Consider the following 230686-nt stretch of genomic DNA (forward strand, 5'->3'; position numbering starts at 1 on the left):
CAAAAATAATAAGATTACTGAAATTTGCGGTAATTTCCATAAAAGAATACAGTAGAATAAATTCTTCCGCAGATCTAAAATCCTCAGTAAGCCTTGTTATTGATTTTTTAGAAGTCCGGTTACTAAATATCATTTTAAGGTTAATATTCATTACCTGCAGTTTATATCTTTCCAGAAAATAAGAAGAATCTATAAAACCAGAATTTCCTTTGATTGCACTGAATTCTCTAATCAGCTTTGCAGCATTTTTATGAAGCCCTCTTTGAGAAAGCTCATAAATTTTTTGAGAAAGGGTATTATTATTTTTTATCATAGAATCTATTGCGATAAATTCAGCAGCTGCTTCATAAAGAGATGAAAGGAGATCTCGCATAGTGCCGCCGTTGTAATTCATTCCCGGATATACAATGCTGTATAATGATTCTTTTGAACAGCTAACATTTGTATATAGAGGGTGGAATTTTATCAGTTCGGTATACAGTATTACCAATGCTTTTCTTGTAACAAAAAATTCAGAATTCAGAAACATTAAAAATCGTTTCTGCTCTTTTGCTGTAAAAGATCTTAAAAGCTTAATAAGATCATGTTTAAAAAGCGGCTTATTCTTCATTTAAATAGAATTTCTTTACTTCAAATGCTGTAACGAATATTCCTAAAATCCCTTAAAATAACAATAAAATCAATGATTTAAGAAATCCACACATATAAAAATGACTTCAAATAAAGTAACATTTGCTTTTTAAAAAAGTACATGTTGGCAATCATTGCTTATTCCAAAAACAAAAGGAGAATAAGCCATGAAAAAACTTTCAATTAATTTTCGTTCACTTGTTTTCACTTTAGTATTAGTAGTTTCAATTACGGGAATTTTTTATAATACAGCTGTTTCAGGAGAAAATGATAATAAGCAATTTGAAACAACCTATAATGAGATCTGCGATACATGTTATATAATTTATGTATGGATAGACGGTGTTCGCTGGGCACAGGTTTATAACCAGGATGGAACAATGGTAAACTTTTATCCGGATTCAGAAGATTAGCCATTAGGTTCATAACAAAAAAATTTTCATCACCACCCTCTAGCGCGTGATAAAGATCGGAGCGCAGTATAAGCAGCAACCTGCGCTCCCCCTTAACGCAAAGTGAAAGCAGAATTTGCCATATTTTTTTGCAAAAACGTATCCCCTTATATATTTAATTTAGAAACTTTATTAGCGATATTTACATTGAGTTATAATAAATGACCAGTTCAAAACTGAAAATATTGCTGTTAGTTTTCTGTTTCGTATTTGTAACAACGAAGCCGGAATCCCAATGGTTAAAACTCAATACTTCAGGCAGCATTGAACATTTAAAAAATGCATCTGTAATTTACGATCCTTCCGGTAACAGGTTAATAGTATATGGCGGCAGAAATGCCTCGGGAAATCCCGTAAACAGTATGTTCAGCCTTAACCTGAACAGTAATGTATGGTCACAGGTTACGCAGGTTGGGGGACCCATACCGGCACCGCGTTATACTCATAACGCCCATTACGATATTAATACCAATTCTATGATAGTCTGGTCAGGGCAGGGAACAGGGAGCACTCTTTTTAATGATGTATGGAAATTCAGCTTTGCTACAAATACGTGGAGTGTTTTATGGGAAGACGGCAATGTTACCAATGCACCTTCACGGAGATATGGCACAGCATCAATATATGAACCTGTTTCAGGCAATATATCAACATTTGCAGGCTTTACATCAGCAGGCAGGTTTGATGATACATGGACATTTGATGTAATTTCACTCACATGGCAGGATAAAACAGTTGCGCAAAAGCCGCCAAAGCGCTGCCTTCATTCTGCAGTATATGCAAATGATATGGGCAGAATGGTAATTTACGCTGGTCAGGATGATAACGGACTGCGTGATGATATATGGGAGTGCCAGCTCAGCAGCTATTCATGGAATAACATTACGCCAACACTAAAACCGCCGGCGCGGTTCTGGAATTCAATGATATATTATAATGGCGGGAATATAATTATCTGGGGCGGGCTCAGCACCGGCGCAAGAAATGATATGTGGAAATTCCGCATGGGCAGTAATTTATGGGAATTTATTGTTCAGGGCGCTGTTGTTCCTCCGGCCAGGTGGGGACATACGGGAATTTACATTCCCGAACAGGACAGGATGATAATTTTCGGCGGAGAAGGTGATTCTTTATACAAGGATACATGGACGTATAACAATGTAAGTGTAATAGGTTTTGAACCGATTTCTGAAATAATTCCGAAGGAATATAGTTTAATGCAAAATTACCCTAACCCGTTTAATCCCGTAACAAAGATAAGATTCACTACCCCCCTCAGTCCCCCCGAAGGGGGGAAGTTGATCAGACTTCAGGTGTTTGATTTATCCGGTAAACTTGTAAAAACTCTTGTAGAAAATAATTTAAAAGCAGGGGAATATGAAGTTGAGTTTGATGGCGGCGGACTTTCAAGTGGTGTATATTATTACAGGCTGAGTACTACTGGCTATATTGAAACCAAAAAGATGGTACTTGTGAAATAGAACAATAATAAGCAGTATTAAAATAAAGTTGTTACGGTGAAAGTCGGGTAAATAGCCCGGCTATTTTTTTGATTGATTAGCGTAATATTTTTGAGTATTTTTGTAGTTTAAGCCAAATTTAACAATATTTTAACTTACACATTAACTTCTGAAAGTATAAGGCATTTTATGTCAAATATAAGAATAGATAAAATTAAAGAAATTCTCACAGAATTGAACCTTGATGCATTTTACATTACGCACATACCTAACATTCGTTATTTGAGCGGATTTTCAGGATCATCAGCCTACATTATAATTACTAAAGATAAGAATTATTTTTACACAGATTTCCGCTACCAGACTCAATCACATGATCAGGTAAAAGGATTTGAAATAGCAGTAAATTATTCACCTGCTGTTAATATTAAAGAGACCATGCTGAATGAAAAATTCAGTAATGTTGGGTTTGAATCAGCGCATTTAACAATTCACCAGCTGAACATACTTAAGGAATCGCTTCCCGGGATAAATTTTGTAAGTGTACCTGAGCGGATTGAAAAGCTTACAATGGTGAAAACAGCAGATGAAGTTTCAAAAATTAAAAAAGCCTGCGAAATTACAGATAAGGTATTTGATAAGCTGCTTGAGATAATAAAACCCGGAATGAAGGAAAGCGAAGTATCAGCTGAAATTTCATACTGGCATAAAAAATACGGGGCTGAAAAGGATTCATTTGATCCAATTGTCGCAAGCGGCTGGCGCGGAGCGCTTCCGCATGGTATGGCAAGCCAAAAGGTGATAGAATCCGGTGAACTTGTCACTCTTGATTTTGGTTGTATCTACGAAGGATTCTGCAGCGATATGACCCGCACAATTGCCGTTGGCAAGCCTAAAAGCGATGAAATGGTGAAGATATACGACGTAGTACTGCAATCACAATTGCTTGCTGTGAATGCAGCAAAAGCAGGTGTAAATACCAGGCAGCTAGATTCAATTGCGCGTAATTATATTAATGAAAAAGGATATGAAGGAAAGTTCGGACATGGTTTAGGTCATGGCCTGGGAATTGAGGTTCATGAAATGCCCGGTGTAAGCCAAAGGATGGATATCGATATACCGGCAAATGTTGTGTTCACCATCGAGCCCGGTATTTATATCGAAGGGCTTGGCGGCGTAAGAATTGAAGATGATGTTTTCACAAAAGAAGGCGGATGCGATGTGCTGAATACTTCACCAAAAGAATTGATTATAATTTAAATCGCCAAGAGCGCTGAGTACATTTTTTACACTCTCGGCGTATTAAATGAATGGCTTGAAGTATACATTAAAGCAGATATTGCTTAATCAGATCTTGAAAAGTAGTAATTATTATCTGATAAACCGCCAAAAACGCTAAGTACGCCAAATAAAAGCACTCAGGTATTGAATAAATCACTACAAACACCAGGTATGAATTTAGATGAAATTGGAAAACAAATTGTTGACGCAGCTTATGAAGTTCATAAAACATTAGGACCTGGCTTACTGGAATCAGCTTATGAGGCATGTTTGAAGCACGAACTTACTTTAAGAGGAATAAGATTTGTTTCTCAAAAGGAAGTACCTCTGATTTATAAGGGAATACGTGTTGATGTTGCATATAGATTAGATCTCTTGGTAGAAGATGTAATAATAGTTGAAATTAAATCAACAGATAGATTAACTGATATCAATCTGGCTCAAATTATTTCATATTTGAAATTAAAGGATTTGAGATTAGGATATCTGATTAACTTCAATGTTAAATATTTCAAAAACGGCATAAAAAGAGTTGCTAACAATTTTGCAGATGAATGAATTTGGCGTCTTTAGCGCTTTTGGCGGTTAAAACAAAAATAAGAAAGTATAATTGAAGAAAGTTTTAGTAATAACACATGATTTTCCCCCTTTAGGCAAGGGCAGCGTATTGCGTCCTTTGAAGTTTTCCAAGTATTTCAGGACATACGGCTGGGAACCTATTGTTCTGACATCTACCCCAAAGACATATTATTTCAGGGATGACAGCCTGCTGAGGGAAGTTGAGTCGCTGGGAATACAGGTATACAGAACGCCCGGCAGCGGGAATAATCTGCTTACGGGCAGAAAGCTTAAAGACCTGCCAAATGAAGGCTCCAGAAAGCTGAAGCGCAATATCAGCCGTTACCGTAAACAGCCTGATGAACACAGAAGCTGGATTAATAAAGCTGTAAAGCTGGGTAAAGAAATAATTGAATCGCATAAAATAGAGATAATCTACGCTACCGGTCCCTCATTCACAGCGCTGATAGCAGCCGGTGAATTGAAGGATAAATTCAAAATTCCATTGGTTACCGATTACCAGGATTCATGGCTGCACTCCCCAAGCGCATATTACCCTATGGGTTATCACAGGCTGCGCAATATGAAGCTTGAACAGGAAGTAATAAAAGTAACTGATGAGATCATAACTACCAACAGGCGCATAAAAGAATACCTGATAGAAGAATATGACTATCTTAAGCATGAGGATATAAATATAATTCATCACGGTTATGATGTTGACGATCTTAACCTGGCGGCACAGGGACCGCTTCCTGAGAAGCCGAAGATGCGTTTCACAACTTCCGGGAATTTCTTTGATCTGGTAACACCGAAGTATTTTTTTGAAGGCATGCGCCTTGCTTTCGAAAATAAACCCGAAATGCGCGGAAAGATTGAAGCGTGTTTTATAGGGGGACTTTCAAAAGAAAACCTAAAACTGATACAGAAAAACAATGTTTCAGATGCTGTTATAAATCCGGGTTATATCGGGCATATTGATTCAATAAAATACCTTATGGCAAGTGATGTGCTGTGGTTCATGATAGATAAAGGAACGGGCTCAGAAGTAATTGCACCTGTAAGGCTTGCTGAATATTTTGGTGTACGCAAACCAATCCTTGCCTGCACACCTGACGGCGCTGCAAAGCAGCTTCTGCGGGATTATGATGCTGTAAGGATATGCGAGCCCGATGAACCGGAAGATATTGCAAAGCTGATAATAGAATATTACGAGCTCTACCAGCAAAGAATGATGCCCATTGCCAATGAGGAAATAGTGCGGAAATTCAATATTAAGAATCTTACTTATGACCTGGTTAGATACTTTGAGTTTTTACGTGACATTCCGCCTGAGTTTGGGATAAGGAAAGCAAAGCCTGCTGTTGAAAATGAGTATTGAGTGGAAATCCTCCTGAAAAAGGGGGATTTTTTTATGTACAGCTGACTGCACGTGCGACACCTACGGTGTCGGGGATCAATTTCATGTTTTATACTATAAACGTATGACCCCTATGGGGTCATTTTTTTTAAAAAGCTACAAACATTTGACCACTCTGCGGTCAATTATATAAACACATCTTTATTTACCGTCCCAATTCGCCTTGGCGAAACGGCCTGGGACGAATTTGAGCTTGGAGCTTTAGATTCATTTTTCTTTAAATAACGGTGCCTTCAGATAATGTTTATTTAATTCCTAAACTGGAGTTTGTCCGAAGGACTTCTTTGGTGGGAATCAGATGTAAAATTGGTTAATGATGTTAGGAGTGTTATTGTTATTTGACTCCGTCAGGAGTCAAATGTTTATAGATATAATTTCGAATTAATTTTCGACCCCGTAGGGGTCGCACATAAAAACAATTGACCCCAATGGGGTCAATTTTTTTGTAATTTTTTAAGCTACAAACATTTGACCGCTCTGCGGTCAAAGATAATTTATATCCTTTTGTCACTAATATCTGCTTGGGAACATTAATAGGATATATATTCTTTGTTTCCCAAACTGGAGTTTGTCCGAAGGAATTCTTTGGTGGGAATCAGATGTAAAATTGGTTAATGATGTTGGGAGTGTTTTGATAATTGACTCCGTCAGGAGTCAAATGTTTATAGATATAATTTCGATTTTACATTCGACCCCGTAGGGGTCGCACATAAAAACAATTGACCCCAATGGGGTCAATTGTTTTATTCTTTTAAGCTGGTTTATATTAAAAACTGGTTTATGGTATTAGGAGTTGTAATTGATTTCTTGTTTTTTGGTATTTGAGCTTTGGAATTTGGCATTTTATTTATTTTCTTCCATGCTTTTATATATCCGCTCAATTATCTCAACGGTTTTCATACCTTCAAATGCGTTGGCAGCGATCGTTCCGCCTTTAGTTAATACATCAATTACATTTTCATAGACCTTTTCATGGTTACTCATTGAGCCCTGGTAGAATCCGTAATCATTTGCGGGCCGCGAAGCGGGGAGACCTTCTATTTTAAATCCATCTATAGACTGGTATTCCAGTACATTTAAATATTGACCGCCTATTTTTACTGTTCCGTTCTCGCCAAATACGGTAATTGAGCCTTCCATGTTCTGCTTATGGCTGTTGACGGTATAATTTATGGTGCACAAAGCACCGTTCTCAAATTCGCCAATTACAACTCCTGTATCTTCAAATTCAACTATACCACTATGAATATAATTTTTTCCTATACCGCTCAATGTTTTAAAATCACCAATAAGCCAGTACAGCAGATCAATAAAATGCGAGAACTGAGTAAACAATGTTCCGCCATCGATAGCTTTTTTACCTTTCCAGTCTGATTGCCTGTAATATTCCTCATTTCTGTTCCAGAAACAATTGAGCTCCACATTCAAAATTTTTCCCAGCTTACCGGAAACTATCACTTCTTTTAAAGCTGCTACAGGCGGATTGAAACGGTTCTGTTTAACTATAAAAAGATCTTTCCCTGATTTATCGGCTTCAATCATCATCCTTTTGCAATCGCTTACGCTGATAGCCATGGGTTTTTCACACAGAACATTTATGCCTGCATTTAAAACAAGGATAGTATGTGCTGAATGAAATGAGTTTGGAGTGCATATCGATACTACATCTATATTTTTTTCATTTTCAAGGAGTGATTCAATATCAGAATAAGGCTTAGCTGAATATTTCTGAGCAAAATCATTTACCCGTTCGGGTTTTATATCACATACAGCGGAAAGTTCAGCAATGCTGTTTATTATTTCCGCATGACGCATTGCTATTCTGCCGCAGCCTATTATTGCAAATCTGAGTTTATTCAATAAAAAATATGTACTTAAGTTTCTGCGTTCCCAAACTGGTTCGCCGCGTCGAATTAGGAACGAGGTTAGATGAACGATTTATGCAAATATCCCGAAAAAGAAGGGGTATTTCAAGTTAATATTAATGCAAATGGTTCCCCTCCTTTATTAAGGAGAGGAAGAGCTCCGCTTGATGCACACCATAGGTGCGATTTTACGGGGCGAGGGGTAGTTACAAATCATTATCTTAATTCAAATACAATTTGGATAATCTGATATTTATACCAGTTTTGAAAAAAATTTATATGTTCTTTTTGTCTTGACATCCCGCATCAAGTGCGGGACAGGCGCCAAGAACCAAAAAAGTCAAGGCTGATGAAAAACGTCTAAAACTCATCGAACGCTATTGACGCAAAAAATAACTCGTCCGGCTGCTGCCGGACTCGAACAGATTTTTTGCGTTTATCAAATGCGTTCTTGAGTTTCTTAACGCCGTTTTTCATAGGCCGTTTTTGATTATTTAAGAAATTTTTTTTGTTGAAGTTTTGCAAACAACAAACATATACAGTAATTTTCAAAGGCGGGTTTTAAATAAGACCATTTGGTTTTAATATCATTTTGAACTTTGTCATTTGGCATTTTCTTTATTCATATTTCAAAGTCTTTACCCATGCAACGTAATCTGCGTCAAGCTCGCTTATTGATTTTCCGGTTATCTTTTCCATTTGTTTGATGCCGGTGTTATCATCATTATATGTATCACGAAAGTGTTTGTAATACTTTTTCAGCAGGTCCTGTTCCTGCAGGTACATGCACAGATATCTTGCCTGGGAATAGTTCACATCGCTTCCATCACTGTAAAATTCTTCCCAATTGGTTTTCATTAATCGTTCAATTGACTTATAACTCTTATCAGCAATCGCATCCTGCAGCGCCGGAAGGCGCCAGTTCACATAACCAAGGATAGTTTTGTTGTTCAGCGAGCATCTTTCATACAGCGAGCCAAGCCCTTCATTAAACCAGGAAGGGATATCGGGGAAATCATACCTCGCTAGCGCATGTGTCATTTCATGCACCAAAGTGCCGGTTCCGGTATTGATGTTCATGAGCATAGTTCTTTCTGAGGGCTTATAATAACCGTATTTTGAAAGGTCATCGTCATCATATAAAGTCTTTGCCCAGTAGCGGTATGTTTTATCATCTTTAAAAAGAAAGATAGTTGTGGCTTCAGTTGGTTTTGTATGAAAGTAGTCGTTGTAAAAACAATCAACAGCACGGTCGATCGTCTGTGAAAGTATCTTGTCGGTTTCCGCTTTGCTTAAGTTGCTTGCAATAACAAAATATGAATGTTCTTTAACGATAAAATCTGTTGAAAGCTTTCCTGTAAGCTCATTTATCCTGCCTGAGAAATTAATTGTAACGCTGTCCGGAGGCTGAACTTTTTTAGTGTTATTATTTATACCGGAGCTACCGGGTGAATTTTCAGCCGGTCTGCAGTCAGATACCAAAAAGATAAGAAATAAACAAAAAAATAAAATCTTTTTCATTGTATAGAAGTGTTTAATGTATAGATTTAAACTGTAAAATATATATAGTGTTCCGCCCTAACGTATGTTAGGCTGAGAGAGCAAAATTAAGCTCAATTTACAAATATTTACACCTAATAATGGAAAATTTTATCATATTATATAGTAACTATTTTGGGTAATTTATATAAATTGGATTGCTTGAAATAGTGCATTAAATTCATTAACTTAATGAACTAAAAATAAGAGAAATTATTGAAAAAAGATAACTCCAAAAAAGAGTCAAAAATAAACAAAGAGGCAGATATCAATAAAACAGCAGAAATAAAAAGTGAGGCAGAAATAATGAATCCTGAAAATTTAGAGCCCACAGAAGCCCCTGAAAATGATGAATATAGTGAAGGTGAAGATAATCCTTTAGATGAGCTAAGTCCTTCGGAATTAGACGCCAGAAAGCGCGATTTTGAGAAGGAAGCTGTGCCGCATATGAAGCTGCTCTTCAATTACGCTCAAAGAATGACCGGTGACCAGCTTGAAGCTGATGACCTGGTACAGGATACCTATATGCGTGCTTTCAGGTTTTTCCACAAGTTTGAACGGGGAACTAACTGCAAAGCATGGCTGTTCAGGATAATGAAGAATTGTTATATCAACAAGTACCGTAAAAATAAAAAAGAGCCTTCAAAAGTTGATTATGAAGATGTTCAGAACTTTTACGATTCAATAAGAGATGATGTAGTTGATCCTAACGATCTGGAACACAAGGTGTTCAGCAACCTGCTTGATGATGAATTAATGAACGCGCTTAATTCACTGCAGGATGATTATAAAACGGTTGTAATACTGTGCGATCTTGAAGGATTGAGCTATGAAGAAATAGCGGAGTTCCTTGATGTGCCGATAGGCACGGTTAGAAGCCGCCTTCACAGAGGAAGAAAAATATTACAGAAAAAGCTTCAGGACTATGCAAAGTCCAGGGGCTATTCGGTTGAATCAATGGCGTAGGTCTCATAAACCAGCATTCATTATTTTTAACCGGAATTAGACGGAGAAAATTGTTATTATCAAAAACCATCAAATACTATGCCTATGGGTCTAAATACTACTACTTTTAACATAGATGAGTTAATTTCATCCTATGCAGATAACCAAATTACAGATCCCGAATTAAAGAAACAAATTGAAGACCTTTTAAGCAAAGATCAGAAGCTCAATGCCAAGTATAAGGCAGAAGTTCTGACCAAAGATCTTTTACGGACCAGGTTACCTGAAGTCGAGCTGCCTTCCGTTACTTATCAGAAAGTAATGCTTTCAATTGATAACATGATAGCGGAATCCAAAAAAAAATACAATACTTCTTCTGCCGGCGGTAATTTAGCTGAAGCAGAAATTGAATACCCTTCCTTCTGGGAATCACTAAAACAGGCATTCACTGAAAAATTCATTGGCGTTCCGAGATATGCATTTGCGATACTTGCATTTGTAATTATCGGGGGTCTTGTTGTATTTTCAGGCGGAAAGAAAACACGCAATCCGTACATTTTAACCGGCACTGAATCAAGCATAATGGTACAGGCTGTAAACAGCTTCCACAAAGTTTTAAAGGGAGATGTTAAGCCGCAGCTTACATCAAGCAATGCAGCAGAGGTTGAAAAGTATGTGATGGAAAAAGCGCATTTCGATCCTTACGTTCCCGTGATTGAAAATTACCAAATAGCAGGTGTTGTTTGCAATGATTATAAAGGCCAGGAACTTGCTCACATAATTTATAAGAACAATGACGGCTCAATGATATACATTCTGCAGGTGCCGATAACTGCCATGCAGAAAAAGAACCTTGATCTGCCTGATGACGTACAGAATGAAATTAAAAAAGCGCAGTATTACATGTGTGATGAGGTTGATGAAAACGACTGCACTATGACACTTTGGTACAAGGAAAATAATGTATGCGCTTCCATGACAACAATGCCGAAGCAGGAAATGTATTCAACGTTCACAAGTTTCAATAAATAAATATAAAAAATTTTAATGTACAGGTTAATTTTAGTATTAATAACAGCAGCGGCAGTTTCTTTTAACTGTTCAAAAACAACGGAAAAAACCGATGTTAAGCCGCAGGATAATAAACAAAACACTCAGCAGCAGAATACACAGCAGCAGAACACACAGCAAAATAACCAGAAACAGGATACAAAGCCTGCTTCGGGCAGCTCTTTTGTTGTGAAAGAAGTTGATAAGGATGTAGCCAAAGATAAGATGGTTGATTTTAAGTGGGATGAGAACGGCAAGGAAATGAAGCTTTCTGATTACAAAGGCAAGGTAATACTGCTGAACTTCTGGGCAACATGGTGCCCGCCATGCAGGAAAGAGCTTCCGGACCTTTCGACAATTTCAACAGAGCTGAAGGATAAGGATTTTAAAATGATTGGTGTATCAGTAGATGATAACCAGGAAGTTCTGAATAATTTCCTTAAAGCTAACAATCTTTCATATACTGTGGTGTTTGAACCAAATGAGCTTGTGGCGAAGTATATGTCAGCTGCCGGGCAGAACCAGAATGTTGTTCCGCAGACATATATTATTGATAAGAACGGTAAAGTTGTTGAAGCAATAATGGGTTCAAGAAGCAAAGCTGACTTTTTGAGTATAATTAATAAGTATTTGTAAGAATAATAATTGTTTTTTTAAAAGCCCGGTATTTGCCGGGCTTTTTTTATTTATAGTTGTTGGTAAACTTTACGCCGTCGTTGGGCTTTTGACCAAATTTAGACGTTGGTGAGAACACCGACGCCGGCGATAAACATACCCTCTCCAGCTCCCCCTCTTAGTGGGAGAGTTAAGAATCTGCCGATAAATTCGGCAAATTTTATGTATATTTGTACGCTAAGCATCAATTATATAATTGAGATTTAGCTAAAATTTTAGTAAATTTAACAGTTTATATGTATTCATATCTTTAAAATTACCTGATTTAACATATAAATATCCAGCCCGGATGGTGAAATTGGTATACACGCTGTGTTCAGGGCGCAGTTCCGGTCACGGAGTGCGAGTTCGAGTCTCGCTCCGGGCACTATAAAAATAAATAAAAATTGAATGTCCAGTGCAATCAGGAAGAAATGGACAATATCAAGCGCAGAAGATGAAGAAAAGGTTAATAATCTATCTCAGGAGATAAACGTACCGGCCTCTTTAGCCAGAATTCTGGTTGAGAGGAAAATACACTCACGCGCTGATGCGAAGAAATTTTTCGTCCATGATCTAAAAAATCTTTATGACCCGTTCCTTATGAAAGGAATGGAAACCGCTTCCGAAAGGATAATAGAGGTTATAAAGAATAAAGAAAAGATCCTTATCTTTGGTGACTACGATGTAGACGGTACATCCGGGGTTTCCATGTTTCACACATTTTTAAGAGATCTAGGCGTACCCAACGAAGTTTTTATACCCGATAGGTTCACAGATGGTTATGGCCTATCCAACACTGGAATAGATCATGCTAATTCACTTGGCATAAAGCTAATTGTTGCCATCGATTGCGGCATTACCGCAGTTGATAAGGTTGATTATGCCAAGTCGCTTGGTATTGATATGATAATATGTGACCATCACCAGCCGCCGGCAACTCTTCCAAACGCGTATGCTATTCTGGATGCGCTGCAGCCGGACTGCAATTACCCGTTCAAGAGTCTTTGCGGCACAGGCGTTGCGTTTAAGCTTATACAGGCTGTTTGCAAAAAGCTTGAGCTGAATGACTGGCAGTCACTTCTTGATTTTGTTGCCGTTGCAACGGCTGCCGATATGGTGCCGGTAATTGATGAGAACAGAACGCTAATAAGCTATGGATTTAAGCAGATATTAAATAATCCAAGACCCAGCTTTGCAACAATATTTAAAAATTCAAGCTTAAAGCTTGAACATATCACAACATCAAACGTTGTGTTCACAATCGGACCCCGCATAAATGCCGTTGGCAGGCTTGGCGATGCTACCAGGGCTGTTAAGTTCTTAACCAGCAAGTCAATAGCTGAAGCTGAAGAATTAATGAGCGTGCTTGAGAAAGAAAATTCTAACCGCAAAAAAATTGACAGCGAAATTTACCTGCAGGCGCAAAGCTCATACGAAACTTACAAAGTGAACAGTATAAACACCGCTGAAAAAGATGATGTAGCAATTGTGCTGCATAATCCTGAGTGGCACCCTGGTGTGCTTGGTATAATAGCTTCAAGAATGGTAGAGAAATATTACAGGCCTTCAATCATACTTACAACATTCAACGGTTATGCCAAAGGTTCAGCCAGAAGCATAAATAATTTCAATATCTATGAAGCGATCAAGCGGACATCTGAAGAATGCGGTGCAGTCGTTCAGTTTGGCGGTCATTTTCACGCAGCCGGAATAGAAATTGAAGTTGAAAAGGTTGAGGAATTCAGAAATACATTTAACAGGATAGCTAAAAGTATCATAAATGATACAGCAGGCGGTAAAGAGCTGCTTATACCTGAAATTAAGGTTGATGCTGAAATTGATGTAACAGAAGTGAACCAGAGATTTGTTAAAATACTGAGTCATTTTGAGCCTTTTGGACCGGGAAATATGACACCGGTATTTTTAACCCGTGACCTGCAGATAGTGGGGGACCCTAAAACATATAACGGCTCAACAACTGTATTTAAGGTCAGAAAAGGAACTCAAAACGGAAACAGGTTTGATAATTACAGCTTTGATTGTGTTTACTACCAGTCACCCGATCTTGACGAGAGCTCACGCTATCATTTAAAGACCGGAACAAAGCTTGATATTATTTATTCAGTTGAGGAAAATCACTGGAACGGAAATACAAAGACACAGTTCAGGATAAGAGATCTTAAGATCAATTAACAATGAACAAATAGCATCGAGTAATTACGAATTAATAATTACGAATTCAAATTAACAATTTTTAAAAGTCTAAATTTTTATTTCAAAGTATGTCAGGACACTCGAAGTGGTCAACAATAAAAAGGAAAAAAGGCGCAATTGATGCTGCCAGGGGAAAAGTATTCACCAAAATAATCAAGGAAATTACCGTAGCTGCCAGGATAGGCGGCGGTGATATCGAAGCGAATCCCAGGCTTAGACTTGCAGTAAACAATGCCAAGTCAAACAATATGCCTGCAGATAATATTACCAGGGCTATTAAAAAAGGAACCGGCGAGCTTGAAGGTGTAAGCTATGATGAAATAACATATGAAGGATACGGACCCGGCGGAGTTGCGCTGATTATTGAATCAATGACAGATAACAAGAACCGTACAGTTGCAGAGCTGCGGCATTTGCTTTCAAAACACGGCGGCAATCTGGCTGAATCAGGCGCAGTGAGCTGGAATTTTGAGCGCAAGGGTGTTATAACCGTTACAAAAGGAAGTTACACAGAAGATGACCTGATGAATGTTATACTTGATGCCGGAGCTGATGATATGGAAGGTGAAGAAGATTTTTATGAAGTTACAGCATCACTTGAAAACTTTGAAACTGTAAGAAAAGCAATCGAAGCATCAGGACTAAACGGCGCTAAGATAGAAAGCGCTTCGCTGCAATATGTGCCTAAACAAACCACAAAGGTTGAAGGCGGTGCTGCTGAATCCACAATAAAGCTGATAAGCGTAATAGAAGATAACGATGATGTGCAGAATGTTTATTCAAACGCTGATATTGATGAGAAGGTAATGGAAGAATTTGGATAAGGTAATACAATTACAAATTTCAAATTACAAATTTCAAATTGATAATACTTGGAGTTGATCCCGGAACGCTTTTTACGGGTTATGCCGTAATAAGCGGTGTAAACGAAAAGCTGGAAATGCTGTGCTGCGATGTCATTAAAATACCCGCCAAAAATAAATTTCCCGTTAGATTAAAACAGATATATGATTCACTGGTTGATGTGATCGAGGAATATAAACCGGATGAATTTGCAATTGAAACCGCGTTTTACAGCAAAAATGTTCAGTCAACATTAAAACTGGGTCACGCAAGGGGAGTTTCTATACTTGCTGCAGTAAATAAACAGATTCCCACCACAGAATACTCACCCCGCGAGGTTAAAAAATCAGTTTCAGGCCTGGGAGCCGCTTCAAAGGAACAGGTAAGATTTATGGTTTGCAGCATACTGAATATTGATATTAATTCACTCCCCAAACAAACCGATATTTCAGACGCAATTGCAGTGGCAATTTGCCATCACAATAAAATGCTTGGCGGCAGTATTAAAAAATCCAAAGGCAGCAGCTGGGAAGCCTATGTGAAGGAGAATCCGAAAAAAGTTAAAGTGCAAACGTGAAACGTCAAACGTGAAATGTGAAGCGTCAAACGTGAAATGTGAAACGTCAAACGTGAAATGTGAAACGTCAAACGTCAAACGTGAAATCTTCAATCGCTGCGCTCAGTAAGGCAAGCGTGAAAACTTTCTACTCTTACTTCTGTAAGGCTGGTGTGAAAAATTAAAAAGATTGATACAATACTATTTTTTATTAAAAGTATTGAGATTTTATTATTAAAGATTAATGATAGATTATATAAAAGGTAAGCTCATTAACAAAAAGGCTGCGCAATTAATAGTTGAGGCGGGCGGAATAGGCTACAGTATTAACTGTACTTTGGGAACAATTGAAAATACCGGAAGCATAGGTGATGAAGTAATGATTTCTGTTCACCTGAATATAAAAGATAACCCGTTTTCAGTAACGCTTTACGGCTTCCGTGATGAAGCAGAAAGAGAGTGCTTCAGGCAGATCATCTCGGTATCAGGTATTGGTCCCAAAACCGGGCTGAGTATCCTTTCAGCTATCAGTTATAATGACTTAATCGATATGATATCAAAGGGTAATTATCATCCATTGACCTCAATTTCAGGTGTGGGTAAAAAAACAGCTGAAAGGCTTGCTGTGGAGCTTAAAGATAAGCTGGGCAAAGTTGAAACTGAAACAGCAGGCGTTAATTTAAATTCAGGAAAGCTTGGTGAGCTTGGCAAGGCATCTGAGGTAATTGGAGCGCTTATGGCGCTTGGCTACAACAGGCTTGAAGCTGATAAAATGGTCAGAACCATTTCATCACGCAGTGATTTTATGGATATGCCGACAGAAGCAGCGGTTCGCGAAATTTTAAGAGGGAAATGACAGCTATCCCTCAAATTCTGTTTTTTCTATTTCTTCAATAGGTATCGGGTAATTACCGCTGAAACATGCATCACAGTAACTTATCTTTTCGCCATGCTTATTAATACCCTGCGGCACTGAATCATGCAGCTTATCAAGCGATAAATACTCAACTGAATTCACATCGAGATATTCCCTGATCTTCTCTAGATCCCTATCACACTGGTTAGCGATAAGCTCGCTTTTTGAAGGGAAATCCATGCCGTAATAACACGGTGAAATTATCGGCGGTGATGTTATTCTTAAATGAATTTCTTTTGGGCCGGCTTCTTTCACCAGCTTTACAAGCTGCCGGGCAGTAGTTCCCCTTACTATTGAATCATCAACTATTACAACAATCCTGTCTTTGAGAACAGATTTAACAGTATTGAATTTTGCTTTTACTTTTATTTCCCTGTTATCCTGCCCGGGCTGAATAAATGTTCTGCCGATATAATGGCTTCTTATTAAACCAAGCTCCAGCTTAACATAAGGATTGCTTTTTATGGTTTCAGTAACGAAACCAAGCGCAGCGGTATTGCTTGAATCCGGTACGCTTATTACAACTACTTTTTTATCTTCGATGTTCGCTTTTGGTGCAGGTTTTTCAATTGACAGGTTTTTCCCCAGCTTTCTGCGGACCTTATCCACTGTATGCCCGAAAATTGTAGAATCAGGGCGTGAGAAATAGATATATTCAAAAATACAGTGTTTTGTTTCAGGTTTTTTATCGATGAAAAAAGATTTAACTTCGCCGGTTCTGATCACTTCATCATCAATCTGAATAACTTCACCGGCTTTCAGATCGCGGATATAATCAGCGTTTATGATATCAAATGCACAGGTTTCAGATGCAAATACAAAGCTGGAGCCCAGCTTCGCCATGGAAAGTGGCCTTACGGCATAGGGATCCCTGATAGCAAAGAGCTTATCATCAGTTATAAGTATAATTGAATAAGCGCCCCTTATCTGCCTGGCAGCATCGAGGATCTTATCTATCATTTCATTTTCACGCGAGCGGGCAATCAGATGAAGGAAAATTTCGCTGTCTGTTGAAGTCTGAAACAATGTACCTTCATTCTGCAGCTTTTCCCTTAGCTCGCGGGTGTTGGTAAAATTACCGTTGTGTGAAAGCGCCAAATGTCCTTCTTTAAAATTAACTTTAAAGGGCTGAATATTAGCGCGGCTATCCGATGCACCGGTGGTGGAATAACGGTTATGGCCGATAGCTGCTGAGCCTTTGAGTACATTTGTTAAAATATTTTTCCCTGAAAATACGTTGAGTGCAATGCCGTGTCCTTTATGAATGTTGAACCTGTACCTGCCGTTATCCAGCTTTTCAGAAGCGCATATGCCGGAAGCTTCCTGCCCGCGGTGCTGCTGCGAGTGCAGTCCGTAATAAGTCATAACGGCAGCCTGCGGGTGGTCATATATGCCGAATATAGCGCAGTTACTGTGCGGTTTATCATCGCCGTCAAAATCTTTAGGATCTGAATCCATGCCTTTGGAGCTGATCAATTTAATTTCCAATTTTATATATAAATTTTTAAATTATTCTGATATGATTTGAAAATATCCAACCTCTTGAAGCTGTCCAGCATTCAACTCTGTAAATACCGGGCTCTTTTACATCCCAGGCTGCATTCATGCCTTTGGTCTGGTTCAGCAAATTGCCGTTATGAATAAGTTTTATATCACATTCTTTTGGCACCAGCGCACGAAGTATCACATTTTCACCTTTAGCTGTAATAGTATCGCCCATATTGCATGTTATTCCCCTGAATTCAGCATAAAACCTGAAACCGCGTGCACTACCGTTGTAAAAATTTGCAACGAAACATTTTCCGTACCTTAGCGCATCAAGAATTTTGGTTTTATCCTTTTCAAATGAAGCTGAATTGTTTTTTGATATTTCTTCATCAAGCAAAACATGTGTCCTGATTGACTTGAATAAAACCTTATATGCAAATATTTCAACCTCAAAAAATCCTAAAACGTTCTGTTTGAGTGCATGAGCGTCAACTCCGCCAATACCGGTCACATGCCTGCTCATAGCGGCATCATCCCATCTTTTAAGTGTTTTGGCAGAAGGAGCAATAATTGATTTAAGGGGATGAAGAAAGCGGTCAATTTTATTGCCTTCGTCCATTCCTTCTATCCATTCACTCATATGGTTCCAGATCTCAATTCCCGTATAATCATCAGTTTCTTCGATCCATGGATAAGAGGGATGTTCAGGCAAATGGGAGCGTTCTTCATCGGGATGAGCTAAAAAACCAATACCGCCTTTTTCCTTTATCTGCTTAACATATTCTTTTGCAGAAAGTTTGCAGCCCAGCTCTCCGTTTCCAAGCTCACGGTAAGTACCGATAACTTCTTTCAATCCAAATGTAAGGTAGTGATTTTTATTAGCCATATCATTAACTTCATAGCCAATAATAACCATAACATTATTCAGCCATTTTTCATAACCATCTATGATAGGCTGCAGAGTATTATGGTCGGTCATTAAGATGAAATCCAGGTCAGAATCATTTGCCGCTTTGGCAATATCTTCAATTTTTCCTGTTCCATCTGAATAAACAGAATGTATATGTACCGCACCTGCGTATTCGTACATTTTAGACCTGAATTATTGGATTAAGAACAAAAATAACTTTAAAAGTAATTAATATAAATGTATTATTGTATATCTATGAAACAAAGCAGGCTAAGTATTAAGAAACTCGTATTTTTCATAATTTTAACCGGATTTTTTTGTCCTGAAATTATATACAGCCAGTTAAAAGAGGAAAATTTACTGCTTAAGTACGGAAGCTGGGCTTTACTGCAGTGCATTCCCTCACCTGTGTTTTACGATGACAGTAATGAAGAAAAGGCAAAATTAAAATTCGGTCTTCAGTGGCACGTAGTGCCTGTTTCTTATTCATTTAACACAAATAAATATGTATCTCCCCTGAATTTTCTCTTCATTAAGCCAAATAAACGCTTTTCAGGTTCTATAGAAACTTATTTTGAACCTTCATTTATTCCGGGTGGATTCAGGAATAACAACCTCAAAAAATTTATGTATAATGCCGGAGTTCGTTTGGTGCTGCCGGTGTTTCACAAAGGAGAGTATCTGGCTATTTCAGCCGGCGGCGGATATTATAATCAGCAGTCAGAAGAAAAAAAATATGAAGGTATCACCTATGAAGCAGGAATTTACAGTTTTTTCGGAATGATGGGGCTGAAATTTCAGTATAATACAAACGGGCTGAGCAGATATAATATTGGGCTGTATATAAAATATTATTAATGAAAAAAAACATAACATATCTTTTATTATTATTATCATTATCAGCTTTACCGGGCTGCAACCTTTTATTGGTAGCAGTTAAGAATGTTCCGACATTTTTTGAAAGTCCGCGTAAAGTTAAAAATAAAATTAAAGAACCTTTAAAGCCCGATGTAAGACTTTCAGCTCTTTGGATTGGACATGCTACAGTATTATTACAGATGGATGATAAGGTCATAATCACAGATCCTTTTTTAACCGAAACTGCAGGAGAGTTTGCAAGAAGAGTTGTTGAGCCGGGAATAGATGTGGAAAATATTCCACCTTGTGACCTGATACTGATCTCACATTCACATTTTGATCATTTAAATCTAGCCAGCCTGGAAATGCTGGAAGAAAAAAGCAATAAAACCGCACTGGTTTTTCCCGAAGACCTTGAAAATTACCTGCCTGCTTATGATATGAACCTGGTAAGAATGAAAAATAATAACGGATATGAATCAGGTATAACCGGCGAAACCAGAATAATAAACGGCATAAAAGTAACAACAGTATTTGCGCAGCATTGGGGCGGCAGGTACGGAATTGATGGTTATGTTTGGGGTGATAATGCATTTACAGGCTATATTCTGGAATATAACTGCATGACAGTATATTTTGCAGGTGATACAGGATATGATAACCAAAAATTTAAAAAGCTCGGTGAATTATATAAAATTGATCTTGCGTTGATACCTATTGGTCCGTGCGCCGATTGTAAACAATGCGGTACCTATAACCACGTATTCCCTGTGGATGCTTATGATATATTTAAAGATATGAAGGCTAAACATATGCTGCCGATTCACTACGGTACACTTCACTTTGCCCAGGCAGACCCGATGGAGCCGGTTTATGCTTTCAGAGAAATTATTAAAAATAACAAAGCGGGGGAATTTATAAAGATCCTTGAAATAGGGGAACAGGAAATTTATCTGAGAAAATAATAAAAAAGTGAAAGCCCGCATTTTGGGAAGCGGACTTTCCGGGGATATTGAGGTAATGCTGATCTAAAAAAAACTTAAAGTTTTGATGACTATTATACTCTTTTCCAGTGACCCGGAATCCAAAAAAGCTTTCCGTGTTTGTTATGTTTGTAATGACCCGGTACCCAGACATATTTTGGACCGGGTTTAACTGTATTACTGATTTCTGCTGATTTATTCATTTCAGATGAAATGGAATTTCCTGAAAAACCAAATAATAAAACAAATATTGCCGTAATTGTTAATAATGTTAGTTTGATGGTTTTCATAAAATTTCTCCTTTAGTTAAATGATTAACTGTATCTTTTGTAAATTAGACAGGAGAAATTTAAAAAGGTTTAAAAGGGGAAATAAAATTATTTTAACAAGTAAAACTTGTTACTTTCTGAAGTATTTTTTTAATTTAATAGATAAATTTACAAGGATTAAAGTGAGCTGTACATTCTGGCCAATCAATTTTTCAGCTTCTTCAAGCTGAAGAACAATGTTGAAGATATCACTTTCAGGGAAATTAGTATTTAACTTACCGAGCCTTTCAGCGAGGTCATAGTTAACCAGCATTCCGCTTTCCGATGAGCCTGCTGCTTTTACTCTTAACAGGTCTCTTATCCATATATTCAAAAAGAATAAAAACTGGCGGGTTTTTTCTTTATCATTTTTAGCTGAAATTGTTCTGCATAAAGAAATTACCTGCGCTGTATCATTTTTAAGCAGGGAAACCAGGAAATCAAGCGCCTGGCTGCGAAGTTCTTCAATTCCCATTTGCAGCAGGTCATTTGCCCTGCTGTAGCTGCCAAAACACAACCTGGCAGCAAGCTTTACCTGTTTTTCTGTATAGCCGCCGGTTTCTAAGAGCTTATCTGTAATTAAGCTTTCCTCTAAGGATTCAAAATGAATTCTTTGGCACCTTCCAATAATTGTTTGAGGTAATGAATTTACTTTTGAAGTGGTTAAGATTATCATGCTGTTTTTGGGAGGCTCTTCGAGTATTTTCAGCAAAGCATTAGCAGCTTCCTGCTTCATTTTATCGGCTTCTGAGATCAGGAATACTTTTTTATATCCGGCAGGCGCAGAAAGATAAATTTTACTTACCAGATCACGAATGCTGTTGATCCTGATGTTGTTTGCCCCGGATATGCTGATACGGTGGTAAGGATTTTCAGATTTCAAAGCAATTTGTTCCATATATTCATCAAAATCAGAAGCGGCAAGCTTATCAACAGGGTCACTTTCAGATTCATCAGTTTTTGAAGCGGGCAGAGCAGTTATAAGCTTGAAATATTCTGAGCGGAATGAAGATATTTTTCTGCAATTATCGCATTTATCGCAGGCTTCATTGCCGTTTACAGGCTGAGTACAATTCAGAAGCTTTGCAAACTCGATAGCGGCAGCATCTTTGCCAACTCCATCAGTGCCTTCAAACAGATAAGCGTGAGCAGCTTTACCGCTTAGAAATATTGACTTAAGCTTTTCAACAACCTGTGACTGACCTATTATATTTTTCCACATAGAGGGTAATATCCAGTCTAAAAAGCATTGCCCAGTCCAAAATGAACTGCGAATTTATTTTTAAAAATATTTGAAGGCTGCTGCCATAACCATTTGTTTCCCTCACCGGCCTGCGGATCATAAAGCTTAAAGCCAAGATCAATTCTAACAGGTCCAACGAAGGTATCATACCTGATACCTAATCCGGCAGCAAGAGCAATTTGATTAAATTTAAATTTCCCGTCACTTTCCCATACATTGCCGTAATCCAGAAATAATACTCCCCATACCGGGGCAAGAAAGCTTCTATCGGGAAATGGTTTTCTTCTGAGTTCAAGGCTGCCTTCAAGTATAAACTTACCCCCCTGTTCAGGGTCTGCTAAAATGCCTCCTGTTTGAGCGCGCCAGCCGCGGAGGCTGTTGCCTCCGCCCATGAAGAACTTATATGGCAGAGTAACAGGTTCAATATTCTCACCGGAGCCATATTCGATAATATCACCCAGCTCAAAATTTGTTGCTATAATAGTTGCGGCCCTGCCACCTGAAATATCAAAATAAAAGCTGTTCAGGGTACTGAGCTTAAAATACTGAGAGTAATATAAACTTTTGTTAAACAAACTTATAAGCCTCGGAATATTTCCTGCGGATTCACCTGTTATAGAATGGTAAAATCCGTTTGAAGGGTTAAAAAGATTATTTGTGCTGTTATGAATAACAGTTAAACCTAAAATACTGTTAACTACATATAACCTTTCTTCATTTTTCAGTCCAGTATTGGTATCAAGTACGTTCAGCTTTAATTGTAAATAGTCAAAAGTAACATCGCTGTATGCATTTTTGTAAAAGGTATGATCTGATATAAAATATGTTAATCTCAACAGATTTTGGGAAACTATTGCCTGTATATCTTCATTCAGATTCAGAAATGCTATTTCAGGCGTAAGTGTTGCGGTAATATTATTATTGAATAAAAACGGCTGAAAAAGGTTGAAGCTCAAAGTAATGCCATTAATATATTTTGAGTTATACAGTCCTTCTGTAGTTACACTGAATGTTCTGCCGCCTCCAAAAAAATCTTTATCTTTGTATTCAAGGTTTGCCCCGAGAAACAGCCTGTTAGACTGATAAGAAGTATAAATACCGGGCGTCAGCTCATATTTATTATTGAGTTCTATATTTACCTCAGTATTTACAATTTTTGTTTCAGTATTTACTGAATCCGGAATTACTCTACCAAGTGAAATAATTGCAAGTTTTGTGAAATTTTTTTCACTTTCGATCATTTTGCTTCTGCTGAAAATTTCACCTTCTTTAAAAGCAAGCTCCCTTGAAACGACAGTTTGGCTAATATTGTAATTATTTTTTTCTATTTTAAATTTTATTCTGCCAAACCTGTAAACATCCTGTGTACCGATAAATCTCATTCTGACTATTACTTTATCATTATATTCAGGGTCTTTCTGCATTTCTTCCGAAAATTTACCGATAATAATTCCTCTCCGGGAAGAATCAATTTTACTTCTTACGGTATCTATCTGCGCGAAGAAATATCCGTTATCCTGAAGGATTCCGAGTATGCGGTCTTTTTCTCTGTTTATATTGTTTTTTATATAAGGCGTACCCGGTTCAACAAGCCTGTTGGCATTGATCTCGTTCCTGATATTATCGGGTATTTTATCAAGTCCCTGCAGTCTGAATTCTTTTATAAGATACCTTGGATTTTCGATAATAATAAATGTAATATCCATTTCATTATCATCTTTATCAAGCTTTGTGACGGTATCTATAGCAGCATCAAAAAAGCCGTTATCAAAATAAAACTTATTCAGCCGCTGAATATCTTCTTCCAGGTTAATACGGTTAAAATATTTTTCTCTGGGCAGGAGCATAATATCCAGCAGGGCAGCTTCTGAAAATGATTCGGTTTTTTTGAACTTAAAATCAATATCACCTGTTTCTGTTTTTTTTGACTGCGCTGAAAGATCGCCAGCAATCATTAACAGGATAAAAATAGCCGTAAAAAGTATATTAGCAGTAAAATTTTTCAATTAAAATAGTGTATAAAAAACCCCGATGGCTCGGGGTTTTTGAAATATTGAGCTTTTTAAAAATCAGAAATCCTTTTCTTCATCATCATAGAAAAAGTCTTCTTTTGTCGGATAGTCAAGCCAGATCTCTTCAATGCTTTCGTAGGGCTCATCGGTATCTTCCAGATCCCTGAGGTTTTCGATAACCTCCTGCGGAGCGCCTGTTCTTATTGCATAATCTATGAGCTCTGCTTTATTAGCCGGCCATGGTGCATCATCAAGGTAAGAAGCCAGTTCCAGAGTCCATACCATATTTTCTTCTCCTTTTGAATATAGTTTAAAGTTTTGTTTATTTTAAAAAATCGTTGAAACTAAAAACGGAAAAAATTAATCTCTCAGGCGCGGATCGAGTGCATCCCTTAAGCCTTCACCTACAAGGTTGTAGGCAACTACAGTAAGAAATATCATAAAGCCCGGGAATACAGCAAGCCACCATGAACTGGTTGCGCCTCTTGCTTCAGAAAGCACTGAACCCCATGTAACTTTTGTAGCTGCAACACCAAAACCCAGGAAGCTTAAGCCTGCTTCTGAAAGAATTGCACCTGCAATTTCAAATGATGCGGCTATAAGTACCGGGGCAATTGCGTTTGGCAGAACATGCCTGAAAATTATTCGAACATTTGAAAGGCCGAGTGAAACCGCCGCCTGTACGTAATCCATATTCCTTACCTTCAATATTTCGCCTCTAACCAGCTTAGTATTTCCGGTCCAGCTGGTAAGCCCAATGGCTATCATAATGTACCAGATACTCGAGCCATACAATGCTACAATCGTAATAATAAGAAAGAATGACGGGAAGAGCTGCATAATTTCAACAAAGCGCATAATAACAAGATCAACTTTGCCGCCATAATAACCGGCAAGTGAGCCGAGCAATACTCCGATAAAAATTGCGATACCCGCTGCTATGAATCCAACTGAAAGTGATACCCTTGAGCCGTGTATAAGGCCTGAGAGAACATCTCTTCCGATAGCATCAGTTCCCAGGTAATGCCCTGATTCAATAGAAGGCGGAGCCGAGTTATTGAAGAGATCAACATTAGACGGAGCATATTTTATAGGCGGCCAGATTGCGGATTCGAAAGTTAAAGTTTTCCAGTCAACATTCAAAAAATCTCCTTCCCATTTGGAAAGTCCAAGCCCAACCATATATTCCTTAATAACGGGGAAATAGGTTGTACCTTTATAACTGCAGTATAGCGGCTTATCGTTAGCAACAAAATCAGCGGTTAAAGCCATAGCAACCAGGAAAAAAACTACATAAAGTGCAGCTACTGCAAGCTTATTTTTTTTATACTGGTGTTTAACCAAAGACCAGTAAGTCTGATCTACTTTTCTTTTTTGTGATTCGCCGTTTTTGGGGATCTCATTTCCTTCGGTTACCATACCTTGCGGCATGGGTCCCCCTGCCATGGTATTATCTGCTATAAATTCACTTTCAGGGACTTTTCTGTCTTTATCTGCCATATGAAGTAGTAATTTTTATTTCTTAGAAAACGCGATCCTTGGATCAACAATTGCGTAAAGTATATCAACTAAAAGCAAACCGAACATAGTTAAAACTGCCGCAAGAACAAGCTCTGCCATAATAAGCGGGTAATCTCTTGCAATTAATGCCTGGAAAGCAAGCTGTCCGATACCTGGGATACTGAAAATTGATTCAATAATAACTGAACCGCCAACAAGGCTGGGCAAAATACCGCCGAGCAGTGTTATAATTGGTATTAATGAATTGCGAAGCGCATGTTTTAATACAACTTTTTTTTCAGTCAGACCTTTTGCCCGGGCTGTTCTTACATAATCCTGCCTGATAACTTCAAGCATACTTCCGCGCATCTGCCTTGAAAGGAAAGCAAAGCTTGCAAGTGAACTGCATGTTACCGGAAGAATAAGATGGTAAATCCTGTCCCATGCTTTTTCCAGAAAGCTCCAGTTTTCAGAGCCTAAAGTATATAAGCCTGAAGTTGGAAATATTTTTATGTATTCAACATTTGCAAGGAATACAATAGCCATTGTAGCCACCCAAAAAGAGGGGAGCGAATAAAATACAAACAGCATAAAAGTAGAGAACCTGTCTATTTTGCTGTATTGTCTTGCTGCTGAATAGATACCGATAGGTATTGCAATGAGGTAACTTAATGATATTACCATCAGTGTAATAGGTGCAGTAACCGGAATTCTTTCCATGATCTTGCTCATAACAGGGCGGTTATCAACAAATGAATTGCCGAAATCACCGGTAGCCATATTACCAAGCCAGATTAAGTACTGCATATAGATCGGTTTATCCAATCCCCATTTCTGTTTATAATAATCCTTAGCCTGCTGATTAAGCTGACTTTTTTCATCAGCTTTCATATTTTCTCCGCTTACGCCAACTTTTAATTCCGTCGGGTCACCGGGCGCAAGCCTGGATATTGTGAACGTAATAATTGTGATAGCTATCAGCGTTGGTATAAATAACAGGATTCTTTTTAAAATGTACTGTGACATTCTTTATCTGCGTTTAGTTATTCTTATTCTGAGTGTATTTTTGTGATCCTGTCGGTACCCACCATTCATTATACGAAGGACTTGGCTGAATGTTATACCATCTTGCATTTTTAAATCTCTTATCATGTATATATCTTGCCCTCGGGCTCCATAAGAATGTATATGGCTGCTCATCATAAATAAGCTTTTGCCATTCTTTTATAAGAGCTGTTCGTTTGTTCTCATCCATTTCATTTCTATATGTTTCTATAAGGCTATCATTAGTTTTATTTTTAAAGCTAATGTAATTACTTCCTTCTCCTTCAGACTGTGATGAATGCCATATCTGGTATGGGTCCGGCGGAGTTGTTGGTGATGTCCATGCTGAGTATGTTGCTTCAAATTCATGTTTTTTCGTTTTATCAAGATAAACTGACCATTCAAGCTCCTGTACTTCTGCCTGGATACCAACTTTTTTCAAAGCGTCAACAATAACCAAAAGGATCTGCTTTCTTACAGGGTTTGTATTGCTTAAGAATGTAAATTTGAAATCAGTTTTTTTGCCGTTAATAACTTTATCTAAAACGCCGTCACCGTTGCTATCTTTCCATCCTGCTTCTTCAAGAAGCTTTTTAGCTTTTTCAGGGTCATATTGAATTTCGGGAAGATCTGAATTTAAGATCTTTGTGTTTTTGTAGAAAACATGTGATTGAATAGGAACACCATCGCCATACATTACTTTATCAATAATTGTTTTTCTATCAACCAAATGAGCAAGTGCAAGCCTTACTTTTTTATCCTGGAAAAGCGGGTTTAGCTGGTTCCAAGCTAGGTAAGTATATGCAGGTTCAAAAGGTCTAGCTTTTACCAGGTTAAACTGATCGGCGTTTTCCAGATCTTTATAAAAATCAGAGGGTTTTATTACCGACATTGCGTCAATCTCTTTATTTTTTGCTGCAACAAGAGCTGCTGAATTATCCTGTATGGTTTTAAATATAATTTTCTGGGGATAATTAGGGGTTACAACAGTGCCACCCCAATAGTTTGCATTTCTAACTAATGTAACTCCCGCGCCAGTATCCCATTTTTCAAATTTGTAAGGTCCTGAACCAATAAGGTATTTTGCATCCCTTGATACTTCCTGGGAATTTATGAAATCAGCGTATTTCATCATCGCGCCGTTATTTCTTGCGGCATTCATATCTTTAAATTCTTCCCATGTAAATTTATCTGTTATATTTTCAGGATCAAGTACATGTTTTGGAAGAATACTGAAAAGTCCTAATGTATAAATACCTCTCCAGTTGGGTTTGGTTAAAGTAAATTTTACTTTCAAAGGGTCTCCATCTGCAACTTCAGCTTTTTCTACCATTTCAAAATAATTCCTTGTTGCTGCTGCATCAATGAAAGGTATTTTGATCAGCTTTAAAGTAAAGATCACGTCGTTAGCAGTAACAGGTTTCCCGTCTGAAAATTTCGCGTTTTTATTTATTGTGAAAGTGTATGTCAAGTTATCTGCAGATATAACCGGTAAGTTTGCAAGTAATGGTTCAAGTTCATATGTTTCTTTATTTTGAGTCAATAAATATTCAAAAATATATGAACAAATTTCAGATGCAGTGGCATCATTTGAAACTATAGGGTTAAGCTTTTCAGGGTCAGACATCTCTCTGATAATAAGCCAGTCTCCGCTTACAGCGGTAGCAGTATCTACTGCTGCAACATCGTTTGTTTGCTGATTATTGTTTGTGTTCTGCTGAGTGGTTTTTCCGCCGCAACCGGTCATAACTAATGTAATTATCAAAACTGCAAAGAGGGCAGTTATTTTAAGTTTATTCATAGATTGATGTATCAAATTAAATTGGGAAATTTATTTTATTGTAAAATCCTTAAATTTTTGCGCTATAAACCGCAATTTATCTATAATAATGAGAAATTCAACTGCAAAATGCATTCTGTTTAAAATGCAGAAATCAACTAAAAACAAGCAAAACCAGGGTTAGTTCAGTCAAATAAATTTATACCGTAATACAGTGTTAATTCTTATCCTGGTATTTCCGCTGATTTGCAGGAACCCACCACTCCGGTGTATGATAAGCTGTCGGAGGCGTTGGATACCATCTTACATTTTTGAACCTATCTGCGTAAACGTATTTAGCTTTAGGCGTCCAAAGGAAAGTATAAGCCTGTTCATCATAAAGAACTTTCTGCAGCTGTTTGTTTATTTCAATTCTTTTTGCTTCATCAAACTCACTGCGGTAAGCCTGCATTAATGAATCAGCCAATGGGCTGGAATAGCTTCCGTAATTGCTGCCGTCATTTTTTGATTGGGATGAATGAAATATCTGGTACTGATCAGGCGGGTAATCTGTTAAAACCCATGCACCCATTAAAGCATCAAATTCATGTTTTTTAATTTTTTCAAGAAATACAGACCATTCAAGTGTCTGAATTTCTGCAATGATACCTACTTTTTTAAGTGCGTCAGCAACTACAAGTATAGTCTGTTTCCTTGATTCATTGGTATTAAGAAGGTAAGTGAATTTGAAATCAACCTTTTTTCCGTTTATGGTTTTATCAAGAATGCCGTCACCATCGTTATCCTTCCAGCCTGCTTCGCTAAGGAGCTGTTTTGCTTTTTCGGGGTTGAATTCAATTGGCGGAAGATCAGGGTTGAAATTCTTTTTATCACCAAAGTAAATGGGGCTCTGGATAGGAACAGCAAGTCCGTATTGTACCTTTTCGATAATTAAATTCCTGTCAACAAGATATGCAAGCGCCCAGCGTACTTTTACATCGCTGAATAATACATTATTATGGTTATAACCAATGTAAACGAACTGAGGTTCGAACGGGTCAGCTTTTTTCATGTTGAACTGTTCAGGATTTGCAAGCTCTTTTACAAAATCCATAGGCTTCACTACATACATCAGGTCAATTTCTTTATTCTTTGCTGCTACAGTAGCGGCGCTTTGATCCTGGATCACCCTTATTATAAGTTTTTCAGGATAGGTCATACCGTGAACAGCGGTTTTATTCCAGTAATTCGGATTTCTTTTAAAGTAAACCCATTGACCTGTATCCCATTTTTCAAAAGTGTATGGTCCTGAGCCGATAAGCCTTGAAGGATCACGGTTTGCTTCCTGTGAATTGAAGAAATCAGCGAACTTTTTCATACTTTCGTTCTTACGGGCTGTTGCCAAATCCTTGCATTCTTCAAAAGTATATTTATCCGTAAGGTTTTCAGGGTCCGCCGCAGCTTTAGACATAATCTGAATATCAGAAAGCGCATAAACTGCCTTAAAGTAAGGCCTTGAAAGATTGAACCTGACAGTGTATTCATCACCGTTCACAAGCTCAACATTTTTCAGCATATCAATAGCCTGTCTTGACTGCGCTGCATCAACAAGCGGATTCATCATAGCTTTATAAGTGAAAATTACATCTTTGCCTGTTAATGGTTTCCCATCGGAAAATGTAATTCCTTTTTTAAGCCTGAAAGTATATGTTAAATGGTCAGGTGTTTCTTCAGGTTTTGCTTCCACAAGCCAGGGAACAAGCTCGTAATCTTCTCTGCCTGCTGCCCACATAAGCCTTTCAAACACATGAAGGGAAAATTCCCTTCCTGTAGCATCCTGCAATGTCACTGGATTCAGGCTTTGGGGGTCAGCCAGCTCACGCTGTATGATCCAGTCACCGGTAACCGCACCTGTTGTATCGGTTGCAGCTACTTTGCTGTAGTCATCCTTATTTTCTGTTGTTGTATTATCCTTTTTAGAGCAGTTTATTGAAGTAAGAGCAATCAGGGCAGCGAAAAGCAGGTTAAAATACGTTTTCATACTTTTAGTATTTAATTATTCAAAGTCATGTTCCAGGTATTCTACTGAGCGTTCATAACCCAGGTTTCCGGCTTTGAGTTTGGATTTATTGTTAATTGCAATTTCAAGTTTATCGCTTAATGCCTTTGCAGCATCGTAACCGTAGTGTTTGCAAAGGTAATTGAGAGCAATAATTTCAGAAATTACCGTAATGTTTTTACCGGGGAAAATAGGCAGTCTAACGAACGGAAGCTCGACACCAAGCAGTTCTATGGTTTCATTATCAAGCCCGGTCCTGGTGTATTCCTTTTTCGGGTCCCATTCTTCCAGATTCACAAGAAGCTCGACCCTTTTTTGAAACCTTATAGCTCTGATGCCGAAGACACTCCTAACGTCTATAATGCCAAGTCCCCTGATTTCCATAAAATGCTTAACAAGCTCAGTGCCTGTACCCATCAGAATACCATCACCCTTACGGGAGATCATTACGACATCATCAGCAACTAAGCGGTGGCCGCGCTCGACAAGATCGAGGGCAATTTCACTTTTGCCGATGCCGCTTCTTCCGTAGAAAAGAAGCCCTACACCGTAAACATCAACAAATGAACCGTGCAGCGCTACCTGGGGAGAGAACTGATCATCGAGGAAGTCATTTATAAAATAGGCGAATTTTGTGGTTTCAAGCGGTGTGATAAAAACCGGTATCTCCTTCTTATCAGCCATTTCCATAAATTCTTCGCTTGGCTTATTGTTGAAAGTAAGGCAGATACAGGGCATATTGAATGAGAAGAATTTTTTAAGGGTTTTAGTCCGCTGCTCTGATGAAAGTGTCTTTAAGTAGCGCATTTCTGTGTTACCGAGTATTTGTACTCTGTCAAAGGTAAAAAGTGCCGTATAACCTGCAAGTGCAAGACCCGGCCTGTTGATATGCTGATCACGTATGTTCTTATCAAGTCCCTTGGAGGGATCTGATATCATTGAAAGCTTGAACCGCTCTTTGGCTGCATTATAGAAAAAATCAACACTGATCTTTTCTTTGCGTATCTCTTCAATGTTTTTTAAAACTTTATGAAAATGTTTCATTCAGATATTTTTATTCAGCTTCAATATGCTTAACGGATTTTTCTCCGCTGTGATCGGTCAGCTTATCTTTAAATTTCCTAACCTGGGTTTCAACTTTTTCCATTGAGGCAAGGATTGATTTCATGAAATCATCTGAGGATTCTTTAGCAGTAAAAGTATGGTTATTCTTAGCGTGGACTATAACTTCAGCATGTTTAATGCTGTTTTCAGGTTTATCATAACTTAATATGACTTCTGTCTTTATGATTCCGTCGTAAATCTGTGAAAATTTTTTAGCTTCTTCTTCTGCAAATGTTCTGAGTGAATCGTGGGCTTTAAAATGGCGTGCTGTAAAGATGAATGACATAGTTAATCCTCCATATAATAAAATGAACAAATTCAGGGCAATCTGCCCTTTATTTGCAAATATGCTAAAGTAGTTCGTTAATTTCAACAATGGAATAATTCATACCTTTTTAGCAAAATGACCCCACCCTTCCCTCCCCAAAGGGGAGGGCCTTAAGTATAATTTATTGATTTGAAATGGTTTTAAATGGTGGGTATATTAGCTTTATTAATTAAAAAGAACCCCCCGCGTCCCGCCAAAGCGGGTCTGCCCCTCCTAAAGTAGGGGAGGGAAAAAAGTAATCTAATTAAATGGAAACAGGAAAATTTCTTCAGACTATGGGCAATATGTTCATAGATGGCAGCGCGAAGCTTGGAAAGAACTGTTCAATAGGGCAGTTCACAGTAATTGAAAAGGATGTTGTATTAGGGGATGATTGCCAGATTGGACATAATGTAGTGATCCACCAGGGGACAAAATTAGGCAATGGAGTAAGGATAGATGCTAATTCAGTAATAGGCAAGCAGCCGCTGCGCTCAAAACGCAGCATATTTAAATCAGATAAAACATACGAACCGGCAGAAATAGGCGATGAATGTTTGATAGGCGCACAGGTGATAGTTTACACCGGCTGCAAAATTGCAAACAATGTGCTGATAGCGGATTCCGCTGCTGTACGTGAAGATGTTACCGTTGGCGAATATACTATTATAGGCAGAAGCTGTACCATTGAAAATTTTACATCAGTTGGCAAGAAATGTAAACTTGAAACCAATTCATATATTACGGCTTATTCCACAATTGAAGATTACTGCTTTATTGCGCCGGGTGTTGTTACAACCAATGATAATTATTTAGGCAGAACAGAAGAGCGTTTTAAACACTTTAAAGGTGTAACAATCCGTAAAGGCGGAAGGATAGGCGGAGGAGCGGTAATACTACCCGGTCTGGAAATTGGTGAAGATGCGCTCGTAGCCGCCGGTGCAGTTGTGACGAAGAACGTACCCGCTAAAACAATTTATGTGGGAATGCCGGCTAAGGAATTCCGCGATGTACCGCCGGAACAATTACTGGAAAATCAGGGGTGGGAGTAGGTAGGCTGCATGTAGCATGTTGCAGGTTACAGGTTTTTTTCATTCTTAAATTCTGAATCACCTATGAATTGAATATTTTACCCCAAAAATTAGACTTTAAAATCAATAAAATTATCCTTAAAATTGCAGTTCTACATTACAGATAATAATATAAAGGATTTAAAATGATCAGTATTTTCATAATTTTGCTTGTTTTAGTATCAATTTTGCTGATGGGAGTAATTCTCATACAGTCTTCAAAAGGCGGCGGTTTAGCCGGTACTTTTGGCGGCGGCGGAGCCGATGCTTCAATGGTATTTGGTGTTCGCAGAACCGCTGATTTTTTAATTAAACTAACAAGCATTTTAGCCACAATATTGCTTTTATTTTCACTGGTAACAAATGTACTCATAAATAAAAGCGGCGGTACAAATGAAAGCATAATTCAGCAGAATTCAGGGCAGCAGAATTTTCCTCAGCCTAACGTGCCGAATGAAATGCAGCAGCCGCAGCAGCAGGATCCGAATCAGCAGCCTAATCAGCAGCCTAATCAGCAGCAGCCAACAGATCCTAATCAGCAGCAGCAACAGGCTCCAAATAACCAGCAGCCTCCTAAATAATAAGATATATTCAGAAATCAGAATGATTTAATGAATAAAGTAATAAAGTTTTTTCTAAAAGGTACAGTTATGTTTTTAATAACTGTGCCTTTTTTAATTATTCAGGATGCCTTTTCCCAGGAAATGTTCAGGCTGAAATTGAAGAGTGAAGGGATTGCCGCGCTTAATATACCAACACGTAAAAGCGATACTCTTACGGCAGATTCTAACATGACAATAATAAAACCAAAGGAACCTACTGTAAAAAAATTCCGTATGAGGAAATCACCCACTACAGCGGTGCTGTTAAGTGCAGTAATACCGGGGGCGGGACAGTTTTATAATGAATCATACTGGAAGATCCCCATTATAGGTGGACTTGTTGGATATTTTGGATATGAGTATTTCCGCAATAATAATTTATATAAAGATTACAGGGATGATTATGCCGATTCGCAAACAGAGTTAAACCCTAACGGTGACCTGAATCTCAAGACACTGCGCGAATTTTACCGTGACCAGAGGGACGATTTTGTATGGTATTTCCTGATAGTCTATGTAATTAACATGGTTGATGCATATGTTGACGCTCACCTGTTCGATTTTGATGTCAGCGATGATAAGTTCACAAAAGGCGGTGTGCGGGGGAAGGAATATAAGCTGAAATTTAATTTAAAATTCTGATCTTTTGAAGTAAAAGTAAAACCCGGTCAATATTACTATTGACCGGGTTTTTTGTTTAAATAAATTTACATAAATCAAAAAAAACACTGCTATTTTATCAGTCCCGCGGAGCGGGATTTTCTGCCTGCGCTATGCTTCAGCAGACAGGCAAAAGTAACTACGTTACTTTATCAACATCATTTTTTTGGTATCGGTGAATTCACCGGCGGTAATTCTGTAGAAATATATTCCGCTGGTTAAATTTGAAGCGTTAAAATCATATGTGTAAAAACCGGCTTCCATATTTTCAGAAACAAGCTGAGAAACAACCTGCCCTAAAGTATTATATATATTTATTGTAACAAAAGAAGCCCTGGGGATCGCAAAGTTTATCTTTGTTTCAGGATTGAACGGATTTGGGTAATTCTGCGATAAACTGAAAGACTGCGGAATTCCGTTTCCGTTATTGTTTATTCCTACAACCGGTGATACATTTGAACCATCATAGAATATCCTGTTTTGGCCTGCTGCAACAAATGTAACGCCGCCACCGTATACATTAGCACCAGTCCTGAATCCGGATACATCAGGTGAGGTTGTAGTATTGGCATCTATATTTGTCGTAACAACGGTTCTTGAAGTAGGTGGTAATGTAAATGCTGAAGTATAAATGACAGTATCTACATTAGAAGAGCCTTTAGATACATATGAAATTCTGTATGCACCCTGCTGTTCGCTGCATTCTATTCTTCCCCTGTCGCAATCATTCGGGAAGTTGGCAATTGCACCGAGATTAGGCCAGTAAGCGCCGGTTTCAGCAGTATAGTTATAGTTAATTTTTTTAACGCCGCCGGTAGTTTGTGTCCACATACAAGCCATTTCGTTCGTTTGCCTGTTTACTGCAATTTCCGGATCAACTTCAGGATCTGAAGTTGCCTGAACATTGAACTGTGTCCATGAAGTGGCTGTTCCGAAATTTGCGAGCGCGATCCTGTTAAGCCTTAAGTTTGCATTTGTAGGAGTAAGGTCATTGGTGAACACTACATAAATTGAATCATATGAAGCACCATGCCTGTAGTCAATATCAATATTAAAATCATTAAAAGTATTTCTGACAGAATCATGAGTCCATGCGAGGCCGCCATTCATTGATAATGCTGCTCTTAGCCCTATGCCGGCACCGGTACCGGAATTAACGTGCTGGTAAGCTACATACCACCAGGTTAGACCATAGCTCCAATAATAACTATCAGCTACAATTGAAGGATTCAAATGACCTCCGCCTGATGGAGTACTTATTATAGATACTACATTCAATCCGCCGCCATTAGCATCATATACCAGCCAATAAAGATCTCCATCCAAGGATGACACTGTTGAAGTTCTGCAGGCAGCGAAACCGAGTTTAAAAGTGTTTGCCGAATCAGCTATGAAGAAATCAAATGAATGCCATTTGGTTGTGCCGCCGGGATTTATTGAAGCAATATATGCCCATGTTGCTCCCTGATCAGTTGATTTCATTACTCGGAGTGAGTCTCTGTTAGCAGAAATATATGCAATATATTTGTTGCCAAGTGAATCTACTTCCAGATCAAGACCAGCCTGTGTATTGTTTGCAGGCGGCTGGTATGCGGGTGCGTTATCAACAATAAAATCGCCTCCACCCCAATCACCTGTAAAAGGGGGCTGAATATGGTTTTCAATATTCAGAAACGGTTTGTTTTCAATATTCTGATTGCCGGTAAATCTTTCAGGGAATTCCCTTAGAAGTCTATCCCTTAGTTGATTATACAATTGAACATTTCCGCTTCTTCTGGCTTCAACTTGTTGCCGCCATAAAACTGCGTATGGTGAGTTATCCTGTACAAATGATTGATCAGGAAAAGCTTCATTTTGGATGTTGTTTGATTGTGAATTTACGGATGTAATGCATAAAAACAAAACTATTAAAAATGAGAATATTGATTTCATGAATGACTCCTTTAATTAATTAATGAATACTTTTCTAAACATCAAGTTTATTTTTAAAATAAACAATTCTAATAATCATTCTTATATTAAATTGTTGAAATACAGTTGTTTCAAACGAAAAAGCCGGCATTAATAATGCCGGCTTGATAATTTATGAATTTACAGAATTTATTTAGAAAGTGTGATCGAGGTAATGCTGCAAAGATCAACGCCTCTCATGTAATATTTATTCCCGTCATCTGCTGTGAATAAAATATCCCAGCTGCAATGTTCAGGATCAACACCTGTAAACGTGAAATCAAATGTTTCACCATCAAGTATCATATCTTTGGGAATAACATCTGAACCCCAGTTATCAGAAGCACTGGGTGAAATGAAAACATCAACCAGTATCATACCGGTGTTGTTTGTCATAGAAAAATTCTGGTTCTGTGCATTAGCGCTCTGGCTGAAAATAAATAAACCGAGAACTGCAGCAAAAATTAAAAGTGATTTTTTCAATTTTCCTCCTTTAGGAATTTTTTTTGGAACGTGAAAATAACATAATGCCGGTAATAAAGCAATAATATTTTAAATGTATGATATTTAGATCATAATAAATATTTAACAGTCGGAAATCGACAAATTTTGCTAAAATAAATGAAAATTCCCGTAAAAATGAAAGAAATAGCATTTCCACATTCGACATTTGCAATAATTTTTCTTTTACATATGGGATTTTGATATTGTATTTTTGAATAGTTAAGGTGAACCAACTTAACACAGCAGTATCTTAAAGCTTCAAGTATGACCCCCTAAACCCCTCCTGTGTATCCGGAAAGTATACGCCTTGTTAGATAGAGCGAAGAAAAGAAGGAAAAACAGGAGGGTATTTTATTTTATCCGCTTACAATGATAATTCAGGTATAATTAACTCAATTGAGTAAATCGGTTTAAATATGTATTTTTGCTGATACCATCAGAAAATTAATCAATAAATTATATATATTTTCCCAAAACAAGGGAAACAGGATAAAAAATGGCAAAAACAGAATTTGATGTTGTTGTTCTGGGTGGCGGTGTTGGAGGATATTCAGCAGCTATCCGCGCATCGCAGCTAGGCTTAAAAACAGCGCTTGTTGAAACAGCAAGGCTTGGGGGAATTTGTCTTAACTGGGGCTGTATTCCTTCAAAATCTTTACTTAAAGCCGCCGAAGTTATGCATATGATGAAAAAGTCCAAAGAATTCGGGATAACAACAAGCGGTGTTGAGTTTGATTTTGCAGCAGTTGTGAAACGTTCACGTGATGTTGCCGATAAATCAGAAAAAGGCGTGCAATATCTCATGAAGAAGAACAAGATCACAAATATTTCCGGGTACGGTAAATTAAAAAAACATGCAGGCGGTACCCTGATAGAAGTTTATAACGGTGATAAAGTAACTGAAGAACTTGTGGCAAAGCATACTATTGTAGCTACAGGCTCAAGAGCGCGCTCGTTCCCCGGTATGAATGTTGATGGCAAGCGTGTACTTTCTTTCATGGAAGGAATAGTGCTTGATAAACAGCCTGAGAGCGTTACAATTATAGGCGCAGGCGCTATCGGAATGGAATTCGCATATTTCTGGAATGCCTTCGGCGCAAAAGTTACGGTAGTGGAAATGCTGGACCAGCCGCTGCCAATGGAAGATAAGGAAATGAGCGATGTTGTTGGCAGGGAATACAGGAAAATGGGAATTAATGTTATGACAGGAACAAAGGTAGAAAGCATTACAGTAGAAAAAACCGCTCCGAACAGCAAGACAGAAAAAGTTATTACAAAAGTCAGCGGCAAAAATAATGCTGAAATTGAAAGTGATATCGCACTTGTGGCTGTTGGATTTGCCGGCAATGTTGAAGGTTTCGGACTTGAAGAGCTTGGTGTAAATGTTGAAAAAGGATTTATTAAGGTAGATAGTGATTATAAAACCAATGTTGATGGTGTTTACGCAATTGGTGATGTTAACGGTCCGCCATGGCTTGCTCATGTTGCTGCCGCTGAAGGAATAAACTGCGCAGAAAAAATTGCGGGTCACCATGTACCTGATGTAGATTACAACTGCATACCTGCAGTAACATTTTGCCAGCCGCAGGTTGCCTCGGTGGGTATGACAGAAAAGAAAGCTAAAGAGCTTGGTTATGAAGTTAAGATCGGTAAGTTCCCGTTCAGCGCCAGCGGTAAAGCAAGGGCAGTTGGCGAAACTGCCGGACTTGTTAAGCTGATATTTGACGCTAAGTACGGTGAATTATTAGGCGCACATATTTGCGGAAATGAAGCAAGTGAGCTTATTGCAGAAATTACGCTGGGAAAATCACTTGAAGCTACTTACGAGCAGATAGTAAGAACAGTACATGCGCACCCCACACTTGCAGAAGCAATAATGGAAGCAGCCGCTGATGCATACGGTGAGGCGATAAATATTTGATTTCGGAATTGGGATTTTTGATTTTGGATTTATAAATAAAAATTTAATAAAAAAATCTGAGTTATCGAATGATCAATGAGATCCTTCGCTTCGCTCAGGATAAAAGGGAGTTTAAAATGGCATTAAAAGTCGGAGATAAAGCACCGGATTTCACATTACCATCATTTACACCATCTGCGGAGCTTGCACAGATATCACTTGGTGATTACAAAGGTAAAAATGTTGTATTGTTATTTTTTCCGCAGGCATTCACAGGCGTTTGCACAACAGAAATGTGTACAATGAGCGATAACTTCAACGCTTACCAGGGAATGAATGCTGAAATTCTTGGTATCAGTGTTGACGGAACATTTGTTCAGAAAGCATTTGCAGAAAAGAACGGAATTAAAATTCCGCTGCTCAGCGATTTCAACAAGGAAGTTATCAGGAAATATGATGTAGTACAGGCAGAATTCGCACACGGTCAGAAGGAAACAGCACAGAGAGCAGTTTACCTGATAGATAAAGACGGTGTTATAAAATATGTTGAAGTTACAGAAAACCCGGGTGTGCAGGTGAATTTTGACGCACTCAAAAACGCAGCTGCAGGGTTGTAAAAATCTTTTTTTGCGGGCTAGCGCAGCAATCTCATTATCTAAAAGATTGCCACGCTCACTTTGTTCGCTCGCAAAATAATATTGAATTCTAAATAAATTTCCAACAAGGGGCAAATGCCCCTTGTTGTTTATTAAAAGGAGAGTAAAATGTTAAAAGTTGGAGATAAAGCACCGGAATTCAGCCTGATCGGTGATAACGGTGAGAAAATTTCCCTGAAGGATTACAAAGGTAAAAAAGTAGTGCTCTATTTTTATCCCAAAGATATGACAAGCGGCTGCACTCAGGAAGCATGTGATTTCAGGGATAGTATAAAAAAGTTTGAAAAAAAGAATACTGTTGTTATAGGCGTATCGCCTGATGATACAAAAAGCCATAACAAGTTCAAGGATAAATACGGGCTTCCGTTCACTTTGCTGAGCGATGAAACAAAAGAAATGCTGAATGATTACGGTGTTTGGCAGGAAAAAAGTATGTACGGCAGGAAGTATATGGGAGTTGTAAGGACTACATTCATTATTGATGAAAAGGGAAAAATTGAAAAAATATATGATAAGGTGAAAGTACCGGGTCATATAGAAGAAATTCTTAAAGAAATATAGTTGTTTTTTTAATAGTTTAGATGTTATATTGCAAACATTCATTAACCAAAATCCAAACAAATGAAAAACAACGTACTGGCAGTTATTATGTTGGCAGCAATTTTTACTTCGATCAGTTTTTTCCAGGCTTGCAACGTTTCAACAGCAAATCTTTCTGATGTGAAGCTGTGTACAGAAAAAACTGATGCCGGATGTTCATCTGATGCATCAACATTTCCTGTAACTTCAGCAGCTGTTTATTGTTCAGCAGTTTTGAAAAATGCACCTACCGGTACAAAAGTAACTTTTGAATGGAAACATGACGGCAAAGAGCTTGGTCATGCGGATGTTGAATCAACCGGCGGTTCAGTTATTGGAAATATGAATATCAATGGTGCTCTTGAGCCCGGAAAATATTCAGTTACCGTAAAATTGAATTCAGATAATTCAACTCCAATTACAAAAGAATTTACTCTGGAATAATTTTAAGCATAAATAAATTACTAAAAGCCATTCAAACTGAATGGCTTTTTTTATTTATATTTTTCTATTTTTCAATAAATAACAAACCATTATCTTTGCCGATACATCTAAATTACAATATTTATGGCAGATACTGAAAGAAAAGAAAAATTTATCCAATCAATAAATGAGGGATATACCTTTAAAGGCGAAACTATTACCCTTGGCGCAGCTATACTTGATAAAGAAGTTTTAACAGGCACACATATTAAGCTGCCGCTGAAAACCATGAACAGGCATGGCCTTATAGCAGGGGCAACTGGTACAGGTAAAACTAAAACACTTCAGCTTATCACTGAATCACTTGCGGCAAAAAGTGTACCGGTTGTTGTAATGGATATTAAAGGTGACTTGAGCGGTGTTGCCAAACCGGGTATATCAAATCCTAAAATTGATGAGCGTATGCAGCACATCGGGCTTCAGTGGAATCCCGAAGGAAATACAATAGAATTTCTTACTATCTCAGCGGAAAAGGGTACAAGGCTAAGGGCAACAACTTCTGAATTCGGTCCGGTATTGTTTTCGAGGATGCTTGAGCTCAATGAAACACAGTCCAGCCTTGTTTCAGTTATTTTTAAATACAGCGATGATAAACAGCTCCCCCTGCTTGACCTGGCAGATATGAAGCGCTTGCTTCAGTATATACAGGAAGAAGGCAAAGCGGAATTTGAAGCTTCATATGGAAAAGTATCATCAAGCTCGCTGGGAATAATATTAAGAAAAATAGTTGAGCTTGAACAGCAGGGAGCGAACCAGTTCTTCGGAGAAAGGTCTTTTGAAGCTGAAGACCTTGCCCGGTGCGACAGCAACGGCAGGGGAGTAATTTCTGTTATCAGGCTTATCGATATGCAGCAAAAGCCAAAGCTCTTTTCAACTTTTTTATTAAGCCTGCTTGCAGAAATTTACGCAACTTTCCCGGAAGAAGGTGATTTAGACCAGCCAAAACTTGTAATTTTTATTGATGAAGCTCATTTACTTTTTAATGAAGCAAGTGATGCATTATTGAGCCAGATAGAAAGTATCATCAAACTAATTAGATCCAAAGGTGTCGGAATATTTTTCTGCACACAAAACCCGAATGATATACCTAATGTTGTGTTAAGCCAGTTAGGTATGAAAGTTCAGCACGCGCTTCGCGCATTTACCGCCAAAGATAGAAAAGATATCAAATTGATCTCTGAAAATTACCCGATGAGTGAATATTATGATATTGATGACCTGCTAACCAGTATGGGGATCGGTGAAGCAGCAGTAACAGTGCTTAGCGAAAAAGGGAATCCGACCCCGCTTGCAGCAACGCTGCTCTGCGCTCCGCGCTCAAGGATGGATATTTTAACTCCCGCCGAAATTGATGAAATAATTTCAGGTTCTAAAATAGCAGCTAAGTATAACGAGGTAATTGACAGGGAAAGCGCTCTGGAAATACTAAATAAAAAAATTGAAGAGCATGCCACTGAACAGCAGAAGGAAGAAGCGGAGAAAGTTGAAGCCAAGACTAAATCAGGTAAGACAGAAAAGAGTACAGTTGAAAAAGTATTGACCAGTACAACAGCAAAACAAGTTGGCAGGACAGTTGCGAGAGAGGTCACCCGGGGATTGCTGGGAATATTAGGAATTGGCGGTACAAGGACGAAGAAAAAATCAAGCTGGTTTTGACCCAATTCTGAGGAGCTTCAGCGACGAAGAATCTCATGGATAAAACATTAATTGTAGCTATATATTTATTCAGTCGATACATTGAAAAGAATTATGCCCTCCAATAATACTTTAGAAGGGCATTTTATATGAATGAATTAAGCAAACAAAGACTTAAACAAGCTCAGAAAAACCTGGAATTATTCGCTCAGCTTGATATTCGTGCCGCCGCTGTTACAGGTTCAGCTGCAAAAGGATATGCCGATGATAATTCAGATATTGATACGATAGTTATGCTGAACAGCCCTATGACTAAAGGTGAGTTTGATAAGATCATTAACGATGCTAAAGCATCAGGAGGTGATTTTTATCACGGCTCACCTGAAGAAGGATTTGCCGTATATTATTACATAGATGGCGTAAGGTGTGATTTCGGTTTCGGGCATTACAGCGAAACTGAAACTCTGATTAATGAAATGATTGAAAAGCCTGAAGTTGACCTGACAAAACATCTTATGATATCAGGTCTTTTAGATGGTTATATTTTGAAAGATTCTGCCTGGCTGGCTGCCCTTTTAAAAAAAGCTGAAGAGAACTTTCCAAAAGAGCTGCAGGTTATTATGGTGGAGCATTTTAAAAAATTCCATCCAGAATGGGCTATTGAAAAGATGACGATTGGCAGGGGCGATCTTCTGTATTATTACGAATCAATTGTTGAAATGACCGGTAACATAATCGGAATTCTTTGCGGACTTAATAAATATTACCATCCCGGCAAGTTAAAAGGAGTTGAACATACTATCGAGAAGATGAAAATTAAACCCCGGGATTTTATAAACAGGTATAAATTTGTTTTATCCGCTGAAAAATCCGAAGCATTAAAGGAGATGTTCAACCTGGTGAGGGAAACATTTGATCTGATAGATAAAAACTTGCCCGAAGTTAGTACAGCCCGTTCAAGAAATATTTTAGAAATGATATTGAGGAAGTAAAAATTGCAGATTTAGTATTTTTGCAATACACAGAAAGTAATAAAGAATTTTGGAATATTGAATGTAATATATGGCAAAAACAAAATCCTACACAGGGAAGAAAATCCCGAAGGTACCTTTTTATAAAACTAAAAAAGTATTAATAGCATTAATACCTGTAATAGTATTCATCTTCATTTACTTTTTTTACATTAAAAAAAGTTCAAATGAACCTGTATGGGTAAAAGAAGGTGAAGTAACATTTTTAAGTAAAGATACACGCAGCCAGCTTAGCAGAATTGATGTTGAAGTGGCTATGAGCCCGGCGGAACGCTCACAGGGTTTAATGTACCGGTCAAAAATGGAAGAAAATCACGGAATGCTCTTTATTTTTGACAGGGATGAAATGCAGTCATTCTGGATGAAAAATACAATTATGCCACTTGATATATTATTTATAGACAGCAAGGGTGTTATAAATACAATTCACCACAATACTGTGCCTTACTCAGAAAAACCGATACCATCCAAAGGGAAATCTCAATTTGTTGTAGAAGTGAACGGCGGTTATTGCAGCAGGTACGGAATCAAAGAAGGTGACCTAATCGAATACAGGCTGGATCTTAAATAATTTTACAAACCTAATAAGTTTATAGCCAGTCCTGAAGCAAAAATCGCAAAACCTGCCAAAGCATGAGTGAACCTTTCAAGTTTGCCGAGCGGAAGAAAATTTATACCCCACAATGAAATCATAACAATACCCAGCATGGTGCCAATTGTGGTGATCCCGAATATTGCAGTAACTATCCACAGCCCAGCAATGCTTTCCTGCGCGGCAGGAAACATTAATAACGGTATCAGCGGTTCACACGGTCCCAGAACAAATACCAGAAATAATATCCATGGTGTAAGTGACTTTTTTTGTTCTTTCATGTGCACGTGTTCACCGTGATGCTGATGTGTATGTGTGTGATATGTTCCGTCGCTTTCAACATGTATATGTGAGTGTGGCCTGTTTTTATACGCTTTTTTTATACCCCATATCATATAAGTAAACCCAAAGGCAATAAGCGCCCAGCCTGCAATTTCTCCGCGTGTACCTTCAATAAGTTCAAGCTTATCCAGAGCAATTCCCGCTGCAATACCGATAAAACCCAGCACAACTGAGCTTAAAACGTGGCCGATGCCGCAAAAAATAGTTACCCAAAAAGTCTTGATTTTTGTCCATTTTCCGGCTTTTGCCATCATTATAAAAGGCAGGTAATGGTCAGGGCCTATTAATGTATGTATAAATCCAATGGAAGCAGCTGTAAGCGAAAGAATATATATCTCGTTATTCATATTTCGTGCAGTTTACAATACAAAAATGCTAAGTTTTGAATAATTTGCAAATGATACAAATCATATAATTGAATTTAATTAGAGTATAAATAATGCTATTTTTGAGTGAATTTAATTTCTAATATTTTCTTAACATTAAATTAACAAAGAAATGCTAATTTTAACAATAAGAAAATTATCAGAACATTAAAAATTCATTATTATGAAGGAAAAAATACTTGTAGTTGACGATGAAAAAGATATTCTTGAGCTAATTGATTATAATTTAACAAAGAATGGTTACCGTGTTAAAACAGCATCAACCGGTGAAGATGCTCTTGACCTGGTGAAAGAGAATGATTATGATCTTATTATTCTTGATCTTATGCTGCCGGGTGTTGATGGTTTTGATATAACCAAAATAATTAAAGCTGATAAACAAAAAGCCGGCATTCCGATTGTAATGGTGACGGCTAAAGCCGATGAAGCCGATAAAGTTGCAGGCCTTGAAATTGGCGCTGATCATTATGTTACCAAACCGTTCAGTCCAAGGGAGCTGCTTGCAATAGTGAAAGCAACTTTAAGGCGCAGACCCCCGAAAGAGGAAGAGGAAAAGCCAATAATTGAGCGGGGTGACCTCAGGATTCACACAGGCAGGCATGAAGTAACAATAAAAGGCGTACAAATTGACTTAACTCACCTTGAGTTCAGAATACTTTTAACTTTAGCAAAAAAACCGGGCTGGGTGATGACAAGATACCAGATAGTTGATTCAACAAGGGGAGAAGGAGTTTCAGTAACTGACAGAAGCATAGACGTTCATATAGTATCATTACGCAAAAAGCTGGGTGAAGAAAATGAATATATTGAAACTGTCAGGGGAGTTGGCTATAAATTTAAGGAGAATCTTTGATGTATTGTTTTAGCAAGGGAGTTTTTTAAAAAATGAGGAAAAAATTCCTTTGGAAATTATTTTATATTTTTGCCGCCCTTTCCCTTATTCCTATGATAATCCTTGCTTTATATGCTTCATCATTATTTAACGATACTATCATTACAAATGATATCGATGTATTAACTCAGCGTTCAAATCTGATAAAAGAAAGGCTTGAAACCACTGAAATTGATACCGCCGATCTTCAAAAGTTCGCCATACGGTATGATAACCTTAGCGGCGCAAGGGTAACTTTGATCACTCCGCAGGGTAAAGTTGTTTCAGATTCCCGTGAAGAACCGCAAAGTATGGATAACCATGCAGACAGGCCAGAAGTTATTGATGCACTTTCGGGCAAGACCGGTATTTCACAAAGATACAGTTTTACCCTTAAAGAAGACTTCATCTATGCTGCAGTTCCGGTATATAATAAGGAAGGGCGAATTGAATATATTCTAAGGACAGGCTTTCCGTTAACCGGCGTTCAGAAAGAAGCGGCTAACGCAAATACAGGGCTTCTGTTAACTGTTATATTTTTCAGTATAATTATCCTTGTAATCGGATTTTTAACTATAAGGAATATGTTCAATCCGATCACAGAAATCAGCCTCGCTGCAGAAAGCTTTTCAAAGGGAGATTTCAGCAAGAAAATTTACCCGCCGCAGGATGAAGAGCTGAAGAGGCTTTCTGAGAGCCTTAATTCAATGGCGAAGCAGCTTGATGAAAAGCTTGATATTATCGGTGAACAAGATAACCTTCAGAAAGTAGTATTAAAAAGCATGAATGAAGGGATCCTGGCTGTAGATCACGAAGAGAGAATACTTCTTCTTAATGAAAATGCGACGCATATTCTGGATATAAAAGATCCTGATCCTACCGGCAAGACTCTGCAGGAAGTTGTAAGGGTATCGGAAATCCAGAAGTTTTTTAAAAAGATATTGTTTGAAGGAAATAACCAGGAAACAGAGATAATTTTACAGCACGATAAAGATGTATTCCTGCAGCTAAGCGGTACACTGCTTTATGATATGGACAATAAAGCGCTTGGTGCGCTGGTAGTATTCAATGATATATCAAACATTAAACACCTTGATACCTTAAAGAAAGACCTTGTAGCAAACGTTTCTCATGAGCTGCGCACACCTGTAACTACTATCAAAGGGTTTATAGAAACACTTAAAGAAGGCGCAATTGATGATCCTAAAAATGCGGAAAGATTCCTGAATATTATTACAAAGCATATAAACAGGCTTAACCTGCTTATAGATGACCTGCTTACCCTTTCAAAGCTTGAGCAGAAACCTGATGAAATTAAAACGGCGAATGAAAATATAAATCTGCTGTTACGATCAGTTGCAGAAGATTATGAATTCAAAGCCAGCGAAAAAAAGATCACGGTAAATATTAAGTGTGATGAAAAACTTACCGCTGATATAAATAAACATCTGCTGGAGCAGGCAATAGGAAACCTTGTTGATAATGCCATAAAATACAGTGATAAGAAATCGGAAATTGAAATAGGCGCTTACGAAAACGATGCTGAACTATGCATTTACGTAAAAGATGAAGGGTATGGAATATCAGACGACCACATGCCAAGACTTTTTGAGAGATTTTACAGAGTAGATAAGGGCAGAAGCCGCGAAGAAGGCGGAACAGGCCTTGGATTAGCAATTGTTAAACACATTATTAATACAATGAACGGCATCATTGATGTTGATTCAAAACCAGGAAAAGGTAGTAAGTTTACCGTTAAAATCCCCCAAAAGAACGATTAAAAGCCAAAAAAATCTTAACCAAATCTTAACAATTCTCTAACAGAACAATAAATTTATTAACATAATTTGCATTAAAAGTTAATAAGTGAAATTTAAAATATTTTAAAAAATGAAAAATCCGGCAATAAAGTTAGCTGTTTTAATGCTTGTCCTGTTTTCTTTTGCAGCAGCAGGATGTGCTAAAAAAGATAAAACTGATTCAAAAGATAAAAAATCTGTAACAATTAAAGGTTCTGATACAATGGTGCATTTAATGAGCACTCTGGCTGAAGCATTTATGAAAAAACATCCTGAAGTTCAGGTATCAGTTACAGGCGGCGGCTCAGGAACAGGAATTGCGGCATTAATAAACGGAACCACTGATATTTGCGCATCATCAAGAGATATGCAGCAAAAAGAAAAAGACCAGGCAAAAGAAAAAAATATTAATGCAGTTGAAAAAACTATAGCATATGATGGTATTGCAATAGTAGTGCATCCTGATAATCCGCTTAAAGATGTAACCATGGAACAGTTAAAGAAGATCTATACCGGAGCGTATAAGAACTGGAAAGAGCTTGGTGGTCCTGATCAGCCTATAACAGTGCTTTCAAGAGAGAGCAATTCAGGCACATATGTATTTTTCCAGGAGCATGTGTTGAATAAAGAAAATTTTGCTCCGACAGTTAAGCTTATGCCTGCATCTTCATCAATAGTTCAGTCTATTTCTGCTGATAAATGGTCAATTGGTTATGTTGGTCTTGGTTACACCAAAGAAGGCAATATCAAAGTTGTTCCTGTAAAAAAAGATGATTCTTCACCTGCGGTTACACCTACTCACAATACAGTTCTTGATAAGTCATATGGAATTGCGAGACCGCTGTATTTATACTTTAACGGTGAACCTGCCAATAACAATAAGCTCCTTCTCGATTTTGCTACATCACCTGATGGACAGAAAATTGTTGAAGAAACAGGTTATATAACATTAAAATAATTCTGAGCTCAAAGCAGTAAAAAGCATTATAAGTACTGATAATTATTGAACAAGCAAAGATTAAAAGCTAAAATAATAAAATATTTTCTGCAGAGCTGTGGTTCTCTTTCGATAATCATAGTTCTGCTTATATTTTTATTTCTGTTTAAAGAAGCTTTCCCGTTTATCGGCTCGCCGGGAATAGGCGAGCTGTTTCATAATATCTGGAACCCCGTTTCATTTCAAAAAGAAGAATTCGGCTTATATCCGCTTATAACAGGATCAATACTTGTAACAATCCTTGCAACAGTTATAGCAATTCCATTTGGAATTATAGGTGCTGTTTATATTTCTGAAGTTGCATCTGCAAAAGAACGTGAATTTTTAAAGGCGTTCATTGAAATACTCGCCGGAATTCCCTCCGTTGTACTTGGCTTTTTCGGGCTTGTAGTTATAGCCCCTTTAATTAAGCAATTGTTTGATCTTAACACAGGCTTAACAGCGCTTACAGGTGCGGTGCTTCTGGCATTTATGGCAATACCAACCATTATGTCTATTTCTGAAGATGCCATAAAAAGCGTTCCTTCAGCGTATAAAGAAGCTTCGCTGGCATTGGGAGCTAGCAAGCTTGAAACCATATGGAAGGTTGTAGTTCCTGCCGCGCTTTCGGGAATAGTTGCTTCGGTGATGCTTGGAATGGGCAGAGTAGTGGGCGAAACAATGACTGTTATGATGGTTACTGGCAATGCCCCGGTTATCAGCATGAATCCATTTACATCTGTCAGAACAATGACGGCAACAATTGCCGCTGAAATGGGTGAGGTTACAATTGGCTCACATCATTACATGGCATTGTTCTGGGTGGGGATCGTACTGATGCTTATGACATTTATACTCAACCTTATTTCATACAGGGTACTTAAAAAGTACGGGATGATAGATAAATAATGAGAAAAAACAGAACAGGCGAAAAAATTATATACTGGATGATGAGAGGTATAACATACCTTGTAGTGGTATTTATCGCTTATATTTTAATAGATATTCTCATTCATGGATTGCCGGCTATATCGTGGGAGTTCCTTACAGGGGATCCTGAAAAAAGCGGTGCAGAAGGCGGAATTTTTCCCGCAATACTTGGTACATTATTCCTGGTTATAGGTACCATAGTAGTGGCGCTGCCGCTTGGTATGTTCAGCGCGATATATTTAACCGAATATGCAAAGCAGTCTAAGTTTACGCAGACTATCCGTATGGCTATTGTAACTTTAGCCGGTGTGCCCTCAATAGTTTTTGGTCTTTTCGGGCTTGGGTTATTTGTAGTTGCACTGGATTTTGGCTCTTCAATGCTTGCAGGCAGCTTAACCCTTGCATGTATGATATTACCCACAATAATTGTAGCCAGTGAAGAAGCATTAAAAGCTGTACCGAAGTATATGAGAGAAGGAAGCCTGGCGCTGGGAGCAACCAAATGGGAAACAATTTACAAAAATGTATTGCCGTATGCACTTCCCGGAATGTTAACCGGTGCTATTTTAGGAATAGGAAGAGCGGCAGGGGAAACTGCTCCAATTCTGCTTACTGCAGCAGCTTTCTTTTTACCTGAATTGCCAAGCTCAGTATATGACCAGGTAATGGCGCTTCCGTATCATCTTTATATTCTTGCAACACAGCATCCTGAGGCTCAGAAAATACTTCCCATGCAGTACGGTACTGCATTAGTGCTGTTATTTTTGGTTATCGGATTAAATTTTGTTGCAATAATTTTAAGGATCAAAGTGCGTAAAAAATACAAATGGTAACAGAACTGAAGCATAATTAACGGAAACTGAATAAAGATAATGGCTGAAATATTTTCTGATAATAAGAATAAAGTTCATGTGGAAAATATGAATTTTTACTACGGGGCTGTGCAGGCTTTATTTGATATCAATATGGATATTGCCGAAAAAAAAGTTACAGCATTTATCGGTCCATCAGGATGCGGTAAATCAACTTTTCTAAGAACACTGAACCGTATGAATGATATTATTGACGGAACCCGGATTGAGGGAAAAGTATTAATAGATGGTAATGATATATACGGACCCATGACCGATGTTGTTGCTTTGAGGAAAAAAGTAGGTATGATATTCCAAAAATCAAACCCGTTTCCAAAATCTATTTTTGATAATATTGCATACGGTCCCAGGCTGCACGGGGTAAAGGATAAGAACAAACTGATGGAAATTGTTGAATCATGCCTTGTTAAATCTGCATTATGGGATGAAGTAAAAGACAGGCTTGATAAAAGCGCTATGGGACTCTCAGGCGGTCAGCAGCAAAGGCTCTGCATTGCCCGTGCGCTTGCAATAAATCCGGAAGTTGTCCTTATGGATGAACCGGCTTCAGCGCTTGATCCAAAATCCACATTAAAGATAGAAGACCTGGTAAATGAGCTAAAGAAGGATTATACAATTATCATAGTAACACATAATATGCAGCAGGCAGGAAGGGTATCTGACTACACTGCATTTTTTTATGAAGGACATCTTGTAGAGTTTGGAGCTACAGGACAAATATTCACAAAACCCAATCAAAAACAAACCGAAGATTATATTACTGGAAGGTTTGGTTAGAAAGAATAAATATGTTACACTACTGGCAAAGAGAAATTGAAAATTTAAAAAAACTTATACTAAGCCTGGGCGCGATAGTTGAAGAACAGATACAGCGCGCAATGCTCTCGCTGGAAAGACGAGATACAGAGCTTGCCGATGAAGTTATAATCAAGGATAGAGAAGTTGATTCACTGGAAATATTGATCGAAGAAGAATGCCTGAAAATTCTAGCATTATATCAGCCGGTTGCAAAAGAGCTCAGGTTTGTGATAGCTGTTTTAAAAATGAACAATGACCTTGAAAGAATGGGTGACCTGGCTTCTAATATTGCTAAGAGAGTAAGATATCTTTCTAAAAAAGAAAAAATTGATCTCATCAGTGAATTCAGGGTTGTAAGCGAGAAAGTACAGATGATGGTGAAAAAAAGTCTTGACGCACTTGTTAATACAGATGTTATGCTTGCGCGTGAAGTACTTGCGGCTGATGACGAAATTGACAGGTTAACAAAACAAATGCTTAAACGAACCATAAATTCAATTGAAAAAGATCCTGAAAGAACAAAAGAGTATTTTAGTATCAGATCAATTTCAAAAAATCTTGAAAGAATTGCAGACTCAGCAACAAATATTGCCGAGGATGTAGTTTATTTATGCAGCGGAGAAATAATCAGGCATCAGTCTGAAGATTTTAATCCGGAAGATAGTACTGATAAGGCATAATTTATAATAAATATTCATTTTTTTAAAAAGAGGGTAAAAACCCTCTTTTTTTGTTATTATACTCTTCTAAATCCATACAAATTAAATTATTAAATATCATTCAATTTTTTTTGGGTATGTTTTTCAAGTTCTTTATATAATTTTAACAGTATTCTAACCAAAATTTAACTAAAAAGTCGAAATTTTAACAAAAATCCTCGATTTTTAACAAATATTTAAATCTAAACATTTATGTTTAAAAGATTTCTACCAAAACAAAATAATTTTTTCGAGATCCTAAATGAGTTGGCTGAATCAGTGCTTGAAGCCGGAAAAATGCTTGATGAAATGATGGATAAACAGGATAGCTTTGCTGAGTATTCACATAAAATTCATTTTATTGAAAACAGGTGTGATGATCTGACTCACCAGGTTATTAGTGACCTGAACGATACATTTATTACCCCGATTGACAGGGAAGATATATTTGCTCTTGTGAATTCAATGGATGATATTGTTGATACAATTGATACTATTGCTTCAAGGATGAGTATGTATAAACTTAAATCAAAGCTTCAGTTCGGACCACAGCTTACAGATATACTGCTGATACAGACCGATGTGCTTTTTGATGTTGTGAAAAATCTGCAAAACCCTAAACAAACCACAGAGAAGATCGTACAGGTTAAGACCCTGGAAACAGAAGGTGACATTGTATTCAAAGATGCGCTGCTTGACCTGTTTGAAAATGAAAAAGATGTGGTTGAACTAATTAAGAAAAAAGAGATACTTGAAATTATTGAAAGAGCAGTTGATAAATGCCAGAATGCTGCAACTGTAATTGAAGGAATATTAATTAAGAATATGTAGAGTATGTTTGAACTGGTACTTGTTGTTATTATAATAGCTCTGATATTTGATTTTCTGAACGGGTTCCATGATTCAGCAAATTCAATAGCAACAATTGTTTCTACAGGGGTGCTTTCACCCCAGAAAGCTGTAATGTTTGCAGCTTTTTTTAATTTTGCCGCAGCATTTGCATTCGGTGAAGAAGTCGCAAAAACTGTGGGCAGCGGCCTTGTTAAGCTGGATAGCGTTGATATTTATGTTATACTGGCAGGTTTATTGGGAGCTATATTCTGGAATGTTTTTACTTGGTATTACGGAATACCGGTAAGCTCTTCGCATGCGCTTATTGGCGGTTACGGAGGAGCGGCAATAGCCAAGCTTGGCTTTAGTGTAATAATCTGGAGCGGTTTTGAAAGAGTTGTGATATTTATTGTATTGGCGCCGGTAATTGGTTTTATTCTTGGACTTCTTTATATGCTGATAACCAGCTGGGTTGTAAAAAATAAAAAACCGCGACAGGTAGATGGTGTATTCAGAAAACTTCAGCTTGTTTCAGCCGCATTTTACAGCTTTGGGCACGGTTCAAACGATGCACAAAAAACAATGGGAATAATTGTTTCCGTTTTAGTAGCAACCAATTACCAGGCTGAATTTCATGTACCCATATGGGTAGTAATGTCTTGCCATTTAGCAATCGGGTTAGGAACACTTTTCGGCGGCTGGAGAATAGTTAAGACCATGGGTATGAAAATTACGAAGCTCAAACCGATCGGCGGATTCTGTGCGGAATTTTCAGGCGCAACTACGTTGTTATTAACCGCGATCTTCGGCATACCGGTCAGCACAACACAAACAATAACAGGTTCAATACTTGGTGTCGGAAGCTTAAAACGGCTTTCAGCGGTAAAATGGGGAGTTGCAGGAAAAATTGTATGGGCATGGGTTTTAACAATTCCGCTTTCAGGCCTGGTAGGTGCACTTTGTTACTGGCTTGTCAGCCTTTTTCTCTGAACTTAAATAAAATAATCATTGTTTAATTATTTACCCTCCTGAAACCTCAGGGGGGTTTTTTGCATCTAATATATATAACACTCAATTATATATTAATTTATATGAACAGAACCCGAAATGCTGTCTTTTTTCTTTTAATTTCAATTTTTTCTTTAAATCTTACTTTTGCGCAGGAGGGGCAGGAAAGATCATCGAAAACCTTTGCAAGGATAGATCTTACACAGGCAACCGGTGACCATAAGCTCAAGGTAGAAGTAGAACCACCTGCAATAACATCAGGGAGCATAAGGTATTATATGCCTAAGATTGTACCGGGTACTTATGCCATCAACAATTTCGGAAGATTTGTTCATGACCTGAGAGCATATGATGAAAATGGTATTGAGTTAACTGTTTCAAGAATAGATACCAATACATGGGAAATTTCTCAGGCAGAGAAGTTAAAAAAAATATCATATTGGGTTGAAGATACTTATCATTCTTCAAGCAAGCCGGTAGTTTTTGAACCAACAGGAACCTGTATAGATTCAGGCAAAGTTTTCATGCTGAATAATTTTACGCTGATAGGTTATTTTGAAGGATTCAAAGATAATCCATACACAATTTCATATACTAAACCTGCAGGCTTTTATGGAGCAACTTCTATGCCGCTGGAAAGTTCAAATTTTTCTGCGGATGTATATAATCCAAAAAATTACTTTGAGCTTCATGATAACCCGATAATGTATTCAATCCCGGATACTGCATCGCTTATGGTAAATAATACACAAATACTGCTTTCGCTTTATTCACCGAATAAAAAAGTCAACGCATCATACCTGGTTGAACATACAAAAGAACTTTTTGAAGCACAGGGTGAATATCTTGGTGGTGAGCTGCCTGCAAAGAAATATTCCATTCTTGTATATTTATTTGAAGGAACCTCCTTATCCGGCTCCGCCGGTGCGCTGGAACATTTCAGCTCAACCACATTTACTTACCCTGAAGTAACCGGAGAAGAATTTCTGCAGCCTTTCAGGGATGTTGTAGCACATGAATTCTTTCATATTATTACTCCGCTGGGAATTCATTCGGAAGAAATTGGCAATTTCGATTTTATTAATCCCGTAATGAGCAGGCACTTATGGCTGTATGAAGGTTCAACGGAATATTACGCTGTCCATTCACAGGTGAAACACGGTGTAATTACCCCGGATGAATTTTTCAAGAAAATTCAGCAGAAACTATATATATCAACTTTATATTTAAATGATACACTTCCGTTCACGGAATTAAGCAAAGGAGCTTTGGATAAATATAAATCACAATATTTTAATGTTTATCAAAAAGGCGCTTTAATAAATATGTGTCTTGATCTTTACCTGCTGAAGTTATCTGGAGGGAAATACGGCTTACAGCAGTTAAAAGCAGATCTTGGGGAAAAATTCGGACCAGATAGGGCTTTCAAAGATCCTGAGCTGTTTGATATAATTACAGAAATGACATATCCTGAAATCAGAGAATTTTTCAGTAAGTATGTGGAAGGTTCAAGTAAGCTTCCCTATAAACAGTTTTTAAATTATGCCGGGTATGATTATTACGATGAATACGAAATTGAAGTACCGGCAATAATAGGAGCTGCGCTGCAATTGAGTGAAGATGGTTCTGTTGAAGTAGTGGAAGTGAATCAATTCGGAAAAGAGCTGAAATTAAAAGAAGGAGACAGGATAATTTCCATTAATGGTATAGAAGTTAACGGCCATAACTTTCAGGATGTTGCCGGTGAAATTGAAAATAAACTTAAAACCGGTGATAAAGTAACATTGGTTGTTGACAGGAAAAACAAAGGCAGCAATTTCATAAGGAAAAAACTTTCTGCAAATACATATACGGTAAAAAGAAAAGAACGTTTTGTTATTATGCCGGCAAAAAACCCTTCACCTGAACAACTGATGCTCAGAAAAGCATGGATCAATCAATAAACTGAATAAGATCAATATTAAAAAGGCGCTAACTTAAGCGCCTTTTTTTATTATGATGGAAATTTTGTTTTACATTGAAATTAAAATAACATACCTTTATGATTGTAAAATATGGCACAGAATACTGAAAATACAGGAAGTAAATTTAAGTTTAAATCCCTTAAAGTTCACAATACGAACGACTGGATACTTGGGAACAGGAAAAAATACAGGCAGGTATTTAATGCACGCGTAACAAAGTATATTTATGTTGAACTTGCAGTTTTTAACCTGCTTTTTACAAAAGAAGACTGGAATATCACGGTTAATTTTAAAGCATATGACCAGGCTAATAAGCTTTTATGTGATAATAAAGTTGAACACAGGGTAGATAAAGATACAGATACTGCTTATATACGTTATTCATGGGGTAAGCCTGAACCGGGAGCATACTGGAAAAAAGATAATTACAGATGGGAAGCATGGGTAGATGGAGTATTGCTTTCTACCGCATATTTTTATACAATTGATGAAGGCGAAGTTACAGATGAAGGTAATCCTTACTTTAATTTAACTTCAATAAAGCTTTATGAGAGTCCATTTGAAACGGTGCCTTTTGGTGAAAGAAAATACCTGAAGACCTTTAACTATAAAACAACAAGATACATGTGGGTAGAAATTGAAGGTGATAATCTTCAGTTCAATAAAGTGCCATGGATGGGTGAATTTATCATAAGAATAAGGGATAGTGCCGGAGATTATGCTGCTGAGATTTTTGACCTTTATAATTATAATAATAATATTTCAAAAGTAAGGTTCATGCGGGGATGGGGCAGTAAGGAGCCGGGAAGCTGGTACGAAGGTACCTATGTGGTTGAAGTTATATTTCTGGAAAAGGTTATAGGAGCAGTGAACGTTAACTTTGGAACTGAAGAAGAAATTGATCCTGATGCCGGAACATTCTATTTACCGGGTGAAGGAATGCCTTCTTTAAGTAAAAAAAGCACTGGTGCACCTGAAAAAGAGCTTACAGAAGCAGAGATCATGAAAGAAATAAACGAAATGATCGGGCTTGCGACGATTAAAAAAGATATTGATGACCTGTATGATTATCTGAAGTTCGTAAAGTTAAGGAAGACCAAAGGATTTGATGACAAGGAAAAGTTAAATCTACACGCTGTATTTACGGGTAATCCCGGCACGGGAAAAACCAAGGTAGCTTTAATGCTGGGTAAAATTTATAAAAACCTCGGCATACTTTCCAAAGGCCATGTTCACGAAGTTGACCGGGCTGACCTGATAGGTGAATTTATCGGGCAAACCGGACCGAAAGTTAAAGAGGCAATAAAAAAAGCCAGGGGAGGTATCTTATTCATAGATGAAGCTTATGCTCTTGCCAGAAAAGGCGATACTGAAAAGGATTACGGCAAGGAAGTTATAGAAATAATTTTAAAGGAAATGAGCGACGGTAAAGGAGATCTTGCAGTGATAGTTGCGGGATACCCGGAGGAAATGCAGTATTTTGTTGGTTCCAACCCGGGATTAAAATCCAGGTTTACACGTTTTTTCCATTTTCCTGATTATTCTCCGACTGAATTACTTCAAATAGGAAATTACCACGCATCCAAAACTGATGTTGACCTGGATAAAGATGCTGAAGAATTCCTGTACACAAAGCTTGTTGAAGCTTACAGGGATAGAGATAAAACTTTCGGGAATGCTAGGTATGTAAATTCCATAATTGATGAGGCCAAAATGAACATGGGGCTCAGGGTTATGAATGAAAATCCGAATATTGAAACCCTGGATAATGTTGCACTATCAACAATAACTACTGAAGACCTGAAAGATATTTTTTACAGCAAAGAATATAAAATTGTTGATATTCCGCCGGATGAAGAATTGATGAGAGATTCACTTGCTGAGTTGAATAAACTTGTTGGATTGAATGAATTGAAGGCTGATGTTCATGAAATGGTCAAGCTTGTGAGGTATTTCAGGGAAATTGGCAAGGATGTTACACGTTCATTTTCTCTTCATACGGTATTTACAGGAAATCCCGGAACAGGAAAAACTACAGTTGCCAGAATAATGGCGCGGATTTTCCGCGCTTTGGGTGTGCTTGAGCGCGGCCACCTTGTGGAAGTTGACAGGGAAGAGCTTGTTGCCGGGTACATAGGGCAAACAGCTATTAAAACCGCAGAGAAAATAGATGCCGCTATGGGCGGCGTATTGTTTATAGATGAGGCATATTCACTTTCAAACCAGTATGAAAATGATTTTGGCAAAGAAGCTATTGAAATTATCCTTAAACGGATGGAAGATAACCGGGGTAAATTTGTTGTAATATGCGCCGGGTACACAGGTGAAATGGAAAATTTCCTGAAAACAAACCCGGGTTTAAAATCAAGGTTTGACAGGAAATTCAATTTTCCTGATTACAGTGAGGAAGAATTATTTGCTATTGCAAAAATAATATTATCAGGCAATGAGCTGGAATTTGATAATGAAGCCGGTGAGTATTTTAAAAAACATATCAGCTCACTTTACAGCGGAAGGGATAAATATTTTGGTAATGCCAGGGAAATACGAAAATCGATAAGTGAAACTGTAAAAAACCAGAACTTAAGACTTGCTGAAATACCAAAAGTCAAAAGGACTGCAGCTATGATCAAAACTGTAACTATAGATGATGTAAAAGAACTTGATATAACCATTAAAGAAGAAAAAAGAATGGGTTTTTAAAAATCAAAATATAATTTTATGATAGAAGTATTGATAATTGTCGGGGTTTTTGCAGCAATAATTGTGTTTTTTATGTATGCTTCTAAAAGCGGGGCTAAAATGCTAGCTGAAAGAGAAGCCAAAATTGCCAGGGCAGAAAAAGGAAAAGCAATTGTTATAGGTTCCCACGCAGCCGGTATAAGAGGCACAGGCAACGGCGGGCATTACCAGGGATATGAAATGACGCTTGAAGTATCCAATGCATACAAAGAGCCGTACAGGGCCAAATGCGTTTGGGAAGTTTATCCTATGGGTGCCCCAAAAGTTCAGAACGGTATGGAAGTTAATGTGAAAATTGATGCAGAAGATGACCAGATCATTTACCCGATGGAAAACGGCCTTGCATTAAGCTGGAACTGGCAAATGATGAATAGAAAGAAAAAATGAGTGAAGTTAAATCAGCTCTTTGATCTTTTCCAATAGCCAGTCTTTGTTCTGTACATTTGTTAATTTTTCTGTTTTAGAAAGTAAAATTTCTGCTGATGCTTTATCTTTATTTTCTTTTACCTTTACCAGTTCTGAAAAAACTTTTATGAACCCGGAATAAATATCATACTGCTGCTCTCCAACAAATTTATTTCCTTCTACAAGCTTTTTATAGCTATCAAGCTGGTAAAGAACGGAGATAAAATCATCTTCATCATAATAGATCTTAAGTTTTAGAATATTTACTTCATGTTTCAGAAAGAAGCCTTCATACTCTATTTTCGACGTATATTCCAAAGCTTCTGAGGTCGAACCTGTACTGTATGTAAGCTCAGCCATTGCATAATTATAAAGATTTCTCCTGTGTTTTTCCTGCAGCAGTGGTGTAAATTTATTGATAAAGGAACTCACCCATTCAAATTCTTTTGAACTTATCCCTATGGTTATCATTGTAACATATACAGAATAAGGCATGCTTCCTCCCGGATAAAATGCATACGCTTCATGTTCAAGGATCAGGTTGTTCACCTCAAACAGCTCTTTTAAAGCATCAGCATCATTTTCCCTTATTCTTTTTATCTGTATTCCCTGTAAGCATGTAAAAAGATTATTCAGCTCGAAATGTGATATTTTTTTATGATTATTTAGAAGCAGTTCTTTAAATTTATTGTATGTTTGTTTATCGTATGCATCATTCACGCATTTAATGATACAAAAATTCATTATCAGTATTTCTGAAAATTCATATTTTGTTTCTTCAAGCCATTCAATATATCTGTCCATATCAATAAAAGAAAAAAACTTTGGAAGAAGGGGCTCTGCTGCTATCAAATTATAATATTGTTTTGCTTTAATGTTTTGCACGATCTTAGTTGAAAATGATACAAAATAATTAAGCAGGTAACTGTTGATCTTATCTTCTGTTAAATTCCCGGTTTGAAAGGACTCCTTTTTTAGTTCAATGGTTTTTTTCTTGATCTGAATTTTCATCAGCTCATAAAAATAATGCTGCCCGTTTATTTTTTCTATTGCGGATATTTCTTCCAGCTGCGTTACAATTTTTTCAGCATTACCTACCAAATCTTTTGATAATAGCTTTCCTGCCAAATTTATATTTTTTTCAAAATCGTTTTTATCATATTCATTTTGGCACATGTATCCTTCGGCAAGCTTGGTTAATCCGGAAAGCAGCTTACGGGTTTCTGTATCCCTGTATTTTGTACCGGGAAAAACTGCAGAATATAATTCTTCTTTATTGAAATCTTTATTTGAATAGTCACCAAAGTATATTTTAAAGTAATTATAAGAGGTTATTAATTTTTTGTTTACGTTAAAATAAGGTGAATTAACATATCTCCCGAATTCTTTGAATTCTTCAGCAGAGAATTTTTCCAAAAAATCAACAATTTTACTTTTGATCATAAACCCAATATTTAGTTGGTACAAATTTGATTGAAAATATGCGAAAAACTCACAAAATCGCTATTTATTACGGAAAAACATAATCAGAAGCGGAACAATTTAATATTCTTTTCTTTGATTAGCTATCCACAGTAAGATAAATTTGCATCATTATTCTATGTGATGATAGAAATCCTAAAAAATAACCCCCAATTATGAAAAGTATTCCTACATCACATAGGCAGGGTAATAAAGCTCCTTGAAAACAGTAATTTGCCAGTAAAGGAGCTTTACTCTGAAAATTTAAATAATAATGTGATGAGGAAAATAATTATTCAATTACTGTTTTTCATTTCTGTTTCAAATGCTCAATGGGTACAGCAATCAAGCGGAACAACTGTTACATTGTTTGATATTTCAATGCCGGGAGTCAGCACAACATTAGTTGGCTGGGCAGTTGGTTTAAGCGGAACAATTCTGCGCACAACAAATGGCGGTACAAACTGGATTGCGGTAAACAGTCCTACTTCTAATTCTTTAACATCAGTTCATTGCTTTAATTCCACGTCTATATTGGCAGTTGGCTGGAACGGAACTGTTATTAAAACAACCAACAATGGGCTTGACTGGACTTCCAATTTTATCGGATCATTTGACCTGGAATCAGTTAGTTTTATTAATTCCACTACCGGATTTATATGCGGTAAATCAGGGGGTATATGGAAGACAACTAATGGGGGGAACACATGGAACGGATTAGTTGTAAATTCTCTTGATAACCGTGAATGTTATTTTATCAATTCTACAACAGGCTATACATGCGGACCTTTGATAAATACTCAAACAGCTTCGGTAAAAAGAACAACCAGTGGCGGAGCTTCGTGGCAGCAGCCGGTGAACGTATTTGGCACATTAAACAGTATTACATTTTATGGTGATCAAATGGGCTGGAGCTGCGGAAGCCTGGGTAATTTAGCTAGAACAACAAACGGCGGTGTTACATGGAGTACATATGCACCGATAAATTCTGCGATCACTTTATTTGATATATATTTCAGCAAACCCGAAGAGCTGGGTAACGGCACTACCGGCTGGATAGCTGCTGATTCAGGTAAAATTTATGTAACATCGAACAGCGGGGTAAACTGGGAAACACAGATTACGCCGGTAAACTATCCTTTATATGCAGTAAAAGTAATAGGGAATACACATGGCTGGGCTGTTGGCGATAATGGAACTATTTTAAGAACTACTAACGGCGGTGTACCTATCGGAATTCAGACCATTTCTTCTGAAATACCGGTAGGGTATAAACTTTGGCAGAATTACCCGAACCCTTTTAACCCGTTGACAAATATTGAGTTTTCTATACCAAAAGGAAACAATGTTAAATTAGAAATATTTGATTCTGAAGGAAAACATATTGCTGAAATTGTGAATGGTTTTTATTCAGCCGGAACCTATAAAGCTGATTTCGAGGCTGGTAATCTGGCAAGCGGCATATACTTTTACAGTTTACAGGCAGGATATTTTTCTGAAACTAAAAAAATGATATTAATTAAATAAATTTAATTGTGATGAGGAAATTAATTATAATATTGTTTGCAGTATCATCAATTATAAAAGCTGACTGGGAAACAGTAAACTCTCCTGTTAATTTTGATATTAACACAGTTAGTTTTATTTATAACCAGAACACAGGTTATATAGGCTGCCTTGCAGGTAATATATATAAAACAACCAATGGCGGAACTAACTGGCAATTCCAAAATCTAGCCGGAGGCAATGGAATAGATATAAATGATATCTATATTAATCCGGTTAATAATAACTATGTATATGCTGCAGGAGCTGACGGAGTTATACATAAAACTACAAACGGCGGAAATAACTGGACATTTATTGATGTAGGCAATCCCAGTATCACATCAATAATATTCTTTGATTTGCTGCACGGACTTGCAGCTTCTTACGGAACGCAGATGTTCATAACATCTAACGGGGGGAACAACTGGAGTACAGTTAATACGGGTTTATTATCAGAAAATTACTGGGATGGATGTTATACATCTAACGCTGTTTACTTTTCCGCATCCGGGGGCAAGATAGTAAAATCAACCAATGGTGGAGTAAACTGGAGTATTCAATCAATTAATGAAAATGTGGCGGTATATTCACTGTATTTTAAAGATGTGAATACCGGTTATGCAGGTACAGGCAATGGTAAAGTATATCAAACAACAAATGGAGGGACTAACTGGTTTCTGCTTTCAGTGTTAAACCAGCCAATTAGCATTAACTGCATAACTTCAAACGGTTTTGATATTTATCTTTGCGGGAATTCCGGTTCAATTTATAAAAGACCTGGGGGAGGAAATACATGGTATTTGCAAACAACAAATTTCAATTCTACTTTACATGATTTATGCTTTACCGGTGAATTTACAGGTTATACTGTGGGAGTGAACGGAGTAATAAAAAAAACAACAAATGGGGGAAATCCAATAGGCATTGAACCGATTGCCGGGAATATCCCTTCGGAATTCTCACTATTGCAAAATTACCCAAATCCTTTTAATCCTGTTACAAAATTTGAATTTTCACTCCCCGGCAGCGGGCATGTTGAGATCATAATTTATGATGCAGCGGGAAGAATTGCAGAAGTACTGATTAATGAAGAATTAAAAGCAGGGGTTTACCAGGCGGAATGGAATGGTTCAGGATTCTCAAGCGGGGTTTATTTTTATAAGATAAGAACTAAAGAATATACTGAGACCAGAAAAATGATATTAGTTAAATAATTATTTTAATCTATTACTATAAAGCCGGTTAATATTTAATTAACCGGCTTTTTTAGTTTGGTTACCTGTAATTTTTTATATAATTATCCAGGTCCACTACGTTGGATTCAAACACAAAAATATCATACAGTTTATAGTAATTGCCCCTGTCAACAACATTCTTAAAAACATATTTCGCCAGATCTAATTTATTCGATTCAAAAACAAACCAGCTTAAGATATCCCGTACCTGTTCAGTTGTAAACAGGTTGTTATCTATTACACTCTTGGTCATATCATATTTTGTTGTTTCAAAGGTTCTGCCGGCTATTAGGTTCTTAAATTCTGAAAAATCCCTTGCACTCATCGGCATTCCGTAAAACTCTTCATAATAAACAGGCTTGTCAGGTTCATTAAATTTACAGTTTCTGCATGCATCGCAGCTACATGTGCAATGCTCGTGAAAATCTTTATTAAATGCGGAATTATAATTGAACATTGTTCCTGATGATAAATACCAGTTGCCATCTGCAAAAATATTTACAGCAAAAATCATAAAAAACAAAGTAAACAGTAAAATTTTGGTGGTCTTCATAAATTTGTTATTAGATTATTGGATTCATTTATTCTACCTTACAAAGTTACCGTAAGTTTCTGTTTTTGCTGTAAAAATATGTAAATGAATGTGAATAATGTTAAATATATTCTGGATATAGGTATTCAGTAAAATCAGATATACAATACATGTACACTATGAGGTGTAGTGGAGAAAAATTAAAAAAAAGAAAATGCGATATATCAATCAGTTTAATTATATATTATTTTTGTACTACTAAGGTTTAAATTAAAATCATTTAAATATTCCCGGGAGGTATTATGATCACTATATACAGATCATTTATCCTATTCTTTTTAATTTTATCAAACCTCCATCCACTATCCCAGAATGTTCATTCAGGCCGCTTCACTAACACCGATGATTCATCACTGACGAATGAACATGATTATTTCAAGCTTACTATCCGAAATGCTCCCGTATTGACATTACAGTTTTCATTAGATTATGATTTCGGTGTCTTTGAGCTATCCGCTAATGATAACGGTGATCTTAATAAAGATCAATTTATTTATGGCAAGAATTTTGGAGTAAGACATGGCTTTGGCGGTAATATAACTGCTAAATATCCTTTGCATAAAGCGGGCAACCTAAGGCTTACTTCATCTTTAATGTATAACAGGTTTACAAGTAAGTTCAATAAAGTATTTGCAGATCAAAAGGAGCAGGATTTTGTTAAATATGATGTGTATTCATTCGGGGTAGGGATAGAGGATAATTTTAATCCCGGTTTAAAGTTAAGAGCATTTGCCGGAATAGGATTGATAGGCAGCGTAATTTCAGGTAATGCAAAAATTACAGATACTCTTGGTAGCAGGGAGCTCAGTATAAATCCTGCTTTCAGGCTAGGGCTGAATATATACTCGGGGTTTGAATTTTTATTATCTAAAAATGTAGGTTTAAGCTTCGGTCTCAAGTTTACCCATGCAAATCTTTGGCTGAAGCAAAGCAGTAGTTCCGATAATCCGCTTGAGCTTAATTTGAACGATCAGAAAGTGAATAACGGGCAATTATACTCCGGTTACAGGCAGTTTGCCTGGGGTTCATTCGGCATAGGTTTTAATTATTATCTTGGTGTAAAGGAAAAGGAATATTACTACAGAAAATACTGATAACTGATCTCAAAAGAATAAAATAATTTTGTTTATATTAAAAGTACTGCCTCAATAAATTTTTATTGAGGCAGTATTTATTTTTAAAGTATTGCTGAGTTATTTCACGTTAAATTCTCATTTAATATACCGAATTAGTTTACCAAAAAGTTTGTATTCATGAAAATAACGTTATATTGCCTACGGTTATTAAAATTTATTTGATTATTACTGAATCGTGAACGTTCGCACGTCGACTGAACCTCCCCCAAGGTTGCCCGAATAATTTGTGACGCTGCCGTTAACTATTACCCTGCAGTTAAAGCTTTTGGCAAATCCTGAAAAATGCTCAACATTAACTCTGTAATTACCGGCGGGGATAGTAACAGCAGTGCTGAAAATATTTTCTATAGCATTACCGGTTTGCGACTGCCAGTCTCTATCCAAAGCAAAGTTAGGGCTGGTTGTATTGCTCCAGAAAATGTGCAGGTTGTTGGGTCCGTATAAATGCAAATCCAGATCTGCCGCATTTGAAGCAGTATTTAGCCATGTTAATGTTGCCTGGAAAGTTCCTGTACCAACCGGAACGGTTGGCTGCGGCCAATTTTCAGGTCTGCCTGCAACCCAGGAACCGCCTGCAGGCAAACAGAAGGGGACATATACCTGAGCATCGTAAGTTGACCAGCCGTTAAATACAAGCGGGTCTGGTACTGTTACGGGTGCAGGTATGCTGTATGTTTCAATTACAGGCGGATTTGCCTGGCAGTTACTTCTTGTTACCCAAAAACTTATTGAACCCTGAGGAACTATTGCTTTTGTTTTTCCCATGGGGCAGCCTAAAAATATAGGATTCATATATGCCTGGCCGATCAATCCACCGCTATACTGACTAAGTATTGAAGGTTTTTCGGGTGAAACGCTTTGAACTGTCAATATGTAATTCATGAACGGTTCCGGCGGGCAATCATACATTGCTCCGCCCTGCCTGAAGTCTGAAGAATTATCAAGAAGGGTTTGTTTTGTAAGTACATAGTAACCCAGTGAAAGCTGATCAATTCCTACTTTCCTGTTGACAGTATCAAGTGCTGAAGTGGGAATCAGTTTCCACTCCTGGGTTGCTTCGGAATATTTTAATACTGCAAGATCCTGAGGTGAGTTTTCAGAACTTGCGGGAAAAAATAGCTGAACAGGAGAATTCAGATTAAACGATTCCGGACCCGCTTTTAAGTATGAGCTTATAACTGTAAATCCGGATGGAACAGGTGGAATTCCGGATTCAATTGTTGAAGATGTATTCAAAGAAAACGCTACAGTACCTGCTGTTCCGTTGCTGTTGCGCGGTACATCACCCACATGTACTTCCATTCTGAAACCATTAAATTCAATATTCTGCCGTTGCTCTGAAGTAACACTTTGAGTGACCCCGCTACCGCTGCCCGGATCATTTGGCGTAACAGTAGTATCATTGCTATCAGAACAACTGCTAATAAATACTGCAAGCAGCAGAATTAATACTAATGAAAAATTATGAATAGTTTTCAAAAATTCCTCCTTTTGATTTTATCAATAGATAATCACAGTTATAATATTTACTGATAAATTGCTTAAAAATTGTAATTGGTTCAAAGAGAAATTTTGCAAATTGTCCCATATTCGTTTAAGAGAATAAGAGGAAAATCTCTGAAATTAGAAAAAATTTGAGTTTTTATCGGTATTTATGTCGCAAAATAAAAAAGTCTGAATTTAATGTAAATTTTACAGCATAAAAAAAACACAAAACCCGGGGTTTTGTGTTTTAAAATTGAGGCAAAATTGTGCTTTCTGTTAGATACTACATTTTCTTCAGATCGGTAAACTGGTAACCCAGCTTCAGCAGGTTTTCCTTAGGTTTTTCTGCTGGAATCAGCTCTATAATGTAACCGGGAATGTTTTTCTGCACATTTATTACATCGTCAACATCAAATGCTGAAATGACATGTTTATCATCAAGATGAGAGCGTGTTGCTTCGCTTAGAGCCTGTCCTTCCGAAAAATCCGGGTCACGTTTCAGCTTTTCGTTAATGCTGTCAGAAGCATCTTTCAAAACAAACGGCATTAATTTATGGAATTCCGTAAAATGTCCTTCCTTATAATAGCCGATATTTCCAATGACCAGCATTGGAAATTCTTTAGAAGCATTTTCCGGTGGCTTACCTTCTTTTACCAAAATGTCATAGCCATCTGCATGGTTCAGTACCATATAAGCATCAAGATGCGTTGCAGCAGGCCATGAACTTTTCATTTGGGGTTTCAATGATTCAAGATCACTGCCAACGCCGATAAACAGGTTGTGGGACTCCAGCAAGTCGCCTTTGTTGTATCCTCCTAAGAGGACAATAAATAATTTAAGTTTTTCCATATTTTAAAGTTTATAAAAAAGCCTCAAAATTTTAAAATTTTGAGGCTTTTTTGCGCTCCCAACGGGATTCGAACCCGTGTTTCCACTGTGAAAGAGTGATGACCTAACCCCTAGTCGATGGGAGCGTTTTTCAACAGAATTACAAATTTACGAAAAATATTAGATATTTAAAAGGGGGGAAATAATGTCAAAAATGAAACGTCAAACGTGAAACGAGGAAGGAGTGAAATTATTGTTTAATCAGTGCATCAATTACAACCTTCAACTTTTCATATGTTTTTCCCATTTCTTCTGAAATTACCTTAACATCATTCAGTACAGGCATAAAGTTGGTGTCGCCGTTCCAGCGGGGGACAATGTGAAAATGCAGGTGGTCTTCAATTCCCGCCCCTGCAACCCTTCCGAGATTAGCCCCGATATTAAAACCATGAGGTTTCATTACCTCGGTTAGAGCCTGCATTCCAAGATCAAGCAAAGAAAACATTTCAAGCCGTGTTTCATCGTCCAGCTCTGTAAGATCTTTGGCTTCTTTATATGGTACTATCATTAAATGGCCGCTGTTATACGGGTATAGGTTCATTATAATGAAGGCATTTTTTCCGCGATACAGGAGATAATTTTTCCTGTCATCATTTTCATTCAAAATTCGTGTAAATAAAGAGCCGGGCAAATTTTGTTTTGGCTCTTCTTTAAAAGTATCAATGTATTGTGAGCGCCAAGGCGACCAGAGTTTTTCCATAAATCAAAAATAATTGATTTAAAATTTAAATGCCTGATATTAAAAAACCCCGCTTTAAAAAAGCGGGGTTGAATTGATGAAAATAACCGGGAAATATCCCGGGAAAAGAAAATTATTTTAATGAGCTTCTTCCTGTTCTTTCTGGGATTCTGCCACAATTTTTGCTTCAATTTCTTTGGGCACTTCTTCGTAATGTGAAAAGCGGCGTTTGAATATACCGCGGCCCTGGGTAATTGAACGTAGCTTTGTAGCATAATCATGAAGCTCAGATAGCGGAACAGCCGCTTTAATTATCTGCATTTTACCGCTGGAATCCATGCCTGATATCTTGCCCCTGCGGGATGAAATATCGCCCATTACGTCACCCATGAATGATTCCGGAACAGTAACTTCAATTTCATAAATGGGTTCAAGCAGTACAGGTTTGGCTTCAAGGAATCCTTTTTTAAACGCCTGTGCGCCGGCAATTTTAAATGCCATTTCTGAGGAGTCAACATCATGGTATGAGCCAAAATGAACGGTTACCTTTACATCAACAACCGGATAGTGCGCTACGGGACCTTTCAATAATGCTTCAACAACACCTTTTTCAACTGCGGGAATGAATTTTGTAGGAATTGCTCCGCCAACAACTTCATTGGCGAATTCAAATCCAACGCCGCGTTTTTGAGGTTCAAGCCTTAAATGAACGTGACCGTATTGGCCGTGTCCGCCGGATTGTTTTTTGTGCTTGTATTCAACATCCTCAATTTTTCCTTTAATTGTTTCCCTGAAAGGTATTCTTGGCTGAACAATGTTTACTTCAACACCGTATTTTTCCTTGAGCCTTGCAATAATTATTGCCAGGTGAAGCTCACCCTGACCGGAAATAATTGTCTGCCCAAGCTCAGGATCAAAATGGAAAAGGAATGTCGGGTCTTCTTCGTGCAGGTGAGAAAGCCCGGAGGCGATCTTATCTTCATCACCTTTTTGCTTAGATTTGAGAGCCTGTTCTATCAATGCTTCAGGGAATATTATAGGATCAATCATAACATTCAGACCCTTGCCTGTTAATGTATTGTTAACATGTGTATCTTTTAACTTAACAACAGCGCCAATATCACCGGTAACGGCAGTTGACATATCTTTTCTGTTCTTGCCGTTCATCTGGAAAATCTGTGTTAAACGCTCAACTTTATTCCTGTTCTGGTTGGTCAAGTCCATACCGGCAGCTACACTGCCTGAGAGCACTCTGAAAAATGACATTTCACCAACATGCGGTTCGCTCAGGGTTTTAAAAACAAATACAGCAGGCGCACCGTTCGGATCAGGCGAAACTTCAACATAGTCATCACCGCCTGTTTTTTTAGCCATAAACGGCGCTGCATCAAGCGGGCTGGGGCAGTATTTACAGATGAATTCAGTCAACGGTTTTACGCCAATGCCGGTGAGTCCCGCAGTGCAAAGCACCGGTAATATTTTTTTAGCTTTTATTTCCCTTGAAAGGCCTTCTATAAGCTCTTCTTCTGTAAGTGTTCCGCCTTCATCAAAAAAGCGGCTCATTAATTCTTCATCTTCTTCGGCAACTATTTCAATAAGCTCCTGGTGCAGAGCGTTTGCTTTTTCTTTCAGTGCATCGGGAATATCATGTTCTGTATATTCGCCTTTGCCGTCAGGGTTGAACTTAAGCAGCTTCATTTTGAGAACATCCACAATACTATCAAAACCGAATCCCTGGTTAACCGGGAACTGCAGCTCTGCAACATGGCTTCCGTAGTTTTCCCTTAATTGAGCCAATGTGCTGTCAAAATCTGATTTTTCGTAATCAAGCTTATTAACAACGAAACAAATTTCAATGCCGTATTCTTTTGCATAATTTACGGCAATTTCAGTTCCGACTTCTACGCCTTCTGAAGCGTTTACAACGATCAAAGCAGTATCCATGATACGCATAGAAGATTTTACCGAACCGGTAAAATCAGTGTATCCGGGTGTATCTATAATGTTGATCTTATGGTCTTCCCAAGTAGTGTTTAAAACTGAAGAATTTATGGAGATCTTTCTTGAAATTTCGTCTTTGCTGTAATCAGAGGCAGTGGAGCCTTCTTCTATTTTCCCGAGCCTGTTCAGCGTGCCGCTGGTATATAAAATTGATTCAGCCAGTATTGTTTTTCCGGAACCGCCGTGTCCTGCAATTACGACGTTCCTGATTTTTTCCGGTGTAATGTTACCCAAAATATTCTGCCCCTTCTAATTAATTGTGTTTATATACTGTAAAAGGCTTTGCAGTATATAAAAATGATTTATACTGTGTAAAAATCCTGTAAATTCAAATAATTAAATACTTAACGGGAATAAAATTAAAAAAGGTCCTCTTCAGATTCGTATTCACGAATTTTTTTACGTGAATATGAACCATTTTTTGAGCCTGAGAGAACGTTTAAAAATTGTCTTATCCCTTTAGATACAGCATTTACCATATTTAACGCGTCGAAAACATTGGTTTCAACTTCTTTCTGAACCTTCTGCTCAAATTCAACAATAGAATCGGTTGTATCTTTTACAGTATCAACTATTCCGTTAATTTTTGCCGACTGAATTTTGAGGTTAGATGATATCTCTTTGATATCGTTTGTAATAAGAAGAGAGTTTTCAATTAAAGGTTCGGTTTTTGTGGTAATGTGATCTACTTTGCTTTCGATATTATCAATTGTGCTGTTGATATTATCGATAGCGCTGACAATACGTTTTAATGCCCTTATGAGGTATATTACCAGCGCTATCAATGCAACATACAGCGCAATTACGGCAATGCCAGAGATGAATTCTAATTCCTGCATTTAACTGCCTTCTAAATTTATAAATGCGCTTTGTTGTTATAACTTGTTACGTTCTTCTTTATATGCATCAACACCGGCTTTAATTGCATCTTTAACCTTTGCTGATTCATCTACGATCTTGCTTTTTGCTGTTTCGTAGGAATTTGATGTTTTTTCCTTCGCAACATTCAGAATATTATTGGCATCTTCAAGTAAGTTGCCGGCTTTTTTTCTTGCATCAGAAATTAATTCTTCTGAACGCTTTTTGCCTTCATTAATGATATCCTGAGCTTTGTGTTTTGCAATATCAAGATATTCTTCTGCATCATCAAGCATTTCGTCTTTCTTGTTCTTAATATCCTGACGAAGTTCTTTACCGCTTTTTGGCGCATACAACAGAGCCAAAACGCCGCCAACAATTCCGCCGGCTAAAAAGCCAAGGAATAAACCTTTAGCTACGCCTCTTTCTTCTGACATAGTGTAATCCTCCAATTTAATTTTTTTACCCATTTTTGTTTGGGAATTATAGTGTTTATGTTTTTTGATTGTTGAAAAATAGCAAAATACCCCTCTATTTTCAATGTAATTTAATTTACTATTTTCATTAATTTAAACGGAAATTTTGCTTAAAAAGTTCGGAAAAATTGAATTTTTTACAATATTTGTCTGAATTTTAAATTAAAGAATTAACAATAATTCAAAAGGGTGAAGTTAACTTCACCCTTTTTGTTATCATACTAAAATATAATTTGAATATTATTCTACTTTAAACAGTGCGCTGATTGACTGATTTTCATTGTTCCTTAATATCGCGTGAGCGAACAGACGGGAAACATCGAGTATTTCAATTTTTTTGGATTTGATATTAAGAGGAACGGTATTTGCTATAACCAGCTTTTTCAGGCTGGAGTCTTCAATTCGCTGCAACGCTTGCCCTGAAAGGATAGGGTGTGTAGCAGCACCATAGATATCTTTAGCACCGTGCTTTTTTAAGGCATCAACTGCTGCAACAAAAGTATTGGCAGTATCTATGAGGTCATCAACGATCAAAACATTTTTACCCTCTACATCACCAATTATATTCATCACTTCGGCGACGTTTGGTTTTGGCCTGCGTTTATCAATTAAAATAAGCTCAGCGCCAAGGTTTTTGGCGTAGGCGCGTGCGCGTTTAGAGCCTCCAACATCAGGAGCAGCAACCGCAAGGTTGCGAAGCTTTAATCTTTTGAAATATTTGAGAAGCAGAACTGAGCAGTATAAATGGTCAACCGGAATATCAAAAAATCCCTGTAATTGAGGTGCGTGCAGGTCCATGGTAATAATACGGTCAACTCCAGCCTTTGTCAGCAGGTTTGCTATCAGTTTGGCTGTAATTGATACACGCGGCATATCTTTTCTATCCTGTCTTGCGTATCCAAAATAAGGGATTACCGCTGTAATTCTTTTCGCAGATGCTCTAACTGCAGCATCTATCATGATAAGCAGTTCCATCAGGTTATCTGAAGGCGGGTTGGTTGACTGAACAATATATACATCCTTACCGCGGATATTATCGTTATATTTTACCCAGATCTCACCATCTGAAAAATTAACAATACGGCATTTGCCAAGAGGCAGGTCTAAATAATCACATATATGTTTTACAAGGTAGTTAGAGTTTCTTCCTGAAAAAATCTGTATCTCAGATCTTGCCATTAGGTATTTGTGTTTTCGGATTGTTTTGTGGAATACACAAATTTATTAATTAATATCCGTATAATCAATTAGAAAGGAATGCACAAAAACTGTTTTTTGAAGCTAAATCTGTGGAAATAAAGTTAATTACTTTTGCAGGGAGATGAGAATTAATTCAGGCAGATCTCTTTTGAACTTATGTAATATGATGGCTTAGTGTTGAATTTTATAGTTTGGGCATTTTCGGGCATTAATTTTTTATCTAAATAAATAAAATTATTGGAAATTTTGCCGGATTCAACGGTAATTTCATTTATAGAAAGCTTTCCAAAATTTTCACCTAATATTGAACCACCGGCATTTACAAACCTGATATTGTTCCTTGAATATACACTGTTTACATGCTGGTGGCCGTGTAAAACCAATTCAATTCCCATTTGCGAAAATTTCCTTATAATTTTTTTCTTTCCGCGAAGCTTCATGGTTTGTTTTTCTATTGCAAGCCACATTGCTGCAGATGATGGTGAACTATCGGCAAGATCTTTATTAAAGTGGTGGTGGGTTACAGCAATTAATTTTTTATTGCTGAAATTTTTCTGCTCCAGCTTTTTCAGCACAAAATCCATTTTGTGCTTTGATATTTTTCCGTTTGAAGCAAATGGATTTTTCACAACTGAATACCCGGAAATTGAATTGAATCCGGTGATAACTATTTCATCAAGCTCTTTAATAAACGGAAATGGATTTCCTTCTGGATTTATGTTCTTTTCAAATGATTCCCTGAAGTAGTATACAAATTCATTTACCTTGCTGTGGAAATTTGTCTTCCTGCATTTACCCGGAAAATTAATTATATCTTCCGCAAGATGAACGCCGCCGAAAATATCGTGGTTACCAATTACAACAGTTAATTTATCTTTTTCAAGTAATCCCGCTTTTTTAAGGATATTTCTTGCAATTTCAAAAGAACCAGGATCTGCATTTTCAGTAATATCACCTGAAATTATCACATGATCAAAGCTGTTACTATTAATGTAATCAATTAATAGCAGGGTATTGGAGTAATTTTGCTTATTATAGTTTACATCGAGGTGAAGATCTGAAATATGTGCGATTTTCATTGATGTTTTTTAAGTATGCTTTTTAATTCAAAGTTATGCTATTTTTGTTAGGTAATTGTTAGGCTGATGTATGCTAACTATTAATATTTACAATGTGATTTTAAACTTAATTAAGATTGAATTCAGATTTAACGTCGATTTAATAATAATGGGTTATTTTTAATAATATATGGGACTGAAAAATAAACAATTAGAACGATTAACAGAATTTGCTGAAAAGACAATTAAAAAAGCAAATTTGATAACTCTTAAGTTTTATTCAAAAAAAATTAAGTACAGGGTGAAAGAAAATCTGACACCTGTTACTGCAGCGGATATAAAGGCAGAAAATTTTATTCTCAGCAGAATTAAGGAAAAATTCCCTGAGCACAGCATACACGCAGAAGAGCACGGCAGCTCTGATAAGAGCTCGGATTTTAAATGGATAATTGATCCGATAGATGGCACCAAAAACTTTATGCGGAAATATCCTTTCTGGGGAACATTGCTTTCACTGGAATTCCAGGGTGAAGTTGTGCTTGGTGTAATATCAATGCCTGTATTGAAGGAATTCTATATTGCCGCCAAAGGGAAAGGCTGTTATATGAACGGTAAAAAGATGAAAGTAAGCAAGGTAAAGAAATTAAGTGATTCATACATGCTGCATGGGGGATTGAATTATATATTCAGTGAACCATACAGGCAGAATTTTGTAAACCTTGTGCACAATGTTTATTATGACCGCGGGTTTGGTGACTGCCACGGGCATACTTACATCATAAACGGAAAAGCTGAAGTAATGGTTGATCCGCATGTTGCGCCTTATGATGTTGCTCCGGTAAAAATTTGTGTTGAAGAAGCAGGGGGCAGGTTTACTGATATTAACGGCGACAATACTATATATTCAGGCAGCGCAGTTGTGACTAATGGAAGAGTGCATGATGCCGTACTTGAGCTGCTTAATGAGAACCTTGAGAGCAGGGAAATCACCAAGGATTAAAAGAATACATATACTGTTAATATTGATAGAACTTTGAGAAAGCCTCTTTGATTGTAATATCAGGGGGGCTTTTTTGTTGGTTTTTATATGAACAGAAATAGATAAATTGCGGATTAACAGGTAAATTAATGATATATACTCTTTTATACTCGCTGATTGCAGGAATTATTACGGGTTTTATTGTATCAGTGCCTCCGTTGGGTCCTATAGCCTTTGCGCTTATATCAAAAGGATTTAAAGGTGAAGTAAAAGACGGAATGGCTATTGCCGCAGGTTCTGCTTTTATGGATATGGTATATGCAATAATTGCTTTCGGAGGGATATCCCTGTTTATTTCTTTTTTACCTGTAAGCTTTGAGCAGGCTATAAACGGTAATATTAATACTATCCAGATCATTTTAACTTATGCAGGATGTGCAGTTGTAATTGTTTACGGAATTAAAATTATGCGCACAAAGCTGGATCTTGAAAAATTTGAAGCCAAAGAATCTGAACATTTAAGCAAAGCAAAAGGCAGGGCAAAAGAATTTGCGGCAAAATCACATGTGCCCCAGGGAGAATCAAATTTCTTCGGACAATTTTTAATGGGGGTGATGCTTTGCATTTCATCAATCACACTTCCGGCATCCTGGGTAATTTTGGTTGGCTATGTAAAAAGCTTTGGAGTTCTTGATAGTTCCGTTCTGGGCGGCTTTCTTTTTGCTGTCGGCGCATTTTCAGGAACTGTTCTGTGGTTCTGGCTTTTGTTAAAACTTATTACAGGCAATAAGCACAGGATAAATAAAAATACGATCAGTAAGCTGAATTTTTATGCTGGTATAGTTTTAATTGTTTTAGGAATTTTTTTATTCAGCAAAGCTACAGGTACAATATTCGATATTTTCTAGTATATAATAGTAACACGAGCCAAATTAGAAATTATTACCCGAATAACCCTTAAAATTAAATTTACAAATTATTGAAAAAATAGCGAAAAAACCCTTGACATATGGTTTTTTTTTCGTATTTTTGTAGTGGAGGAAAATGGAGGAAAGTGGAGGAATTGGGATATCGCCTCACTTTCAGCATTAAACCAATCAAAACAACTCAAAAATACAAAAAAAATTAATTGTTTCAAGGGCACGCAAATACAACCGTTGATGAAAAAGGCAGATTAATTATTCCTGCCAAGTTCCGCAAGCATATTTTGCCGGATGCCAATGGTATTTTGAATGCTACTCTTGGCAGAGATAACTGCATATGGTTATTCCCGTCAAATGAATGGATGAAGGTTCTCGAAACCGTACGATCAACCAATCCATATACAGATGATGAAGTACTTATGAGAAGGCAGATGTTCTATTACGCAGATGAATTGACTATTGATTCACAGCACAGAATTTTGATACCGCAGGAAATGAAGGAAATTACCGGTATCAAAAAAGATGTGCTGCTGATCGGCCAATTAGAACGTATTGAACTTTGGAATCCCGATAATTACAGCAAATACCTGAAGGGAAGCCCTGATTCATACGAAGGCGTTATGCAGAAAGTTATGACTAAGCTTTATTCAAACAGGAATTCCGAATAGAAACAGCGGGCAGAAATTGAATGAAGAATTCTATCATGAGCCGGTACTTTTAAATGAAACAATTATGTATCTGCTGGGTAATACCGGCGGAAACAAAGATGTAAACAGGGTTTATGTTGACTGCACACTTGGAGGCGGCGGTTACACCAAAAAAATATTAGAAGCTACATCAGAAGAAACAAAGGTTTTAGCTGTAGATAGAGATGTTTATGCTATTGAGCACACTAAAAATGTTCTTTCAGAATACGGCAGCCGTGTAATTTATTCCCAAAACAACTTTGGCGATATTAAAAAGATAGTTGCAGAAGCCGGATTGGAAAAAATAGACGGTATTGTTATGGACCTGGGGCTTTCATCTTACCAGCTGAATTATGAAGACGGTTTCAGTTACCAGAAAGATACAAAGCTGGATATGAGGGCAGACAAAGACCAGCAGCTTACAGCCGCTGATGTTCTGAACACATATACTGCAGCAGAGCTGGCAGAAATACTGTATAAATACGGTGAAATGCGTTATAACAGGCAAATAGCGGCAGAAATAGCAGAAAAGAGAAGTGAAAGTAAGTTTGAAACAACTTTCCAGCTTGTTGAACTTTTGAGGCAAAAGGTGCCGCAGAGATTTTTGAACAGTGATCTTTCCAGGATGTTCCAGGCAATAAGGATAGAAGTTAATAATGAGCTGGAAAATCTTGAGCGAGTTTTAAATGATTCAGTTGAACTGTTAAATAACGGATCCAGAATTGTAGCTGTATCTTATCACTCACTTGAAGACAGGATTGTTAAAAACGCTTTTCGCGGCAATGAAATGCTGAATGTTCTGACCAAAAAACCTGTTGAAGCCTCAGAAGAAGAAATTGCTTCTAATATCAGGTCAAGAAGCGCCAAGCTAAGAGCTGCAGAAAAAAGTTCAGGATTTAAGAAAAGCAAAAATAAATACAGGTTGTAAAATTTCAGAGCGAATAAAAACTATGAAATGAGAAATCCGAAACAAAGAAAAATATCGCTATTTAACCTTATGATAATGCTGTTCATAACAGCCGGAATAATTGTCTTCTTTGTAAACAACATTATAGCAGTAAATTCAGTAGTAGTAGATAATAATAATTTAAGGACTGAAATAAACAAAACCGTTACTTCCAACAACAATCTTCAGACAGAAATAGAACGGCTAACTAATTTTGATAATATAAAAAGCACTGCAGTAGATAAGCTTGGCCTGCAATATTCAAACATTAAACCTAAAAAGATCACAATAGAGAGGTCTCAACTGGAAGATATTACACAGTAGGCAAATAAATAAAATATAAGAAAAGTGCCGGTAAATAGCCGGAATTGTTATGCGGGAAAGAACAAACACAAATATTAAGGCAAACACAGACAGAAGAATAACGATCTTTATGGGTGTGTTTGCCTTATTATTTTTGATAATCCTGTATAAGCTTTTTAATATCCAGGTGCTTGATGCTTCACGTTACCAGCTTGCGGCAAAAAAACAGTATGAAAGCAAGATCTCGCTTAAATCTTCACGGGGAATTATTTTTGACCGCAAAATGAATGCTCTCGTCTCAAATATTATTATGTATTCATTTGCCGCTGATCCTAACATGGTTGATAATAAGGATTCAGTTGCGGCAGTATTTGCCGGAATATTTAAAAAGGATAAGAACTATTACCTCGATAAGCTGAATACAAAAAATACTTCCTTTGTATGGCTTGAAAGAAGAATTGACCCGGGATACGAAGCGCAGGTTAAAGATATAAATTTTTCAGGTGTCATAAAGCTTAATGAGCCTAACAGGATATTTAATTATGATAAGCTGACTTCACAGCTGGTAGGCTATACAAATATAGATAACAACGGTCTGAGCGGTATAGAGCTTGAGCTCAATGAAATGCTCTCCGGAAAAGAAGGTTATGTTGTAATGCAGAAAGACGGCCTGGGAAGAAAACGTCCCGCAGTTGAATATCCCCGGCAGGAGCCTGTTGACGGCAATAACGTAATACTAACTATCGATATGAACATTCAGAAGATAGTGGAAGAAGAGCTTTCAGCAGGTGTTGAGATCAACAATGCCGCAGGCGGTAAAGTTATTGTTATGAATGTCAAGACAGGTGAGCTTCTTGCAATGCATTCAATAAATCTAGAAGGAGGCAGCCAGGATAAAATAGCAGAAATAACTGATCTGTATGAACCCGGCTCAACTTTCAAAATTATTACCGGCGCAGCTGCGCTTGAAGAAAGTATACTCAGTAAATATGATGTTATAAACACTTACGGCGGCGAATATATGAACATAAAAGACGCTCATAAATTCGCCAGCTTAACCTTCCAGCAGGTAATTGAGCAATCAAGCAACGTTGGAACAATACAGGTAGCTAACAGGCTTGGAAAAGAAAAATTTTATAAATATGCCAGGGATTTTGGTTTCGGGATCACAACAGGACTTGACCTTCCGGGAGAAATGAAGGGCAGGCTGAAAAAGCCTGTGGAATTTTCACCTGTTACACTGAACTACATGTCAATCGGCTACGAAGTGCTGGTTACAGCACTGCAGATGGCTAATGCTTATGCATGTGTTGCTAACGGCGGAATGATGATGAAACCTTTTATTATAAAAAAGATCCTGGCTCCGGACGGTACATTGTTAAAAGAGTATAAGCCTGTTGAAATAAGAAATGTGATCTCGAAGAACACAGCCAAAATGCTTACAGAATTATTTGTCGGCGTTGTTGAAAGAGGAACTGGCAAGGATGCGTATATTGAAAATATTAAAGTAGCAGGTAAAACCGGTACATCACAGAAAATGGTTGAAGGTAAATATTCTAAAAGTAAATACACTTCATCTTTTATCGGCTACTTTCCCGCTGAAAATCCGCAGATAGTAGTTGCGGTAATTATGGACGCTCCGGGTAACGGTGAAATTTACGGCGGAAAAGTCTCTGCGCCTATCTTCAGAAAAATTTCTGAAAGAATCATCAACTTAACGGGGCTTCATGAATTTTCAGCCCCGGAATATAACGCAGATGTTGTATTAACAAGTGATAACAAGGTTGATAAAACCCCGTTAAACCTGGTTAATTTTGATATCAGCGATGCAGTAAAATTCCTGAATGAAAATGAAATGCCTTTCGAAGTTGAAGGACCTAGAAAGAATGCTATTGTTATATCACAGGAATCAATAACTGACGAAAAAGGGATAAAAAAGATAAAGCTTGTTACTGCAGGGGCAAATGATAAATATACAAAAGATAACAGTATTAAGATGCCTGACCTTCACGGAATGAGTGTGAGGAAATGTATAAAGATCATGTCAACATTAGGGGTTGATTATAAAGTGAACGGTTCAGGCAAAGTTACAGTACAGGTGCCTGAAGCAGGAACGCAGCTTGCGAAGAACCAAACAGTTATTATAAACTGTGATTCACCGGAAAAATTCTGAATGAAGTTCAGCAAAATGATAACACAGACAGAAAATGAAATAATGAATTTAGATGAAAGCTTTGATTTTACTATCAATAAGCTTACAGCGGATTCAAAGAATGTTGAGCAGAATGACATTTTCTTTGCTGTGAAAGGATTTGTAACGGACGGAAATAAATTCATACAGGATGCCTTTGAAAAAGGGGCGAAAGCTGTAATAACAGACGGAGAACCGGATATTATTGACAGCCGCATACATAAAGTGAAGGATGTGCGCAAAGCTATGGCGGTTATGAGCAGCGCATTTTATGGTAATCCTTCAGGCAAAATGAAAATGATAGGCGTAACCGGAACGAACGGAAAAACTACAGTTACTTCAATAATAAACAGTGTATTGCAGGCAGCAGGAAAAAAGACAGGGCTTATAGGTACGAACGGAAATTTTATCAATAAAAGATTTATAAGAACAGAACATACTACACCTGATTCAATTGAGCTTAACAGGATCTTAAGCGAAATGGCTGCTGAGGATGTAGAAACTGTAATCATGGAAGTTTCATCACATGCATTGCAGCTTAAAAGAGTGTTCGGGATAGATTTTGATATAGCTGTTTTCACTAATCTAACCCCGGAGCACCTGGATTTTCATAAGGATATGGAAAATTACTTTGAATCGAAAAAAATTCTTTTTGATTCATTGCACCGTATAGGGAAAAAAGGAATAAAGACAGCTGCTATTTATAACTGCAATGATGAGTATGGTTTTAAAATAGTTTCAAATTCAGAAGCTGAGAGAATTGCGTATGGTTTTGGCTGCGGAACATATACAGCCAGAAATATTGAAATGAACATCAACGGGATGCATTTTGAAGTATTGGTTCCGCGCAACGGAGAAGATATAGAAAAAATAAATATATATACGAAGTTAACGGGGCGCTTTAATGTTCATAATATTCTTGCAGCAGTAGCGACATTAAAAACAATGGGTTTAAGTTACAGAGATATTGTAAAATATATCGCTGAATTTAATGCAGTTGATGGCAGGTTTAACAGGATCAAACTTAACAACGGCGCTGATGCTATTGTTGATTATTCGCACACACCGGATTCTCTGCAGAAAGCAATTTCAGCAATAAGGGAAATTCTGGATGAAAGCGGTTCAAAAGGAAAAATTATTACGGTTTTTGGCTGCGGCGGCAACAGGGATAGAATCAAACGGCCTGAAATGGGAAAAATTGCAGCCTCGGGCAGCAATGAAGTAATAATTACTTCTGATAATCCGAGAGATGAAGACCCGATGCAGATAATAGAAGAAATAAAAGCAGGTATATCAAGCGATAATTATTCAGTAGAAAAAGACAGGGAAGCAGCAATAAAAAAAGCAATTGAGATAAGCTCAAAAGGTGATGTGATATTAATTGCAGGTAAAGGCCACGAAACATACCAGGAAATAAAAGGGATCAAATATCATTTAAGCGACAGGGAAATAGCGGAAAAATACGGTAAATGAAACTGCAGTTAAGTGATATTGAAGGAATCAGCGGCATTAAAGTAGTAAATTCTGAAGCAGCAGCAAAAAGATTTTCAGGTGTATCAATTGATTCAAGAAAATGCGGTAAAAATGATCTGTTCTTTGCTATAAAAGGTGAAAAATTTGACGGCCATGACTTTTTAAATGATGTGTTTACAAGAGGAACCAAATGTGCTGTTGTAAATGAAAAATGGTACCGGAAAAATTTAAAAAATACAAAACGTTCTTTTAAAAACAAATGTTTTATAGTTGTAAAAGATACTGAAATTGCGCTTGGTGAAATTTCAAGGGTTTACAGAAATAAGTTCGTTATACCGGTAATTGCAGTCAGCGGAAGTAACGGAAAAACATCAACCAAGGATTTTATCGCAGAAGTACTTTCAGCTAAATACAACGTTTTAAAAACTGTAGGAAACCTTAATAACCAGATTGGTGTGCCGCTGACGCTTTTCAGGCTTAGGGAAGAACACGAAATTGCAGTGATTGAAGTTGGCACGAATCATTTTGGCGAAGTAGATAAGCTGTGCAGGATCTGTGAACCGCAGTTCGGGATCATAACAAATATTGGGAAAGAACACCTTGAATTCCTTAAAGATATTAAAGGCGCAGCAAAAGCAGAAGGTGAGCTGGTTGAATATTTAAGTGAAGTATACGGAACATTTTTCCTGAATAATGACGACAGGTATCTAAGGAAATACAGGAAATATAAAAATATCAAGAAATTCAGCTTTGGGTTCACCGGCAGGGCTGATGTAACAGCTAAGGTAAAAGAATTCAAAAAGTTTTTCCCGGTTATAGAAATAAATTTAAGAGGTAAAAAGATAGCAGCTCAATTAAATAACATAGGTTATCAAAGCAGTAAAGCATCATTATGTGCTGCTGCACTTGGCAGTTATTTCGAAGTCCCGGTTCAAGACATCAAAAAAAGGATAGCCGGTTACAGAATTGAGTCTAACAGGCGCAACCAGCTTAAAAGCATTAACGGGGTTTGGGTCATTGATGATACATATAATTCCAACCCTGATTCCGTTAAAGCTGCGCTTGAAAATCTGATGGCATATAATACAGGAGGAAGCAAATTTATAGTGCTTGCCGATATGCTTGAGCTTGGCAGCGCAGGAAAAAAGGAACACTTTGCTGCAGGAAAGCTTGTTAAGCAAATGAAATTTGATAACCTTCTGACATATGGCAGGGAATCAATTTTAACTTTTAAAGGCGCAAAGGGCATTAAGAATAATTTTTACTTTGATGATAAGCAATCATTGCTTTCATACCTGAATATCACGCTCAAAAAAGGTGATATTGTTCTTGTTAAAGGTTCACGCTCCATGAAAATGGAAGACATTGCTGAAAATATTTCAATTATAAATTAGCTGAAAATTATTTGAATGTTATACTATTTAGCTGAATATATAAATAAAACTTTTAATCCCCCGGGATTTGATGTATTCAGGTTCTTAACCTGGCGCTCGGCGCTTTCAGCAATAACAGCAATGATTATCTGCTTCTGGATAGGTCCTAAAATTTTAAAGATTTTAAAGAAGAAGCATGTTGGCGAAGAAATCAGGCATGACGGACCACAGACACATTTTTCAAAAGCGGGCACGCCAACAATGGGAGGTGTTATAGTACTTCTCGCTATTCTGGTACCTGTGATCTTATGGGCTGATCTGAAAAATACATATATTCTGCTGATACTTTTGGCAACTATCTGGATGGGGCTTGTTGGATTCATTGATGATTACCTGAAGGTTTTCAAAAAAATGAAAAAGGGACTGGTTGCAAGGTATAAGCTTATGAACCAGATAGGTCTTGGAATAGTTGTAGCCTGTTTGATCTATTTTTTACCTGAATTTGATAAAATCAATTCAGTTACAACAATACCGTTCATTAAACAAATTGAATTTGATTTCTCATACTTCTACATACCGCTGATGGTATTCATTATAACCGCAACATCCAATGCTGTGAATTTAACTGACGGTTTGGACGGGCTTGCGATCGGTACAGTAGGTATTGCGGGACTCGCTATCGGGTTGATAGCATATTTATCTGGTAATGAGATCTTCAGCAGGTATCTTGATATAATCTACCTGCCCGGCAACGGTGAGCTTGCTGTTTATTGCGCAGCGCTTGTGGGTGCATCACTCGGATTTTTATGGTTCAACTCTTATCCTGCGCAGGTTTTTATGGGTGATACGGGTTCGCTTGCACTCGGCGGAGCAATTGGAACACTTTCAATCCTGATAAAAAAAGAATTTCTGCTTCCTATACTTGGCGGAATATTTTTTGCGGAGTCGCTTTCAGTAATTTTACAAAGGTATTACTTTAAATACACGAAGAAGAAATACGGTGAAGGGAAGAGAATATTTAAAATGTCGCCGCTGCATCATCATTTTGAACTAAGCGGAATACCTGAGCCGAAAATAGTAACGAGGTTCTATATAGTAGCTGTCATCCTTGCTATATTGACTTTTGCAACATTTAAGATAAGATAAATTTTAATTACAAAGGATAAAATTATGAAAAAAACAAATTTCACAAAAGCCCTGGTAGTATTATTCCTGTTCACGGGAATTACATTTTCACAACTTTCAATTGGTGAGCTTAAATTGAAGTCATCTGATAATTCAGGTTTGAATTTAAGTTCACTGGATAAAAATTCAGCAGGCGGTAAAACAAAACTGATGCAGAAACCCACCAAGAAGATATATTTTGTTCCCGGCGGTAAGATAGGGATGTTCTTTTTGCAGGGGGATTTCAACGGAAACCAGCTTATATCACTTGAAGCATTCGGTAAATATGTGGGTGATGGCTTCTGGGCTGAAATAAGTATACCGTTCAGGTTCAAAACAAGTCCGGCTTTTACGGATATCGGGCTTGATGTAAATGTTATGTATCCGTTCCTCGGTTCATCTAACAAATCAGAAGTTGACCCGTTTGTAGGGGGCGGGCTCGGACTTCACTTTATCGGCAGAGACAGGGACGATCCGAATAAAACAAGTGTAGCCGCTCGCGGCGGTTTGGGATTAAACCTGATAGCAGGCGCCGTATTTTTCAGGAATTATGATTTTAATATTGTATTAGAGCTGAAATACTTCAATTACTTAAGGGAGTTTGATGACTTAAGGTACCAGGGTATTGGCTTAAATGTTGGTGTAACTTTCCCGAGGTAAAAATTGGTAGATATTCTGGAAAAAGCAAAAAAAGTAACTATTGTTGGGGCAGCCAGAAGCGGTATTGCAGCAGCAAAGCTGCTTAAGAAAAAAGGCTTTGAGGTTTTCTTAAGCGATGCCGGTGACATTTCCGGGATAGATCATGAGATCCTAGAAAATATCAGGAATTACGGAATTGAACATGAGTTCGGAGCTCATTCCGATAAAGTATATGATGCAGATGTAGTTGTTGTAAGCCCGGGAGTTCCGCAGAACTCAAAAGTAATACAGAACTCACTTGAAAAGGGAATTGAAGTAGTAAGTGAAATTGAAGCCGCATCATGGTATTGTAAAGGTAAGGTAATTGCCATAACCGGAACCAACGGCAAAACTACTACTACAACACTGATAGGTGAAATATTCAAAGATGCGGGTTATAAAACCTTTGTATGCGGAAACATCGGGATTGCGTTTTCTGATATTGTAGAGCAGACAGATGAAAGCTCAATAGTAGTGCTTGAAACAAGCAGCTTTCAGCTAGATAATATCAGGAAATTCAAGCCGTTCATAGCAATAATGCTTAACGTAACACCTGATCATTTAGACAGATATGAATCTTTTGAAAAATACCTGGAATCAAAAATGAGAATAGCAGAAAACCAGAACGAAAGCGATTATTTTGTTTTTAATTATGATGATGAGCTGGTCCGTAATTCTTCAAAGAGCGTACACTCCAACAGAACTGCATTCAGCTTAACTGATGCGGTTAAAAAAGAAACACAGGAAGGCGCTTATCTGAACAATCTGGACCTGGTTTATTATTATTATATGGGCGAAGAAAATGTGATAGATACTCAGAAGCTTATTATAAAGGGCGAGCATAATGTTTATAATGCAATGGCTTCGGTTATATCAGCAAAAATTTTCGGTATAGAAAAAGAATACATAAAAAAAACGCTCGAGAACTTTAAAGGTGTTGAGCACAGGCTTGAATACGTAAAAGAGCTTGATGGCGTAAAATATTATAATGATTCAAAAGCAACAAACGTAAATTCTGTCTGGTATGCATTAAAAGGATTCAATGAGCCTCTTGTACTTATACTCGGAGGTAAGGATAAAGGAAACGATTACAGCCAGATAGAAAAAGAAGTAAAACAGCATGTAAAGCATATTATTGCAATTGGAGATTCAAAACAGAAAGTTTACGATTATTTCAAAGATATACTGCCGGTAACTATGGCTGCTGATATGGAAGATGCTGTAATAAAAGCCCGGCAAAATGCAATTTCCAATGACGTAGTGCTGCTTTCCCCGGCATGTGCAAGCTTCGATATGTTCGATAATTACGAACACAGGGGCAGGGTTTTTAAAGATATTGTAAATTCATTAAAGTAATTGGAACACAGAATAAATAAAATAGACCTGTGGATACTCATCCCGATACTGGCGCTGATAACTTTCAGCCTCGGGGTGGTATACAGCGCTTCATCAAGCTGGTCAGCTAAAATGAGCGGGGGAGACAGCGCCATGCTTTTCCGCAATCATTTAATGAGAGCCGGAATTGGTATATTTTTAATTTTCATGGTTTCAAGGATTAGCTATCTGAACCTGATCAAATTCAGGAAATATTTAATGGGTGCAGCAGTAATTCTGCTTCTGTACCTGCTTTTTGCAGGTGTTGAAACTACTAAAGGTGCAGCCAGGTGGATATATATTGGCGGCTTCAGCTTCCAGCCTGCTGATTTTGTTAAGTATGCTCTTTTAATAAATATTTCATACCTTCTTGCAAAGAAAAAAGATTATATAAACAATCTTTATTACGGTTATCTTCCGGTGCTGGGGTATGTACTGCTTGTTGTTGCGTTGATAGCCTTGCAGCCGAATTTTTCAACAGCCAGCGTGATATTCATTTCAAGCTTAATGCTTTTCTGGGTAGGCAAGGTTAAAATGAAACATATGGCTATTACGGTACTTTCAATGCTGCCTGCTGCAATATTATTTATTTTATCCAAGCCGTATATACTTAACAGAATATTTTCTTACCAGGAACATACAACTGGCGGCAATACAAGCTACCAGCTTTCACAGGCAATTATTGGTTTCGGTAACGGCGGGTTCCTTGGCGTTGGACCCGGTAATTCAACACAGCGGGATCTTTTCCTTCCGCAATCTTACGATGATTTTGTATTTTCTATAGTAGGCGAAGAGTATGGTTTCTGGGGAGTTTCGATAGTAATAATCCTGTTTGCGATATTTGTTTTCAGGGGCTTAAAGCTTTCAAAATCTTTGCCCGATGATTTCGGAAGATACCTGGCATTCGGAATTACAATTATAATTGGTATGAATGCCGTAATAAATATGATGGTAGCTACAGGAATAATTCCCACGACAGGACAAACTCTGCCATTTATAAGTTACGGCGGTACTTCAATAATTTTTAATTCAATAGCGGTGGGAATACTGCTGAATATTTCAACTTACCGCACACAGCCCAAGGGGGCTTTGCTGCGTGAAACGCTGGCAATGGCAGGAAATAATAATGATTAACAGGATTGTTTTTGCTGCCGGCGGTACCGGGGGCCACATTTACCCGGCAATTGCAATTGCTGATGAGCTTGTGAAGATGAACAGCAAGGTTGAAATAAAGTTCATTGGCGCAAAAGGCAGGATAGAAGAAAGAATAATACCTGCAAACGGCTACAAACTTGAAACAATAGAAGTATCGGGTTTTAAAAGAAGTTTAAATTATAAAAATATATCAGCGACATTTAAAATATTCAAAGCACTGAAAGATTCCAAAAAAATACTGAAAGATTTCGCTCCTGAGCTTGTTTACGGCACAGGCGGTTTTGTATCAGGCCCGGTTTTAAAGGCAGCCCAGGCTTTAAATATTAAAAATGTAATAGAAGAAGGTAACTTTCATCCCGGTGTAACGGTAAAGCTAGTTGCCCCGAAGGCTGATAAGGTCATTTTGAATTTTGAAGGTACAAAAAAGCTTCTTAAAAGAATTGATAATACAGTTGTAATGTCATACCCGGTCAGAGAAAATATGAAAAGAATGCCGAAAAATGATGCTGCATCATTTTTCGGGCTTGATGGAAACAGGAAAATTCTTTTTGTATTCGGCGGAAGCCAGGGAGCGCATTCAATAAATTCTGCGCTGATGAAATGTTTCAAAAATCTAACCGGCAGCGGCCTGCAAATTATCTGGCAAACCGGAAATACTGATTATGACACAGTTAATTCAGCAGTTTCATCAAATAAAGATGTAAAGGTCCTGAAATACATCGATAACATGGCAGCAGCATATTCAGCCGGTGACCTGGCTTTATGCCGCTCGGGAATTTCAACAATAATGGAGCTTGCATGCTTTGGGCTGCCGGCAATATTTGTGCCGTATCCGCAGGCATCTGAAAATCACCAGGAAAAAAATGCCAGGGCGGTTTCAGAAAAAAATGCCGCGGAAATTATTCTGGATAAAGATCTTAATCAAAAGCTTGAAAGCAGTGTACTTCGGCTGTTAAGCGATGATAATAAGCTTAAATATATGGGCATGAACATCAGCGGCATGGCAGATACAAAAGCAGCTTCAAAAATTGCCGAGATGCTTACCGAAATGGTAAATAACAGTAAAAATTGATTTATTAACAGCAAAATTATGCAGGAAAAAATTCATAAACACAGAATGGACTTTTATTACCAGTCACTGGTAATATACCTGCTGTTTTTTGCGGCATACGTACTCATTAAGGGAACAGTGGGCGAAAGCTTTAAGGCTTTGTATAATGACCCGATATTTTACATACTGATATTATTTATAGTAATATTTTTATTCATTGTAATAATTAACATAGTCCGCGCACCCACAATTATTCTTAAAAATGACAGGATAATTTTTAAAAACAGGTTTGGTGAAAGGGAAGTACTCTTCAGTGATATAGTGAATGTAAAAATAGGCAGAAGAAGAAAGCGCGAAGAAGAAATGACATACAGGATAATAAAATTAAAATTAAAGAACAGAAGAAAGCAGTTAAGAATAAGGGCCAACGATTTTGAGCGCGGCGGAGAATTAATAAACGAATTTTTAAAAATTAAACAGCAGCCTCAAAACCAGCAGGCATAATTATTTTGATAAGAAAAGAACATATATATTTTATCGGTATTGGCGGAATAGGAATGAGCGGCCTGGCTGAGTATTACCTGCGCAACGGCTATGATGTATCAGGCAGTGATATGACTGAAACTCATATTACTACCAGGCTTATTGGCATGGGAGCCAAAATCTATTACGGGCATAATGCTGTAAATATAACTGATGGTATCGATACTATTGTGTATACTTCTGCTGTTAAAAACGATAATCCTGAAATGATCAAAGCCGAAGAGCTTGGCCTTCGCAGGGTAAGGCGTGCAGAAATGCTTGGTGAAATAGTAAATGAAAAATACCTGATTGCAGTTTCAGGAACACACGGAAAGACCACAACTACTGCAATGATAGGAAAGCTTCTTGTTGATGCAGGGCTTGACCCGCTGATATTTGTCGGCGGCAATGTTCAGTTATTTGATGGCGGCGCTTCACGGTTCGGTTCAGGCAAATACGCAGTTGTTGAAGCTGATGAATATGACAGGTCATTCCTTGCATTAAGGCCTGATATAGCAATTGTAACCAATATTGATGCAGACCACCTGGATATTTATAAAGACCTGGAAGATATTAAAGATACATTCAGGCAGTTTTGCGACCGCTCTAAATACGGAGCATATATGATCTATTGCGGTGATGATGAAAATATAAAAAGCTTTATGAATTCCATAAACCGCGAAAAAATATCGTACGGTTATGATGACAAAAATTATCTAAAGATAAGGGATTATAAAGCTGAAAATAATGTGCTTAATTTCAATATCCTTAACTCAACTGTTTCATATGATGATGTTAAGCTAAATATGATAGGAAGCCACAATGCGCTTAATTCAACAGCATGTTTTGCGGTTTCAAAGGTACTTGAAATACCGTTTGATACATTCAAAACCAGCATAAAGGATTTCAGAACTGTTGACAGAAGGCTTCAGTTGAAATATGACAGCAACCGGATAATGGTATATGATGATTATTCCCATCATCCGGTCGAAGTATCAGCAAGCCTTAAAGGATTAAAAGAAATGAACCCGGGCAGGCTGATAACTGTATTTCAGCCGCACCTGTTCACACGTACACGGGATTTTTACAGGGAATTCGCAAAATCATTGGCAATATCAGATGAAGTTATTTTGATGGATATTTATCCGGCCCGTGAAAAACCAATTGAAGGTATCACTAGTGAGCTGATACTGAATGAGGCTTTAAAGCGCAACAGCAATATGAAGTTAATAAAAGATAGAAATGATATTCTGTCATTGCTGCTGCACGATATAAGACCAGGCGATAAGATAGTTTTCCAGGGAGCCGGTGATGTTACAAATCTGTGCAGTGAATTTGTTAATATTTTACAATCACACAACAAAAATTGATATCAATTTCTGAAATACAGAAAGTTTTTAAGGGGAAGATAACTCTGAATGAGCCGCTGGCTCAGTATACTACTTTCCGTATTGGCGGTGAAGCAGACTATTTTGTTGAGCCATTGGATGTTGATGACGTTATAAATATTATTAAGTATGCTGATGAGCATGAAATCCCGTATTATGTTATGGGTAACGGCAGCAATATACTTATCAGTGATGAAGGTATCAGGGGAATTGTAATTAATCTTGAAACCGCATTCAATTACCTGAAGCATGAGAACAATTTGATAATTAGCGGAGCCGGGGTAAAGATAGCAAGGTTCGTGGATTTCTGCATTCAGAACGATTATGCCGGTGTTGAAATGCTTGCAGGAATTCCGGCTACTGTTGGCGGAGCCCTGGTTATGAATGCCGGTGCTTACGGCGGTGAAACAGCAGATAATGTTAATGAGGTGAAGGTTATTAAGAACGGGAAGGTAAAAGTTCTTTCAAAAGAAGAATGCGGATTCAGGTACAGGAACTCAGCTCTTAAAAATACCGTGGTACTTGAAGCTTCCTTCAGGCTTAAGCCGGGGAACAAAGAAGAGATATCCGCAAAAAGAAAAGAGCTTATCATTCACCGTAACCAGGCGCAGCCTGTTGAAATACCGAATGCAGGATGTGTTTTTAAAAACCCGAAGGATAATAAAGCAGCGATGCTGATAGATCAATGTGGATTAAAGGGCACAAAATCAGGCGGCGCAATGGTATCAACCAAACATGCTAATTTTATAGTGAACTACGATAAAGCTACAGCACATGACGTAATTGAGCTTGTCAAAATTATCAGGCAAACAGTCCGCGAAAAAACCGGTATAGAGCTTGAAATGGAAGTAAAGCTAATTGGTTTTGAGGAGGTTACCATATGAAGAACTGGAAAATTACTATTTTATTTACCATCGTAATTTTATTCACATTCACAAGCATAGTACTTTCAGGGTTATGGAAAGATAAATCAACAATAAGATCAGTCGAGCTTAAGGGTAATATAACTCTTTCCAAAGAAGAGCTGTTCGAGTTTGCCCGGATGAATGATTCAATGATATGTTCAAATTCCTTAACGCTTGAAATGATAGAATCAAGGATATCCAAACATCCGAATATCAAAAAAGCAGTAGTTTCAAAGGAAGGTGCAACGGTACAGATTGAAATATCTGAAAAGAACCCGTTTGCTGCTGCTACAAACGGTAAGGACCTTTTCCTGATAGATGAACAGCTTTCTGTTTATTCAATAAAAAAGGAGCATGCAAATATCGATCTTCCGGTAATTAGCGGACTTTCAGATAAGATTTCGCCGGGAACATACGGAAACGATGATATAAATCTTCTTAAAATTGCTCAATATATAATCAGCCAGTCAATAAAGCTGAATAAAAGCCTGTTCAATTATATTTCAGAAATAAATTTTTCTGAAAGCGGAATTACACTTGTAACAAGTGATGATGCGACACCTGTTTATTTTATAGATTTTTCAACATCGCTCAGCAGGGAAAGTAACACGGCAAAGGATATCAATATGACAAGGGATATTAATAATACCGGACTCAGAAGGGCAATTGACAGGAAGCTGGTTCAGCTGAACGGATTTTTAAAACAGGTAAGAGTTTACAGAACCATGAATTCATTTAAATATATTGACCTGCGCTTTAGTGACCTGGTGATAGTAAAAAATAATAATACACCGGCGGAATGATAAGGTTTTAATATAGTTAAAAGGGGAAAAATTAGAGAAAAATTAACCAATAAAATGGCGAAGAAAAAATCTGAAGAAAATATAATAGTTGGTTTGGATGTTGGCACAACAAAGATCTGTACAATAGTTGCGCAGGTTAGAGATGACGGCAGGCTTAATATCCTTGGTGTAGGTAAAGCGCCTTCAACCGGGCTTTCAAGGGGTATGGTGGTAAACCCGGGTAAAACACTGGAATCAATAAAAGCATCAGTTCGCGAAGCAGAAGAGCGCTCAGGTTACGATATAAAATCAGTAACAGTTGGTATTGCAGGCCCGCATATACGCTGCATTCAGTCAGAAGGAATTGTTGCTATTTCACATCCTGACAGGATAATTACTGAAGATGATATCGAAAGGCTGTATGAATCTGCCAAAAGCCTGAAGCTGAGTAAAGATGAAAAGATCATTGATGTAATCCCGCAGGAATTCATTATCGACAGCAAAGACGGAATTTTCGACCTGCCGATAGGCATGTTTGGCCTGAGGATGGAAGCAAAGGTCAATATATTGACAGGGCTGGTATCGCAGATAGATGATCTTTCAAACTGCGTTCAGAGCTGCGGTGTGGATATTGATGATATTGTCCTCGAGCCGCTTGCATCATCTTACGCTGTGCTAAATGAATCTGAAAAAAAAGTTGGTGTTGCAATGATAGATATCGGCGGCGGAACCACCGATATAGCAGTATTTAAAAAAGGGGTTATTAAACATACTGCAGGTATTGGTATAGCCGGAAGCCAGGTTACAAATGATATCAGCGAAACTCTCGGAATAGATGAAAAGGAAGCAGAGCGCATAAAGAAAGAATTCGGTTATGCTATGGTAAGCGAAATTATCAATGATGATATAGTAACTATCCAGGGAATAAAAGGCAGAAAACCTTTAAGGATAGAAAAAAGTATCATCTCAAGGATTATCCAGGCAAGGATGGAAGAGCTTTTTGTGCTTGCAGGACAGGAAATAAAACGCTCGGGTATCGAAAGCTACCTGCCGGCAGGACTTGTCATTACCGGCGGCGGCTCACTGCTTAGGGGAACAAGAGAGCTGGCTATTCAGGTGCTGGGCACTGAAGTAAACCTGGGTGTGCCTATGGATATCGGCGGGGGACTGATAAAGGAAGTTGAAAGCCCGATCTATGCAACAGGAATCGGACTTATCCTTCACAGGATGAAATATATCAGCCAGAAGAAAAGCGCCCGTTCATTAAAAGGCAAAAAACATCCGGGGCTGAAGAACATGTTCGAAAGAATAAAACACTGGTTCGATGAATTGTAATTCATTCTAAGTTTTATAAATAAGAAGAAAATAATATTAATAAATAATTAAACTTAATTCCTTTCTAGGGGAAAGAGAAGGAGAAAAACTAAAATGGCAATTTCACTTGTTACTGATGCAACTTACGGAGCAAAGATCAAGGTTATTGGTGTGGGCGGCGCAGGCGGCAATGCTATCAACAACATGATAGAAAAAGGGCTGGACAGCGTTGATTTTATTGCATTGAATACTGATATACAGGATCTTGAACGCAGCAAAGCTGATATAAAGATCCAGATAGGCAGGAACACAACATTGGGTCTTGGAGCTGGTATGGATGAGACCAAGGGAGCCAAAGCGGTTGAAGAAAGCCGTGAAGAAATTGAGCAGGTTGTAAGAGGCTGCGATATGGTGTTCATAACAGCAGGTATGGGCGGCGGTACAGGTACCGGCGGCGGACCCGCTGTTGCAAGAATTGCAAAAGCTACCGGCGCGCTTGTAGTTGGTATAGTTACCAAACCTTTTGATTTTGAAGGTGATGACAGGCTCAGAATTGCAGAAGAAGGATTAAAAAGATTCAAGCAGGAAGTTGATTCCTGCATTGTTATTCCCAACGAAAGACTGCTCACAGTTTTCGGAGAAGAAGTTACACTTGAAAACAGCTTTAAAAAAGTTGATGATGTGCTCTATAATGCTACAAGGGGCATAAGTGATATTATCACCAAAAAAGGTAAAGTTAATGTTGATTTTGCTGATGTAAAGACAATAATGCGTGATATGGGTGATGCGCTTATGGGTATTGGCTATGCAAAAGGCGAAAATAAAGCGCTTCGCGCAACACAGGAAGCGATCGATAACCCGCTGCTTGAAGGTGTATCAATAGCAGGTTCAAGATCAATTCTGCTTAATATCATTGCTGATCCCAACTTCAAGATATCTGATCTTAAGAGCATGACCGAGCTTATTAAACAGGCTGCAGGCTGCAATTACGGTAAGCTTATCTGGGGTGTTGTTTCTGATGAAAGGCTTGAAGATGAAGTTATTGTGACAATAATTGCAACCGGCTTTACCGTGGCTCAGGCAAAACAATCAAACACATACCCTGAAAAAGAGGAAGTAAAAACAAAGAACCTTCTGCTTAACACATCAGAAGATAATGTTGTAAAAATACCTAGCACTCAGCAGGAACTGCAGGGACTGGATATTCCAACTATCCGCCGCAAAGACCTGTTAAGCGCTGAAGACCTTAAAAAGATCCGTACAAGGAATGAAGAAATGGATATCGAAGATTTCGATTTCAATTCCGATGATTTCAAAATTTCAAATGACGATAAACCTGCTTTTTTAAGAAGGCAGATGGATTAAGATTTTATTATAATAAATAATTAAAAAGTACTGTCCCGCTATGGATAAATGTGGTAAACGCTTAGTATAAGGGTTGACGTCACGAGGCTGACCTCGAGAGGAAGGTATCTTAGTTGTGCTCTGCCTTCAATACGGTTGCGGTCTGCTTCGTACCTGTGTATGCCGGGACCTTCATACTGTTTATTACAAGATTTCTACCTCATCTTTTCCCCGAAAAAAGCCTCCTCCATTAACCCGAAGGGTCCTGACCAAACAGGACCCTTCATTTTTTTAGGGAAGAATAGATGTTGTTTCCCACAAAAGAATTTTTTCACCGGAGCCGCCTGCTGCGAGATATTTGCCGTCAGGCGAAAATTTTACGGTGATAATTTCACTGCCGGGAAGTGTTAAAGTTTTCAGCAGCGCAGATGTTTTTACATCCCAAATCCTAATGGTCTCATCATTGCTTGCCGTTGCCAGGTATTTGCTCTCAGGTGAAAATGCTGCTGAATTTACATTTCCGCTGTGGCCTTTCAGTGTAACAATTGAGCCGCCTGAGCTTACATTCCACAACTTCGCGGTTTCATCCTTGCTTGTACTTGCAAGGTAATTACCGTCGGGTGAAAATGTTACAAACATAACCCTTGAAGAATGTCCCTTATATGAAGGCGCGAACTGTTTGTTATCGAAGCTGTAAATGGCGATATTCTTCCCCATGCTGCCTGCTGCAATGTAAGCTGAATTGCTGCTGAATGAACAATTGAAGGAGTTGTACCTGTATGTTTCAAATAAATTACTGCCAAAAAGCTCGCCATCAGGATCGTTTGGAATGCTGAGCCTTAGGGTTTTTGTCTTTTCAAATTTTCCTGTCTCGTGAATATCAACTATAAAGTTCAGCCTGATGCCTTTATCCTGTTCCTTTTCGGTCGGTTCCCTGGTATATGCTATTGCAAGCATTTTACCATCCGGTGAAAATTCCGCATAATATACATTATCTTTCTTGCTGAAGGTCTTTAAGATCTCTTTTGAAGACGCGCGCAATACTGTAACATCACCATCATACGAAGTAAATACAGCCATATCAAGTGATGCAGGGGAATAATTTATTGATGTCACATTGCTTCCGGTTTCGAGTGTATGTGTTTTCTGCCCGGAAGAGATATCCCAGAAGAACAGATTGCCTTTTTCATCTGAGCCGGCCAATGTTTTTGAATCAGGCGAAAACGCTGCGGAATTAACATTCCCTTTAAACCCTGTAAATTCAACCGGGTTCTGCGCAAAAACAGAGATCTGTATTAACAGTAATAAAATTAAAAATCTCATATTTAAATTAAATTTCATGGTTTATACTATATAAATTAACATAAATCGGCTGAAAATAGTTTTAATTATAGGGGATTGTTTATACATAAAAAAAAAAGGGCTTACAATGTAAGCCCCGGTTCATCTGCTAATTAGTAGGGAATACTATCAGCTTTTGCTGGTATAGCAGAAAAATTTTAGTTCAATTACTTTTGATACATATATGTGTATGTTGTAACGTAATGGTCTTTACCTACATAACAATCAACAATCAGCTGGCACATATTAGTTGCATCAAATAACATATTTGGCGCGTAGAAAAAACCTTTTTTAACTTCGTTGGCATATTGCTTATTATCTTTGTTAAGCTTCAATATTTCTACTGAATTTGCTTCAGGTGTTTTATAATCACTGCCAACTCTTCCAAAGAACATTTTAATACCTGTGTTAATATTTGCTGTGGTGCTGTAATCTACATTCGTATAAACCGCTTCGAGATTCAGGTATGCCCCCGGCTGCATATTTTTAGGGGGGTCCTGCCATTTAAACCCTGATTCCACCGTATGAATAATATCCAGCATATCCTTCCATGAGCTTGTTCCTAATACCTGCTGATCGTTCGCTTTCCACTTGGTAATGTTAATCCCGTTAAAAGATTTTGCTTCTACTCCTGTTAAAACCCAGTTACCGCCTTCAAGCTCTTCCTGTATGAATTTTACAGGTTCTTCAATTTCTGTTGTCTTTTTTTCTTCACCCTGTTTTTTATCTTTGCTGCCTTCAACAGGCTGAGTTTCTTCAAGGATAATTACATTCGTTCCGTTATCTTCTGATGTACTTATCGTTTCATTATTCACCGATACATTTTGCGCATTCAGCTGCATCGTTAAAACAAAAGTCATAACTAAAAGTAAAGGGATTTTCAGAAATATATTTTTATTCGACTTTTTCATATAACCAAAAATGTATAACGTAAAAACGGTAGCATTACTAATGATATTTTATCCGTATATCGCTTTCATTGCTACTACAAATATGGTATCTTGATTAGGGATATCCAATACACTCTATACGTGATATTCCGCGAATGAGATTGTATTTACTATTAATTTTAAATTTTTGCTATATTTGTTAATTGAAAGCAATTAAACAAATAAAATGGCTGAAAATTACCTTATTAAATTCTGTAATTTTGGCTGTTTCATATTTTCAGCTTTCATGCGCAAACCAGCAGCCGCCGGGCGGCGGCGAGGAAGATAAAACCCCGCCCAAAGTAACCATAGTAAGCCCTAAGCCAAATTCTACCAATTTCCGCGGCAATACATTGATATTTGAATTCAATGAATATATTGACCGCCGCAGCTTCCAGGATGCGTTCCGTACTTCGCCCCAGGTTAAAGGTGATATTGAATTTTCATGGGGGCTTAAGGATGTAGAAGTAAGATTCCCTAAGGACCTTGAAAAAATCGATGCCAATAAAACATTTGTGGTAAATATCAGCACAACATTAAAAGATATCCGAGGCAACCAGATCTCAGAAGCTATTAATTTCGCTTTTTCAACGGGCAGCAAAATTGATATGGGTGGTATCAGCGGCAGGGTATATAATACTTCCAAAAAATCCGCATCAGTGTATGCGTATGATCTGGCAAAAAGTTATGACCCCACCAAAGATATCCCTGATTACTTTACTGAATCATCAGCCGAAGGCAGTTACAGCTTAACTAATCTTGCGCCCGGCAGATACAGGCTTATAACCATAATTGATGAAGACCGCAACCTGCTTTTTACCAGTGAGCGTGAGAGCTTTGGAGTTCTGCCGTACGATATTGACGTGAAGGACAGTGTTGTTACAGGTAATGCTGATATTTACATGAAACTGCTTACATCAACTCAGCAGGTAGCGCCTGAGCTTGATGCATCTAAATATTTCAGGGATTCACTTGGAATTGTATTCACTTCAATTGAATACAATTCTTCTGTTGTTCTGCCTGAGCAAAGCATATTCATTTTTTTCAGCAGGTTCAAACCAACCCGCGAAGAATTCACCCGTAACTTAGTTGTAACCGATGAGAACGGAACAACCGATAGAGTTGTGTTTAACTGGAAGAATGATTCACTGGTAGAAATATTTTCTGCAAACCGCTTCGCCGCAAACAGGAAGTACAGGATATCGTTTCCATTAAAAACCACAGGCGATACAGTGTATAACTTCTCGCTGCCCTTCAGAACGGTGAGCGTAAATTCATTTGGTGAGCTAAAAGGCAGGGTATCAAGCGCTTACACGGATTTTATAATAACGGATCAGATAGTAAAAATAGAACTTGAAGCTGATAAACTGGTACCCATACTTAAATACAGCTTTGATTCCAGGGATACGGTCTTTAGTTTTAAAAACATACTCGAAGCAAATTATACACTATTTAGTTACATTGATAAAGATAACAGCTCAAGCTATAATTACGGTTACCCCTTCCCGTTTGAATACTCAGAACCGTTCTACATTTACCCGGGCACAATAAATATCAAAGGCGGCTGGGTGGTTGAAAATGTGAACATAAATTTTGTGAGGTAAGATTAACTAAAATGATGCTAATAGTATACAATTTATCTTGAAAAACCCTTAAAAATATATTACTTTCATGTAACAAACTATAACCATACCGCCATGAAAAGACTTATACTTTTCGAGTTCATCATCATATTTTTAGCCACTACGTTTGAGAGTGACACACCGCCGGGCTGGTATCAGCAGACGCTGCCTGTGAATAAAATAATAAATGATATCTTCTTTATTGATACTTCCAACGGCTGGGCTGTAACTACAGGTGGAACCAATTTTACAGATACAGCATACATTTTTTATACCACCAATGGCGGAAATAACTGGCTGATACAGAAAACAGGTATCGAAAAATTAGATGCAATACAATTTCTTGATAATAACAACGGCTATGCAGTTGGCAAATTATTCACTACAACAAATTTGAGCATATATAAAACGACGAACGGCGGAGTAAATTGGCAGGGGCTTAACAATATAACGGGAGTAGGACCTACAGATTTATTTTTTGTAAATAAAGATACTGGTTGGATTTGCGATAACGAAGGAACGTTTGGGGCAGGCTTGCAGAAAACCACAAATGGTGGTCTAAGCTGGTTTCAGCAATTAGACAGAACATTTAAGCCAACAAAGCTTTTTTTCCTGAATAAAGATACAGGCTGGGTTGGAACAAACGAGCCAAACGGCAGGCTTTTCAGAACAACTAATAGTGGTGTGAATTGGGATTTGCAGTATACGATTAGTACTGCTTTTATATCTATTTTTTTTATTAACGGAAAAAATGGATGGATACGTGCTGGTGGAACAAACGGTGTGCAATATACAACAGACGGAGGGTTTATATGGAGCAACGCACAAGGTACTTTAGCGGGTTATGATATAAAATTTGAAAATGATTCAGTTGGAATTTCGGGAAGTGTGCCAAACATTGCCAAATCAACGGATGGCGGTAAAACGTGGGGTAATCAGATTACACCGCCAAATACATATTTATCTGTTTTTGCATTGAAGGGCGATACACTAAATGGCTGGGCAGGTACATATAATTTTATAAAGACAACAGATGGGGGTGGGACAATAAATTATTTAGGTATTCAGCAAACGAGTAGCGAAATACCAACTAATTATAAGTTGCACCAAAATTATCCAAATCCGTTTAATCCGGTTACGAATATTATTTATGAGTTGAAAGTTAAAAAGTTTGTAAAGTTGGAAGTCTTTGATATTACAGGCAGAGAGATAATAGACTTGGTAAACCTGGAACAACAGGCGGGTACATATAAAGTTGACTGGAATGCAGGTAGTTTACCAAGTGGTGTATATTTCTATTCATTAATAATAGATGGAATAACTGTTGATACTAAAAAGATGGTATTGATAAAGTAAACTGCTAGTCAGTCAGGCGAAGTTACTTTAGAAACCTTGTTTCTAAGGTTGATTAAATAGCAAATATCAACTGCTGGAGCAGTCAGGAATAATAAATATCTAAAAAGAGAAGTAAAAAGTATTAAATATTGATAAAATGATCATAAAAATGCTTTATATAATTAACTGAAATTTTAAACCCTAAAAATTAAAAGTTATGAAAACTTTACTCAAGATCACAGTTACACTTGCATTACCGGTTATATACTTTATCATTGCTTCGGCATTTAAGCCCACTGAACCTTTAAAGGTAACAGATGCCTCAAAAGTGAACTTAATACAACCACCAACAGCCCAAATACCTAAGGACTTTACACATTTTATACTTAACTATGGTATTCAGGATGGAGATAACGAGTGGGATAATTTTACAGCGTTCTGGCCATATTATAAAGATACCCTGCATTATAACGGAATACAGTTATATGATTACGGGGCGGATACTACTGGACAGTTTGGAGTACCATTAAGAACAGACCAGATAGCTACTGTAAACTCGCTAATAACCGGAACGCAGAACCGTGGATTAAGAAGTAATTTTCAGCGTATAAATATATCCAAGCTTTGCCAGGATGGTCAAAGAATGGTATTTGAATCAGAAGGCGGCAATGAAGGATACTCATACAGTTCCAGAATGTCCGGCTCAGGGCCGGTTTCCGATAGCGGACGAAGTGTGATAAAGGGTTGCGCATCGTGTCCGCCAAGTATGCCGGCAGGTATGCTTTGCGAAAGTATTACGGAAAACCTGCAGTTTGCGCTATCATATACATATGACTGGGCGCCGCAGCAGGACTGGCACCTTAAGCCGGTTATGAGAATTGATTCGAGTATAGTAGATAATTCACCAACGGCACCTGTAATAGCCATAGTAACAAGAAATTTTAGCGGAACTGTTATCGATTCTACAGTAATTAAAGCAAGAAATTTTGCTTCTTTCTTAGGAGGAAACTATATCTATAATGGTCAATATATTAGCACTTTCGATTTCATTCAGGACCCGAACACAGATTTAGATATCCTTGGCAGGAAAGATACAGTTACCGGCTTAATGTATGGCTATACACGCGAGAACGTTAACGCCAGCCAGATTGATTTTAAGATATACTGGTTCGGGCAGGTTGATGTGTGGTTTGATAAACTGGTGGTGGATAATGATATTGCAGATAGGCTATTTTCTGAAAATAATAACTTTAATCCTTTTATTTACGATGAAGTAAATAACTTTGGAAATAGCCTTGACATGTTTTTTGTGGATGAATGTGTAACAACAAACCTGCCATGCATTAAATACGTAAATGATTATATCAAAAATTCGGGTTTACCATCGCCGCCCTTAAGCTATGCCGTTTCATATAATATGAATTTCCACTACACAAGAAATGACGCAAATACTTTCAAACTGTATCTTGATACAGTAAAACCGGATATAATCCAGGTAGACGCTCACGCATTGCAGTTTCATGATCAGGGTGAACCGGGCTGCATACCTATTAATTCATTTAACCCATTACTGGTGGATCCTAAAGTACCCGCAGACTGGAAGGTAAATAATCAAACTTATAATACATATCTGCAGGAGTGTTTAGGTCAAAAAGATAGCTATGTATGGCCTATGGAAGGATCATTTATTTACCAGATTCATAAGACCCGGATAAATATTACATCAGCTTCCAATAATACCCGTATATCAATTCAGCCGCAGATACAGGGCTGGCTGATACACAACAACATTACAGGTAAATACAGATACGGTGTACGTGAGCCTATTAATGAAGAAATAAGCGCCCAGGCATGGATAGCGCTTTCATACGGCGCAGATTACCTGAGCTGGTTCTGGCTGCCTACTATGACGCCGCTTACAGCGGAATTATCACAGCGGAATGGACCGCCGGATATGAGCCTTGATCCAGGTGACGAGACATACACATTTGGCGTGTTTAATACACCATCTCAACCCAGAAGACAAAACCAGTATGGACAGAATAAATTTGATTATCTCTGTGAAATGAACTCGAAGATCCTGAATTTAAAACCAACCCTAGACGCAATTTCGTGGAACTCAGCATACAGTGTGCACAGTGAGGGTGCGAATCATGGATACATACAGGATATAATGAGCATATTGCCCGGTATAAACGGGCAAAACCCTTGTGTTGAAGATAATCCTAACGGCCCGTATATGGATTGCAGAGAAGAGCGATTTTGGGAAATGGGATTCTATAACGATGTTGGTTCAGCAAAATATTTTATTATGGTAAATCGCAGATGTATACCTGCAGGAGGCAGTTATACTGGTGATAACAGGGTATTAAGAGTAAAATTCAATTTAACCGGACCTATTAATTGGCAAATAAGTGAAGTTGGAAGTTCTGTAAGACCCAAAGTTTTTGACAGAACTAAATATGCGTCATTTGGTGAAAATCCAGGTGAAATGGGCTGGTTTGAACCGGGAGAAGGCAAGTTATTTAAAATTGAGCCTGCAATTAATTCGGGCGGTGAGCTTGTTGAAGACGAAATAATAAACGGCGGTGAATTTACCTGCGAAGCGCCAGTTTACAACAACGGTTTTAATATAACAATCGGCGCAAACACAACCATACACTTTAATGATAGTTCTAAGTTCGTTATGGATGGCGGTATGTTTACAGTGGGCGACCAGAACACATCAGCTCCGCAGAATATTACAAGTGACGCAGTATCAGGAAGTTCATGGAGCGGTCACAGCTTCACAAACTGCGAAGTCAAGATATACGGCGCAACGTTTACGGGTTTAGCTAACGATACAACTTACGCAGTTAATATCATCGATTGCCCTGTTGTTGATATCAGAAATTGTACATTTAACACAAACAGCTCACTTAAAGGCAGTATCAATGCTGTTTTCTTTAGTGATCCTAACAATGAATTAAGCTTAAGCAATATTTATATTGGAGCAAATACTTTTAATTCATCAAGTTCAACTATACCTACAGTTAATATTTCATCTTATGCAGGTGAAACAACTCCGCTAATTATAGAAAACAATATATTCAATGAAGGCAATACGGCAATCTTCTTAAGCGGTTTAACAGGCGGTGCAATTAAGGGTAATGCAATAACTGATAATTTTATCGGAATTAACGCTTTAACATCAGCAATTGATATAAAATCCAATACAATATCATCAACTGTAAACAACGCAATTGGCATATTTGCCGCAGGAGGTAGTGAGCTTAAAATGAACAATGCCGGGAGTAAATCACTCGGTGGTTTGAATGATATCTCGAATTCCGGCACAGCGGCTAACAACATTGTTGTTGATGGTTCTGTATTTTTGCTTGATGGCGGACAGAATATATTCAACATAACCGATGACCAATCCTCAAAGCATTTATACGGCTATTTCCCGCAGTTCACACAGGGTCCTTTTGATGAAACAAATAACTGCTTCAAGCTTAACTCAACACCGGTTGACCCGCCGTATAACATGGTAACATCAGGTTTCCAGGGTTCACAGATAACCTTTAACTTCGTACCATATCTTACAGGATGTGATCCAAATCAAAACGGTGATGGTTTGGCTATAAACCTAGGAGATGGCATTTACGATACTATCTACAATGAAGGCTCCGGAAGCGGAGGCAGTATGAAAGAAGCTCTCCCCCTTAGCAAGGGGAGTACTCCCGAGAACTCGGGAGGGAGGGGGTCTATTACACATTACCCACTGCTAAACAACGATACGATTCCATCAGCGTACTCATGCGTTACCGTAACTACACACAGGCAAAAACAAAATGTCTTGACCTTATCAACACATATCCTGACAGCATTCAAAGCCTGAATGCAATTTCTAAATTATTCTTATCAACCGTTGCAAGTGATACATCATATAATGCGGTAAATGAACTGAAGATATATTACGAAGATCTTATTCTTAATCACGGATATAATACTTCACTTGTAAAGCGCGCAAATAATTATATTCTGAAGTGTAAAGTAAGGATGCGTGAATATTCACAGGCTCTAGTCGGATTCCAGCAGATAATTAACCAGAATCCCTACAGCTACGAAGGATTAATAGCAAGGTGGGATTATATGGCAACTTCATTGCTGATTCAGGGACAAAGCGGAGGGTTCCCTACGCTAAAGCTTCGGGAACTTCATTCGCTTGAGCTTCGTGAGGTTGAGTCCTATGATCCAGATGACCTGTCCGACGAAGCTTCAGCGCAGTCGGATAGATCACCGTTTACAAAGGAACAACGGCAGGATATCAGGAAATCCATTAATACTGCTATTGAAATATCAAAAAATGAAGATGACAGGAAAATAAAAACACTGGAAGTAAAGTCAGAGCAGGGTGATGTAAATGCTTCTAAAGTGCTGGAGCAGATCAGATCATTAAAACAGGTAGTTAAGACTGAAAAGCCAATAAGCATAGTTGAGCATGTACGGATAGTATCAGAAGATATAAGGAAAGTATTTGGCTCAAATACCAGTGGTAAAGGCAATGAGCCGAAGAATATCCCAATGGTATTCAGGCTGTCACAGAACTATCCTAATCCGTTTAATCCCGTAACAAAGATAAATTACGACCTGCCGAAAGATTCAAAGGTAAAGATAGTAATTTATGATATACTCGGGCGGGAAATAAAACGGCTTGTGAACAACGAGCTAAAAACCGCTGGTTTTTACATCGTGGATTTCAACGCTTCAAACTATGCCAGCGGAGTTTACTTCTACCGCATAGAAGCCGAAGAGCCTAACGGCAATAAATTTGTGGATAGTAAAAAAATGGTGCTGTTGAAGTAATTATTATTCAAACAATTTCATCATTATATTTGAAGGGAACGAAATAAATTTCGTTCCCTTTTTAATTTTCTATGCAAACAAATCTGCCTGAAATATTAACGGTATCTGAGCTTAATTCCTATATTAAGGTTTTAATTGAGGAGAATTTTAAATTCGTCCACTTGATTGGTGAAATATCAAATTTTAAAATTCATACACAATCGGGTCACTATTATTTCACAATTAAGGATGAAAGCTCACAGATAAATGCGGTGATGTGGAAGACCCGTAATCAAGCGCTGCTTTTTACTCCCGAAGACGGCATGCAGGTTGTTGTAAAGGGAAGAGTAACGGTCTACCCCGCACGCGGTAATTACCAGGTTGAAGTATGGGAGATAAAACCGCAGGGAGCAGGTGAGCTTCAGTACAGGTTCGAGCAGCTTAAACAAAAACTGTTTGAAGAGGGCCTGTTTGACGAGGAACATAAAAAACCTTTACCCAAATATCCCCAAAATGTTGTGATGATAACCTCCAAAACGGGAGCCGTGCTGCAGGATTTTATCAACATTACAAAACGAAGGTATCCGCTGCTGAATATATATCTGTACCCGGTGAGCGTACAGGGTGTGAATGCGGCTTCATCAGTCATTGAAGCCCTGGAAGAGATTCCCGTACTTATCAAAAATAAAAAGCTTCCGCCGGTTGATATTATAGTAATAGCCCGCGGCGGGGGATCAATTGAGGACTTATGGCCGTTTAATGATGAAAGGCTTGCCAGGGCGGTTTTTGCGTGCGAAATACCTGTTGTGAGCGCTGTGGGACACGAAGTTGACTTCACAATTTGCGATTTTGCGTCGGATTTAAGGGCTCCCACCCCTTCGGCTGCCGCTGAGTTAATAACTCCGGATATCAGAGAGTTAATTGAAAATCTTGACAAATTTTCGTATTTTTGTAGAAGTTTTGTCCAAGCAAAGCTTGATGGTTACAAAAATTCAATAAGGGAAATTGAGGGAAGTTATTATTTTAACCGTCCCAAAGATATAATTTACAATTTTTACCAGAAACTTGATGATTTTTCAAAAGGTATAACCAATATTACCAATAACAGGGTTAACAAACTGAAAAATGAAATAAAATTCTGTAAAAAAACATTGCATCATGTATCACCTGAAAATAACTTAAAAAAAGGCTACGCCATAATAAAGAAAAGAGTGGATATTGATGAGATGCGGCTTCAGTTTGAATTTAATAAAATTGTAACACGCGCGTCGAATCTAAAAAAAGATGAAGAAGTTGAGATCAAATTCTATGATAACAAAAAGAATGCAAGGATAATTTGATTATGATGAATCACAAAATAGATCCTTCACTTCGTTCAGGATTAGAAGCAAGGATAATCTGATTTAATGGCACAGAAAAAAATAAAAAATACAGAACCATCGTTTGAAGATTCATTTTCAAGGCTTGAAAAAATACTTGAACAGCTTGAAAGCGATGAATGCACGCTTGAAGAAACTATAAAGCTATATGAAGAAGGACTGAATCTTACAAAAATATGTTATGATAAGCTTAATAATGCTGAGCTGCGTATAAAGGAAATAAACAAAACTGCGAAAGCATCTGAAATAAAAGATTATAAATAATATTTTTCAATTAAATATAATAATTTGGAAACTGAATATAAGTATCTCAATTCGGTAAATACACCCCAGGACCTTAAGAAGCTGAATTTAACTGAGCTCAAAGTCCTGGTAGATGAGATCAGGGAATTCCTGGTTGATACTATCTCAAAGATCGGCGGCCACCTGGGAGCATCACTTGGTGTTGCTGAGCTAACTGTGGCGCTGCATTATGTGTTTAATACACCCGATGACAAGCTGATCTGGGATGTGGGGCACCAGGGATATATACATAAAATATTAACCGGCAGAAAAGACCAGCTTAAAACTATTCGCCAGTATGGCGGGATCAGCGGATTTTTAAAGCGTTCTGAAAGCGAATACGATGTATTCGGCGCCGGGCATGCAAGCACATCACTCAGCGCAGCGCTTGGGGTTGCTACAGCCCGTGACTTCCTGAAAAAGAAGAACAAAGTAGTAGGCATAATTGGCGATGGCTCAATGACTGGCGGTATGGCATATGAGGCTATGAACAATATCGGTCTTTTAAAGAAAGATATAATTGTTGTGCTGAACGATAATAAAATGTCAATTGCCCCTAATGTATGGAGCCTGCACAATTATTTCAACGAGTTCCTTTCAAACCCTTCGTATAATAAATTCAGAAATTATGTATGGGATGCAACCGGCAAGCTTGATCCTAAAATAGGCGACAGGCTGCGTAACTTCGCAGCGAAGGTTGAAGGCGGCTTAAAAGGCGTTGTTACCCCAGGTATGTTATTTGAAGCTCTTGGCTTCAGGTATTTTGGCCCTATCAACGGTCATAACATTGTGAATGTTGTAAAGATATTTGAAGAGATAAAAGATTTTTCGGGTCCGATACTTGTACACGTAGTAACAGAAAAAGGGCATGGTTACAAACCTGCAAAGAATCATTACCAGAAATTCCATGCATCAACTCCGTGGGATAAAGATACAGGACTTGCAATAAAAAAAGCAGGCGGCTCACCAGCATATACAAAAATCTTTGGTGAAGCGCTGGTAGAAATTTGCAAAGAAAATGAAAAGGTTGTAGGTATCACCGCCGCAATGCCTGACGGCACCGGACTTGATATCCTGCAGAAGGAAATGCCTGAGAGGTATTTTGATGTAGGTATTGCAGAACAGCACGCTGTTACTTTTGCAGCCGGTATGGCTACAGAAGGCTTCACTCCTGTTTGCGCGATCTATTCATCATTTATACAGCGTGCATTTGACCAGATAATTCATGACTGCGCTATACAGAAGCTGCCTGTTATTTTCGCGATGGATAGAGCAGGAATTGTCGGCGCTGATGGCCCAACTCACCACGGCGCGCTTGACCTGAGCTTTTTCAGGGCTATTCAGGGCGTTGTGTTAATGGCGCCTAAGGATGAGCAGGAACTGCGTGATATGTTATATACAGCGACACTTTACAGAAAAGGTCCGATAGCGCTGAGATACCCGCGCGGTAATGCGCTTGGTGTGGAAATTAAGCCTTTTTCACAGATACCGATCGGTAAAGGTGAAATAATTGAAAAAGGAACTGATGCAGCAATTATTGCAATTGGTGATATGGTTGATGTAGGTATGAAAACCAGGGCAATGCTTGCCAAAGAAAATATTGATGTTGAAGTTATAAATGCAAGATTCATAAAACCGCTTGACGGCGAATTGCTGAAGGATGTTTTTGCACGGCATAAAAAAGTAATTACATTAGAAGATAATGTGATTACCGGCGGGTTCGGCTCAGCGGTACTGGAATTTATGAACCAGAACAATATTAAGGATGTTGATATACTGGTTCACGGTCTGCCGGATAAATATGTAGAGCACGGCACACCGGATGAGCTGTTCCGCGACCTGAAGCTTGATGCAGCAGGTGTAACTGAAGTGATCAAAGATCATTTGCTTTCAAAGGAAAAGATCACGGTTTAATTGAAGAATATTCAAAATATAAATTACTTTATATTAGTGTTACTGTTTGCAGTAATTTTTCATTCATGCGGAAGCGATACAGCAGTAAATACTCTGAATGAAACATTGCTCTACCAGGAATCCGGATTGGTAGACAGTGCAGCCGTAACCGGATGTTATGCATATACCAGGAGCCATTTCCTGAGAGATACTTTTAACTTCAGTCCATATAACAGGATCAAAATTGAGTTTGATGGTTTCACAACCAGTGACTATTCCACTATTTCCGTATTAAGCAACAATTCTGCAGTTACCAACGAAGTTCTGTACAGAAGGGATAATGACAGTGTGAGCAGCTTTCACAGTTTTGAAATGCCATCGCCCGGAGATTCTGTTTGGCTTGAGCTAAGGTTATATATGAATCCGCAGGTTTGCGGCACAAATGAATTTAAATTTATAAGAGCGCGTGATCTTAAGATCACAGGAATTAAATAAATACCCCGAAAAAAAATATAATTGGATAGATCAGTTTTAGAAAAATACATTCCCATAGAAACATTTACAGGTGAGGAAAATTCAGACAATGTTTCAGGTAAAAAGCTGTATGTTGAAACATACGGCTGCCAGATGAACTTTGCAGATACTGAAATTGTGAACGGTATTATGGGCAAAAACGGGTATGATATTACTGAAAATATTGATGACTCTGCAATAATACTCATTAACACCTGCAGCATCCGTGAAATGGCTGAAGCAAGAGTCCTGCAGCGGCTTACGGAAATTAAAAAATACAAGAAGAAAAATCCGAAGCTTATTGTAGGCATCATTGGCTGTATGGCTGAAAGACTGAAGCGTGACCTTGTAACAAAAAAGGGCGTGGTCGATCTTGTACTCGGACCCGATGAATACAGAAAGCTGCCTTCACTGATCGATAATCTGATTGATACCGGAGAAAAAGGAATAGCGGTAAAGCTTTCACGGGTTGAAACTTACGATGATATTCTGCCTATCCGCAAAGAAGGCATAAGCGCATGGCTATCCATTATGCGCGGCTGCGATAAGTTCTGCAGCTTCTGTGTAGTGCCTTATACCCGCGGCAGGGAAAGAAGCCGCCCGCTTGAGGGTGTTATCCGTGAGGTAAAACAGCTTCGCGATGAAGGATTTAAAGATATAACCCTGCTGGGACAAAATGTAAATTCATACATAAGCGAAAATTTTGATTTTTCTGACCTGCTGGCAGCCTGCGCAAAAGCAGTGCCTGATATCAGGATCAGGTTTACTACATCACATCCGCAGGATCTTTCATTGAAGCTCATTGAAACCATTGCTGAACATGATAATATCTGCAACTACATCCATTTGCCAGTGCAATCAGGCAGTGACAGGGTTCTTGAGCTGATGCAGAGAAGCTATACAATTGATCATTACATGAAAATTATGGATAATATCAAAAGGCTGATACCTGATGTATCACTTTCAACTGATATTATTACAGGGTTCTGCACGGAAACCGAAGAAGATCATAAAATGACACTGGATGTAATGAAGGAAGTTCGGTATGACGGAGCTTATATGTTCAAGTACTCACCCCGTGAAAAGACCAAGGCATGGAAAATGGATGACGATGTTGATGAAGAAACAAAAACAAGAAGACTTGTTGAAATTGTTGAGCTGCAAAGAGATATCTCAGAGGAAATAAACCTGAAAACTGTTGGCAAGCAGTTTGAAGTCATAATAGAAGGTATCAGTAAAAAATCTGATAAGATGTTATTTGGCAGAACCGACGGGAATAAAACAGTAATAATACCTATAAACGGTGCAAAACCCGGCGATAAAGTACTGGTAAAGGTAAACAAGGCTAATTCAGCAACATTATTCGGAGAAGCTGTATTATTAAATTAATTTATCCCTTAAAACTATACAAAGTAACCGGAACGTCATTTCAATAAAGTGAGTAACGAAATATATCAAAGCGGATTGCTTGGGGAATCAATCCCGATAGTAGAGCTGAGGGAGATCATTAAACAGGTCGCCCCTACAGATGTTACTGTGCTAATTACCGGCGAAAGCGGCTCTGGTAAGGAAGTTGTTGCCAATGAAATTCACAAGCTTAGCAAACGAAGCGATAAACCGTTTATCACGGTGAACTGCGGGGCAATTCCCGAGGGAATAATCGAAAGTGAGCTGTTCGGTCACGTTAAAGGCTCTTTCACAGGTGCAACTGAAACACGCAAAGGTTATTTTGAAGCTGCCAACGGCGGCACTATTTTTCTTGATGAAATTGGTGAGCTTCCGCTGCAGACTCAGGTGAAGTTCCTTCGGGTTATCGAAAATGGCGAGTATATGAAAGTGGGCGGCAATAAAACCGAAAAAGTTGATGTAAGGATAATTGCCGCAACAAATAAAAATCTCGAGCAGCTTATCCAGAATAATTCATTCAGGGAAGACCTATACTACAGGCTGCGCTCAATTAACATTGTAATTCCGCCGTTACGCGAAAGAAAAAGTGATATAAAGCTATTGTTTGATAAATTTGTAAATGATTTCACCGGACGCAATAAGATACAGTTCAACGGAATAACTCCTGAGGCAATAGAATTCATTACTAATTACAACTGGCCGGGCAATGTAAGACAATTAAAGAATTTCACTGAAAGCTTAATTACACTTAATTCAGATAAGATAATTGAGCTTGATGATGTTATGCGCCAGCTAAGCATTCCCAAATCAGAGCTTATGCCTGCAACTATAAACGGGTACAATAAACAGGATGAACGCCAGTTGCTTTTTGGAGCTTTATTTGAGCTTAAAAAAGATATAATGGATATTAAACATCAGCTTACTCATATAGAAGATGTAAAATCTGCTGCCGTGCCGGAAAGCGGTTTCTATTTAAGCGATGATAAGATAGATAAAATAACTTTTGATGAGTTTGAACAGGAACTGTTAACATATTATTACAACAAGTATAATGGCAACATAAACCGGATAGCTGATAAGCTTAAAATAAGCAACAGGACTTTATACCGGAAGTTCAAACAATATGGTTTGAAAAACGGGAAGTATACTTTATGATATTGCAAACAAAAAGAATAATATTATTCCTGTTTGCTGTAATTTTATTATATAGCCTAACTTCCTGTAATTACAGCTTTAAAGGCGCTTCGCCGCCGGAAGGCATAAAAACCATTTATATTCCCTCAATCAGGGATGAAAGCGGATTCGGCCTGCCTAACCTGGGTGAAGAAATTACAACTCTGCTTAAGAGCAAGTTCATTAATGATAACACACTGGAATATGCTGAAAAAACCCAGGCAGACGGAATGCTTGATTGCGTAATACGCTCAGTAACCGATGAAGCATTAGTAGTAACGGGCAATGAACAGGTATCAAGAAGAAAGGTCACAATAACGGTATCTGTTGAGTTCACTAATTTGAAAAAACAAAAAAGTATCTGGAAAAAGGATTTTTCAAATTGGGGTGAGTATGACAGTTCCACCGGCGGATTCAGTAAAAGGGATGAAGGCGTTAAATCGGCTGAAGATAAAATTACAGATGATATTCTGCTGGAAGTAATTTCGAACTGGTAATTTTACCGGTTTTAAAATGTGAATTTACAATAACGGTTTTACATATACAAAAAAGGTTACATTAATTATATTAATATATTAGTTTTTTGAAGGATAAAAATATAAATTGGAAGAGATAATACTGTTTACTTATATAGGGTCATTACTGATCTTATTTACATTTGGTTCACACGGCTTCATTATGATCTATTATTACCTTAAACACAGGCATAAAAGGGATGACTTCACAAAGGAGCTTGAAAGCTATCCCGTTGTAACACTGCAGCTGCCTATTTACAATGAAATGTATGTTATAGAAAGGCTGATAAAAACAGTCTGCGAAATGGACTATCCGATAGATAAGCTTGAGATACAGGTATTGGATGACTCTACTGATGAAACAGTGGAAATTGTAGCAAATATTGTAAAAGAATACCAGCTTCGCGGATTTGACATTCACCATATTCACAGAACAGACCGTACAGGTTACAAAGCCGGCGCTTTGAAAGAAGGGTTAAAAGTAGCAAAAGGTGAATTTGTTGGAATATTTGATGCAGATTTTATCCCCAGGAAGAATTTCCTGAAAATTGTGCTGCCATTTTTCAAAGATCCTAAAATTGGCATGGTACAAACCCGCTGGGAACATTTAAACCGCGCGTATTCACTTGTCACACAGATCCAGGCGCTTGCGCTTGACGGACATTTTGTACTTGAGCAGCAGGTAAGGAATAAAGCCGGTTACTTCATCAATTTTAACGGTACAAGCGGAGTATGGCGCAAGGAATGTATTTTTGATGCAGGTAATTGGGAAGCTGACACGCTTACTGAGGACCTTGATCTTTCATACCGCGCACAGCTAAAAGGATGGAAGTTCAAATATCTCACTGATTTTACCACTCCTTCAGAAGTGCCTTCAGAGATCAATTCATTGAAATCTCAGCAGTTCAGATGGACAAAAGGTGCAATTGAAACAGCAAGAAAAATGCTATTCAGGGTTTGGGCTGCAAAGCTTCCGCTTAAAACAAAGATAATGTGTACTTTCCATTTAACGAATAACATCGTATTCCCTTTTATTCTGGTAGCGTGTTTGCTGAACATGCCTATTGTACTTATCAAAAATACTGGTCTTTATGATACATACTTTATATTTATGTCTGTATTTGTACTTGCATTTATAGCATCGTTTTTGTTTTATTTGTATTCGCAAAAGGATGTTTACGAAGACTGGCGTTCAAGGATACTGCTGTTCCCGGTATTTATGGCAGGCAGTATGGGTTTTGCCATAAATAATACTAAGGCAGTATTTGAAGCTTTGATCAATAAAAAATCAGAGTTCGTACGGACTCCGAAATACGGCATTGAAGGCGATAAAGATAAATGGCAGGATAAAAAATATGTACATAAAAAATTTGTTAAGTTTTCTGTTGTGCTGGAACTTATCATTGCCTTATACAGTCTTGCCTGTGTGGTAGTTTCAGCGGTAACTTTGCAGATATCAGCAATACCGTTCCAGCTGATGTATACTTTTGGGTTCGGACTTGTAGCATATCTTTCAATTAAACACGTAATAGATACTAATAAAAAAATAGCAGAAAACCAGGCTTAATATAAATACATAAGTGGTAGATACAGATATAATAAAATACCTGATACAAAAGCTTGAAGATAAAATAAGGACAAATCCTTTAACTCCCGAATTTGTTAAGCTTGCCAATTATTACCTGATAAACGGGAATGTATCAGAAGCTATCGAGCTTCTGCAGGCAGGGCTGAAGTTCTACCCCGGGTATGTTACTGCAAAACTTCTGCTTGGCAAGGCTTACTTAAGCAACAGGTACTTTCTGGATGCTAAGAAGCTGTTTGAAAAGCTGCTAAGTGAGCATCCTGAAATGGCAATAGCACAAAAGTACCTGGATATTGCCAATGATCTGACCAAAACAGAAGTATCAAGAAGGCATGAAGATGACATTATCCCCAAGCTTGAATTTAAAGCGCCGGTATATAATGATTATGACTATAATTACAATCTTTTCCCTACTTATGAGATAGAAGATTTCACTGCGGAAAAAATTGACCTGGAAGAAATTGAAGAATCTAATGAATATGCTGAGTTCAGGAAAATATTTGAATCACCTCACTTTTTCCGCAAAGAAGGCTCAAAGCCTTCGTTTGAAAAGAAAAGGCTAAAAAATAAATTTGAGGTGAAAATAATAACTGAAACTCTTGCGGATATTTTTGCGAAGCAGGGGAATTATTTTGATGCAATGGAAGCTTATACTTACCTTTTAAAAATTAAGCCTGAACGTACAGAAGTGATTGAACGAAAGATCGGCGAAGTCGAAGTACAGATAAATAAACTTATAAATGATTTTTGATAAATATTGCTAAGTTTGCAAGGAACAAAGTGACGAAGCAATCTCAAAAATCAATGAGATTGCTTCGTCGTTTACACTCCTCGCAAATGTGTGTTCCTAACCCGGTACTTGCGGCTGCACTTTAACTACCTTTTCGCCTTTTATTACAACACTGCCTGATTTAGCGCCTTTATATTTTGATACATTTTTTCCTTCTGTATATGCTACCGGTACTGATTTGGCATTCTTGGCTTTACTGTAAAATGCGCAGATCTCAGCAGCTATTTTAATATAATCCTTAGGTATAATTCCGTCAAAATCTTCCGGCAGCTTTAAAATTGTATGTGAACCGCTTGTTCCCCTAACGTGGAACCACAGGTCATTTTGTTTTGTGTATTTGAATGAGAGAAGGTCATTTGCTTCGGAGTGTTTGCCTACCCATACTTCAAAACCATCACCCAAGGGGAAAATGCGGAAGTATTTTAAGTTATTGTCTGATTCCATGTTTCCTTTTGTACTAATTAATGTGTTAATGACTGAAAAATAGATATCAGAATCATTCTTTTTTTAGTATTTTATTACATTGGTACGATTATAATTTAATAAATACAATTATAAACTCATTATCTTACAAATATACTAAATCTAATCTTATGAAATATTTAATTATTATAATTATTTGCACAAATGTTTATGCTCAAACAGGGTGGAACTTAGTAGGTTTACCTGTAAACACGAATTTAAATTCTATGTGTTTTGTTGGAAATGATACTGGGTTTATTGCTACAACAAATGGCAATATTCTTAAGACTACTAACTCAGGACAAAATTGGATTGTTATAAACATTGGGATTGAATTTAATTCAATTTCATTTGTTAACAGTCATACAGGATTTGCAGTGGGAGGATCTTTATTTAAATCTACGAATGGGGGAGTAAATTGGGTGCAGCAACAAGGTGATTTTTTTATAACACAATCTGTTAAATTTATTAATGAACAAATTGGATATATTATATCATCTCTTGGGCAACCTACTTTTCCTATCTATTGCCATAGAACAATTAATGGTGGTTTAAATTGGACTTACACCAGTGTTTCTTTCGGTACACCAAATTTTAATCCGCCTAGCTTCCCGGATACAACAAATGGTTTTTATGCCAATAATAATCGTTTCTACAAAAGTTCAAATTCGGGCAGTAATTGGAATTCAAGTTTGACTGGTTATAATTTTAACAGAATGTTTAATTTTATAAATGCGAACACTGGCTTCATTTCCTCAGAAAATCCCCCAAACAGATATATTCTCAAAACGACGAATTCTGGAAATAATTGGTCGGTAATATATCAAAATGATCAGTATTATTTTACAGGGGGTTATTTTTTAAATGAAAATATTGGCTATATAGTTGCCCCTAATGGACCAATTTTGCATACGTCAAATAGTGGTTTAAATTGGGAAACCCAATACTCAACCCAACCATTAAATACTATACATCGCATTCTTTTTATCAATCAACAGACCGGTTTTGCATATGGAACGAATGGACTTTTATTGAGAACAACTAATGGCGGGATTCCACTGGGAGTTCATACAGGTTCAAATGAAATTCCGGAAAAATTTCAATTATTTCAAAATTATCCCAATCCATTTAATCCGAATACTTTAATTGTTTATGATATCCCTAAAAGCACTTTCATTTCCTTGATAGTGTTTGACATTCTTGGTAAAGAATTATACACGATAAATGAATTCAAAGCACCTGGCAGATATAATTTGAATATTAATGTATCTGAACTTGCATCGGGGATCTATTTTTATTCGTTGAAAGCTGATAGATTTAAAGATATAAAGAAAATGGTTTTAATTAAGTAATAATGCTCAAATTATCTAGTTGATAATTCTTTAGATAATCTACAGGTTCAAATTCTATAATAAATAAAAAAAAAGACGTCCCATCGGGACGTCTCTACAAGTTCTGTTTTAAAATATTTATTATCCTTTTGAAAGTGCTTCTGCGCCGCCAACGATCTCGAGTATTTCTGTTGTGATCTTAGCCTGGCGTGCCCTGTTGTATGTAAGGTTAAGCGACTGAAGCAGGTCGTTTGCATTTGTAGTAGCTGAATCCATCGCTGTCATACGTGCTGCCTGTTCTGATGCGAATGATTCCAGCAATATGCGCCATACCTGTGTGTTCAGATGCCTGGGCAGAAGATTGGTTACTATATCAACGCTTGAAGGCTCAAATATATAATTTGATATCTTCGATTTTTCTCCTTCTGCCTTTTCAAAGGGGGGAATAGGGAGGAACTGCTCTTCAACGGTTTTTGACTGTATCACGGATTTGAATTCATTGTAAATTATCACAACTTTATCAAATCTTTTTTCAGTGTAACCTTTAATTATCTCTTTTACGATATTCTGCGCATCAGCAAAGGTAAGACGGTCAAAAATATTAACTGACCTTGCATACAGGTCATAATTCCTTTTTGAAAAATAATCATATGCTTTTTTACCTATCGGGAAAACTGTCAGATCATGGTTTCTTAAATATTCGCCATATTTATCATTGATTACTGAAGTAGCTGTTTTTAAAAGATTGGTATTAAAAGACCCGCAAAGGCCCCTATCTGCAGCAACCACAACAACACAGATCTTTTTTATTTCTCTCTGCTTCAGTAACTCGTTATCAAAGCTTTCAATTGTCGGGATAAGATTCCTTAAAATATCACTGATCTTCCTTGAGTAAGGCCTTGCAGCTACAACATTTTGCTGAGCCTTACGGAATTTCACCGAAGCTATCATTTTCATAGCTTTGGTAATTTTCTCAGTATTTTTAATACTGCCTATCCTGTCGCGTATTTCTCTTAAAGTTGCCATTTATTGTTTTACAGCGAAATTATTTTTAAATTATTTTACTGAAACTTTGAAGTTCTTTGTAAATTCATCAAGAATCTGTTTCAGTTTTGCAATTGTATCGTTGTTCAGGTCACCGGTTGAAGCAATTGTATCCAGGATATCCTTATGTTTAAGCTCCATCATTTCAAGATACTCAGATTCAAACCTTCTTACTTCACTAAGCGGAATTTCATCAAGATATCCGTTAGTACCTGCGAAAATTATTGCAACCTGTTTTTCCACAGGATAAGGTGTATATTGGCCCTGTTTAAGAACTTCTACAAGCCTTGAACCGCGTGTTAACTGCTGCAAAGTAGCTTTATCAAGGTCACTTCCGAACTTTGTAAAAGCTTCAAGTGCCCTGTACTGAGCGAGGTCAAGCCTTAATGAACCTGCTACTTTTTTCATAGCTTTGATCTGTGCTGAGCTTCCTACACGGGATACTGAAATACCTACGTTAATAGCGGGTCTTACACCGGAGTTGAAGAGGTTAGGCTCAAGATATATCTGTCCGTCTGTAATTGAAATTACGTTTGTCGGAATATATGCAGATACGTCACCTGCCTGAGTTTCGATGATCGGCAAAGCTGTTAAGCTGCCGCCGCCGAGATCATCAGAGAGTTTTGAAGCTCTTTCGAGTAATCTTGAATGCAGGTAAAATACGTCACCGGGGTATGCTTCACGTCCCGGTGGCCTTCTGAGAAGAAGTGATACTTCACGGTAAGCAGCTGCCTGTTTTGATAAGTCATCGTAGATACAAAGAGCATGCCTGCCTGAGTCACGGAAGAACTCACCGAGTGCTGCGCCTGAATAAGGCGCTAAGAACTGCATTGGAGCCGGATCAGAAGCCGCAGCTGTAATAACTGTAGTAAATTCCATAGCGCCGGCTTCCTGAAGCTTTGTTACCACCTGTGCTACTGTTGATTGTTTCTGGCCAATAGCAACATATATACAAAAAACGCCTTTTCCTTTTTGGTTAATAATTGTATCAACAGCAACAGCGGTTTTACCGGTTTGCCTGTCGCCAATAATAAGCTCTCTTTGTCCTCTTCCGATTGGGATCATAGAGTCAATAGCTTTAATACCTGTCTGTAATGGCTCAACAACAGGCTGCCTTGCAATAACGCCTAATGCTTTTCTTTCAATAGGTGAAAATTTATCTGTTGTTATCGGGCCTTTGCCGTCAACAGGCTGACCTAATGGATTAATAACCCTTCCTATCATAGCTTCGCCAACAGGCATTGATGCAACTCTGCCGGTACGCCTTACTTCATCACCTTCTCTAACCTGTGTGTAGTCGCCAAAAAGGATACATCCTACGTTATCTTCTTCGAGGTTAAGAGCCATACCAAATACACCATGCGGGAACTCGATAAGCTCACTTGCCATACATTTTGTAAGTCCGTATACACGGGCAACACCGTCACCTATCTGAACAACTGTTCCGACTTCATAAACATCTATCTCTTTTTCAAATCCTGATAATTGTTTTCGAAGTATCGCCGATACTTCATCTGGTTTTACTTCAGCCATCTTATTATATATTTATATTAATTTTAATTTTTTATGTAGATTAATTGTTAAAGCTTCCCATTGTAAATCTTTCTTTAAGAAGCTCCAGCTGCCTTATAATGCTTGCATCTATTATTCTGTCATCAACACTTGCAATAAAACCGCCTTTAATTGAGGGGTCAACTGAAAATGCTGCCTGTATATCTTTCCCGGTATAAAGTTTAAGCTTTTCTATAAGAGCTTTCTTTTCTGCTTCTGTAATTTCAACCGCTGTTTTTATCTTTGCAGGAACTATACCCTGTTTTTCATTTACAAGCGTCATGAAATCGTCTGCTATATCATAAAGCAGATTAATTCTGTTCTTTTCGCAAAGATAAACAAGGAACTTAATTGTAAGTTCATTTACTTTTCCCTGAAACATAGCCTTAAATACTTCAGTTTTCTTTTCAGCTGAAATAACAGGTGTCAAAATAAAGTTCGAAAGTTCTTTTGAGGAATCGATCGATCTTTTAATATCTTCCAGGTCCTGTTTTACTTTGTTTGTTGAATTTGTTTCTTCAGCAGTAAAATATAGAGCTAAATTATACTTTCTTGCTACTTTTCTGTTGGTCATTTATTGAATTTTTTACACACCTGATAAATTAAATAATCTGCTGTTAGGTGATCAGTTTTGCGGGATCTTTCCGATAAAACCGTCAATTATCTTTTTCTGCTTTGCAGCGTCAAGATTCTCATCTATGATCTTTCCTGCAGCCTGTACAGCGAGATTTGCAATTTCATCCTTTAATGAATTCATTGCTGCAACTTTTTCTCTTTCAATTTCGCTCTTAGCCTGGCTAATCATTCTGGCCGTATCATCATTGGTCTTGCTGATAAGATCATTACGGAGCTTTTCTGCAAGCTCTTTGCCTTCTGAAATAACTTTTCTTGCATCTTCATCTGCTTTTGCAAGCAAAGCCTTGTTCTGTGCCAGTATCTTTTCCGCTTCCTGCTTCAGGTATTCGGCTTTTTCAACAGAATCCTTAATGCTCTGTTCCCTGTCATTGAGTGATTTCAATAACGGACCCCATGCAAACTTCTTTAAAATAAGCAACAGGAGGAAAAAGATGATAATTGTCCAAATAAGCAGACCAGGTTCCACTGAAAGAAGTGTATCCTTCTTTTCATGGGGATCGCTTGAGATGAACATAATTACATTGTAAAACTTTGCTAAAAATATATAAGCTAAAGACATAACTATCCTTTGTTATAAAAATTGTTTTTTGTTGTAAACCGATGTTAACCGCTCCTGCAGAAATTACAGGGGCGGTTAACCAATTAATTTACTTTCCAGCTAAAATAAAGCAGATAACGAGCGCGAAGAGTGCAACACCTTCTACCAGAGCTGCTGCGATGATCATTGTTGTTCTTACATCGCCAGTTGCTTCAGGCTGTCTGCCAATAGCTTCCATTGCTGATGCTGCGAGTCTACCGATTCCAAGTCCTGCGCCGATAACTGCGAGTCCTGCACCGATTCCAGCTGCTAATGCTGCTAAGCTCATTTGTTTTGTATCCTTTCTTAAAAGATTTTGAAGTTAATTTGTATATTGTTTAGTTGTTATTATTGTTATAAACCTGGTATTACCTGAAAATTAATGTTCCTGGTGAATTGCCATACCGATAAACAGCGCTGAGAGCATTGTGAATATATAAGCCTGTAGCACTGCTACCAGGATCTCGAGTACATATATGAACAGTGAAAATCCTATTGAAACCGGTATAACTGCGTAACCGAGCATGAATATCAATCCGATCAAAGCATAAATAACTATATGACCTGCAGTCATGTTGGCAAACAAACGAATTGCCAATGCGAAAGGCTTTGTAAGCAGTCCCAAAAATTCAATTATCACCATAATAGGCAGAACAAAAACCGGAACACCCGGAGGTATAAGGCCTTTAAAATACCCTATGAATCCGTTGTTCTTTATGCCGTGTATTTGTGTCATAATAAATGTGATAAGGGCAAGACCTGCTGTTACGCTGATGCTGCTTGTTCCGGTTGACATACCGGGGAAAAGACTGATAATATTAACGAACAGAATAAAAAAGAACATTGTAAAAAAGAAGGGGAGATATTTTTCAGATCCATGGCCCATTGAAGGCTTGACGACATCATCACGGACAAAGACCATAAGCATTTCAAGAAAGTTACCAAGTCCGGTGGGATGTTTTCTTTTACTGTTTGATGCTGCTGCATAACCGAATAATATTACCATTAAAATTGCCGCAACAATCAGCATAAGTATCTTCATGGATATTGACATATCCAGTGTAAAGCCGCCGATATGAATTGGCGGAATAGAAAGTACGGGTTTATCAGATATGTGATGCATGATCCAGTTTCCGTCTTCCTGAACCTTTTGTACCAAAGTTGAATCTGCCGGTGCGTGTTCCTGTATAAAAGCAGTAAGTAATGTCATTATATTATTTCAGTGTTGATCTTATTTTGATTGATCCGCCGGAGCGGTTTCAAGATTATGTTTTTTTGCCTGCAATTGAATTTTATGCAGGAAATAAATTTCGATTGATATAAATAAAGTATAAAAGAAAAATACCGAGCCTACCAGGCTTAATGAATCAAGAGAAGTAAACTGTAAAAGTATAACCAAAAACAAAAGAACTACTATCAGCCTGATTCCCATTCCGCCAAATACCAGGACCATAAAGCTTTTTGTCGGCTTACTGAAAGCCATAGTATTAAGCTTGTAACCTATAACTGCATTCACTAAACTGATTATGTAACCAAAAACTATGGAATTTATCTGGTTAACTGTAAAATATTTCCATAAAGGGTACCAGCCAAGAGCTATTACGATTAAACTGGAAATTACTATGTATTTGAAAAATCCCGGTTTATTAATCTTATTATCCTTCATTTTCCGGAATCTTTCTTTTTATATGTTAATGCCCTCATTAAATTAACAAATCCAGCCACAGAACCGAATAATACCCCGATTATGAGGAAAATATTGCCGGTTTCGAGCCAATTATCAAGCCAATAGCCGCCTAAAGTACAAAGAACAATTGATGCTCCATATTGAAATGCATATTCGGCATATCGCCAGCCTGATGTGTAAGAATTGGCAACTTTCCTTAATTCTGACGGTTTTTCAGCATCTTTTTTATCGAAAATGCCTTTATTTTCCGCCATTTTGTGCCAAATTTTTCAGTGAATTTACAAAAATAACTAAAATTTAAACTAAAATCAATTTAGGAATCTAGTGTGTTAGGGTATAAAAATGCAGTTATATGATATTACGCTGCGGAATGAAAAAGATTTTTTTAGGATTAATAAAATTGGTTTGAATTCTGGTTACAGAGAAAGAAAGACTCGTTCTCAAAACCGCAGCCACTCCCTTGGGTTCAGCGGAGAAGAATTCAACCATAACTCAAAATGCATGGTTTGACCCTCAAGAGTTTCGCCGGTTTTTCCAATAACCTGGTTCAGCTTGATAATATCACCGGCTTTTACGTTAACTTCGCTTAATGAAGCATATACTGAACGGAAACCGTTGCTGTGTGTGATAATGATTATCTTCCCGTAAAATGGAATTTCACCGACTATACTTACTGTTCCCTGGGCAATTGAATATACTTTTGAATTTTTAGCGATAGAAAAATCAACTCCGTTGTTTAAAGATATTGCCATTGTTTTATTATCAGAGATATTACCGAAATTTGTTGAAATAAGACCAAGATCTATTGGTAAATTAATATTTCCTTTAACCTGGTTCAGGTCTCCGGAATCATAATTGATCCTGTTATATTTATTATCTTTGAAAGATTCTTTATTCTCTTCAAAATTTGAAATAAAATTCCTGATATTATTCAGCTGAGATTCATAACGGGAAATACTCCCGGCCAGCAGGCTCGCTTCAGAATCGATAGCGCTTTTTAATGATTTTAATTCCTTTAATCTTGTTTCAAGTACTGCTCTTTCATTTCTTTTTGATTCAACATAAAATCTTTGTGAAGAAGTGGAAAGTGTCAGCATTTTTTTCTTTTCTTCGAGAATGAACTTCTTTGCTTTAAGGTCTCTCAGCTCTTTTTTCCTGTTCTGGGAAAATTTCTGCAGGTATTGGTTCCTTCTCAGGTATTCATTCGGGGTTTTTGAGCTTAAAAGGAGCTCAAGCTCATAGTTTTCGCCGTGTTTATACAAACTGATAACCTTGTTCTTAAAGCTTTCCTGTATCCTTTCAACTTCTTCGGCAAGGTAGATTATCATGTTGGTTTCAATTGCTATCTGGTCAGGGGTCATATACGATTCATTTTCGTAATTCTTCAGAAAGCTGTTAATGGAATTAACAGCGGCTTCAACACTGTCTATCTGCTGGTTTATTAATGCTGATCTTGATGTGATTTTTGTAATACCGTTTTTGCTTTCAATTATTGCGCTTTCAGTATTTTCAGCCTGTTTTTTCTTATCCTGAAGTATTTCCTCATAGGTTGCGCCGCAAAAAATTAATATTGCGCTCAGGAAAAAAATATATTTCGTAATAAAACTCAGTCCCATTTTGTGACTTTTGCAGATTTTGGTATTTTTATCGAGAATTTAAGATCAGGTTTATTGAAGGTTTTATTAATATAATCAACATACACTGACTGTTTCTTTTCAGGGTTTCTTATCTTGATACTTGACGGAAAATATACCGTATTACCTGATGCATTTTCTTCAAAGTAATTATTGTAATCAACTTCAACTACAGTTTTTTTATCTTCATCAAAAGAATTATATTTATTTACGGTGTATATTGAAGGATCAATAAAATACTTTTTGCTGCCGGGGGGTGAATTAGTTGTAATAGTATAAAGACCTTTTTCGCTTCCTGCATTGGCTGAATCAAGTTCAGATGTTTCAAAAATAAATCCTCCGCTGAATCCGTTAATCAGCTCGTCAAATGAAACCTTAATTCTTAAGACAGCTCCTATGTTAATATCATTTGTCGGACCAAGTATTGCCCTGTTTTCCTGGACATTGTAATAAATGAAATCATACCTTGTAATAAGCGCCTGTGCAATTGAAATTCCAAACGGTCCGTCAATCCGGACAAAAACTGAATCAGGTTTTTTGATCCTAACTTCTATCCATCCCTGGCCGGACTGCTCGGGGGAATCAAAAGCAATATTCCCGGAAGCTTCCATGGTTTCAATAAGCTTTGAATTACGGTTTACCTTTTCTTTGATATCCTTTAAAACAGCCGGATCCGGGTCATTACCTGATGAACCTGAACATGCGCTGAATATTAACGCAGAAAATATTGCAATTGAAACGAGAGCTTTGAACTTACTGATCTTTGTATATTTCCTCTCTAAATTTATCCAGTATATTTTTGCTGAATACGCTGTTTTTATCTGTCATTCTTTCCGGATGCCATTGTACAGCAAGCATAAATGGCTTTCCATCTTTACTGTCCCATTCAACAGCTTCTATAATACCGTCATCAGCCCTTGCTGAAATTATTAATCCTTCTCCAAGCCTGTCAATTGCCTGGTGATGTGAACTGTTGACAGTTCCTATTTCACTTTTAACAGTATCATATAAAAGGGTGCTTTTTTTAATATTAATATTGTGTGTACGGTCCTGGGATGAAGAAATTTTCCGGTGATTTGTATTTCTGATAGTTTCTATATCATTTATTAAACTTCCGTTCAGTTTACAGTTAATTACCTGTAAACCGCGGCATATTCCGAGTACCGGGAAATTATTCTGAAAAGCGTATTCAAGCAGCTTGAATTCAAATCCATCCCTTGCGGGTATATACTCTTCGCGGTTTTTGCCATCTTCCCAGTCATTATAGAACTCCGGGAAAATATCAACACCCCCGGTTAAAAGCAGGGCAGAGCATTTTTTGATATCTTCGAAGTTATTCTTTTCCCAGTCCAGTATGATATAAGGAAGTTCATTTTCTTCAAGCCATTTATAATACTTTTCAAAATTGCTGTTGCTGCGTGTTAAACCAATATATTTAATATTGTTACCTGTCATTCAGTATCGAGTAAATTATCTATTTCTTTGTATAAATATTCAGAATTTTGGTCAATTTGCATCTTTATTTTTGCAAAATAAAGTGGAAAGTTATAGAGCAGGTTCTTATATGTATTTTCACTTTTTGCTTTTAAAACCAGCTCAGAATTTTTTATCCTGACAAAATCTTTTTGAGTTGTTATAATATGTGATGACATATTGGTTTTGAATGTGCTCATGATCTTTTCCAGATCTTCGTTACTGAAATAATGATGGTCAGGGAAAATTAAAAACTCATCAATTTTAATTTTTTGTTCATTTATCAGAAGCTTAAAAGAGTCAGGCTTGCCAATACCGCAAAAAACTACTGCTGATTTTATATTTCCTGCATCGGCTTGAGCGCCTGAAATATTTTTGAAGCCTTCAAATTTATAGCTGCAGATAACCTGCGGCATATTTTTCCTGTTTTCATTAACAGGAAATTTATCAAATTTATTGTTTATCACAAGAATATCAGCTCGCCTGAAGTTTTTAAGAGGTTCCCTTAAGTTTCCTGCAGGTATCAAATGTTTATCACTGTCCGGATTCAGTATAACAATATCAAGATCCCTGTATAATTTCCTGTGCTGGAATCCGTCATCTACTATAATAATTTCAGGCTTAAATTTAGTTGCGGCAAACTTTGCAGCTTTTGTTTTATCATCACCCACAACTAGCAATCCGCCCCCAAGCCCTTCTTCTGAAAGATTTTCAAGCAGCATCAATGCTTCATCACCCAGGTTTTCTGTGTTCAGCTCATGTTTTTCATTCTTGAACCCGGTTTCAACAACTTTTATATCATCAAACTCTCTTTTATATCCTTTGCTTACAATTACTGCAAATTTATTTTTCTTAAGCAGGTATTCAGTTATTAGCTCAACAAAAGGTGTTTTCCCGGTTCCGCCGGCTGCTATATTACCTACAGAAATTATTTTAGGGTCAAGAACCTTTGGTTTTATAATTCCTGAATTATAAAGGAAGTTCCTTAAAAAGACCAGTACCCTGAAAATATAACTGAGCGGAATTGTAATAATTTTCATAAACCTGCCGAATTAATAATAAGAGCAGCTGCTTCAGTAGATGCATCTTTGCTGCCCAGAATCCTTTTAACCTTTTGGAAATTTTCTTTCATTTCATTCCTGTAATCAGTATCCTCAAGCAGCTTCATAGCTTCGCTGTGTAATTTTCCCGGGGTGAAATCATTCTGAATGAATTCTTTGATCACATTGCCTTCCAGCAGGATATTAACGATACCTAGCTTATCGATCTTTACTACGGGTTTCAGCAGGTAATAGTTCAAAGGGAAGGTTTTGTAAAATATCAGGTAAGGCGTACCGAGCAGTGCACATTCCATTGTTGAAGTACCGGCTTTTGCTAAAACGAGGTCGCTGTTCAGAATAAGGTCATATGTTTTTTCACCGGTTAAATTAAATTCCTTAAGCTCATTGCGGAATTCATCAAATGATCCTTCCAGCCCGGGGGCTATGCTGATATTTATATCAGCATCAATATCTTTTTTTATCAGTTTGATAGTTTGTATAAGTACGGGCATATGATTTTTAATTTCATCCTTGCGGCTGCCCGGTAAAATTGTAATGGTTTTTTTATTCCGGGGTTTTACCGGGTGAGAAGAAATATATTCATCAATTCTTTTTACAAGGGGATGACCTGTGAATATAGCTTTAACATCAAAGCGGGAATAAAAATCTACTTCAAACGGAAAAACTACCAGCATTAGATCCACGTATTTTTTGATCTTGAATACACGTTTTTCATGCCAGGCCCATAATTGAGGTGAAATATAATATATTATCTTTTTTTTGTAAAAGTTTCTTATTTCTTCAGCAAGCCGTAAGTTAAAGCCGGGGTAATCCACTAAAATAACTGTGTCTGGTGAATTCAAGCGGATGAAATCTGAAGCATCGCGGATAGCTTTTTTGAAAAAGGAATATTTTTTTATTACATCAACAAAGCCAACAGTTGCAAGATCTTTTACATGATACATGGCATTTAAGCCTTCAGCCTGCATTAAGTCTCCGCCAAGTCCACTGAAAGTGAGCTTCCTGTGAGATAATCGGTTAAGCTCCTTCATCAAAGATGAGGCATGCATATCGCCCGATTGCTCACCCGCTGAAATGAAAACAGACCCGGCATTATTTGAACCGGCTTCAGTACTCATTAAATCTTTATGATTGTGAAAAATTTATTGGTTAATGAGAAAATAAATTACAACTATCATCAATATGCTGATAAATGCCGCCTGGAAGGTTCTTTTTTCTGAAACATAAGCTGCCTTGATATCCTGGCCCAGCTTTGATCTTTTGGATTCATCGTAAGCAGTGAACTTTGGCAGAAACCTGTTCACATTTTTGTAATAATGGTCATATTTATCCTTGAACTTTTCCCTCAGGAAGCCTTCTTCTTCAAGTATTATATAATAATACTGGAAAGAAAAATACACAATGCTTAATATCTGGAGAAAAGGTACCAGTGAATTAGCCATTATACTTATACCGAAATACATCAGTATATTCCCGAGGTAAAGCGGGTTACGTACATATGCAAAAGGTCCCTGTGTGACCAGGCTGGATGCACCTACATTGCCGGTAGTCCTTGTTTCACTGCCTGCATATGAAACACCCCAAAAGCGAAATGACTCTCCGATTAATACGAAAATCCCCCCGATTATCATTGTAGTAACTGTAGGGCGTGCAAATAATAGCATGGGGATAATGAACGGAAGGGGAGTGTAAGACCTGTACTGAAAGAAAAATTTACCTAATGTCATTTAATATTTATTACTTTGTTAATAATCTGGTTTATTTGTTAACCACGCATAAAAACTTCGCGGCGTTTGCGTTTTGCTGAGTCTCTGTGTTTAAGCTTTTTCTGCTGTAAAAACTTTTCAAGCTTTTTTATAATATCACCGAATGTTTGATACTCATGATATGTAATGTTGTTCTTCCAGCAGTATGAAGCAAGTGATTTTTTCGCAAAAACAATATCAGCGTAGTTCACTACGCATGCATCTGAAAACCCATCACCAATAAACACAGAAATTTCATCATCAGCGGTGCTGTTCATCAGGATGTTGCGTTTACTGGTGCCGCACTTCATGCAGTCTGAATCAGAATTCGGGAATTCCAGCCATATCGATTTATTATCTTCTGAAAAAACTATTTTATTTGCAAAATATGGAATATTAAGTCCGTAATTATTTAATATTCTCTGAATATAATAATCCATTCCTTCACTTAGAATAACAAGCGGGATATTTCTTACATTGCAAAATTCGGTAAACCTAATGAACATCGGGTCAAGCCGCTGGGAATCAATAATCCTGTTGAATTCCTGAATATCAAAATCTTCTATCAGCGAACATTCCTTTAAAAAACACTCTCTAGCTCCAATTTTTTGCTCCTCGAAATCCTTTATGATTTCTGCCCATTTATCCTTCTTTTTGATGAAGAATTCACCCATTTCAATCCATGTATCATAAAGGGTGATAGTGCCGTCAAAATCACTGAATATTTTTAACTTAGGTTCGATTTGCATTTATAGCCTGAATATTAAAAATAATTTTAAATCATAGCTAATTCAAGGTAACAATGAATAATAAATTGTCCAAAATTTAGTGAATTAGTGCTAAATAATGCAAAAAGGAATAAATTGCTTTATTCCTTTTTTAAATTGTCAAGCGGAGGTAATCACTTAACATTTGTTAATGAGGTAATACAAAACTTATTTCAATTTTATTGTTTAATTCCGGTCAGAATTTAAGATAATAGTTATAACACAATACAGCTAATACTGTTAAATTTAATATTATCATGCTTGTCGTAATTTTTTCAACTGTTTTGATCTTTAATTGATTTAAAATGTTCATTTTTTTATTCCTTTCATACTATTAAGACGCCGGGTATAATGAAAAGGTTGCATTTATTTTATTTTGAATGTATTTTGCATTTCCGTCCTCAATAAATCTCATTTTTAATAATTTTTTTTAAAAGAAAGGATTTTCCATGCCCAGAGTTATTCATTTTGAAATTGTATCAACTGATACAGAAAAATCAAAAAAATTTTATGAAAATGTATTTGACTGGAAATTCAATCAATTTGGGGAAGAGCAATACTGGTTGATTTCTACCGGAGACCCGAATGCTAGGGGAATTGACGGCGGATTGGCAAAAAGCAAAGGCGAAGCAGTTATTACAAATATTATAGATGTTCCTGACCTTGAGTTATATATAGATAAAGTGGAAAAAAATGGCGGGAATATAGTAGTGCCCAAAAACGGCATTCCCGGGGTTGGCTGGCTGTGTTATTTTAAGGATAATACAGGAAACCTGTTCGGGTTGATGCAGCATGACCCAAATGCTAAATAAAACTATAAATCAGATAAATAAAAAACCCCGGCTAAAAACATGCCGGGGTTTTTTTATATATTATTTTATACTGATAAGCTCTACATCAAATAAAAGTGTAGCGTTCGGTGGAATAACTCCGCCTGCGCCTCTTGAACCGTAACCAAGTTCTGCCGGAATTGTAAGTTTCCTTTTGCCGCCGACTTTCATTGTTGCAACGCCTTCATCCCATCCTTTAATTACCTGCCCGATTCCGATCGTAAAAGAAAACGGCTGGTTGCGGTCTCTTGAGCTGTCAAATTTTTTGCCGTCTGTAAGCGTACCTGTATAATGTACTGTTACAGTTTGTCCGCGCTGCGGTGATGCCCCTGTGCCTTCAATTTCATCTGTATATTTTAAACCTGAAGGTGTTGTTTGTTCTGCTGCCATTATTTTTTTTCCTGAAAATATTAATTAATGATTATATAATTATTTAAAATTCGAGTTTAGATTTAGCAATAAATTCCGCCAAAAGGTCAACTGTCATACCTATATCTTTTAGGCTTAATGTTTCAACTGATGAATGCAGGTACCTGGTAGCTACAGAAACAACTCCAATTGCAATTCCCCCGCGTGACTGAGATATCGGGTCAGCATCAGTCCATGTATGGCCATAATCAACATCTATCTGGTGTTTCATTTTGGTTCGTTTGGCTGTGTTTATCAGCTCATCAGCTAGCTTATTATTGCTTCTTACGCCCCTGGTAATTACAGGCCCAAGCCCGAGTTTTGTAACCCCGAATCTTTCCTTGGGGATCTCAGGCTGGTCTGATGAAGGAATAACATCAATTGCAATTGCTGCATCCGGTTTAAAGTTGTAAGCAGGATTTCCTGCTCCCCATACACCGGTTTCTTCCTGAACGGAAGAAACACCGAATACGGTATTTTTCAGGTTTTTAACTTTTGAAAGCTTTCTGAGAGTTTCAGCTACTATATAAACACCTATCCTGTTATCCCAGCAGCGTGAAGTTGCGGTACCGTTTGTCATTTCGCAGAAATCTCCGCCAAATACAACAGGGTCGCCAATTGAAACATATTTCTCAGCGTCTTTTCTGTTCTTAGCTCCTATATCAAGCCATATATCGTGCATTTCAAGCTTTTTATCTCTTTGAGCGTTAGTTAATAAATGAAGCGAAGTTCTGCCTATAACTGCATCAACAGCGCCTTTTTTTGAAAGGATCCTTGCCCGGTGAGATGCCAGTATTGTGGGATCAACACCGCCGATTGGCCTTACATATATAAAGCCATCATCATTTATGTAATTTATTATCAGACCAATTTCATCAGAGTGACCGACTATCATTATTGATCTTTGTTTCCCGGGATTTAATGTTGCTGTAAGATTGCCATGAATATCTTTTTTAATATCCGGACAGAATTTGCTTACTTCATCTTTCCAGATCTGCTGTACAGGTTCTTCGAAGCCTGAAGGGGCTGGTGTGTTAACAAGGTTAACAAGAAATTGTTTTTGTTCGTTTGTCATGGAATAATTTTTTTGATATGATGCCGTTAAATTAATTAAATTTAATTAAGAGGGCATTGCTGTAAATTTGAATATGTTAAAATTATGAAGCTATTTTCTGGTCGTTAAATTTTACGTTTACAATGGTTGAAATACCCTGTTCAGCCATTGTTACACCGTACATTGAATCTGCCGCTTCCATTGTTCTTTTATTGTGAGTTACAATAATGAACTGGGTATCTTCGGCAAACTTTCGGATGATCTTGATGAACCTGTCAATATTAGCGTCATCAAGCGGTGCATCAACCTCATCAAGTATGCAGAATGGTGAAGGTTTAACCTGGTATATAGCAAACAGCAGCGCAATAGCGGTAAGCGTTTTTTCACCGCCAGAAAGCAGGTCAATAAGCTGCGGTCTTTTACCTCTTGGCTTTGCTATGATATCTATCTTTGCGTCCAGCGGATCCGGGTTATCCGGATCAATTACAAGCCTCAGGTCTGATTCATCACCTTCAAGGAACAATTCCCTGAAAATGGACATGAAATTCTGCCTGATCTGCTCAAATGTTTCTGTGAACTTGTTCTGGGCTGTTTTATTTATTTCATCTATCAGGTTAATCAGGTCCTGCTCAGCTTTCACGAGGTCATTTCTTTCTTCTGAAAGCTTTTCAAGCTCCTGCTTTTCCTGTTCGTACAGGTTCAGCTCTAATTGTCCTGAGCCGCCAAGAGTTCTCAGCTTGTTCTTTAGCCTGTCAACTTCCGCTTTGGCTTTTACAAGATCAAAGATCTCTGAATCTTCGAAAACAGTATATTCAATATCAATTTCGTATTCTTCTTTAACCCTGTCCTTATGTTCTTTTATCTCAAGCCTGTCTTTGGTAAGCTTCATTTCATTTTTATGAATGAAGTCAATAATATTATCTCTATCATTACGCAGTGATCTCTGCTCTGCATCCACTTTATCCACCAAAGAACGCTTTACTTCGTATTCGCTTCTAATAAGGCTGAAATCTGATTCAACCCCGGCTTTTTCAAGCTCAAGCAATTTCAGCTTTGGTTTTAAGCCGTTTACTGTATTATCCGGATTGTATGATTCAATTTCCGAAGTAAGCTTTTTTATCTCTGTTTCATACTCATTGCACTCCAGTGCGCGGGCCTCTATATTGTTCCTTCTTGAATTGATGCTTTCATCAGTTCTTGAGTGTTCATTATCAAGATTAGAAAGCTCAGCTTTGAGCTTTGTGATCTCAATATTAAATGAGTTATATTCTTCCCTTTGTGAAGTCAGCTTATCAGCCAGATTTTCGAGCTCTGTGGTAAAATGCTCAAGCTCTTTTTCGCGCTGGTATTTTACATTCTCAGCGGATTCAATTTCCGTGATGAGAGTATCCATTTTATCCGATAGCTCTTTATTGGAAGAATTCAGCTCGTCATTTTCCTGTTTATAATGCGCAATTAGCTTGTTGGTTTCGCTTTTCTGGTACTGTATCTGCTGAAGCCTGTTTTCTGCGGTCAATATCTCTGACCTTTTTTCCTGCAGCTTATTTTGCCTTATATTTATATCAATGCCGGCATAGCTGTTTTTTATTTCAGCCAGCTTAATATTTTCTTCAGCAATTGAGCTTTCAATTGCCGTTATTTGAGACTGAAGCTCTGCAATCAGCTTTTCTCTGCCGATCTTAAGAGTTTCTACATTTGTTTTGCTGCCGGCCCTTAAAAAGCTGTTTGTAATTATATCGCCGTCAAGGGTAATGAATTTGATAAAATTATCTTTTGAAAGCCTGCGTGCTATATCCGCATTTTCAACAATGATGAATTCATCCAGCAGATATTTATAAAGCAGCAAATACTCATCCGGACACTTTATATACCTGTCTGCCCAGCCGTAAACACCTTCGTGGTTCAGTATCTCCGGAAATTCTTCCTGGAAAATGTTCATTGTTGTGTTGTATAGCTGGTCTTTTATGATGAAGGTTACTTTGCCTTTTTGATCGTTGGTAAGTATCTTTATGAAATTTTCAGCAGCATCCAGGTCGTTAACTATCAGGTAGTTTGAAATTTCTCCCAATGCTGTTTCGATGGCAATTTTGAACTTATCTTCAACCTCAAGCTTATCAATTACAACAGATGCGCCTTTTTCATTTTTTTCTTTAACAAGGTATTTTATACCTTCTGAATAATCATCAAAATTCTCAAGCAGGTTCGTCTGGAACTCTATTTTGTTCTTTAGCTTGTCTGCTTCATGCTTTTTAAAGATTATTTCCTTTTCAAGCCTTAAAAGCTCCTGTGAATACCCGTCTTTCAGCTTTTTCTGCTCTTCAAATTCTGAATTCATCTTTGTGTGCTCATCTTTAAGCGAGTTCAAAGATGTTTCTGCTTCCCTCAGCTTAGAATCAAACTCAGCAACTTTATTAATATTAACAATATTTTCATCCGCAAGCTTGCTGCATCTGGAGATCTGGTCTTCAAGCCTGTTCTTAATTATCTCATATTCGCTGCGCTTTTCCTGAAGGGTTTTTGCTGAAGCTGCATGTTTAACTGTTAGGTCTTTTAATTCTTCTTTGCTGGTTTTTACGCTGATCTCAGTTTCATCAAGAGCTGATTTTTTAGTTACCCTTGAATCTTCCATCAGCTCGATGGTATTTTTCAGAATAACTATCTTATCTTCAATTTCGGTTTTTCTTTTGCTTAATCTTTCAATCTCTGATTCTATCTCTATCTTCTCACGTTTAAAGCGGTCTATGTTCTCTTCAAGATACTTTATTCTCTGCTCAGCAATAGATACTGAGGTCTGGATCTCGTTGATCTGAAGATTTATGTTATTCAGCTTATCCCTTGATTCATTAAGCCTGCCTTCAGTTGCTGAAAGCTCTGTTTTGTACTTATCAATTATATTTTCATTTTCATTAAGGCTGTGCTGAAGCTTTTCGCGCTCTGTTTCCCTGTTCTTTAATTCTTCTTCAATGCTTTTAGTCTCATCTATAAGCCTGGAAAAAGCGCGGGTATGATATTCAATTTCAATCTCTTTAAGCCTGGTGCTAACTTCTTTGGCTTCCTGCTGTTTCTGCGCAATACGCTCATACGCATTTACAGTACGCTGCCTGTTACGGATCTCAATGTTCGCTTCATTGATATTTTCCCTTGCGACTTCAAGCTTATATAGCGCTTCGCGCCTGCGCTCTTTATATTTTGTTATTCCTGATGCTTCTTCAAAAAGCTTTCTTCTGTCCTGTGTTCGGTGTGAAAGTATCTCGTTCACCATTTTAAGCTCTATCACTGAGTAAGCGTCTGAACCCATTCCAGTATCCATAAAAAGGGAAGTGATATCTTTAAGACGGCAATTCACCCCGTTTAGCATGTAATTGCTTGCGCCATCCCTGAAACAGCGGCGGGTAATTTTTATCTCAGTATATTCGCTTGGTAAAATTCCTTTGGTATTTTGTATTGTAAGGGATACTTCTGCGTAGCCTAAAGGCTTGCGGTCTTTTGTTCCGTTGAAGATGACATTTTCCATTGTTGAGCTGCGAAGTACGCTCGCTTTCTGCTCGCCTATAGCCCAGCGAACCGCATCAACAATATTGGTTTTGCCGCAACCGTTCGGACCCACAATAGCGGTCATGCCGGCATCAAAATCAACATTAATCCTGTCTGCGAAAGATTTGAAGCCGAATATTTCTAATTTACTTAAATACAACCGGTTTTAAATTGACTTTGAAAAAATTTAACAGCTGAAAAATATATTGTAAATATATGTTTTTTGTATTTAAGAAGACAGGAAGTAACCGTAGCTCCTTAACACAAAGTTAATGATTTTTTATTTAAAAAACTGAAATGTTCTGAAATTATAAATATGCTGTAATTACATTTTTATAAATGTCATTACCAGCCTGAAATAATCAAAAACAAATCGAGTGGTATTAAGATAAAATAAAATACCGCCGCTTATTAAAACTACTGATAAAATTCCATAAGCGTAAACTTTAAGAAAGAAGGTATCGAACAGTATATAAGTGCCTTTAAGTATCCTGTAAATTGAAACCAGGTATAAAAAGCCGGCAGTTAAGAGTCCAATTATAACGAAATCTGTATTTGCCTGTACAATCCTCAGGTAAAATGTGCCGAATACCAGCAGTAAGATCACAGGCATTAAGCCCCAAACAGTAATTGTATAAATATTATTGAATCTGACCCTGTATTTTAGGGTTAAAGAAAATAACCAGATGAATACAGATATAAAGAAAATTTTAATGAATGATATTGCAGAAAGCAATCCTATCAGCTTAACCGGATTTGCAAAGAATTCATCAGCGTATATTTTTACAGTATCGTTTGAAATCACAACTGAAAGCATTATATCAAGCAGCTGAGTATCTTTCCAGAAGTAAAATAGATTTGCGAAAAATAATCCGCTGCCAAGTGAAATAATTATCGCCAAAAGAACATTATGAAATGTGGGTATCAGGTTCTGCTCACGAACATCTGAATAAAATATGAACGGCCTGAAAAGCGCTCTCCATACATTTTCACGGAACCTTCTTACGCTGTTGGCAAGGTATATGAACAATATAAATGTAATCAGCCCGGTAAATACAAATGCCAAAGGCGCTTCTTTTGAAAAAGTACCGATATTAAGGTTGGGAATATCCTCATCAAGGAATTCCTTCCTTAAAATTATTGCCGGCGGCCTTTGTTCACGGTAAAGTGTGTACAGACCGCTTGTCCGCATATACTGGTTTGTTTTATCAGGAAACTTTAAATTCGGTATATCTGAATTCCAGTCTGTAAATGACTGGAAAAATCCGCCCATCAGCGCGCTTGATTTGCTTATTTTGATAAAATCAACTATATACTTGGATTGTGCTTCCAGTGAAGAAGGATCGCTGTAACCGGAAGTATTTGAAGGATTGATTATCTTTCCGTAATTAGAAATGAAAACTTTTTCCTTTTTCATTTTCATTTCTGCTGTAATACCCTTTAAAATATTCAGGTCATTGTCGTAGAAATTCAAGCCAACAAGATCAACAAGGTCACGGCATTTATCTTCGGAGTAATTGCGGGTTGAATAAAAAATAAGCCTGTTGTCAAGTCCCCTGGCTGCAGCTACCATTTGTTTAACGTAATTCTGTCCTGCTGCGCCGGTTACATCAAAATCATTTCCTAAACCGAATGCGAATATGCACGGATTGTTTTTATGGGCAAGGATCATCTCGTTAAGCTGGTTCTCAGCAAGCTGTAAAAAATTTTCAGATTCAAGTATTGAAGAAGGAACTGTATATACTGGGATCTCTTCCATTATCAGCAGCCCTTGTTTATTACAGATATCTATAAGGTAGCTGCTTGCAGGCCTGCCGTAAACTTTTATAATGTTGCAGCCAAGCGATTTGATAAGCTTTACATCACGCTCAATATCACTGTAAGAACCGCAAATGCCTGTTTGTCCGAATTCTTCCACGTAATTTATACCCTTGAACTTGAACTCGCTGTTGTTGAGCATAAGCAAACCCTGTTTGCGGACAAGCTCGTATATTCCGTAATCAGAGCTGTAAACATCCAGTACTTCTTCGCCAAGCATAATGGTTACCCGCATCTTATAAAGGTAAGGATACTCGGGAGACCAGTAAACCGGCCCGTTCAGTTCAAACTTGTTTACTGCCTGTATTGTGGAGTTGGATGTAATTGTAAATCCAACAGCATCACTTGAAGCCTTTACAGTACCGGAGCTGTCGAGCAGCTCAGTTTTGACGGTAAACTTTTTATCGCTTCCTAAGTACCTGTCAACTTCAGTTGCGCTGATAGTAATTGTATTTTTTATATCTGCGTTGAAATTAATATCAATTTCAGACTGCAGGTTTGAGCTTTTGATATAAACCTTGGGTACAGCAATAATATATATATCCCTGTAAATACCGCCGTAATTTTTCGGATAGTTCGCTGTGTTCTTTAAGGGAATAGTTCTTGATGCATCTAAAGTATTATCTATTTTTACTTCGATAACATTGGCTGATTCCTTGATTATTCCTTCGGCAATGGGTGAGAAAAAGGGTGTAAAGCCGCCTTCATGTTTTACTATAAAGCTGCCGTTAATTTTGATCTCTGCCTGGTAATTGATACCATCGCAGAAAATTATATAGTTCCATTCGTTGGGTGTTTCCAGGCCGGTGCTGAACATCCTTGAAACGGTTACTTTGCCTTTGAATTCATAGCAAAACGGAACAGTTACCCTGGAAGCAGTATTATTCTGTGAGATGAAATCCCACTCGCCGTTCAGGTTTATAAGCTTCCTTTGGCCGTTTTGCAGAGATTGAAAGATCGATGGAGGAATATCAGGGGAGCTGCGGGTAAATAACCGGTTTTGTGAAAATGAATTTGCACATAATACTATGCTCAGCCAAACAAATACCTGTAAATAACGGGCAGTTATCTTTATCAATTGAAAATACGCTAAAATTTGGGAAAATTTTTATAAAATCTTACAAATATATTAATAATAGTGGGTAAAATAAAGGGAATTGGGTGTGGTTTTCAGCTAATATACATGGAGTTGTAAATATTACTGAAAGTCATAAAAATTTTGCTCTCTCCTCAGGTGTTGGCACTCTGCAGGTGGATTTTCTGCCGAACCATTTATACCGGTATTTTGCAATTATATCGTAAACACCATTACGGATAAATGCCGGTACAATCAACAACGGGTAAAGTAAGTTATAGGGAAACCCTATCATCCCTGCAACACGAAGCGCTGCAGTAGATTTTTTGTAATATAGATTGCCGTCAATAAGAATGAATGACTCAATGTTTTCGTGATCGATATTCAGCTTCTTCTGCAGCTGAATGCCGGTTTCAGACTGCAGTGCTGCGAAACGGAAAATATCTTTTTTATCATGAGTGATAAAAAAATTAACGGCGCCATTGCAAAGATTGCAGACGCCGTCAAACAAAATTATTTTATGTTCGCTGCTCAATTATAAACTTAAAAATTATTTTTTTAATTTACAGGGTAAGCCTGTAGTATTCCCAGTTTGAAAGCGGTGTAGCCCCTATTTTATTATAGAAAGCGATCGCATCTATATTCCAGTCAAGCACAGCCCATTCAACCCTGCCGCAGCCCATATCATTTGCAATTTCAATAAGCCTGTCAAAGAATAGCTTGCCTATACCTGTGTTCCTTCTGCTCTGGGTAATGAATATATCTTCCAGGAAAAGGGTTTTTTTAGCCAAGAATGATGAGTAAGATTCAAAATAAATTGCGTATCCAAGAATTTCTTTTCCTTCTTTGGCAACAAGCATATTTATCAGTCTTTTTTTGCCGAAAGTATCTTTATAAAGCCTTCTTACTGCAATATCATCCGGACCTTCGAGCTTTTCAAATGCTGCCAGCTCTTTTACCAGTGTTATAATTTTATCGAAATCATCTTTTTTAGCTTTTTTAATTTTGATCTTCGGTTCTTTATTTTTTTTAGTTTTTGCCATTTATAATAGTCTCCTGTATTGCAAAAATATTTACTTATTTTTTAAATTAATATTCAAATTGAAATCTCATTAAACCTGTATTTTTCCATATATAATTATCCTGCATTAATTGAATTTTTACTTTAGAATCTGCGAATACAGATTCATCAGAACTATTCCGCCTGTTTTGCTATTATATATAGTATAAACTATTGTTATTTGCATAATAATGGATTCTAATTTCGATAAAATAATGAGAAGGGATTGTTAAGCAAAATTGCGGTTTTTTAAAGAGAAATTTACGGCAAATATTACAGCTATTTTTGCAATTTTTATATTGGTATTATTTACTTTCCTCCATGCAGATATATTTTCCCAGCAAGTTCTCGAAACAGATGAAGTGAGCTTCAGGCACAATGGAAAGTCAACATTTGATGAAAGTACACTTAAAGATGCTGTTGCGATATCTAAAAGTGATCTTTTCAGTGTGAAGATTATTCAGGAAGATATCACTAAGCTTAAGAAGTTCTATTTTGATAACGGCTTTTTTGATGCTGTAATTGATACATCAATTTCTGTAAATACCGAAGATGAAGAAGCATCTGTAACATTTATTATTACTGAAAACAGGCGGTATAAGATTGATTCAGTTGCAGTACACGGCATTGATAGCCTTTCAAGCGAAGCTTCAGAAAAGATAAATAAGATCAGAACAATTAAGCCGGGTGATAACTACAGCAGGATCTTTGTGATACAGCACATCAATGAAGTTCTCGATAGCCTGCAGAACAGCGGGTATATGAACGCAAGGCTTCGGGAAGATTCAGGCACCGTGATAACCCGCTCTAAACAGGAGGGGAGTGTATTTGTGGAGTACAGGCTGACCGGAACAGATACCCTTTATTATTTCGGGACAACTGCAATTGAAGTGAAAGAAAATGTTTACGGATTCAGGGAAGAACTGGCATCGGAAGAAATTGTTTATAAGCAGGGTGAAATTTACAGTAAAGCTAAAAAGCTTGATAGTGAAAGGAACATTGCTAAAATACCCATAATTTCAGGTGTGAAGATAAATACTGATGATGTCAGAGGAAATATTGTTAATCCGCGGGCTGAGCTCACCCTGGGTAAAAAATACGAGCTGACACCTTTTATTAAAGGCTCTAACTATGAGAACCGCTTTTACGCAGGTGCGGGATTAAAATACCTGGATAAATATTTTTTATCAGGTAACAGGACCTTAACGCTGGAGCTGGAAGAGGATTTTAACTCTCTTGATATTAACCGTACAGTTCTTTCAGCCGCTGTTTCACAGCCTCATTTTTTAAGAAGGAATATTACTTTAATAAATAAATTATCCATAGGTTTCAATAATGTTGAAAACTATAAGAATTATTTCGCCGCTAATATTACAACCTTAAGCTACTTTATTTCTCAGCATACGTTTTATAACAATGTTTACCTTGATCTTACCGAAGAGCTGATCTGGATAAAATATGATACCATTGCTACGGGAAGGCAAACACAGTTCAATTCTTTTCTGGGAATAACATTTGAGCATGATAATACAAATAATCTGCTTTCACCATCATCCGGCTTTTACCATTCTATCCAGGCCGGCCATGCCGGACTTATCCCAAGGGCAGTAACCGGAATTTTCGGGAAAAGTGTTTTTTATTCACAGTTTTTTAAAGCCTATACTCTGAATAAATTTTATTTTTCTCCCGGCAGCAATGATAATACAGTTTTAGCTGCCTATATCAAAATAGGCGATATAATTGAATACGGCAGCGGGGAAAATGTTATACCGGTGCAGCCGATGTATAAATTTTACAGCGGAGGCTCCAGCAGCTTAAGGGGCTGGAATGCCAAGGAAAACGGAATGCTTGAAAACCAGCAGAACGGCGGTACATTTTTGCTTGAAGGCAGCCTGGAGCTCAGGAAAAAATTATTTCCTTCTTCTGAGGGGTTTCTGAAAAATATCAGCGGAGCTTTTTTTATTGATTACGGAAATGTGTGGGAAACCCATAAACAATTCAGGTTTTCAGATTTTGCGTATGCTGCAGGATTCGGTGTAAGGTATGACCTCTTTATCGGCCCGGTGAGGTTTGATTTCGGTTTCAGGCTGTATGACCCCTCAGCGCCCAAAGGGCAAAAATGGTTATTTGATTCACCGGGAAATATATTTAAAGATAAATTCGCTGTTCAGTTCGGTATCGGGCAAGCGTTTTAAAACCGGCCAGTATGTTTTAAAATTTTATCTTATAAAGTATCTTTATTTCTGTGGTTAACTTATCTGCCGGACTTATACTTAATGTTTGTTCCTTTTCTTCACGGGCAAATTCAAGCAGCACTGTTTCAGGCAGATTAAGGTTAAGCAGCCTGTTAAGAGGGTAGTCCACAACGAGCTCAAAATTTTTAACATCTTTCAGCAGCTTGCCGCCGAACTTTACCCTTGCATCTCCAAGCTCTGAAATAAGCTCTACATCAGTATCCTTTACATTGCCTTCAGTATAGCTGAACTGTGCATCAACTATGAACGGAAGAATTTCTCTTACTGTCTGTGAAAGATATGAAGACGCGTATAATGAACCAACCGAAGCGCCAAGTGATGAAGCAACCGATGTCCTTTCTGATGCAGTAAGCTCGCTTTTATACCTGCCGAAGAGCAGGTAGGTAATAGCATCTGACTGCGCATCGCTTCCTGAAACCTGTGAGCCATCCTGGAACAGATTAAGTGTTAATTCCGGTTCTTTAACATTGCCTTTTATTGTAATCACAACTTCAACAGTTGCCGATGAAACCGTTCCGTACTGCTCAATGTTCTTTTCACTTGAATAAACCCCTTTAATATCCAGCACTGGATTTGAAATATCGCCGTCAAAAGTGATATTGCTTTCATCAAGCTTAAAATCACGGTAAAACCTGTAATATGAATCACCTCCGACATCAACCCTGCCGTAAGCCTGCATTATCCCGTTCTCAGTTTTTATATCAAGATCTGCGGTAAGCTCGCCAAAGAGCCTGTCACGTGTTAAATTATTAAAATCAATTGATGCGTATACAGTGTTTTCTGTTTTTACATTAAAATCAAGATGAACAAAAGTGCTTTTAACACTATCACCTGTAACTTTATATTTATATCTATCGAACGGATTGATATTATTGTATTCTTCAGGCTCAAGTACTGTTAATGAATCAGGATTTACAGCAGCAGTATCTGTAAACCTGTTTGCATATATAAAATTATCTTCATCAGCATTGTAGCCTGTACCTTCAAGGGGAACAGAAGAGATAGTTGCATCCTTAATTAATAACTGCCCGGTAATGAAAAGGCTGTCAAGGCTTCCGTTAATTTTTAAAGGAGGTTCACCCATTCCCGCAAGAATATAACCATATACACCAAGCTCATTTTGTTCAACATCCTTATCCAGCAGAACCATATCCCCGGTGGCGCTGATATCAATATCTTTAATTTTCATATCCCTGAAATCAAGGGTACCGAACAGGTCAATATGCCTGCTGTCATCATCTTCATTATATATTCTAAGGTTATCAAGCACAAGCTTGAAGTTATCTGTGCTCATAGAAGCATCAAAGCTGTGGTACATTCCCGTTAATGGAATTAAATAACCGCCGTTTGTGATCTTAAGGTTACCTGTTAACGCGGGATCTGAAGCAGTTCCTTTTGCTGAAAGATCAGCATTAAGTACTCCGCGCAGGCTTGCGGCATCCGGAATCAATAGGGCAAAATAATCTAGCATAAAATTCTTTGCAGAAAGATTTATATCAACAGGTGCATTTGTAAATTCTGTTGCACCGGCGGTATCACCTGAAAGCGGATTCTGTAACGGCGCATTTCCTTTAACTGTAAGCGTACCGTCGCCTTCGGCATTTTGCAGGACTATTTCAGCATCAGCTGTATTCTGCATGAATTTCATTGATGCCGTTATCCGTCCTATATCATTATCTTCATATCTTAAGAGATCTGTATTCATCTTAGCTGAAATTTCCGGCTCTTCAAGTGTTCCGGTAAAAGTAATATCAAGATTCTCTATTTCACCTTCAATATCCCTGTCTTCTGAAATTATGTACGAAGAATCTGCTTTATTAATAATTGAAGCGATATCCTGGATGTTAATATTATCACCAGTTACTTTAAGCTCACTGCTGCTGTTAAGCGCAAATACACCGCTTAGCTTCAAAACGGCATTTTTGCTCCTTATATCAAACTGTTCCAGTTCAAACCTGTCTGCATCCTGAAAGCTGAATATCCAGTTTCCGCTGTTTCTGATATCAAACCCCGAATAGTTAACCCTGAATGTATCAATGTTTGCGTTTATCACGCCGGGGGCTAAGCTGAAGTTTCCGTTTATTTCAGCCAGTCCTGATGTATCGGCTTTGGTTTTCAGATTTAATTCCGCATTATTTCCGTTCATTTTCAGTTTGGCAGCAGCTGAGTCAAATGAATTTTGTCCTAAAGTGATCTTATCAGTTACTGTATTAAACTCAATATCCATATCACCCCGGTTACCCGTATACCTGTTACTGAAGAGTATTTCAGTTTCAGAATTTACGATCTTTAAAACACTGTCCTGCAAATTCAGCCGGCTGATCCTTAGATCAGCAGCCAGGTTAAAACCTTCAGCAGAATTTGTAATACTTCCGTTCACATTTCCTGCAAAATCTACTCCAAATGGCTTTAAAACCTTCTGAAGCTTAATGCTGTCTTTTGTTACTATTGTAAATTTTAAACCGGATTCTGAATTAATACTGTTTACAGAATTCCCAATAATTATATCTTTTGGTTCATTTACCTGGTTGTTATTTTCAATGCTTTGTGTTATCTGTTTATTAAGATGATCTATATTAAATAAAACGGCATCTATCAATTCATCAAAATTAAGCGAACCTTCCGCATAAATATCCGCCGCTTCTGAATTGATCTTAATATTACTTTGCGATCCGGTATTTCTAAGCTCAGCATCAATCTGCGTTGCCGGTAAATAATACTCACCGTAGCTGGATTCATCAAGTTTTACAATATATGTTCCGTTCATGCTGCCCGGGCTTATACCGCTGCCGTTGATCTTGAAATCAGCATTTATGCTGCTTTTATCCGAGGCAGCCCCTGTGATTGCTGAAATATCAGCCCCTCTTATTTTACCGCTCAGATCATAAGTGGGATTAGATATATTCCTGATGTTCATGCTTCCGGCAATTTCTGCATTACCCATTCCGGATGTATGCAGTATGTTTAGTTTAATATTACCGTTAGTGTTTTTAAGCATTCCGGCGGATCTGGTTATATTATATTTTCCGATCTTTGAGTTTATAATAGAATAATTCAGGCTTGTATTCATTCTGTTAATATCAAACCCTTTTCCGCTGAATTTTGCGGAAAGATTTAAATATCCGTTAAGCTCACGGTTTGAAAGCACAGCGCCTGTATTTAGACCGTAAGTAAATATTTCTCCTGAATAAATTTCATTTGGCAGGTCCAGGTTCAGTCTGCCTTCTGCCGTGCCTGCCGCTGAATTAAACCTGAAATCAGAGCTGAATACATAATAGGTACCTTTATAGTTTATATCACCGTTAATTATTCCGGTTTGTTTGGGTACAGGTAGCTCTTCCAGGTAAACAGAGTTTATTTCAGCCGGATCAATAAGCAGGTCCTTGCCCGTAATATCAAAATAAAGGCTCTCAGGCATTTGCAGGTTTTTAATATTTCCACTGAAGCTCAGCCGGGTATTCTTCAAGTTTGCGTTCAATATACGGGCATTCAGGTCACCGTATTTACCTTCTGCATCAAGCTTAACAGAAACTGTACTGTCTAAAAAACCCAGGCCTGGTATAAAAAAGGTAAGGTCATCAAAGTTGAACTTTTGTATATCAATGCTCGCTTTAATATCCTTATTGCCAAGCTCATCATACCTGAATTCATAAAAAGGGTTGAATTTATCTGCATACAGCCTGTATATTTTTATATCAGAGCGGTTGGTCTCTAGCTCAAATCCCCACAGGTCTGTGGTAGTATCTTTTTCATTCAGGTTAGCGTTCAGTTTCAGCTTTTTAACAGAAAGCGGAGAGTTGGTATTAAAAGATATATTTGAAATGTTAATTGATTTATAGTCAGTGTAATAAACTGCATTAAGCTCAATGTTCAGATCAGTAATATCAGTTTCCGTAATATCAAAAATTCCGGTAAGAGTTCTTTTTTCTTTCCACCATTCCGCAGGTTTGGAAGAATCCGCTCTCACTCTTATAAATCCGTTATTGATCTTCAGGCTTCCTACATCTACATCCCAGTCAAACGGCGAGGATGGCGTAGTATCCTGCATGTCCTGTGTGAACAGGTTCTCAAAATTCCAGATAAGGCTGTCGCCGGATGTTATTTGTGATGCAAAAATGAAAGGGTCATTAAGCACAACTTCCTTTAATAAAATTTTTTTATCAAGCAGTCCCCAAATATCATATTTTACCGAAAGATGCCCGAATTTAAGCAGAGTATCATTTTTTACAGTAATATTCCCGTTATTTAGCTTAATTCCGCTGAATATATTTCCTTCTATAGATTCAGCATTAATAGTATTCATTTTTTCCTTTTGAGCTGAATTCAGCTCATCCAGGGTAAATTCAAGCGCAATTTCGTTGAATTTATCGGTTTGAATAAAAATTATTATCGCTATTAACAAAAAAATAACAGATCCGGTTAACCAAAGCATGATTTTAGCCGCTTTTTTTATCACATTCTTTGCCATATTTACACTTTTTCTATATTTTCCTTAATTTTATATCGGGTCATTCCTGTTTATATAACATAGGGAAATTCCTGTGGGTTTTGTAAGAAATTGTAATAAAAACATCAATTTTTTGTATTCATTTACTGCAATTATTCAGGTATATTTAAAAAAATTTTTACCTAAAGTATGATATGAAAATTTCTATTTTAATCGTTTTATTATTTTTATGTATTAATAGTATAAACTCCCAGCCTCAAAATATTGAAGCAGAAGCTAAAGAGCCCGGCAATATTTCTGAGAGTTACAATTTTAACGGAAATTATAATAATTCAGTTTTCTTAAATTTTAATCTCAGCCAGAATTCAAATCCGCAGAACGAACCGTCAATTCACATAAGCAGGGCTAACTCGAATTTTGTTGTAGCAGCATGGCGTGATTTCAGGCTGGGTTATATTGAACCAAATATAGTAAGAAGAATAGGCTATTCATATTCAACCAATGGCGGTTTAAGCTGGGCTGCGCCTCAGCTACTGCCGGACCCCAACCCGAACCATACTTCGCAAAGTGACCCGGTAATTACAAGCGATGCACAGGGCAATTTTTATATTTCAAGCACATCCAGGCAGCCGGTTGCCAATTATAACCGTGATATGCTGCTTTATAAATCAACAAATAACGGCCAGACATTTTTTCTACATTCGATAGCAGTTCCGGGTTCAGGCGGTGCCGGCGAAGATAAAGAATGGATCTTCTGTGACCCGGTAACAACAAATTCAACTTATAATAATATATTTATTTCGTGGACAAGCTTCGGGCCTTCACCCGGTATACGTTTCCGTAAGTCAACAAACGGGGGACTTAACTGGTCAGCTACAGTAAATGTTGGCGATAATACTGCGGGGCAGGGCTCAAATATCTGTTCAGGCACAAACAACCAGATCTATATGGTGTGGGACCAGGGAGGAGTTAGGTTTGACAGGTCAACAAACGGGGGAACCAGCTTCGGCACAGATCTGCAGCTCAGCAATGTAAACAGTACCAACGGGTTCCCGTATATAACATGCGACTATTCAAACAATTCAACCCGCGGAAATGTTTATGTTGTTTGGGATGATATGCGGGGCGGAAATAGTGATGTTTACTTCCAGCGTTCAACCAATGGCGGAATTAACTGGCTGGCATCACCGGTTAGAATAAACGATGTAACTACAAATAACCAATACTGGCCTATGATCAAATGTGATAATAACGGGAATTTATTTGTTATATATTACGATACACGCACCGGAACATCTTCTATTAATGCTTATGTTGCGTATTCAACAGATGCCGGCAATACATGGGTAAACACCCTGATGAGCGATTCTTCTTTCACGCAGCAGCAGCCAAACAGCGATGTCAGATTCGGGGATTATATTGGAATAGATGCATATGACGGAAAGGTTATTCCTGTATGGACAGATCAGCGAAAAGGGTACCCTGACCAGGAAATATATACCGCAAATCTTTCAGGGTTAATATTTGTATCACCGGTAAGCACTGAGATCCCTGTTAGATATGAACTATATCAAAACTATCCAAACCCGTTTAACCCCGTTACAAAGATAAGGTTCGATCTGCCGGCAAGTGCATTTACTAAGATAGTAATTTTTGATGCACTGGGCAGAGAGGTCAAAACAGTTTTCAGCCAAAACTTATCTGCAGGAAAATATGAAACTGAGTACAATGGCTCAAATCTTTCAAGCGGTATCTATTTTTACACCATTACTTCAGGTGACTTTATAGAAACTAAAAAAATGTTAATAATTAAATAATAATTCCTGTATGAAGACAAGGCTTTCGGTTATAATAATAACTGTCATTTTGTTTATTGCGTTTTCACGCTTCAGTATTTTTACTACGGGTGAGCTTGCCCCCGTTGAAAAATACAGTACTGTAAAAGTATTTGTACACTCAGCTGAAGATTTAAAAAGGCTTCAGCAAAATGATATTACCGTTGAACATTTTCATGGTAACTATACTGAAGGAATTTCACTGGTAATAAATCAGCTTGAAATCGAAAGGCTTAAAAGCACAGGTATTCAATATTCAGTTGAAATACCTGATATGGACCAGTATTACAAAAACAGGCCTCTGCCAACTCAACAGGAAATGAATGCTGCGGGTCTGGTTATGCAGAATGATAATATCAGAGGGTTCAGTTATGGAAGCATGGGCGGTTATTATACCTACACAGAAGTTGTGCAAAAGCTGGACTCAATGAGGCTGCAATATCCAACCCTGATAACAGCAAAGCAGAACAGGGGAACGACAGAAGAAGGCAGAACCATATGGTCTGTTAAGATATCAGATAATGCTGATGTAAATGAATCAGGTACAGAGCCGGCAATTTATTTTGATGCGCTGCATCATGCCCGCGAACCGCAGGCTATGGCAGGTACTGTATATTTTATGTACTGGCTGCTTGATAACTATAATACCAACCCTGAAGCTAAATATTTGGTGGATAACAGGGAAATATATTTTGTACCTGTAGTAAATCCGGATGGATATGTAAGGAACCAAACCACTAACCCAAACGGAGGCGGAAACTGGCGTAAGAACAGGAAAAATAACGGCAACGGATGCTTTGGCGTTGACCTCAACCGAAATTACAACTACGGCTGGGGATTCAACAGCGGCTCAAGCAGCGACCCGTGTTCTGATACTTACCGCGGGCCATCTGCCGGCAGTGAACCCGAAACACAGGCTATAAAAAATCTGGTTACTGCAATTCAGCCAAAGATATCGTTTTCAGTTCATTCAGAAGCCGGAAGGTACCTGAACCCGTATGGTTACAATGATAGTACTGTTGCTTACGAGATCTATTCTGATTTCAGCGGAGATTTTGCATCAGAAAATAATTTTACATATGGTACGGTTATTGAAATGCTTGATTATTATTCAAGCGGTACAACCCGTGACTGGCTGCATTCCATAGGATGTTATGCGTGGACACCGGAAGTTGGCGGCGGAAGCTTCTGGCCTTCTCAGGCGCAGATCATTCCCGCAGCAAATGAGATGCTGCCAAGCTATAAATATCTAGCATGGGTAGGCGGCGCTTATGCAAAGTTCCAGAACTACACAATTACAGGAAACGGCTATGTTGAAAGAAATGATACTCTAAGGCTGAATATTGGAATCCGCAATAAAGGACTTTCTCTTCCTGCAAACAGTGTTACAGTATCAGTATCAACTTCATATCCCAATATTACAGCTATAAATTCATCGCATAATTACGGAAATATAAATCCGCGCCAGGTAAAATATAATTCAGTACCGATTTCATTCAGGCTTACTAATTCAGCAGCCTATATGGATGAGATCAAGCTTATCGTTAGCACAAAGCAGGAAAATGTTGAAACATCACTTGATACTATTTCTGTGATAGTTGGCAGGGGTAATATTTTAATGAGCGATAATTCCGAAAGCGGAACTTCACGCTGGACAAAAAGCGGAAACCAGACACAGTGGGATACAACATTTGTAAGCTACTGGAGCGAAAGCCATTCATTTGCTGATTCACGTTACGGAAATTCAAAGAACAGCACAAATAATTATTTTACTTTGAATGATACTATTAACCTTATCGGCGCTGTTAATCCAAGGGTGGAATTTATGGCTAAATGGGCAACTGAGACTTCCTTTGATTATACAAGAATTCAGGTCAGTACAAATTTCGGAAGTACATGGACTAATCTTGCCGGAAGATATACAGCAACAGTAAGCGGGCAGCCTTCCTACCATGGGGTACAGCCGTGGATATATGAACGTATTTCACTAAATCCATACATCGGCCAGCGTGTTAAGCTCCGTTTCAATTATGTTACAGATGGCGGCGTGCCCGGTGACGGTTTCTATTTTGATAACTTCAGGGTAGTTAATTATACTGATGGTCCGGGTGTAGGTATTTCACAAAACGGAAGCGAAATTCCGCTTAGCTATGCACTGTACCAGAATTTCCCCAACCCGTTCAATCCTGCTACGAAAATTAATTTCAACCTGCCGCGCTCTGCTTTTGTAAGTATCAAACTGTTTGATATACTTGGCAGAGAAGTAAAAAACCTGGTAAATAGTAATATGGATGCCGGTAAATATACCATTGATCTCAATGCATCAGAACTTGCCGGTGGTGTGTATTTCTATAGAATAGAAACCTCAGAATTTTCTGATACAAAAAAATTGATGCTGATCAAATAAAATTTTTAAATTAGTGTTTTTTATAAAGCAATCTCAATCTGGGGATTGCTTTTTTTTTGATATATGGTGATATTGCAAGCTATTATTTAATATTACGGAGGCTGAAATGTTAAAAGTATTACTGTTTTTTATATCATTTACTTTATTGATATCTTACACCTGCTCACAATGGAATTATGGTACACCTTTTTCAACATCGCCGCAGCAATCAACCTGGCAGCAGGTAGTAAGTAAAGTACAAACTGCCGGGAATACTATATTAGACAGCCTTTCAGCGCCTTACCCCACAAATGCATGGTTCAACCTGTTCTTTCTGCACGGCACAGCCTATCCGAATCCCCAGGGAAACATCGGACAAAATGACAGCTGGGTATACCCGTATAATCTTGGCTCAGGCTTTAACTATGGCGGTTACTCAAACCAAAGGGCATTATTAAGCATTAATTATAAACCGTTCGGTGTTACAACCACGGGCGGCAGCTTTCCGACTGTTAACTGGGATAATGGCTCAGTTTTATTCATGGGAACAACAAACCCCGCAAATTTTACACCGGTTATCAGAAATGACTATACGGATCTTTCCGCTACAATAAAATATTACAATACCGCTAATGTTAATCAATATTATTATGCCCCAATTGTACGCGGTATGCCGTATGTAACTATGTTCTATAATAATGTTACACCGGGAATTTATTTCCCTTCACCGGCAATATGGAAAGTTAATGATGTTATTGTTGCTGCAAACCAGACTTTTACCGGAACTGAATTTAAGGTGCAGACAACTACAGGTGCTCCCGAGCCCCTGCGTTCACAAACCTGGATGATATTCAGCTCTCAGTCAATTACTCTTCAGTTCAGCCAGAATCCACAAACCCTTGGATTGATCGGTACGGCGCCGCTTACCGGGTGGATAAGGGTGGCAAACTTAACGTATGATAACGATCCGAACGCTGCCGATGTGCCTAACAGGCTTAATCTGCTTAGAGCTTACGCAAAATTTATTCCCATAAAGGGAGAAGTAGGAGCTAGCATTCCAAGCGGAAGCAGCACTGCTGCTTTGAATTTCAATTTTACCCGCTATAATGAAGGATCGCTCACAGGTGATTCATTATTAATGATGGCACTCCCGCATCATGTTGATATGCTCCCGGGCGGAAGTACAACAAATCTTCTGAAGTACCAGGTATTAAAAGGTACAATGAGCGAGGTAAAAACCAAAACCTGGCAAATGACAGAACAGCTACCGGGTTATTCATGGAGCCCAAGGTCAGGCGGTCTCGCAAACGTTCCGCTCCAGTGGTGCGATACACTTAACCGTTATGTAACAAATGACCTGGTTAACTTTAACAGGCAGTACCAGTGGATGGATATATACAGCGCTGCAAAATGTATAGGCAAGCTTGGAAGGATAGTCCAGATTGCAGATGAGCTTTATGATAGGGACCAGACAAGGTATGCTGCTATGCAGCCGCTTGCGGTCAGAATGCGTGATTCATTGCAGATCTATTTAGGCAGATGGCTAAACGGAAACAGTTCAATTTTTTATAACGGTATTCCGTATCAAAAGGATTCATTATTATACGATACAAAATTCCGGGGAATAATCTCAAGCCGTTCACATGATTCACTTAACCTGAATAACGGAATAGATTTTGGCAGCGCATTATATAATGATCATCATTTCCATTATGGTTACCTTCTGTATGCCGCTGCTGTTGTTGCCAAAAAGAATCCTGCATGGTTTACAGCAAATGGTAATTATTATTCAAACCGTGTAACTGATCTTGCGCGTGAAATAGCCAATCCAAGCCGTGGAGATAATTACTTCGCGCTGCAGCGGTATAAAGACTGGTATGACGGGCACTCATGGGCTAACGGCCTTGTACCATACGGCGGCGGAAAGAACCAGGAAAGCTCCAGCGAAGCTGCCAATGCATGGTATGGCTTATATCTGTTCGGTCTGGCTATGAATAACGCTTCGCCAAACGCACAATACAGCAACATGCTGAACCAGGGACAGCTTATGCTTTCACAGGAAGTGAGATCAGTGCAGAAATATTACTACGCAAATCAAACAAACCCTGTGTATCCGGCAGTATATACAAACCAGTTCAAAACCGTTACAAATATGTACCAGGGGAGAATTGATGCAAGCACTTTCTTTGGCTCGGTAAATTATTATGCCACGGGAATACAGGTTGTACCTGTAACACCTGTAACTGAACAGTTCTGGAGCAATATTGCATTTGCCAAACAGATCTATGATTACACGCCTAACGGTCTGCGTTATACGCCTTGTTTTGATTCCACCAACACCAATACAACAGTGTGGAACTGGACTACTATCAATGTAGGGGTTCAAGCTACAGCTTACCCGCAAACCGCGCTGAATTTCTGGAAGTTTTACGGTTATAACAACGCTAATTTTGATAACGGCTCAAGCCAGTCAAATGTTATGTACTGGATCTTAACAAGAAATCACAATGCAATCGGTATCAGTTCAATTTCTAACGAAGTTCCGGCTAAGTATAATCTTTATCAAAGCTATCCTAACCCGTTTAACCCGGTTACTAACATTAAGTTTGATATAAGCAAAGCAAGCGCTGTTAAGCTTGAAATTTATGATGTCACAGGAAGAAAAGTTGATGAACTTGTAAACGGTCAGCTAAATGCCGGAACATATAATGCTGAGTGGAATGCTTCCCGCTTTTCAAGCGGTGTTTACTTCTATACTCTTTCATCCGGTGATTTTGTTCAAACCAAAAAAATGATATTAGTAAAATAATTTAAACTTTTTACCCGGCAGCTTCTGCTGCCGGGTTTATATTTACAGGATCACTATGAAATTTATTGTAAGAGCAGCATTTTTATTTGTAATTTGTTCAGCTAATCTTTTCTCACAGGGCGACCCTTTCAAAAATGCAATTGATTCACTTTTCAAGGTACATTACAGTGATACAACAGTGGGAGTATCGATAGGTGTAGTTTTTTATAATCCTGCAACTAATGAATATTTAAGAAGGCTCTTTTATCACGGTGAAAAAAACAGGTCAACCCACGAAGCACCTGATAGTACTACCGTTTACCAGATAGGATCAGTTACTAAAACGTTTACAGCCATGGTAATGGCTCATATGCTGCGATATAATATGGCAAACCGGTGGGACCTTATAAAAAATTACCTGCCCGATACACTCAGAGTGCCATTTTGGGTCAATGGCAATGATACTACCAGGATAAACCTGCTTGAGCTTGTTACTCATTTTTCCGGTTTAATTGATGAACCGCCGGCGTCGTATCCATATACACTTGAACGGATGTTCCGTTATATTGATACTTGTCACCTTGTTACAAAACCCGATTCGATCTGGACCTATTCAAATTTGGGTTTTGCGACGCTAGCTACAGGCTTAACAATGCATGCAGGCAGAGACTCCATCGAACAGCTTTTTCAGCAGATCATAACTGATTCGCTTAATATGCCTGATACAAAAATTACCAGGAATCTTTCAATGATACTGCGCTCAGCCAAAGGATATATTAAAAATAATTCCAACAATTGGATTTTGGCTGACAGCAATAAATCTACCTGGCCGGCTTTTAACGGAGCGGGTGCAATACGCTCAACCATTAAAGATATGACCCGTTATCTTGAATACCAGATGAAGATGCTGAGCTCAAGCCTTAACCCGCTGCTTGATACAATGCATAAACATATAAAAAGGATAAATCCCGGGCAGCCAACTCAAAAATGGCAGGGGATGGCTTGGGCATCCAACCGCCTTAATTTTCAGCTTAACAATCCATGGATAATTTTTAAAGACGGCGGCACACCAGGTTATAACAGCTTTATAACTTTTTATACTGATTCACTTACCGGAATTAAAGGAGGTGTAGTTATACTTTCAAATTCAGGTACATCTGCCAATTTTAACAATGCTTCATATATAGAAGCTTTATCTATGGATATTTTAACATATCTGCACACCAGGTATACCAGTATCGGAATTGAACCGGTTGGGATCGAGATTCCAGGCGAATATAAGCTATTTCAAAATTATCCTAACCCGTTTAATCCGGTTACTGTTATCAGTTTCAGCATTCCTCAAAATAGCATTCAGCCTGTTTCTTCGCTTAGAGTATATGATATTACAGGCAAAGAAGTTGCAGTTCTTGTGAACAGCGCTTTAAAACCCGGAAATTATAAAGTTGAATTTAATGCCAAAAACCTTCCGAGCGGCATCTATATATATAAGCTTGTTTCCGGCGATTTTTCAGCATCTCAAAAAATGATACTGATTAAATAACTGTCTTAAAACGTCACAAATTTTAAGGTTTTTTATATTGTTTCGTTTTATGATATTTGTTTATAGTTAATTCAGATCTCATTTACATAACATTAAGGAGCATCAGGAATGAAAAACAGAGCAATAATATTAGCTTTAGTTCTAATTGTCACATCAGCCCTTTTTATTTCTTGCGGTAAATCCACAAAACCCAAAAAACAGATCGATACAAAACCGGTTTCTATAAAACAGTTTGATACACCTCCGGGCGCTGACCCTTCAGTTCCGCCGGAACTGGGAGGCAACGGCTTCACAGGAGAAGGCTGGCAGACTGCCGTTAATTATAATGTTGCAGGAGACTCCAATGCCATCAAGGGCGGTTCTTTTACAATGAGGATACCTGATTTCCCGAATACTTTAAGGAATATGGGTAAAGATGCCAACTCATACGTAAATAACCTGATGGAATTCGGCCTGATGTATGAAGGCTTATTGGCACAGGATCCTGTTACAGAAGAATGGATCCCAAGTTTAGCTACACACTGGAAAATATCAGAAGATAAAAAAACGTTTTCATACCGTATCAATCCTAATGCAAGATGGGCTGATGGTAAGCCTGTTACAGCAGAAGATGTTGTTGCTACATGGAAGATTCTTGTAGATCCGGGTATTCTTGAGGCGTATTCAAATATACTATATGGTACGTACGAACAGCCTGTAGCTGAAAGTAAATATATTGTATCAGTTAAAACAAAAGAAGAGAACTGGAGACAGTTCCTGTATTTTTCAGGCTCAATGAGAATTCTGCCTGCACATTATATTGGCAATATTAAAGGCTCTGAATATCTCGAAAAATTCCAGTTTGAAACAATACCGGGTTCAGGTCCATACACTTTACTTAAAGAAGATATAAATAAGGGCCAATCAGTTACTTTCCGCCGCAGAAGCGATTACTGGGCTGAGAAAGAAAGATTCAACATTGGCATAAATAACTTTGACGCTATTAAACTTGATGTTATTCAGGATGAATCATTAGCATTCGAAAAATTCAAAAAAGGTGATATTGATGTTTATTCAGTTAACCGCGCACAGTGGTGGGCTGAAAGGTTTGACTTCGATGAATTCAAACGCGGTCTTGTAGCAAGGTACCGGGTATATAATGAAAATCCGAACGGGGTACAGGGTCTCGTTTTTAATATGCGTAAACCGCCTTTTGATGATATAAGAATTAGAAAAGCTGTAACTTATTTATGGGATCGTGTTAAGTTTAATGAAAAATTGTTTTTCAAACAATACGAGATGGAATATTCATATTATCCCGGTTCAGTATATGAAAACCCAAATAATCCGAGGGTTGGTTTTAACCTCGATTCAGCACGTATGCTTTTAGAGGAAGCCGGATGGAAGGAAAAGAACTCCGAAGGTTACCTTGTAAAAGACGGTAAAATTTTTGAGCTTGATCTGCCTTTCGATGGTGGTCCGGGACAGGAAAGATATTTAACGATCTTCCAGGAAGACCTGAAGAAAGCCGGTATTAAATTAAATCTGAAACAGATCGACGGCACCACAAGGTTTAAGCTTGGAAATGAAAGGAATTTTACAATACTTGTTACTGCATGGACAGGCTTAAGGATACCAAATCCTGAAAGCTCGCTTAAATCAAACACTGCAGATGCACCCAATACAACAAACTGGCCGGGAATTAAAGATGCAAGAATTGATGAGTTATGCGATCTATACAACAAAACTTACGATAAAAAAGAGAGAATTAAAATTATAAGAGAAATTGACGGTATTGCATGCAATTATTTTGGATACGGTTTTGGATGGTATGTTCCGTTTCAAAGAATTGCTTTCCAGAATAAATTCTCATATCCTGAATGGATACTTCCAAGGACTAGTGATTACCTCTTTACCTGTATTTTATGGTATTATGATCCGGAAAAAGCCGCTGAATTTGACGCGGTGAAATCTGATCCTAATAAGAAAATGGAAATTAAACCGGAAGATCAGAAATACTGGCTGAAGATAAAAGAACAGGAAGAAGCACAAAACAAATAATTAATATATAAATTACTGCCTTCATTCTATGAGTGAAGGCAGTAACCATTTTACAAAAGTCCTGCAGATCTATAAATCTATTTAAATAAAAAGATCATTTAGTTTTTATAATTTACGTAATTTGTATTTCTGCATTTTGCGGGAAATAATTCTAATATTATGACATCATATTTTATACGCAGGTTCCTTCTGATAATACCAACCTTTCTGGGTATAACTCTCATTACATTTTTTATACTTCAAATAGTACCAGGTGGACCGCTCGAAAGAGAGCTGCTGAAGCTCCGTATGGGCGGACAAAATACCGGCGGTGAAGTCGGTACCTCAGGTCAAAATGTTACCGGTGGAATTGAAATTCCTGAGTCAGCGCTTCAGGAAATGAAAAAGTTTTACGGGTTTGATCTGCCGATACATGAACGCTATTTCAGGTGGCTTGGTAATATGCTTACGCTTGATCTAGGTAATTCATATGTATATGCAGAGCCTGTATGGGATGTAATTATATCTCGATTTCCTGTTTCAATTTATTTCGGTCTTATCGGATTTATACTTACGTATCTGATATGTATTCCCCTCGGGGTTTTTAAAGCCGTTAAGAACGGCAGCAAATTTGACCTGGCCTCATCAATACTTGTTTTTATGGGTTACTCAATTCCCGGCTGGGCGTTTGGTACAATTATGCTTGTTATATTCGGAGGCGGCAGCCTTTGGGATGTTTTCCCGCTCGGCGGTTTCCGTTCAGAAGATTTTGAAAGCCTCTCGTTTTGGGGACAGTTAACTGATCAGTTCTATCACACTGTTCTTCCTGTTGCATCATACCTGGTAGGAAGCTTTGCCACACTTACTATCCTTACCAAAAATTCTGTGATAGAAAACTTAAGCCAGGATTATATCAGAACTGCATTTGCAAAAGGACTTTCAGAAAAGCGGGTTATATTTAAACATGCGTTGCGCAATTCATTAATACCGCTTGCAACCGGACTGGGTCACTTTTTATCGCTTATACTTGCAGGAAGCTTTCTGATTGAAACAGTATTTAATATTAACGGAATGGGTCTGCTCGGGTTCAGGTCAATTGAGCAGAGAGACTATCCTGTGACAATGGGAATTCTTGTTATATCATCATTCCTTCTGCTTATCGGGAATATTATTTCCGATATGCTTTACGCGATATTCGATCCGAGGATCAGGTTTAAATAGTAAACAGATAATATAAATCTCATGATAATAACTTCTTAATTATGAAGAAGGAAAAAAATAAAGATAAAGTTTCAATTTCAATTTTCAGGAAACGCTGGAGAAAGTTCAAAGGAATAAAACGGGGTTATTACGCTTTCCTTGCACTTGTTATTATGTACCTGCTTTCCTTTATTCTTCCGCTGTTCATCAATCATACTGCAATTATTGTAAAGTATAACGGTGAATATTACTTCCCGCTTTTTAAAAGCGGTATATACGCCCCCTCTGTATTCGGGCAGGAAGGCTACGGAGAAACAAATTACCGCAGGTTAAAGGAAGCATTCAGCAATGACGCCAGTGATAACTGGGTACTTATGCCTATTTATCCCTACAGCCCCAATGAGAACCTGCTGGATGAAACCGAAGGCTCACCTCCGCATCCTCCTTCTGCGAAACATATTTTCGGTACAGATGACAGGGCGCGTGATGTATTTGCAAGGACTCTTTACGGTTTTAATATTTCCATTTCATTCGCGCTTGTTGTAACTTTTTTTGCTTACCTGATCGGTGTATCAATTGGCGCTATGCTTGGATTTTTCAGCGGCAAGATAGATATTTTCGGGCAGCGCCTTATTGAAATATGGAGCACTTTACCGTTTTTGTATGTTATGATAATTGTCAGCTCTATATTACAGCCTAATTTTATACTGCTTGTACTCATTTTAACGGCATTCAGCTGGATGGGTATAACATATTATGTAAGAGGCGAATTTTACAGGGAAAAAGCCAGGGATTACGTTTCAGCAGCAGTATCTCTTGGAGCAAAGAACAGAACAATAATTTTTAAACATATTCTCCCGAACTCGTTAACACCCGTAATTTCATTTGCGCCGTTTGCTATCGTTGCCGATATCAGCGCTTTAGTATCGCTTGATTTTCTCGGGTTCGGGCTCCCGCCGCCAACTCCAAGCTGGGGACAGCTTGTAAGGCAGGGCATGACTGATATCAATAACTGGTGGCTTGTCGCTGTACCGCTTGGCGCGATGTTCTTAACGCTTATTGCAATTGTATTTATCGGCGAAGCTATCAGAGAAGCATTTGACCCGAAAGTTTATTCAAGGCTGAGGTAATTATATGAAGAAACTTGTAGAAGTTAAAAATTTACGTACTTATTTTTTTGTTGAAGCTACCGATAAGCAGCTTGAAGCGCATGCGGAATATGCCAAGGAAGAATTTCTGAAGAAATTCTACCGGGAAGATAAAAAGCTCAAAGGAAAGTTCCCGGCTAAAGCTGTTGATGATGTAAGCTTTGATATCCATGAAGGCGAAGTGCTTGCAATTGTGGGTGAATCCGGCTCAGGTAAATCAGTGACAGCTTACTCACTTACCAGGCTTGTGCCTGACCCTCCGGGTAAAATTGTCGCGGGCGAAGTGCTCTACAAAGGCGTTGATATGCTTAAGCTGAGCTATGAGGAAATGAAAAAATACCGCGGCTATGAAATTGCCATGATATTCCAGGAACCGATGACATCGCTCAATCCTGTTATGAAAATAGGCGAGCAGATAACAGAAGTTATCTTAACCCATGAAAAGATAAGCAAACAGGAAGCAGAGCAAAAGGCTATTGATATGATAGAAGCCGTGGGAATACCTGATGCGGCTAAAAGAATGAAGGATTACCCGCACCAGTTCAGCGGAGGTATGAGGCAAAGGGTAATGATAGCAATGGCTCTTGCCTGCAACCCATCACTGCTTATAGCCGATGAGCCTACTACAGCTCTTGATGTGACAATACAGGCGCAGATACTTGAGCTTATGATAAAGATCAAGAAACAGCGCGAAGATGCTGCAATTCTGCTGATTACCCATAATCTTGGTATTGTTGCTGAAATTTGCGACAGGGTAATTGTAATGTATGGCGGAAAGATCCAGGAAATAGGAGATATATTCGGAATATTCAACGACCCGAAGCATCCCTATACTAAAGGATTAATGCAGTCACTGCCTGATCCATATAAGGATACGCGCGAAGAGCTGAAAGCTATCCCGGGAATCATACCGCATATTTTAGAGCTTCCGAAAGGGTGCAAGTTCTGCACAAGATGCACTGAAGCGGTGCAGTTCTGCACAGAAGTTGAACCTGAGTTTGTTGAAATTTCACCGGGAAGAAAAGTCAGGTGCCATCTTATTTCTAACCCCGAGGCAATGATGAATTCACCCAAAATTAACGCTGCTTAATTTGGCGTTGTTACTAAAAAAGGATTTAGAGTTAAGTTATGAATAACAGCAATATTTTAGAAGTAAAAGATCTGAAGGTTAAATTCCCGGTTCACGGGGGAGTTTTTCTTGGTAAAGTGGCAGAAGTTAAAGCTGTTGATGGCGTCAGCTTTACAATGAAACAGGGTGAAACCCTGGGTATAGTGGGTGAATCCGGATGCGGTAAATCAACTTTGGGTAAAGCTATAATCAATATTCTTAAATTCTCTTCGCCTGATGTTGATATTACCGGGGAAGTGCTTCTTAACACCGGCAGCGAGATGATAGATCTTACAAAGCTTTCAAGGAATGATATAAGGAAATACAGGGGACTTGTGCAGATGATATTCCAGGACCCGTATTCATCACTTAATGCCAGGCTGACTGTCGGACAGATCATCGAAGAGCCGATGCTTTACCATACAAATATGCCGAAGAAACAAAGGCTTGAACGTATATCAATGCTGCTTGAAAAAGTCGGTTTGCAGCCTGAACAATCCAAGCGTTACCCGCATGAGTTTTCAGGCGGCCAGAGGCAGAGAATTGGTATTGCAAGAGCTCTTGCAACCAACCCGAAGCTGATAATTGCCGATGAGCCGGTTTCCGCGCTTGATGTATCTATACAGGCGCAGGTAATAAACTTAATGCAGGAGCTGCAGAAGGAATTTGACCTGAGCATTATGTTTATTGCTCATGACCTTTCTGTGGTTGAGCATATCAGCTCAAGAATTGCCGTGATGTATCTTGGAAATATTGTTGAAGTTGGTTCCGGCAGGGAAGTATATCACCATCCAAAACATCCGTACAGCAAAGCTCTGCTTTCAGCAGTGCCGCTGCCGAATCCTAAGTTCAGGCATAAAGAACGTGTAATATTAAAAGGCGATGTACCCACACCTTTAAGGAAACCCAGCGGCTGCGGCTTCAGAACACGCTGTCCAATTGCGCAGCCAGTCTGCGCAGATGCGGTTCCGCCGCTTGAAGAAAAAGCACCCGGTCATACAGCGGCTTGTCCATTTGTATCATAATAAGTTTTCCATAATATAAATAAAAAACCCCCGCTTACTGCTGGGGTTTTTTTGTCATTCCCGCGCAGGCGGGAATCTATTGCTTGTCATTCCCGCGAAGGCGGGAATCTAGATATCAATTTGAGATTTATCAATAAAGTTTGATATGCTTTGATTCTTGATCCATCCATATCACAAATATATACTTTTTCCGGCATCTTCGTCTGGATACCCGCCTTCGCGGGTATGACTATGTCGGTCATTTAACTACTCATTCACATACTTAGAAAGATTTATAACCGGACTCTGAATCCCAATTGGTACTCCCATCATCTGTCCGCTCTGCACAACTGTACCGAGTATCAGGTTTTCACTCTGGTTAAGTGAATTTGTCTTCTTGTACTGAACTATCCAAAGATCCGCCGGGAAGCCCGTGAGATTTGTGATATATGCAGGAAGGTTCAACGTTCCCGCAGCCGGCATAAGGATCATATTCCTTGTCTGGTTCGTGCCCGTTGAGAAAAAAACATTCCCGTTTAGAGAGCTTGTATCCGGAATAAAGCTTTCATCAAATTTGATTATCGGGTTCGTTGAAGCTGCAAGATTTATTGATGCATCGCTGTTGAGAAGTGTTGATGTTGATGTTGCTATAAAAATGTTCGTTGAAATAATAAGATCAAGCGCGCCTGATACCATATTTCTTGCTGATGTATCCTGTATAAGTCCGATAAGCTGGTTTGTGTTGAATAGCGCTGTCAGCTCGATGCAATCAGTTGCTGTTGGCAGCGGATTTGGTGTATAAATTCTGAGCGATGTATCGCCGGGAGCCCTGAAAATATAAAGCCATGCGCCGATGGAATCAGGATTTGTTGCAGCCTGAAGCAGTGAAAGCTCGGTTTTTCCGTTTGCTTTAACATTTTTTCCCATTATCAGCACAAGCTTAGTATTTGCTCCGTGATTGCGAATAGCCTGCGCGTAAGCTGAATCAAGCCTCTCTTTCGCAGTTACTTCTGTAGTTGTAGCATTATTTATTATTGTGTTAATATCATCACTGCTGCAGCCAGAAAACTGAAATGAAATTACTGTAATTACAGTGATCAAAAAAAGCGGTAAAATTAAGCGTTTTAGCATATATTTCCTGTTAATTTGTAATATTGTTACCATATAAAACAAAGATACGAAGATTTGGTTGCGAAAATCTATGATAATTGTGTAAATGTTTGTATCTTTCTCTGTCATTCCCCTGCCTGCGTCAGGCAGGCGCGCAGTCGGGCACGAAACTGGGAATCTAATTGCTTGTCATTCCCGCCGAGGCGGGAATCTAGACATGGATTTGAGATTCATCTATGAAGTTTGAAACGCTATGATTTTTAATCTATCATTATCGCAAATATATGCTTACTTCTACATTTACTGCTTGTCATTCCCGCGCAGGCGGGAATCTAGACATGGATTTGAGATTCATCTATGAAGTTTGAAACGCTATGATTATTAATCTAACTTTATCACAAATATTTGCTTACTTCTACATTTACTGCTTGTCATTCCCGCGCAGGCGGGAATCTAGACATGGATTTGAGATTTATCTATGAAGTTTGAAACGCTATGATTCTTAATCTAACTTTATCACAAATATTCGCTTTTTCTAGCTTTATCGACTGGATACCCGCTTCCACGGGTATGACAAAGGGGGTTTTTCAACCGGATTTTTTTGTTTGTGTGGATTTTGATGGGTATACATTCGTATCATACAAAAATTCAATCTTACCATCTACCTGATACTGCTCAAATATTTCATTTAACTCAGCCAGCATTGGTTCATATAAGGGACTATCGTATTGCGGAGTGTAAGATGATGATAACAACCTGCGGGTTACACCGGCGAGATCGAATACCTGCTTGTTGGGGAAAGTCTTCTTTGTGTATCCGCCTTCAAAGAATTCATATAGCTTATTATCATCGATATTTTCATGTCTCACATTTTTATAATCAGTGCCGTATTTAAGCAATAGATTTTCGTAAGCGATCAAAAACGGATTTCCGTCAAGTATTCTTTCATTCCACATTAAACATACACTGCCAGTGGGTTTTAGTATCCGTTTAAATTCAATTTTCACCTTCGGTATATCAAACCAATGAAAAGCTTGTGCGCATATGATCACATCAATTGAGTTATCCGGTAACTTTGTATCCTCAGCAGATGCATTAATGCTTCTAAAATTCCTGTAGCCCGAAAGTAATTTCTCCGCCGCTTCGCGCATTGCGTCGTTGGGTTCAACTCCATATACAGTGTTACCATTTTTCAGGAACAGCTCCGCAGATATTCCCGTACCTGAGCCGATATCCGCAATGACTGAATCAGGTCTAAGAATACCTTCAGATTTCAGGTATTCAATTACCTCTGCCGGATATGAAGGGCGGTATTTAATGTAATTTTCTACACGGTCAGTAAAACGGGTTTTGGAGTTGGAGTTCAAATATGTTTTTCCTGTTATTTAAAATTTAAAACAGCAATATTTGTAAAAATAATTAACCAAAAATAGATATTTTCAGACAATTATAATATCCAAACGGAAAAACATGAATAAAGAAGTACGGGTACGTTTTGCGCCATCACCAACCGGTTATCTGCATTTGGGAAGCCTGCGAACGGCGCTTTTCAACTATCTCTTTGCAAGGCACCATAACGGTAAGTTTTTATTGCGGATTGAAGATACTGATCAATCGCGCAAAGTTGAAGGCGCAGTTGAAAATTTGATAAATATACTCAATGAAATGGGCCTGAATTACGATGAGGGTCCGGGTGTTGGGGGTGAGTTTGGTCCGTACTTTCAATCACAGCGCTTAGATATTTACAAAAAATACTGCGATGAGCTGCTTGCAAGCGGTCACGCTTATTATGCATTTGAAACCGCCGAAGAGCTTGATGAAATGCGTAAAGTGCAGCAGATGCAGGGCAAACAGACAATGTATGACCGCAGGGCAAGGGTACTTACTGAAAATGAAGTTAATGAAAAATTAGCTTCGGGGATTCCTTATGTTATAAGATTAAAAGTACCGTTGGATTCAGAGATCAGATTTACTGATATCATTCGCGGGAATGTTAAAATTGATACTAATCTTGTGGATGACCAGGTATTGCTTAAGAGCGATGGCTTTCCGACATATCACCTGGCGAATGTGATCGATGACCATCTGATGCAGATAACACATATCATCAGGGGAGAGGAATGGTTAACATCTGTGCCTAAGCATATAATTTTATACAATGCATTTGGATGGGAAGTGCCGCAAATGGCACACGTGCCGCTGATACTGAATCCCGATAAAACCAAGCTTTCCAAGCGCCAGGGCGATGTTGCAACCGAAGATTATCTGAAGAAAGGCTATCTAAAGGAAGCACTTCTGAATTTTATGGCACTGCTGGGGTGGAATCCGGGTGATGGCGAAGAAAAAGAGATATTCACTAAAGAGGAGCTAATCGAAAAATTCAGCATAGAGCGTGTTAATTCCGCTGGAGCAGTATTTAACGTTGAAAAGCTTAATTGGATGAACGGTGAGTATATAAAGAATTATAATATTGATGAATTGACCGGGCTTTTGATTCCTTATCTCAATGCAGGCGGAATAGATACAAGCGATATTATAAAAACTAAAAGAGTTATATTTGCCATCAGGAATTACATAAACAAGCTTGATGAAGCCGCTGAACAGGCAAAAGTTTATTACAGTGATGTAAAGCTGAACGATGAGCAAACAGCAATTATAAGCGCTGATACATCAAAACAGGTTTTTAAAGCATTGGCAGCAAAAATAGATTCTATGCTTGAGATCACAACTGATAACTTTAAGCCTGTACTTTCTGAAGTGCAGAAGGAAACCGGTGTAAAGGGCAAAAATCTTTTTATGCCTGTAAGGCTTGCCCTGACGGGCGAAGAACACGGTCCGGAGCTTGGAATGATAGCATATGTACTGGGTAAAGAAGAAGTGCTGAAACGATTGAATTTAAATTAAACTAAAAATATATAATATGAGATCAATAAAAATTCTCTTCATTCTCACAGCTGTAATAATTTTTTCATCCTGCGGTAAAAAGGATGAAAAGGTGAACTCAGAAAACCAAAGCTCGACGCAGAATGTGGCTCCGAACACCCAGCAAAACACCACAAACAGCTCTGCTGTTAATAAAAAGTGGGCAGGGCAGTATTCATTTGAAGAATCAGCCAAAAATGTTACCGGTGATGGTGCACAGACCTGGAATTATGTGATCGACATTAAAGAGAAAGATGCAAACACTCTTGTAGCTGATATCCAGGTGGATGGATTCCAGACTATGACAAGAATTGAAGCAAGCGTTAAAGCTTCAGAAAAAAATGCGGAGGTGATATTTGAAAAATACGGCAAGGATAACATGTTTGAGCTGTATAAAAAAGGTGACAGGCTCTTTACAATTGAAGCTAATGAAAAAGGCGAGCTTATAACTAACTGGGATAAAATGAAGCCCAATGTCATAGAAAACCAAAAGAGCGGAAAAGTGATGTTCAAAAAAATTGCTTCTTAATAGAGACAGTCAGGATCAGGTTATTCTATAATTTTTTATAATAAAAAGCAGTGAATGTATCATTCACTGCTTTTTTAATGAGCAAAAAAATGGTAAGAAATTTAAGTATTCTACTTTCTTACCGAATGCAATTTTTTCGAAATGACCATTTTAAGCCATTTGCTGTGGGTATAAAGATGCAGCCCGAAAGCAATTATAAAAACCGAAAATAATATCAGGTGAATATTCTTCCATTGAGCTTCATTCATCTGCAGCAGGCTCCAGCCGCTTCCGCTGCCTTCAAGAAACAAAAGTTGCCCAGTTGCTATCAGCCCTATGAATGTAATTAACGAACATATCTTGCATGTTCTTGATGCAGGTAAAATATTTTTTGCTGTAATTGAAAGATTGGATTCACCAGTTAATTCAGCTTTTTTTCTGAACTCGGATATTACATGTATTATAATTGCAGTAAGCAGAATTAAAAATACCAGCAGAAAGTACATGGTAAATCTCCTTTTTGTTTACATCATTTATCTTAGCCTTTAATATCGGGATCTTTGTTTTCCGGAGTGTATTTATCGTATCAATACAAAAATAATCAAAGGTTTAAGGGTTAGCAGTGAATAAAATTTCGTATAAAAACAGCATGCTATATATATCACCGGGTATTATGATAAAAAAAAGCATAAGTTGAAAAACTTATGCTTTTTTAATGTGTAAATTATGATTTTGGTTTAATTTGGTCTTGTCCTGAAGAAAAATCTGTCCTGAGACCAGTAAGTTGTTCCGCCAACTGTAGTACCTGCACGCCAGTAATAAAATGTGGATGGATTCAAAATACCCGATGGCAGCTGAAATTGATTGCCTGTAACTGCAGTTGTGTAAAACGGATTTTCAAAACCCGCACTAACATCTATTTGAAGCTGGTCTGCGTTATTGTTCCATTTAAATAATGGAGCTGCAGCAACCATTGTATCGTTGTTGGCTGGTTCTACTAATCCCGGCGGTGTAACACTGATCGATTTACTGTCAGTTGCTGAATCACAGCCGGAATACAAAATAACGCAAACAAATGCGATGATAAAAAATATTAAAGCTTTCATAACTTTCCCCTAAAAATTTGTATGATGCAATATAAACTTCAAGAATTGTTTTTCAAGTGTATATGTTAAAGCACAAATTAACTTGTTATTGTTAGTGGATTTAGCTATCTAAAAGTTTTAAAAATCACAATATTTTACCTTATTATTCCATTGTTTTTTCGTAACTTGCACCATTCTATTATACAAAAATAAACATGGAAAAAATGAAAAAATTGAATTTAGCTGTATTTTTTGCAGTATTTTTAGGGTTAACTATTATTTTCAACGGTTGCGGCGAGAAAAAAGACACAAAAACTGATACTAAAACAGATACAAAGACTGATACAAAATCCCAAACTACAGAGAAAAAGGACGAAAAGAAGAAGAAAGATTTCAAGAAATCAGACGCGCCCAAAAAAGAGCTTAAGGCTGATGTGCCGGCGGAATGGACAGAGCTTGTTTCCAAAGATGGAAAATTCCATTTCAATGCTCCTTCAAACTGGACAATCGCTTCTGATACCGAAACAAAATTTACAGCTATGAGTGAAGATAAATCAGTAGGTTTGACATTTGTAATCTTCTCAAATGATCAGATCACTTCAGATGAACTTCTTGGCCTGGCGCTGGCAGATTTTGATTTTGAACCGGATGGTGAAGCATTCGGATACACAGAAGGCAATATGGAAGGGTATATTACTGCAGCCCGCGGAAAAATTGACGGCACAGATATGATGATGTATGTTATGAGTGCGGTTGAAAACGGCGGAAAAGGGAATTATGTTCTTTACATCTTTACCCCAACCGCAAACTTTGAAAAAAATAATGCAACAATGGAAACAATTCTTTACAGCGCAAAGCTGAAATAAAAATCAATTTTTATTTATTCTCAAAAAGCGGTCAATTGACCGCTTTTTTTATTTCTTATTTTTGTAATTGAGCTGTAATATAAATATCATTGCTGCGTATGTCCCAAATCATATTAAACAGCAATTTTTTGATATATCTTTAGATAAGGAATATTGGATTTTCTTCCGAACTATTTTTTGCTGCTAAATTAAAACAGAGAATATTATGAAAAACGTAATTTTTCTTTTTATAACATTTTTTAGCTGTACTCTCTTTATCAACGAACTTTACTCGCAAACAACCTGCAGTTTTTGCGGAGGGACGGGAACAGTTAATTGTATCAGCTGCGGAGGTTATGGTAATTACAACTGCAATCAATGCGGCGGAAATGGCGGTAAATGGGAAAGATGTACACAGTATAACTGCAATGGCGGTGTAGCAACATTGGATGATGGTACTACCGTAACATGCCAGGGCTGCCAGGGTAGGGGTGAAGTTTGGCATTCATGTTATAACCCGAACTGTAATGGGGGAACAGTTAGCTGTAATTTTTGCGGCAACAAAGGCAGAAAAACATGTGGTACCTGCGGAGGTGACGGCATACAGTAAAGTATAATATATGATATACTTTTTTATAAGGGAAACATTTCTGTTTCCCTTTTTTTATTATTTAAAAATTATATCTTTGTAGCGAAAATCTAAAAAATAAACAAATTAGAATGAAAAACGATCCCGGTTTTGATGTTGATAAAGCAAACCGCTGGTTTGGAGCGGAGTTTAATAACGGTATTTTCCCTTTGCTTTTAAAAGAGAACAGAACAGATGAAGAAACTGAAAAAATGATACAAATGGCTTTTGCCTCAACTTTACATTGGAGTGAATTCAGCGGCTGCAGGTATGCAAACAAAGTAAGGGGCATAAATATGATAGCTGCTGCTTTTGCATTTGCAGGCAGAAAAGAAAGCGCTTTATTTTACGCATCAAAAAATCACGATATGGTAGTTAATAATCCCGGTGAAGTTGAAGATTTTGATGTTTCTTTTATGCTCATGCAATATTCACGTGCTTTAGCGCTTAACGGAATGACGGGCGATGCCAGGAAAAAATATGATGAGTGTGTTGAATCCATAAATAAAATATCAGATCCTGAAGATAAAAAAATTGTTATAGGTGATCTTAATTCCGGTCCCTGGTACGGCTTAGACCGAACATAAATTTCATTAAAAAGTATATATTATAATTTAATTAATAATTTTATATTGTAAAATAAAGAAAATTAATATTTTGCAATATGGAGCATTTTACTGAAAAAATTGTACACCCCTTGCCTAAAAAGTTCAAAGGACTTAAGAACCTCATCGGTAATACACCTCTTTTAGAGATAAGCTTTTTATACAAAGGAAAGCCGAGAAGAATATTTGCCAAGTCTGAAAATCTGAATATGACTGGCAGTATTAAAGACAGAATGGCTCTTCATATTCTAAAGAAGGCTTATGAACAGGGCACAATTAAACCCGGTGATATGATAGTTGAAGCCACAAGCGGGAACACAGGAATATCTTTTTCTGCTATCGGGAGAGCTTTAGGGCACCCGGTCTCAATTTTTATGCCTGACTGGATGTCCAGGGAACGAGTTGACCTTATTTCCAGTATGGGCGCAAAAATTCACCCGGTAACAAGGGAACAGGGCGGCTTCCTTGGAAGCATTAAAATGACTGAAGAGCTTGCCCGGCAAAATGAAAATGTCTTTTTACCATGTCAGTTCTCAAATTATTCTAATTGCGAGGCTCATTATGAAAATACAGGACCCGAATTGTGGTGGCAGCTTAGGTTCCGTTCTTTAAAACCGGACGCTTTCTGCGCAGGTGTTGGAACCGGAGGTACAATTATGGGAGTTGGTAAAAGGCTGAAAGAGCTGCACCCCTCAGTGAAAATCCACCCGATTGAACCGGCTGAATCACCAACACTAACCACCGGTCATAAGGTCGGGTCGCACAGGATACAGGGTATTTCTGATGAGTTTATTCCGGAAATTATGGAGCTGGATAAAACAGATAGTGTGATACCGGTGCATGATGGTGATGCAATTATAATGGCTCAGAAACTCTCTGCGGAGCTTGGACTTGCAGTGGGAATTTCTTCAGGAGCAAACTTCATCGGGGCATTAATAGCACAGAATGAGCTTGGTGATGAATCTGTTATTGTAACAGTATTCCCTGATTCCAATAAAAAATATCTTAGTACAGATCTCCTGAGGGATGAGCCTGTAAAGGATGGTTATTTATCAGTTGATGTTGAGCTTGAGCATTTTCATGCAATGAAAAGGGTATGTAATACCTGCTGTGACTATGATGAGTGCGAACAGAAAATATATGCAAAATAATATAAGTATCTGCTGATTAAATATTGATTATCCTGTGATAATTTTTTTTAATTTTGAAGAAATTTTTTCAGGAAGGGTTTCATCATATTCTTTTTTATAGAATTTTACAAGCTGGTTATAACGAATCATTGCGATTTGCGGTTTATCCAGCTTTATCATGGAGTTTATTATATATTCATAACAAACAATGTTAAGCGGGTCATATTTAAGCAGGTACTCAGAATAATGCATCGCCTTATTGTATTCACCTTTTTCATACAGTTTTTTTATCAGTTCTTCGCTTATTGAAATAAACTCAGTCCTGTATTTAGTTCTCAATTCTTCGCACCATGTTTCATAATTTCCGTCCATAAAGTCACCTTTGTAAAGTTCAATAGCTTTTTCCATCATCTGCAATTTCTCAGAAGGGTCCTTGATTACCGGGAGTTTTTTGGCGATCTTTTCAAATTCTACCGAATCAATATAAATTATAAAATCATTGCTGAATTGAAGCTGTTTATCCTCATAGCTTATCAGCGAAGGGATAAGTTTTATATCATCAATGTTCTTTTGCTTTCCTTTTTTTTCACTTTTATCCTTTTCAGTTTCCCTCGAAGTTCCTTCTGCAAAAGCTGTTTTGAACAGGTTCCTGAACTTTGATATCATCTGGTGAAAGATATTTTCTGCGCTCTCAGCCGGAGTTTCAGGGTAGAAAATATCAATGATCTTATCCTTAGAAAGTGTCATCCTTGCAGAAACAAGCAGGTAAATAAAAATTAATTTCCATTTTTTCTTTCCCCATGCAGAATCATCCTGCTGCCTTCCGCGGATCCTTACCTCATTTTTACCGAAGAGTATTAAATGAATATCATTGAATGATTCCAGCTTTTCCTCAAATCTCTGCCTGCATTCGTCTGAAATCCAGTCAGCTTTGTTCTTTTCAGCTGCGGAATTAATGATCTCTTTCACAAACCTGTTGTTTATCCTGTTAGCCAGGGCAAAGTCAAATAATTCCCTCTCATGCAGTATCTCCCGCTGCAAAAAAGCGCTGTATTCCTTTTCAGAAGATACAGTGAGTACTTCTTTCAAGAACTGAAATGATTTTAATAAATTGCCTGATTTTTTGTAAAAATCCGCCAAATGGAAAGCAGTTTGTACCCTGCTGTAGATCATTTTCTGTTCTTCATAATAATTATAAGCTTTCAGCAGCACTTCTTCTATTTCTGAAACAGCAGAGGTTCTTTTGATAAGTAGCGCTTTTGATACTGCGAACTGAATTTTTTCATATTCACTGTTCTCATTAATATACCTGAATGCCATATCATAGTATTCATCTGCCTTGTTCAGCTTATCAAGCCAATAGTAGCTGTCTCCAATCAGCGAATAGCTTAAAAAAATATAATATTTATGGTTTATCTCTGAAGCTATCCTGTTCATTTCAACAAGCATTTTAATGCTGTCTTCATAATCTCCGAACTCAAACTTAAAAGCCTGCTTTGCAAGCAAAAAGGTTATTCTGAAAATAGGAATTGATATTTGCCTGCTTATTTCACCGGCTTCATCCAGAAATATTAAAGCTTTATCGAATTTTGCAGAATGAGAATATAATAGCACCAGGTTGCATAATGATTCATACCGGGAACTTAGTTTTTTTGAGCTGCCGGCTACCTTCTCATAATATGATATGGATTTTGAATAATCACCTTTTATCAGGAATATGTGTCCGTAAAGATTGAATATTTCTAGTTTCAGATCAGCGTTATATGCTGAGTTTACCATTTCTTTTTCTGCAAGCATTAAGGCTTCATTCAGTAGTTTTAATGCTTTATCATAAAGTGAATTCTGGTAGAAAGTATATGCTTTCAGATATAAAAGCTTAGCTTTGTTTAATCCTTCTGTTTTTATCTTCTCAGCCTGGCTAAGCACGTTCACTGCCTCAGTAATTTTTCCCAGGCTAATCAGGTTCCTTGCCTTCGAAATTATACTGATTACATAATAAGCGTCATCTTTGTTTTGGCGGCTTAAAGTTATTGCCTTATCAAGAATTGGCAGTGATTCTTCTATGCTTCCCATAAAAAACTTTAGCAGAAGCGCTTTGTAGTAATATATCCTGTGATCATCATTTATTCCGCTGTTTTCAGCCTTTTCTATCCAGCTCCATAAAATATCAAAATTACCTGAATCAAAATAGTCCTGGAATTTTTTGTTAATAAGTCCCGTAGCTGCTTTTATTTCACCCGCTTCAAAAAGATAGTTGATAGCTGGCGCGAATTCATTGAGCGAAGTGTAATATTCAGCTGCATTTTTTAGGAATGCCTGTATTTCTGCGCTGCTTTTAGTTTCTTTGATCTTAACATTCAGGAATTTTTTGAATAAGCCCTGGTAACAGTACCTTGATTCCGATATATGAGGCTGATTTTGGAGAACCTGTATAAAAATATTTTTTTGAAGTAGCCTGTTTATTATCGCCTGGCTATCATTGGATTTAAAAAGAACGTTGCACTGTTTAACGGTAAAATTTTCTAGCAGGGAAGTATATAAAATGAATTCTTTAATTTCTTCTTCAAGCTCATTAAAAATATCTTCAGTGAAGTAATTGAATATATCATCAACTATTACCAGCTTATCCAGCTGCAGCTTTGTGAAATGTTCTCCGTGGCTTTGCAGAATAAGGTGCAGCCCGGTTATCCAGCCTTCAAATGCTTTTGTAAGAAGATTAATATCCTTTTCGCTGCTGTCAATTCTGTAAAGCTCTCTTACTAATTTAGCTGTTTCTTTGGTGCTGAATGCAAGTTCAGCTGTTTCTATCTTTAATATATTCTGTTTTGCAAGCAGTAAGCTCTGGCTGAAAGCAGGAATATTTCTGGAAGTAATAACAAAATGTATGTTCCGGGGAATATTTTCAAATAATTTTTTAAATGCTGGCTTAACCCAGCCGGGATCTTCCAGGTTACCGGGCTCATCAAGCACTATCACAAGGTCATCATCAAAGCCCTGATGCAGCTCATTGATAAAAGTCGAAGTAATATCTTCAATAATTTTTTCCTGTTTAGAGCTGAACTCAAATTTATCCCTGTAATCATCAATTAACAGCATAGTAGGGTTTCCAAAATCTGATCTCACCTTTTTAATTGAATGTATAAGGTAATTCATAAATATATAAAAATTACTCATATCCCGGTGAATATTCAGCCAGGAGTAGCTCATACCTGAAAAAGCTAAATATTGCTGAATTAGTATGGTTTTACCGTATCCTGCCGGGGCATTTATCAATATCAGCCCTTTATTAATATTATCATGTATCTTATCAATTAATTTTTCCCGTTTAATGGTTTTTATGGGAAATTTGTACGGTAATATCCGGGATTGAAAAATATTTTCCAATTAATTTTTATTGTTTTGGTGATAAATAAATTTAAGAAGATAAAAATCTTAATGAAATACCTTATATCCTTAAATCACGGTATATAAACAGGTAAGGTTTGAGGTAAGAGATAAAAATATATTTGTATTAATTATTAATCAATCATTTATAACATGTACAATTTATTGCATTCCGAAAGAAATTTTGAAAAAAATGCCGTTTACCCTGAAAATTATAAATTATACCAGAATTTTCCGCAATCATTTTATAAAACAACCAGAATAGCTTTTGATATACCTTCAGTAAGTAATGTAAGAATAGTTATTTACGATGTATTTGGCCAGGATAAAGAAGAACTATGCAATACTGAACTGAAAGCAGGCAGCTATGAAATAAAATGGAATGCTTCCGCTCTGAAAGCCGGCGTTTACTATTATAAATTGTTCGCAGGTGATTTTGTTGATGTAAAAAAGATACTTTTAATTAAAAACTAACTGAATAACTTATTTTATTTTAAATATTTTAATAACATATTAAACAATAAGGGAGTTTTGTATGTTTCATAATCATATAGAATTGTATGTTTTAATATTCATTAGAAACACGGGAAAACGTTGAATAATTTAAGATTTTTAATATTACTAACTTTTTTAATCTTAATTACTGGAAATACATCCGCACAACCGGTGGTTGAATGGACAGCGAGATTAAACGGTCTGCTTGATAGCACCGATGTTGCCTTGGATTTAACTGTGGATGCAGCAGGCAATACTTACGTCACAGGGTACAGCAACAGCCTTTTAGGCTTGCTTACCGGGGCAGTGACAGTAAGCTATGACCCGGACGGTAATACCAGGTGGCGCTCTGAATACGATCAGCTCTTAAACGATGCCGGTTCGGTTATTGCAATGGATAATACCGGGCAATATGTTTATGTAGCGGGTTATACCAATGCTCTGCTGAATCTTACGGCGGCGGATTACCTCATTATTAAATACCGTGCAAGTGACGGGCAGCAGATGTGGGCCCGGACCTATGGTTTCGGGCTGCTTGGTGATGATAAAGCTGCAGCATTGATAATTGACTCTCAGAATAACCCTGTGATAACAGGTTATAGCCAGGGATTCCTGCTTTTATTAACCCCGTATGATTATGCAACCGTTAAATATGACCAAAACGGAAACCAGCTTTGGGCACAAAGATATAACGGAACAGGCAATAACAATGATAAGGCATTTGGTATTGCTGAAGATTCTGACGATAACATTATTGTTACAGGCGAAAGTGTTGGAACCTCATCCGGCTATGATTATGCTACAGTAAAGTATGGACCCGATGGCTCGCAGCAGTGGGTGAGCAGGTATAACGGTACAGCTAATGACCAGGACAGATCATATGCTATAGTAGTTGATAATACAGATAATATTATTGTAACAGGTGAAAGCAGCGGCAGCTCATCAGGCGCGGATTATGTGACAGTGAAATATAATCCTTCAGGTTCGCAGCAATGGGCAAGCAGGTATAACGGCTCGGGGAACAATGAAGACAGGTCTTACGCAATAGTTGTAGATAATACCGATAATGTTATTGTTACAGGCTCCAGCCGTTCCGCAGGTACACCGGGAAGTGAAGATTATGCAACAGTAAAATATAACCCTTCGGGTTCACAAATGTGGGTTTCCAGGTACAACGGCCCGGGAAACAATGAAGACAGGTCATATGCAATAATAGTTGATAACACCGATAATATTTTTGTCACAGGCTCAAGCCGTTCAGGCAGCTCTTCAGGTACAGAAGATTATGCTACCGTTATGTATTCTCCGGCAGGTTCAGAATTATGGGATGTAAGATATGACGGTACAGGAAGCAATGAAGACAGGGCTTATGCCATTGTTGTGGATAATTCTGATAACATATACATTACCGGCTCCAGCAGAAACGGTTCTGTATTAGGTTCAGAGGATTACTTGACGCTGAAATACAGCAGAGAAGATCTCGTGCATATACCCCCGTATACCGGGATCGTTCCTTCTGAATTTAACCTGTATCAGAATTATCCCAACCCGTTTAATCCTTCAACTGTAATTGAGTTCGATCTTCCGGAAGATGGATTTGTTACATTGAAAATCTTTAACAGCAGGGGGATTGCAGAAGAAACTATTATTCAGTCAGTTAAAAAAGCAGGAAAGTATTCAGTATTATGGAACGCTGAAAAATATCCTAGTGGTATTTACTTCTGCAGGCTTGAAGTATCGGGTATATCATCCGGTATGACTGCATTCAGCCAGACTAAAAAATTAATTTTTATCAAATAACAGCAGCTTCAAATTTATCCCCAATTAGCGGCCTTGATGGCCGCTTTTTTATTTTACCAGAATAAGCTTCATGGTTTTACTGAATGTATTATTACCTTTTGAAACCAGCCTGTAAAAATAAACACCGCTTGCCAGTGCAGAGCCGTTAAAGGAATTTGTGTAAAAAAGGGGATATCAGAAAAATAAAAAAGCAGCCATTTGGCTGCTTTTGCAGCGCATACGGGGATCGAACCCGTACTTTCCGCCTTGAGAGGGCGGCGTGTTAACCAATTACACCAATGCGCCAAAAATCTTTTTCGCCGCTGTGCGGCGTGCGACCCTGCTTTAGCGTGGGAATTCCGCAAAATGAACACCTGAAATTAATATATTACAAAAATATTAAAATTCTGAATGATTAACAATGATAGTAAAATGAATTTAATGAAAAAAAATTACAAATAATATTAAACAAACGAAGCTGTATAGAGAAATACAGCTTCGTTTTAGTTAATACAAAATTAGTAACTCAGCAAAAAGAACTTACTTTACAAGTATCATTTTATTTACAGCTGAAAGATCTCTATAAGTTAGCTTGTAAAAATATATCCCTGATGAATAATTGCTGCCGTCAAATATTGCTTCGTATTCACCCTGCTCAAGCGTCATATCCAATATTGTTTTTATTAATTTTCCGTTTACATCAAAAACAGATAAATTACTCTTACCTGTTGATTGAACTCCCGACGGTACTGCAAAACGTATTTTGGTAATGGGATTAAACGGATTAGGATAGTTCTGCATAAGACGGAATGCATTTGGAATATTATTACTTATTACAGAAATTCCAATTGCAAGTAAATTATATTTAATTACCGAACCATTTGCGTATGAAAGCCATATCCGGTTTGTATCGAATGCATCACCATAACCGGGTGTACCACCTGCAAAATTTGAGGCAAACCATGTGCTGCAGAAATCCCGGCTTAGGTTTATTGCATTTCCGCGCAAAGCGATAATCCAATTTGATCCAGGAACAGCGATCAACTCATGCAATGTACCTGTTCCTACAGCGGAATTTTTGTTCAGCCATGTTGCACCCCCATCAGAGGTAATTACGATTTGTCCGCCGTAAGCTGCCGCTATTCCGTTCAAATTATCTTTAAATACTGCAAACCTGAAAGAACCGGTTTGACCATAATCATGCACTTGCCATAACGATTCAAATCCGCCAGTCAATTTGTAAAATTTGTAGTTCGTTTCACCGTGGTGCCCGCAAAACCAAATAAAGTTTGTATCTAACTGATTTCCGCAATTTTCAACTAATAATGTACCTGAATTGCTAACAGGTGCTTTAGATGATCTTATCCAGGTATTGCCGCCGTTCCTTGTATAAAAAAATCCGACTGTATCATTGACTGCATCTGCAAGTATGTAACCTGTATTTTCATTGAAAAAATGAATCCTGTTGATAAAATTCTTAGGTGAATATTGCTGCTGCACCCAGTTGATCCCTCCGTTTGAAGTTTTATATATATTACCTAAGCCGGAACTTACCCATGCGGTTGTACTATTAACAGCACTGATAAAATAACAATATTCAGGAATTGAGCCGGAATGTATCCAATTTAAACCTGAATTTGTTGTCCTGTAGATATTGGAAGCTGCTTCAAAAGAAACAACCCAAATTACTGATTGACCAACAGCGTCTAAATTTTGTATCTTTTCAGTTGAGTTAAATATATTGACCTGCTGCCATTGTGAAATTAATGTAACTGAAATGATAAACTGAAGGACTATGAATAAAATTTTATTTTTCATTTTTTACCTCTATTCATTTGGAATGCATAGCTGGTAACCTATCATATCACAGGATATATTGTATGCATATAAATTATGGGGATTTCCGTAATACTGATAAATTTCACAACAGCATTCAGCTGAGATCAAAATATCGTATTCTTCTCCGTTACATGAAACCCATAAGGAAACAGTTTCATCCGGACTGCAACCGGGTATGATACCGGCATTACAACATTTGTAACTTGAGTAATTTGAATCCCTTTCGGAATAATAAGTTTTGTTATTATCTGTTGGCGGATCTACAACAGAATTACAGGTCGAAATGATTAAAGCCAGGATGAAGGAAGCAATGAAAAACATTAAAGTTCTCATTTTCCCTCCTATTTGTTACTACAAATATAATATGGGAAATAAAAAATTATTCACTTAAATACTGTAAGTATCCAGTTAACAATTATTTAAAATACTATTACAAATTAATCTTTCATATTTATAAAGCTTTTTTCTCTTATTTTAAAGAATATACACTGGTTCACTTCTTTGTAAAATTATACAATCAATCTTAATTTTTATTCCATTAATTTGATGGCTTTCTTCTTTATGTAAATATTATAAAAATCTTCAATTAAAAATCTTCTTTTTTTTAATTCAATATGTTTACTTTTGAGTTAAATTTTTATTACAGTTAAATCATTGATTTTGATTTTTTAAATAATACAAACACAATACTTATGAACTTTTTCTTGACGTTATTGTCAAGATTGGAACTTGGATTTAAAAAATGTGTGTTACACTAATTAAATTCATATTCATGGCGCCTGAATTGAATAAATAAATAAACTTAAGGAGGATATAATCTGTGAGATTAATCAAAATGCTGTCGTTATTTATTTTTTTATTCATTGTTAGTTTTTCTATGATTGGATGCAGTGACGATAATACTACAACCCCTACAACTACGCAAAAAGCTAATTTAATGGTTGTTCATGCTTCACCGGATGCACCTCAGGTTGATATTTATGTTGACGGAACAAAGGTTAGAGATACTCTCAGCTTCCCCGGAAACACTTCATATTTACAGATAAACAGCGGTACCAGGAATATTAAGGTTAATGTCGCCGGAACAAACACTACTGTTATCGGACCGGTTGATCTCTCTTTTAATGCTAACACAAACACGTCAATTTTTGCAATTGATAGCGTTGCTAAAATTAGTCCGTTAGTAGTTTCTGATGATCTGACAGCTCCTGCTTCAGGAAAGGCGCATATCAGGTTTATTCATCTATCGCCAAATGCGCCGGGAGTTGATGTTTCAGTTACAGGACAGCCTCAGGGTACAGGTTTGTTTACTAACAGAACATTTAATAAAACAATTACCGGGTCAGAATCATCATTTACACCCGTAGATGCAGGTACTTATAATCTGGAAGTAAGGCTGGCTAATACTTTGACTGTCGTATTACCATTACCCGGAATAACATTAACTGCCGGTAAGATATATACAGTTTTTGCAAGCGGATTTGTTGGAGGCAGCGGTATCCAGCAGCTTAATGCTCAGATCATTGCAAATAATTAAAATGTAAAAATTAAACTAATGCCCCGAAAGAATGTATTTCTTTCGGGGCAGATTATTACTGTAGATATTAAATTAAATTTATAATCTTATCCTTGCATCCAGTATACAGCTGCTTTCTTTTGTATCAAAGAAAACGAACGGGTTCAGGTCAATTTCTTCAAATTCCGGGAAATCTCTGCTTAATTGAGAAAGCCGTAAAAGACTTTCAGAAATATAATCTATATCCACAGGTTTTCTGCCTCTTACACCTTTAAGCATTTCAAAGCTTTTTATGGATTGAACCATTGCCATAGTTTCTGCGTCATTTACCGGTACAAGTTTAAAATTCACATCTTTGAATACCTCAACAAAAATTCCGCCTAATCCAAACATTACCATGTGACCTGCTTTTTCATCTTTAGTAATACCAAGTATAGTTTCAACACCGCCTGAAATATATGGCTGAATTAAAAACTTCTCAAGGTGTTCATATGCTTTGTTCTGTTTTAGCTTTACTGTGATCTTTTCGGCTGCTCTAAGCAGTTCATCCACATTGTGAATATCAACTTCTACTCCACCCAAATCTGACTTATGTATAAGCTTCTTGCCAACGGCTTTTAAAACTACCGGATATTTTATTTTATCGGATATCTGGATCAGCTCAAAAGTATTTTTGGCAAATACTGATCCAATTATAGGCAGCCCGTAAGCATTCAGTATTTTCGAAACTTCATCAGAGCTAAGGTACACATTTTTTTTACCTTTATAAGAGCCGATGATTTTTCGAACGGTTTTTTTATCAGAATCAAATTCCCTGTAAATTCCTTCGGGTCTTTGTTTCCATTTGCTGTAATTTACCATTTTAGAAATTGCCCTTGCTGCGTTTTCAGGGAAACGGTAAATGGGCGGGTGAACAGGTGATACTTCTTTTAGCTTGGGAATAACATCATCCTGTGACATCATAACCAGCGCAGCGGTTTTATCTGACTTTTTGAATTCATCACAAACAGCCTTTGCGATCTCAAGAGTATCAAGCATCAAAGGCGGACCTACGACCACTATCAATGAATCAATGTTTTCATCCTTAAGCATCAATGATGCTGCCTTTGCGTATGTTTCAGCATCTGCAGGCGGTAATATATCAACAGGATTAAAAACAGAAGCTTCCTGCGGTGCTGTTTGTTTCAGCGCTTTCTGTGTTTTTTTTGAAAGCTCCGGAACTGTTAAACCGCAGTTCGCGCATTCATCTACTGCAAGAATTGCCGGTCCCCCTGCATTTGTTAAAATACCAACCCTTTTCCCTTTAGGCAAATTGGTCATATCAAATGCACGGGCTATATCAAACATTTCATCTGTTGTATTAACACGTATTACTCCGCTTTGCTCTAAAAATGCATCAACTACAGCATCGCTTGAAGCAAGTGCGCCGGTATGTGATGATGCCGCCTTCATTCCCGCTGTTGTTCTTGCTGATTTAATTGCGATGACCGGTTTGGTCTTTGTAATTTCGCGGGTAAGCTCCATAAAATGGCGCGGGTCTCCGAATGATTCCAGGTACAGCGTAATAACTTTTATATCATCATTATGCCACCAGTAATCAAGAATTGTATTTCCGGAAATATCAGCCTTATTACCAATACTTGCGAACTGTGCAAGACCAATATCATTTTGCTGAACAGTTCTTAATATTGCTGCGCCTAAAGCTCCGCTTTGAGAAATAAAACCTATTCCCCCGGGTACTGGATTGCCCTGAACAAATGTACAATTAAGCTTAACATCAGGGTGAGTGTTTATTATACCCATACAGTTTGGGCCAACAAGCCGCATCTTGTATTTACGGATCTTTTTTACAAGTTCAGCTTCTCTTTCAGCGCCTTCTTTGCCGGTTTCTTTGAAGCCGGCAGTTATTACAACAACTGTCCCGATCTTTTTCCTGTAACATGAATCTATTGCTGCAGATACAAATTCTTTTGGGACCATAATTATTGCAAGGTCGATATTATCGCTGATTGAAGTTACATCCGGGTATGCTTTTATACTGTGTACAGAAGGTGCTTTGGGATTTACAGGGTAAATACTGCCTTTATAACCGAATTTTATCAGGTTACTTACAAGTTCAAAGCTTAATGTTCCTTTTTTTGATGATGCACCTATTACTGCAATTGATTGAGGATAAAAAAGCTTATCAAGTGAGCTTTGCATAATATTTTATTTCCGTTCAGGTTAAATGATCTCAGCTTCGTATCCGGCATTTATTACTGCGTTTAATATCGAAACCTCATCAGTAACTGCGTCATCATAAATTACGGAAATTATTTTTGTTTCAAGATCTATATCCAGTGTTTTTATTCCATTTAAATGGCTGATTGATTTTGTAATGCTGCGTTTGCATGCTTCACAGCTCATTTCTGAGCACTTTATTTTTACAACCTTTTGAGATACAGCTGTTTCCGTTAGTGTCATAGTATTGATTTTAATATTGTTGTACGAATAATTAATGTTTAAAAAAATTACAAAAAATAAAATTATGTATTTTATATATTTCATTATTGAGCTATATAGTAAGTAAAGTTGATATTATATGTTGCAGAGCTTTGAGCATTTATCCCGAAATTATTACCCGCTGGACCCAGCTTAACTGATGATGTTATCCTGAATGGTATCGAAGGATAATATGTATATGCCAGGCTGAAGTTCGTGCTTCTTTCATTTGAGTTTTCTACCCGCTCGCCGTTGATCTTAAAGTTATTCTGTAAAAAACCTGATGCAGAAATTGAAACTGCATGCCTGCTGTTAATAATATAGTTTGCTGTTACAGAATAATTGAATTTTTCGCCGGGCTGCTTTTCGTAGTTATATCCTATCGGTTCTCCGAAATATTTAGAATACTTTTTTTCAAAGCTGTGCTGCCAGTTTAGATCTGCAAGTAACTGAAGTTTAGAGCGGATTATACTTTTTGTTAGTGAAATTCCGAGTGTTGTTGAATAAAATCCTTTTCCGGTAATATCAACATCGTTCAAAGCATTTTCTTCTGATTTTCCTGTAGGAATAGTTAATCCAAAAGTAACTGCAAGATAGGGGAGGGTCTTATCCAAAGCAAGCTTTTTATTCTTTTTATACGGCTGAAACTCATGGAATATCTCGAATCTTCCTCCCAGTGTAATATCTCCAAACCCTGAACCATTCTGTTTAAGTCCCGGGATACTGCTGTTATTGAAAACATATGGTATCGAAAGAGCGAACTGTACAAATTTATTCAGCCTGTAAGCGCTGTTAAAAGTTACACGGTATTGGCTTTGTGAGTGTTTATTTTCAAGCCAGTTCCCGTTCTTATCCCACACGCCGGTATATCGGTCATTAGTAAATCCCAGATTGAAAAGGGCAAGGCCGTCGAGAGAAAGCACTGAAAGATCCCCGGTTCCTCCGCCGCAGCTGTTACATGCTTTGGAAGGTATATTAATAAAACATAAAAATGTTAAAATGATAATTATTCTTTTTATCATCAGTTTACCTGTAATATAAATTTTGGTGCAGGACTATCGGTAACAAAGCTTCCGTTAACTTTTATTGAATCGTATAAAAACCATTCGCCCGGCATATTAAAGTTTACAATTCCTTTATAAGTGCCCGGTGCTGTATAAACAGGGTCAACATTGTTGCCTGAACCGTGACCCATTGATTCCATCCATGGCCTGATGAACATTTCAGCATTATTTATTTCTTCATAATTAGTCATATCAGATGTTTGATGGAACATGAATTCAAGATCATTCAACCCTACTACCGGTGCAGCCGGAGTAACCATTGTAAGGAAATATGTTTTTTCGGTCAGTGAATTATCCCAGGCTAATATTTTTGTTCTTGTTGAATAAGTCAAAGGAAAAACTGATGAATCCACTGTATTCAGGTCATTATAATTAAAATCCGCTGCCCAAAATGCCGCTGTATCATACATTATAAAAACAGAATATCCGGTAAAAAGCTGTTTGTCGCTGTCATAAAAATATTTCTCAGGTACAGGTACTGAATGGCTGGGTCCGCCAAGCCCATGATACATTGTCGGCTTAAATCTGACAAATCCCTGGTTTTGTTCACTCCCGTTTATAAATACTTTAAAACCTATATTATTATACCCATATATAAAACTCGAAGCGCTTTTACTGTAAACTTCAAATTTATTTGCTCCTGATTCAGCAGTAAATATCTTCACATAATCAGATGGTGTATTAATAACATTATTAACAGATGTATCATTTCCGCAATGATACAATGCTAAAACAGGAAGGATCAAACAGAGATATATGAATTTTTTCATAATTATTGTTTTGTTATTACAATTATCGCAATAAAAATATTGCTCTCATATGATATAAGTCAACAAAATCATATTTTTTTATGATTTGTAATCTGTTGATAAATAATAACATATATAAAAAAACCCGGTAAAAACCGGGTTTTGTGCTTAATTATATGACTTTTAAAAGGCTTCCCCTAAATTTATCATTTCTTTTTCAACCAGCTCTGCACCGCGGTTCAATGCGTCTTTGTTAATGGGCAGGAGGTTGTGGTATCTTTCAGGCAGTACTTTTTTAAGTGCTTCAATAATTGAATCAATTTTTACAACAGGCTTTCTTTCAAGATATGCTCCGAGCATTATCATATTCAGTATCTTGCTGTTTTTCATTTTTACCGCTTCTGTAGCTGCTGGGATCCCGATTATTTCTATATCAGTCCTGGTGCTTGGTTTGAATATATTTGATGATTCGTAAATTAAAAGTCCTCCCGGTTTTATCTTTGATTCGAATTTTTCCATCGAAGGCTGGTTAAGCACTATGGCTGAATCAAATTCAGAGATGATCGGAGAGCTGATCTTTGTATCAGAAATTATAGCTATACAATTAGCTGTTCCACCGCGCATTTCAGGACCGTATGAGGGCATCCATGAAATTTCCTTGTTCTCAACCATTCCGGCATAAGCAAGGGTCATACCCATTGATAAAACTCCCTGTCCGCCAAATCCTGCTACTATGAGTTCTTCTAACATGATTATTTTACCTCCTCAAGCTTTTTAAGATCTTCACCCTTAGGCAGCTTTATATCGCCAAGCGGGAAAGTTTTTACCATTTCATCATCAATGAACTTGCTTGCTTCAATAGGCGTCATCTTCCAGTTTGAAGGGCAGTTCCCGATAATTTCAACAAACGATGTTCCTTTTTTCAGCTTCTGATATTTAAAGGCATTCATCAGAGCTTTCTTAGCTTTCCTAACTGCAGTGGCTGAATTAACTGCCTGCCTGGTTACATAAAATGCACCGGGTAAATGGCTTATCAATTCAGATACGCGTATCGGCTCGCCGTATTCTGTTACATCCCTGCCAAATGGACTTGTTGTTGTTTTCATTCCAATAAGACTGGTGGGTGCCATCTGCCCGCTTGTCATGCCGTAAACGGCATTGTTCATGAAAACTATCGTGATATTTTCACCCCTGTTGATAGTATGAAGGGTTTCTGCAATACCTATTGCAGCAAGGTCACCATCGCCCTGGTAAGTGAAAACATACTTATCAGGCATAAGCCTTTTTATCCCTGTAGCTGTTGCGCAAGCTCTGCCGTGAGCAGCTTCTGACATATCAATATTCATATAATCATAAGCAAACACCGCGCATCCAACAGGCGCAACACCAATTGTCTGCTCCTGGATACCCAGCTCATCAACTACTTCCATGACCAGCTTGTGAACAAGGCTGTGTGCACAGCCCGGGCAGTAATGCATGCTTACATCTACAAGCGTACTGGGACGGTGATAAACCACTTCATATTCTTCATCCATGCATCTTGGCTTTTCAGGTGAAATTGTTTCTGTATTTTCTGTTTTAGCTTTAAGTGAATCTGCAGCTTCATCCTTTATGGTTACAAGCTGTTCTTCAACCAGCAAATTTTCTTCAGACCGCATGATTTTTCTTTATTAAGTTTTCCAGTTTTATTACAATTTCATCAGGGTTAGGCAGCATACCGCCAAGACGACCGTAAAAATCAACGGGAACCTTGCCGTTCACAGCAAGCCTTACATCTTCGACCATCTGGCCTGAATTCAGCTCAACTGTCAGTATTGCTTTCATTTTATCTGCAAGAACATTTAATCTCTCAGAAGGGTAGGGGAATAAAGTAATGGGTCTTAACAAACCTACTTTTATTCCTTTTTCTCTTGCCATATTAACAGCTTTATGGCATATCCTTGCGCATAAGCCGTAAGCTACCATCAAATATTCAGCATCTTCAGTTTCAATTTCTTCAAACCTTACTTCATTTTTCTTTACTTCTTCATATTTTGCCACAAGCTTCTCGTTATGCTTTTCAAGCATTTCTGGTTTAATATGAAGTGAAGTTATATAGTTGCGTTCCCTGGTTGGGGGCTTGCCTGTGGTTGCCCACGGTTTTTCTATTTTATTCGGTTTAAATTTTCCGAATGTGACTTTTTCCATCATCTGGCCTATAGCGCCGTCGCTTAAGATAAGTACAGGATTTCTGTATTTATCTGCAAGATCAAATCCAAGGAAAACAAAATCTGCCATTTCCTGAACAGAAGATGGTGCAAGCACTATCAGCCTGTAGTCACCATGTCCGCCGCCTTTTGTTGACTGGAAATAATCTCCCTGTCCGGGCTGAATTGTGCCGAGTCCCGGACCCGCACGGTTAACATTTACAAGCAGGCACGGAAGCTCTGCGCCTGCAATATACGATATCCCTTCCTGCATCAGGCTGATTCCCGGAGAGGAAGAGCTTGTCATTGAGCGGAACCCCGCGCCGGCTGCGCCGTATATCATATTGATTGATGCAACTTCGCTTTCAGCCTGTAATACAACTCCGCCGCGTTTGGGCATTTCCTTTGCAAGGTATTCCAGTACTTCTGACTGTGGAGTAATTGGGTAACCAAAATAAGCATCGCAGCCTGCCTGTATAGCAGCTTCTGCCAATGCTTCGTTACCTTTCATTAGTTTAGTTTCCATAATTACAAAATTTAAAATTTATATATAGTCCATATTGCTTAGATCGCTGTAAACAGGTGAAGTAATGATCGCTTTGATCTCTTCTTTTATATTTGAAGGAGTGATATCTTCTTTCTTTGCACCCTTTTTAGGATTCGTTCTGTAAACAGTAATGATAGCATCCGGGCAAACCAGTGCGCAGTTTACACAGCCTGTACAGAGATCGTTGTTCGCAATTATATATCTGTATCCTTTGATATTTATTGTATCAGAAAGTGTTAATGCATTTTCTTTGCATGCTGTTCTGCAAAGCTCGCAGCCTTTGCATTTGGAAATTTCAATTTCCACCATGCCTTTTACTTTTCTTTCTTTTGCAGGTGTTGCTTTAGCTGTAGTATCCATTTGTATGTATGTTAAATGGTTTGAAATTTATACAAAAATGGCATAGAAAGTCAGCAAATCCTATTACCTGTATCATATGAAAATATGATATTTATCACATTGAATTGTGGAAAAATATGAGGAAAAGGGTATTTTCTTTTGTAAAAAAGTAATGGGACCCGTATATGAGTCCCATTCTTTGAAAGGTTAAATCATTAGATGAATAAAGACCGGGTTTCCGTATAATAGATCAGTTCAAATTTGAACCAGGCTGTTTTCAGGATGAAGTCATCTCAACCCATTGAATGACTTCGCAGATTTTCTTCGAGTTATATTTTAATTTATTTATTAAATATATCCGTTCAGCCTTTTTCGCTCGTTTAAGAGAGCATTTCTTTCAGAACACCCGAACCTTATGTTCGGTACAAAAATGATAAATTATTTTTCTTAAAAAAATAATCTGTATCATTTTGAAATATGATTTTTATCCGGTTTTTGCTGCAGTGCTGATGAAAATTTTATTTATCTTTTTCTGCCTCTGCCCATGCCAAGCGGCTGTTCTTCTTCTTCCTTATATTCTATCAGGAATGATATGATAAGCCACAGAACGCCTGCTCCTGTGATATAAATGCCGTAATCTGCATTAAGCAGTATCAATATTATGCCCAAAATTATAAATAATGAAGGCAGTAATACTGTTAAAAATAATGTCCGCATAATAACCTCCTCTAATTGTTATTACCCATGCATTATAAAAACCAAAGAACAGTGATTAAAGTTCTTACGTATATAAATTAACAAATATTGTTAAATAAATAAAATTACAATATTACCAAATTGCAATAAGCCCGCCCATTAATGTTATGGATATGAGCTGGTAAATTATGAACAGGAAATACAGCATTTTCGGGCGGCTTTCATACATATATCCGGGTATTACTGTAGTAACAACAAAACCCAGCCAGACCCAGAAACCTATCATTACTCCGCCTTCAAATGTATTTGTAAATGTAAATTTTATAATATGGGCAAGCACATAGGCAAATAACAGCGAAGCAATTGTGTTAACAACATAGGTCATACCCATTGCAGCGGATGAAAATCCCTGTTTGATCTCTTCTTCGGTTTTGCCCATTGAGCGCATCCAAAGCTTGCCAATAATCAGCGGTGAGTACCAAAAGGCTCCGATGACCATATTAATTACACCTGCAATAACTACAGGTATCAGGTTTAATGACGGGTCAGGCATAATTAAAATTTAATTTATTGGATTATTTAAATTTAAGGTAATATTTTAAAAAGTGATACAGAAAAATTAAAATTAATTAATATCAAACTTATTTTACTTTTTTATATATATCGGCGTCATTTTAACATAAAAATAAACAGCTATTGCTGTCTTTTATTATTTTGCCCTACTTGAAATGTCGTGAAACCTGGACTTTTCCTGACTAGGATAAATTACTTTAAATTATTTCTAAACTTTCTTAAATTTTAATAAACTTAAAATATGACTCCATAGGAGTCATATGTTTGTAGAAAAATTTTCAGTTAAAATTGCGACCCCATAGGGGTCGCACATAATCATAAGTTATATGGATGTTTGACCCCTATGGGGTCAGTTTTTTATGTGCTACCTCTATAAATGTGTGATGCGTACAGCATCAGTGTATATTTTAATGAAGCTGTCTCAATTAGCAAATTTATACAAAATTTCTATTAAAATTTTTCAAGATTCCTGCTTTCTCAGGAATGACAAACTACTTTTTGAGTTACCCGACCAGGGACAGCCTGTCCTGACATGAAATGTCGGGAAACCTGGACTTTTTCTTAACACAATTAAATGGCGTGTTGAACTCCGCTGGAAGCGGAGTGAAATCCTGCTTTAGCAGGATTGTCAATTACACAATTAAAAAAGACAGCTTTCACTGTCTTTATGTAGTTGCCCGACTAGGGACAGCCTGTCCCGACATGAAATGTCGGGAAACCTAGACTTTTCCCGACACAAAGTGTCGGGACGTGTTTGCTTATTATACCATCATAAACAAGAAAGACAGCTTTCGCTGTCTTTATAGAGTTGCCCGACTAGGGGTCGAGGCATAGACTTTTCCCGACACAGAGTGTCGGGACGTGTTTGTTTATTATACCATCATAAACAAGAAAGACAGCTTTCGCTGTCTTTATAGAGTTGCCCGACTAGGGGTCGAGGCATAGACTTTTCCCGACACAGAGTGTCGGGACGTGTTTGTTTATTATACCATCATAAACAAGAAAGACAGCTTTCGCTGTCTTTATAGAGTTGCCCGACTAGGGGTCGAGGCATAGACTTTTCCCGACACAGAGTGTCGGGACGTGTTTGTTTATTATACCATCATAAACAAGAAAGACAGCTTTCGCTGTCTTTATGTAGTTGCCCGACTAGGGGTCGAGGCATAGACTTTTCCCGACACAGAGTGTCGGGACGTGTTTGTTTATTATACCATCATAAACAAGAAAGACAGCTTTCGCTGTCTTTATGTAGTTGCCCGACTAGGGGTCGAACCTAGACTTTCCTGATCCAGAGTCAGGCGTGTTGCCAATTACACCATCGGGCAATAATTAACACAAATATAATGATTTTAAAAATCTTTTCAAAAACCATAAAAAAGGGGTTAAACTAAAAGTTCAACCCCCTTTTTATCAAATATTTGCTTGTTGGTTACTTAACCAGCAAAAGCTTTTTAGTTTGTGAAAAGTTACCGGCTTTAATAATATAAAAATAAACACCGCTTGACATCCCGGAAGCATCCCATTTGGCAACATAATTGCCTGCAGCATACTCTCCGTTAACAAGCTTTGTTACTTCCTTGCCCTGGGAATTATATACTGTTATACTAACATAATTATTTTCGGGAATTGCGAACTGAATATTTGTTGCCGGGTTGAATGGATTCGGATAATTCTGCGATAATTTATAATCTTCAGGTATTCCTGTGTTCAGGTTTGTAATACCGGTTGTTGTACTTACTACATAACGTATTTCACCGGTTAATGCGCGTGATGAAAACCAGGTGCCGGTAGTTGTAAATACAGCAGAACGGGCATCACCGGTTATCAGCCTGATGTTTGTATCAACATAATTTTCCAGCGGGGGAGTCCCGGTACCAAAATAACGCGGTCCGCCAAGCACAAGCTTAAGAGCTACACCAACTGTATCATTAGCCGCAACTGGAATTGGACCGATATATATAAGCTCCGAAATTCCGTTTGCTGTTGATCCCTGGAACCCGTCTGCTGTATCTATTAATGTCCAGCCTGCCAGTGAGCTTCCCGGGCCTGAGCCAACCGGTCCGCCAAGTGCATTTCCGTCACGTATATATACTTCTATTCTTACCGGTGCGCCTGCAGTCAGTGATAGTCCGGTTTTAAAAGCTGTAACAAAAAGATCGCGCGGCCCGCCGATCAGGTTGAACAGCATACCTGCTCCCGCTGCGCTTAAACCGTTATTTGGCGGTCCCGGGTTTGCAGTAAGTATAATTGTATCTGCAAGGCTATATTCAGTATTGAACATAAAATGCCTGTTCATGATCTCGTTTGTATTAAGGTAGGGAGCTGAACTTTCTGTTACTATACTAATATTTGAAAGACTAATATTTTCTGTTGTTATCGCATCTTTATCCCTGTTATCATTAAATTCAAAAAAGCCGTAGAATGAAAAAATTGAAACCGCAAAAAATACTATTAAAAAAGGAATTTTGTTTCCATTAATTGAAATTTTCATTTTTCCTCCATATTTTAAATTTATTTCATTAAAACTTAATCATTTCTTAAATACAATACAACTTATTTTGTAATATTTCATAATATACAAAAATCATAATGTATGGTGATTAGAATTGATTTATCTGAGAAAAAAACCTGTATTTTAATTATTTACTCTTAATTAGCTTTTTAATAGAAAGATGTTTTAGTAAATTTGCATAGCTGAAATAATTTTTCAGCACATAACATTATGATATTTAGACTATCTGCGGCAATATTACTGTTAAATTTTTATCTATTTTCACAGCAAACAGTATTATTTAAAGCTCCCCCGGGAAATATTACACTTCCCTCTGTTATTGTTGATGAAAACAGCAATCCAAAATCAACTGGTCTTGGAATAATTGAATCCAAATGGGTGCCTTCATCACAACCGGCTGCTGAAACACTCCTTGAATCATATTCCTCTTCAGGAGATATCGGCATCAGAAAAATAATTAATGATATTCTGCTTAAAGCAAATATCTCAGCTGAAAATATTGCCAAGCTGAATATCAGCTTCAAAAGCTCGGGAATTGAAGAACGCAGCATAGATAAAAATGATGCCGTGTTCAATGATGATTTTGCATCAAAATATACCGGTGATAATTTGTTCCTTGTCACCAGGCTTTACCGCTCAAACAACGCAGTTATAGAAATTACGGAAACCGGTGTAGCTGAATTTACGCCTGAGATAAAAAATGCTTTATCTGAAGGGTTAAGGTTCGGAAATAAAACCGAAACTACCCAGGAAAATAAAATGCTTGTTGAGATTCAATATCTTGTTTTTGCTTATGAATATGTACCTATGAAAATCGAAAGAATTACAGATAAGTCTCTTGTTGTTCCAATGTATTATACGGTAGATATCGGCCTGAATGCAATTTCTAATATGACAGTTACAGAATATTCCCAGTATAATCTTCATGTAAAGATCGGCTCTGATATCATTTCAAAACCGGTGGAATTCAAGATCTCAAATACCGAACCTAAAAATAATTTCAGGGTGGGGAACAGGGAAGCTTATTCAATAACTTATATCGAAGCCAGCGGAAACAAAGTTACTTTTTCCATTTCAGGATTCAGCGTTTCATTTCCTTGATTAACCTGCTGATCCATTTATCAAAAACGAAATTTTAGGGATACCCCTGCAGCAAAATATCAATCTATTTAAAGGAATTTAATGCAATTCAGATTAAAAAAATCTACTATCGAAGATGCCGGTATAGGCGTTTTCACAACTTCATTTATCAAAAAAGGCGATAAGCTTCACACATTATTTCATGAAAACGATGTTATATGGGTATCAAATGAGGATTATGAAAAACTTGATATTCCGCATGAGCTTAAAGAAAATTTTTCGATCAAGTTTGAAGAAGGGTACTCAATGCCTGGTGATTTTAACCGTATAAGCGTTGGCTGGTATCTGAACCACTCCGATAATCCCAATCTCCATTCCGATGAGGAGTATGAATATTATGCTTCACGTGATATTCAGCCCGGTGAAGAATTATTTATAGATTACGAAGGTTTATAAAAAACAAAAAGCCTCTCATATTATATACGAGAGGCTTCAAATAGGATTGGGCAGGTTATGCCCGTGCCCTCCTAAAACTTATACTTATCATACACACTCCTTTCTCTAAGCGGGCCTGCTTTTATACCCCGCAATACCAATATAACCAAATATTATTTAAATTTGTCTCCAAATTATATTTATAACAAAAACATTTTTTGTAAAGTATTATAAATCAATTCAGCAAAAATTTTTGAAAATTACTTTTTCCGTTTCGCATTCTGCGCCATTTCAGTCCCGCGTTTCCATGACTTTAGTTGCTTAGCGGGATCACGTTTCACGTTCTCACTTGAAGCTGTTAAGCGCTTTCATGTAATTTGCTCTTTCAAACGCACCCGGATTTGCGACTGCTTTATGGCTCATAGAGCCTTTCATCATTTTAATCGACTCATACTCGTGCTCTGTCATCCATTTTTCCATATCAGCAAGTATAGTTTTAATATGATCTATTCCGTATTTATGCAGCGCAGCAAATATCTGAGTAACAGATGCCCCGGTCATGATGAGCTTCAGCACATCTTCGGCTGTGTTAACGCCGCTTGTAGCGGCAAGTGATGCGTTTATTCTGCCGTATAATATTGCTATCCACCTCAGCGGCAGGCGCATTGACTGACTGTTGCTCAGCAGAACATTAGGCACAACCTCAAGGTTATCCAGGTCTATATCCGGCTGGTAAAACCTGTTGAATAATACCAGACCGTCAACTCCTTCATTATCCAGCCGTTTTGCAAAGTGACCCAAAGCGCTTATATACGGACTAATCTTCATCGCAACCGGTATCCCCACATTTGCTTTTACCGAACGCAGTGTTTCTACATAAATATTTTCAATATCCTCTGAAGTTGTGTTAAAATCCGTTGCAAGCATATACATATTCAGCTCCAGTGCGTCTGCCCCGGCTTCTTCGATCAGCTTTGCGTATTTTGTCCAGCCGCCATCAGTGCAGCCGTTAAGGCTGCCAATTACGGGAATATTCACACTCTTCTTGATATTATGAAGATGCTCCAGGTATTCTTCAGGTCCAAGGTTATAGCTCTGTTCCGGGAAGTATGACTGAGCTTCAGCGTGAGTATCATCATGGTAAGAAGTATGATGATAAAGCTCGAGTGCTTCATGGGTAATCTGCTCTTCGAAGAGTGAATACATAACAACTGCCGCTGCTCCGGCATCTTCCATTTTTTTTATGTTGCCAATATCCCTTGAAAGCGGGGAGGCTGATGGTACTATCGGGTTTTTCAGGTTCATACCCAGGTAATGTGTTGAGAGGTCTGTCATGATCGTCTATTCCCTTTAACCGGGGAATCCATTTTTAAATTATTATTACTTTTAAAAGCTTATTATTTTATCTGAGCTCATATACCATGCAGTTAGTTCTGCCATGGTGCTCATTTGTGTACCTTCTATTATATTATCTTTTTTAATTCCCCTTGCATCAGCACATGAACCGCATATCTTAACTTCACCTTTGTTTAGCAGTACAGATTTGATCATACGCTCAACGTTATAATATCCGTTCGGAGTAGTTTGTCCGGCTTTTGCGCAGGCTGCTGCATCCGCCATGAGGAAAATTCTAACCTCCTCGCCGGGGAAATCCTTCTGAATCTGCATCGCAAGCCTTAAACCGTTGTATGGTTTCTCGCTGCCGTATGGCTGCTCATTTATCAATATTAAATGTTTCATTCTTTTTATTTTATATCTTTACAAATGCCTTCTGGTAATCTGCAGATAGATCTTCGTACATTTTCCACCGTTTATTTACATCTTCCTGCGCTTCATTCATCAGCTCTTTTGCTGTTTCAGGGTGACTCTTTGTAAGCATCTTATACCTGGTTTCCATATACGCGTAATCAGCAAGCTTTATCTTAGGCGGTTTGCTGTCAAGCTTAAAGGGTGATTCACCCGCTGATATCAGCTCAGGGTTAAACCTGAATAGCGGCCAGTAACCTGAATCAACCGCAGCTTTCTGGTTCTGGTTTGCTGTGCGCATGTTGATTCCGTGCGCTATGCAGTGGCTGTAAGCAATTATAAGTGAAGGCCCGTCATATTTTTCAGCTTCCGTGAAGGCTTTAAGTGTCTGTGAATCACTTGCGCCCAATGCTACCCTTGCAACATATACATTTCCGTAACTTACCGCAAGCAGCCCCAGATCTTTTTTTGCTGTTGTTTTGCCGGCTGCAGAAAACTTCGCAACGGCTGCGCGGGGAGTTGATTTTGATGTCTGGCCGCCTGTGTTTGAATACACCTCCGTATCCAGAACAAGCAGGTTAACATTTTTGCCTGAAAGCAATACATGATCAACTCCGCCGAAGCCAATATCATATGCCCATCCGTCGCCGCCCATTATCCAGACTGATTTTTTCACAAGGTAGTCGCTCAGCCAATCAAGTGATCTTGCGCCGTCTCCTTTAATATCCTTTAATTTCTTCTTCAGGTCATGAACTCTTGCTCTTTGATTGAAAATTCCGAGCTCATCATCCTGATTAGCGCTTAAAATTTCGTTTACAAGCTTTTCGCCAATTTCACCGGCAAATTTCTTTAACAGGAACTCTGCCTGCTCTTTATGCTTATCAATAGCAAGGCGGTATCCTAAGCCAAACTCTGCATTATCTTCAAATAATGAATTGCTCCAGGCGGGTCCGCGTCCCTGTTTATTTACAGTCCATGGTGTAGTAGGCAGGTTGCCGCCGTAGATGCTTGAGCATCCCGTTGCATTTGCTATAATAGCCCTGTCACCGAATAACTGGCTAACAAGCTTAACATACGGCGTTTCGCCGCAGCCCAGGCATGCCCCTGAAAATTCAAAAAGCGGCTGGAGGAACTGCGAATCTTTTACCGCCGATGTATTTACCTTTGTCCTGTCAACTTCAGGCAGGTTAAGGAAGTAATCAAAATTAACCGCTTCTTTTTCCCTTAAACCTTCTGTTTCATTGGAAACCATATTGATAGCTTTGAACCTGGTTTCCTGTTTATTTTTTGCAGGGCAAACCTCTACACAAATTCCGCATCCTGTGCAGTCTTCAACTGCTACCTGCAGGCTGTACTGCGCGCCTTCGCCATATTCCTTGCCTCTGTAATTCGTGTATTTAAAAGTTTCAGGTACATTTATCAGCTCTTTCTCATCATAAACTTTTGGCCTTATTGCAGCATGTGGACAAACTATAGCGCACTTATTGCACTGTATGCATACATTGGTATCCCATACCGGTACTTCAAGTGCAATGTTTCGTTTTTCCCACATTGCAGTTCCTGTAGGGTATGTACCGTCAACGGGCAGCATGCTGACAGGTATCATATCGCCTTTACCTTCAATCATCATAGAAGTTACATTCCTTACAAACTCAGGCGCCTTTTGTGAAACAGCCTCACGCATCATAATTTCACCGCCGGCTGCCTGAGGGATCTTTACTTCAAATAAGTTGGCAAGTGTTTTATCAACGGAATCAAAATTCATTTTCACAACAGCTTCGCCTTTTTTACCGTATGTCTTTTCAATGGTCTTTTTGATCTTGGCTATTGCCTCTTCACGGGGAAGTATGTTTGAAATTGCAAAGAAACAGGTCTGCATAATTGAGTTTATCCTTAAACCCATTCCTGTTTCTTTTGCTACTTTATATGCATCAATTACATAAAGCTTGATATTTTTATCAATTATTGTCTGCTGCACTTTCTTCGGCAGCTCGCCAAAAACCAAATCAGCCGGTACCTGTGAATTAAGCAGGAATGTCGCTCCTACTTCTGCGTTTGCCAGCATGTCTATCCTCTCTAAAAACGAAGGCTGGTGGCATGCTATAAAATTCGCTTTTGTGATAAGATAAGTTGAGCGTATCGGCTTGGGTCCGAACCTTAAATGCGAGGTTGTCATTGAACCTGATTTTTTGGAATCATACACAAAATACCCCTGTGCAAAATTATCTGTTTCTTCACCGATAATTTTTATTGAATTCTTATTGGCACCTACGGTGCCGTCTGCGCCGAGACCGTAGAACATTCCGCGGAATGTTTCGGGTGATTCAACACTAAATGCCGTGTCAAACTCAAGGCTTGTGTTGGTTACATCATCAATTATACCAACAGTAAAATGATTTTTCGGCTGCTCTTTTTTCATCTCATCATAAACAGCCTTTATCATTGCAGGGGTAAACTCCTTGGATGAAAGTCCGTACCTGCCGCCTGTTATTTTTGGAAGCTTTTTCAGCTTTCCGCTGCTGTATGATTCACTAACTGCGTTAACTATATCAAGATAAAGCGGTTCGCCTGCTGAACCCGGCTCCTTGGTTCTGTCGAGCACTGAAATTTTTTCAGCAGTAACCGGCAGAACATTCAATAAGTGTTCAACTGAAAACGGCCTGTAAAGCCTTACCGTAACCAAACCGACCTTTTCGCCCTTAGCGATTAGCCAGTCTGTAATTTCTTTTGCAGGCTCATTGCCTGAGCCCATTAACACTATTACTCTTTCAGCTTCCGGGTGGCCGTAATAATCAAACAGCCTGTATTTCCTTCCTGTCAGCTCACCAAACTTATCCATATACTTCTGCACTATTGCAGGGCAGTTGTTGTAATATGTGTTAACAGTCTCTCTTGCCTGGAAGTAAACATCAGGGTTCTGCGCAGTGCCGCGTATGAAGGGGTTATCAGGTGTAAGCGCCCGTTTCCTGTGTTCAAGTATCAGCTCTTCGCTTACCATTGCCTTCATATCTTCATAGGTAAGCTGTTCTATTTTCATTACTTCATGTGATGTGCGGAAGCCGTCAAAGAAATGCAGAAACGGAATCCTGCTCTCAAGCGTAGCAGCCTGCGCTATCAGCGCCATATCCATCGCTTCCTGTACCGATGCAGATGCAAGCATTGCAAATCCGGTTTGCCTTACAGCCATTACATCGCTGTGATCACCGAATATTGAAAGTGCCTGCGCCGCAATTGAACGCGCCGTAACGTGGAAGACTGTTGAAGTAAGCTCACCCGCTATTTTATACATGTTGGGTATCATTAATAACAGACCCTGTGACGCTGTGAACGTAGTTGTCAGCGCGCCGTTCTGCAATGAGCCGTGTACCGCGCCTGCAGCGCCGCCTTCTGACTGCATTTCCTGTACTGTCGGAACTATTCCCCACATATTGGGCTTATTTTCAGATGCCCACTGGTCGCAAAGCTCACCCATATTTGATGATGGTGTTATGGGGTAGATTGCGCAGACTTCGTTTAAGTTATAGGCAACATATGCTGTTGCTTCATTTCCGTCAATTGTTACTTTTTTGCGTTCCATTCGTTTTTTACGTTTAAATCATATTTTTACTATTCAAAATTAACACTATTAGTCATTATTAAATATGATTTCAGTCATATTTATGAATGCTTTTTGTTAGGAATTAATTTGTTATAATTATTTATAATAATTATAGCTTTTTACCAATTATTGGAGTTGTCTCCAATCAACTTATCATCCGCCCAAACATTTCCCTTAAATCTCTCCATTTTTCCGCGTATTTTTGTTATTCTATGCAAACCACAATCACAAACGACTCTAAAATCGCGGCGGATTTCATCAAATCAGGCGAAGTTGCCGCATTCCCCACTGAGACCGTTTACGGGCTGGGCGCAGATGCGTATAATGAAAAAGCTGTGCGGAAAATATTCAAAGCCAAAGGCAGGCCCGCTGATAATCCATTGATTGTGCACGTTGACAAAAAGAAAGATATTTCAGTTCTCGCAAAGGAAATTACGCCTTCGGCAAAAAAGATAATCAGCAAATTTTTCCCGGGTCCCGTTACAGTAATTCTCAAAAAAAATGAGATAGTGCCTGATGTTGTAACTGCTGGACTTGATACCATTGCAATCAGAATGCCCGCATCAAAAATAGCGCGTGAGCTTATCAGGTTAAGCGGAGTGCCAATAGCCGCGCCAAGCGCGAACCTTTCAGGTTCACCCTCGCCTACAAATTTTTTGCATGTGTTAAGGGATATGAAGGGGAAAATTCCCTGCCTGCTTATAGGTCCCGCTGCTAAATACGGACTCGAATCCACTGTAATTGACTGTACCGGGAAATTCCCTGTAATACTGAGACCCGGCAGTGTTACATTAGAGCAAATCAAAAAGCTTGATAAAAATGCGGTCTATCAAAAAAATGCGCGTAAGATAAAAAGTCCGGGGCAGAAGTATCGTCACTACTCTCCAAAAGCAAAAGTAAAGTTCGTCAAACGTGAAACGTCAAATGTGAAACGTTCAAAAGAAGCTTATATTGGATTGAATAAAAAATTTGCAAAGGGATTTGAAACCGTAAAAGTGTGCAGATCTGTTGAGGATTACGCGAAGAATTTATTTTCATTCTTCAGGCAGTGTGATGAGCTGGGAATTAAAACCATCTATTGCGAAAAGATACCTGAAAAGGGGATAGGGACTGCTGTAATGAACAGGCTGAATAAAGCAATTATCAATTAGCAATGTGCAATTAACAATTAATATTATATTACTTTTTAAATTGACTATTGCTTATTGTTCATTGTTAATTGTTAATTGTTAATTATCGTTGTACCATCTTCTTATCACAAATCTTGAGCCCTGCGAAGAATTATAATCATTCACCGGAGTCCTTGAGCTCATTAAATCACTTAATGTTTCAACCAGGTCAAGCTTTAAAACCCCGCCTTTTGAAAGGCTGCTTTGTATAGAGGTCTTTTCATCATATACATAAATTACGTGACCGTTCCATACTATCATATCCAAAGGTTTGCATTTAGCGGCAATTTCTTCTGCAGTTAGTCCTTCAATTTCTACAGGTGTGCCGTAATCAACAAGCTTACTTGTATTCCTTGGTGTAAATCCGTTGGTCGCTTCATACATCAGCCCTGAGCAGTCACACCCCGTAAGCATCCATTCATTTTTTACCCCGTCAGAAATTTCACCTTTAGGCTGGTACAGCTCAATTAGCTTTTGTATTCCGTCATTATAATTACCGCCCCAGCAGTAGCGGTTTCCAACAGCCTTATCAAGTAATTTGTAAATATCTTCTTTTTTCGGCAGCGCAACAAATCTTTCACCCGGCCTGGATTTTTTAAGCTCAACAAAACGGCTGTCTATATATAGATCAGTTCCGTATTCGTATTCCTTACACTCCACTTTAAATATTTTATATGAACCGTGGTCAAACTCACCCAGCAGCTCAAACACTGTTCCTGGCAGAGCTATGAATTCCATTTCACGGATCAAGCCTGAATTATCCGTCTTAACGGTTCTACCGTCACTACCACCGAAAACGGCTTCGAAATCAGGTGAATTAAGCACGGGCGTTGGTCCTGTAGCAACAGCATAATAAAAATCCTGAGAAATTACGCTCAAAGTAGTCATTAGTACTATTATAGTAATTAAAATTGTTTTGGATGAAGTTGGTATTATTTTCATTGCCGCAAAATATTGAAATTTTATCACTTTTTAAACATAGTTAATATAAATTTTAATCATTTCATGGCTTAAAAGTTTCATATTTTATGAAAAACTGACCCCTTTAAAATTAGTAATTTTATTACTATTTTTGTGATTATTCTAAAAAATTTCATTCTCAAACAGGAGGAACATAAATGTCAGTTGACGTAGAAGCTCAGATAAAAGACGCAATAGTTGAAAAATTAGGTGTAGAAGAATCAAAAGTAACACCAAACGCATCATTTATCAATGATCTTGGCGCTGATTCACTTGATACAGTTGAGCTCATCATGGAGCTTGAAAACCGTTTCAGCATACAGATTCCTGATGAAGACCAGGAAAAGATCCAGACTGTTGGCGATGCTATCAGCTATGTAAAATCAAAAGTTGCTTAACCATAAGCTGCTTAACATTATGTTGCTTAACATTGAAGCAATTTTTTAAAGTTTACCACATCCTATAATGGAAAAAAAGCGTGTTGTAATAACCGGACTTGGTGTTGTATCGCCTGTTGGAAATACAGTTGCTGATTTCTGGGATAATATTATTGCCGGAAAAAGCGGGGCGGGTCCTATAACTTATTTTGATACTGAACATTTTGATACTAAGTTTGCCTGCCAGGTCAAAAATTTTGACCCGCTGAACTATATGGATAGAAAGCTCTCTTCAAGGGTTGATCCTTTCACTCAGTTCGCGCTTGCAGCATCTCAAATGGCATTTACAGATTCAGGGCTTGATATGACTAAGATCGATCCTTACAGGGTCGGTGTAGTTTACGGCTCCGGTATCGGCGGTATGTGGACCTATGACAAGGAACAAAGAAAGCTTTATGATAAAAACGGTAACCCCGATAGGATCAGCCCGTTCTTTATCCCCATGCTTATTGCGGATATTGCAGCCGGCAGGATATCTATGATGTACGGTTTAAAGGGTCCAAATTATGCGACAATTTCAGCCTGCACAACCTCTGCTCATTCAATTGCTGATTCCGTTATGCTTATCCAGCGCGGAAACGCTGATGTTATGGTAACAGGCGGCTCAGAAGCTGTTATCTGTCCAATGGGTGTTGGCGGCTTTAATGCAATGAAAGCGCTTTCAACACGAAACGACGCTCCTGAAAAAGCTTCGCGCCCGTTTGAAAAGAACCGTGATGGCTTTGTAATGGGTGAAGGCGGCGCTACACTGATACTCGAAGAGCTTGAGTTCGCAAAAGCAAGAGGCGCAAAGATTTACGCTGAAATTGCCGGTATTGGTATGACCGCTGACGCGCACCATATTACCGAGCCTGCGCCTGAAGGCGAAGGCGTTGCCGAAGCAATGCGTGTTGCAATTAAAGATGCTGGAATGAAGCCTGAAGATATTGATTGTGTTAACGCTCACGGTACTTCAACTTATTACAACGATAAGAATGAAACTGCTGCAATTAAAAATGTATTCGGCAAGCATGCATATGATATACCGGTTCATTCAATTAAAAGTATGATTGGTCACCTCCTTGGCGCAGCCGGGGCAGTTGAATCTATTGCTTCTGTTTTAACAATTAATAAAGGCATTGTACCCCCGACCATAAATTACGAAACACCCGATGAAGAGCTTGATCTGAACTACGTGCCTAATACAGCTATAAAAAAAGATATCAAAACAGTTATGTGTGATAATTCAGGATTTGGCGGCCATAATACTGCATTGGTATTTAAAAAGTACGAAGAATAATCGTTGCTTTTTTAAGAAAAGAGAATATTTTACGAATAGGATAATATGTTTGGCGTATTAAAGACCCTCAGAAAATTCGTCCCTGTTTTAAAGAGGCGCAAAGAGGAAGATGACATTTATTCCGCTATAGCTTCCTTTGACTTTAAGACTTTCCAGGCGAGCATTGATTACCAGATAATCCATAAGAACTTTTTTATAAACGCCCTCACGCACAGGTCATTTTTAAAATCAAAAGGCACCAACGGAGTTAAATTAACCAGCAATGAAAGGCTCGAATATCTTGGCGATGCCGTGCTTGATTCTGTAGTTGCGGAATATTTATATAAGAATTTCCCTGATTCTGAAGAAGGCGATCTTACCAAGTACCGCTCTGTGTTAGTTAACCAGCGCTTCCTTGCGGAGCGCGCCAAAGTTATCAACCTGCAAAGCTACCTGCTTGCAGCGCCTACGGCGCTTAAATCCATTGAAGATGGTTACGATACAATTCTTTCTGATGCATATGAAGCATTGGTCGGCGCTATATTTCTTGACAGGGGATATGAAGCCGCAAAGGATTTCCTCAATAACCAGATCTTCAAAAAGCTTGATGTTAAATGGCTTAACCAGTTTGATGAGAACTATAAAAGCAAGCTGCTTGAATATACACAGGCTAACACAGATTATATACCTGAATATAAAGTTATTAACCAGGAAGGACCCGAACACAATAAGCTGTTTACTGTTGAAGTACAGATAAACCAGCGCGCACTTGGTATCGGCAAAGGCAGGACCAAAAAGACTGCTGAACAGGAAGCCGCAAGCAATGCTCTCAAAAACCTGGATGTAATTGAAAAAATGGGACTCAAAAAAAAGAAAAAAGGGGTCTAAAAAAAGTTCAAACTAAAATTTTTCTAATCAATAAAACTTCTAAAAACTCACCTCTTCTATATAATACATAATGCATACTTTTGTTAACAGACATATCGGACCACGGGAGCATGATGAAAAAGAAATGCTCAAAGTTATTGGCGCATCTTCACTGGATGATCTCATTTACCAGGTTGTGCCTGATTTAATCAGACTTAAAAATGAATTAAACACCGGCGATGCTTTAAGCGAGCAGGAACTGCTAAACTACCTGCACGGTGTTGCCGCTAAAAATAAAATTTTCCGTTCTTACATTGGATACGGATATTACGGTACATTTACACCAACAGTAATATTGCGCAATATCATGGAAAATCCGGGCTGGTACACGCAATACACACCATACCAGGCAGAAATTGCGCAGGGCAGGCTTGAAGCACTGCTTAATTACCAGACCATGGTAATTGATCTGACCGGTTTACCGGTTGCAAACGCCTCACTTCTTGATGAAGGTACGGCTGCTGCAGAAGCCATGCACCTGCTTTTCGCTGCGCGAAAGCCTGAAAAGAAAAACGCTCCTAAGTTCCTGGTATCAGATAAATGCTTTGCACAGACTATAGATGTTCTTAAAACCAGAACAGAGCCTGTTGGTGTTGAATTGGTTGTATGCGATATTATGAATACTGAATTGACTGATGATGTTTTCGGGCTTCTTGTCCAGTATCCCGATGCAAACGGTGAAATTACAGATTATAAAGGTCTTTTTGAAAAAGCCCACGCTAAAGGGATCTACTGCGTTTGCGCTGCTGATATTTTAAGCCTGGCTTTATTAACACCACCGGGTGAATTTGGCGCTGATATAGCTGTAGGCTCAACACAAAGATTCGGTGTGCCGATGGGTTATGGCGGACCTCATGCCGCTTACTTTGCATGCAAAGATGAATTCCGCCGCTTAATGCCAGGCAGAATTATTGGGGTATCGGTTGACAGGCTTGGCAACCGCGCTTACCGTATGGCGCTGCAGACCCGCGAACAGCATATCCGCAGGGAAAAAGCTACCAGTAACATCTGCACTGCACAGGTACTGCTTGCCATTATGGCGGGCATGTACGGTGTTTACCACGGACCAGTTGGTATAAAATCCATTGCAGAGCGTGTTCATAATTTAACCGCAATGCTAAGTAACGGCCTTAAACAGGGCGGTATTAAACAGGAAAATAAATATTTCTTCGATACTTTAAAGGTCAATGTTCCTTCAAAAGCAGAAGAATATAAAAAGAAATTTGAAGATGCAGGGATCAATGTAAGATTTATTGATAAAGATAATCTCGGAATTTCACTTGATGAAACCACTGGTGAAAAGGATGTGAATGATATTCTTGCCGTATTTAACTGTAAGGCTGCAGCCGGTTCTTCGAACGGTTCAACACTGCCTGAAGGACTCAGCAGGACATCAAAATTCATGCAGCACCCAGTATTTTCTAGCTATCACAGCGAAACTGAAATGCTGCGTTACATGAAAAAGCTCGAGAATAAAGATCTCTCACTAAATATGTCTATGATACCGCTGGGCTCATGCACAATGAAGCTCAACGCTACCACTGAGATGATACCTGTAACATGGCCGGAATTTGGAACGCTGCATCCATTTGCTCCCGTTGAACAGGCTAAAGGATATTCCGAAATATTTAAAGGACTTGAAGATGCGCTTGCAAAAATTACAGATCTTCCCGCAGTTTCACTGCAGCCTAATTCCGGCGCGCAGGGTGAATACACCGGGCTTATGGTTATTCGCGAGTATCATAAAGCGGGCGGTAATGCTCACAGGAACGTTGTTATAATTCCCGCATCCGCTCACGGTACAAATCCCGCAAGCGCAGTTATGGCGGGAATGAAGGTAGTTGTTGTTAAAACTATGGAGCACGGCGATATTGATGTTGATGATCTTAAAGCCAAAGCAGAGCAGCATAAAGATAATCTTTCTGCACTAATGGTTACATATCCTTCAACACACGGTGTATTTGAAACAAAGATCAAAGAGATCTGTGATATTATACACCAAAACGGCGGTCAGGTTTATATGGATGGCGCAAATTTAAATGCACAGGTTGGCTTAACAAGTCCCGGTTTTATCGGCGCCGATGTTTGCCATATTAACCTGCATAAAACTTTCTGCATACCGCACGGCGGGGGCGGACCAGGCATGGGACCCATTGCTGTAGCTTCACACCTTGCGCCTTTTTTACCGGGTCATGTACTTATTAAAACCGGCGGCGAAAAAGCTATTCATGCAGTATCTGCAGCCCCATGGGGTAGCTCGAGCATTCTGCTGATAAGTTATGCTTATATTAAATTAATGGGCGGTAAGGGTTTAACTGATGCAACTAAATCAGCTATTCTTAACGCTAATTATATAGCTTCTAAATTAAAAAATGAATTCAAAGTACTTTATACCGGTGTAAATGACCGCGTTGCACATGAGATGATATTTGATATGCGCGAATTTAAACGCTGCGGTATTGAAGTCGGCGATATTGCCAAGCGCCTTATGGATTACGGCTTCCACGCGCCTACGGTATCATTCCCCGTACCGGGAACGCTGATGGTTGAGCCAACTGAATCAGAATCAAAATATGAGCTTGACCGCTTCTGTGATGCAATGCTTGCAATTAAAAAAGAGATAAATGAACTAGAATCCGGTGAAGCTGATAAGACAGATAATGTCCTTAAAAACGCTCCGCATACCGCATTTGAAATTGCTTCTGATAAATGGGAGCATAAATACTCCCGCAGCAAAGCTGCATACCCTGTTGCTGGATTAAAAGATAACAAATTCTGGCCTGCTGTCGCAAGGGTGGATGACGCTTACGGTGACAGGAATTTTATCTGTTCATGTGAGCCTATTGAAAGCTATATTGAAGAAACTGTTTAGATGGTAGTTGATAATTGATAGTTAAAAGTTAAGGGCTGAATTTTCAGCCCTTTTTGCATTTTTGTCATGCTGAACTTGCCGGACTATGAGAAGTTTTCAGCATCTGCTGCCATTTGTTGTGTCAGGTGTGTACCTGACACGCGTCGGGTAAATACCCAACGCCACTCCTGTAAAGACGTGCCGCTGGCACCTCTCAATTAATATATATTAACCTATATCATAGCTTCAGGTATTTACCTGATGCTTTCTTTAATAACTGTATTCCCTTATTTTTGAAACAGTGAACTCAACGATAAATAAAACCAAAGAATACCTCGGACTTAAACGCAACATCATCTTAATGCTGGGTTTAACCGTGCTGATGTACACAGGTGAAAAGCTGTGGGAACGTTTCATTCCCAAATATCTCGATGGTCTTGGCGCATCGATACTTATCATAGGCGCTTTCGGTTTCCTTCAGAATTTCCTCGGCGCTATATGGGCTTTGCCCGGCGGCTATATTGCCGATCACCTTGGTAACCGCAAAGCATTCCTGGTTTTCAGCATAATGGCTATCTTTGGGTATATTATTGCTATCGTATTCAATAGCTGGATAGCTGTTTTTATCGGGATGCTTTTCTTTTTTGGCTGGTCAAATGTTGCTCTGCCCGGTTCTATGAGCCTGATAACCAAAACCCTCGGCAAAGGTAAAACCGTAATGGGAATATCCATGCATTCCCTTATACGCCGCCTGCCTATGGCGCTTGGACCCGTAATTGGCGGCTATTTAATAGTATCATACGGCTTGCTGAACGGCATAAAAATTGCATTCGGTATTTCTATACTTCTTTCCCTTACCGGTATGATCTTTATCAACAAGCTTACTACTGATACGCCGGAAGAAAAACCTGAGAAAATTCGCCCGCTCGAGCTGTGGAAAACCTTCGATAAAAAATTAAAAAACCTGCTGATCTCTGATATTCTCGTCAGGTTTTGCGAACAGATGCCGTACGTTTTTGTGGTGATATGGTGTTTGAATGTTGTAAAAATATCCGCTAGCGAGTTTGGCTACTTAACAGCCATTGAAATGATAACTTCAGCACTCATTTTTATACCAGTTGCTGGATATTCTGACAGGCTTGAGAAAAAACCCTTTGTTGTAATAACTTTTATATTCTTTACATTATTTCCGCTGGTACTTTATTTCAGTAATTCATTCGGGCTGCTTGCATTTGCATTTTTTATCAGGGGATTAAAGGAATTCGGCGAGCCAACGCGCAAAGCGCTTATACTCGAGCTCTCAAAAAAAGGAACAGAAGCACGCAGCTTCGGAATGTATTATTTTATCCGCGATGGTATCGTTGCCTTTGCGGGATTCTTAGGCGGAGTGTTGTGGAAAATATCGCCTGAACTAAATCTGTTTCTTGCAGCTGGATTCGGAATTCTTGGCACTCTTTACTTTGCCTTCTTCGGCAGGGGAACGGATTCAAATAGTGAAATAGCTAAATAGTGAAATGGTGATTTGGGTGACTAGGTGAGTAGGTGGTAGGTGAGTAGGTAAGCCAGTATCATCCGAATTATATTAATGCTAAAAATTTTTCCATAGGTTTATAGTCATTTATTACTTTTTCAATTCCTAAAGATTTTAACTTTCCGTTATTTTTGAAATCTATACCCACAAAATCAATATCAAGATCCTTGGCTGCATTATAATCATATACTCTATCTCCAACGTATACAATTTTATTTATGCCGCTGTTAATTGCACTCTGTATCTTAATAAACTCCCTTAACATTTCCTGTTTTGTATCAAAATCATTCGAGCTGTAAATTAATTCACTTGGTAAATGTATTTCTATTCTGTTAAGCTTATACATGGCAGTTTTTAAAAATCCCCCTGTTGCAATTCCCGCTACGTAGTTTGTTTGATTCGTTGAGAAATAATCAAACAGCTCTTTAATTCCTGGTATTGCCGTAAATAAAGTTTCTTCAGCATTTATTTGCTGCTTCAATTCTTCTGCATAGTTATCTATAATAGCTTCAACTATTTCATTACCTGGTAGGCTTCCGGTTTCATTCTTGATTATCTCTTTTGTAACATACAAGTCTGTTACATGTTTGTACGAATTCCAGTCAGTATTGCTGATATCTATTCCCAGAGTTTTTTTGAATGCCTTAATATAGCATTTATCATCAACATTGCGGGAATGGCATAATGTACCGTCTATATCAAAAATTATCAGTTTCATACACAAAAATAGCCAAATTTCAACGATTTTGATATATTTTTCCCCGGAATTTTTGCAACCTTCACCAAGCAAACCAAGTCATAATAAACAGATATCTTTAATGAGGAAAAACGTAAAAAATAACATAAAATCGCCAAAAAAATGCCAAAAAATGGCACGGCAATTTAAAGGAGACTTAAAATGAATAGTGTAGCAGAAGCTTTTATCCCGATAATCGCAATAATATTTACATTCGGTATCCCGGGCGCATTAATATTCTGGGCAATTTATGTAAAACATAAAGAAAGAACCAAGCTTATGGATATGGGCTTAACTCCCCAGGAAGCAAGAGATTACTTCCGTGAAACCGAAAAAAGACCTAAAAATCCGCTTGGTTCATTGAAATGGGGTATCCTTCTTTCAATGATAGGTATCGGTTTATTCTTCGGTATCCTTCTTGATGAAGCAGGCTTTAAAGATGAGCTTACCGGTGTAATGGTGCTTGTATTCGGCGGACTCGGTTTTATAATCTACTACTTCGTTGCCAATTCAAAGATCAAAAAAGAAGCGCAGATCCAGCAGAGCTCAAACCAGAATTCATAGTTGTTTGAGTGTATTATAAAAAAATAAATATCTAAAGAAATGAATATTAAAAACATAATAATAGCTGCAGTCATTGGAACTATGCTTATAGGACTAAACGGCTGCAGCCTGCTGAAGAAAAGAGTTGAAAAGAAGGAGAACGTTAAATATACCCTTAACGGTAACGGCAAAACTTCTATTCACATAGAAAATATCAACGGCAAAATTAATGTTTCAAACAGCGGTGATACAACAGGCACTATCAGCATTGATGCAGAGATAGTTGCAGATGTAAAGCACGATGAGCAGGATAAAGCCATCGAAAATGTTAAGATCAATATCGATACCGCATCAGGTGAAATTAAGATCGAAACTGAAATAAACAATTCCTCTTCAGGCATGTTCAGGAAAAACAATAATGCTGAAGTGAACTATACCATAAAAGTGCCGGCAAACATGAAGGTGCATACTGAAACCGTGAACGGAACTACAACCATAACCAGGATTAACAATGATGTACGTGCGGAAACTGTGAACGGTAAAGTTAACATATTCAACTGCCAGGGCAAAATTGATGTTGACGGTGTGAACGGTTCTATCCTGTGTAACGTAGACTCAATGACATCCGGTATCAACATTAGCATAATAAACGGTGATGTTAAGATCGGCGGACTCAAAAACGTAAATGCTGATGTAAGCGCATCAACTGTACACGGCAGGGTAAAATTCAAGGATCTTACATTCACAGATGTTAATTCCGAAAAAAGGACACTCAGCGGTATCCTTGGCAGCGGCGGCAGCACAATAAGGGTTGAAAGCACCAATGGCAGCATTTCACTCGATGCCTCAAAAATTCTGCCTAAAAAAGATGATTCCTTTGAGTTCAAAATTGATTTTGATGATGATGGCCCTTCAATAGATGTTGAGAACAGTGATGATGATTCAGGTAAAGATTCACGTAAAGAGACTCCGAAAGCTCCAAAAAACGCTGATTCGCTTAAAAGTAAAGGTATCTAAACTTTAATTATTAATAACTTAAAACATTTTTGTTTATATTTAGTGAAAATAAAAAACCGGTGTCAAAACAGCAGGTAGAATCATGCATGAATGATCTGGAACTGAATATAATCAAAAAGATCCAGGCAGGTAAGATCGATGAGTTTGAAGAGATCGTCAACAGGTATAAAGATAAAGCCATGACACTTGCCATGAGAATACTGAAGAACTCCGAAGATGCCGAAGATGCCCTGCAGGAAGCTTTCATCAAGACCTTCAGGGCTATCGCTGATAAGCAGTTCGAAGAACGCTCAAAGTTCTCAACTTATTTCTACAGGATAGTTTACAATACTGCGATTGATTTTTACAAAAAGCATAAAGCTAAAACTTATAACCTGATAAATATTGATGATAACAGGAAAAACGATGAAGGTGAAGTTACAGATATTGCGGCATTTGAAATGAAAATTGATACAGATAATTATTACATGAGCGGAGTATTTGAAACTGACAGGAGCACTTTAGATAACCAGATGCAGGAAGTTGTGAACAGGTATCTTGAAGAAATTCCCGAAAAATATTCAACTATATTAACACTGTTCTATATAAACGATCTTTCTCACGATGAAATTGCAGAAACGCTAAAGCTTCCGCTTGGGACTGTAAAGAACAGGATATTCCGCGCGAAAGATAAGCTGAAGGAAGTATTAATGAAAAAGTATTCAGAAACAGAAATACTGGAGCTGATCTAAAAAAAGTTTAAAAAAGGTTTAACAATGAGAGATAAAAACAAATATATTGATGAAATTATCGATGCGAAGCTGCGCAGAAGCGCGGTTAAAGCTCCATCAGGTGATTTTACATCACACCTGATGAAACGCATCACAGCCGAAAACAAGGCTTTGCTTGAAGAAAGAAAAAGCGACCGGGTGGTGAAGTATATCATCGGTTCGTTCAGCTTCTTAATGCTGGCTGTTACTTTCACACTCGGCTTCATTTCAAAATCAGCGTCCGTTTCAACGGATGAATCAACCGGTATTGCATTTGATACTGTACAGCGCTCAAACACATGGCTGGAATCTATGGTCTATTATATACAGGGCTTTTTCGCGGAAGTGCTCTCATTCTTCGGTGTTTCATTAAGCTCAGGTACAATAAACATAATGCTCGTTGTAATTCTTGTGGCTGTAGTTTATATACTGGGTGAGCGTCTCTTCTTAAGGGGCAAGTTTAAACAAAGTATGCAGGTTAAGTAGAAATTCAAATTACTGATATTAAAAAAGGCATCCAATTGGATGCCTTTTCTTTTTGCTAATTTTTAAATCGGTGATCTATTTGATCTCCCATGTACTTCCTTCAAACAACAGCTTCTCAAGGCTTCCTTTGCCAAGCTTTTTAACTGAATCCTCAAGCTGGAGCTCCATTTGTTCTTCATATACAGGTTTGTTAACCTTATATAAAACGCCAAACGGCATGGGGAAACCTTCAAAGTCTGAAAGCTGGGCAACTATCATTGCCAGCTCTTTTGAAGTTTCATCATACACAATTACATCGTTTATCGAATTTCCGTCTTCATTGAAATTTATGATCTCAGGCCTGAAGCCGTTGAGCTTAATTCCCTTATCTTTATGTTCACCGAAAATAAGCGGCTTGCCGTTTTCAACAAACAGGGTATTATCAGGCTTTGTTTCTTTTTCAGTATATAAAAAGTGAGCACCGTCATTATAAATATTGCAGTTCTGGAATATTTCAATAAAGGCTGTGCCTTTATGGTTATGTCCCTTAGAGATCGTATCCTGCATATGCTTAGCATCTCTATCCATTGCTCTTGCCACAAATGAGCCGCCTGAGCTGAGCGCCAGCGTAAGCGGATTGAACGGCTCTTCAAGCGTGCCGAACGGCGATGATTTTGTTACCTTGCCGTGCTCTGAGGTCGGTGAATACTGGCCTTTTGTGAGCCCGTATATCTTATTATTGAACATCATTATAACAATGTCCAGGTTCCTTCTTAAAGTATGGATAAAATGATTGCCGCCGATACTCAGCAGGTCGCCATCACCTGATGTAACCCATACATCCAGGTCAGGTCTTGCCATTTTTAAGCCGGAGGCTATCGATGAAGCTCTTCCGTGAATTCCGTGGAATCCGTATGTGTTCATGTAGTAGGGGAAACGGCTTGAGCAGCCGATGCCTGCTACAAATACGGTTTTTTCACGGGTCAGGTTGAACGAAGGCATGATACGCTGTACCTGTGCAAGTATAGAGTAATCACCGCATCCCGGACACCATCTTACATCCTGGTCACTTGCATAGTCTTTAGCAGTTAATTTTACCTGCGTTCCGTTGGTTGATTCTGTTTCCATGATTTATATAATAATTTTAATTTGAGTAATAATTATCTTTAACCGGTTTTAATTTCCGCTTAAGACTTCTATTACTTTCTTTTCTATTTCACTGGCTTTAAACGGCAATCCCTGTACCTTGTTCATTCCAATAGCGTCAACAAGGAACTCAGCCCTTATTATCTTCCTCAGTTGTCCCAGGTTCAGCTCAGGTATAAGCACTTTATTGAACTTGCTTAAAACCTCGCCAAGATTTTTGGGGAACGGGTTCAGATATTTAAGATGCAGCCTTGATACATTGTAGCCTTTGGCAAGCAGCCTTTCGCGGGCTGTTGTTATAGAGCCGTATGTGCTGCCCCAGCCTACAATTAACAGTTCGCCTTCTTTATCGCCTTCAACTTCTGCAAGCGGTATATGATTTTCAATGTTCTTTACTTTTTCCGCTCTAAGCTTAACCATGTATTCGTGATTCTGCGGGTCATAGCTTACATTGCCTGTTATATGCTGCTTTTCAAGACCGCCGATCCTGTGTTCAAGTCCGGGTGTGCCGGGCTTTACCCAGGGCCTTGCAAGGAATTCATCCCTCTGGTATGGATGGAAGCCTTCTTTCTTGGTCCAGTATTCGCCTTCAATTATCGGAAGCTCGCTCTCATGCGGAATTCTCCACGGCTCTGCGCCGTTTGCGATATATCCGTCTGAAAGGAATATTACCGGTGTCATGAACTTGCATGCTAACCTTGCAGCTTCAAATATCATCATAAAGCAATCAGCAGGAGATGATGCCGCAACTACCGGAACGGGGCATTCGCCATTTCTTCCAAGTATTGCCTGGAAAAGATCAGCCTGCTCTGTTTTTGTAGGTAATCCCGTGCTGGGTCCGCCTCTTTGTATATCAGCAATTACCAGCGGCAGCTCTGTCATTACTGCAAGTCCTATAGCTTCTGATTTCAGAGCCATACCAGGACCGCTTGTGCTTGTAAAAGCAAGCGAACCGCCGAATGATGCGCCTATTGCTGCGCAGATCGCGGCAATTTCATCTTCAGCCTGGAATGTTTTTACTCCGAAATTCTTGTAGCTTGAAAGATCATGCAGAATGTCACTTGCAGGGGTAATAGGGTATGTGCCTAAGAACAGTGGAAGCCCGCTCTTAAGCGATGCCGCCAGTATTCCCAGCGCTGTTGCGTGGTTGCCTGTAATATTCTTGTAAATTCCCTTCGGTAAGTTTGCAGGCTTTACTTTGTAGCGTGTTGTGAAAATTTCTGCGGTTTCACCGAAATAATATCCTGCCTTTAATGCTCTTATGTTCGCATCAGCAATAACCGGTTTCTTTTTGAACTTATCTTCAAGCCAGTGCATAGTAACATCAAGCGGCCTGTCATAAAGCCAGTATGTTAAGCCAAGCGCATAGAAATTCTTGCACCTGTTGGCATCCTTGGCTGTTAAGCCAAGCTCTTTAACGGCGTTATTGGTGGCTTTAGTTATCGGAACTTTGATAAGCTTGTAGGCGGTAAGTGTGCCGTCTTCCAGCGGATTTGATTCATACCCGGCAAGATGTAAATTCTTTTCAATAAATGCGTCTTCATTGGCAATAATTGTGCCGCTTGGCTTAAGATCCTTTAAATTTACCTTAAGCGCAGCAGGATTCATTGCAATAAGCACATCGGGTTCATCACCGGGAGTGAAAACATCCTGGCTTGCGAACTGTATCTGAAAACCGCTTACACCGAATAAAGTACCTGCAGGGGCTCTTATTTCCGCGGGAAAGTCCGGGAATGTGCTAAGGTCATTGCCGAAAAAGGCTGATGTATCTGTGAATCTTGATCCGGCGATCTGCATTCCGTCGCCTGAATCACCTGCGAATCTGATTGTCGCGCTTTTTAAAACCTCAACGGTTTTTTCCATTATTTATTTTTTGCTCCTAAAGAAACGATTGAGCTGTGAATCGCAGCCCGGATCTAAAACAGCCGGGCTTGTAATACAATCTAAGCTTCTCTCGCAGAAGGAAGCGTTATGCTTCCTCTTTTACAACTGAAACGTTTATTTGCGCCATAACGTTTCCTGCAAGCTTTATATCAACGGTTCTTGAACCTATTTCTTTGATAGGCTCCTCCAGCAATATGTTTCTTTTATCTATAGTGTAACCTTTATGAATAAGTGCTTCAGCAATGGTACCATTGGTTACTGAACCGAAAAGCTTAATTTCATCGGCTGCTTTTGCCTTTATTTCAAGCTGAACGCCTGAGAGCTCGCCTGCTAACTTCTGTGATTCGGCGATTACTTTTTCAAGTTTCTTTGCCTGCTGTTTTTTTATCTCGTCCAGGACTTTCATGTTGCTGGCATTTGCTTTCATAGCAACACCGTTCGGGATAAGGTAATTCATCGCAAAGCCGTCTTTTACATTAACTACTTCACCGGTTTTACCTAATTTATCGTGGTCTTGTTTTAATATTATTTTCATTTGGTATTTATCAGAAAAAAACGCAGGCATCCAAACAGGATGCCCGCTTAGTTTATAAATTCTTTAGCTGGTTGGCGCAGATGAGTCGCCCAGAAGCGCTGTATCCTCAGGGGATAAGTGCTTTTCAAATGAATCATCTTCAAATGTCGATGGTTCATCATGATGCTCTCCGGAGCCGGGTCCTTTTTTATTCAGGAATTGTATCCTGCGCGCCTTTATTTCTACTATGGTTTTACTGTCGCCTTTTTCAGTCTTGAATGTTCTTGACTGAAGCTCGCCTTCTACTAAGCAGGCGTTGCCTTTTTTAAGCTTGTCTCTGCAGCTTTCCGCAAGTTTATTCCATGCAACAATGCCAACATAACAAACATCCTCCTGCCATTCATCTTTGCTGTCGCGGTACCTTCTGTTAGATGCAACTGAAAAGTTCACAACCGGTGTGCCGTTTGTTGTCTGTCTGAATATTGGGTCCTTTGTAAGGTTCCCTGCAATAATTACCGAATTTAGTTCGGGCATCTTTAAATCAGCCATTTGTTCCTCCGATGGTTTCGGTTAAATGTTAATTGTTGACTAAACTTGTTTTATTCAGTGGTCTTAGCTTCTGCAACTGTGTCTGCTTCGGCTGACTGCTGCTGCTGCTGTAACTGCTGCGCTGCAGCTTCCCTTTCCTTCATGATCTGCTCTTTTTTAACCAGGTAAGCATTACGCTCATCAAGTGTCTTTTTATCGAAAGAAACCGTTAAAAACCTCAGGATATCATCATCCAGGTGGTATGCTCTTTCAAGCTTCGCAATTACGGATGGATCTGCAGTGAATTCTATGGATACATAGGAGCCTGTGGGTTTCTTTTTTATCGGATACGCAAGCTTCCTTCTGCCCCATTTCTCTGTTTTTATTACTTCTCCTTCATTTTTTTTGAAGAATGCAGCATATTTGTTGACTATCGCATCAACTCTTTCGTCTTCTAAGATCGAGTCAACTATAAAAGTCGTTTCGTAATACTTGTGTGCTTTTGTGCTCATTAAATTATGTTAAATTTTAGCTACTAATATAGGTTTTTGTCATTTAATTTTCAAGGCAGGAAAATACGGGGAATTTTTCAGTTTTTTATGGATTTACCGCGAAATTTTCACGTTGCGATGCTTGGCAGAACCCATAACTGAACCACTGTCAAAGTAAGTTCTGCGACTTCCAGGCTTCGTTAATGATTAAATAGTTGTCGCCCTGAGCGGAGTCGAAGGGCAGTAATGCTTGAGTAAACCTTCCCGGCTGTAAAAGCAAAACCTGCCGGGTCTCCAAGACCCTGCAGGTTTATGAATGATTCTAAACTTCATTTTCAAGAAAATGCTTCAGGCATTTTCGTCCCGAAGGGACTCCTTCGGAGCAGACCCGCCTTGGCGGGATCACTTTATCAAAACCATCTTCTTGGTTTCAGTATAGACGTCCCGCTGGGACGTTTCAGCTTTGATAGAATAAAAATACAACCCGCTCGCTAAATTACTGCCGTCAAACATCATTTCATAACTCCCCGCTTGTTTAAATTCGCTAACACTGAATACCTCTTTGCCAAGAAGATCATATATCCTTATTGATACATTTGCATCCTTTGGTATTCCAAACTGAATATTTGTAGTTGGATTAAAGGGATTAGGGTAATTTTGGAATAGAAGAAATTCTTTAAAAATAATATTACCTATTTGTTCTATTAAAGTAATTCCTCCATTAGTAGTTTTCAGAATTGTCCCATCCTGACCAGCAGTAAATGCCGTTAAAGAATCAATAAAATATATTGATTCAAGATTACGGATTGTACCTGAAAATTGAGATCCCCAATTCTCCCCTCCATTTGTTGTTTTAAGTATCACACCATTCCAACCCGAAATATACCCCGTGTTAATATTTATGAAATGAACACCATCTAAGTGTGTATTAGTACCCGAATTTTGAATAATCCAATTGACGCCACCATTTATAGTTTTTATTATTGAGCCATTTACTCCTGTAATATATCCAGTGTTTGTATCAGGAAAAGAAATCGATAACCACCTTTCATTAACATTAGTTGTAAGTGGATTCCAGTTAACTCCCCCATTAGTAGTTTTAAGGAGAATTGAACTATTTGTAAATCCTCCGGCTATAAAACCCGTATTGGAATTTAAAAAATAAACGCATTCAAGACTATTGGTAGTTGTACCTGAACTTTGTTGAAACCAGTTAATTCCGGAATTAGTAGTTTTTAAAATTAGACCAAATTGACCGGAAACATAACCTGTATTCACATTAGGAAAATAAACTGAATAAAGTCTTTTATCTGTTCCCGGATTATGGTTTGCCCAGGTTATTCCTGCGTTTGTGGTTTTTATAATTAAACTTACAGTAGATGTAGAATTTACTCCAACAGAATAACCGGTATTAGGATCAACAAAATAAATTGAATTATAACTTCCTTGTATTGTCTGGTAAGTCCAATTTAAACCGGAATTTGTAGTCTTGATAATACTGTTATTAGATCCTGCAGCATATCCGGTTAGGCTGGTAGTAAAGTAGATTGATGTAAGATAATCATTTGTCCCGGATGTTAATGGAAACCACCCTTGTTGTGAAAATGAATCCTTATGAATATTCAAAACAAAAATTGCTAAAAATAATAATTCTATTTTTTTCATTAAATATTTTTAGATAACAATGTATTGTAAGTACAATTTAAAGATAGAGTTTTATTAAAGCAACAGAATTACCTGGAAACTGCTACATGAATTCATAATTTTTAGAAGAATTTATAGTATCAGAATATAGTAAAAAGACTAAAAATTACCATTACCCTTGCATTTGCCATACGCATATATTATATTATACTATATGCATTATGCATATAATGAACCAATCCCTTTTATCATGAATTACTTAAATAATTGCGCATCCTTTGGCAGAAAAAATCTGCCGGTAAACCGAATTATTAGAAACCACAAAAATTACACAGAACCGAAGCATTCTAACTTTCCAGCCAATGGATATAAATACCCCATCGGCTGGAATAACGCCAAATCCGTTACAGATTTGGCAATCTAATCGGTCAATCATTCATTTTTTTCCCAATTACTGGAATTCTAATCGTTCAATTTAGTATATTAATTATTTATCAAATTTAGAGGTAAAATGAAACCAACAACGGATTTAAAAAATTTTGTCATCCTGAGCGAAGCGAAGGATCCAGGAGTAGAAACCTCAATTTTTCCAATTATCACCAAGCTCCGTAGGAGCGATATGTTTGTAGAATGGAATAAACCGCATTAATGAGCTCCGTAGGAGCGATATTCGCCGCCGTTGGTGTTCTCACCAACGGCTCACTCAATATAAGATTTTAAGAATAGCAGAATCATCTTTTAACGATAACAATTATTTTCTCCTTTAACAGTATGATTTTGTCGTTGGTGAGAACACCAACGACGGCTTTTCAAATTATCACCAAGCTCCGTAGGAGCGATATGTTTGTAGAATGGAATAAACCGCATTAATGAGCTCCGTAGGAGCGATATGTTTATAAAATTAAATAACAAGCTATGGCACACAAACAAATTCAACAACAATTCTCAAAACAAATTATTCCAAAATCAATTATTCATAATGAGAAAATCTAAAGTCCTAAAATTTCAACACAGTTGCAAAATGAATATTCATAATGAAACTTGTTTCAAGATGAATAAATTCATTTTGAGAAAGTTTCACTTTCAAATAATAAGCTGTTTTCGCCAAAACTGCTCCCCAAAACCCGTAAAAAAAATGTTCAATTTTTCATAATGAGAAAAACTTAAAATAGAATCCAAAATTGAATAAAAAATCATAAAAAATTTAAAAACTATATTAATAAAAATTAGATGCATCAGGGGGTAAGCCCGTTTTTCTTCATTTTTTATTCTTTAAATTATCACGATTTTTGGAGTTAAATCAATTCTGAATGCCCAGGAAAGCCATAATAAAACCAGATAAACCGGTTAAGAAAACTGCTTCAAAAACCGGTAAAAAAAGTACTGCCAAACCGGCAGGCACACGCCTGCAAAAGCACGATACTAAACAGGATTACATAGAAGTTAAAGGCGCGCGTGTTAATAATCTCAAAAACATCAGCGTTGATATTCCCCACAACAAGTTTGTGGTAGTTACCGGCTTAAGCGGCTCAGGTAAAACATCACTTGTCTTCGATACAATTTACGCCGAAGGCCAGCGCAGGTATATTGAAAGCATGTCATCTTACGCCAGGCAGTTCCTTGAGCGTATTAACAAGCCCGATGTTGATTCCATAACGGGACTCGCGCCTTCAATGGCTATCGAAGTAAAAACCTCCTCCCGCAATCCAAGGAGCACTGTCGGCACATCAACAGAAATTTATGATTATCTCAGGCTGCTCTTTGCCAGGGCGGGTAAAACATACAGCCCTATAAGCGGAAAAGAAGTGCAGCGTGATACAATTGAAGGGATATTAAAGTTCATCAGTACCCTTAATGATAAGATCAGGCTTTATATACTTTTCCCCATTCATACCCATGAAAAGAAATCTGTTAAGCAGGAGATCGAGAACCTGATACAAAAAGGGTTCATAAGGATATTTGACGGTAAGAGTATTATTGACCTTAACCAGGGATATGATGAAAAAAAGCTGAAGTTAAAGGATATAAAAGTTGTTGTTGACAGGCTTGTACTGAATAAAACCGATGAAGAACAGATTCAGCGGATAGCCGGCTCACTTGAACAGGCTTACGTTGAAGGTGATGGCTATTTGTTTGTTATGACGGAAAACTCTAATGAAGTAGAAAAAGAAACACACCCCGGCGCTAAAGCGCCACCCTCCCGCCAAGGCGGGATAAACTTCTCAAGAGGGGAATATAAAATCACTCCCTTCAATATGCATATGGAATCCGATGGAATCAGGTTCGAAGAACCTGAGCCGCTGATGTTCTCCTTCAATAATCCGATTGGCGCTTGCCCAAAGTGTCAGGGCTTCGGTGAGACCATTGATATAGATGAGAACCTTGTTGTGCCGGACAGGAACAAATCAATCTTTCAGAATGCTATACACCCTTTTTCAACTCCAAAACACAGCAAACATTTAAGCGATCTTATCTTTGAAGGAAAGAAAAATGATGTGCGTGTTCATGTTCCTTTTAAAGATCTAACCAAAGAAGAAGTTGATAAGGTTTATAAAGGCATGGGTGAGTATATCGGTATAAATAAGTTCTTCAGGATGGTTGAGCGTGAAGCTGCATATAAGATACATTACCGCGTACTGCTGAGCCGCTACCGCGCGTACACAAAGTGCACGGAGTGTGAAGGCTCACGCCTGCGCAAAGAAGCGCTTTATGTTAAAGTTGCAGGCAAAACCATCAAAGACCTGGTTCAAAGCAGCATCGAAGAGCTGTATTACTTCTTTAATGATGTAAAGCTTGATAAAATGCAGGCTGAAATTGCCGGAAGGATACTTGAGGAAATACGGAACAGGCTTAAATACCTGTTCGAAGTAGGGCTTGGTTACCTGACAATTGACAGGCTCACCAGCACACTCTCAGGCGGCGAAAGCCAGCGAATAAATCTCGCAACTTCGCTCGGTTCATCGCTTGTCGGTTCCATTTACGTTTTGGATGAGCCAAGTGTAGGCCTGCACCCTCGCGATAATGAGCGCCTGATAAGGATACTGAAATCACTCCGTGATATCGGTAACTCTGTAATAGTTGTTGAACATGACCCCGATATGATAAACTCAAGTGATTATATAATTGATATTGGACCTAAGGCGGGTGAGCTTGGCGGTGAAGTTGTATTTGCAGGTGATATCAGTGAAATCGCAGCTTCAAAGGAATCACTAACTGCAAAATACCTTACCGGTAAAATGAAAATTGAACTGCCTGCAAGAAGAAGGGCAGTGAACGGGCATGTTATTTCCATAAGGGGTGCATCTGAAAATAATTTAAAAGACCTGAATGTAGATATTCCGTTAGGCGTATTTGTTTGTATTACGGGCGTCAGCGGTTCGGGTAAATCAACCCTGATAAGCGATATACTTTACGGCGCTATAAAAAAACGGCTTGAAGGAATATATAATGAGAAGATTGGACAGTACCGTGAAATCACGGGGCATCAGCATATCAATGCTATTGAGCTTGTTGACCAGACACCGTTAGGCCGCTCACCCCGTTCAAACCCAGTGACCTACATGAAGATCTTCGATCTGATAAGGGATGTTTACGGCAGCTTGCCTGCAAGCAAGCTGCGGGGATTTTCAGCGGGTAACTTCTCATTCAATGTGCCCGGCGGCAGGTGTGAAACCTGCGAAGGCTCAGGTGTAATTAAAATTGCTATGCAGTTCATGGCTGATATTTATCTTGAGTGCGATGTATGCAAAGGCAAACGTTACAAAAGCGAGATACTGGAAGCTGAATATAAAGGCAAGAATATAAGCGACGTGCTGCAGTTAAGCATAACAGAAGCAATCGCATTCTTTAAGGAATTTCCGCGCATCACCGCCAAGCTTAAGATACTTGATGATGTGGGACTTGGCTACCTGCGGCTGGGGCAATCAGCCACAACGCTCTCAGGCGGTGAAGCGCAAAGAATTAAGCTTGCTTTCCACCTCTCATTCCAAACAGCGGGCGAAAAGACCCTCTTCATTTTTGATGAACCAACCACAGGTTTACACCTGTATGATATATCAAAGCTTCTAAAGTGTTTTAATGAGCTTATTGCCAAGGGTAATTCAGTAGTTGTTGTAGAACACAACCTTGAGGTCATTAAGTGTGCTGATTATATTATTGATATCGGACCTGATAGCGGTAACCGCGGCGGCGAGGTTGTTGCAAAAGGTACTCCCGAAGAAGTAGCCAAGTGTAAAAATTCATTTACTGCCGGATTTTTGAAGAAGATGCTGAAGTGAGGTATACATTTTGTTCGTGTCAGTTTTGTTCGTGTCAGTTCCTCAGAACTGACACATTTTTCGTCAGGATTGAGGACCTGACAAAAACATAAATAGCCACTCTCCCCCTAATAGTGGGAGCTGGAGGGGGGTAAAATATTAAATAAAATATTTGCCACGACCTTTAGGTCGTGGATAACTTTTTTGTAAAATTAGGGCTTTAGCCCCTAATTAATTTTTTAAAGTTTCCCAAACTGGAGTTTGGGAAACAGAAAACAAATTCTTCAGATCTTTTTACTAATGCTCCTCATTGAAAAGTTGTAATACGGATTTTGAAAACGCCCTTGAAACAAGCTACATCTTATTCAGCTCCTCATGCAGCAGATTCACCTCGTTCCTTAAAAAATTTACGTCTTCATCAAGGAAGTGCCGGGCCAATTGACGGGCGCGTTTAACGGAGTTCATGTTAATTTCTGATGTGATCAGATCCTCATCAAAGAATTTCGCTACCTTATCAACATTACCAAATGGATCTACTATTTCGCTTCCGCCCCAGAAATTCACGCCGTCCTCATATCCAACCCTGTTGCAGAATACAAGGTATAATGAAAGGAGTCTTGCATATGCCTTATGCTGCTCTGAATTTATTTCGTAATTCTTAAGTATCTTGCTTTTTGAGTTCAGTGCAAGCCTTGTTGGTGATACGGCGATACCGATTATCAGCTTAGCCCCTTTTAATGCCTGAAGCAGCGGCAGTGAAATATGCCAGAGGTCTTCGCATACCAGCAAGCCAAGCTTACCGAACTTTGTATCATGCACATCAGCCTGCCTGCCGCGGGAGAAGTATCTTATTTCTTCGAACATGCCGTAATCAGGCGGGTAAACTTTCTTATGTGTGAACTGAAGCCTGCCGGCTTCGAAGTAAAACGCGGAATTGAATATCCCGTAATTATCGTCCTCTTCAATTCCCCCGCATACGATTGTGATCTTCTTTGATCTCTGCCTTAACGGCTCAAGCAGCTTGCTTGTGTATGGATTCAGCGCCATCTCCAAGTTCAGATCTTTAACTGAATATCCCGTTAATGAAAGCTCAGGGAATACAACTATATCTGATCTTTTGGCAATAGCCTTATCAATATACTTTAAATGAAGCTTTATGTTCTTTTCAATATCACCCAGTACCGGTGATATTTGAGCGCACGATACTTTGAATTTCATATGTTCTTATTATATGTACAAATATACTTTATACCCACAAATATACTTATATGTACTATGATTTGAAATCAATGTTCTTTAACATAATACAGCAGTGGAGCAGTTTTTTAATTTTTGCCTGCAAACAATATTCTGATCGCACCGGATATCTTCAGGTTTATTTTAAGCCATAAAAGCAAAAGGCTTCTGCCGAAGTGTTTTTCAAAATACTTCGCGCAGTCATCGTTCCAAATCCTTATCATGTTAGCCCGGTCTTTTTTAATGCTGGCGCCATGCTCGTGGGTAACAACAGAAGAGGGGAGAAGCCGAATTTTAGACCCTGAATCATAAACCTTTTTACACAGGTCAACATCATTAAAGAACATTCTGAAGCGCTCATCCATATTACCTGTTTTGGCCAGAAGCTCAGCGCGTATCATGAATGCAGCAGCCATAGGCTGCTCAATATCCTGTTCAAGTGAATAGTCCAGGTATTTCGCTTTCCATGAGCCAAATAGTTTTGTATTGGGGAAAATGTATGCAAGCAGACTGAACTCACAGAACATTCGCCAGTAAGTTGGAAAGTTTCTGACGGAATACTGAATGCTGCCATCAGGATTTTTCATCAATGGCGCGCATGCCCCGTAGGTTGGATTGGATTCCAGAAAATCATACATCACTTTGATGCTGTTTTTTTCCAAAACTGTATCCGGGTTCAATAGTAACACATATTTACCCTCCGATAATTTTATTCCCTGGTTTACAGCCTTTGTGTAACCAAGATTTTCGGGATTCTTAACCGTATTAAGTTTTGGGAAGTTGATCTTATTCACAAGCTCAAAGGAATTATCAGAGGAATTATTATCAATTATGATCAATTCCGTGTTAAGGTTTCCGGATGCATCAATTACTGAATTTATGCACTTCACAATTTCATCAGCGCTGTTCCAGGTTACTATTATTACCGAAATATCTTTCATGTGAGGTACTAACTTAATTTAAAAAGTGAAATAATGAAACAGCGAAAAAGATAAATAGCGGGATGGTAAGATAGTGAATTAATAAAATCCTGAATCAGGGCACAAATTATCCAATACTTAAAAAACGGGAAAGACCAAAGTTTCACAAATTCACCATATCGCTATTTCACGGTTATTTGAATTGTAACTCTATGCAATAATGAATAATTTGCCAAAATTAACTGATAATTATGCCAAATACATCTAAAAAGAAAAATATTTATTCAGGGAAATCACCCAAAAGCTTTAAATTCAAACATATAATTTACAAAAAAGAGGGCTATAAAGCTCTCATTACCATAAACAGGGTTAAGGTTCTTAACTGTCTGGATTTAACAACCATCCATGAGCTAACCGCTGCATTCAAGGATGCTTCGTGGGATGATAATATTGCCGTCATAATACTCACCGGTGCCGGCAAACAGGCCTTTTCAACCGGGGCTGACCTGAACGAGCAGCAGGAGTATTTTCTGGGCAACCCGAATGATTATTATAAATGGATGTATGAATTTATCCAGCTTCACGAAGTGATGCGCAATGTTGGCAAGCCAACAATTGCCAGGCTCAACGGTATAGTTGTTGGCGGCGGTAACGAGCTTAACATGAGCTGTGACCTTGCTATAGCTGCAGATCATATCTACATCAGGCAGGTTGGCGCAGCAAGAGGCAGCGTAGCTGCCGCAGGTGCAACTCAGTTTTTACCTATTATGGTTGGCGATAGACGCGCCCGTGAAATATTATTCCTTTGTGAAGAGATACCTGCTGCAAAAGCGCTGGAGTGGGGACTTGTTAACCAGGTTGTTCCTTACGAAAAATTAGATGAAGCAGTTGAGATCATGGCAAAGAAGCTTTATAACAAGCTGCCTGAGTGCCTAAGATATACAAAGCAGCAATTGAACTTCTGGCGTGATCTTTCATGGCATACAACTATTGGACATGCCCGTGACTGGCTCTCACTTCATAACCTGAGCGGAGAAGTAAAAGAAGGCATCAGCGCATTTAACCGGAAACGCGGAGTGAACTATAAAAAAGTCCGAAAAACCAAGTAAGCTTATTTTATTTTAAAATGGACCTGACAGTTTTATTAACTATTATCGGAATAATAGTAACAGTCGCTGCTCCTGCTGCCGGCTATTTGATCAAACAGAGAAAAGAATATACTAATTATTACTCTGTTATCTGGAAAAGTACGGCTAAGCTTAAACCTAAAGACCTGCTTGGAGAACGCCCCTGCGAAGATTATTACCTTAGAAGAAATGTTGATGATGTCATTCAGAATTCGCTGCAGTCAAATAAAAATGTTCTTATTATCGGTCAGCCTTTAAGCGGAAAAACCAGGGCTGTATATAATGCGTTAACAACTTCTAAAAAAAAGTTTTATTTACTGGTGCCAAGATGTGTTCCGATGCCTGTTTTCCAGGTACCGCCCGATTATTTTTTCAAAAAAAATAAAATAATTTTTATTGACGATCTGCAGCATTACATAGAAAAACAGGATAACTATCACTTACTTTTCAAATATGCGCAAATAAATAATCTGCCTGTAATTGCTGCCTGTCATTCAGGCAAAGAATTTACAAAAGTAAAAAACAAACTCACTGAACAGAATCTTAATATTGATATTATTTTTGGCTCAGGTGCAGCTGAAGTTGAAAAAATACCGGCAGAAACAGGTAAAAAGGTGGCAGAAAGTCTTGGAATGAAATGGGACAGCATTAAGTTCAACGGCACAGTGGGCTCTATTTTTATGAAGCTGAGCGAAATGGAAAGAAGATTTGATACATGTGATATTGTGGAAAAAACTATTTTGAGGATATTAAGAAATCTTTACCTTGCCGGAATTTACGAAGAAAATAATATAATCAGGACTCACTGGATAAAAACTGCCGCTGCGCGGCTTGAGTTATCGGCTAAGGAATTTGAATGGGCCGGCTGGTTTAAATCACTGGAAGAAAAAGAATTCCTGAAAGTGCTGCCGGGATCAAAGTTATTGGTCGAGGACGCTTATTTAGTGCATGTTATAAAACCTGAATCAGATACCCCTTTACTTACTATTCTTCATACTGAAGTTGAAACTTTCAGTGATGACCCCGAAGTGCTGCAGCTTACCGGTGAAACTATTTACAATTTCGCTCTTGATGACCCTCAATTTCTTGAGTTTATGACCCTTGCAATTGCAGCGTTTAAAAAAGAGCTGCTGCTTCTCAGTGGAACAGATAAAATAAATCAGCTGAAGAAGGTTAAATATTCACTTGGACAGGCATATTTTAATCTTTCGCAATCTGTTGAAACAAAAGAAAATTCCATTACTGCTATTTCTTATTTTAACGAATTGTTAGTGCATGTAACAAGGGATGCTGAACCTTACGAATACGCCAGAATTAAAATGAAGCTGGGCGATGTTTACAGGTTCCTCTCATTTGTAGATGATATAGGTACAAATTGCAGGAATGCAATTTCGGCATATAATGAGGCTCTTGAGATCTTTACAATTGAAACCAATCCACTGGATCTTGCAATTACATACAACAATCTTGGCAGCGCATATGGTTTACTTTCAGAATCAGGCGATCCAGTAGAAAATTGCAAACGCTCTCTGGAAGCATTCAGCGAAGCCCGCAAGGTTAAAGATAAAACCGGCTATCCTCCTAATGACGCTTTTACTAAGTTTAATACAGCAAATACATATATGTATCTCTCAGGATTTGAAGAAAAGGAAAAGAACCTGCTCGAAGCCATTAGACTGTTTAATGAATACCTTGATTCTGAGGCAATCAGGAAATCAGCCAGGAATAGAGGAGGCACTCTCAATAACATGGGTTATGCTTATATGCTTCTTGCAGGCGTGGTTAATAAAAAAGAAAATCTGCTGAAAGCTCTTGAATTATTTGAAGAAGCACTAAAGATCAGAAACAAAGAACAAATGCCCCTTGATTATACAGAAACTATGTGCAATGTGGGAGAAACATATAAGTATCTCAGCGAAGCGGAAGATGAAGAAGCTAACCTGCTAAAGGCCAAAGATGCGCTTGAAGATGCGTTGTCACTCAAAGAAATAGAGAAACATCCGTTAACATACTCTACTATAAAATATACACTTGGGGTTGTAGTACTTAACCTGGCTGCTAAATACGGCAGCAGACAGAATGGGTTGGATTTTGATATAGGAATGAAACAGCTGCAGGAAGCTTCTGTTGCGGCTAAAGGATACTCTGAATCTCATTATAACATGATAATTAATGAAATTGAGAAGAGAAAAACTATATAGAACATGCACAAAACAGAATATAAAATACAGGTGAAATGGACCTGACTGTTATATTAACCATTCTGGGTATTATTGCAACTATAGCGGCTCCCGCCGCAGGCTATGTACTTAAGCTCAGGAAGGAATATAAGAACTATTTTTCTGTTATCTGGAAGAGCTCCAAAAAACTTAAAGCAAAAGACCTGCTTGGCGAAAGGCCTGTTGGAGATTATTACTACACCAGGAATATCGATAACCAGATATTCCGGACTATTGAACGCAGAAGAAACCTGCTGATAATAGCTCCGCCATTGAGCGGAAAAACACGGGCGGTTTTCAATGCGCTAAAACAGCTCAAAGATCCCGTACATGTACTTGTCCCGAGAAGCGTACCAATGGCAGCATTTCTGTTTCCCAAAGATTTTATATTCTGGAAACCAAAAATGATATTTATAGATGACCTGCAATACTATATCGAACGACAGGACAGCTTTCATCTGCTTTTCCGCGAAGCAAAAGAACGCGGAATACCCATTGCCGCAACATGCCACTCAGGCAGGGAGTTCAAAAAAGTAAAGAACAAAATGGTTGAGCAAAACCTGGATATAGATATAATATTCGGTGATGATATTATTGAGCTAGAAAAAATCACAGCTGAAGAAGGCAAAATGATATCCGGTAAAATGGGTATGAAATGGGATACTGTAAAATTTAACGGAACCATAGGCTCAATATTCATGAGGCTTAGTGAAATGGAAAGGCGATTTGATAACTGTGATACCATTGAGAAAACCATTTTACGAACACTGAGATATCTTTATAAGAGCGGTATCTACGAAGAGAACAGTATTTTCAGGGTTGAGTGGATAAAAAAAGCGGCATCGCTTTTTGAGCTTGAAGGAAGGGATTTTGAATGGACGGGCTGGCTGAAAAATCTTGAGGACAAAGAATTCACCAAAATTGCCCGCCGCAATAAGGTATGGGCAGAAGATGCTTACCTGGAATTTGTAGTAAAGCCTGAAGTTGAGACCCCGCAAACCGAAATATTTGAAAGTATGGAAGCAATTTTTGCGGATAATACCGAAGTTCTGCAGATGCTTGGCGAGCGTGCCTATGATATAGGAATTATAGACCCGCAAATTGCGGATTATATGCAGATAGTTATTTCCGCATTCGAAAAAGTTCTTGAACAATCTGCAGCCAGCGGAAACCGTAACGACCATATTAAAGCTCAAAATTACCTGGGTCAGGCTTACTGGTCGCTTTCAAAAGTAAAAGATACTTTAATAAACTGTGCGAGATCAATTGAGTACTTCAATGAAATATTAAAGACGATCAGCATTGAATCAAGCCCTGTTGAATATGCGAGAATTAAGAACAGGATAGGCAATACATACACAGCATTTGCCGAAGTTGAATCTACTGAGGAAAATTGCGTAACAGCGATAAATGCATATAACGAAGCATTAAGGGTATTTAATGAAAATAAATTCCCGCAGGAATTTGCCAGGACAAATAACAACTTGGGGGGAGCTTTCCTAATGCTGGCTTCTGTAAAATCAAGCTCCGAAAATTATAAAAAGGCAATTGAATCGTTCAATAAAGCGCTTAAGGTTATTATCCCTTCAGAAAATCCGAAGCTGTTTGCATTGACAAAGAACAATATTGCAAACACATATGCCAGGCTTTCTGAAAAAGAAGAGTCTGAATTAAATCTTGAGCGTTCAATACAGGCTTATAATGATGTGCTTGAAATTCAATCCAAAGAGAAAGCTCCGCTTCAGTACGGGCTTACAAAAAATAATATCGGCAACGCATATTCAATGCTTGCATTGATAAAAGATAGGAAGCAAAACCTTGATAAAGCGATCAGCGCATTTGAAGAAGCTCTCACAGTTAGAGACCCTCAGCAGGTTCCGGTTTTATATGCTAATACAATGTTCAATTTAGGGGATGTTTACCTTGAAAAAAGTGAATATGAAAATCAGCCCGATGCGCTTTATAAGGCAATTGATGCTTTTGAGGAATCGATGAAGATCAGGGCAGAGGATAAATATCCTATTCAGCACGCCGAAGTTAAAGCAGGGCTCGGTAAGGCATTTATCAGGCTTGCCGGATTTGAGGATAAAACCGAAAATTATCACAGGGCAATTGCTGCTTTTGATGATGCTTTGAAGATCTTCACTGAAGAAAAATACCCTGCAAATCATGAACTTATCCAGGAAGAAATATCTAAAGCGAAAAAGATTTTCTTTTAATAAAAAATTATTCATTTTAGTTATTGTTCTTTGTTCCCTTTGCAAATTTTTTAGCCAAATTGTTGATTCAGATATTTATCATAGATCCATTTGATAAGAATCATTGGTGCAGCTTGAGTAATGTATTATATTTGCTTAGCAGGTGTACTTTGCCCTCTTGGCAGATTACACCTGCCCAACCATCTGAAAAGGAGGTATTAAGTTATGGAATACAACAAATTTGTTGACCTCAGTAAATCATACCTTTTCTGCCAGCTAAAACGCAATGAGCATACCAGATCAGAAAGCTACCATCCGGGAATACTTCCGTTTATAACAATTTCAAGGGAAGCAGGTACCGGTGAATCGGCAATTACCAATTCACTTCTCGAAGATCTCAGTGTTAAACAAACAGCCGGAGAGCTCCCGTGGACATTATATGATAAAGACCTTATCAAACGGGTAGTTGATGATTATCATCTCACCAATATCAACGGGCTTTTGCCTGAAGATAAATTCTCTGATATTCAGACAATGTTCGAGGAGCTGTTTGGTATTCACCCCACCAAGCGTGAAATGGCTCATAACATCGCTAAATCAATTCTGAAACTTGCTGATCTAGGCAATGTAATAATTGTAGGCAGGGGAGCTTTTTATATCACCAGGCACCATAAAAACGGCCTGCATGTCAGGCTGATAGGTTCACTTCAGAAACGGGTAAAGCATATGGTTGATGAGTATTCATTAACGCTTAAGCAGGCAGAGGAATATATCCGCAAAGAAGACAGCCAGAGACATGACTATGTGAAAAAATTATTCGGAGTAGACCTGAACGATCCTCATTATTATGACCTGGTTATAAATACAGACAGGGTGGCACCCCAGGAAATAATAGCATTAATTGCTGAACGCACTGAGCTATTGAAAGAAAAGCTTGCCTGCAGGTATCATTCAGAAGAATTGACAGCGGTATAGTTTATGTTGCATCTTAAAAAGTACCCGGTTAATATCTTTTGTATGGATATTAATCGGGTAATTGAATGATTTATATCATTTTTACAGTTGACCCATATCATTTTAAAATCCCGTAAAAACCAATAATTTTGTATAATAGGTAAAATATATATTTTACTTTCCTACAACTTAAATGAAACGGAGAATTAACGATGTCAGATAAAAAAGCGGATCTTGCTGGTCCGGGTATCAGCACTTATCCGGAAGTATCAAGAATACTTCCTGAGAACTATTCTTCAATACTCAATAAAAAAGATACACAAAAAGCAATTTATGCTGTAAAAAGCTATATAGAAGAGAACTTAAATAAAGAGCTGAACCTTATGATGGTTCAGGTTCCGCTGATAGTAGATAAAGAAAGCGGTGTTAATGATAATCTTGACCGTGACGGCTCAAGAACACCGGTTGAATTCCCCTGCGGACTAGGTTTACCAAAACGTATGGAAGCACAGGTTGTACAGGCTGCTACAAAATGGAAAAGAATTGCTTTGAAGCAGTTCGGACTTGAACCGGGTGAAGGTATAAATACTGATATGCGCGCTGTAAGAAAAGATTATTTCCTGGATCATGACCACTCAAGCTATGTTGACCAATGGGACTGGGAAAGAGTAATTACTGATAAAGACAGGAATCTCGATTTCCTGAAAATGATAGTTAAGAAGATCTGGAAAGTATTTGTAGGCGCTGAAAAACATGTACAGGAAATGTTCCCGCAGCTTAAAGATCCAAGATTCCCTAATCTGCCCGAAGAGCTTGTATTCCTACATGCAGAAGAAATACTTGAAATGTTCCCCGACCTTCCAAGGAAGCAGAGAGAAACACAGATATTACAGAAATACCCCGCAGTATTCATTATTGGTATTGGCTGGGTATTAAAAGACGGCTACCCGCATGAAATGCGCGCTGCTGATTATGATGACTGGGTAACACCTACAATTACAAAGAACGGCGAGCAGTACCACGGAATAAACGGCGATATTCTGGTTTGGAACCATTTAACAAAACGCAGACATGAGCTTTCATCAATGGGTATCAGGGTTAATGCTGAATCACTTCGTGAACAGCTCAAGCTCTCCGGACAGTTAGATCTGGTTTCAACTCCTTACCACAGTGCAGTTCTGCACGATGAAGTACCGTTAAGTATCGGCGGCGGTATAGGTCAATCAAGGCTGCAGATGTTATTATTAAGAAAAGCTCATTTAGGCGAAGTTAGCGTTACAATATGGCCAAAACAGCTGAAGGATATTTGCGCTGAGAAGAATATTCATGTATTGGAATAAAATGAAATAATTCGGTTTATTTTTTAAACGACCCGTTAAGGGTCGTTTTTTTTGAGTAAGACTTAAAGAATTGTAGCATAGCCCTTTCAGGCTCGATTGGAATACTGTACAAGTTAATAATAATGACCCCCTCCACCTCCCCCTGTTAGGGGGAGTGTGACTATTCTAATCCTAACATCTTTAACACTCGATTTAACACTGTTGCGATTCCAGATTATGAACATAATTTGTAATGTTAATTGTAAACGATTACAAGGAAATAAAAAACCCCGCAAATATGCGGGGTTAATTTTATGTAAAATTTAATATTTCTGTTACTTTACGAGGATCATTTTTTTGGTGCTTACAAAATTACCTGCGGTTAATTTATAGAAATAAATTCCGCTGGAAAGATCTGAAGCGTTGAAATCAAATTTATATGAACCAGCTTTCAGCTCGCTGTTAACAAGAACGCCTGCGCTTTTACCTGCCATATCAAATACTTCAAGCTTAACATTTGAACCTGCAGCAAGTCCAAAGCTGATTGTTGTGTTCGGGTTGAACGGGTTCGGGTAATTCTGTTTAAGCTCGAATTCAGCAGGTATTTCGTTTGTGTTTCCGCTGATACCAACTGGATCCAGTGTTACAGTTGCAACCCATGCCTGCATTGTTCCGGTTTTATCATCAAACCAGAAGGGGAACACTTTATTATTACCTGAAGAAATTCCGATATAATCTCCCATATAGTTTCCTAATCCTGCTTCGCCTTTAACTTTCCATGCGTGATCACTTACTTTAATATCTGTCCATGTTGTACCGCCATCAGTGGAGCGTGACATATATGTTTCGCATGAATCGCCGATTGAAGGATAGTTCCTGTTATCATAATAACAAACATTAACGCCGCCGTTTTCATCTACCCTAATTGCAGGGAAGAACTGAACTTTGCCGTTATTCATAGCATCCTGGTTAACTCTAACGCCTGCTGACCAGGTTGCGCCCTGATCTGTTGACCTGTGGATAACAACATCAGCATCTGTACCTGCAGGAGCAAGATTTACATCTGAAGCAACTACATATATCCATCCGTCACGGGGACCGCCTGATCTATCTACAGCGATCCTCGGAAAGCTGTTAACTCTAACTCCCCAGCCATTATAAGATGTACTTCTGATACCATTCATATTATAAGCGTTTTCTGTAACAGTCCATGAAGTGCCTCCTGTTGTTGAACGCGCAAAACCAAGGTAATCTTCAGTGAACGGACTTGCGGATGTTGGAGCAGCCCAGCAAAGATATACCTGGCCCGTTGGTCCGATAGCAATATCAACACCTTGTGAATAGTGACCTGAAGGAGGTGAATTTACCTGCATAACTCCAGTCCAGGAAACACCGCTGTTAGTTGTATAACCAATAACTATTGGCGGCTGACCTAGGGCAAAATTGCTCCATACTGCATAACTTCTTCCATAGTATGCACTTGAAGGAACATCATCAGATGCAGCAAAATTTTTATCGACGCTGCCGGATTGAATCGTTATCCTGCTTGACCATGAAGCACCCATATTTGTTGAATATGCAGCAACCATTCCGGGATTATCGAGTGTTGAAAATATTATTACCCCGTTTTTATCAATTGTCGGTCCGGGATCACTGGAAGACTGTGTAAACGGTGAAAGCAGGTTATTACCTGACCACGTTGTTCCGCCGTTTGTTGTCCAGTAACCTCCCTGTCCGTAAACTCCGCCTACTGTAGTATTGGCACCGCCGAACATAATATTCTGGTTAGTAGGATGCCTTACCAGTATGATCTCATCCTGCTGTGCATTAGATGTTGGTAATACCCTTACACTTGGTCCAACGGTGATCACCATGTTATCGGTTGTGTAAAATTGTGTTGTCTTATTTGTGTTGTTCCAGGAATTATTTTCAGAAGGGAGTTTTGAATATTCGCCCATCACAGGCTTTCTGGTAGTTGACCATTTTTCCTGGGCATTTAAATTAACCGCAGCAAATATGACCATGAACAATACTGCAAAAAATTTCATTTGTGTTTGGTTTAGTTATTGAAAAAATAATACGAAACATAATGATAATTTAGGCGTTTAGCAATATCTCAATACAATTACATTCTAACGGGAAAGAGGTAATGAAAAGTAGAAATTTTGGCAAATTTAAAGCAATATTCCGAAACATCTACTCTCAGGTATGTGTTTTAATTATAAAGAATCCTGATGAACTAACCTTAAAAGAAATAAATATTAAATGGAGAGTAAAATGAAACACAAAAGTTCAAGCACAGCCCCGAAAAACCAGACAAAACTGACCGGTTATCCGCCATATCCTGAAGATGAAGATATTTATAGAAAAGATATTGAAACTGAACTGGATCCTGAAAAGATCGCTGAGATTCCGGTAAAAACTGAAACAGGTATTGAAGAAGAAACTCTTAAAGAGAAAAAAAATGATCAGCAGGACGAACTGGATATACCAGGCGCAGAGAATGATGATATGAGCGAAGCTTCAGGTAGTGAAGATGAAGAAAACAACTATTACAGCCTTGGCGGTGATAACCATAATGATCTCGATGAAGATAGATCTTAAAAAAAATTATATTCAGATTTAAAAATAAAAGCCCGGTTTTCACCGGGCTTATTTTGTATTGTAAAGAAATATGGCTAAATTGATCACTTGGTCAATACCATTTTTTTCGTTTCATTATATTCGTTTGCTGTAATCCTGTAGAAGTAAATTCCGCTGCTGAGCCTTTCAGTACTATAATTCACGGAATATGTACCAGCTGACATTTTTTCTCATAATAGTTCTCCTTATTTTAAGTTATTATCAATTCAAGTATAGAACAATTATTATGCCAAATTAAAACACTGGTTTTACAAAATATTTTTTTGAATATACCGTGAAAGGGTTGATAGAAGTATGACATTTCTGACAAAAAAAAATCCTGCCTCTAAGGCAGGATCAAAAAATCATTATAAAAGATGTATTTCTATTAATTTATTTTTTCATCTTTGGGATTAATTGTTGGCTGGAAGCCAAATCCGCCCTGCGGGGGAGCACCAACAATTGTAATTTCACCAAACTGATTTTCGAATTTATCAATATTATCTTTAAGTGCACCAAGCAGCATTTTTGCGTGCTGAGGTGTCATAATAATTCTGGCGCTTATTTTTGATTTAGGGATCCCCGGTAAAACCCTGGTAAAATCAATAATAAATTCAGCAGGGGAGTGAGAAATGATCGCAAGGTTGG

General features: G+C 38.1%; 198 protein-coding genes and 4 tRNA genes (2 of these 202 only partly in view). 112 read left to right on the forward strand and 90 right to left on the reverse strand.

Annotation, left to right across the window (positions count from 1 at the left end):
- Positions 1–610, reverse strand: partial view of a hypothetical protein gene (locus tag J0M37_07210; GenBank protein ID MBN8584870.1) — the start only. The gene continues 908 nt to the left of window position 1, outside the view; 610 of the gene's 1518 nt are visible here — the first part of the coding sequence; the start codon lies at positions 608–610; the stop codon falls past the left edge of the window.
- A gap of 187 nt (positions 611–797) precedes the next feature.
- Between J0M37_07210 and J0M37_07215 the strand changes: the two genes are divergently transcribed.
- The 5 genes from J0M37_07215 (at position 798) to J0M37_07235 (ending at position 5762) form a co-directional block, all read left to right on the forward strand.
- The gene (locus J0M37_07215; GenBank protein MBN8584871.1) at positions 798–1043 is read left to right on the forward strand and encodes a hypothetical protein; all 246 of its coding nucleotides are present in this window, start codon (positions 798–800) and stop codon (positions 1041–1043) included.
- Between the two features lie 200 nt (positions 1044–1243).
- The gene (locus J0M37_07220) at positions 1244–2563 is read left to right on the forward strand and encodes a T9SS type A sorting domain-containing protein (protein MBN8584872.1); all 1320 of its coding nucleotides are present in this window, start codon (positions 1244–1246) and stop codon (positions 2561–2563) included.
- 168 nt (positions 2564–2731) lie between these two features.
- Positions 2732–3802 carry an aminopeptidase P family protein gene (locus J0M37_07225; GenBank protein MBN8584873.1) on the forward strand — a complete coding sequence of 357 codons (1071 nt, stop codon included), beginning with the start codon at positions 2732–2734 and terminating at the stop codon, positions 3800–3802.
- Between the two features lie 192 nt (positions 3803–3994).
- A complete protein-coding gene (locus J0M37_07230; GenBank protein ID MBN8584874.1) occupies positions 3995–4381 on the forward strand; it encodes a GxxExxY protein in 387 nt (128 codons plus the stop codon).
- Positions 4382–4433: 52 nt separating this feature from the next.
- A complete protein-coding gene (locus J0M37_07235) occupies positions 4434–5762 on the forward strand; it encodes a glycosyltransferase (GenBank protein ID MBN8584875.1) in 1329 nt (442 codons plus the stop codon).
- Positions 5763–6644: 882 nt separating this feature from the next.
- Here the strand turns inward: J0M37_07235 and J0M37_07240 are convergent.
- Positions 6645–7661, reverse strand: coding sequence for a Gfo/Idh/MocA family oxidoreductase (locus J0M37_07240; GenBank protein ID MBN8584876.1), 1017 nt, complete (start codon positions 7659–7661; stop codon positions 6645–6647).
- Between the two features lie 623 nt (positions 7662–8284).
- The gene (locus J0M37_07245; GenBank protein MBN8584877.1) at positions 8285–9187 is read right to left on the reverse strand and encodes a hypothetical protein; all 903 of its coding nucleotides are present in this window, start codon (positions 9185–9187) and stop codon (positions 8285–8287) included.
- A 324-nt stretch (positions 9188–9511) separates the two neighbouring features.
- On the opposite strand from J0M37_07245, the gene J0M37_07250 reads away from it, so the two are divergent.
- The 8 genes from J0M37_07250 (at position 9512) to ruvA (ending at position 16326) form a co-directional block, all read left to right on the forward strand.
- The gene (locus J0M37_07250; GenBank protein MBN8584878.1) at positions 9512–10171 is read left to right on the forward strand and encodes a sigma-70 family RNA polymerase sigma factor; all 660 of its coding nucleotides are present in this window, start codon (positions 9512–9514) and stop codon (positions 10169–10171) included.
- A 78-nt stretch (positions 10172–10249) separates the two neighbouring features.
- The gene (locus J0M37_07255; protein MBN8584879.1) at positions 10250–11182 is read left to right on the forward strand and encodes a hypothetical protein; all 933 of its coding nucleotides are present in this window, start codon (positions 10250–10252) and stop codon (positions 11180–11182) included.
- 15 nt (positions 11183–11197) lie between these two features.
- A complete protein-coding gene (locus J0M37_07260) occupies positions 11198–11836 on the forward strand; it encodes a TlpA family protein disulfide reductase (protein ID MBN8584880.1) in 639 nt (212 codons plus the stop codon).
- Positions 11837–12158: 322 nt separating this feature from the next.
- Positions 12159–12242, forward strand: a tRNA-Leu gene (locus J0M37_07265).
- Between the two features lie 23 nt (positions 12243–12265).
- Positions 12266–14050 carry a single-stranded-DNA-specific exonuclease RecJ gene (gene recJ, locus J0M37_07270; GenBank protein MBN8584881.1) on the forward strand — a complete coding sequence of 595 codons (1785 nt, stop codon included), beginning with the start codon at positions 12266–12268 and terminating at the stop codon, positions 14048–14050.
- 89 nt (positions 14051–14139) lie between these two features.
- Positions 14140–14895 (forward strand): YebC/PmpR family DNA-binding transcriptional regulator, encoded by a 756-nt coding sequence (locus J0M37_07275; GenBank protein MBN8584882.1) that lies wholly within the window; start codon positions 14140–14142, stop codon positions 14893–14895.
- Between the two features lie 38 nt (positions 14896–14933).
- A complete protein-coding gene (ruvC, locus tag J0M37_07280) occupies positions 14934–15491 on the forward strand; it encodes a crossover junction endodeoxyribonuclease RuvC (protein MBN8584883.1) in 558 nt (185 codons plus the stop codon).
- 223 nt (positions 15492–15714) lie between these two features.
- The gene (ruvA, locus tag J0M37_07285) at positions 15715–16326 is read left to right on the forward strand and encodes a Holliday junction branch migration protein RuvA (GenBank protein ID MBN8584884.1); all 612 of its coding nucleotides are present in this window, start codon (positions 15715–15717) and stop codon (positions 16324–16326) included.
- Positions 16327–16329: 3 nt separating this feature from the next.
- Here the strand turns inward: ruvA and J0M37_07290 are convergent, their stop codons facing one another.
- Positions 16330–17844 carry an amidophosphoribosyltransferase gene (locus J0M37_07290; GenBank protein MBN8584885.1) on the reverse strand — a complete coding sequence of 505 codons (1515 nt, stop codon included), beginning with the start codon at positions 17842–17844 and terminating at the stop codon, positions 16330–16332.
- Positions 17845–17890: 46 nt separating this feature from the next.
- Positions 17891–18964: a CehA/McbA family metallohydrolase gene (locus J0M37_07295; GenBank protein MBN8584886.1), complete on the reverse strand. Its 1074-nt coding sequence runs from the start codon at positions 18962–18964 to the stop codon at positions 17891–17893.
- A gap of 57 nt (positions 18965–19021) precedes the next feature.
- Here J0M37_07295 and J0M37_07300 point away from each other — a divergent pair, with 57 nt between their 5' ends.
- Positions 19022–19642 (forward strand): hypothetical protein, encoded by a 621-nt coding sequence (locus J0M37_07300; protein ID MBN8584887.1) that lies wholly within the window; start codon positions 19022–19024, stop codon positions 19640–19642.
- Positions 19642–20607 (forward strand): MBL fold metallo-hydrolase, encoded by a 966-nt coding sequence (locus tag J0M37_07305; protein ID MBN8584888.1) that lies wholly within the window; start codon positions 19642–19644, stop codon positions 20605–20607. Before J0M37_07300 ends, J0M37_07305 begins: the two co-directional genes overlap by 1 nt.
- Before the next feature lie 92 nt (positions 20608–20699).
- Here J0M37_07305 and J0M37_07310 read toward each other — a convergent pair whose 3' ends face one another.
- From J0M37_07310 to raiA, 10 genes are all read right to left on the reverse strand, one after another.
- Positions 20700–20915 (reverse strand): YXWGXW repeat-containing protein, encoded by a 216-nt coding sequence (locus tag J0M37_07310; GenBank protein ID MBN8584889.1) that lies wholly within the window; start codon positions 20913–20915, stop codon positions 20700–20702.
- 109 nt (positions 20916–21024) lie between these two features.
- Entirely contained in the window at positions 21025–22155 is a 1131-nt protein-coding gene (locus J0M37_07315) for an AAA family ATPase (GenBank protein ID MBN8584890.1), read from the reverse strand.
- Between the two features lie 17 nt (positions 22156–22172).
- Entirely contained in the window at positions 22173–24182 is a 2010-nt protein-coding gene (locus J0M37_07320; GenBank protein MBN8584891.1) for a BamA/TamA family outer membrane protein, read from the reverse strand.
- A gap of 63 nt (positions 24183–24245) precedes the next feature.
- Positions 24246–24473, reverse strand: a complete 228-nt coding sequence (locus J0M37_07325; protein ID MBN8584892.1) for a DUF2795 domain-containing protein — start codon at positions 24471–24473, stop codon at positions 24246–24248.
- 75 nt (positions 24474–24548) lie between these two features.
- A complete protein-coding gene (locus tag J0M37_07330; GenBank protein ID MBN8584893.1) occupies positions 24549–25607 on the reverse strand; it encodes an ABC transporter permease in 1059 nt (352 codons plus the stop codon).
- 96 nt (positions 25608–25703) lie between these two features.
- Complete coding sequence (locus J0M37_07335; protein ID MBN8584894.1) at positions 25704–26714, reverse strand: ABC transporter permease; 1011 nt, start codon at positions 26712–26714, stop codon at positions 25704–25706.
- 13 nt (positions 26715–26727) lie between these two features.
- Positions 26728–28533: a hypothetical protein gene (locus J0M37_07340; GenBank protein ID MBN8584895.1), complete on the reverse strand. Its 1806-nt coding sequence runs from the start codon at positions 28531–28533 to the stop codon at positions 26728–26730.
- Positions 28534–28729: 196 nt separating this feature from the next.
- Positions 28730–30532: a hypothetical protein gene (locus J0M37_07345; GenBank protein ID MBN8584896.1), complete on the reverse strand. Its 1803-nt coding sequence runs from the start codon at positions 30530–30532 to the stop codon at positions 28730–28732.
- Between the two features lie 15 nt (positions 30533–30547).
- Complete coding sequence (locus J0M37_07350) at positions 30548–31594, reverse strand: HPr kinase/phosphorylase (protein ID MBN8584897.1); 1047 nt, start codon at positions 31592–31594, stop codon at positions 30548–30550.
- A gap of 10 nt (positions 31595–31604) precedes the next feature.
- On the reverse strand, positions 31605–31940 hold the full coding sequence (gene raiA / locus J0M37_07355; GenBank protein MBN8584898.1) for a ribosome-associated translation inhibitor RaiA: 336 nt from the start codon (positions 31938–31940) through the stop codon (positions 31605–31607).
- Positions 31941–32257: 317 nt separating this feature from the next.
- Here raiA and J0M37_07360 point away from each other — a divergent pair, with 317 nt between their 5' ends.
- The 3 genes from J0M37_07360 to J0M37_07370 all read left to right on the forward strand — a co-directional run bounded on the left by J0M37_07360 (position 32258) and on the right by J0M37_07370 (position 34275).
- Positions 32258–33013, forward strand: coding sequence for an N-acetyltransferase (locus J0M37_07360; GenBank protein MBN8584899.1), 756 nt, complete (start codon positions 32258–32260; stop codon positions 33011–33013).
- A 164-nt stretch (positions 33014–33177) separates the two neighbouring features.
- Positions 33178–33612, forward strand: a complete 435-nt coding sequence (secG, locus tag J0M37_07365) for a preprotein translocase subunit SecG (GenBank protein ID MBN8584900.1) — start codon at positions 33178–33180, stop codon at positions 33610–33612.
- 30 nt (positions 33613–33642) lie between these two features.
- Positions 33643–34275 (forward strand): hypothetical protein, encoded by a 633-nt coding sequence (locus tag J0M37_07370; protein MBN8584901.1) that lies wholly within the window; start codon positions 33643–33645, stop codon positions 34273–34275.
- 162 nt (positions 34276–34437) lie between these two features.
- Here J0M37_07370 and J0M37_07375 read toward each other — a convergent pair whose 3' ends face one another.
- Both J0M37_07375 and J0M37_07380 read right to left on the reverse strand, forming a co-directional pair.
- A complete protein-coding gene (locus J0M37_07375; protein MBN8584902.1) occupies positions 34438–36225 on the reverse strand; it encodes a T9SS type A sorting domain-containing protein in 1788 nt (595 codons plus the stop codon).
- Positions 36226–36393: 168 nt separating this feature from the next.
- The gene (locus tag J0M37_07380; GenBank protein ID MBN8584903.1) at positions 36394–36726 is read right to left on the reverse strand and encodes a hypothetical protein; all 333 of its coding nucleotides are present in this window, start codon (positions 36724–36726) and stop codon (positions 36394–36396) included.
- A gap of 517 nt (positions 36727–37243) precedes the next feature.
- On the opposite strand from J0M37_07380, the gene lpdA reads away from it, so the two are divergent.
- The 7 genes from lpdA (at position 37244) to J0M37_07415 (ending at position 43602) form a co-directional block, all read left to right on the forward strand.
- Complete coding sequence (gene lpdA, locus J0M37_07385; GenBank protein MBN8584904.1) at positions 37244–38668, forward strand: dihydrolipoyl dehydrogenase; 1425 nt, start codon at positions 37244–37246, stop codon at positions 38666–38668.
- A gap of 116 nt (positions 38669–38784) precedes the next feature.
- Positions 38785–39264 (forward strand): peroxiredoxin, encoded by a 480-nt coding sequence (locus J0M37_07390; protein ID MBN8584905.1) that lies wholly within the window; start codon positions 38785–38787, stop codon positions 39262–39264.
- 147 nt (positions 39265–39411) lie between these two features.
- Positions 39412–39864 (forward strand): thioredoxin-dependent thiol peroxidase, encoded by a 453-nt coding sequence (gene bcp / locus J0M37_07395; GenBank protein MBN8584906.1) that lies wholly within the window; start codon positions 39412–39414, stop codon positions 39862–39864.
- A 60-nt stretch (positions 39865–39924) separates the two neighbouring features.
- Positions 39925–40326 carry a hypothetical protein gene (locus tag J0M37_07400; GenBank protein MBN8584907.1) on the forward strand — a complete coding sequence of 134 codons (402 nt, stop codon included), beginning with the start codon at positions 39925–39927 and terminating at the stop codon, positions 40324–40326.
- Between the two features lie 123 nt (positions 40327–40449).
- On the forward strand, positions 40450–42021 hold the full coding sequence (locus J0M37_07405) for a DUF853 family protein (GenBank protein ID MBN8584908.1): 1572 nt from the start codon (positions 40450–40452) through the stop codon (positions 42019–42021).
- A 128-nt stretch (positions 42022–42149) separates the two neighbouring features.
- Entirely contained in the window at positions 42150–42992 is an 843-nt protein-coding gene (locus J0M37_07410) for a nucleotidyltransferase domain-containing protein (protein ID MBN8584909.1), read from the forward strand.
- A 70-nt stretch (positions 42993–43062) separates the two neighbouring features.
- Positions 43063–43602 carry a DUF192 domain-containing protein gene (locus tag J0M37_07415; protein MBN8584910.1) on the forward strand — a complete coding sequence of 180 codons (540 nt, stop codon included), beginning with the start codon at positions 43063–43065 and terminating at the stop codon, positions 43600–43602.
- A 2-nt stretch (positions 43603–43604) separates the two neighbouring features.
- Here J0M37_07415 and J0M37_07420 read toward each other — a convergent pair whose 3' ends face one another.
- Positions 43605–44312, reverse strand: coding sequence for a sulfite exporter TauE/SafE family protein (locus tag J0M37_07420; protein ID MBN8584911.1), 708 nt, complete (start codon positions 44310–44312; stop codon positions 43605–43607).
- A gap of 199 nt (positions 44313–44511) precedes the next feature.
- Here J0M37_07420 and J0M37_07425 point away from each other — a divergent pair, with 199 nt between their 5' ends.
- The 12 genes from J0M37_07425 (at position 44512) to J0M37_07480 (ending at position 58227) form a co-directional block, all read left to right on the forward strand.
- The gene (locus J0M37_07425; GenBank protein ID MBN8584912.1) at positions 44512–45204 is read left to right on the forward strand and encodes a response regulator transcription factor; all 693 of its coding nucleotides are present in this window, start codon (positions 44512–44514) and stop codon (positions 45202–45204) included.
- 32 nt (positions 45205–45236) lie between these two features.
- Complete coding sequence (locus J0M37_07430) at positions 45237–47003, forward strand: PAS domain-containing protein (GenBank protein MBN8584913.1); 1767 nt, start codon at positions 45237–45239, stop codon at positions 47001–47003.
- 109 nt (positions 47004–47112) lie between these two features.
- On the forward strand, positions 47113–47979 hold the full coding sequence (locus tag J0M37_07435; GenBank protein ID MBN8584914.1) for a phosphate ABC transporter substrate-binding protein: 867 nt from the start codon (positions 47113–47115) through the stop codon (positions 47977–47979).
- A 45-nt stretch (positions 47980–48024) separates the two neighbouring features.
- Positions 48025–48906 (forward strand): phosphate ABC transporter permease subunit PstC, encoded by an 882-nt coding sequence (pstC, locus tag J0M37_07440; GenBank protein MBN8584915.1) that lies wholly within the window; start codon positions 48025–48027, stop codon positions 48904–48906.
- Complete coding sequence (gene pstA / locus J0M37_07445) at positions 48906–49760, forward strand: phosphate ABC transporter permease PstA (GenBank protein MBN8584916.1); 855 nt, start codon at positions 48906–48908, stop codon at positions 49758–49760. The genes pstC and pstA overlap by 1 nt, the downstream gene beginning before the upstream one ends.
- 39 nt (positions 49761–49799) lie before the next feature.
- Entirely contained in the window at positions 49800–50576 is a 777-nt protein-coding gene (locus J0M37_07450) for a phosphate ABC transporter ATP-binding protein (GenBank protein ID MBN8584917.1), read from the forward strand.
- Between the two features lie 11 nt (positions 50577–50587).
- Positions 50588–51277: a phosphate signaling complex protein PhoU gene (gene phoU / locus J0M37_07455; protein MBN8584918.1), complete on the forward strand. Its 690-nt coding sequence runs from the start codon at positions 50588–50590 to the stop codon at positions 51275–51277.
- Between the two features lie 231 nt (positions 51278–51508).
- The gene (locus J0M37_07460; GenBank protein MBN8584919.1) at positions 51509–52126 is read left to right on the forward strand and encodes a DUF47 family protein; all 618 of its coding nucleotides are present in this window, start codon (positions 51509–51511) and stop codon (positions 52124–52126) included.
- Between the two features lie 3 nt (positions 52127–52129).
- Positions 52130–53116, forward strand: a complete 987-nt coding sequence (locus tag J0M37_07465) for an inorganic phosphate transporter (GenBank protein ID MBN8584920.1) — start codon at positions 52130–52132, stop codon at positions 53114–53116.
- A gap of 101 nt (positions 53117–53217) precedes the next feature.
- Positions 53218–55077, forward strand: a complete 1860-nt coding sequence (locus tag J0M37_07470; protein MBN8584921.1) for a PDZ domain-containing protein — start codon at positions 53218–53220, stop codon at positions 55075–55077.
- 111 nt (positions 55078–55188) lie between these two features.
- Positions 55189–57801 (forward strand): AAA family ATPase, encoded by a 2613-nt coding sequence (locus J0M37_07475; GenBank protein ID MBN8584922.1) that lies wholly within the window; start codon positions 55189–55191, stop codon positions 57799–57801.
- Positions 57802–57819: 18 nt separating this feature from the next.
- Positions 57820–58227: a hypothetical protein gene (locus J0M37_07480; GenBank protein MBN8584923.1), complete on the forward strand. Its 408-nt coding sequence runs from the start codon at positions 57820–57822 to the stop codon at positions 58225–58227.
- Between the two features lie 6 nt (positions 58228–58233).
- Here J0M37_07480 and J0M37_07485 read toward each other — a convergent pair whose 3' ends face one another.
- Complete coding sequence (locus tag J0M37_07485; protein MBN8584924.1) at positions 58234–59688, reverse strand: hypothetical protein; 1455 nt, start codon at positions 59686–59688, stop codon at positions 58234–58236.
- Positions 59689–59985: 297 nt separating this feature from the next.
- Between J0M37_07485 and J0M37_07490 the strand changes: the two genes are divergently transcribed.
- Together J0M37_07490 and J0M37_07495 are read left to right on the forward strand one after the other, a co-directional pair.
- Positions 59986–61233 carry a T9SS type A sorting domain-containing protein gene (locus J0M37_07490; GenBank protein ID MBN8584925.1) on the forward strand — a complete coding sequence of 416 codons (1248 nt, stop codon included), beginning with the start codon at positions 59986–59988 and terminating at the stop codon, positions 61231–61233.
- 11 nt (positions 61234–61244) lie between these two features.
- A complete protein-coding gene (locus J0M37_07495; protein ID MBN8584926.1) occupies positions 61245–62468 on the forward strand; it encodes a T9SS type A sorting domain-containing protein in 1224 nt (407 codons plus the stop codon).
- A 61-nt stretch (positions 62469–62529) separates the two neighbouring features.
- Here J0M37_07495 and J0M37_07500 read toward each other — a convergent pair whose 3' ends face one another.
- Positions 62530–63042, reverse strand: a complete 513-nt coding sequence (locus J0M37_07500) for a DUF4476 domain-containing protein (protein ID MBN8584927.1) — start codon at positions 63040–63042, stop codon at positions 62530–62532.
- Between the two features lie 281 nt (positions 63043–63323).
- On the opposite strand from J0M37_07500, the gene J0M37_07505 reads away from it, so the two are divergent.
- Positions 63324–64175 carry a hypothetical protein gene (locus J0M37_07505; GenBank protein ID MBN8584928.1) on the forward strand — a complete coding sequence of 284 codons (852 nt, stop codon included), beginning with the start codon at positions 63324–63326 and terminating at the stop codon, positions 64173–64175.
- A 207-nt stretch (positions 64176–64382) separates the two neighbouring features.
- On the opposite strand, the gene J0M37_07510 is transcribed toward J0M37_07505, so the two are convergent.
- The 9 genes from J0M37_07510 to J0M37_07550 all read right to left on the reverse strand — a co-directional run bounded on the left by J0M37_07510 (position 64383) and on the right by J0M37_07550 (position 72884).
- Entirely contained in the window at positions 64383–65696 is a 1314-nt protein-coding gene (locus J0M37_07510; GenBank protein MBN8584929.1) for a hypothetical protein, read from the reverse strand.
- 289 nt (positions 65697–65985) lie between these two features.
- Entirely contained in the window at positions 65986–66552 is a 567-nt protein-coding gene (locus J0M37_07515; GenBank protein MBN8584930.1) for a DUF1543 domain-containing protein, read from the reverse strand.
- A gap of 53 nt (positions 66553–66605) precedes the next feature.
- Positions 66606–66677, reverse strand: a tRNA-Glu gene (locus tag J0M37_07520).
- A gap of 104 nt (positions 66678–66781) precedes the next feature.
- Positions 66782–67291, reverse strand: coding sequence for an HIT domain-containing protein (locus tag J0M37_07525; protein ID MBN8584931.1), 510 nt, complete (start codon positions 67289–67291; stop codon positions 66782–66784).
- A gap of 117 nt (positions 67292–67408) precedes the next feature.
- Positions 67409–69505 carry an elongation factor G gene (gene fusA, locus J0M37_07530; protein MBN8584932.1) on the reverse strand — a complete coding sequence of 699 codons (2097 nt, stop codon included), beginning with the start codon at positions 69503–69505 and terminating at the stop codon, positions 67409–67411.
- A 125-nt stretch (positions 69506–69630) separates the two neighbouring features.
- Positions 69631–70110: a DUF948 domain-containing protein gene (locus tag J0M37_07535; GenBank protein ID MBN8584933.1), complete on the reverse strand. Its 480-nt coding sequence runs from the start codon at positions 70108–70110 to the stop codon at positions 69631–69633.
- Positions 70111–70146: 36 nt separating this feature from the next.
- Positions 70147–70566 carry a YtxH domain-containing protein gene (locus J0M37_07540; protein MBN8584934.1) on the reverse strand — a complete coding sequence of 140 codons (420 nt, stop codon included), beginning with the start codon at positions 70564–70566 and terminating at the stop codon, positions 70147–70149.
- A 279-nt stretch (positions 70567–70845) separates the two neighbouring features.
- Positions 70846–71784 (reverse strand): ribose-phosphate pyrophosphokinase, encoded by a 939-nt coding sequence (locus J0M37_07545; GenBank protein ID MBN8584935.1) that lies wholly within the window; start codon positions 71782–71784, stop codon positions 70846–70848.
- A gap of 149 nt (positions 71785–71933) precedes the next feature.
- The gene (locus J0M37_07550) at positions 71934–72884 is read right to left on the reverse strand and encodes a metallophosphoesterase (protein ID MBN8584936.1); all 951 of its coding nucleotides are present in this window, start codon (positions 72882–72884) and stop codon (positions 71934–71936) included.
- 169 nt (positions 72885–73053) lie between these two features.
- Here J0M37_07550 and J0M37_07555 point away from each other — a divergent pair, with 169 nt between their 5' ends.
- The 19 genes from J0M37_07555 (at position 73054) to ftsZ (ending at position 93435) form a co-directional block, all read left to right on the forward strand.
- Positions 73054–73863, forward strand: a complete 810-nt coding sequence (locus tag J0M37_07555) for a hypothetical protein (protein MBN8584937.1) — start codon at positions 73054–73056, stop codon at positions 73861–73863.
- Positions 73864–73991: 128 nt separating this feature from the next.
- Positions 73992–74750, forward strand: coding sequence for a LysE family transporter (locus J0M37_07560; protein ID MBN8584938.1), 759 nt, complete (start codon positions 73992–73994; stop codon positions 74748–74750).
- A gap of 221 nt (positions 74751–74971) precedes the next feature.
- A complete protein-coding gene (gene mraZ, locus J0M37_07565; protein ID MBN8584939.1) occupies positions 74972–75433 on the forward strand; it encodes a division/cell wall cluster transcriptional repressor MraZ in 462 nt (153 codons plus the stop codon).
- Between the two features lie 64 nt (positions 75434–75497).
- Positions 75498–76379, forward strand: coding sequence for a 16S rRNA (cytosine(1402)-N(4))-methyltransferase RsmH (rsmH, locus tag J0M37_07570; GenBank protein MBN8584940.1), 882 nt, complete (start codon positions 75498–75500; stop codon positions 76377–76379).
- A 27-nt stretch (positions 76380–76406) separates the two neighbouring features.
- Complete coding sequence (locus J0M37_07575; GenBank protein ID MBN8584941.1) at positions 76407–76721, forward strand: hypothetical protein; 315 nt, start codon at positions 76407–76409, stop codon at positions 76719–76721.
- Between the two features lie 49 nt (positions 76722–76770).
- Positions 76771–78873, forward strand: a complete 2103-nt coding sequence (locus tag J0M37_07580; protein ID MBN8584942.1) for a transpeptidase family protein — start codon at positions 76771–76773, stop codon at positions 78871–78873.
- Positions 78874–80364 (forward strand): UDP-N-acetylmuramoyl-L-alanyl-D-glutamate--2,6-diaminopimelate ligase, encoded by a 1491-nt coding sequence (locus tag J0M37_07585; GenBank protein ID MBN8584943.1) that lies wholly within the window; start codon positions 78874–78876, stop codon positions 80362–80364.
- Positions 80361–81758, forward strand: coding sequence for a UDP-N-acetylmuramoyl-tripeptide--D-alanyl-D-alanine ligase (locus J0M37_07590; GenBank protein MBN8584944.1), 1398 nt, complete (start codon positions 80361–80363; stop codon positions 81756–81758). The genes J0M37_07585 and J0M37_07590 overlap by 4 nt, the downstream gene beginning before the upstream one ends.
- A gap of 15 nt (positions 81759–81773) precedes the next feature.
- A complete protein-coding gene (locus J0M37_07595) occupies positions 81774–82883 on the forward strand; it encodes a phospho-N-acetylmuramoyl-pentapeptide-transferase (GenBank protein ID MBN8584945.1) in 1110 nt (369 codons plus the stop codon).
- Between the two features lie 24 nt (positions 82884–82907).
- A complete protein-coding gene (locus tag J0M37_07600; GenBank protein MBN8584946.1) occupies positions 82908–83561 on the forward strand; it encodes a hypothetical protein in 654 nt (217 codons plus the stop codon).
- 15 nt (positions 83562–83576) lie between these two features.
- Positions 83577–84935, forward strand: coding sequence for a UDP-N-acetylmuramoyl-L-alanine--D-glutamate ligase (locus J0M37_07605; protein MBN8584947.1), 1359 nt, complete (start codon positions 83577–83579; stop codon positions 84933–84935).
- Positions 84936–86087, forward strand: a complete 1152-nt coding sequence (locus J0M37_07610; protein ID MBN8584948.1) for a cell division protein FtsW — start codon at positions 84936–84938, stop codon at positions 86085–86087.
- Positions 86080–87180: an undecaprenyldiphospho-muramoylpentapeptide beta-N-acetylglucosaminyltransferase gene (murG, locus tag J0M37_07615; protein MBN8584949.1), complete on the forward strand. Its 1101-nt coding sequence runs from the start codon at positions 86080–86082 to the stop codon at positions 87178–87180. The genes J0M37_07610 and murG overlap by 8 nt, the downstream gene beginning before the upstream one ends.
- Positions 87181–87198: 18 nt before the next feature.
- On the forward strand, positions 87199–87663 hold the full coding sequence (locus J0M37_07620) for a hypothetical protein (GenBank protein MBN8584950.1): 465 nt from the start codon (positions 87199–87201) through the stop codon (positions 87661–87663).
- 5 nt (positions 87664–87668) lie between these two features.
- Positions 87669–89051 (forward strand): UDP-N-acetylmuramate--L-alanine ligase, encoded by a 1383-nt coding sequence (locus tag J0M37_07625; GenBank protein MBN8584951.1) that lies wholly within the window; start codon positions 87669–87671, stop codon positions 89049–89051.
- Positions 89048–89953 carry a UDP-N-acetylmuramate dehydrogenase gene (gene murB, locus J0M37_07630; protein ID MBN8584952.1) on the forward strand — a complete coding sequence of 302 codons (906 nt, stop codon included), beginning with the start codon at positions 89048–89050 and terminating at the stop codon, positions 89951–89953. The genes J0M37_07625 and murB overlap by 4 nt, the downstream gene beginning before the upstream one ends.
- Positions 89950–90777, forward strand: coding sequence for a hypothetical protein (locus J0M37_07635; protein ID MBN8584953.1), 828 nt, complete (start codon positions 89950–89952; stop codon positions 90775–90777). The genes murB and J0M37_07635 overlap by 4 nt, the downstream gene beginning before the upstream one ends.
- A gap of 54 nt (positions 90778–90831) precedes the next feature.
- A complete protein-coding gene (ftsA, locus tag J0M37_07640) occupies positions 90832–92091 on the forward strand; it encodes a cell division protein FtsA (GenBank protein MBN8584954.1) in 1260 nt (419 codons plus the stop codon).
- A gap of 93 nt (positions 92092–92184) precedes the next feature.
- Positions 92185–93435 (forward strand): cell division protein FtsZ, encoded by a 1251-nt coding sequence (gene ftsZ, locus J0M37_07645; GenBank protein MBN8584955.1) that lies wholly within the window; start codon positions 92185–92187, stop codon positions 93433–93435.
- Positions 93436–93705: 270 nt separating this feature from the next.
- On the opposite strand, the gene J0M37_07650 is transcribed toward ftsZ, so the two are convergent.
- Together J0M37_07650 and J0M37_07655 are read right to left on the reverse strand one after the other, a co-directional pair.
- Entirely contained in the window at positions 93706–94737 is a 1032-nt protein-coding gene (locus J0M37_07650) for a WD40 repeat domain-containing protein (GenBank protein MBN8584956.1), read from the reverse strand.
- A 185-nt stretch (positions 94738–94922) separates the two neighbouring features.
- Entirely contained in the window at positions 94923–95666 is a 744-nt protein-coding gene (locus J0M37_07655) for a hypothetical protein (GenBank protein MBN8584957.1), read from the reverse strand.
- Positions 95667–95905: 239 nt separating this feature from the next.
- Here J0M37_07655 and J0M37_07660 point away from each other — a divergent pair, with 239 nt between their 5' ends.
- From J0M37_07660 to J0M37_07720, 13 genes are all read left to right on the forward strand, one after another.
- A complete protein-coding gene (locus J0M37_07660; protein ID MBN8584958.1) occupies positions 95906–97288 on the forward strand; it encodes an Ig-like domain-containing protein in 1383 nt (460 codons plus the stop codon).
- Positions 97289–97381: 93 nt separating this feature from the next.
- On the forward strand, positions 97382–98662 hold the full coding sequence (locus tag J0M37_07665; GenBank protein ID MBN8584959.1) for a T9SS type A sorting domain-containing protein: 1281 nt from the start codon (positions 97382–97384) through the stop codon (positions 98660–98662).
- A gap of 196 nt (positions 98663–98858) precedes the next feature.
- Positions 98859–102521 (forward strand): right-handed parallel beta-helix repeat-containing protein, encoded by a 3663-nt coding sequence (locus J0M37_07670; protein ID MBN8584960.1) that lies wholly within the window; start codon positions 98859–98861, stop codon positions 102519–102521.
- On the forward strand, positions 102440–103489 hold the full coding sequence (locus tag J0M37_07675) for a T9SS type A sorting domain-containing protein (protein ID MBN8584961.1): 1050 nt from the start codon (positions 102440–102442) through the stop codon (positions 103487–103489). The genes J0M37_07670 and J0M37_07675 overlap by 82 nt, the downstream gene beginning before the upstream one ends.
- Before the next feature lie 71 nt (positions 103490–103560).
- The gene (locus J0M37_07680; protein ID MBN8584962.1) at positions 103561–104808 is read left to right on the forward strand and encodes an exodeoxyribonuclease VII large subunit; all 1248 of its coding nucleotides are present in this window, start codon (positions 103561–103563) and stop codon (positions 104806–104808) included.
- Positions 104809–104874: 66 nt separating this feature from the next.
- Positions 104875–105111: an exodeoxyribonuclease VII small subunit gene (gene xseB, locus J0M37_07685; GenBank protein MBN8584963.1), complete on the forward strand. Its 237-nt coding sequence runs from the start codon at positions 104875–104877 to the stop codon at positions 105109–105111.
- Positions 105112–105135: 24 nt separating this feature from the next.
- Positions 105136–107043 carry a 1-deoxy-D-xylulose-5-phosphate synthase gene (locus J0M37_07690; protein MBN8584964.1) on the forward strand — a complete coding sequence of 636 codons (1908 nt, stop codon included), beginning with the start codon at positions 105136–105138 and terminating at the stop codon, positions 107041–107043.
- Positions 107044–107517: a hypothetical protein gene (locus tag J0M37_07695; GenBank protein MBN8584965.1), complete on the forward strand. Its 474-nt coding sequence runs from the start codon at positions 107044–107046 to the stop codon at positions 107515–107517.
- 21 nt (positions 107518–107538) lie between these two features.
- Positions 107539–108924 carry a tRNA (N6-isopentenyl adenosine(37)-C2)-methylthiotransferase MiaB gene (miaB, locus tag J0M37_07700; GenBank protein MBN8584966.1) on the forward strand — a complete coding sequence of 462 codons (1386 nt, stop codon included), beginning with the start codon at positions 107539–107541 and terminating at the stop codon, positions 108922–108924.
- 48 nt (positions 108925–108972) lie between these two features.
- The gene (locus tag J0M37_07705; protein ID MBN8584967.1) at positions 108973–110097 is read left to right on the forward strand and encodes a sigma-54-dependent Fis family transcriptional regulator; all 1125 of its coding nucleotides are present in this window, start codon (positions 108973–108975) and stop codon (positions 110095–110097) included.
- 2 nt (positions 110098–110099) lie between these two features.
- Positions 110100–110612 (forward strand): LptE family protein, encoded by a 513-nt coding sequence (locus J0M37_07710; protein MBN8584968.1) that lies wholly within the window; start codon positions 110100–110102, stop codon positions 110610–110612.
- A gap of 181 nt (positions 110613–110793) precedes the next feature.
- The gene (locus J0M37_07715; protein ID MBN8584969.1) at positions 110794–112197 is read left to right on the forward strand and encodes a glycosyltransferase; all 1404 of its coding nucleotides are present in this window, start codon (positions 110794–110796) and stop codon (positions 112195–112197) included.
- 13 nt (positions 112198–112210) lie between these two features.
- Positions 112211–112966: a tetratricopeptide repeat protein gene (locus J0M37_07720; GenBank protein MBN8584970.1), complete on the forward strand. Its 756-nt coding sequence runs from the start codon at positions 112211–112213 to the stop codon at positions 112964–112966.
- A gap of 96 nt (positions 112967–113062) precedes the next feature.
- On the opposite strand, the gene J0M37_07725 is transcribed toward J0M37_07720, so the two are convergent.
- Positions 113063–113449, reverse strand: a complete 387-nt coding sequence (locus tag J0M37_07725) for a DUF814 domain-containing protein (protein MBN8584971.1) — start codon at positions 113447–113449, stop codon at positions 113063–113065.
- Between the two features lie 149 nt (positions 113450–113598).
- Between J0M37_07725 and J0M37_07730 the strand changes: the two genes are divergently transcribed.
- Entirely contained in the window at positions 113599–114819 is a 1221-nt protein-coding gene (locus J0M37_07730) for a T9SS type A sorting domain-containing protein (GenBank protein MBN8584972.1), read from the forward strand.
- A 120-nt stretch (positions 114820–114939) separates the two neighbouring features.
- Here J0M37_07730 and atpG read toward each other — a convergent pair whose 3' ends face one another.
- The 15 genes from atpG to J0M37_07805 all read right to left on the reverse strand — a co-directional run bounded on the left by atpG (position 114940) and on the right by J0M37_07805 (position 126955).
- Positions 114940–115824: an ATP synthase F1 subunit gamma gene (gene atpG / locus J0M37_07735; GenBank protein MBN8584973.1), complete on the reverse strand. Its 885-nt coding sequence runs from the start codon at positions 115822–115824 to the stop codon at positions 114940–114942.
- 30 nt (positions 115825–115854) lie between these two features.
- On the reverse strand, positions 115855–117375 hold the full coding sequence (locus tag J0M37_07740; protein ID MBN8584974.1) for a F0F1 ATP synthase subunit alpha: 1521 nt from the start codon (positions 117373–117375) through the stop codon (positions 115855–115857).
- A 40-nt stretch (positions 117376–117415) separates the two neighbouring features.
- Positions 117416–117967 (reverse strand): ATP synthase F1 subunit delta, encoded by a 552-nt coding sequence (gene atpH, locus J0M37_07745; protein MBN8584975.1) that lies wholly within the window; start codon positions 117965–117967, stop codon positions 117416–117418.
- Between the two features lie 51 nt (positions 117968–118018).
- Positions 118019–118543 carry a F0F1 ATP synthase subunit B gene (atpF, locus tag J0M37_07750; protein MBN8584976.1) on the reverse strand — a complete coding sequence of 175 codons (525 nt, stop codon included), beginning with the start codon at positions 118541–118543 and terminating at the stop codon, positions 118019–118021.
- Between the two features lie 133 nt (positions 118544–118676).
- Positions 118677–118895: an ATP synthase F0 subunit C gene (gene atpE / locus J0M37_07755; protein MBN8584977.1), complete on the reverse strand. Its 219-nt coding sequence runs from the start codon at positions 118893–118895 to the stop codon at positions 118677–118679.
- A gap of 90 nt (positions 118896–118985) precedes the next feature.
- On the reverse strand, positions 118986–119816 hold the full coding sequence (gene atpB / locus J0M37_07760; GenBank protein ID MBN8584978.1) for a F0F1 ATP synthase subunit A: 831 nt from the start codon (positions 119814–119816) through the stop codon (positions 118986–118988).
- 21 nt (positions 119817–119837) lie between these two features.
- A complete protein-coding gene (locus J0M37_07765) occupies positions 119838–120272 on the reverse strand; it encodes a hypothetical protein (GenBank protein MBN8584979.1) in 435 nt (144 codons plus the stop codon).
- Positions 120269–120547 (reverse strand): AtpZ/AtpI family protein, encoded by a 279-nt coding sequence (locus tag J0M37_07770; protein MBN8584980.1) that lies wholly within the window; start codon positions 120545–120547, stop codon positions 120269–120271. The genes J0M37_07765 and J0M37_07770 overlap by 4 nt, the downstream gene beginning before the upstream one ends.
- A 186-nt stretch (positions 120548–120733) precedes the next feature.
- Positions 120734–121909: a peptidoglycan DD-metalloendopeptidase family protein gene (locus J0M37_07775; protein MBN8584981.1), complete on the reverse strand. Its 1176-nt coding sequence runs from the start codon at positions 121907–121909 to the stop codon at positions 120734–120736.
- Positions 121900–122538: a DUF4292 domain-containing protein gene (locus J0M37_07780; GenBank protein MBN8584982.1), complete on the reverse strand. Its 639-nt coding sequence runs from the start codon at positions 122536–122538 to the stop codon at positions 121900–121902. Before J0M37_07780 ends, J0M37_07775 begins: the two co-directional genes overlap by 10 nt.
- A 142-nt stretch (positions 122539–122680) precedes the next feature.
- The gene (locus J0M37_07785) at positions 122681–123382 is read right to left on the reverse strand and encodes a gamma-glutamyl-gamma-aminobutyrate hydrolase family protein (GenBank protein MBN8584983.1); all 702 of its coding nucleotides are present in this window, start codon (positions 123380–123382) and stop codon (positions 122681–122683) included.
- Entirely contained in the window at positions 123379–124440 is a 1062-nt protein-coding gene (gene lpxK / locus J0M37_07790; protein ID MBN8584984.1) for a tetraacyldisaccharide 4'-kinase, read from the reverse strand. Before lpxK ends, J0M37_07785 begins: the two co-directional genes overlap by 4 nt.
- On the reverse strand, positions 124437–125579 hold the full coding sequence (gene lpxB / locus J0M37_07795; protein ID MBN8584985.1) for a lipid-A-disaccharide synthase: 1143 nt from the start codon (positions 125577–125579) through the stop codon (positions 124437–124439). The genes lpxK and lpxB overlap by 4 nt, the downstream gene beginning before the upstream one ends.
- 24 nt (positions 125580–125603) lie before the next feature.
- Positions 125604–126188: an isoprenylcysteine carboxylmethyltransferase family protein gene (locus tag J0M37_07800; GenBank protein ID MBN8584986.1), complete on the reverse strand. Its 585-nt coding sequence runs from the start codon at positions 126186–126188 to the stop codon at positions 125604–125606.
- A 38-nt stretch (positions 126189–126226) separates the two neighbouring features.
- Positions 126227–126955 (reverse strand): HAD-IB family phosphatase, encoded by a 729-nt coding sequence (locus tag J0M37_07805; protein ID MBN8584987.1) that lies wholly within the window; start codon positions 126953–126955, stop codon positions 126227–126229.
- Between the two features lie 467 nt (positions 126956–127422).
- On the opposite strand from J0M37_07805, the gene J0M37_07810 reads away from it, so the two are divergent.
- Positions 127423–127785: a VOC family protein gene (locus J0M37_07810; GenBank protein MBN8584988.1), complete on the forward strand. Its 363-nt coding sequence runs from the start codon at positions 127423–127425 to the stop codon at positions 127783–127785.
- Between the two features lie 60 nt (positions 127786–127845).
- On the opposite strand, the gene J0M37_07815 is transcribed toward J0M37_07810, so the two are convergent.
- The 6 genes from J0M37_07815 to J0M37_07840 form a co-directional block, all read right to left on the reverse strand.
- A complete protein-coding gene (locus J0M37_07815) occupies positions 127846–128193 on the reverse strand; it encodes an FKBP-type peptidyl-prolyl cis-trans isomerase (GenBank protein ID MBN8584989.1) in 348 nt (115 codons plus the stop codon).
- A 43-nt stretch (positions 128194–128236) separates the two neighbouring features.
- A complete protein-coding gene (locus tag J0M37_07820; GenBank protein ID MBN8584990.1) occupies positions 128237–129286 on the reverse strand; it encodes a M42 family peptidase in 1050 nt (349 codons plus the stop codon).
- An 82-nt stretch (positions 129287–129368) separates the two neighbouring features.
- On the reverse strand, positions 129369–132959 hold the full coding sequence (smc, locus tag J0M37_07825; GenBank protein ID MBN8584991.1) for a chromosome segregation protein SMC: 3591 nt from the start codon (positions 132957–132959) through the stop codon (positions 129369–129371).
- Positions 132960–133124: 165 nt separating this feature from the next.
- The gene (locus J0M37_07830; protein MBN8584992.1) at positions 133125–135695 is read right to left on the reverse strand and encodes a hypothetical protein; all 2571 of its coding nucleotides are present in this window, start codon (positions 135693–135695) and stop codon (positions 133125–133127) included.
- 130 nt (positions 135696–135825) lie between these two features.
- Entirely contained in the window at positions 135826–136227 is a 402-nt protein-coding gene (locus J0M37_07835; GenBank protein ID MBN8584993.1) for a thiol-disulfide oxidoreductase DCC family protein, read from the reverse strand.
- Positions 136228–136255: 28 nt separating this feature from the next.
- On the reverse strand, positions 136256–136735 hold the full coding sequence (locus J0M37_07840) for a GNAT family N-acetyltransferase (protein MBN8584994.1): 480 nt from the start codon (positions 136733–136735) through the stop codon (positions 136256–136258).
- A 256-nt stretch (positions 136736–136991) separates the two neighbouring features.
- Between J0M37_07840 and J0M37_07845 the strand changes: the two genes are divergently transcribed.
- Positions 136992–138947, forward strand: coding sequence for a BamA/TamA family outer membrane protein (locus tag J0M37_07845; protein ID MBN8584995.1), 1956 nt, complete (start codon positions 136992–136994; stop codon positions 138945–138947).
- A gap of 16 nt (positions 138948–138963) precedes the next feature.
- On the opposite strand, the gene J0M37_07850 is transcribed toward J0M37_07845, so the two are convergent.
- Positions 138964–143475 (reverse strand): translocation/assembly module TamB domain-containing protein, encoded by a 4512-nt coding sequence (locus J0M37_07850; GenBank protein ID MBN8584996.1) that lies wholly within the window; start codon positions 143473–143475, stop codon positions 138964–138966.
- Between the two features lie 173 nt (positions 143476–143648).
- Here J0M37_07850 and J0M37_07855 point away from each other — a divergent pair, with 173 nt between their 5' ends.
- The 9 genes from J0M37_07855 (at position 143649) to J0M37_07895 (ending at position 158506) form a co-directional block, all read left to right on the forward strand.
- Complete coding sequence (locus J0M37_07855; GenBank protein ID MBN8584997.1) at positions 143649–145271, forward strand: T9SS type A sorting domain-containing protein; 1623 nt, start codon at positions 143649–143651, stop codon at positions 145269–145271.
- Between the two features lie 10 nt (positions 145272–145281).
- The gene (locus J0M37_07860; GenBank protein ID MBN8584998.1) at positions 145282–147696 is read left to right on the forward strand and encodes an immune inhibitor A; all 2415 of its coding nucleotides are present in this window, start codon (positions 145282–145284) and stop codon (positions 147694–147696) included.
- A 106-nt stretch (positions 147697–147802) separates the two neighbouring features.
- Positions 147803–150484, forward strand: a complete 2682-nt coding sequence (locus tag J0M37_07865) for a T9SS type A sorting domain-containing protein (protein ID MBN8584999.1) — start codon at positions 147803–147805, stop codon at positions 150482–150484.
- Between the two features lie 55 nt (positions 150485–150539).
- Entirely contained in the window at positions 150540–152006 is a 1467-nt protein-coding gene (locus J0M37_07870; protein MBN8585000.1) for a serine hydrolase, read from the forward strand.
- A 108-nt stretch (positions 152007–152114) separates the two neighbouring features.
- A complete protein-coding gene (locus tag J0M37_07875; protein ID MBN8585001.1) occupies positions 152115–154046 on the forward strand; it encodes an ABC transporter substrate-binding protein in 1932 nt (643 codons plus the stop codon).
- A 159-nt stretch (positions 154047–154205) separates the two neighbouring features.
- Positions 154206–155246, forward strand: a complete 1041-nt coding sequence (locus tag J0M37_07880; protein MBN8585002.1) for an ABC transporter permease subunit — start codon at positions 154206–154208, stop codon at positions 155244–155246.
- 41 nt (positions 155247–155287) lie between these two features.
- The gene (locus J0M37_07885) at positions 155288–156355 is read left to right on the forward strand and encodes an ABC transporter permease subunit (protein MBN8585003.1); all 1068 of its coding nucleotides are present in this window, start codon (positions 155288–155290) and stop codon (positions 156353–156355) included.
- A 4-nt stretch (positions 156356–156359) separates the two neighbouring features.
- Positions 156360–157463, forward strand: coding sequence for an ABC transporter ATP-binding protein (locus J0M37_07890; GenBank protein MBN8585004.1), 1104 nt, complete (start codon positions 156360–156362; stop codon positions 157461–157463).
- Between the two features lie 38 nt (positions 157464–157501).
- Complete coding sequence (locus J0M37_07895; GenBank protein MBN8585005.1) at positions 157502–158506, forward strand: ATP-binding cassette domain-containing protein; 1005 nt, start codon at positions 157502–157504, stop codon at positions 158504–158506.
- A gap of 246 nt (positions 158507–158752) precedes the next feature.
- On the opposite strand, the gene J0M37_07900 is transcribed toward J0M37_07895, so the two are convergent.
- Together J0M37_07900 and J0M37_07905 are read right to left on the reverse strand one after the other, a co-directional pair.
- The gene (locus J0M37_07900) at positions 158753–159616 is read right to left on the reverse strand and encodes a hypothetical protein (GenBank protein ID MBN8585006.1); all 864 of its coding nucleotides are present in this window, start codon (positions 159614–159616) and stop codon (positions 158753–158755) included.
- A gap of 566 nt (positions 159617–160182) precedes the next feature.
- Entirely contained in the window at positions 160183–160962 is a 780-nt protein-coding gene (locus J0M37_07905; GenBank protein MBN8585007.1) for a class I SAM-dependent methyltransferase, read from the reverse strand.
- A 103-nt stretch (positions 160963–161065) separates the two neighbouring features.
- On the opposite strand from J0M37_07905, the gene J0M37_07910 reads away from it, so the two are divergent.
- Entirely contained in the window at positions 161066–162499 is a 1434-nt protein-coding gene (locus J0M37_07910) for a glutamate--tRNA ligase (GenBank protein ID MBN8585008.1), read from the forward strand.
- Between the two features lie 16 nt (positions 162500–162515).
- Positions 162516–163046, forward strand: coding sequence for a hypothetical protein (locus tag J0M37_07915; protein MBN8585009.1), 531 nt, complete (start codon positions 162516–162518; stop codon positions 163044–163046).
- 110 nt (positions 163047–163156) lie between these two features.
- Here J0M37_07915 and J0M37_07920 read toward each other — a convergent pair whose 3' ends face one another.
- Positions 163157–163531: a DUF4405 domain-containing protein gene (locus J0M37_07920; protein MBN8585010.1), complete on the reverse strand. Its 375-nt coding sequence runs from the start codon at positions 163529–163531 to the stop codon at positions 163157–163159.
- 231 nt (positions 163532–163762) lie between these two features.
- On the reverse strand, positions 163763–164131 hold the full coding sequence (locus J0M37_07925; GenBank protein MBN8585011.1) for a hypothetical protein: 369 nt from the start codon (positions 164129–164131) through the stop codon (positions 163763–163765).
- Positions 164132–164325: 194 nt separating this feature from the next.
- Here J0M37_07925 and J0M37_07930 point away from each other — a divergent pair, with 194 nt between their 5' ends.
- The 4 genes from J0M37_07930 to J0M37_07945 all read left to right on the forward strand — a co-directional run bounded on the left by J0M37_07930 (position 164326) and on the right by J0M37_07945 (position 167339).
- The gene (locus J0M37_07930) at positions 164326–164976 is read left to right on the forward strand and encodes a hypothetical protein (protein MBN8585012.1); all 651 of its coding nucleotides are present in this window, start codon (positions 164326–164328) and stop codon (positions 164974–164976) included.
- Between the two features lie 205 nt (positions 164977–165181).
- Positions 165182–165565, forward strand: coding sequence for a hypothetical protein (locus J0M37_07935; protein MBN8585013.1), 384 nt, complete (start codon positions 165182–165184; stop codon positions 165563–165565).
- A gap of 110 nt (positions 165566–165675) precedes the next feature.
- A complete protein-coding gene (locus J0M37_07940; protein MBN8585014.1) occupies positions 165676–166170 on the forward strand; it encodes a hypothetical protein in 495 nt (164 codons plus the stop codon).
- A 77-nt stretch (positions 166171–166247) separates the two neighbouring features.
- A complete protein-coding gene (locus J0M37_07945) occupies positions 166248–167339 on the forward strand; it encodes a cysteine synthase family protein (protein MBN8585015.1) in 1092 nt (363 codons plus the stop codon).
- A 27-nt stretch (positions 167340–167366) separates the two neighbouring features.
- Here J0M37_07945 and J0M37_07950 read toward each other — a convergent pair whose 3' ends face one another.
- Positions 167367–170702, reverse strand: a complete 3336-nt coding sequence (locus tag J0M37_07950; GenBank protein ID MBN8585016.1) for a hypothetical protein — start codon at positions 170700–170702, stop codon at positions 167367–167369.
- A gap of 153 nt (positions 170703–170855) precedes the next feature.
- Between J0M37_07950 and J0M37_07955 the strand changes: the two genes are divergently transcribed.
- Both J0M37_07955 and J0M37_07960 read left to right on the forward strand, forming a co-directional pair.
- Positions 170856–171176 carry a T9SS type A sorting domain-containing protein gene (locus J0M37_07955; protein MBN8585017.1) on the forward strand — a complete coding sequence of 107 codons (321 nt, stop codon included), beginning with the start codon at positions 170856–170858 and terminating at the stop codon, positions 171174–171176.
- A gap of 192 nt (positions 171177–171368) precedes the next feature.
- Complete coding sequence (locus J0M37_07960; protein MBN8585018.1) at positions 171369–172997, forward strand: SBBP repeat-containing protein; 1629 nt, start codon at positions 171369–171371, stop codon at positions 172995–172997.
- A 211-nt stretch (positions 172998–173208) separates the two neighbouring features.
- On the opposite strand, the gene J0M37_07965 is transcribed toward J0M37_07960, so the two are convergent.
- The 3 genes from J0M37_07965 to J0M37_07975 form a co-directional block, all read right to left on the reverse strand.
- Positions 173209–173282, reverse strand: a tRNA-Glu gene (locus J0M37_07965).
- Between the two features lie 234 nt (positions 173283–173516).
- Positions 173517–174794, reverse strand: coding sequence for a T9SS type A sorting domain-containing protein (locus J0M37_07970; protein MBN8585019.1), 1278 nt, complete (start codon positions 174792–174794; stop codon positions 173517–173519).
- Positions 174795–174803: 9 nt separating this feature from the next.
- Entirely contained in the window at positions 174804–175148 is a 345-nt protein-coding gene (locus J0M37_07975) for a hypothetical protein (GenBank protein MBN8585020.1), read from the reverse strand.
- A 502-nt stretch (positions 175149–175650) separates the two neighbouring features.
- Between J0M37_07975 and J0M37_07980 the strand changes: the two genes are divergently transcribed.
- The gene (locus J0M37_07980) at positions 175651–176352 is read left to right on the forward strand and encodes a DUF4397 domain-containing protein (GenBank protein ID MBN8585021.1); all 702 of its coding nucleotides are present in this window, start codon (positions 175651–175653) and stop codon (positions 176350–176352) included.
- Between the two features lie 78 nt (positions 176353–176430).
- Here J0M37_07980 and J0M37_07985 read toward each other — a convergent pair whose 3' ends face one another.
- The 12 genes from J0M37_07985 to J0M37_08040 form a co-directional block, all read right to left on the reverse strand.
- On the reverse strand, positions 176431–178533 hold the full coding sequence (locus J0M37_07985; protein MBN8585022.1) for an acetate--CoA ligase family protein: 2103 nt from the start codon (positions 178531–178533) through the stop codon (positions 176431–176433).
- Positions 178534–178554: 21 nt separating this feature from the next.
- Positions 178555–178794 (reverse strand): heavy-metal-associated domain-containing protein, encoded by a 240-nt coding sequence (locus J0M37_07990; GenBank protein ID MBN8585023.1) that lies wholly within the window; start codon positions 178792–178794, stop codon positions 178555–178557.
- A gap of 83 nt (positions 178795–178877) precedes the next feature.
- Positions 178878–179834 carry a transporter gene (locus J0M37_07995; protein ID MBN8585024.1) on the reverse strand — a complete coding sequence of 319 codons (957 nt, stop codon included), beginning with the start codon at positions 179832–179834 and terminating at the stop codon, positions 178878–178880.
- Positions 179834–180646, reverse strand: coding sequence for a FixH family protein (locus tag J0M37_08000; GenBank protein ID MBN8585025.1), 813 nt, complete (start codon positions 180644–180646; stop codon positions 179834–179836). The genes J0M37_07995 and J0M37_08000 overlap by 1 nt, the downstream gene beginning before the upstream one ends.
- 162 nt (positions 180647–180808) lie before the next feature.
- Entirely contained in the window at positions 180809–181375 is a 567-nt protein-coding gene (locus tag J0M37_08005) for a 2-oxoacid:acceptor oxidoreductase family protein (GenBank protein MBN8585026.1), read from the reverse strand.
- A gap of 2 nt (positions 181376–181377) precedes the next feature.
- The gene (locus tag J0M37_08010; protein ID MBN8585027.1) at positions 181378–182160 is read right to left on the reverse strand and encodes a 2-oxoglutarate oxidoreductase; all 783 of its coding nucleotides are present in this window, start codon (positions 182158–182160) and stop codon (positions 181378–181380) included.
- Between the two features lie 112 nt (positions 182161–182272).
- On the reverse strand, positions 182273–183337 hold the full coding sequence (locus J0M37_08015) for a 3-methyl-2-oxobutanoate dehydrogenase subunit VorB (protein ID MBN8585028.1): 1065 nt from the start codon (positions 183335–183337) through the stop codon (positions 182273–182275).
- Between the two features lie 18 nt (positions 183338–183355).
- A complete protein-coding gene (locus tag J0M37_08020; GenBank protein MBN8585029.1) occupies positions 183356–183718 on the reverse strand; it encodes a 4Fe-4S dicluster domain-containing protein in 363 nt (120 codons plus the stop codon).
- 501 nt (positions 183719–184219) lie between these two features.
- Entirely contained in the window at positions 184220–184414 is a 195-nt protein-coding gene (locus J0M37_08025) for a hypothetical protein (protein MBN8585030.1), read from the reverse strand.
- Between the two features lie 112 nt (positions 184415–184526).
- The gene (locus J0M37_08030; GenBank protein MBN8585031.1) at positions 184527–184946 is read right to left on the reverse strand and encodes a DUF1761 domain-containing protein; all 420 of its coding nucleotides are present in this window, start codon (positions 184944–184946) and stop codon (positions 184527–184529) included.
- Between the two features lie 1272 nt (positions 184947–186218).
- Positions 186219–186291: transfer RNA gene (locus J0M37_08035), tRNA-Gln, on the reverse strand.
- A 104-nt stretch (positions 186292–186395) separates the two neighbouring features.
- Entirely contained in the window at positions 186396–187457 is a 1062-nt protein-coding gene (locus J0M37_08040; protein MBN8585032.1) for a T9SS type A sorting domain-containing protein, read from the reverse strand.
- A 231-nt stretch (positions 187458–187688) separates the two neighbouring features.
- On the opposite strand from J0M37_08040, the gene J0M37_08045 reads away from it, so the two are divergent.
- Both J0M37_08045 and J0M37_08050 read left to right on the forward strand, forming a co-directional pair.
- Positions 187689–188579 (forward strand): hypothetical protein, encoded by an 891-nt coding sequence (locus J0M37_08045; GenBank protein MBN8585033.1) that lies wholly within the window; start codon positions 187689–187691, stop codon positions 188577–188579.
- A gap of 81 nt (positions 188580–188660) precedes the next feature.
- Entirely contained in the window at positions 188661–189014 is a 354-nt protein-coding gene (locus tag J0M37_08050; GenBank protein MBN8585034.1) for an SET domain-containing protein, read from the forward strand.
- A gap of 324 nt (positions 189015–189338) precedes the next feature.
- Here J0M37_08050 and J0M37_08055 read toward each other — a convergent pair whose 3' ends face one another.
- The 3 genes from J0M37_08055 to nifJ are packed head-to-tail and all read right to left on the reverse strand — an operon-like array spanning position 189339 to position 194316.
- Complete coding sequence (locus tag J0M37_08055) at positions 189339–190328, reverse strand: dihydroorotate dehydrogenase-like protein (protein MBN8585035.1); 990 nt, start codon at positions 190326–190328, stop codon at positions 189339–189341.
- A 51-nt stretch (positions 190329–190379) separates the two neighbouring features.
- Complete coding sequence (locus J0M37_08060) at positions 190380–190733, reverse strand: DsrE family protein (protein MBN8585036.1); 354 nt, start codon at positions 190731–190733, stop codon at positions 190380–190382.
- Between the two features lie 10 nt (positions 190734–190743).
- On the reverse strand, positions 190744–194316 hold the full coding sequence (nifJ, locus tag J0M37_08065; protein MBN8585037.1) for a pyruvate:ferredoxin (flavodoxin) oxidoreductase: 3573 nt from the start codon (positions 194314–194316) through the stop codon (positions 190744–190746).
- A gap of 233 nt (positions 194317–194549) precedes the next feature.
- On the opposite strand from nifJ, the gene J0M37_08070 reads away from it, so the two are divergent.
- Positions 194550–195488, forward strand: a complete 939-nt coding sequence (locus J0M37_08070; GenBank protein ID MBN8585038.1) for a threonylcarbamoyl-AMP synthase — start codon at positions 194550–194552, stop codon at positions 195486–195488.
- 78 nt (positions 195489–195566) lie between these two features.
- Here J0M37_08070 and J0M37_08075 read toward each other — a convergent pair whose 3' ends face one another.
- Positions 195567–196448 (reverse strand): peptidoglycan endopeptidase, encoded by an 882-nt coding sequence (locus J0M37_08075; GenBank protein MBN8585039.1) that lies wholly within the window; start codon positions 196446–196448, stop codon positions 195567–195569.
- A gap of 176 nt (positions 196449–196624) precedes the next feature.
- On the opposite strand from J0M37_08075, the gene J0M37_08080 reads away from it, so the two are divergent.
- The 5 genes from J0M37_08080 (at position 196625) to J0M37_08100 (ending at position 203449) form a co-directional block, all read left to right on the forward strand.
- On the forward strand, positions 196625–196864 hold the full coding sequence (locus tag J0M37_08080; protein MBN8585040.1) for an acyl carrier protein: 240 nt from the start codon (positions 196625–196627) through the stop codon (positions 196862–196864).
- A gap of 67 nt (positions 196865–196931) precedes the next feature.
- The gene (gene fabF, locus J0M37_08085) at positions 196932–198182 is read left to right on the forward strand and encodes a beta-ketoacyl-ACP synthase II (GenBank protein MBN8585041.1); all 1251 of its coding nucleotides are present in this window, start codon (positions 196932–196934) and stop codon (positions 198180–198182) included.
- A gap of 45 nt (positions 198183–198227) precedes the next feature.
- Entirely contained in the window at positions 198228–199049 is an 822-nt protein-coding gene (gene rnc / locus J0M37_08090) for a ribonuclease III (GenBank protein ID MBN8585042.1), read from the forward strand.
- A 70-nt stretch (positions 199050–199119) separates the two neighbouring features.
- Positions 199120–201960, forward strand: a complete 2841-nt coding sequence (gcvP, locus tag J0M37_08095; GenBank protein ID MBN8585043.1) for an aminomethyl-transferring glycine dehydrogenase — start codon at positions 199120–199122, stop codon at positions 201958–201960.
- Between the two features lie 340 nt (positions 201961–202300).
- Positions 202301–203449: an MFS transporter gene (locus tag J0M37_08100; GenBank protein ID MBN8585044.1), complete on the forward strand. Its 1149-nt coding sequence runs from the start codon at positions 202301–202303 to the stop codon at positions 203447–203449.
- A gap of 67 nt (positions 203450–203516) precedes the next feature.
- Here the strand turns inward: J0M37_08100 and J0M37_08105 are convergent, their stop codons facing one another.
- Positions 203517–204188 carry an HAD family hydrolase gene (locus J0M37_08105; GenBank protein MBN8585045.1) on the reverse strand — a complete coding sequence of 224 codons (672 nt, stop codon included), beginning with the start codon at positions 204186–204188 and terminating at the stop codon, positions 203517–203519.
- Positions 204189–204368: 180 nt separating this feature from the next.
- Between J0M37_08105 and J0M37_08110 the strand changes: the two genes are divergently transcribed.
- Genes J0M37_08110 through J0M37_08125 form a run of 4 tightly spaced genes read left to right on the forward strand, consistent with a single transcriptional unit; the run spans position 204369 to position 207001 of the window.
- Positions 204369–204770: a hypothetical protein gene (locus J0M37_08110; GenBank protein ID MBN8585046.1), complete on the forward strand. Its 402-nt coding sequence runs from the start codon at positions 204369–204371 to the stop codon at positions 204768–204770.
- Positions 204771–204809: 39 nt separating this feature from the next.
- Positions 204810–205766, forward strand: a complete 957-nt coding sequence (locus J0M37_08115; GenBank protein MBN8585047.1) for a hypothetical protein — start codon at positions 204810–204812, stop codon at positions 205764–205766.
- A 59-nt stretch (positions 205767–205825) separates the two neighbouring features.
- Positions 205826–206497 (forward strand): sigma-70 family RNA polymerase sigma factor, encoded by a 672-nt coding sequence (locus tag J0M37_08120; protein ID MBN8585048.1) that lies wholly within the window; start codon positions 205826–205828, stop codon positions 206495–206497.
- A gap of 24 nt (positions 206498–206521) precedes the next feature.
- Positions 206522–207001, forward strand: coding sequence for a hypothetical protein (locus J0M37_08125; GenBank protein MBN8585049.1), 480 nt, complete (start codon positions 206522–206524; stop codon positions 206999–207001).
- 75 nt (positions 207002–207076) lie between these two features.
- On the opposite strand, the gene J0M37_08130 is transcribed toward J0M37_08125, so the two are convergent.
- The 6 genes from J0M37_08130 to J0M37_08155 form a co-directional block, all read right to left on the reverse strand.
- Positions 207077–208108: a 2-oxoacid:ferredoxin oxidoreductase subunit beta gene (locus J0M37_08130; protein MBN8585050.1), complete on the reverse strand. Its 1032-nt coding sequence runs from the start codon at positions 208106–208108 to the stop codon at positions 207077–207079.
- 48 nt (positions 208109–208156) lie between these two features.
- Positions 208157–209989 carry a 2-oxoacid:acceptor oxidoreductase subunit alpha gene (locus J0M37_08135; protein MBN8585051.1) on the reverse strand — a complete coding sequence of 611 codons (1833 nt, stop codon included), beginning with the start codon at positions 209987–209989 and terminating at the stop codon, positions 208157–208159.
- Positions 209990–210095: 106 nt separating this feature from the next.
- A complete protein-coding gene (locus J0M37_08140; protein ID MBN8585052.1) occupies positions 210096–210545 on the reverse strand; it encodes a 50S ribosomal protein L9 in 450 nt (149 codons plus the stop codon).
- 63 nt (positions 210546–210608) lie between these two features.
- A complete protein-coding gene (locus tag J0M37_08145) occupies positions 210609–211073 on the reverse strand; it encodes a single-stranded DNA-binding protein (protein ID MBN8585053.1) in 465 nt (154 codons plus the stop codon).
- 50 nt (positions 211074–211123) lie between these two features.
- The gene (gene rpsF, locus J0M37_08150) at positions 211124–211564 is read right to left on the reverse strand and encodes a 30S ribosomal protein S6 (protein ID MBN8585054.1); all 441 of its coding nucleotides are present in this window, start codon (positions 211562–211564) and stop codon (positions 211124–211126) included.
- Positions 211565–211945: 381 nt separating this feature from the next.
- Positions 211946–213208 (reverse strand): T9SS type A sorting domain-containing protein, encoded by a 1263-nt coding sequence (locus J0M37_08155; protein MBN8585055.1) that lies wholly within the window; start codon positions 213206–213208, stop codon positions 211946–211948.
- A gap of 1289 nt (positions 213209–214497) precedes the next feature.
- Here J0M37_08155 and uvrA point away from each other — a divergent pair.
- On the forward strand, positions 214498–217464 hold the full coding sequence (uvrA, locus tag J0M37_08160) for an excinuclease ABC subunit UvrA (GenBank protein MBN8585056.1): 2967 nt from the start codon (positions 214498–214500) through the stop codon (positions 217462–217464).
- Between the two features lie 333 nt (positions 217465–217797).
- Here the strand turns inward: uvrA and J0M37_08165 are convergent, their stop codons facing one another.
- Positions 217798–218661, reverse strand: coding sequence for an acyltransferase (locus tag J0M37_08165; protein MBN8585057.1), 864 nt, complete (start codon positions 218659–218661; stop codon positions 217798–217800).
- 107 nt (positions 218662–218768) lie between these two features.
- Positions 218769–219620 (reverse strand): glycosyltransferase family 2 protein, encoded by an 852-nt coding sequence (locus J0M37_08170; GenBank protein MBN8585058.1) that lies wholly within the window; start codon positions 219618–219620, stop codon positions 218769–218771.
- 230 nt (positions 219621–219850) lie between these two features.
- Here J0M37_08170 and J0M37_08175 point away from each other — a divergent pair, with 230 nt between their 5' ends.
- The 5 genes from J0M37_08175 to J0M37_08195 all read left to right on the forward strand — a co-directional run bounded on the left by J0M37_08175 (position 219851) and on the right by J0M37_08195 (position 227437).
- On the forward strand, positions 219851–220708 hold the full coding sequence (locus J0M37_08175) for an enoyl-CoA hydratase/isomerase family protein (GenBank protein MBN8585059.1): 858 nt from the start codon (positions 219851–219853) through the stop codon (positions 220706–220708).
- 17 nt (positions 220709–220725) lie between these two features.
- Positions 220726–222927, forward strand: a complete 2202-nt coding sequence (locus J0M37_08180; GenBank protein ID MBN8585060.1) for a hypothetical protein — start codon at positions 220726–220728, stop codon at positions 222925–222927.
- Positions 222928–222962: 35 nt separating this feature from the next.
- The gene (locus tag J0M37_08185) at positions 222963–225164 is read left to right on the forward strand and encodes a tetratricopeptide repeat protein (protein ID MBN8585061.1); all 2202 of its coding nucleotides are present in this window, start codon (positions 222963–222965) and stop codon (positions 225162–225164) included.
- Between the two features lie 204 nt (positions 225165–225368).
- Positions 225369–226118, forward strand: a complete 750-nt coding sequence (locus J0M37_08190) for a cytidylate kinase-like family protein (protein MBN8585062.1) — start codon at positions 225369–225371, stop codon at positions 226116–226118.
- A gap of 191 nt (positions 226119–226309) precedes the next feature.
- Positions 226310–227437: an aspartate--ammonia ligase gene (locus J0M37_08195; protein ID MBN8585063.1), complete on the forward strand. Its 1128-nt coding sequence runs from the start codon at positions 226310–226312 to the stop codon at positions 227435–227437.
- A gap of 314 nt (positions 227438–227751) precedes the next feature.
- Here the strand turns inward: J0M37_08195 and J0M37_08200 are convergent, their stop codons facing one another.
- Entirely contained in the window at positions 227752–229464 is a 1713-nt protein-coding gene (locus tag J0M37_08200) for a T9SS type A sorting domain-containing protein (protein ID MBN8585064.1), read from the reverse strand.
- A 229-nt stretch (positions 229465–229693) separates the two neighbouring features.
- Here J0M37_08200 and J0M37_08205 point away from each other — a divergent pair, with 229 nt between their 5' ends.
- Positions 229694–230020: a hypothetical protein gene (locus J0M37_08205; protein MBN8585065.1), complete on the forward strand. Its 327-nt coding sequence runs from the start codon at positions 229694–229696 to the stop codon at positions 230018–230020.
- Between the two features lie 83 nt (positions 230021–230103).
- Here the strand turns inward: J0M37_08205 and J0M37_08210 are convergent, their stop codons facing one another.
- Positions 230104–230223 (reverse strand): T9SS type A sorting domain-containing protein, encoded by a 120-nt coding sequence (locus tag J0M37_08210; protein ID MBN8585066.1) that lies wholly within the window; start codon positions 230221–230223, stop codon positions 230104–230106.
- Positions 230224–230426: 203 nt separating this feature from the next.
- Positions 230427–230686, reverse strand: the 3' portion of a protein-coding gene (locus J0M37_08215) for a DUF3467 domain-containing protein (protein ID MBN8585067.1). 79 nt of this gene lie beyond the right edge of the window; 260 of the gene's 339 nt are visible here — the last part of the coding sequence; its start codon lies off the right edge, out of view — the gene reads right to left on this strand; its stop codon occupies positions 230427–230429.

The sequence above is a fragment of the Ignavibacteria bacterium genome, assembly GCA_017303675.1.
In the GTDB taxonomy this organism is placed as follows: domain Bacteria; phylum Bacteroidota; class Ignavibacteria; order Tepidaquicellales; family OLB5; genus OLB5.

What these genes read in the sequence shown, in the direction of transcription:
- J0M37_07215 (MBN8584871.1), top strand. Translation starts at nt 798, where the DNA reads ATGAAAAAACTTTCAATTAATTTTCGTTCACTTGTTTTCACTTTAGTA.
- J0M37_07220 (MBN8584872.1), top strand. Translation starts at nt 1,244, where the DNA reads ATGACCAGTTCAAAACTGAAAATATTGCTGTTAGTTTTCTGTTTCGTA.
- J0M37_07225 (MBN8584873.1), top strand. Translation starts at nt 2,732, where the DNA reads ATGTCAAATATAAGAATAGATAAAATTAAAGAAATTCTCACAGAATTG.
- J0M37_07230 (MBN8584874.1), top strand. Translation starts at nt 3,995, where the DNA reads ATGAATTTAGATGAAATTGGAAAACAAATTGTTGACGCAGCTTATGAA.
- J0M37_07245 (MBN8584877.1), bottom strand. Translation starts at nt 9,187, where the DNA reads ATGAAAAAGATTTTATTTTTTTGTTTATTTCTTATCTTTTTGGTATCT.
- J0M37_07250 (MBN8584878.1), top strand. Translation starts at nt 9,512, where the DNA reads ATGAATCCTGAAAATTTAGAGCCCACAGAAGCCCCTGAAAATGATGAA.
- J0M37_07255 (MBN8584879.1), top strand. Translation starts at nt 10,250, where the DNA reads ATGCCTATGGGTCTAAATACTACTACTTTTAACATAGATGAGTTAATT.
- J0M37_07260 (MBN8584880.1), top strand. Translation starts at nt 11,198, where the DNA reads ATGTACAGGTTAATTTTAGTATTAATAACAGCAGCGGCAGTTTCTTTT.
- recJ (MBN8584881.1), top strand. Translation starts at nt 12,266, where the DNA reads ATGTCCAGTGCAATCAGGAAGAAATGGACAATATCAAGCGCAGAAGAT.
- J0M37_07275 (MBN8584882.1), top strand. Translation starts at nt 14,140, where the DNA reads ATGTCAGGACACTCGAAGTGGTCAACAATAAAAAGGAAAAAAGGCGCA.
- ruvA (MBN8584884.1), top strand. Translation starts at nt 15,715, where the DNA reads ATGATAGATTATATAAAAGGTAAGCTCATTAACAAAAAGGCTGCGCAA.
- J0M37_07290 (MBN8584885.1), bottom strand. Translation starts at nt 17,844, where the DNA reads ATGGATTCAGATCCTAAAGATTTTGACGGCGATGATAAACCGCACAGT.
- J0M37_07295 (MBN8584886.1), bottom strand. Translation starts at nt 18,964, where the DNA reads ATGTACGAATACGCAGGTGCGGTACATATACATTCTGTTTATTCAGAT.
- J0M37_07300 (MBN8584887.1), top strand. Translation starts at nt 19,022, where the DNA reads ATGTATTATTGTATATCTATGAAACAAAGCAGGCTAAGTATTAAGAAA.
- J0M37_07305 (MBN8584888.1), top strand. Translation starts at nt 19,642, where the DNA reads ATGAAAAAAAACATAACATATCTTTTATTATTATTATCATTATCAGCT.
- J0M37_07310 (MBN8584889.1), bottom strand. Translation starts at nt 20,915, where the DNA reads ATGAAAACCATCAAACTAACATTATTAACAATTACGGCAATATTTGTT.
- J0M37_07315 (MBN8584890.1), bottom strand. Translation starts at nt 22,155, where the DNA reads ATGTGGAAAAATATAATAGGTCAGTCACAGGTTGTTGAAAAGCTTAAG.
- J0M37_07325 (MBN8584892.1), bottom strand. Translation starts at nt 24,473, where the DNA reads ATGGTATGGACTCTGGAACTGGCTTCTTACCTTGATGATGCACCATGG.
- J0M37_07330 (MBN8584893.1), bottom strand. Translation starts at nt 25,607, where the DNA reads ATGGTAACCGAAGGAAATGAGATCCCCAAAAACGGCGAATCACAAAAA.
- J0M37_07335 (MBN8584894.1), bottom strand. Translation starts at nt 26,714, where the DNA reads ATGTCACAGTACATTTTAAAAAGAATCCTGTTATTTATACCAACGCTG.
- J0M37_07340 (MBN8584895.1), bottom strand. Translation starts at nt 28,533, where the DNA reads ATGAATAAACTTAAAATAACTGCCCTCTTTGCAGTTTTGATAATTACA.
- J0M37_07345 (MBN8584896.1), bottom strand. Translation starts at nt 30,532, where the DNA reads ATGAAAACGTATTTTAACCTGCTTTTCGCTGCCCTGATTGCTCTTACT.
- J0M37_07350 (MBN8584897.1), bottom strand. Translation starts at nt 31,594, where the DNA reads ATGAAACATTTTCATAAAGTTTTAAAAAACATTGAAGAGATACGCAAA.
- raiA (MBN8584898.1), bottom strand. Translation starts at nt 31,940, where the DNA reads ATGTCATTCATCTTTACAGCACGCCATTTTAAAGCCCACGATTCACTC.
- J0M37_07360 (MBN8584899.1), top strand. Translation starts at nt 32,258, where the DNA reads ATGGGCAATATGTTCATAGATGGCAGCGCGAAGCTTGGAAAGAACTGT.
- secG (MBN8584900.1), top strand. Translation starts at nt 33,178, where the DNA reads ATGATCAGTATTTTCATAATTTTGCTTGTTTTAGTATCAATTTTGCTG.
- J0M37_07370 (MBN8584901.1), top strand. Translation starts at nt 33,643, where the DNA reads ATGAATAAAGTAATAAAGTTTTTTCTAAAAGGTACAGTTATGTTTTTA.
- J0M37_07375 (MBN8584902.1), bottom strand. Translation starts at nt 36,225, where the DNA reads ATGAAATCAATATTCTCATTTTTAATAGTTTTGTTTTTATGCATTACA.
- lpdA (MBN8584904.1), top strand. Translation starts at nt 37,244, where the DNA reads ATGGCAAAAACAGAATTTGATGTTGTTGTTCTGGGTGGCGGTGTTGGA.
- J0M37_07390 (MBN8584905.1), top strand. Translation starts at nt 38,785, where the DNA reads ATGGCATTAAAAGTCGGAGATAAAGCACCGGATTTCACATTACCATCA.
- bcp (MBN8584906.1), top strand. Translation starts at nt 39,412, where the DNA reads ATGTTAAAAGTTGGAGATAAAGCACCGGAATTCAGCCTGATCGGTGAT.
- J0M37_07400 (MBN8584907.1), top strand. Translation starts at nt 39,925, where the DNA reads ATGAAAAACAACGTACTGGCAGTTATTATGTTGGCAGCAATTTTTACT.
- J0M37_07405 (MBN8584908.1), top strand. Translation starts at nt 40,450, where the DNA reads ATGGCAGATACTGAAAGAAAAGAAAAATTTATCCAATCAATAAATGAG.
- J0M37_07410 (MBN8584909.1), top strand. Translation starts at nt 42,150, where the DNA reads ATGAATGAATTAAGCAAACAAAGACTTAAACAAGCTCAGAAAAACCTG.
- J0M37_07415 (MBN8584910.1), top strand. Translation starts at nt 43,063, where the DNA reads ATGGCAAAAACAAAATCCTACACAGGGAAGAAAATCCCGAAGGTACCT.
- J0M37_07420 (MBN8584911.1), bottom strand. Translation starts at nt 44,312, where the DNA reads ATGAATAACGAGATATATATTCTTTCGCTTACAGCTGCTTCCATTGGA.
- J0M37_07430 (MBN8584913.1), top strand. Translation starts at nt 45,237, where the DNA reads ATGAGGAAAAAATTCCTTTGGAAATTATTTTATATTTTTGCCGCCCTT.
- J0M37_07435 (MBN8584914.1), top strand. Translation starts at nt 47,113, where the DNA reads ATGAAAAATCCGGCAATAAAGTTAGCTGTTTTAATGCTTGTCCTGTTT.
- pstA (MBN8584916.1), top strand. Translation starts at nt 48,906, where the DNA reads ATGAGAAAAAACAGAACAGGCGAAAAAATTATATACTGGATGATGAGA.
- J0M37_07450 (MBN8584917.1), top strand. Translation starts at nt 49,800, where the DNA reads ATGGCTGAAATATTTTCTGATAATAAGAATAAAGTTCATGTGGAAAAT.
- phoU (MBN8584918.1), top strand. Translation starts at nt 50,588, where the DNA reads ATGTTACACTACTGGCAAAGAGAAATTGAAAATTTAAAAAAACTTATA.
- J0M37_07460 (MBN8584919.1), top strand. Translation starts at nt 51,509, where the DNA reads ATGTTTAAAAGATTTCTACCAAAACAAAATAATTTTTTCGAGATCCTA.
- J0M37_07465 (MBN8584920.1), top strand. Translation starts at nt 52,130, where the DNA reads ATGTTTGAACTGGTACTTGTTGTTATTATAATAGCTCTGATATTTGAT.
- J0M37_07470 (MBN8584921.1), top strand. Translation starts at nt 53,218, where the DNA reads ATGAACAGAACCCGAAATGCTGTCTTTTTTCTTTTAATTTCAATTTTT.
- J0M37_07475 (MBN8584922.1), top strand. Translation starts at nt 55,189, where the DNA reads ATGGCACAGAATACTGAAAATACAGGAAGTAAATTTAAGTTTAAATCC.
- J0M37_07480 (MBN8584923.1), top strand. Translation starts at nt 57,820, where the DNA reads ATGATAGAAGTATTGATAATTGTCGGGGTTTTTGCAGCAATAATTGTG.
- J0M37_07485 (MBN8584924.1), bottom strand. Translation starts at nt 59,688, where the DNA reads ATGATCAAAAGTAAAATTGTTGATTTTTTGGAAAAATTCTCTGCTGAA.
- J0M37_07490 (MBN8584925.1), top strand. Translation starts at nt 59,986, where the DNA reads ATGAGGAAAATAATTATTCAATTACTGTTTTTCATTTCTGTTTCAAAT.
- J0M37_07495 (MBN8584926.1), top strand. Translation starts at nt 61,245, where the DNA reads ATGAGGAAATTAATTATAATATTGTTTGCAGTATCATCAATTATAAAA.
- J0M37_07500 (MBN8584927.1), bottom strand. Translation starts at nt 63,042, where the DNA reads ATGAAGACCACCAAAATTTTACTGTTTACTTTGTTTTTTATGATTTTT.
- J0M37_07505 (MBN8584928.1), top strand. Translation starts at nt 63,324, where the DNA reads ATGATCACTATATACAGATCATTTATCCTATTCTTTTTAATTTTATCA.
- J0M37_07515 (MBN8584930.1), bottom strand. Translation starts at nt 66,552, where the DNA reads ATGGAAAAACTTAAATTATTTATTGTCCTCTTAGGAGGATACAACAAA.
- J0M37_07525 (MBN8584931.1), bottom strand. Translation starts at nt 67,291, where the DNA reads ATGGAAAAACTCTGGTCGCCTTGGCGCTCACAATACATTGATACTTTT.
- J0M37_07535 (MBN8584933.1), bottom strand. Translation starts at nt 70,110, where the DNA reads ATGCAGGAATTAGAATTCATCTCTGGCATTGCCGTAATTGCGCTGTAT.
- J0M37_07540 (MBN8584934.1), bottom strand. Translation starts at nt 70,566, where the DNA reads ATGTCAGAAGAAAGAGGCGTAGCTAAAGGTTTATTCCTTGGCTTTTTA.
- J0M37_07545 (MBN8584935.1), bottom strand. Translation starts at nt 71,784, where the DNA reads ATGGCAAGATCTGAGATACAGATTTTTTCAGGAAGAAACTCTAACTAC.
- J0M37_07550 (MBN8584936.1), bottom strand. Translation starts at nt 72,884, where the DNA reads ATGAAAATCGCACATATTTCAGATCTTCACCTCGATGTAAACTATAAT.
- J0M37_07555 (MBN8584937.1), top strand. Translation starts at nt 73,054, where the DNA reads ATGGGACTGAAAAATAAACAATTAGAACGATTAACAGAATTTGCTGAA.
- J0M37_07560 (MBN8584938.1), top strand. Translation starts at nt 73,992, where the DNA reads ATGATATATACTCTTTTATACTCGCTGATTGCAGGAATTATTACGGGT.
- rsmH (MBN8584940.1), top strand. Translation starts at nt 75,498, where the DNA reads ATGTATCTGCTGGGTAATACCGGCGGAAACAAAGATGTAAACAGGGTT.
- J0M37_07575 (MBN8584941.1), top strand. Translation starts at nt 76,407, where the DNA reads ATGAGAAATCCGAAACAAAGAAAAATATCGCTATTTAACCTTATGATA.
- J0M37_07580 (MBN8584942.1), top strand. Translation starts at nt 76,771, where the DNA reads ATGCGGGAAAGAACAAACACAAATATTAAGGCAAACACAGACAGAAGA.
- J0M37_07585 (MBN8584943.1), top strand. Translation starts at nt 78,874, where the DNA reads ATGAAGTTCAGCAAAATGATAACACAGACAGAAAATGAAATAATGAAT.
- J0M37_07590 (MBN8584944.1), top strand. Translation starts at nt 80,361, where the DNA reads ATGAAACTGCAGTTAAGTGATATTGAAGGAATCAGCGGCATTAAAGTA.
- J0M37_07595 (MBN8584945.1), top strand. Translation starts at nt 81,774, where the DNA reads ATGTTATACTATTTAGCTGAATATATAAATAAAACTTTTAATCCCCCG.
- J0M37_07600 (MBN8584946.1), top strand. Translation starts at nt 82,908, where the DNA reads ATGAAAAAAACAAATTTCACAAAAGCCCTGGTAGTATTATTCCTGTTC.
- murG (MBN8584949.1), top strand. Translation starts at nt 86,080, where the DNA reads ATGATTAACAGGATTGTTTTTGCTGCCGGCGGTACCGGGGGCCACATT.
- J0M37_07620 (MBN8584950.1), top strand. Translation starts at nt 87,199, where the DNA reads ATGCAGGAAAAAATTCATAAACACAGAATGGACTTTTATTACCAGTCA.
- J0M37_07635 (MBN8584953.1), top strand. Translation starts at nt 89,950, where the DNA reads ATGAAGAACTGGAAAATTACTATTTTATTTACCATCGTAATTTTATTC.
- ftsA (MBN8584954.1), top strand. Translation starts at nt 90,832, where the DNA reads ATGGCGAAGAAAAAATCTGAAGAAAATATAATAGTTGGTTTGGATGTT.
- ftsZ (MBN8584955.1), top strand. Translation starts at nt 92,185, where the DNA reads ATGGCAATTTCACTTGTTACTGATGCAACTTACGGAGCAAAGATCAAG.
- J0M37_07650 (MBN8584956.1), bottom strand. Translation starts at nt 94,737, where the DNA reads ATGAGATTTTTAATTTTATTACTGTTAATACAGATCTCTGTTTTTGCG.
- J0M37_07655 (MBN8584957.1), bottom strand. Translation starts at nt 95,666, where the DNA reads ATGAAAAAGTCGAATAAAAATATATTTCTGAAAATCCCTTTACTTTTA.
- J0M37_07665 (MBN8584959.1), top strand. Translation starts at nt 97,382, where the DNA reads ATGAAAAGACTTATACTTTTCGAGTTCATCATCATATTTTTAGCCACT.
- J0M37_07670 (MBN8584960.1), top strand. Translation starts at nt 98,859, where the DNA reads ATGAAAACTTTACTCAAGATCACAGTTACACTTGCATTACCGGTTATA.
- J0M37_07675 (MBN8584961.1), top strand. Translation starts at nt 102,440, where the DNA reads ATGCGTTACCGTAACTACACACAGGCAAAAACAAAATGTCTTGACCTT.
- J0M37_07680 (MBN8584962.1), top strand. Translation starts at nt 103,561, where the DNA reads ATGCAAACAAATCTGCCTGAAATATTAACGGTATCTGAGCTTAATTCC.
- xseB (MBN8584963.1), top strand. Translation starts at nt 104,875, where the DNA reads ATGGCACAGAAAAAAATAAAAAATACAGAACCATCGTTTGAAGATTCA.
- J0M37_07715 (MBN8584969.1), top strand. Translation starts at nt 110,794, where the DNA reads ATGATCTATTATTACCTTAAACACAGGCATAAAAGGGATGACTTCACA.
- J0M37_07725 (MBN8584971.1), bottom strand. Translation starts at nt 113,449, where the DNA reads ATGGAATCAGACAATAACTTAAAATACTTCCGCATTTTCCCCTTGGGT.
- J0M37_07730 (MBN8584972.1), top strand. Translation starts at nt 113,599, where the DNA reads ATGAAATATTTAATTATTATAATTATTTGCACAAATGTTTATGCTCAA.
- atpG (MBN8584973.1), bottom strand. Translation starts at nt 115,824, where the DNA reads ATGGCAACTTTAAGAGAAATACGCGACAGGATAGGCAGTATTAAAAAT.
- J0M37_07740 (MBN8584974.1), bottom strand. Translation starts at nt 117,375, where the DNA reads ATGGCTGAAGTAAAACCAGATGAAGTATCGGCGATACTTCGAAAACAA.
- atpH (MBN8584975.1), bottom strand. Translation starts at nt 117,967, where the DNA reads ATGACCAACAGAAAAGTAGCAAGAAAGTATAATTTAGCTCTATATTTT.
- atpF (MBN8584976.1), bottom strand. Translation starts at nt 118,543, where the DNA reads ATGTTCATCTCAAGCGATCCCCATGAAAAGAAGGATACACTTCTTTCA.
- atpE (MBN8584977.1), bottom strand. Translation starts at nt 118,895, where the DNA reads ATGAGCTTAGCAGCATTAGCAGCTGGAATCGGTGCAGGACTCGCAGTT.
- atpB (MBN8584978.1), bottom strand. Translation starts at nt 119,816, where the DNA reads ATGACATTACTTACTGCTTTTATACAGGAACACGCACCGGCAGATTCA.
- J0M37_07765 (MBN8584979.1), bottom strand. Translation starts at nt 120,272, where the DNA reads ATGAAGGATAATAAGATTAATAAACCGGGATTTTTCAAATACATAGTA.
- J0M37_07770 (MBN8584980.1), bottom strand. Translation starts at nt 120,547, where the DNA reads ATGGCGGAAAATAAAGGCATTTTCGATAAAAAAGATGCTGAAAAACCG.
- J0M37_07775 (MBN8584981.1), bottom strand. Translation starts at nt 121,909, where the DNA reads ATGGGACTGAGTTTTATTACGAAATATATTTTTTTCCTGAGCGCAATA.
- J0M37_07780 (MBN8584982.1), bottom strand. Translation starts at nt 122,538, where the DNA reads ATGGAAGCTTCCGGGAATATTGCTTTTGATTCCCCCGAGCAGTCCGGC.
- J0M37_07785 (MBN8584983.1), bottom strand. Translation starts at nt 123,382, where the DNA reads ATGACAGGTAACAATATTAAATATATTGGTTTAACACGCAGCAACAGC.
- lpxK (MBN8584984.1), bottom strand. Translation starts at nt 124,440, where the DNA reads ATGAAAATTATTACAATTCCGCTCAGTTATATTTTCAGGGTACTGGTC.
- lpxB (MBN8584985.1), bottom strand. Translation starts at nt 125,579, where the DNA reads ATGAGTACTGAAGCCGGTTCAAATAATGCCGGGTCTGTTTTCATTTCA.
- J0M37_07800 (MBN8584986.1), bottom strand. Translation starts at nt 126,188, where the DNA reads ATGACATTAGGTAAATTTTTCTTTCAGTACAGGTCTTACACTCCCCTT.
- J0M37_07805 (MBN8584987.1), bottom strand. Translation starts at nt 126,955, where the DNA reads ATGCAAATCGAACCTAAGTTAAAAATATTCAGTGATTTTGACGGCACT.
- J0M37_07810 (MBN8584988.1), top strand. Translation starts at nt 127,423, where the DNA reads ATGCCCAGAGTTATTCATTTTGAAATTGTATCAACTGATACAGAAAAA.
- J0M37_07815 (MBN8584989.1), bottom strand. Translation starts at nt 128,193, where the DNA reads ATGGCAGCAGAACAAACAACACCTTCAGGTTTAAAATATACAGATGAA.
- J0M37_07820 (MBN8584990.1), bottom strand. Translation starts at nt 129,286, where the DNA reads ATGACAAACGAACAAAAACAATTTCTTGTTAACCTTGTTAACACACCA.
- J0M37_07840 (MBN8584994.1), bottom strand. Translation starts at nt 136,735, where the DNA reads ATGGCAAAAACTAAAAAAAATAAAGAACCGAAGATCAAAATTAAAAAA.
- J0M37_07850 (MBN8584996.1), bottom strand. Translation starts at nt 143,475, where the DNA reads ATGGCAAAGAATGTGATAAAAAAAGCGGCTAAAATCATGCTTTGGTTA.
- J0M37_07855 (MBN8584997.1), top strand. Translation starts at nt 143,649, where the DNA reads ATGAAAATTTCTATTTTAATCGTTTTATTATTTTTATGTATTAATAGT.
- J0M37_07860 (MBN8584998.1), top strand. Translation starts at nt 145,282, where the DNA reads ATGAAGACAAGGCTTTCGGTTATAATAATAACTGTCATTTTGTTTATT.
- J0M37_07865 (MBN8584999.1), top strand. Translation starts at nt 147,803, where the DNA reads ATGTTAAAAGTATTACTGTTTTTTATATCATTTACTTTATTGATATCT.
- J0M37_07870 (MBN8585000.1), top strand. Translation starts at nt 150,540, where the DNA reads ATGAAATTTATTGTAAGAGCAGCATTTTTATTTGTAATTTGTTCAGCT.
- J0M37_07875 (MBN8585001.1), top strand. Translation starts at nt 152,115, where the DNA reads ATGAAAAACAGAGCAATAATATTAGCTTTAGTTCTAATTGTCACATCA.
- J0M37_07880 (MBN8585002.1), top strand. Translation starts at nt 154,206, where the DNA reads ATGACATCATATTTTATACGCAGGTTCCTTCTGATAATACCAACCTTT.
- J0M37_07885 (MBN8585003.1), top strand. Translation starts at nt 155,288, where the DNA reads ATGAAGAAGGAAAAAAATAAAGATAAAGTTTCAATTTCAATTTTCAGG.
- J0M37_07890 (MBN8585004.1), top strand. Translation starts at nt 156,360, where the DNA reads ATGAAGAAACTTGTAGAAGTTAAAAATTTACGTACTTATTTTTTTGTT.
- J0M37_07895 (MBN8585005.1), top strand. Translation starts at nt 157,502, where the DNA reads ATGAATAACAGCAATATTTTAGAAGTAAAAGATCTGAAGGTTAAATTC.
- J0M37_07900 (MBN8585006.1), bottom strand. Translation starts at nt 159,616, where the DNA reads ATGCTAAAACGCTTAATTTTACCGCTTTTTTTGATCACTGTAATTACA.
- J0M37_07910 (MBN8585008.1), top strand. Translation starts at nt 161,066, where the DNA reads ATGAATAAAGAAGTACGGGTACGTTTTGCGCCATCACCAACCGGTTAT.
- J0M37_07915 (MBN8585009.1), top strand. Translation starts at nt 162,516, where the DNA reads ATGAGATCAATAAAAATTCTCTTCATTCTCACAGCTGTAATAATTTTT.
- J0M37_07920 (MBN8585010.1), bottom strand. Translation starts at nt 163,531, where the DNA reads ATGTACTTTCTGCTGGTATTTTTAATTCTGCTTACTGCAATTATAATA.
- J0M37_07925 (MBN8585011.1), bottom strand. Translation starts at nt 164,131, where the DNA reads ATGAAAGCTTTAATATTTTTTATCATCGCATTTGTTTGCGTTATTTTG.
- J0M37_07930 (MBN8585012.1), top strand. Translation starts at nt 164,326, where the DNA reads ATGGAAAAAATGAAAAAATTGAATTTAGCTGTATTTTTTGCAGTATTT.
- J0M37_07935 (MBN8585013.1), top strand. Translation starts at nt 165,182, where the DNA reads ATGAAAAACGTAATTTTTCTTTTTATAACATTTTTTAGCTGTACTCTC.
- J0M37_07940 (MBN8585014.1), top strand. Translation starts at nt 165,676, where the DNA reads ATGAAAAACGATCCCGGTTTTGATGTTGATAAAGCAAACCGCTGGTTT.
- J0M37_07945 (MBN8585015.1), top strand. Translation starts at nt 166,248, where the DNA reads ATGGAGCATTTTACTGAAAAAATTGTACACCCCTTGCCTAAAAAGTTC.
- J0M37_07955 (MBN8585017.1), top strand. Translation starts at nt 170,856, where the DNA reads ATGTACAATTTATTGCATTCCGAAAGAAATTTTGAAAAAAATGCCGTT.
- J0M37_07970 (MBN8585019.1), bottom strand. Translation starts at nt 174,794, where the DNA reads ATGAAAAATAAAATTTTATTCATAGTCCTTCAGTTTATCATTTCAGTT.
- J0M37_07975 (MBN8585020.1), bottom strand. Translation starts at nt 175,148, where the DNA reads ATGAGAACTTTAATGTTTTTCATTGCTTCCTTCATCCTGGCTTTAATC.
- J0M37_07980 (MBN8585021.1), top strand. Translation starts at nt 175,651, where the DNA reads ATGCTGTCGTTATTTATTTTTTTATTCATTGTTAGTTTTTCTATGATT.
- J0M37_07985 (MBN8585022.1), bottom strand. Translation starts at nt 178,533, where the DNA reads ATGCAAAGCTCACTTGATAAGCTTTTTTATCCTCAATCAATTGCAGTA.
- J0M37_07990 (MBN8585023.1), bottom strand. Translation starts at nt 178,794, where the DNA reads ATGACACTAACGGAAACAGCTGTATCTCAAAAGGTTGTAAAAATAAAG.
- J0M37_07995 (MBN8585024.1), bottom strand. Translation starts at nt 179,834, where the DNA reads ATGATAAAAAGAATAATTATCATTTTAACATTTTTATGTTTTATTAAT.
- J0M37_08000 (MBN8585025.1), bottom strand. Translation starts at nt 180,646, where the DNA reads ATGAAAAAATTCATATATCTCTGTTTGATCCTTCCTGTTTTAGCATTG.
- J0M37_08005 (MBN8585026.1), bottom strand. Translation starts at nt 181,375, where the DNA reads ATGTTAGAAGAACTCATAGTAGCAGGATTTGGCGGACAGGGAGTTTTA.
- J0M37_08010 (MBN8585027.1), bottom strand. Translation starts at nt 182,160, where the DNA reads ATGGATGAAGAATATGAAGTGGTTTATCACCGTCCCAGTACGCTTGTA.
- J0M37_08015 (MBN8585028.1), bottom strand. Translation starts at nt 183,337, where the DNA reads ATGGAAACTAAACTAATGAAAGGTAACGAAGCATTGGCAGAAGCTGCT.
- J0M37_08020 (MBN8585029.1), bottom strand. Translation starts at nt 183,718, where the DNA reads ATGGATACTACAGCTAAAGCAACACCTGCAAAAGAAAGAAAAGTAAAA.
- J0M37_08025 (MBN8585030.1), bottom strand. Translation starts at nt 184,414, where the DNA reads ATGCGGACATTATTTTTAACAGTATTACTGCCTTCATTATTTATAATT.
- J0M37_08030 (MBN8585031.1), bottom strand. Translation starts at nt 184,946, where the DNA reads ATGCCTGACCCGTCATTAAACCTGATACCTGTAGTTATTGCAGGTGTA.
- J0M37_08040 (MBN8585032.1), bottom strand. Translation starts at nt 187,457, where the DNA reads ATGAAAATTTCAATTAATGGAAACAAAATTCCTTTTTTAATAGTATTT.
- J0M37_08045 (MBN8585033.1), top strand. Translation starts at nt 187,689, where the DNA reads ATGATATTTAGACTATCTGCGGCAATATTACTGTTAAATTTTTATCTA.
- J0M37_08050 (MBN8585034.1), top strand. Translation starts at nt 188,661, where the DNA reads ATGCAATTCAGATTAAAAAAATCTACTATCGAAGATGCCGGTATAGGC.
- J0M37_08055 (MBN8585035.1), bottom strand. Translation starts at nt 190,328, where the DNA reads ATGACAGACCTCTCAACACATTACCTGGGTATGAACCTGAAAAACCCG.
- J0M37_08060 (MBN8585036.1), bottom strand. Translation starts at nt 190,733, where the DNA reads ATGAAACATTTAATATTGATAAATGAGCAGCCATACGGCAGCGAGAAA.
- nifJ (MBN8585037.1), bottom strand. Translation starts at nt 194,316, where the DNA reads ATGGAACGCAAAAAAGTAACAATTGACGGAAATGAAGCAACAGCATAT.
- J0M37_08070 (MBN8585038.1), top strand. Translation starts at nt 194,550, where the DNA reads ATGCAAACCACAATCACAAACGACTCTAAAATCGCGGCGGATTTCATC.
- J0M37_08075 (MBN8585039.1), bottom strand. Translation starts at nt 196,448, where the DNA reads ATGAAAATAATACCAACTTCATCCAAAACAATTTTAATTACTATAATA.
- J0M37_08080 (MBN8585040.1), top strand. Translation starts at nt 196,625, where the DNA reads ATGTCAGTTGACGTAGAAGCTCAGATAAAAGACGCAATAGTTGAAAAA.
- fabF (MBN8585041.1), top strand. Translation starts at nt 196,932, where the DNA reads ATGGAAAAAAAGCGTGTTGTAATAACCGGACTTGGTGTTGTATCGCCT.
- rnc (MBN8585042.1), top strand. Translation starts at nt 198,228, where the DNA reads ATGTTTGGCGTATTAAAGACCCTCAGAAAATTCGTCCCTGTTTTAAAG.
- gcvP (MBN8585043.1), top strand. Translation starts at nt 199,120, where the DNA reads ATGCATACTTTTGTTAACAGACATATCGGACCACGGGAGCATGATGAA.
- J0M37_08100 (MBN8585044.1), top strand. Translation starts at nt 202,301, where the DNA reads ATGCTGGGTTTAACCGTGCTGATGTACACAGGTGAAAAGCTGTGGGAA.
- J0M37_08105 (MBN8585045.1), bottom strand. Translation starts at nt 204,188, where the DNA reads ATGAAACTGATAATTTTTGATATAGACGGTACATTATGCCATTCCCGC.
- J0M37_08110 (MBN8585046.1), top strand. Translation starts at nt 204,369, where the DNA reads ATGAATAGTGTAGCAGAAGCTTTTATCCCGATAATCGCAATAATATTT.
- J0M37_08115 (MBN8585047.1), top strand. Translation starts at nt 204,810, where the DNA reads ATGAATATTAAAAACATAATAATAGCTGCAGTCATTGGAACTATGCTT.
- J0M37_08125 (MBN8585049.1), top strand. Translation starts at nt 206,522, where the DNA reads ATGAGAGATAAAAACAAATATATTGATGAAATTATCGATGCGAAGCTG.
- J0M37_08130 (MBN8585050.1), bottom strand. Translation starts at nt 208,108, where the DNA reads ATGGAAACAGAATCAACCAACGGAACGCAGGTAAAATTAACTGCTAAA.
- J0M37_08135 (MBN8585051.1), bottom strand. Translation starts at nt 209,989, where the DNA reads ATGGAAAAAACCGTTGAGGTTTTAAAAAGCGCGACAATCAGATTCGCA.
- J0M37_08140 (MBN8585052.1), bottom strand. Translation starts at nt 210,545, where the DNA reads ATGAAAATAATATTAAAACAAGACCACGATAAATTAGGTAAAACCGGT.
- J0M37_08145 (MBN8585053.1), bottom strand. Translation starts at nt 211,073, where the DNA reads ATGGCTGATTTAAAGATGCCCGAACTAAATTCGGTAATTATTGCAGGG.
- rpsF (MBN8585054.1), bottom strand. Translation starts at nt 211,564, where the DNA reads ATGAGCACAAAAGCACACAAGTATTACGAAACGACTTTTATAGTTGAC.
- J0M37_08155 (MBN8585055.1), bottom strand. Translation starts at nt 213,208, where the DNA reads ATGAAAAAAATAGAATTATTATTTTTAGCAATTTTTGTTTTGAATATT.
- uvrA (MBN8585056.1), top strand. Translation starts at nt 214,498, where the DNA reads ATGCCCAGGAAAGCCATAATAAAACCAGATAAACCGGTTAAGAAAACT.
- J0M37_08165 (MBN8585057.1), bottom strand. Translation starts at nt 218,661, where the DNA reads ATGAAATTCAAAGTATCGTGCGCTCAAATATCACCGGTACTGGGTGAT.
- J0M37_08170 (MBN8585058.1), bottom strand. Translation starts at nt 219,620, where the DNA reads ATGAAAGATATTTCGGTAATAATAGTAACCTGGAACAGCGCTGATGAA.
- J0M37_08175 (MBN8585059.1), top strand. Translation starts at nt 219,851, where the DNA reads ATGCCAAATACATCTAAAAAGAAAAATATTTATTCAGGGAAATCACCC.
- J0M37_08180 (MBN8585060.1), top strand. Translation starts at nt 220,726, where the DNA reads ATGGACCTGACAGTTTTATTAACTATTATCGGAATAATAGTAACAGTC.
- J0M37_08185 (MBN8585061.1), top strand. Translation starts at nt 222,963, where the DNA reads ATGGACCTGACTGTTATATTAACCATTCTGGGTATTATTGCAACTATA.
- J0M37_08190 (MBN8585062.1), top strand. Translation starts at nt 225,369, where the DNA reads ATGGAATACAACAAATTTGTTGACCTCAGTAAATCATACCTTTTCTGC.
- J0M37_08195 (MBN8585063.1), top strand. Translation starts at nt 226,310, where the DNA reads ATGTCAGATAAAAAAGCGGATCTTGCTGGTCCGGGTATCAGCACTTAT.
- J0M37_08200 (MBN8585064.1), bottom strand. Translation starts at nt 229,464, where the DNA reads ATGAAATTTTTTGCAGTATTGTTCATGGTCATATTTGCTGCGGTTAAT.
- J0M37_08205 (MBN8585065.1), top strand. Translation starts at nt 229,694, where the DNA reads ATGAAACACAAAAGTTCAAGCACAGCCCCGAAAAACCAGACAAAACTG.
- J0M37_08210 (MBN8585066.1), bottom strand. Translation starts at nt 230,223, where the DNA reads ATGTCAGCTGGTACATATTCCGTGAATTATAGTACTGAAAGGCTCAGC.